Raw genomic sequence first — 220798 nt, 5'->3', positions numbered from 1 at the left:
TCTCATAGGCCCAGCTCCTTGTCGATCACGGTTGTAGCCGCGGCACAGGCGTCGCCGCCGGTGCGTTCCTGCTGCAGCCTGTTCGCCGCCTGATAGTCGGCTTCGGATTCTCGCCGGGCGCCGGCCCGGGCCTGCTCGGCCTGCCGCGCTCGAGCAGCGGCCTTGGCGCGCAGATCAGCCAGGGCGCTGTTCTGTTCGCCGACCTGCACAAGTAGGTTGCCGCGGGTCTCGCGGCAGGCCACCAGCTTTCCGTACTGCTCGGTCGACGCCGTGCGCTCGGCATCCAGCTCGGTCTGCAGGCCGGCCACGCGGATCTGCTGGCCAGCGGCGAAAACAGCGACGACGAGCAGCCACCAGCACCAGGCTGGCACCAGCTTCAGCCAGGTCATGCCGCCAGCTCCCCACCGCATGCGGTGAACATGGCCAGCAGGTCGCCCTGATCGCACTGCTCGGCGGCGCGTTCGTCGGCGTAGATCTTCAGCAGGCTGGTCAGCTTGTGCTCGTGCTGGCCATAGCCGGCGCCGGGCAGGCTGGCCCAGATCGGCGCAGCGGCGGCAATGGCCTCGCTGATCCGGCCGGCCTGGATGTGCGGAAGCGCGCCGCACTCCGTGAGCAGTTTCACTGCCGCCAGATCCTGGGCACGTGGAATGAAGCGGCCGATAAAGCCGTAGTTCTCGACGATGGCGTCCCAGGTGCGGGCCAGGAACTGATAGCGGCCGGCGGCGGTGGACTTGATGCCGTAGCGCGGCAGCGGCACAAGCACGCGCGGGTGCTTGCTGTAGTCGGTGAACAGCTGGCCGCCGACGAGCACATCATAGCCGTCGTCGATGCTGCGCTGATTCGGGTGATCGGTGCCTTCGCTCCATGCGAGCATATCTAGGAAGGCGAGCACATTCGCGCCGCCCGCTTCATGAGCTGTAAGTCGAGCCATTGAGTTTTCTCCAGGCATAAAAAAACCCGCACGAGGCGGGTTTTTTTCATTGAGCGCCGACAGCTAACGCCGCCGGCTGTGCTCAGACTGTTACTTTTCTTCAATCAGGGAGTTCACACCCCCGGCGATCGTGCCAGCTACAGCGCCAACAACCGCCAGAGCAACAAACGCGGGCGCGCCGATACCTCCTAGCACGCCGCCAAAAACTGCGGCACGACCAAAAAGCAGGCCGACGCTGCCACAAGCAGCCGCACCTGTAGCGCCACCTAATGCGCTCGCCTTACCAGTTTTCTTCCATCGACTCATGGTATCAGCCCCTGTTTTTCCAGAGACGATACGCGCCATAAGCAGCAGCACCCACTGCCAGTGGCGCAGCTGCAGTGACAGCCAAACCAGCGGCCATGCCTCCGCCTACTACGCTGCCAACAGCAGCAAGACCAGAGGTGATCCCGGCCGCGCCCAAACCTGCCACGGATCCGCCAGCCGCAACTGCGCCGACCGCCCCAGCGCCGCCTACAGCAGCGCCAGCAGCAGCTGCTTTACCCGAATGATCTGATTCTTCAATCTTCGCCATTTTGCTACTCCTAGCCAAACTCCGTTTGATGACGGCACTCTAATATCACACCTGATTGCTGACGCCAAATCTTTTACGCAGCTGGCAGGCGATTCGCCTCCTGGGCGCGGAGCTTTTGAACTTCAGCCTCAAGAGAGGAAATCTGTTGGGAGCGCTGCGCCAAGGTGTCGAGCAGGGTCTGGCGATCCTGCTCGACGGCCTCAGCCGCTTGCTGCAATGCCTGCTCACGCTCCTGGGCTTCATCGCGCTCGCGCGTGACATGCCCGAGCTCGCGATCTAGGTCAGCCGCACGTGCGGTCATCGCGCTCAGCTGGCTGATGAACTCTTTGTGCGTGGTGACTAGATCGTTAAGCGTCTTCTCAAGGGTTTGACCGGTCTCGACAGCCTCATTGAGCTGCTGCTTTAGCTGGTTGATTTCGCCGACCATGGCAGCGCTCAAAGGGCCTAGTGCAGCCTCCAGTTCGCCCGGCTGGGAAAGATCAATACCAGTAACTGGCCCCATCTTTTCGAAAACCTCGCCATCACCTAAGTCAATGCGGGTGAGGTTCTTGAAGTGCGCACCGGTTACGCGATGTTCACCCTCTACCATATTCAGGATAAAAAGCAGTTCGTGCATATAAGTCTGGTTCATGATTAGGCCGCCGTAATAAGCGAAGAGTCTTCTAGCCTGCGCCAAACGCTGCCGTCTGAATAGACAGGCCGTTCGCCGCGAGTTGTTGTATTAGTGCAGTTAAACATCTGGCCTTTGTTTGCTGAAGCTGTCGGCAAAGTGGCCTGGGTGCGGTCTTCCAATTTGTTTGGCGTCAGATTGCCTGTATGCCACAGCTCAACAGCGGCGGCCCAAGTTCCGTTAGTTTGATACCTCACAAAATAACGGTGGGTTGTTACCCCTCCTACAAACTGCACTGCGTACCCGCTCGCAGGGGAACCATAGCAGCAGTGAATACCGGAAATGTATGGTGCGGGGAATGGGTTTGAAGCAGGCACCGCAGAGTTAATAAAAAACTCGCTGCCTCGACTCAGGTTGACTTCGGATATTGAGTTTCTGTATATGCCCGAAGCCCCTAGCCCATGACCACCGTTAAGCACTGCCGCGCCGGAAGTTGTGTCAGTTATAGAAGACTGAACAGGCAGAGAACGACTACCCCAAGACTCTGACCACGTTGACCATGAGCCAGCTACGCAAGCTCTATCGAACTTTCTACCGTAAATTGTCGTAAGCTCTTGCGTTATGTATCCACCAGTTGAATATACGCGGAGCGAAGCCCTAGACAAACCGGGAGAGGCGGGAGGGTAGTTTGAGAAAGAACTATCGACAGCGCTAGGTAAAGTGTATTGACCCGTTACTATATATAGCCCAGAGTTAAAGTCTAACGAAGAAAGCACCAACCCTTGGTTAATTTCTAGGGCAGTTCTCGCGGACAAGGCAGTTGTGCCAATTGCCAACTGATTCTTCTCATGCCAAGCCTCAGCCCAAACCGGATTAGCATTCCCGGTTTTTTTGCCGAAGGCCCAGCGGTCAGGAGACCCATAGCTGCCGGCGAACATCACCTGATACCCAGTATCCGCTGCATTGGCGTAAATGTTCATGAACCCGCCGTTGCTGCCCACAGGCGGCCCATTAAGAGTGCTAGTGGTAAACAGCCCAAAGCAGGTTCGATTAAGACCCTTGAAATCGGAAAGTATCGGGACGGTCTCAGAGTTGCCGAGGCCATGGAATCCCCGCCCGTTAGGATCGAGCATTGCAACCCGGCCGGGAGTCTGATCCAAATAACTCGTAGTCGGCACAAGGCCAAGCGCTGACTGTTGCGCCGCCTGGCTCGCAGCACCGAGAAACGCCCGCCCCTGCGCCGACAAATCGAACGTGCCGATAGCCCCCGGGGCAGTGAACATCAGCCCTTTGTTCGCAGCGCCAACGGCCGCGGCCAGCGCGGTCAGGTTGGCGTTGTTGGCGAAGCTGCCGAGGTTCTGCGTCAGCGCCCGCAGCAGATCAGCGGCCTCTTTCACGTACCCCTGAATCGGCGCGATGCGGTACTGCTTACCCGATCCTGCGGCACCGGTGTACGGCGGCGAGAACGTGAGCTGGGTGTCGCTGGCGATGTTGGTGACCTCATGCATCGACGCGCTGCCGGCGATGGTGAGGCCGTCGCCGGCCCGCACGTTTTTCAGGAATGCGGTGCCGGTGCCGGTGGCCACCTGGCCATTCGCTGCAACCTGGATGGAGCCGTCTGCGTACCAGACCATTGGTTTTTCTCCGGGCAATAAAAAGCCCGCAAGAAGCGGGCTGCTCGACTGGTGGATAATCAGTTTGGGAGTTCGAAGTTTGCCGCCACCATTGGCCAGTTGACGTTGACCGGCGGGTAGTTATCGAACGAGTGAATATTAAAATTCACCTGCTGTTTGTTTGAGTTCGTGAACCCTATATAGGGCTGGTCGGAGAAGTTGACGTTATCCCATGCGTTACGAACGCCGCTGATCATCAGGTAAGTCGTTGCAGGGAGCGCCCAGGGCAACCGGTACTGGAACACGATCCCGCCGGCACCACCCCATGCTGTTGAACCGCCGCCCGACCAGGCCTGCGAGCCGGCAATGAACCGAGCAACTCGGTAGCCACTGTCGTAAACCACTTCAGCGCCTGCGTTCTTGATCCGCATTCCCCACTTATCGGCCGAGGGCTTGGGCTCAGTGGTACAGGCTGAGTATCTGCCAGTGCCTGATGCACCTACAGTGCCCGGCATATTCGTGACGATCACCGCGGACCAGCCAGTCCAGTTACCTGGCCGGCCGGAATGATTGAACGAATGGAAATGCCCAGCACCATTCGGATTCACGAACACTACCGGAGGCGCCTGAGATGTGATCGGCGTCGGGTATGAAACACTTACGCCGCCGCTCCCAGCACGCTGATACGTCCCGTTGTGAATCTCGAATAACGCGCTGCGCGCCTCATCGATGACGACCTGGCCTGAGTTACCGCGAAACCTCCCCCCATAGCTCATTTGGTATGTGCCGCCCATATATGCATCGGTTGATCAACTTGGCCGGAATACTTGCGTATGAGACGCACCCGGGCATTTGGGTAACTGCCCTCGACACGATATTCCGGCAGCGGGATATAAGACGGCAGGTTGCCGTTGTAAAAGGTCACAACGAGAAAGCCTCTTGCCGGATCAAACTCCGGCAGAGCCACCGTCAGGTTATAGGCCCCCGGGAAGGAAGCCACGATGTTCAATATCGTGGTAATCGTGAACTCATTAGAGTCCACGGTCTTCTTCCCGTACTGGTCTTTTATTATCAGGCTGCGCATCAATCGAGTTTCCCGATGGTGATCCTGTCTACGTTGTTTTCGTCATAGACGACCAGCCGATTACTCGAAATCGTCATGCGCCCCTGGTTGTCCAGCGGGCTGTTGATTTCGAAGTCGTTGGTCACGAAGTTGATGCGGATGCCACGTGAGCCGGCCACATAGTCGGGTGACCTCAGCTCGCCGGTAACGATAAGGCGCTCAATATCGGCGCGCCGAATCATTGCGCTGTCGATGAACGTCTGGCCGTTCTGCACAACGAACGGCGCAACCGCACCGCCACCCGTGGCATTGAGAATCGAGAACAGGTTCGCGCGGATGGCGAAGGTCGACTGCACGACGCCACCCTGCTCTTCAAGGCCCAGACCGAAGCCCGCCCACTCGTACACGCCACCCTGGCCGACCTGCAGCTTCACGGCCCACATGGTGGAAACCTCGCCATTCAGCTTGGCCAGGGCGTTGGCGGTGACTTGCACCGCCGACGACGCTTCGCCGGCCACCGCCTGCACCTGCTGGACCTGCTGCGCGAGCGCACCGTCCGCGTTCGCCCGGGCCTGCTGTTCCTGTGTCAGCTGTGCCGAGGTGGCCGCGCCGTCGGCTGTCGCCTTCACCTGGTCGATACGGGTGCCCAACGCCTCATCGGCGCTCGACCTTGCCGTCGCTTCCTGGGTGATCGCGGCGACATTGCCGTCGACACTGGTTTTCAGCTGCGTCAGCTGGGTGGCCGTTGCCTGGCGATCGGTGACCACAACCTGCGACAGCTCGGTGATGCTCGCCGAGTTCTGCCCCACCGATGCGTCCAGCGTGGTGATGCGCTGTGCCAGCGCCTCGTCTTCCGTGGCCCTGACCTTGGTTTCCTCGACCACCTGCGCGACCGTGTTCCAGCCGCGCAGCGCGTCCTCCAGGTCGCCCGTGCCGTCATCGCTGCGAGCAGCCGCGCGCAGCACCTCCAGCGTGCTCGCCTGGGCCTGCACCTTGCCGTCCACGGCGCTGATGTCCGCCGTGTTCTTCTGCACCTGTTGAGCCAGGCCGTTGGCACTCTCTACCGCCTGCCCGATGTCAAGCCAGTAGGCTGCGTTCGGCGGTGCGGTATCGAGCGGCACGGCCTGGATCGCTTGGTACAGCCTGCGACCATTCGGCCCGCCACGCACCGTATCACCGGCTGCGTAAGTGAGCGCCGGGTCATAGGCCAGGGCGTCGACGATATCGCCGATCTGCTGCTCGAGCTCCTCGCGGACCTCGTTGAGGCGGTCGTTGACCGAGCCCGGCCCATCACCGTCGATCAGGTCGATACGCTCAGCCAGGTGCTGACCCAACGCCGAGCTGTTGATCCGTTCGGCGAAGTATTCATCGTACTTGCTGACATCGGTGCTGCTGATGCCGTCGACCCATGCCGTCCAGGCACCGACGTTGCCGGTGCGGTCTACCAGCCGAGCGCGGAACCAGAAGCGCACACCGGCGGCCAGGCCATGCAGCTCATGCTCGCTCTGCGGGTAGGCGAAGTCGCCCAGCTTCAGCGCGTTCTGGCCGGTGGCGTTGTTGGCGTACTCCACTTCGGTGCGCTGGGTGTCCTCGACGCCCTCCGGGAACAGCCATTTCAGGCCGATGCCGAAGATCAGCGGTGCGGTTGTCAGCGAGGCCAGTGCCGGCGGCGCGCCGGTCTTGCCCTCGAGTTGGGTCAGCATCGAGTCGCGCCAGATCGACGACACGTCCCAGGCGCTGACAGCGCGCACCCGGGCGACATAACCGCCGGTGTAGATGCCGACCACGTCAACGCTGAGTGCGCCGGTGCGCGGCAAGCGGATCCAGTTGCCGGAGTCCTTGCGCCATTCCACGTCATACGCCACGGCGCCCGCCACGCTTGGCCAGGCGATCGTCATCGTGTTGATGGCGATCCCCTGGTCGAGGCTGTGGAACGCCGTGATGGCCACGCTGGCCGGCGCCTCGATGCTGCTGATCGGCACCACGCTGATCGGCCGGGTTTCCAGCCGGGCGCCGGTGTCGATCGCGTCGAACTTGCTCGGTTCGTACTGCAGCGCGTCAATGGTGTAGTTGCCATCGGTATCGCGCGCCACCTTCATCACCCGGTACAGTTGGATGCGAAGGTCGTCGGCATCGATCGCCCACACCAGCTGCGGCGCCGGGGCCTCACTGTAGTCGGTGGTCACGGTGACCTGGCGGCCGGCAACGAGGCGCACGGTACGGCCCTCGGCCTTGCCGCTCGGCAGGTTGAGGATCAGCCGATCGCCCGGCTTGACCTGGGTGTCCCGATCCAGGGTGATCACCCGGCCAGCGACCGCCGAGATACGCCCGCCGATCTCCCGGCCGGCCAGCAGCGAGTCAGCCACCGGAATCACGTAGCCCGGCAGCGGAATGCGCCCCTCCAGGCCGGTCTTGAAGTTCACCGTTCTGTCCTGGGTGTTGGTCAGCAGCACCCATTTGCCGCGGCGCTGGGCTTCGCTCTGCCGGGTGCAGCCGATCGCCGATAGCTCGACGGGGCGGTCACCATAGCGGCGCTGCAGGCGCTTGTCGGTGACGGGCACCACGTCGGTGTCGTAGTTGTTGTCCGGGTTGTCGAAGCTGACAAGTGCGCGGCTGTAACGCGTGCGCGCAGAGCCGCTGCCATAGGTGAACTTGCCGTCGACGACATTGCCGCGGGTGAACACGTAGTCGAAGTCCGTCTCCCGCGGCATATCGGCCTGGCTCATGAGCTGGCCCTGCGACCAGTACGTCATGCCGCGGTAGATCGCCGCGATGTCGCGCAGCAGCACCCAGGCCTCAGCCTTCGCCTGCAGGTTCAGGTCGCAAAGGAAGCGCGGCTCCTGCCCGCCCTTGCCATCGTCGACCAGCTGATCGCAGTACTGGGCGATGCGGTACAGCTCCCACTTGTCGACCATCCACGGTTTGATGCGCCGGCCCAGGCCGAAACGGTCGCTCACGCAGAGGCCATAGGTGATCCAGGCCGGGTTGTTCGTCCAAGCGTTCTTGAAGGTGCCGTCCCACACACCGCTGTAGGTGCGGGTTTGGGGATCGTAGTTGCTCGGCACCTGGAACTTGCGCGCCTTGCACTTCACGGTCACCGCAGGAATGTTGGTGAACTGCTCTGCGCTGAACTCGATGAACAGCAGCGCGGTGTTCGGGTAGCGCAGCTTGGCGTCGATGACCTCAGACAGGCCAGCAATGATCATGGTGTCGGCGATACGGTTGTTGTTCTGGTTGGCGGTCAGCCGGCGCACCCGCAGCTGCCAGCCACTTTCTGCCTTGGGCAGATCAATCCGGCGGGAGCGCTCGTAGCGGGTGGTGGTCTTGCCGTCGACCGCTTCGCGCAGCGCCTCGACGTAGGCGCCGCCATCGGTGGCCACGTCTACGGCGTACTCGATTCGATAGCCGCCCAGGTTGCCCTCGCTGTCCTGCCGCTGCAGCGCTGGCCATGCGAACCGCAGGCGCACGGCTGAAAGCTGGGTGTTGCTCAGCGCACGCACGAACGCCGTGTCGGAACGCAGCTCGACGTTTACCGTCGTCTCGTTCTCGACGTTGGGGATGCCCGGGATGTGGTTCTGCTCGACAGAGCCTGGGCGCCACTCCCACCGCACGGCTGGAAAGTTGAGGTTCCCAGCGGCGTCTGCCAGCGGCGTGTTATCCAGGAAGATGTCCTGCGCGGTTGGAATGCCCTCGAACTCGCCCTCGCCCACCGCGATCAGGATCTTGGCCGTAGCCGTAGACTGCAGGTTGTCCGGGGCCTCATACGGCGATTTAGGCTTGCTGCTGCCGCCCTTGCGGCCGGCCAGCTCAAGATGATCATCGGCTACGGCTTCGCGCGCTGCGCCCATGCTGCTTTCTCCCAGGCATAAAAAAACCCGCACAAGGCGGGTATCTGTTCGGATGTGGCGTTACATCTGGTCTTCGGCGTAGATGCCCGCGCTGATGATCGCGCCGCCCCAGCGCCGCAAGCCCGCACAGAACGGGACGGGGTTGCCGCTGGCTGTGGTGTTGCGCGCGCTGCCGAAGGCGTAGGAAGGCTGGTTCTCAGGCGACGCACTGGTCTTCAGGCCGGATGCCTGCGGACTCATCATCTGGATGACACCGCCGGCCACGAGCGACGCGCCGAGTAGCATGAGGTTTGTACCGCCAGCCCAAGAGGTCATTGTACCGACGACTATCAGAGCCACCCCTAGAACCGTCTGCAACACGCCACCGCGCTTGCTGCCCCGCACTACCGGCACAATGCGAATCTCGCTTGCCCCTCCCATTTCGAGCTCTTGCGCGCCGATGTTGCGGCGATTACGGAATACCGCGTACTCAAGACCCTGGGCATGTGCGTTCGCCAAGGCGCGGGAAAAGCCGGGGTGGTTGGCGTCGATCGCCTTCACGGCTTCGCGCACGTCACCGGTACCGAGCAGAAAGCGGTGCACGCGGCCGAACTGTCGGGCGAGAGAGCCAGATAGCTTGATGGTCGTCATCGGGGTGTAATGCAGAACTGATGCTGCCATGCCGTTCCTCCGGGCAATAAAAAACCGCCCGGAGGCGGTTCTTAAAAAAGATAATTTCAAAATATCTTCATATTCATACCTGACGGGGTAATTTCCCACGCCGAGACCATTTTCGCGTTCCTGAAAAGAAACCGGTAAGGCTTGGCTCCGACATAACCTCCAAAGCTGTTCTTTGCGTTTACGCGGACATCAAGCATGTAACCTGGCTGGAGCTTTCTACCCTCAAAGGCGCTGCCGACGTAATAGCCCTTGTACACATCCCCGAATGAATACTGCGCAGATGAGGGGTCTTTGAGGTACATAGAGAAAAAGTCCTGCACCTGTTTCTGTGCGTCGTACTGGCTGATCGCATAGCCATAATCGGCTGAATCAATCTGCTGCTGGGTCGGCTTTTGAGCACATCCAGCAATGAGCACGAGCCCACCCAAAATCACCAAAGCAATCAGTCTTCGCACAGCTCGTCCTCCTTGAGAAAGTCCAGACTTTACCATCAGTGCGCCAGTACAAAAACAAGCTGCGTTACCGAATAGTTATTCTGGCGATACGCTAGGATGCCGGAGTATCAGCCGGGCTCTATCCCACCAAGGGCCGCCGAACACAATGATCTCGCTCGGTTTACCGTACAGGTGATGCAGCAGGAACGGCCCGGCGCCGAACACTCTCGCCTGCTCGCCGGGCAATGATGGGTCATCCCCAAGGTAGACCCCAGCGTGGTTCGGATGCGCAGTGCGGCCGATACTCATGATGATCAGGTCGCCACGCTGCGGGACGTCGACGCGAACGAAGCCAGCGGCCTCATACAGGTCTTCATAGTGGCTCGGGCCATCGGCCTTTTCCCACCAGCCGTCTTCACGCTGATAACGCGGGAACGTCAGGCCGCGCGCCCGGGCGAACCAGTCGGCGCAGACCTGCCAGCAGTCCTGCACGCCGTGCACGAAGGGGCGGCCGAGCAGCGGCACCTGGTCAACAGGGTCGAGAAGTCGCAGATCGCCCTCCGGCCAGCTCAGGATGTACCACGGCAAACCCGAGGCGTTGCACATTGCCACGTCCGCGGCGCTGGGTCGGCTGGTGGCGTCTGGGTGGCTGTGCACCACGGCGATGATTTCGCCCAGGTCTTCGGCATCCGCATAGGCCTCAGGCGCGATGCGAAACTCCTCGCTTGGATCGTCCGCTGTGTTTTCGCACGGCACGTAGCGATGGGCGCGCCCAACCTGCACCACCAACCCGCAGCACTCACGCGGATACTGCGCCGCAGCGTGCTGCTGCACGGCGGCAAGAATGTGTTTGCGCATGTTCAGCTCCGCGCGATCAGAGAAACGCCCGGCATGCCGCCGTGCGGTAGTTCGTTGTTCGCCCCGAACCGCGGAATGCAACCGGTGCCCAGGCAGCCATCGCACTCGTCAAGTTCGGGATCATCGGTGGGGTTGCCGTCGATATCCACATACGGGCCGGTGTAACCGCAGTTCGGCCCGCGGTAACCGCCCGTCATCGCCCAATGGCAAAGGGTCGTCATTTGCCGGCCGATCGACTCTCCGCCAACATCGCCCGGGCTGGCCAGCTCCCAGGAGACCAGCTCGCCGTCCTCGCTGGCCTTCTGGTCGAAGTACCAAATTTCCAGCGCCTCCTGCGTGGGGTCCGCATCCGGATTGCCAGCAGGAAAGTTGATCGCATCCAGGTACTGAGCGAGGGTCTTGCGCTCGATCAGTCGGAAGTCGGCGAGGTCGTCGAAGACCAGGCACAGCGCCGTCAGCCTGCCGTCGATGTTGCCGGCGGAGAACGTCGGTCGCACGGCGGTACCGTCGCTGTTCACCTCGACCCCTTCCAGCTGAACAGGCCAGGCGTGATACTCGTTGCCCTGCCACCAGATCGACTTCGCGGGCAGCTGGTCAGCAGCGGCGCCCGCGGCCGCAAGCTCTGCCGCCGTGTGCGGGATAGGATGGCCATGAAAGCGCAGCACGTCTGCGCCGTATTCAGTGCCGTCCAGCTCGAACAGGGTAATTTCGCTGCCCGGCTCCAGGGTCTGCACACTGTGATTGAGGCTCATGGGTGATATGCCGTTTCAAAGGTAGCTGTAATCCGCCAGACCGGGCCGCCCACATTCACCGGCTTGAATCCGGAGCAGGTATAGAGCCCCAGCACACCGAGCGGCGGCGTCCAGAGGAAGGCCTTGCCGTTGGCATGCCTACGCAGGAACGCCGCCACTTCCAGCGCGATCGGCTTCATCGACACATGGGAGATCGGCCAGGACTGGCTTTCGTTGTTCAGACCGTCGCCCGCTACCTGGCGGTAGCCATCACCGAACTGGGTCGAGCGCTGGCGGAAAGCGACATCGCCGTCCGCGCCTGCCTCGGTGTTCCAGGTGAATGTTTCGATCGCCATCAACCTCTCCCCTGTGCATTGCGATAGCTCACGCCGCCCGGGCGCCAGCTCTCGGCCACAGCGCGCTCAGCGGCGACCTTCATTTCTCGCTGCATGTTGGCGGCCAGCGCCTGCTGATCGAGCTCCATGCCCTCCGAACTACGGTCATCCATCGTGATGGAGACCGGCGAGGAGATCTGCATCGTCGTCATGCTGCCTCCCGCCCCTAGGCTGCGAACTCCCAGTGAACCGTCAGCAGCACGAGCCAGCGGCACGATTGCCTCCGGCCCGGCCTCACCCATTACCCCCGCCTTGCCGCCGGCCATGCCGAACGCCGTCGGCTGGGATACAACCGAATTCGTGAAGGCGCCGCCCTTGGCAAAGAACTGGGCTCCGGACGTCCAGGCACCGCCCTTAGCTTGAGCTGCCGCCCAGTTGCTGAAGTCAGTCCCCGTGTATCCGGCTTGGGTTGCACCCGCAGATACGGCGGCACCGCCGCCGAAGTAGGTGCTGGCGGCCGACATACCCATGCTGACAACGCTGCTCATAAGCCCGGTGGCAGCTTGGCGCGCCGCAATCCGCGCCATATCGGCCAGGACGCTGCGGGTGAAGTCCGCGAAGGACAGCTTGCCGGTCATGGCGAACTGCACCACCGCATCCTCCATGGAGCGGAAACCGTTGCTGAACAGATCCTGGGTCATGCCGGCGACGTTCCGCGCGCTGTCTAGGTAGTCCGCCCAGGCCGCCTTGGCGCCGTTCTGCCAATCGCCCTCGGCCGCGGCGATTGCGTCATAGTTGGCGACCACCGTGTCGCGCATATCGCTGTGCGAGGCCTTTAGCGCAGCCAGGCGCCGCTGGTACTCCTGCTCGGACATTTGCCGCGACGGGTCAGCCCGCTGATTGTCCAGCTCCATCAGCTGCTGGTTGTAGCGGTCCTGCAATGCGTTCAGCTGCTCGAACTGCGCACGGTCTCGAGCCCCCATGCCTACGCCGGCGGCAGCACGCTCACCCTGCTGCCGAAGCGCATCGACCTGTGCCTGCAGCGCCAGGGTGTACCGCAGAACGGCTTGCTCCTGGCGCGCCAGGCGGCCCTGCTCGCTGAGCGAAATCTGATTCAGTTGCGACTCGGCGTCCTGCTGAGCCTTCACCATGTTGCTGCGCGCGGTGGCCACGCGCTGATCCAGCTGGATCCGCTGGGCAGCGGTAACGCCCTGCTTGTTCCGCGCTTCTTCCAGCGCAGCGATCTCACGGCCGTAGGCTGCCACGACCTCTTCACGCTCCTGCTTGATGATCGCCATGCGCTGTTCGGCGTAGCTCTCCTGCGATATGACGCCAGCGCGCTGCGAGGCCTCCAGCTCCTTTTGAGCGTTGCGGTAGTAGCCGACCACCTGGGATAGCTGGTTCTTCACCTCATTGGCCGCACGCGTGTCATGCGCGGAACCGGTAGCGGTGTCCTTGAATCGGCTGTTGATGTTGCGAATGTTGCGGTCTACCGCGGATTGCTCCAGGCGGGCATCGTTGGGGTTCGCCTTCCTGATGTCCTCAAGCTGCTTGCGGTATTCCTTGACCGCCTCGGTACGCTTCTGCTCGTTCGTCCAGCTCGATTTGGTCAGCGCGTCGACCTTGGCCATCGCGTCGATCGCCTCTCGCTGAATAATCGCCTGCTCGCTGTCATAAGCAGCGATGTCAGCCTTGGCCTTCCGTTGTTCCTTGAGCATGTCCAACTGCTCGAGCAAGCGCGTCCGGCTGGAATCAGCGTTGTTGAAGAGCCCAAACCCACCCTGGTTGACCTGAGCAAGCCGGCGCTCAACGTCAGCGATCTGGTCATCGATGTCGAAGCGCCCCACGTCCTTGGCGCTATCCCAAGCTCCAGCCGCAGCGTTGCGCACGCTCAACCAGGCACGCTCGATCAGCCCCAGATCCTGGGTGATCTCCGCCGCCCTTGATTTGACGGTATCGGCATAGGTGTCGGTGGCAAGCTTTACCGCCCCCACGTGATCGCCCTGCTTCTCCAGCGCAACGATCTGCGAGTAAACCGACGCGGTCAGGTAGTTGTACTGCTCGTTGAGTTCCTTCGAAGCGCGCACGGGGTCGTCAGCGAGCTTGGCGAACTCCGCCACGGTCTTCTCGACCGCGGTACCGGTGGCCTGCTCCATGCTCAGTGCAGCTTCTGCGACCTCGACGAAGCTCTCGCCGGCGATCTTGCCGCCGGCGGCCATGCTTGCCAGCACACTGGCGGCGGCGCCGGTGGTGCCGACGGTGCTGCTCACCTGGCGGGCCATGTCGGAGAGGCCTGAAGCGCTGATGCCGGCATAGTTGCCGGTCAGCACCAGGCTCTTGTTGAATTCGCGCTGCTCCTTGTCGCCCTGGTAATACGCAGCGCCAAGTGCGCCGACGGCACCCGCAACGATGCCGATGGGCAGCGCTACGGCCAGCAGGCCTGCCGACCCTTCTCGTGCGCCAGAGGCGATTTGGGCGATGTTGTTCGCTGCAGTGCCCCAGTTCCCGGACGCTACGGCGTTGCCAAGTTGCAGCACGTCCTCGCGCGCCTGACGACTGTTCAGGCCGAGCTGACTGATCGCACCGCCGGTCTTCTGGACTTCGGCGCGGCCGGCGCCAATCTTGGCCATGGACGAGGCGTACTGATCATTGGTTATGACGCCCCGGGCCAGCGCATCGTTCAGCGCTTTCTCCTGCGCCTCCAGCCGCGCCAGCCTGGCCGTCACCGGGTCAATGCTGTTGACCGTGCGCTTCAGCGCTTCGATCTGGCGGCTCTGGGCCGCAACCGCCCGCTCCTTCTCGGCCGCCTCCTTGGCCTCGGCCTTCTGCAGCCGGTCGTAGCCGGCCCCGAGCCGATCCTGGTACTTCACCTGGTCTTCGGCGGTGACCAAGCCGGCCTTGCGCGCCTGCTCGAGCAGCCCTTCGGCCTGGATGATCTGCTCGATGCTGGAGAGATTGCCTTCGAAGGCCTTCTCCATACGGCTGATCACGGCGATTTCGCTGGCCGCGCTCTCGGTAACCTTGCGGGCTGCAGACGCTTGGCGCTCACGGGCAGCTGCTGATTTCTCAGCAGTCGCGGCCGCGGCCGACTCTGCATTCGAAACGCCTTTGCTCGACTGCTCCAGGCCTTTATTGGCATCGGAGAGGTTGTCGATCGCCTGCTCTGCACCTTCTGCGGAATCGACCAGGCGATCAAGGTCGTCTGCCGCCTTCGCGGCCGGGCTGGAGTCGACCTGGATACCCAGCTGAGCGAACGTGGTCATTGGCTTTGTCCTGATTGAGATATCTGCTTCAGCGCCGCAGCTTCCATCACGCGGATGTCGTCGAACACGCTGCGCGCCGCAATGCCGAGCATGCGAGCGGTGACCGGGAGCGCGGTGTAATCCAGGCCAGTGGCGCCCCTGACACCTACCCGCCACTGTGTGCTGAGTGCTTCGAACACCCGGAACGCGGGCCAGGAACACGGCCAGACCTCGACCTCCTCGTCCTCTTCATCGAAGTCATCAGGCGACAGACCGAACTGCGCCAGGTGCTCCTCGGAGTGATCCTGGTAGGTGTAAAGGCTGGCCGCGGCGTTCCTCAGTTTCCCAGTCGTGCCTCTTCGTACGCGCGGGCATACACGGCAAGGATCGCTTCCGGCACTGTGCGAGCGGACGCGACCAGCGCGCGAATGTGCACGTCGTCGAAAGGCTCATCGAAGCCCCAGGCCTCGACGACCTGCTTGATCTGGCCGACCTGCAGGTCGATCTGAGCTGACGTGAACTCGGGCAGGCTCAGCTGATCAGCGCGTTCGGCCAAATCGCGCTGCTGCTCGCCCCACTCGCTGTAGAGCTGAGCAAGCGCCTCGCGATCCAGGTAACGGAACGTGAATGGGACATTGACGGCATCACCGCCAACGCGCGGGATAGGTACAGCGCCGGCAAACGCCGGCGCCTGGCTGATGGAGAACTTCTTGGCCATGGCTTACGCAGCCGCCTTGTAACGGGTCGGGCGGCCATCCAGCGCGATGGTCATGGTGCGCGCCATCACCTCGTTGACAGTTAGCGTCGGGGTATCGCTGACCGAGATGTACCCGTTGTAGTAGATCTCGCTTCGGTCGCGCAGCACCAGGCGGCACACCTCCAGCTCGCGGCGGCGGTCTGCGGCCTCGATGACAGCCCAGTGAGGCAGGTCGACGTCATCGGCGATCGGGATCGCGATGCTCTGCGCACTGCGCACGGTCGGGAGCTGCCGCTGATCATCGTCCTCGAGGAACTGGTACTGGGTGAACTGTTGCTCGCCGCCAGATGTGCTGGGGTTCATGACCTGCTGGATCTGCTGCCAGCCGGTAACCAGGCGGACCGCCCCGGCGCCGCCGCCCGCGGGAAAGCGCTGCTCGTCGGAGGTGTCGAAACCGAGGAGCTGGAAGGTGTCTTCGGTCACCACGCCGACCTTGGCCGCGCGGCCGTTGATTGCGCTCCAGCCGGACACGAGCTTCACGATCTGGCCTTCTTCCAGGCCGTGCCCCGCGGCGCTGGCCACTGCCACAGCCGCATTACTGATGGCGGTCACAGCGATCGCCAGCGCGTAGCCGGATGCGATGCTCATGATTGCGCCGTTGGGGAGTTTCGCTGCCATTGGGTTTTCCTCATGCAGAAATGAAAGAACCCGCTCAAGGCGGGTTCAGTGGGTGCCCAAGCGGGCAATTCAGAAGGTGTCGGAGCGGTAGCTGATGCTGATCGGCACCGTGGCCTCACCGTCGCCCTGGATAAGCGGCCCGCGCTGGGGCTTGCTCATGACCTGGACCTTGAAGGCGTCGCGCTGGAGATAGCTGTAAATGGGGAAATGCCCTTTCAGGCCTTCGCATACTCGACCTGCCACGTCGGTCCCTGCCCCGGCCTGCATGACGACACTGACCTGGAACACGCCGGTGAGCAGCTCGTGATCGCCGGCCAGGTCGTTGCTGGCCGTGTCCGCCGGCAGCGTGAAACAACGCAAATACGCGACGCCCACCGGCTCGAACTGAAAGTTGGGATAGGCGATGGCCAAGCCCTGCCCCTGCGCCCACTGCTGCAGATCCTTCTCGAAGAGCTGCTGGATGATCTGGTGGCTCATACCTGATTGTTCCTTGCTGCCGCGTCGACGATCTGCTGGAAGCGCTCGACGGTGATCCGCACCATGCCGTTCGGCGCCTGGGTACTGTGGCCATACTCCAGCGGGATTGCATACGGCAGGTTGTTCACGATGAACGCGACTTGCCCCGCGGTCATCTGCTCCACCTGCAGCTTCAGCTTGGCCAGGGTGACGTTGCCGGCTGGGTCAGGCTGGTCGAGCGTGCCCTGGGCCGGCGTCTGGATCGAGAACTGCCAATTACCGCGAAAGCGGCCACCGACGTAACCGCGCCCCGACACCAGGCCGTTGACGTTGAAATTCTGCTCGCGCTCCGCCTTGGTCAGCGGCTTCGCCAACTTCACGCCGCGCTTGAACTTGCCGTTCCTGTTGAAATTCGACTCGGTGAGGTTGGTCAGTGTGTTGCGCACGGCCACCTTGAAGTCGTACTCGTCGGCTGACGCCCGGGCCTGGTCTCGAAAGGCCACGTTGGCTGCCCAGATCTCGGGGTTGCCGACCGGCGACATACGAATGACGCTGCTGCCCAGCTCGATGATGATTTCCCGCACTGTCGTGTTGAGCGCGGCCTGCGCTTGCTCCGCGAACACCCGCACGTCCAGCGCGAAGCTGCCCTGGCGGCTCATCGCCGCACCTGCAGTTCATACAGAATGGGCGTGCCGGCCGGGTTGACCTCTTTGACCGGAGGGACGATGGTCCACTCCACACCCTGGATCACCGCCTTTGAACCAAGCGAGGGCACCCAGGCGAGCCCTTGGGCGGGGATCTTGAGCTTCTTGTCACCCGTCAGGATCAGGGATGAAGCCTCGAACTCGCGGCCGGAGTACTCGAGCAGCAGCCCCTGCACATCATGCTCAACAGCAACTGGCGGCGCGGGCGCGCTGGCTTCAGGGTCGTACTCGCCCTGCTGCAGATTCCGCAACGTGACCAACTGGCCGTACTCGGTGATCATATCGAGGGCCATGGCGGCCATCTGATGATAGAAAGACATAAGGAACACCCAAGTGACTAACTGCACTAGAGAGCAAGTTATCGACCTGCTCAAAGAGGCTGACCAGACAGACAATCCCTACCAGCGATCACTTAACAAGTTGACCGCCAGGATCTGTATTAAGAAATTCCTCAACGACGCTGTCCCAGGCAGAGAAGGCCCGCACCTCGCCGTGGCAGAGGCGATGACGCCGCTTAACTGCCCTTCGCTGGTTGAGGAAGTCGAAGATCTTTTCCAGGCGATGAATGAATCTCGTCTTGACAGTCATCAGCCATACGCAAGCTGCCTATCCACGGGATTGCTAATCGATCTTGGGATCTAGCTTCGAACTGCAAATAGGCCACGCCGCTCCAGATAATCGGCAAACTGCGTAGCGCTGGGCCGATCAGGCGCCGCCGGCAATAGGCGCTGGCTGCTGTTGGGGATCTCGGCATATTGCCGCTCGACAGCGCCCTCGATCTTCTCCCGCACGATTGCGCCCTTGCGCTGCCCGGGAGGGTCGATGTCGTCGGCGTGAATCTCCACGGCCAGGGCCATCTGCCCGTACTGGATCCGCGCCGGTAAATAGTTGGATGGCTTGTTCTCGCCATCCAGATGAACACCACGCCGCGGCCAGGCCAGGGCCTGTTCGCTGCTGGTCTTCTTGCCTTTCCACTTCATGGCCTGCATCGCCAGGGCGGCGCGGCGCAGCAGCGCTTCCTGAACAGCTTCATCGGCGGGGATGGTTGCACCAAACTTGACCGCATAGCTGGCCAGCTCTGCCGCAGTGGCGTAGCTCTCGGCGTCAGACTTGCCGGTGCCGTCCTCGGTGATCAGGGCCATGATTTCAGCTCGCTGGTGGGATAAGCGCTTTCAGTTCCGGCACTTTGGCTGCCGGGTCGTACTGGATGCCCTGAGCGGTCAGCCAGGCCTGCAGGTCCGCCTTGTTCATCTTGGCAGGGTCGGTTTCAGGCTGGGACTCGGCAGTATTGCCGCTCAGCACTTCGACGTCGACATCGGCAGCCTTGTAGGCCTCCTGAATACCCGGGTAGTCACCAACGATCACCACCTTCGTCACACCGCGCTCAACGGCGCGGAACAGATCCGGATGACGATACGACTTGCCCGGCTCGAAGCCCGTGCGTTGCTTGGTATAAACCAGTTCCATGTTGCTCTCCAAGGCGGCCCAGCAGAGCCAGGCCGCACAGATGGTTGAGAGGAGACTACGACGCTCAGCCGCCGTTGGCCGGAGCGTCCACCAGATTGATCATCACGCCGGCAGTGACCTTGTCGCTGTTGGCATGCTTCTTCCAGTTGGCAGCCGAGCCTACGGCCGCCAGGGTCGGGTTGGCGCCGCCAGCGGTTTCGTTCCAGCTGTAACCCAGCACGTCGATGTTCACCACGCCCTCGGCGCGGTAGCCGATCGCCAGGTTCTCTTCGTCGTTGATGTCGTAGGAACGGAAGCCCGGCGCCTGCGACTCGGTGATCACAACAGCGTTGGAGACCAGACCGAAGATCACGTCAGCCGGCGCGGTGTCAGTGACCAGCACCGGCTTGCCGAGGGTGCCCGGCAGGCCGCCGTAGATCACCACGCCCGCTTCTTCGTAGATCTTGTTGGTGATCGCCTCATCGACGATGTCGAAATAGGCGCTCGAGTGCATGACCCACAGCGCGATGCGGCCGAACTTATCGCCGAACTTGCGCATGCCGCGGGTCAGCGTGCGCTTGCCATCGGTGGCGATGTTCGCGTCGACCACCATGTTGTCGTTCGAGCCGATCGAGGCACGCAGCGATGCAGTGGCGTACTGGATGAAGCCTTCCAGCGTGGCGTCGGCAACGTCCTGGCCGATGATCTGGGAGAACTCGTCGACCGGGCGACCGCGGCGCTTGAACGCCTCCTCGGTGGTCTGGTACGGGCCGTACTTCCAGGGGGCCTTCACGCCTACCGCTTCGCCAGCAGCGATCTTCTTGCCGGTTACCTTGGCGTCGGAGTTGACGTCGCGGTGTTCCAGCGAGCCGTTCAGCTTGTAGAAGGCACGCTTGCGGAAGTCGCCTTCGATCAGCTCGTTGTCGAGCACGATGGCGCCGTTCGAGGATGCGTTGAACACATCCAGGTTGTCCTGGACACGCTCCAGGTAGGCGGTCTGCGCCTCATCGTTGTAGATGATCAGGTCGCTGTTGACGGTAGTTGCCATGGGTTACCTCACTTGGGCAATTGCAGGTATGCGGTTTGGCCGTGCTTGCGCTGGTAATCGCGCTTCTGTGCGGCGTTCATTTCGGAGCGCTTGAGTGCAGCCTGGCCGCCGCCCCCGCCCGGGGCGTGTGTACCCGAAGCCCTTGGCCACAGGTGAGGTGCGCTTTCGCGCAGGGATTCCGCCCATTCCAGGGGCGTGAGTGGGGTCTTGCCATCCTTGCCGAGGATGACCTGGCCATCCTCGTCTACAGCTACGGCCTCACCCTCTTCGCTCAGGGAGAAAACGCCCTTCGCGCGCAGGATGATGTCGTCGGTTGCTTCCGGCAGAGCGCCGGCCTTCAGTGCTGCGCCGCGCACCGCATCGCCCAGGACCTTGCCCTGGAACTTCGCAGCGAACGCCTCAGCCTTCTCGGCGCGCTTGGTCAGCGCACCGAGTTGTTTGTCGTGCTCTCCACGCAGGCGCTCGGTGCGACGGTTGAACACCTCGTCGACCTTGCCCTCGGTGAGCAACTTGGTTTCTTCGTCCTGGCCGGCCTTGCTCAGCAGCCCTTTCACAGCGTCGATATCGATGCCTTCGAATTGCGACTCGAACTGCTGCAGCTTGCCACTGGTGTCCTTCAGCTTGCCGAGCAGCTCGCTGTTCTTGCTCTTCAGGCCGTTGGTGGCCTCGCTGACTGCTGCTGCGATGGCGTCCTTGACGGCCGGGTTTTCCAGGTCGATTTCATTTTCGTCCACGTTGCTCACCCCTTGGGCTTGTTGGCCCGCCTTGCGGGCATAAAAAAACCGGCTCTAGGCCGGTTGGATGTTCAGATGGGGCTTAGCACTGGTGGAGCGTGCTGCGGAGCGCGTAGCCCATCAGCGGCCAGATTTTCTGCACCGCGTTCTGGCGGGCGATCTTGCGGCCGATCTCGGCGTCGAAGTTCTCCGGCGAAGCGCAGGCACTCTCACCGGTAACGGTGAAGCCGTTGCGCAGAACCAGGACACAGAAGGTCAGCAGGCCCAGCGCTTGGGCATTCTTCACGCCTTGTGCCTCGGGCCCGCCACGGTAGTGACCATCAACGCCATCAAGTGCAGTGAAATAGTGCTCGCTGGCAATATTGGCCTCGATGTCGCTGGGCGTGATGCGAGGCGCGGTCAAGCCCTTGGCTTGGATCTCATGTTCAATCGCTTTGTCGTTCATGTCGCTCTCCTACTCAAATTCCCGCTCGCTCAAATGCCAGCGGCTCCAGGCCTTTCATCTGCTCCAGCGTCAGCGGCCGGAAGTTGCGGTCGAGCTGCAGCTCGCTGAAGCGCTCGAGCGTGAGCCCGCCCTCGCGGAACAGCTTCCCGCGTGTAGGCCCCAGCGCCTGATCCTGGAATGCCGCCGGCTGACGCTTGAGCCAGCTGTAGTAGCTCAGGCTGGCGGCGACCTGGCCGGCGCCGTTGTCGCCGATCGCCGCCCGGGTGGCGCCCTCGCTGAACATCTCGCTCCAGTCAGTCACCGGGACGAAGGTGGTGCGGCAGTTCGGGTGAAACGGTGGCCGCGGCCCGGAGTTGACCGGGAAACGGCGCTTGTCCATCGACCTGCAGGTCTGCGAGGTCTTGCTGTCCAGGGTGGCGACCATTTCCACCTCCCGCACCACGTCGGGATTGGCCTTGATGGTCTCCATTCGTGCCTGCGCGGCCACATGCTGGATGGCAGTGCGCGCCACCGTCGCGGCGTTGCGGTTGGTGGTGGCGAGTATTCCGTCACGGTACCCGGCGGCAGCGGTGCCGCGAATATTGCGGATCACCTGGAAGTTCGTCTGGCCCTCGAAGAAGCCCTGGCGAATGGCGCCGGCAACGCGCTCCCGCTCTGCGTTAGTCCAGCCCTTAATGAAGGCCTTCAGCAGCTTGCCACCGTCCGTACCGCGCACACTGAGCGGGCTGCTCAGCACCGCCGCGCGCACTGCTGCCACACCTGGTACCGCCGCGTCGAAGGTGATGCCCACCGGTGCCGCCCTGGTCAGCGACGACGCCTCGAACTGAGCCTCGTACATGGCGATATCGATCAGGTCGAGCATCAGCTGGTCGGAGTAGCGCTGGAAGATCGCCAGCAGTAGGCTGTCCACCTCGTCCAGCAGCCGCTGCAGGCGCCGCTGGTTGTAGTCGGTCAGATCGGCCTGGGTGAGCTGATTGCGAATCGTCCGGTCGATCTCCTTCAGGAAGGGACCGAACTTGGCCACCTCGCCCGCCTTCAGCTGCTCCAGAAACACGGCATGCCGAATCGTGGCGTCAAACAGCGCCTGGTTTACCGCCATTGCCGCTCTCCACGTCGTCGAGGTTCAGGCCGTCCGACTGCTCGGCCAGCTCGTTGTCGATCTGCTGATCGGTCCGTTCCGGGGCAATGAGCCCCATGCGGCGCAGATAGGCACGTAGGTCGACCTTGGCGAAGCCGCCCTGCTGCCAGAGCTGCACCAGCGCCGTGATCATCTGCGGATCGGCCGTGAGCTCCACGAACTCCTGATTCACCTGATAGGCGACCTTCTCGTTCACGCCCATGTACTGAGCGCACCACATCAGCGCCCGGGTGTAAGCCTCGCTGATATTGGCCACGCAGATGGCGAGCACCGAGGTGGCGGCCGACTGGTCGCCGCGGCTTTCGGTCGCCGTCTTGGCAGCGATCGACGCCATCACCATGCGGGCACCCAGCTCGATCATCATCTGATTCTTGTCGGCCATCGCCTCCTTCACCAGGGTGTTGGCCTGCGGCTGAGCAAAACCGAACTGGCCGCCGCTCGGTACCGGGATAGGCGATCGCGACCCGACATAGACGCCCTCGTCCCTGGCCATCTTGAGCCACTGATCGTCGACACCACTGATCCAGGGTTGCGCCTGGCCGCACCAGAAAACGCTGTCCTCATAGTCAGCGCTGTTGCGGTAATGACCCAGGTTGATCACCGCGATGTCGTATAGCGGCGACTCGTCGACGCTAGGGTCGTTGTTTTGAGCGCCGATGAAGGTGAACGGGATTTCCTTAATCCGGCCGGCCGGCGTCATTGGCTCGTGAGTTTCGACCACCTCGAGCGGCCCACCGCCTCGCGGCCCCTTGCGCTGCCAGACGCGGCAGACGAAGCCCTCGGTCTCCAGGGCGAGTTCGCGGAACTGCTCCGTGATCTTCACGCCGAAGCCGTCCTCTTCCTCCTTCCCCTCGCGCAGTACGATCATCGTCAGCACCAGGTGGCCGTTCACCATGCCGGTGCGCCAGTTGATGATGTCCTCGGCCGAATAGGTAAGGATCACCGCGTGCCCGCCGGCGCCGGCGTCGCTGTGGTAGTCCACATACAGGCCGTGGCGGCCGGTCTCCAGGATTCGCTCGAGCGAGGCCTGGGACTGCTGGTAGATGCTGATGCCGGCGCCATTGGCATTGTCCTGCAGGTACTCCAGCTTCTTGGGCACCTTCAGCGTCGGGTCCTTGTGGAACGACAGGCCGATCAGGCCGTTACGCGTGTGCCCGGTGGCGTTCTTGTACACGGCGCGCTCGCGGTATGCCTTGTTGCGCGCCTTGTTCTCGTCGCTGGTGTCGTGGGCATTGATCTCCGGCAGCCGATCGACGACACGGTGCTGGCCGGCGCAGACGTCCTGCACCATCTTCCAGCGATCCAGGGCCTCGATGTACTCGGGCCGCTTGTAGGAGACGTCGTTCATCGAGCAAATCCCAGTTTGGTGGAGACGATCGGCTTCACGATCGGGTATTCCTTGTGGATGAAGTAGCCGCCGGCGTCGTTGCTGTGGTCGTTGCCTTGCTTCTTGTCCGGCTCGCCGTTCTTGTCCCAGATCTGCTGCTCGAGGTTGTCCGCGTACGTGGGGCAGCGATCGGCATTGACCCGGTACCGTCGCGCCTGCTCTGCGTTGCAGAACATGGCGTTCATGGCGTTGATGCGGTCCTTCACCGGCGGGTTGGCGGCCGGCGCGATGACTTGGAAGCCGGCCTGCTTGAGCAGGGCCAGGTCAGTGGTGCTGGCGTTCACCGAGCGGCGGCCATCACCTGAGGAGTCGGGGTAGATCCTGATCTCGCGCGTCGACGAGTACTTGCCATCGGCATACAGCCAGAAGCGCTCGCGCAGCTGCCGGATCATGTCGGGCGTGTCGTAGGCGTTCACGATCTCATCGACCGCGTGCGGCATGCCCAGGCGCTTCACGTGGATCACTGCGGCCATCTTGCCGACGTTGAAGTCCATGCCCACGAAGATCGGTTCGCCCGGCTGCACCGTCTCCTGCGAGGAGTTCAGCACCCTGTCGTACGCGTGGTAGATCGTCCCGGAGTTCAGGTTGACGAACTGGCCATTGAGGTACGCGCGGATCAGCTGCTCGGGGTACGACTCCATCAGCGATGGGATGTAGTCGTCGGGCAGGTTCAGCTCGTTATCGAAGGTGCTGGCCTGGACCAGGCCGTACATGCCCTGCAGGTGTGGCTTCTCGCGCAGCTGCTTCACGAACTGCTGATGGACGAACTTGAAGCCCTCGGGCGTCGTAGTGACGTCGACGCCGTTCTTGAGGCCTTCGACCTTGTAACGCATCCGGGCGATGATCTTGCGCCAGGCGTGCTGGGCCTTCAGGGCGGGCAGAACATCCAGCTCGTCGACCAGGGCGTGACCGATCTTGAAGCCCACGATGGTCTGGGGCTTCTCCATCGACCGGCAGATCGTAGTGCTCCGGTACCGGCCGCCACTGTAGAAGTCGACCTCCTTGTCGCTCTCCTTCGTCCTGACCTTCAGTCCCCAGTCAAAGGCGACCTCCTCGATCGTCGGGAAGAAGATGTCGCGGATCTGCGGATAGGTCGGCGCGAAGTAGCCGCTGTCGATGCCCGGCCATTCCCACACGTGCTTGCAGAGCGCCGAGCAGCCTACCCAGGTCTTGCCAGAGCCGAACCCGGCGACGAAGCCCCTGAACTTGTGCGGCAGCTGCAGGAAGTTAGCCTGCGGGACGTTCAGCGTCGGCATTCGGCTTCCTCGCGTCCACTACCTGCACCTGCACACTGGTCACCGGCGCAGGCTCATCCTCAGCGTCCGCCTTCTTCTGGCGGTTCACGTACATGTCGCCGCACTCTTTCGCCGCCTGCTCCAGAATCTGCATGGCCAGGGGAATGTTCTTCATGCCCTCGGCGCGCTCGATGAAGCGGCCCATGGCGCGCAGCCGATAGGCGCGGTTGGCGATTGGGATCTCAGCCGTCTCCTCACGGAAGCGCTTGCGGGTGTCCTCGAACAGCACCACCCAGCGCTTGGCCAAGCTCTTCGCGCAGCGCTTGGTCGGATCATGCGACTCGACCTGCTGCCGGCTGACCTCGATGCCGAATTCCTTCTTGACGGCCTCCGCCACCTGGCTGGGCGTATCGAAACAGGCCAGCGCCTGAACGATGTAGGCCTTCACCTCGCTGTTCAGGGCTGCCATATGTAGGGTTTCCGTCTATTGCCTGTCTGGTTTCAGGCCGACTTGAGCAGACAGGTTCCGCAGGCCCTCGCAATGTTGATCTTTGCCACTTCGGGCGGGTTGCTAGCAGCGTCGATCAGCTGCTGGACCTCTTCGCTCGCACCGTAGCGGCGAACGACACCGACGAACTCTTCTACGTCGTGCCCCTTGAGGTACAAGCTCGGTGTGCCGTCCTGCTTGAACTTGGGCGCCCCGAACTCGTCGGTCTTCTGCGCTATGTGGTACAGCTCATGCTCCACCAGCGCGCAGAACTCAGCGTCAGAGCAATTGGCACAGTAGTCAGCCGCCAGCGTGATCAGGAAGGCGGGCACCCGGCCGAACCACTGAATCATCTGCTGCTCCTGCCGAGCCTTCTGCCAGCCCCCGGCGCGGAACATCACCGACTCAGCCTGGCCGAGCACCAGCCGCCCGGCCTTCTCGAAGCCCGACGAGGCCCACAACACAGCGATGTCGGCGTCCCTTAAGTGCTCGTGGTCAGGGTTGTAAATACCGCCATCCTCGGACAGCAGCTGGTGATCAATCCACTCCCACACCTCAGGCGCCGGACGATGTAAGGAAAATGGGTAAGGAAGCGAATCGAGCGGCGGGAGTGGCCTGAGCAAGTTAACCCCCTCCCCCACTTGAAAAAAAGACAAAGTGCCACTATTTAGGTGTTGCTCGCCAGGGAAGGCTATTCATAGCGGTCTGGCTTGCGCTCAATTCACCACGAGGGCATTACAATGACCATCAAATGCAACGACACTGCGTTTTTAATCGACACCGTAAAGCGAAAGCACCCTGACGCAGAGGAGCGGCACCCAACTGCTAACCAGCACCAGTTCGCCTTTAAATGCGGTCTGATTATGAATATCTACAATACTGGCACCGTAAATTTTCAAGGTAACAGCTTTGAAAACCACACTGCCTCTGACCTCATCAACGTTATTGACATGATCAATAGGGGTTAACCAATCTGGCAGGCCCTATATCGATTGACGTTGGGACCTGCATTGATTGATCCACGCTCTGCGATAAGATCAAAATGGAGTCGTGGCACTTCAGTCAGGCGAGACGGCCTTTTCTGCAGCCTGGCTTGCGGTTTCCGCGGCAGTGGCTGCAGTTTTGGCCGCTTCACTAGTAGTTTCAACGAGCATTTCGAGCTTGCGATCCTTGCGGCCCAGCGCCTCATCGTAGGCAGCACGAATGCTTGCCAACTCGGACTGCATCAGTCGGTGCGAGTTGTACATGGCGAGCTGGTAACCCAGGGTCCCGCCGCTGCAGATGAACAGGCCGGCAAGCAGCCACACCTCGACGCGTCGCCACCAGTGCTTGGCGCGCTTTGTGATCGGTTCGGATTTCATGCCTTCGCCTCAAGGGCAGATCTCAATCGCGCGACTTCCTCGGTCAGGCGGACGATCTGCTTGTCCTGATGCTCGAGCTGCGCATTCATGGCTTTCATGGCGCCAGTGAGTTCACCCACCTGCCGATACATGTCGTTGCGCTCTTTGCTCACGACCTCGTAAGCCAGTCGGAGCTTGTCGTTCTCGGCGATTACTCGCTCGAGCATGTCCTTCTCCGCACGATCATTGGCGATCGATGCGCCACTGCTGGAGAAGGTTTTACGCAACCAGGCAACTGCCCACGCGAGGCCAAGCCCACCGGCCGCGAACCAGCCGAATGGGTTGCCGTCTGTGGGATCCATGTGCGTGCTCGAAAGGTAGAAACAAAAAGCCCCGCTCAATGGCGGGGCTCAGTGTGTAGGTAAGCTTACTGGGGGACGTTTCTGCTATTCGCCCAGTACAGGTATGCCAGGCCAACTGGCGCGATGAAGATCGCCATCGACCAGCAGAGGGCCATGGTCATGACCTTCACGAAGAGCATGATCAAGGCGTTCACGAAAAACACGTTCGAGCCCATGATGTAGCCGACGATGCTCTCGTAAACGAAACGCGCGTAGGGATAGAGCAGCGTGTTGACCACGCACATGACGACCATGCCGGGGTTGCCCATGATGCCTTTCGTGCCATTGGCCGCAACCCACAACATCAAAACTGCAAACAGAGCACCGAAAAACAGCTGGCGCATGAAGTAAGGGCGATTCAGCCCGCCGAATGTCTTCTGGAAGAAAGACTGCATAAGATCCCTCTCAATGGCTCGATTTAGAGGGGCGCGACTTTACCAGCAGCATGATGTAGAGACAAACGAAGGGGATAGGATCGCTTGATCTGACCTTAGAGCCCCCGCGTTGACTCGCCAGAAGCGGCGTTTCACATGTATTCGTCTTCGCCAGGCGGGGAGATCACACCTAGCCTCATGGACGATGGCTTTACTGCGTCAAGACCACTGCCAAGGGTTCCCGCCTTCAGAGCATCTTCGTACTTTGCGACAGCCTCGGTAGTCGGCGGTAAATCAATCCATAGATCGGATAAGTCAGCGCGGTCAGAGATTCCGAATCCCGCAGCGCGTATAGCCTCAATCTGCTGAGGATCGACCTTCCCTTTGGAGTCGAAATTGAACGTTGTATGGCCGAGCGAGACCGCGTAATTACAAGGCTCTTGCAAGGCAACCGACCTACGATCAGCGGTTTCAGAAAAGGCAAAGTCATTCAGGTAAACGCAACCGCCATTGTCTGCCCAAGCCTGCTCGCGGGACACAACCTCGCGCAGATTTTGAAGCGCCTCCAACAGCTCATCGAATGCTGGGTCCATTTCCCTATGCTCCAAGTTGAGTTGTTACAAACTCTACGTAATAGATGATCAGTAAAAAAGCCCCGCGCAATGGCGGGGCTTGTGATTTAACTTTTACACTTCGCCTTGGGCGCCAGCTTGGGCTCGACCACTAAAGGCAATGCCACTCCAGTGTTCCCAATTGGTAGCATCTTCCGCACAGCCAGGGCACAGAACAGCTTTGTGCCCTCTGGAGTCTGCCCTGGCCCCATGCCAACGAAGACCTCGTAACTATTACCCGCCTCAAGGTCGAAAACCTTCGCATCCATAGGGCAAGTCGGTTGGGTGCTGCCATAGCTGCCCATCACCGCGCCCAGGGTTGAGATCATGAAGGGTGCGTTAGTCGGCACCAGATACTCGGTAGCGACTTCAACGTACATCCCTTCCGCCATACGGATGCCGGGCTTCAGATCGATCATCTTGGGCGACATACGATCCGGCATGCCATCTACCGTCTTCGGCTGCAACGGAAACTGGGGGTACGTCTCGTGCATGCGTCCGCTTTCATACTGCCGGCCAGACACCGCCATCTTGTGGCGGATCTTCGGAATGCAGTTTTCGGTGAGGCTGTCGCCGTAGACGCTCGAATTCGTGATCACCCGAACCTTGGCTGTATCGGCAGATGGGCTCGGTTCGACGTATGGGACTGAGGAGATGCTGTTGCAGCCTGCAAGCGCACCGGCCAGCAGGATCAGGCTGATTTTCTTCATGAACGTCCTTGAGCTGTAAAGCGTTCCATCATTAAAAAACTGACACCTGCAAATGAGCTTAAGACTCCAGCTGATGGAGTAGTCGCTGTATAGCCCCGCGCTCGATATCGGTGAACATCGACTCGAAAAGCATGACCACATTATCCCCTTCAAGCCACGAACTAAGCTGATCGCCAAATTCGGTGGTCACAACGGCGCCTAGCATTTGGGCGCGGCCAGCCTGAGGGGCGGTTGTGAGAAGGCCGGCAGTTTTCATCAGCTCGGCGACTTCCTCAGCAACTGGCTCAAGATCACCTGTCTCGATCCCGAACTCAGCCCCGCGACTTTCGACGTCGCGCTTGTACTGCTGGATGACCAATACAGGGGAGAAAGACTGGCGTCCATTCGCGGAAGCCAGCAGTCGTCGAACCAGTTCCCACACTTCCATTTGCTCTCTCCTTCCATAGAAAAAGCCCAGCTCGGTGGCTGGGCTTCTGATTGCTGATCCTTCATACGCAAGATCGGCAGGATGGGTAAATAATCGCTCACCCGCTCATTCAATGCAATAGGCTATGCCGCACTTTCGAGCAAAAGCCCCTCCGCCAGCAGAATCTGCTCTGCGGCCTGTTCCGCCTCCTTCAGCATTTCCTCCAACACGGAGCGAATTCCCAGCCGCCACCGACGTCGGGTCTGCTCCGGCCGGCCGCCGTCGCCCCAGTTGTTCATGTCGTAAAACCAGCTCTCCAGCACAATGACGTCACTGGATCGCTTGCCCTCTACGCCAGCCAGCTTCGGGATCGCCCAGGTGTACACGGCCATGCCCAGGAACTGGCGCGGCGCTGGCGTGGCCACCAGTGGAATCAGCGCCTGGATCGACGCCTTTTTCCGCTCCCGGGCGGTGCTGTATTTGCCGACCAGAACATCCCAGTGCCTCGGCTTGAGCAGGCTATGCAGCCGGGCATGCACCCAGCAGTCAACATCAGTGCGTGACAGGGTGCCGTGACTGACTCCCGACAGCGTGGCCGGATCATGGCCGTCGTCATGGCCTGCCCTGTACAGCTTTTGCCAGGCCTGCTTGCTCGTGTTGTCGATCGCATCGGCCGCCAACGCCGACACTATTGCAGCGCGCGCGCTGGTGTAGATCATGCTGCTCTCCCCTTCAGCTCTCTCGTCAAAGCCCGGTAATGGGCCTTGAGGTCTTGCAATTGCTCGATGGTGTATCGCTTAGCCTCGTGGCTTCCCTCGAGCCACTCCACCTTGTCGGCGCCGATGCGCTGCACCAGGTTGATTCGGTAATTCACGATGTCGCCGGACTTGTGGTTGTTACAGGGCGCGCACTGCTTCCACACGTTCATTGGCTCGAAGCGAAGCTCTGGATTGGCGCCCACGGTGCGGTAGTGCCCGGCGTGGTACTGGCCCTGGTGGTGCCGGCCGCAGCTGATGCACGGCAGGTCGGCGTCACGCTCGCGGATCCAGGCATTGAATGCCACCTGGGCTTCCCGCATGTGGTCGGCCTTGGTCTTGATTCGTGTACGCGCGGCGCGCAGCTCTTTGCGTTCCAGGTCGGCGATCGCCTTGCGCGCCTTTTCCCGGTTGTCCGCCACCACCGCCAGGGCACATGCCACTTCCCCGCACACAGCCTGGAAGTCCCGCACTGGCGTGAACATGACCTGGCAGGCCTTGCAGGGTTTCTTCCGGCGCTCCCGGGTCGTGATGCCGCTGGCCTTGAGCGGCACTTTGCGTTTCAGCTCGGTGCGCTTCATGCCGCATCCCCCAGCAGATCGTCGAACACCACCTTGCCGGCGAACTCGCAGACGATCTGGTCCGTGTAGGCGATGCCCTGGGCGCGGTTGAACAGGCGCGTCACCGGGAATCCATCAGGGCCGAACAGGTTGCACGGCCCCATCAGGTGCAGCTTTTCCTCGTACGTCAGGTGCAGGAACGAGCGGTTCCAGGCGTTGAAGAAGTCGACGTCGGCCTTGCGCATGATCGGCACGCCGACGTGCAGCTTGCAGTAGCGCCGGGCGTCTTCGACGTCGCCCATGCTGGTCATTTCTGCGATGCGCTGGTACATGGCGAACCACAGGGCATTCTGATCGAGCGTGCGGTCCTTGCCCGGGCGCAGGCTCACCACTACGTATTTCTTCTCACGGAACATGGCGGTCAGCCGGGTGATAGCTTCGGTCAGGCGCGGCGCGCTGTTGACGGCAATACGGTCAGTCATGCGCGCTTCTCCTGCAGCTCGTCCAGGCGGGCCAGCTGATCAGCGCGGCGCTGCTCAAACTCGTTGCGGAGCGCCCTGACCTCCGCGTCCTTTCGCTCATCGGCCGCTCTCTGGTTGGCCAATACCACCGCCCTCACCTCCTGCAGCTTCTGGCGAACTTTCGGGCTCGGCGTACCTGCACGGCCGGTGATCAGTCCGGCGATCGCGGCGCCGTCCTGGGTCATGGGCTCGTGGGCGAGTCGGCGGATCTGCTGCTGCAGCTCCGGTGCCGGCAGCCGCCCAAGTCGGCCAGCCTCTTCCAGCGCGGCCACCCGACGCTGCGGGTCATGGCCCATGCTCAGGCTCCATACGACCGGTCTACCCATACGGCGTGCGGCGTCGACCAGGCGCTGGTAGGCCGACAGGAACGACATGCGGGCGCCGACCTTGTCGCGCTGGGCCATGCCCGGCGCAGAGGCGGACATTGCCTGGCGAATCTCCTCGGTGAGCACCACGCTTTCGGCTTCGTCCGACGCAGCCAGGGCGATGGACCAGGCCTCGTTCGGGTCGGGCCGGCCGTCTGCCGCCTGGATGCGCTGCAGGATGGCAGCCAGCGTCAGCTTGCCGGTCAGCTCGCGGCGGCAGGCCTGCAGCGCGTTGGCCAGGTCATCCATTCCGTAGTCGGCCAGATCCTGGGCCATCAGCGCAGCGGCATTGGCGCTCAGGGTCTGGCCCAGGGTTTCGGCAGTCGCGCAGAGCGCCACGGCCAGTTCAGCGGTTTGGTCGCAAGAAAGCATTTGGCTTCGCCTCCCCGTTGCGGATGTGTTCGGCAGCCTGGTGGGCGGCGTTGACGTTGGCCTGGGTCTGCTCGAGCTGGCGGGCGGTGGTCGCGTTCATCTGGCGGTTGGTCGTCCACTGGGTGTGGTACGACTCGGCCTTGGCCAGCAGGTCGCCCAGCCCGTGGCAGCCGTTGATCAACCGGGCATCGTTGACGGTCAGGTAGTACGCGGCCACGTGGTGGGCCACATCGGCACCCAGACGGTCGATCAGCTGGCCAACCTGCCCCGCCACCTTGGCGTTCCAGACTGGCCAGGTGCTGTAGCGCTTTCGGTAGGCCATGGCGTAGTTGGCCCAGGCCTTGAAGGTTTTGCAGGCCGGGTCCTTCGGCCCAGGCATGTCCGGCGGGATTGCGCAGCGAGGGCCGTTGTCAGCGACGACCACCATGCCGGCAGGTGGTGACGGCGCAGCCGGGGCTGCGTGCAAATCCTGACTGGTACCCTGATTGGTTACCTGATTACTGGTTACCTGATTTGTCGGATTTTTTTCCGACCCAGCCTCGGATTTTTTTCCGACCCGGGTCGGATTTTTTTCCGAGGTGGATCGGATTTTTTTCCGACCAGGCGCCTGCCTTTGGGTCGGATATTTTTCCGACCCATCTACTTTGCGATTCCACTCAGTCGCCTTTGGCGTCAGGCGGAACAGCGTGATTGAATTCGTGCTCGACAGCTCGATGAGCCCGGCCACCTCCAGCGCCTTGAGAAGGCGGTATGCGGTATCGGGCTTGTCGGTGAGCAGCGGCAGCTCTTCCGTGATCTTGGATTTGCTGAGCGTGAAGTAAACGCCGCCGATCGTGGTGACCGGCTTCGTCCAGCTCGGGCACTCGTAGACGAATGCGAACAGCATGGCCTGCTGCGCATTGAGCCCCCATTCGAGTGCCTTGTGCTGGTTGATGGTCAGTGTGTATTGCATGCTGCCTCGATCGCCGCAGGCGTACTGGATAAAGCCACACCCCTTTCAGCACGCTGCCGAAATGGCGGACGGGTTTGTAGGATGTGAGGGGTGGTTAGGCGGCCCTGATCTGCTCTCGCTTCGCGCAAAGATCCTTTGCAGTCACGAGACCATTGGTCAGCTCTTCAGCTTTAAAAGCAGCTTCAGCGCTCATCGCGTGAACACCAGCTAGCCAATAGGAAACGGCAGGCTGCGAGACGCCGAGCGCTTTTGCGGTTTTGGTCTGCCCGCCGAAAAAATCGACGAGCTTTTCGATTGGACTCATGGCAAAGACTCCTGATAAGCCTGCTTATATCGTATGAATAAGGAGGCTTATTTGCAAGGCCATAAGCGAACTTATAGATTTGCGCGCATGAGCACACTTGCAGAAAGATTGAAACAGGCGCGGCGTCATGCCGGCCTGACCCAGAAAGATCTGGCAGCGGCCGCGCGCGTGTCTCAACCAGTGATTTCCCAAATCGAAAAAGGCGAGAACCTTCAGAGCGTTCATCTCGTCGCCTTTGCGCACGCCTGCGGCGTGAATGCCATCTGGCTTGCGGAAGGAAAAGGCGAGATGGCGGTCCAGGCCGGCGGCACTGATACGACCGCCGCTTCCTTTCCTGTCGGCGCCGGGAAGTCGTCGACCGCCAACCTTGTCCTTGACATGCTCAAGGGCAAAAACCTGCGCCCCGATCAGCTCAGCCGCATCGAGCAGGCCGTCTCCGACACCATCGAGGACAAACCAGCCGCTCAGACCGACAACGTCATCACCGCGGACTTCTCACGCCGCCCTATCGTGGGCGACGAAATCCGCATCGCGCATTACGACGTCCAGGGCGCCATGGGCGGCGGAAAGGTCGTGCATGATTTCCCCGAAATGTTCCGCGACGTGACGGTCAGCCAGCAGCACCTGCGCGAGCTCGGCGTCACCTACAAGGATCCGGCTCACCTGAAGCTGATCACCGGTGCCGGCCAGTCGATGGAGCCGACGATCAAGGACAAAGACCCCCTGATCGCAGACGCCAGCATTCGGGAATTCGTCGGCGACGGGATTTATGCCCTCTCCTGGCATGGCCACTTCTACATCAAGCGCCTGCAGGTGGCTGACGCCGAGCACTTCGAGATGATCTCCGACAACCCGAAACACAAGGATCGGATCGTTCGAATCGACGAGACCTATATCCAAGCCAAGATATTGCTGGTCTGGAACGCAACGCGGGTTTGAGCACGACAAAACAAGGACGTGTATGAGTTACGAGTTTCTCCTTTCAATGGTCGCGGTACTCGCGGCAGGCGCCTGGCACTACGGTTCATCTGGTCCCGATAAGCGCGAGAATTTTCGAAGGTGGCTGTCTGAGCACACTCGGCGTGCAAAGCCAGTGATTGCCAGTTCAGCGATCCGCTTGCTGTTCCTGTGTTTACTGGCTGGTGCTGCAGTCATCGCGTGGTCTGCGGCTAAGGAGATTTACGAGTTCCGCGTTAGCTCTGAGCCAATCACGCGCAGAGATGTGTTCAGACTCATCCTGAATACCTTCAACGCCATCGCGTATGCCGGCGCGTCGGTGGCATTCCTTCTGCTAGCCATCGCGCCGCTCCCAAAGCAACGATTGCCACTGATTCTCACTGAAGGCAAGCCTGTAAGAATTCGCCTTCAGGGCTCTACTGACGCCGAGGCGCTGAAGAAAGCTCTGCATGAAGGAATTACCGTAACCGTCAGCATCGACAGTAAGCGGCACGTGCACATCGAGGCAGACAATCTGGACGGCATCTCTCTGAGCCAGTTGCCTGCGACGCCTTCTTCGAGCACCACAATCAAGGACTGATCATGCTTCGCCACTTCGCCATCGCATCAGCGTTAATTCTGCTTACGGCCTGCTCCAATATCGAGCACAAAACGCCTGAGGTCAGGGAGCAAATCAAGCGCGACCTGAATATTGATCAGATTGTCGACACGGCGCAGACAAGTTTCTGCTGGCTTGCCATTAACGGAGTAGCTACCTGCAAGTACACGTCCGCGTACAGCATCCTCACGCCCGACAGCCTTTATTTAACTGATTATGAGAAGGGATCCTTCGTGCAGAAGGACGTTATCCGAGCCAAAGACGTGAAGTGCATCAGCGATGTTGATGGGCAGAATTTCTACGTCTTCAAGGATAGGCAAGCCGTCTCGCTGATCCCCTACACCGAAGTGCACAGAGCACCCTTGGAGAACAATCCGGAATACCGCGCAAAGGTGATCAAGATGCTGCTTAGCAACGGTCAGCCATATCTGACTGGCGAGGCGGCAACCTTCATTCGAGATACCGGGCGCAAGGAGTACAGTGTTCACAGTATTTACACAGGCGCCGGCCCCATACCGATTGCCGTAGGGAATGAAGTCCAGCAAATAATCAGCCCATGCCCCGCAGGTGCACATTGAGCATAGCTTTTTCAGGGCATATCAATCTCAGGACGAGGAGGCGCAGGCTCTAAATGCAATCAGCAGAGAAGCAATGTCCATTCTGCGCTGAAACAATCAAAGCTGAAGCCATACGCTGCAAGCACTGCCATGCAGACTTGACTTGCGCGCCGAGTGCGCCTTCTGCCCCTGCCATGCCTAGTGGCCTCGGCTTTTTCTCGAAGATGCTGATCACGGTCGCTATAGCGGGCGCTCTCTACCTTGGATTCGGCTTTTACATCAGCAATACACCGGAAGGCAAAGAGAAGATCCGCGCACGAGCAGCGATTGATTTGTGCCATGACGAGCTTGCTATGTATAGGGGCTCAATCGCGTCTGCGGACATCATCGCAGGGGCTTGCCGCAAGCTGGAAGATGACTTCCGGCAGAGATTCGGGCATGCACCGTGAAGAATCGCCAGCTCATCCGCTAGCTGCTCAAGGAAGAAACGATGAACCGCACCCTCGCCATATACCTGTTCAGCGCCGCCACCCTGTTCGGCCTGGTCGCCTACAAGGCCGTCTACATCGACCGCGACCCTGAAAAGCTGGCCGCCGAAGCGCTGGAAAGTGCGACTAAAGTGGCGGAGCTAACCGCGATCATGGTCAATCGGGATGCGCCGCAAGTGATTGACGATCAGGTCCGCCTCGAAAAGGCCGAGGCTGGCCCAGGCGCCCTGGTTACCTACTACTACACGTTCATCAACTACGACGGCGAAGCGCTCCCCGAAGACGCGCTGGCTGAAATGCGCGCCGACATGTTGAAGCAAACCTGCAACAACGAAGCGCTTCGCAAGCCATTTAGCGATGGGTTGAAGTACGAATTTCAGTACGCCAACAACTTGGGAGCCACCGTGGCCAGTGTTTCGGTGTCTGCTGAAGGCTGCCGCTCATCTGGGCTCGCTGCTGCGGCTGCCGAACAATGAGCACAGCTGGCCAAGGCTGGAGACCTGCTGGAGAGCTAAAACGGCGCCTCGTTCTTGGCTTGCTCCGCCGGCCGCGCGCCGGCGCCGAACGAAATGCTGAGGTCTTCAGTCTTCTCCCACTGCAGGATCACTGAGCCTGCCTCTTCGAAGTCCATCTGCAGCCCGCTTGTGGCCGCCAGCCTATCCATCACCTCGCCCCACTCCGCGTCGCCGTCGGTTTCCAGCCGGTGAATCCGCACGCGCTTGCCCAGCCATGCGACAGGTGAATCGACCATGGCCAGCACTCGGCGCGCTAGCTGATCTGAGCCTGGAGCGATCGCCTCGTAGTCTTGTGCCTCTGCTGCTTGCCTACCCATACCACCCTCCTCGATTCTCTGCCTTACCAATTTCCCCGATCCACAAGCAGGCACCTAAAACGGCGCCTCTTCCTCGACTGGCTCTACCGCCTCGCTGCGCTCTGCTCCCTCCTCCGGTTCGCCGGCTTCCCAGGTGATCACCGCGTGGCCGTCTCCATCGAAGGCCAGCGCCAGGCCGTCGGTGTCCGCCAGCAGCGTCATGATCCCGTCCCAGGCTTCGTCGGTGTCCGTATCCAGGCGGTGAATCACCGCCCTCCTCTCCAGCTGCGCCTTTGGCGAGCCGATCATTGCCGACACCCGCAGGCCCAAGCGCTCGATTGCGGTCATTGGTGCTGCTTCCTGTATCTTCTGCGCTTTTTGTTGCCTTGCCATTTGACCCTCCTCATCACTGTATACACATACAGTATTTGAGGTGGCCCATTGATGGCAATAGGCAGACATCGCGGAGGCACAACTGAGAATTCCGATGATGGCGTGGTGATGGTAGAGTTCGCGCCACTATGCCCTGGGAGGGATCCTATGAAGTGCCCAAGCTGCGAACACGAAGCGCCTGTAGCGGATTTTGGCGAGCCTCTACGCTGCCCTGACTGCGGCATCTTTTACGAAAAGGCTGTAGAGCTAAAGCTGGAGCGCGAGGCCAAGCAGACCCGGCATGAAGCGCCCGAGCCTGGGCCGAACGAAGCAAGGGCCGTGTCTGCAGCGGTTAAGCAATGCAGCAAGTGCCGGGCGTTCATGGATAGGAAGGCGACAGTCTGCCCGAGCTGCCGTACCAAGCAGACGCGCATGATCGGCACGGTCAGAGGGCTGATCATTATCGCTGCTGCCACTTGGTTCTTCGTATCGATTTTCGGGAGTTCCGACAGCACGGCGCCTGCTACTGCATCAAGTCCATCCACTGCAGCTTCACCGGCCCCTGAAAAGCCTAAGTGCGAAGACCCGGTCATGGCTTTCGTCATGTCTCAGAACTTCGTCAAACAGAGGCTGAAATCTCCATCCACCGCAGATTTCCCGTACTCAGGCGCAGACGGCGTGCACATCGCCAAGATTGCTGAGTGCAGCTACCAGGTGATCGCTTTCGTCGATTCGCAAAACGGGTTCGGCGCGACGATTCGCAGCAGGTACAGCGTGAATATGACCGCCACTCCTGACGGCAAGCGCTGGTCAGCTAAAGAGCTTGTGATTCAGTAAGCCGCCTGATCGCGAACGAGCCCGCCACGTGCGGGCTTTTTTGTGGGCGTTCGAAAATAAATATAAGCATGCTTATTGACGCATCAAGATAAGCGGGCTTATATTTTATCCATCGAAGCGCAGAACACCGCGCTGAAGGCCGAGAGGCCTGGGGCAACCCGAACGCTCTTTCACAACTTGGAATCCTCGCGGCGTGATCCTGGCTTGCCAGTACAGCGCGAGTAACAAATTTCACGCCCCACGCAGGCTCTGGTACCTGCCGGACTCCCCATATGGGAGGACGCCAAACCATGCAAGCCAGTCGGGAAGAACACCGAACACGAAATGTGTGACCCGGCCAGAGAGAGGACTCCGGCGCAACGCATGGGATGGAAAGCGATTCACTGAAGCACCTGGGCAACCGGGTGCTTTGGGAATCCAGAGGGCAAGGACATGAAACAGAAACTCACTCCCCGGCAGCAGGAAGTGCTCGACGCGATCAAGGCGATGATCGAGCAGAACGGCTGGCCGCCCACGCGGGTCGAGCTGGCCAAGCACTTCGGCTTCGCGTCACCGAATGCAGCTCAGACCCTCCTGGAAGAAATTGCCAGGAAAGGCCACATCACCATCACACCGAAGGTCAGCCGCGGCATCCGCATAGCGGCCTGATCATCGCATCAAGGAAGGCGAGAATTGAACGACACGATCATTTTCGGCAACTGGCAGGGATTCAAGGACAAGGGCCTGGCGCCGCGCGAGCTGGAAGCGACGGTGCTGGCCGCCGGCGACCTGACCATCAAGCAGATAGCCAAGCAAATGGGCGTCTCACCCTGGACGGCGAAGGATAGGATCGACGATGCCAAGCACAAGCTGGGCATGCAGCGCTCCATTCGTGGGCTGGCGATGGAGGCATACCGCCGCGGCATCATCGCCCCGCTCGCCCTGGCCCTGCTGATCGGCACCGGGCATCACGACGCTCCCACACCACGCCGCCCTGCCACACCTCGCAGCTATGTCCAGTTTCGCATCGCTCGCAAGGTCGAGGACGTATCCCTGGCCGCGTGAAGGATTTCACTCGATACCCTTGGCGACAGGGGTATCCGGGAAATCAACCACAGCAGAGGCAACACCATGAGCGCGTTCAAGAAAGGCCAGGACGTCATCCTCACCAACCCACGCGGCACCGATAAGTCGGGCAAGTTCGTAGGCATCAAGAACCTGGGCAGTGGCCGGGGCGGCGGCGAGTATTTGATCGTCGACGTAGGCGGCAAGGAACTGAAGGCGCGGGCCAGCAAGGTGCGTGCGGCCTGATTTCACTGGCTGGCCTTGGCGACAGGGCCAGACGGGAAATCAACCCCACGGAAAGGAACACACCATGCTCATGCTCACCCGTCGCGTAGGCGAAGCACTCATCATCGGCGAAGGCGCTGACCGTATCACCGTAACGGTGACCGGCATCGCCGGCGGCCAGGTCAAGATTGGCGTCACGGCGCCCAAGCAGATCGCGGTTCACCGCGAAGAGATCTACGACCGCATCCAGGGCGAGAAGCAGCACGCCAAGGCGTCCTGACTACCTGGCCCGCTGCAATACCTGGTCCCGGCTATACGCCGGGATTTTTATGCCCGCATTTCCCCAGCCCAACAGCATTGGCAGGCGCCCGGCAGGCTATTCACGCAGCCCCGGCTTGGTCACCGACGCCGGTCGCCTGACCAATGCTGTTTATGAGGATCACCACTGTGAACAGAGTTCTATTCATCAGCATCGCTGGCGAGCGGCAGGTCTTCGAAAACGTCGACCTCGACACCTGCATCGGCGAGGCCAACCGGCTCAACAAAGAGCGCGGCCTTCATGGCGGTGTGCATGTGGTCGAGCGCAACGACGGGTATCGCCTGTCCGCGCGCGAGTGTCGAGAAGCAGCGGAGGCTCGCGTATGAACGCATTACAGCAATGCCAGTGGCGGCACGACGGCGCCGAGCCGGACACAGCCCCTACGCCCTGGATCGAAACCAGCGCCGGCCAGGAATGGCTGGAAGACAGCATCAAGACCCTGGTGCTGGGCTCTGATGTGACGGTCTCGTTCAGCCCGAAGGTCGTCGTCAGGGCGCTCGACTTCATCATTGAGTTCGGCCAGCAGGCCGCCGACATTTACGCGAACGACGCGACATATCATCTGGACTGGACCCTGGCCCGCGGGCACGGTGCGTTCGGTACCCGATATAGCGACCTGGCCCGCCAGGTGGCTGAGAAGATGCTGAGGCCTCACACGGCTGCGGCGGAAGCTGCCGCGAAGTGGAGGGACTTCTGATGACCACGAATCCCGTCACCACCATCGCCGACGAGCAGCTGGCCGAGGTCGAGCAGCGGCACACCATCCTCCTGCAGCGCGGCCAGTCACTGCCCGATGCCTTGGGCCTGCCCCGCGATACGCGCTTCACCGACACGCCAATCCGCTCGCTGCTGACTATCAAGGGTGGCCGGCGCTACCTGGAGGTGCGCAATGGGTGACGCTGCGTTCTGGATCTGCCTGACGGTGCTGGTAGTTCTGTTCGCTGGCAACGATCCGCTGATTGACCGCATTGGCCAGTCGCCTGGACCGTGCCAGCAGGGGGAGCCATGACTCGGCACCAACGCGCCCGCCGCTACGGAATCTGGCGCGGCGCCCTGGCCATGATCACCCTCTTCCTGATCCTCGCTGTTCTCGGGCCGTCCCTGGCCTGACTCGACACTTTCTCAATCCATCGCCACTTTCGGAAGGAGCCATTCCGTGAGCGAACTCGCCCTGAAACAAGCCTTTAGCCTCGCGCCGCAGACGATCGACGAGGCACTGCGCTTCGCCGATTACCTGGCTAAATCGACCATCGTCCCGAAGGACTTCGCCAACAACCCGGGCAACATCCTGGTAGCAATCCAGTGGGGCATGGAGCTGGGCCTACAGCCAATGCAGGCCATGCAGAACATCGCGGTTATCAACGGCCGCCCGGCCCTGTGGGGTGACGCGGTGATCGCCCTGGTTCGCTCCTCGCCGCTCTGCGAATACGTGTACGAGAACATCGAAGGCGATGTGGCCACGTGCCGCGTGAAACGCCGCGGTGAAGACGAGCAGAGCCGGACGTTTAGCATGGCTGACGCCAAGGCAGCGAACCTGACCGGCAAGGCAGGCCCCTGGACGCAGTACCCCAAGCGGATGCTGCAGCTGCGTGCTCGGGCCTTCGCGCTGCGCGACGTTTTCCCGGATGTGCTTCGAGGCATGCCGGTCGCAGAAGAGGTCATGGATACGCCGACCGAGCGCGAGGTGAACGCCAGCCGGCCGGCACCGAAAGCCGAGGGTCTGCCGCCCTATCCCGACAGCAAGCTCGAAGAGAGTCGCGACGCCTGGGTTGACGCCATCAAAGCGGGGCGCACCAGTCCGGAGCACCTGATCGCCACCATCAGCAGCAAGTACACCCTCACCGACGCGCAGAAGGACAGGATCCTTGCGCTGGCGGCCCTTGAAGGAGAGCTCGACCATGCAAATTCATAATGTCCCCCAGGGTTCGCCAGAGTGGCTGGCCCTTCGCTCCGGCTACTTCACCGCAAGCGAGGCGCCGGCAATGATGGGCGCTTCGAAGTATCAGTCTCGATCTGATCTGCTCGCCCAGAAGAAGACCGGCATCGTGCCGGAGGTCAGCGCCGCCCAGCAGAAGCTGTTCGATCGTGGCCATGAGACGGAAGCCCTGGCCCGGGCCATCATCGAAGCACAGATCGGCGAGGACCTGTTCCCGGTCGTCGCCACCGAGGGCAACCTGCTGGCCAGCGTGGACGGCATGGACATGCTCGGCAACGTCCTGTTCGAGCACAAGCTGTGGAACGAGAACCTGGCGGCACGGGTGCGCGCCCGCGAACTCGACCCGCACTACTTCTGGCAGCTCGAGCAGCAGCTCCTGGTAACCGGTGCTGACCGCGTGATCTTCGTATGCTCGGATGGGACAGAGCAGAACCTGGTGCAGATGGAATATCGCCCTGAGCCGGGCCGCCGCGAGCAGTTGCTGGCCGGCTGGCGTCAGTTCGAAGCGGATCTGGCTTCGTTCCAGCCAGCGCCGGCGGCGGCACAGGTGGTCGGTAGCGCACCCGATTCGCTGCCGGCTCTGCGCATCGAGGTGACTGGTATGGTCACCGCCAGCAATCTGGACGCGTTCAAGGCGCACGCGCTGGACGTGTTCCAGGGCATCAATACCGACCTGCAGACTGACCAGCACTTCGCCGACGCCGACACGACGGTGAAGTGGTGCAGCGAGGTGGAAGATCGCCTGGCTGCCGCCAAGCAGCATGCACTCAGCCAGACCGAAAGCATCGATGCCCTCTTCCGGGCTATCGACGAGATCGCGGCCGCCGCCCGAGCCAAGCGTCTCGAGCTGAGCAAACTGGTTGAGGCACGGAAGAAATCGATCCGAGAAGATATCGTCATCGACGCGGCCAAAGCCCTGCAGACGCACGTCGACGAGCTGAATGCGTCGTTCGGCAGTAAGGCACGTTTGCCGCGCATCGCTGCTGACTTCGCTGGAGCGATCAAGGGCAAGAAGACGATCGCCAGCCTGCGCGATGCCGCAGCTACCGAGCTGGCCCGGGCGAAGAGCGAGGCGTCTCGCATTGCCGAAGGCGTGAAGGTCAACATCACGAGCCTACGCGAGCTGGCTGCAGACCACTCCTTCCTGTTCGCTGACTTCCAGGAACTGGTGCTGAAGGCCAACGATGATCTGGTCGCCCTGATCAAGGTGCGCATCCATGATCATGAGCAGGCAGAGGCACAGAAGCGCCAGGCTGCAGAGGCTCAAGCCAAGGAGGCGGCGGCACCGGTCGCCCCGGCCAGTCAGCCGGAGCCAACGCTGCAACCTCAGCAGTCGGCACCGGTTACGCATGCCGCTCCGGCGCCGGCCGCTGCCGTTGACGATGGCCAGCGCATCAAGCTCGGCGACATCAACGGCCGGTTGGGCTTCAACCTGACCGGTGACTTCCTGCGCTCAATCGGCTTCGAGGCTGTTGGCCGTGAGCGTGCCGCCGTCTTGTACCGCGCCGCAGACTTCCCGGCGATCTGCTCGGCGCTGATCAACCATATCCAGCAGGCTCAGCAGAGCCGCATCGCTGCGTGAGGTGCCCATGCTTGCAGCAACCAGCATCCAACTCCGCGCTCCCGAGCGTGACGAACTGGCGGCCCTGCAGGAGCAATTCCTGGCCGCTGGCGGACAGGTCGACCAGCTGGCGATCACCGACCGACTGCCCGAGCGCGTCGGCAAGCTGCGCGACCGAGTACGCACCCAGCTGCACCTGAGCCGCAACAGCCGGCGCGAGCTGGATCGCAAGGATAAGGACCTGTCACAGCGCGCCGCGGCGTTGGCGGCAACCGGCCTAGGCTCACAGCACATTCGCAAAAAGCTGGGCCTTGGACCAGTGGCGTTCGAGCAGTTCATGGCTCGGCACGGCATCCAGCTCCCTGGATCACGGAGTGCTTGATGGCCAAGTCAGCAACTGTACGAAAGCAGGAGCAGCGAGAGCGCGACAGGCTGGCCGAAGAAGAACGCCTGGCCAGGCTTCTGTCGCGCACCATCAAGCTCCACCTCTTCAAGGCCACCGACGCCCAGTTGATTCGCTCCATGGAGCGGCTGGGCATCGAGGAGCCGCAAGACCTCATCAGCCGCCTGATCTGCGGCGCCGACCGCCTCGATGACAAAGCCCTGCGCGAAATCACATCAGTGTGACGCGTAGGCGTGACCGTCAGCCTCAATCATCAAAAGGAATGGTCGGTCGCAACCAACTGCTGAGCAGAAACTCAGCAAATCACTTCGATGCTGGATCAAGCGGAAATGGACGATATGCGGCAAGGTTCTGGTTCAAGTAGCGCGCGATTTCCCGCGCCTTCGCCATATCAGTTCCTGCCGGTAGGTCAAAGGCAGGAGGATCAACAGGAAGCCCTGGAATGTCGTCATGAAATTCCATGTTCAGGCATGGCACTCCCTCAGCCGATTCCTTGATGGTGAATACGATTCTCGTCTTGTGGCTCATACATCCTCCTTTGTTAGGCCCATTGCCGCCCCTCGGTAATAACTCATCCCTGCCAGAATTACCACCACGCCGCATCCAGCCATGGAGTCCGGCGCCTGCATGGAGAAAGCCATGTCAAAGTTCTACTACCAGATCAAGGGCCGCCAGCCAGCGGGGCCGCACCGGGAAGCTGAATGGGCCTGGCCACCAGTCTTCAGCGGCATGGTCGAGGCATCGGACCGCAAGCAGGCGAAGGCGCAGATCGAAGGGCTCTACGAGCGGCAGTTCCCAATGCGGGTGCTGCGGACAGATATCACCGATCACGCCTACCTGCTCCACATCCAGGAACTGACCGAGAAGGACACCTACCTGCTGCGCCGCTTCGAAGACACGACCTGCAAGGAATGCGGTACGGTCTTCCGACTGATCGACAAGTACAACGACCCCAACACCGAAAATACCAGCCACGACTACTGCACCGAGGCATGCAAGCAGGCAGCCCGGGGCCGCGAGCTATCGGAATTCCGCCTGGTCACCGAAGGCCTGGCCCCGCCGGTGATCTACCAGGTGCGCCAGAAGTCGACCGGCCGGGTCTACGTCGGCCAAACCACACAGGCATTTACGCTGCGCTGGTGGCAGCACCTGAGTAACCCCAGCGCCTGCAAATTCCACATGGCGCTGAAGAGCACCGACATCACCGATTGGGAATTCTCGGTGATCGAGGTCATCACCTACCCAGAGGGCTGCAAAGATCGAGCGGCCTACATCACTCAGCGTGAAGGCCACTGGATTATGACTCTCTCAGCGGCAGACGAAGGATTCAATACAGTGCGGCCTGCTGGTGTTGCCGATCTGCGCCAGGTGGCCCTGCCTCTTGCTTGCGACACCTAACTCACGCGGCCAAGTAATCAGCGGAGTATCACGTGCACTTCGTATCCTTTGCCTGTAGGCCAATTATCGCGGGTGACCTCAATCTCGCCCGCCCCTAAACGCTCTTTAACCGGCTTGCCGTTCGAGACTGCATTCTTGATAGAAGCTGGCAGCGGAGCCCCCAGCATCAGAGCCGAAAGACGATCCGCGGCCTTGAGCAATTGCGGCGTTGCCTTAACGGCTTGGCTCGGCTGGTTATAGTTCAGGACAAGTTTTACCTGTGCAGCTGAAGAGCCACTGCCAGTTGCGTAGTAAGCCAAGTTGTTCGGCAGGCCTGACGAACTGCCGATGTCCTTATAGTCGCTTGCACATCCGGCCGTACCATCTCCGTAATCAACCCACTTGCGGCCCTTCAAGCCTAGGTCAGCCAGTACCGAGCAAACAGCCGGCGCATCTTTGATTTTCAGCTCGGCTGTAGCCGGTACAGAGAGCAGCGTCGCAATCATTAAAGCAAGAATCTTCACCACGTTCACACCTTCAGTATCCGTTGAAAGGAAGTCACTCCGTTATTGCGGAAGGCATTTTCACATGCATCCCAGTACTGAAAGATTGCTTTTCGAGCATCGTCGACTGAGTCATAGCCAGCATCGGGCGCCGGCACGCCTCTAACTGTTGCATGAAACTCGCAGTGGTAGAGATTCTGTCCACACTCCTTGAAGATGCTAGCGGTGGCCTCTCCAGCGCCGTTGGTGAACTCATTCGCCGTAAGCGTCACAACCAACTCCCTGTAAATGGGCATTGCGTTCTCCTGTATCCGGCCCCATGCCGGATAGCTGTAATAGCCCATCGAATTCTAAATTGCCACTACGCCGCATCCAGACATGGAGGACGGAGTGCGCCCGGAGCAGCCCATGTCAGCAGTCGAAAAGGTCACGCTCGGCGAGATCGTCGAGGACGTCTCAGAGTTCTTCGCCCCGATGGCGGCCGACCTGGTGGACAGCTTGATCAGCCAGTACAACGCTGCCCGTGCCAATGTCGAGGCCCTGGCCGGCGCCGTACGCAGCGGGCAGAACGCCTCGGTGCTGCATTACTTCGTTGAGGGCAATGTCCGCGAGGAGCGCTACACCCTGCCGACGACGGTCGATGCCCTGTTCCGCGCCGAGGGCGCCATCGCCCAGCTCAACGCCGACTTCTGGAGCCGGGCGCTACGCCTGACCGATGTGCTCGACCACATGCCGCAGAAGCGACGCGACGAGTGGTTCGACCAGATCCGAAACCCGGAAGGTCGCAAGGCTGCCCGGCACACCAGCGAGACGGAGCTTCCGCCGCTGCCCGAGTTCGAAGAGGCAACTGTGCGCTCTACCCTTGCTGGCCTGCTGCACAGTCGCGCCCAGTTCTTGGCCGAGCGGGTCGATGGCATATTCCGCGCGTTGAGCCGAGAGCACGTCACCAACTGCCCTCAGGGCTTCAACAAGCGCATGATCTTGCTGCGCGCCATCACAAGCTACGACACCATTGACCATGGCACGGCCGGCGTCATCAACGATCTGCGCTGCGTGATCGCGAAATTCATGGGCCGTGATGAGCCGAAGTGGAACGACACCAGCGGCGTGATCAGCATCGCCCGCCGGGACAATGGCCGCTGGCTCGGTATCGACGGCAACGCACTTCGCATCCGAATCTACAACGGTGTTGGCACCGCACACCTTGAAGTGCACCCGGAAATGGCCTGGCGGCTGAACGCCATCCTGGCCAGCCTTTACCCACTGGCCATACCCTCCGAGCTCCGCACCAAGCCCAAGCGCGCGAAAAAAATCAAAGACTTCGAGCTTTATGATCGGCCCCTTCCGTTCGCTGTACTGGATCTCTTGGCCGGAATGAAGGAGGCGCATCGTGCTCGCGAGAACCCAGGCTTCCGCGAGAGCAAATTTGCCGCCATCCCGAAGACGCGCCGCTTTGATCTGGGTGATCACAACAAGGCCGCAATGGCCGAAGCAGAAAAGGTGCTGGCGGCTATCGGCGGCGTACGTGACAAGGAAGGCAATGTCGACTTGTGGCGATTCGACTACGAACCGGGTCAGGTACTGAACCAGATCGCCTGCTCTGGCTGCATTCCCGACCAAAAGTCTCACCAGTTCTACCCGACACCGCACGCCGTCGCCGAATTCGTGGCAAGTGTCGCCAATGTGCACGGCGAGGAATTGATTCTTGAGCCAAGCGCAGGCACTGGCGGGCTAGCAAGCTGGTTTCCAGCCCTCGGCACAACCTGCGTGGAAATCAGCAGCCTGCACTGCAAGGTGCTTGAAGCGCTGGGCTACGAGGCTATCGAGGCGGACTTTCTCAGCTGGAAGGCAAAACACCCGTTCGACCTGGTAGTGATGAACCCGCCATTCAGCGAGGGTCGCTGGCTCGCTCACCTGCAGCACGCTGCGCCGATGCTCAAACGTACCGGACGGCTGATTGCCATCCTGCCGGCCAGCGCCAAAGGGAAGGATGTTCTGCCCGGCTGGAGCCTGGAGTGGGCGCGCACGTTCGACAACGAGTTTGCAGGCACAAGCGTTTCAGTAGTGGTGCTGGTTGCTAGGCCTGACAAACGCGCTTCGCAATAGGAGCCTTAATGGAATCTCACCAGATACTCATCGGCGACTGCATCGACATGATGCGCACGCTGCCGGATGAAAGCGTGCACACCTGTATCACCAGCCCACCCTACTTCGGGCTGCGTGACTACGGCGTTGAAGGTCAGATCGGCCTGGAAGAAACCCCAGCCGAGTTTATCCAGCGCCTGGTCGAAGTGTTCCGCGAAGTGCGCCGGGTGCTACGCAAGGACGGTACCGCCTGGGTGAACATGGGGGACAGCTACGCCAGCAAACCAAATGGGCCGCTTGGATCTGGCGGGCACCTGGTGGATTTGCCACATGTTGCGGTGCGCACCGCGCAATCCCGGCGGTCCAGCCGGGTACCTGAAGGCTTCAAGCACAAAGACCTGATGGGCATGCCATGGCGACTCGCCTTCGCCTTGCAGGACGACGGCTGGTACCTGCGCCAGGACATCATCTGGCACAAGCCGAACCCGATGCCGGAATCTACTCGCGACCGTTGCACGAAGGCGCATGAATACCTGTTTCTCCTGAGCAAGTCGCGCCGGTACCACTGCGACATGGAGGCGATCCGCGAGCCGGCCATATATGGCCCGACACCAACCGGAGTTGGCTTCGGCCACGGCTTCGGCGAGGTCACCAAGCCGCGGGCAACGGTTCCAGCAGGCTGGGACACCAGCAAGGGCGAAGGAGGCCACGGAGCCTTTCATCAAGAGGGATCCGCCAGGGCCAAGCGCGATAGCTTCAAGCGTGACGAATCGAAGAGAGCGCAGCAGATCCCCAAACAGAACAACGGTACCCATCGGCCTGACCGGGCCGAAAGCACCTACGACCTGCATACGCGAAACAAGCGCAGTGTCTGGACAGTGGCAACACATGCCTTCAAGGGCGCTCATTTCGCCACATTCCCCCCTGACCTGATTCGGCCATGCGTCCTTGCAGGCGCGCCACGCGGTGGCCTCGTACTCGACCCATTTGGTGGTGCCGGTACCACGGGCGTCGTCGCAATGCAGGAAGGTCGCCGGTCGATCCTCTGCGAGCTCAACCCAGCCTATGCCGCAATGGCACGGGCCAGACTGGATCAGGCGTGGATCGACGGCGCGGCGCAGATGGACATGCTGATGGATGTGCCGGCAGCTTGATGCTCTTATTTTTTGAGGGTCATCACTCGGACAAGCTCCAGCACAGCTGACACTACAATTCCTGACAATGGGTAATCAGGCCTCCGCCAGGGGTCGACTAACGCGACTGCAGATAAAAGCGCTCCAACAATCCCCAATTGATTGAGCAGATGTTCATCGCACGACTTGATCCCTACTGGAACTGCGTCATCGCTGGCATAAAGCAACTTGTTTCTGAGGTTGGCTCTTTGCTTAATTACTCCATGGACCTCCTGAATATATTTTTTCTTGAGCCTGACTCGAACTGTGTCACTAATCATCTCTTGCAGAGTTTGCTGTCCCTGGGTGATCAAATTAAGCGGCGGCCTCGGATGCACCGAAAAGTTATGGGCTTTTAGCGGCAATTCGATTTCCATAGCAGGGCGCCCAGGATCATTAGTAAGCTTTATGATGGGCAAATGAAACGGAAAGCCCTCGCGCTTAAAGTTGTCACCAGCCCAATCCAAGACACCTTTAATGAAGACTATTACACCTGCTTTACTTGCATGATTATGAAAGTGGAGTTTCTCGCTTTCTGGGTAGCCTTGAGCCTTGAGTGAGGCTATGAGTGATGTTGCAGCCTCTTCTTCTGCACATATAGATCGAAAAACAGCCATATGCATGTCGGAGTCTTTTAACTCCCAAGCCTTCCGGATATGTGCAATGGCGCTGAGGCCGGCAAACTTTACTCGGCCCTCGCATTCGCTAAGCATTTTTTCAAACCAATCGAGTTGCTTCGAATCAGCGTCATTCACTCTTTGTTCATCTCGCCCTTAAGCAGCATTGATATTGGATGCCGAACAGCAAATACGAGTGCCCGATCTGTCGATCTGTCCGAGGCTGATTAGCAGGCCGGGGCGTCTTGACTACCCCAGCTGTCGCTGGAGGTGCTTGAGATACTCCACCGCTTCGCTCTTCTGCTGAGGTCCACCCGGCCCATCGCTTCCCAGAAGACTGCTTTGAGCAAACTCGAAAATTGACTCGCGCGGAATCGATATCCCGCTGGTTCTCAAGATGCCAAGCAGAAGATGCTCGAGTGCGTCGACTTGCGCTTGATTGCTCATAATCACTCCCTTTACCCGGCCCCATGCCGGTACCGCACTGATACCCCATTCCCGGGCAATAAGCCACTACTCACCTCCACATCGAACCGTTACCCTTCAGCACCTGAAATGAAGCCAAGGACAGTGCATGAGCTCGCCCTACGAAATCGCCTTTGAAATCGGGAAGGTCTATGACAGACGCACCCAAATTCACGAGCCCTTCGGAGGCAGTCGGCAGAGCGGGATATCACCTTCAGCCAAAGCACCGGCAGTGTTTATTTTCACGGGAGATAGCGGCGAGCAGTTTGGCTATACCGACCGGTACGATGAATTTGGCGTCTTCCATTACACCGGAGAGGGTCAGGTGGGGGATATGCTGCTGCGTGGTGGTAATAAAGCCATTCTGGAACATGCCAGCAATGGGGCTTCACTGCATCTCTTCAAGGCCCTTGGGAAGAGAGCCGGGAAGAGCTTGGGTCAGCAGTACATGGGGGAATTTGTCTGCGCTGATCATGTTTGGAGGGACGGTCCAGATCGGAATGGCGCCACTCGACGAATCATTCAGTTCCACCTGCTTCCAATAGATCGCGTGAACGAAGCTGTAGTCGACGAAGCTACTGGTACCCCTCTCCCCTCATCCCTGACGGAAGCGCGTGCGCTCGCTCTTAATGCAACGAGCTCGCGGGAGGGATCAGACGCCAGCACTGCAGTCAGAAGGATCTACCAGCGCAGCGCTCAGGTAAAACACTACGTTTTGCTCCGCGCCGCGGGGCGGTGTGAGTCCTGCGGCAAAGACGCCCCCTTCATCAGGAAGGACGGCACGCCATATCTGGAGCCTCACCACATCAACCGCCTATCAGACGGTGGTCTTGATCACCCGAAGTTCGTTGGAGCGGTATGCCCCACATGCCACCGCGAGATTCACTACGGTGAGCGAGGCGCCGAGAAAAATGAACAGCTGCGCACCTACGTTGAGCGACTTGAGCACGGCATCTGGGTTTGATCGACAGCCCTCGGCAACCAAAAGTATTGACGCCGCTCAGCAGTAGCGCTGAACGATTGTTATTTAATGTGTCAGAATGCCACCAACAACAAGGAGAGCATCATGGCAAATCCTGCATACACCTCCAGCTCGGCTGATAAATTCGTCGTCCGCCTGCCCGACGGCATGCGCAAGGCCGTCGAAGAACTGGCCGGCCAGAACTTCAGCAGCATGAACACCGAGATCATCCGCGCAATCGAGGCCCACCTCAAAGGCCAGGTGCGCCAAAAGCTGCTACTCGACGCCCTGCAGGCACAAGTGGTCGCAACCAAGGCGCCGATCCGAGAGCAGGCCAAGCAGCAGGCAGACGTCGACTACATCGACGGCCTCAAAACCGGAACCCGCTGAGCGCCTGACGAACAGCCCTCGACGCCCCGCCAGAGCCGAACCTAGAATACTGTTCATCCATACAGTTATTTTCGGTTCGGCCATGCAATATGAAGTGCTCCCCCTCTTCGAGCGCGGCAAGCGCAAGCCCAAGAAGGCCATCGGCAGCGAACGCCGCATTCATGCGTGCGTGCAAATGCACAAAGGCATGAGCACGCCGTTGGGCCGAGATACCACCACGGCCAAGGCCTACACCGCGCCCGGCATGTCCGAACTGCCCAAACTATACGATGCCCGCCTCGACACCATGGCCGTGCTCGCCTTCACCATCGAAGGCGTCGAGTTCGTCGACGGCCAGATGTTCCAGCAGGCATGGCACTGCCGCATGCCCGAGGACAAGATCCAGGTGCCCTGGACACTCTGCCCACGCGGCCCGCTGGACGAACTGCTGTAACCGGCGCCCGTCAGGCCGCCAGCACAATCAGCAGGTTGGTCGGCGTCAGCCGCGGCACCAGCTGCCGCACCTCGCCCGGGGTGTCGGCCTTGAAGAACACCAGATAACCGCTCCCGTCCTCATATGACCGGGCATGCGTAACCCAGTCCCTGACCAAGCTCAGGTCCAGGCCGGTGTCGCGCGCGATTTTCTGGGCAGTGATGGGTTCGTTGATTACAGCGAATGCAGATGCGGCTGTAGGCATAGCGAGTTCCTTCTCGTGAGTGGTCCTGCCCCAAGCGTAGCCAGCTCCCCGCCGGCTGCCGCCCGAAGTTTTACCAAATTGCTACAGGCCCACCGGCCCACCCTGCCAGACGCACCAACAGGCCTGCAGCCCTTCCAGTATCCCACACCAACCATGGCCGCCAGCGCGGCGAGATGAACCTATGTCCGCTACCACCGAATTCCACCACATCGCCAACGACGCGCTGGTGAAGATCAGCGAACACCTCTGGCCGGGCGCCAAGCTGTGCCTGGTCATCTACACGCCGGGCGCCCCCGAAAAAGACATCGTGCTGCGCGATAGCGGCCTGGACGATCACGAAGTGCTCAGCACGCTGCGCCGCCGCGGCCTGAGCATCGACAGCGACAACGCCTACAAACAGGACCTGATCGACTCCATCGTCGGCGCCCTGGCGTTTGGCAAGCAAGGCGTGAACCCGCCACCGGATGGCCACTGGGGCCAGCAGTTCTGGGACATCGGCCGTGCCGAGGGCGAAGAGAAAGAGCGCCTGATCAACCAGCGCGACGCCATCCTGCTGCAGGCCCGCGTATGGGCTGGCGAGGCGAAAACCCAGGGCAGCCCCGTAGAAGAGTCGCCATGGATCGAGCACGGCCCATCTAAGGCAAATCCCTTCACGCATCCGTACAGCTCCAAGGTGGAGGTTCGCCTTCGCGATGGCACCGAGAAGATCGGCGACCTAGCGTGCAACTTCACGTGGTTCTGGTACGAACACAACCAGCGTGATTACGACGTGGTTGCCTATCGAACTCACCGCGCCCAGCAGCGAGAGCAGCCATGAGCCGAATCCTCACGCTCGCTCTCAAGGGCGAGTACTTCGACCAGATCAAGGCCGGCACGAAGCCGGAGGAATTCCGCCTGGTTACACCCTACTGGCGCAGGCGACTCGAAGGTCGGACCTATGATCGTATCGAGCTCACCCGCGGCTATCCGCTGCGTAACGACGGCGACCGCCGACTGGTGCTTCCCTGGAAGGGGTACCGGATAACCACAATCACTCACCCGCACTTCGGCCCTGACCCGGTTGAGGTGTACGCCATCGACGTAAGCACTAAAGAACAATGAACGCCCCCACCCTATGCCGCACCACCGGCCAGCGCATCGGCCTATGCCGCTGCCTGCGTTGCACACCAGTGACTCCACCGAAACAGGCCTAACAGCCGCTCGCTCTTCACCCCTGAATATCAATCATCAAACTGCCGGCCGCGCCGGCGGCGAGGTATCGCTGTGGAACCCGAAATCCTGAGCGACAAAGAGCTCGAGCAGATCACCGGCTACAAAGCACGAGCCTGGCAGAAGCGCTGGCTGGCAGCTAACGGCTGGCACTATGTCGAAAGCCGCGGCGGTAGGCCGCTTGTTGCCCGGCAATACATCCGCATGAAGCTGGGTGTTCCGATGCAGGGTGTATCAAGCCAGCCCACGGCCGCATCCGGCTGGAGACCAGACTTTTCACGAGTGAGATAGATGCGCCCACGCAAGCCGGAAAATCGGCATCTGCCGATGAACATGTATCAACGCACCCGAAAGCGCAAAAACGGAAAAGTTTGGATCAGCTATTACTACTTGGATCCCAATAAAAACGAGATCAATCTCGGCGGAGACTTGGTTGCAGCGAAACTCAAGTGGGCGGAACTGGAAGCGAAGTCCGCCCCGAATGATCTTAAGATCATGAGGGTTATCTTCGACCGATATGAACGAGACATCATCCCGAAGAAAGCTCCCCGAACCCAAGTCGACAACAAGGCTGAGCTGAAGCAGCTCCGGCTTGTCTTTGACGATGCACCGATAGAGGCGATCAGCCCTGCAATGATTGCGCAGTACCGCGATGCGAGAACTGCAAAAACCAGGGCCAATCGAGAAATCGCCCTGCTCTCCCATATAATCAACACCGCGCGTGAGTGGGGGCTGTGCCAGCAGGCCAATCCCTGTCAGGGCGTGCGCAAGAATAAAGAGAAGCCACGCGATTACTACGCTGACGATATTGTCTGGAACGCGGTTTACAGCCAAGCATGCCACGAACTCAGAGATGCTATGGACCTGGCCTACCTCACAGGTCAGCGCCCGGCGGATGTTCTGCAGATGCGGCGTGATGATGTTGCAGGCGGCTATCTCAGGGTGCAGCAAAAGAAGACTTCCAAACGGCTACGAATCACGGTTTCGAGCGATAGCGGGATGAACTCGCTCGGCCTGCTGCTCGAGCGTATTGCCCGGGGCAACGCCGAATACCCGTCTCTCTACCTCATTCTCAACCGAAGCGGGCTGAAGGTTTCCAGACAGATGCTGCGCAATAGATGGGATGAAGCAAGGGCGAAGGCTGTAAATGAGGCAGTTCAGGCAGGTGACCAGAACCTGGCCGACCGCATCAGCCAGTTCCAATTCAAAGATATCCGGCCAAAGGCAGCCAGCGAGATCGACGATATTGCAGATGCGAGCGCCTTGCTCGGGCACTCAAAGGAGGGAATTACAGAGCGCGTCTATCGTCGAATCGGCAGCGTCGCCAAGCCCTCGAAATAGAAGAGTTTTAGGACGCGTCCCAAAACATACGCCACGCGACCACTTTTATTCAGGCACAAAAAAAGCCCCGTAGCCAATGGCTACGGGGCTTCGCGTTTGGAGGCTGAGGTCGGAATCGAACCGGCGTTCACGGATTTGCAATCCGGTGCATAACCACTCTGCTACTCAGCCTTAAACTGAACGGGCCGTACGTGACGGCCCGTTGAAACTGGAGCGGGAAACGAGACTCGAACTCGCGACCCCGACCTTGGCAAGGTCGTGCTCTACCAACTGAGCTATTCCCGCTTGTCTTGTCGACGGGCGCCATTCTATATCTTCACGACGCCCAGTCAAGCCTTTGATTAAAAAAGTTATTTCTTTTCGGCGGTAACGCTCAGATGTGGCCAGGCAGCGAGCAGGTACTGCGCCATCGACCACAGGGTAAGCGCTGCAGCGACGAGCAACAGCGCATAGCCCACCAGCACCCAGAAACCGAACAGCGGCGGGTTACCGAGCAGGATCACCAGCGCCACCATCTGCGCCGCGGTCTTCCACTTGCCCAGGTTGGATACCGCCACATGGGCCCTGGCGCCCAGTTCGGCCATCCACTCGCGCAGCGCCGATACGACGATCTCGCGACCGATGATGATGGTCGCCGGCAGCGTCAGCCACAGGTTGGCATGCTCGGCCACCAGCAGCACCAGCGCGGTAGCCACCATCAGCTTGTCGGCAACCGGATCCAGAAACGCACCAAATGGCGTGCTCTGCTCCCAGCGCCGAGCCAGGTAGCCATCCAGCCAGTCGGTCACGGCAGCGAAGGCGAATACCGCACTGGCAGCCCAATAGCTCCAGGAAAATGGCATGTAGAACAACAGGATGAAGATCGGGATCAGCAGAACGCGGAGCACCGTGAGGAGGTTGGGGATATTCATCGGCTCGACTGGACGGTTAGGTGAGGCGGCATTCTACTCGCTGTGCAGTGCGGCATAAATCAAACCGGCGAGCTTTTTACTGATACCGGGCGCTTTGGCGATTTCTTCGGCGCTGGCACGGGACAATTCCTGCAGACCGCCAAAATGGTTGAGCAGTTCACGGCGCCGCTTCGGCCCTACCCCCGCCACCTCCTCCAGGCTCGACGTTCGCCGTGCCTTGCCGCGGCGCGCCCGGTGGCCGGTAATGGCGAAGCGGTGCGATTCGTCGCGAATCTGCTGGATCAGGTGCAAGGCGGGCGAATTGCCCGGCAGGGTGAACTCATGGGCGGCGTCGTTCAGGTACAAGGTTTCCAGCCCAGGCTTGCGGGTGGTGCCCTTGGCCACGCCGAGCAGGGTCAAGGGCGGCACCTCGAGCTCGGTGAGCACCTCACGCGCCATCGCCAGTTGGCCCTTGCCGCCGTCGACCAGCAGGATGTCCGGCAGCTTGCCTTCGTTCTGCCTGACCTTGCTGAAACGCCGGGTCAGCGCCTGGTGCATGGCCGCGTAGTCGTCGCCACCGGTCACGCCCTCGATGTTGTAGCGCCGGTAGTCCGACTTCAACGGCCCCTCGGGACCAAAGACCACGCAGGAAGCGACCGTCGCCTCGCCACTGGAATGGCTGATATCGAAGCACTCCAGGCGCTGGGGCACCTCGTCCATGCCCAACGCTTCGGCCAGTGCATCGAAACGCCCGGCCATGTGTGCACGATTGGCCAGCCGGGCGCCCAGCGCCTGTTCGGCATTGGTGACCGCCAACGCCTGCCAGCGCGCACGCGTGCCGCGTACCCGGTAGCTGATGGCCAACTCGCGACCGCGCAACGCCTGAATGGCTTCGATCAACACGGGAAAGTCTTCGTGCGGCGCGTTGACGATCAATTCGCCGGGCAGATCCCGCTCGTGACTGCCCAGGTAGTACTGACCGAGAAACGCCACCAGAACGTCCTGCGCCTCTTCTTCGATCGCCACCTGCGGAAAGAAATTCTTGCTGCCCAGCACTCGCCCGCCACGCACGCTGATCAGGTGCACACAGGCGCCACCCGGATTGACCAGCGCCGCGATGATATCGACATCGCCGGTGCCGCCCTCCATGCTCTGCTGGTCCTGCACCCGGCGCAGCAGCGCCATCTGGTCGCGCAGCTCGGCTGCCTTTTCGAAATCCAGCGCGGCCGACGCCTGCTGCATGTTCGCGGAAAGCTCGGCGTTCAACGCATTGCTGCGCCCTTCCAGGAACATCACCGAGTGCCGCACATCCTCGGCGTACTCCGCTGGCTCGACCAGCCCCACGCACGGCCCCTTGCAGCGCTTGATCTGGTATTGCAGGCACGGCCGTGTGCGGTTGCGGTAGTAACTATCCTCGCACTGGCGCACCAGAAAGGTCTTTTGCAGCAGCGCCAGGCTTTCGCGAATCGCACCGGCACTGGGATAGGGTCCGAAATAGCGGCCCTTGCGGTTCTTCGCGCCGCGATGGATATCCAGCCGCGGGTAATCGCCATCGGACAGGAACACGTAGGGATAGGACTTATCGTCGCGCAGCAGGATGTTGTACGGCGGACGCCATTCCTTGATCAGCGTCTGCTCGAGCAGCAAGGCTTCGGTTTCGTTGCCGGTGATGGTGGTTTCCACCTGGGCGATCTTGCTGACCAGCGCCATGGTCTTGGTGGCCAGGCCGGTCTTGCGAAAGTAGCTGGCGAGACGCTTCTTGAGGTTTTTCGCCTTGCCGACATACAGCAGGTTGCCGCTGGCGTCGAACATGCGATAGACGCCCGGGCGCCCACTGCAGGTGGCGAGAAAAGCACTGGAATCGAACACTGGCGTCACGTCAGCTGGTGGCATCGACCATGCCGTGACGAACGGCGAGCAGCGCCAACTCCACATCGCTGGTGATCGAAAGCTTTTCGAATATCCGGTAGCGGTAGGTATTCACCGTCTTGGGGGACAGGCACAGCTTGTCGGAAATGCTCTGCACCTTCTGGCAGCCGGCAATCATCAGGGCAATCTGGATTTCACGCTCGGAAAGCAGATCGAAGGGCGAATTGCTGCTTTGCGGCTGGAAGGATTTCAAGGCCAACTGCTGGGCGATTTGCGGGCTGATGAACCGCTGGCCGGCAAACACCATGCGAATGGCCTGCACCATTTCCTCCAGGCCGGCACCCTTGGTCAGGTAGCCGGCAGCGCCAGCCTGCAGCAGCCGGGTGGGGAACGGATCTTCCTCACACACGGTGACCGCAACGACCTTGAGATCAGGATGGCTGCGCATCAGTTTGCGAGTGGCCTCGAGGCCACCGATGCCGGGCATTTTCACGTCCATCAGCACCACATCAGGCTTGATTTCGCGAACCTTCTTCAGCGCCTCTTCGCCGGAACACGCCTGGCCGATGACCTGCAAGCCGTCGATGTCAGCCAGCATGCGCGAGATACCCGTGCGAACGAGGTCGTGATCATCAACAACCAATACCTTAATCAAACGAACACCTCGTACCTGCGCGAGCGCCGCACGGCGACAACCTGAGAGAACCGCACCATAACAAAAAACCTGACGGATGAGTTAGCGATACGCGTCAATTAACAAGCGCCAAACATGCCGAAAACGATGAGCGGACTGACCTGTGCGCATTCTTGCAGGCCCGCCCTGGGCGTGCCGGTGCCATTGCGGCATGGACGGGTCATGGGCCGACTTTCCGTGAACACCCAGGCGAGCGGATGCCGCGACGCCAGGGGCGAGCGCGCAATTAATATAGTCGGAACGCCCCACCCGAGGCATGGCTCTGAATTTACAGACCGCGAACCATACCGAGGGACTTTCCATGGACATGCTCATCAAGCAGCTCAAAACCGTGACCGCCGGGCGTTACCACATCATCACCGAGACCTCGGCCGAAGGCCTGCAGGTCGACTGCCTCGATATGCAGTGCAATCTGGTGGCCACTCGCCGCTTGAGCGCGGCCCAGTTGCAGAACAAGATCCTGATGACCGCCGTGTATGCCGACCTCAAAGGCACGCTGGGCTATTGATCGAGCCTGGATCGCCTGGCGTCGATTTATTGTCAGCTGCCTTGCAGCGCAGCCTCGCAACGCCAGAGCCGCGCTGAGACCAGCACACCTGGCGAAGCCAAGGGCCTTCCGATCACGCCCGCCAGTGCTGACAGTCACCAGCACCGCCCCTGACCGTCCGCTCACGAGCCATCGTCGGTCTGCGCAATCGAGTCATCCGCGCCCCTGAAAACCTGACCGATCGGTCGCACAAATACCCTGAACGAATCAGCACGGCGCCCATTCTATTTCGATCATGCCCAGCCGGGCCTGGGTGCCGCCCAGGCGGGCAGCCCGTAAATATCGATTGGAAGAACCTGACCATGATCTGGATAGCACTCGGCGTCGCCCTGTCACTCGCCTCGCTTCTGGGCGCCGGCATTTACTCGCTCCTGCAAATCCTCGCGGAATTCAGTCAGGGCTGAGCGATCGGGCTCGAGGGCGACAAGCCAGTTGCGCAGCGATTGGCGTTGCCTTGAAAGGCCTCGCACCCACTGCTATCGAGCCATTCAGTGCTCTCGCCACCGCGGGGCTGGCCATGCTGCGCGGCTTCGCCAACCATGATGAACGGCCAGCCGGGCATCGAAAGCGAACCGGCGCGCCTGTCCTTGCCGAGCTACGGCGCGGTGCAATCATGGAGAATCGCCGGACGAAAAAAAGCCCGGCCAATGCCAGGCTTCTTCAGAAGTGGTGGAGGGCCAGGGATTCGAACCCTGGGAACGCTATTAACGTTCGCCGGTTTTCAAGACCGGTGCATTCAACCGCTCTGCCAACCCTCCAGGTCGACACGAAATATATCGGCTTGCCGAAACATTCCTTTGCAACCTCGCAGGTTGCGGGCGGCATCTTACCGGAACGCAACACACTGTCAAACACTCTGACTTGGCAGTAGCCAAGGCTCTGTTAAGATGCTTCTCGACCTTGGTCACGGACCAACAGCATTCACTAGGAGTGTCGCCATGCGCGAACAAGATTACGCACATAGCCCTTCACGGGTTGAACAAACCGCAGTCAGCAGCGTTCTGCGCAACACGTACGGTTTGCTGGCTCTCACCCTGGCATTCAGCGGCATCGTGGCGTTCATGGCGCAGCGTGCCAATGTTCCCTACCCGAACATTTTTGTCGTGCTGATCGGCTTCTACGGCCTGTTCTTCCTGACCGCCAAGCTGCGTAATTCCGGCTGGGGCCTGCTGTCGACCTTCGCCCTTACCGGCTTCATGGGTTACACCCTGGGCCCGATCCTCAACCGTTACCTGGGCATGGCCAACGGCGCCGAAGTCGTCAGCTCGGCCTTCATGATGACCGCGGTGGTATTCTGCGGCCTGTCGGCCTACGTGCTGACCACCCGCAAGGACATGAGCTTCCTGAGCGGTTTCATCACCGCCGGCTTCTTCGTCCTGCTGGGTGCGGTATTGGCAAGCTTCTTCTTCCAGATCAGCGGCCTGCAACTGGCCATCAGTGCGGGCTTCGTGCTGTTCTCGTCGGCCTGTATCCTGTTCCAGACCAGCGCGATCATCCATGGTGGTGAGCGTAACTACATCATGGCGACCATCACCCTGTACGTGTCGATCTACAACCTGTTCGTCAGCCTGCTGCAGATCTTTGGCATCATGAGCGGCGACGACTGATCGTCACCCGCCCACAAAAAACCCGCCGTAATGGCGGGTTTTTTATTGCCTGAACGCTACTGCTGGGCCTTCTCGCGCATGCCCTTGAGCGTATTGAAGGGCGCCTCGACCACGAACTTGTTGGACAACCAAGAAGGAACGCTACCACCGGGATCGGTATGCGCTTCATAGACGACCTCGACCATGCCGTCCGGTTTTGGCGTCATCGTCCAGCGCCCTTCCACACTGGCGACGCGCACGTAGCCTTTTTCCTCGGGGCGATAATCAGGTACGCCGTGCAGGGTGCGGGTAAGGCTGCCATCAGCACTCTGCTCGGTGGTGACCTCGATGACCGAATCCCGCGGCGTCACCGGCCACGGCGTGTTGAAGCGGGTGTAGGTCCAGCTCTTGGCGCCCTCATGCTTGAGCAGCCGCTGCTCCTGGCACTCGTGGATCCACGCACAGGAGGCCACCACGTCCTCCTGCAGAGCCTTTAGCCTGGCCATGTCGGTCTTGATCAGGGTCACGCCACGGTAGGCCTTGTAGGGGGAGCCGGCCACCTCACTGAGGTACACCTTGATGCCCTCCTCGTCCTTGGCCAGGCGCCAGTCCTCGGCATGGGCGGCAGAGGCGAGACACAGCGCCGTACTTGCTAGCAACAAACGGGTCAACGACATTTCATTCTCCGGGGTTGGCCTGTAGAGCGTCAGACAGCCGTTGCCGTGGCGCCTTCCAGCCACGCCAGCAGGCGGATGGCTTCTTCACGGCTATTACCGCAGACAGCGAAATCAGCTGAAAATGCGCCGCATACCGCGGGTCGATCCTCGCGCCCGAAGATCGAACAGCGATTGTCCTCGGCCAGATTCACACAGCGCTCGCCAGCCGCCTTGCCATTGGGCATGCCGGGAATGAAGGAGCTGATCGATGGGGAGATACAGCAGGCGCCACAACCAGGACGACATTGCATGGAACGGATCTCGAACAAGGGGCATACAGCGAACGGCGACGATTCTAGCCTGCCGCAAGGCAGGCCGGCAGCCCCCGACAGTCAGTTCAAATCGAAGCGAATGCTGAAACGCGAACCCTCGCCCGGTGTGCTGTCGACCTCCAGCTCGGCACCGAGCACGTCCACCGCCAGCTGATGGGTGATATGCAAGCCCAGGCCGGTGCCACCCTGGCCGCGACGGGTGGTGAAGAACGGGTCGAAAATCTTGCCGAGCAGATCCTCGTCCATGCCGCGGCCGTCGTCGATGACCTCGATGACGCACTGCCCTTGCACCTCATCGAGCTGGCCACGGATGGTGACCACGCCTTTCACGCCGGGATCGAATGCGTGAACCAGCGCATTGTCGACGAGATTCTGCACCACCTGCCCGAGGGGCCCGGGGTAGCTGTCCAGCAGCAGATCCGGGGCCACCTCCACGACGATTCGATGGTCGTTCTGGCGCAGCTTCGGCTGTAACAGCAGCACCACCTCCTCCACCAGTTCACGCAGGTCGAAGCGCCGCCGCTCGGTGCTGGCACGGTCGGTGGCCAACTGCTTGAAGGCACGGGTCAGCTGCGACATCCGCTCCAGGCTGATCAAAATGATGCTCAGGCCTTCGTCGGTGCGCTGCACGAAACGCTCCAGGGTGGTGCGCTTCAGGCCTTCGCGCATCGCCGCCTGAAATTCCTGGCTGGCTCGTTCCAGGGTCGAAGCGGCCACGCTGGCAGCGCCAATTGGGGTATTCAATTCATGGGCGACGCCGGCGACCATGGTGCCCAGGGACGACAGCTTTTCAGCCTGCAACAAGGCGCGGCGCGTGCGCTGCAGTTGCTCGACGGTACGCTGCAATTGCTCATTACTGCTGGCCAGCGCCCGGCTGCTCACGTGCAAGCCATGCTCGGCGCGCAGCCGTTCTGCCTCGTCGATCGCCCGCCGCACGCTGATCAACAGCCCCACGCTTTGCAGCACGCCGAAGAACAGCAGCACGCGCCACAGAACGTCCCAACGCAAGGCGCTGAGGTTCTGGGCAGGCAGGTGCGAGAGCAGCAGCCAGTGGTCGGCGTCGTTGGCGTTTGCCGAGGCAGCGTCACTCGGCCGGAAATGGCTATAGGCCCAGAAGCCTGCCGCGTCGATGAACGAGCCGCGCTGCTCGCCCTGCAGGCGCCGCCAGCTAGAGGGTTGACGACTGGCAAGCGTCAGGTCGGGCTTGCCCATCAAAAAGCCCCAGGCTTGCTCCGGGCGCTCGCCGAGCATCCAGTAGCCTTCGTGATCGAGCAGCTGCAGCGACCCGCCATAAGCCACCGACGCCTCGCGCAACCGCTCCAGCATGCGTTCGGCGCGATAGTCGAGAACCAGGACGCCGCGCCGCTCGCCGCGCTCACTGAACACCGGCACCGCCGCACGCAGGATCGGCACGAACGATTCCACGGAGCCGTCAGGCCGGTAATACCGCGCGAGATCGAAACGCGACAGGTACGACTCGCCCTTGTAGAGGTGCATGGTCTCCACGAAGTAATAGGCGGCCGAGTCATTTTGCAGATCCGGCCCCGACACCGGGCGGGCCTTGCCCGACTTGTTGTCGATGCGCACCCGCTCCATGCCATTCTCATCGAGCCAGCGGATGTGCTGATAGGTGCCGCGGCTATCGGAAAACTCGGCGAACAGCTCGCTCAATGCCGCATCACTGCCGTCGGCGGCCTGCCGGACGGCGCGGTTGAGCAAGGGCTGCTGACTGAGGAACTGCAGGTCGCCGCGCAAACTCGACAGGTGCCGTTCCAGCACCGCCACCCCCTCGTTCAGGCTGTCGGTCTGCGCCTCGAGCAGCGGCTCCAGGCGGTCGCCGAGCATACGCTCGTAAAGCAACAGGCTGAGCACCACGATCAACAGCGACCAGGGCAGAAACAGCACCAGCAGGTTGCGCGGCAGCGGCCTGGCAAGCGCCGCCCGCCAGCCAGCGATGCGGCGACTCATCACCGCGGCGAACGCTCGCCCAGCCAGCTCAGCAGGCGCTCCAGCGACATCGGTTTGGCGAACAGGTAACCCTGGGCTTCCAGGCAGTCATGCTGCATCAACCACTCGACCTGTTGCTGGTTCTCCACGCCCTCGGCGATCACCGTCATGCCGACGCGCCGGGCGATCTGGATGATCGCCTCGGCGATCGCCTGGCCATCGTCGTCCGCACGCAGCTCCTCGACGAAGCTGCGGTCGATCTTCAAACGATCGGCAGGCAGCTGGCGCAGGTAGCTGAGCGACGAAAAGCCGGTGCCGAAGTCGTCGATGGCCACTTTCACGCCCATCGCCCGCAGCGCCAGCAGTTGCTCGCAAACCTGCTCGAACGAGCGCATGGCCACCGATTCGGTGATTTCCAGTTCCACCTGGGCGGCACTCACGCCGGCCGCCTCCAGGTGCAGGGTGAAGCGCTCGATGAAGTCGCGCTGCAGCAACTGGCTGGCCGACACGTTGATCGCCACCCGAATGTCGCGATACCCGGATTCGGCCAGGCGGCGGGCCGCCTGCAGGGCCAGGCGCATGAGCAGATCACCCAGGGGCAGGATATAGCCGGTGGCCTCGGCCAGCGGTATGAACTCCAACGGCGGGATGGCCTTGCCGTCGGGCTGGTACCAGCGCGCCAGGGCCTCGACCCCGGTAACCACGCCGCTGCGCATATCCACCTGGGGCTGCAGTTCGATGCTGATCAGGTCGCTGGCCACCGCATCACGCAGCGCCAGCAGCAGCCGGAACGATTCGGCATGGGCGCTCTGCAGTCGGCGGTCGTGCACCACATGCTGGTCGTGCCCCAACTGCTTGGCTTGCTTGAGCGTCAAGCGGGCATCCTGCAGGGCCACGCTGGCGGTGTCGTCGAAATCGCGCAGGTACAGGGTGACGCTACTCAGGCTGTGCACCTGGCCCAGCTCATAGGGCCGGTTGGGGCGGCGGAACAGCGCCACGATAGCTTCGGCGCGCACCTGATGCTCGGGGCCGAGCACGGCGAACAGATCGTCGCGAACCCGGGCGATCAACACGTTGCCGTCGAATGTTTCCCGCAACCGATTGGCCACCAGGCCAAGAATGAAATCCCCGTAGCCGGTACCGAAGGCGGTGTTGGCGCCCGAGAAATTGTCGATGTCGAGCAGCACCAGCACCCGATCGTCCTTGTTCGGGCTGCTCAGGGTCATGTCCAGCATGCGGATCAATGCATTGCGGTTGGGGATCTTCAGCAGGTCGTCCTGGTAGGCCATCTCCTCCAGGCGACTGAACAGCGCCACGTTGTAGAGCCCGCGGCTGATACTGGCGCTGAACACCTCGAGCAGTTCCAGCTCGGTATCGTCCAGCGTTCGCTCGGTGGCCACGTAGCAGGCGTAGTCGGCACCGGCCTGAAAGCGCGGGAAGAACAGCACGGTGCAATCGTCAAAACGCAAGGTCGTCTGTTTTTGCAGGCTGCAGCGCAGCGCGCTGGCCACCGCGTCATCCCCCAGGCCATTGAGATTGCCGTCGATGGAGCCGTAGAAGCGGCCGCTGGCACTGATCACGTAAGCGTCGGGCAGTTCGCCGGGCGCGGCATCCTGGGCCTTCACGCACACGATGCCTTCGGCCTGCAGGTCGAGCAGCGAGGCGATCTCGGAAAGAATCTTGGCCGACAGTTCGCGGGTGTTCTTCGAGCAGAACAGCGCATTGCTGGACTCGACGATCATCTGCAGACCGCGGCGTGCGCGGGCCGTGGCCTTGAGCTGAGCGTAGCTGCGCAGCCCGGCGGTAAGCACCGTGCGCAGGCGTTCGGCGCTCAGTTCGTTCTTGGACCAGTAGTCGTTGATGTCGTAGTCGCGCATCACGCTCTGCACCGGCGCCATGCCGGGCTCGCCGGTGAGCAGCACGATGCGGATCTCGGCGTTGCCGATGACCTCGCGCAGGGTCTTGACCAATCGCAGCCCGGCGTCTTCGGTCTCCATCACCACATCGAGCAACACCAAGGCGAAATCCTGCTGCTCGGCCAGCAACATGGCGGCCTCGCGGTTACTGAAAGCCTGGGTGACCTCGACACGCCGGCCGAGAATGTCCATCTCACTGATTGCAAAAGCGGTTGCACGTTGAAAGTCAGGGTCGTCATCAACGGTCAGGATGCGCCACGCCTGGTGAGTACTGTCACCAATCGTCTCGTCATCTGAAAACACCACAGAGTCATCCATGAAACACGCTCACCTTTCACGCGGGAAATAGAGAACCACGGCCTTGCGTGCGCAAGTATAGCCAGTGCCGCAAGGACACGATGTCCATGATGGCATTTCGCAAATGGCACGAATCGCACCACTCGTCGGTCTGAGCTCTGAGCGCCCGTCACCAGGCGCCAAGGCGGCAGACAAGGAGAGGCAATGGGGTATTGGCTGGTCATCGACCTGGAAGCCACCACCGAAGAAGGTGGCTGGCCGGTGGAGCACATGGAAATCATCGAGATAGGGGCCAGCCTGGTCGATGCCGGCGGCCACGAGATCGACCATTTCCAGCGTTTCGTGCGGCCGCTGCGCCGCCCCATGCTGACCCGCTTCTGCCGGCAACTGACCCATATCAGCCAGGCAGAGGTGGATCAAGCCGCCACACTGCCGGTGCTGTGGCCACAGTTCGAGCGCTGGCTGGAGCCTTACCGCCCGCGCCTGCAAGGCTGGTGCAGCTGGGGCGACTACGATCGCCAGCAGCTGGAGCAGGACTGGCAGCGCCACGGCCTGGTCAGCCACCTGCAAACGCTGGCCCACGTCAACCTCAAGCGCCGCTTCGCCAAGGCGCGACAGCTCGCCCGCCCCGTCGGCCTGAATGCCGCCTTGCAGCTGGCGGGAATCAGCTTCAGCGGCCAGCAGCATCGCGCCCTGAACGATGCGCGCAATACCGCCCGCCTGCTGCCGCTGGTGATGAACGAGCGAGGCGCTACGCGCACCACGTGACGCCGCCAGATGCCTTGGGCATACTTGCCAGCCACTTATTCTGCCGCTCACGAGGATGCACATGTTCAAGGTCAACGAGTATTTCGACGGTACCGTCAAATCCATCGCGTTCGGCATGGCAGAAGGCCCGGCCACGATTGGCGTGATGGCAGCAGGCGAATACGAATTCGGCACCGGCCAGCTGGAGATCATGCACGTGATCGCCGGCGCCCTGACGGTCAAGCTGCCGGGCAGCGACAACTGGGAAACCTTCACCGCCGGCAGCCGCTTCACCGTGCCGGCCGACAGCAAGTTCCAGCTCAAGGTCGAACAGGACACCGCGTACCTGTGCGAATACCGCTAACAGGTCTCGCGGCAAGAAGAAGCCCGGCCAAGTGCCGGGCTTCTTTGCATTCGGGAGGCGCGTTTGCGGGCCGTCAGACGCGCAGCTCCATGCCTTCCTTGAGAAAACGCGGCGCGATGTAACGCTCGAAGTGCGCCTCGGAGAGCAGGAAGAACTCGCGGTCGATGGCGTCACGCAGATCCGGCAGCGGCCAATCACGAAATTCGGGCAGCAACACGATGCCGTAGGCTTCCAGCTGGGTGATCGCCCGCGCCCCGCGAGCCAGCAGCTGATAGGCCCAGCAATAGGCCGACTGCTGGGGAACGAAGCGAATCTGCCGCTGCTGCAGCTGTTTGAGCAGCAGCGCCTCGTCGAACACCTCCAGCTTGGCGGTCATTACCTGCACCAGCAACATCTCCAGGCGCAACCACACCGACTGTTTTTCTTCGTCGCTGTAGCCGTTCCAGTTGATCACCTCATGGTGAAAGCGCTTGCAGCCGCGGCATACGGTATCGCCGAAAACCGTGGAGCACAGGCCTATGCAAGGTGTCTTGATACGTTGATTGGGCATGCCTTGAATCGATAAACCGGATAGTAAGGGCTGCATCTTAGCCCTTTGTCTAATGGGGATCACCCCAGAGGACGATGGGTCTTTCACTTAACTTCGCGTGAAGATTCCGCTAGAATCAGCGCGCCTTGCGAAAGGCGCAATGTCCGTTGGAAGCTGTTTTCAAAGCGTCACGAGCACAGTCGATCCTGCAGCGCGATGTTGGCGTGGCCATCCTCAGGCCATGCCAGCCCCTCATCAACTACGTCCTGCAGGCGTAAAACTTTGAAAGCAGCTTCCGGATGGAAGCATTGAAACCATCGCGCACAGCCCATCAGGCTGAGCTGCGGATGTGTTTGGTGCATTCCTGCATGCGTCCCGGACTTCCCATTTGGGACCACTGATGAGGGTAATAACTGTGCTTGAAGCCTACCGCAAACACGTAGCAGAGCGTGCCGCCCAGGGTATCGTGCCCCAGCCGCTAAACGCCGAACAAACCGCCGGTCTCGTCGACCTGCTGAAGAACCCGCCGGCCGGCGAAGAAGAATTCCTCCTCGACCTGATCACCAACCGCGTGCCGCCAGGCGTCGACGAAGCCGCCTATGTAAAGGCCGGTTTCCTCTCCGCTCTCGCCAAGGGCGAAGCCACTTCCCCGCTGATCGACAAGAAGCGCGCCACCGAACTGCTCGGCACCATGCAGGGCGGCTACAACATCGCCACCCTGGTCGAACTGCTGGACGACGCCGAACTGGGCGCCGTTGCTGCCGAACAACTCAAGCACACCCTGCTGATGTTCGACGCCTTCCACGACGTCGCCGAAAAAGCCAAAGCGGGCAATGCCCACGCCAAAGGCGTGCTGCAGTCCTGGGCCGATGGCGAGTGGTTCAAGAAGCGCCCGACCCTGGCCGAGAAGATCAGCCTGCGGGTTTTCAAGGTCACTGGCGAAACCAACACCGACGACCTGTCGCCGGCGCCGGATGCCTGGTCGCGCCCGGACATCCCGCTGCACGCCCTGGCCATGCTGAAAATGGCCCGTGAAGGCATCGTGCCTGACGTGCAGGGCTCCATCGGCCCGATGAAGCAGATCGCCCAGATGTACGGCGACGGCTTCCCGGTTGCCTACGTCGGTGACGTGGTCGGTACCGGTTCCTCGCGTAAATCCGCCACCAACTCGGTGCTGTGGTTCTTTGGCGACGACATCCCGTACGTACCCAACAAGCGTGCTGGCGGCTTCTGCTTCGGCACCAAGATCGCGCCGATCTTCTACAACACCATGGAAGATGCCGGCGCCCTGCCGATCGAGTTCGACGTGTCGAACATCAACATGGGCGACGTGATCGACCTGTACCCGCACCAGGGCAAGGTCTGCAAACACGACAGCGACGAAGTGATCACCACCTTCGAACTGAAGACGCCGGTGCTGCTCGACGAAGTTCGTGCTGGCGGCCGTATCCCGCTGATCGTCGGCCGTGGCCTGACCGAGAAAGCGCGTGCCGAGCTGGGCCTGGGCCCAACCGACCTGTTCAAGCTGCCGGAAGCGCCGGTCGACACCGGCAAGGGTTACACCCTGGCGCAGAAGATGGTCGGCAAGGCCTGCGGCCTGCCGGAAGGCAAAGGCGTCCGTCCGGGCACCTACTGCGAACCGAAGATGACCACCGTCGGCTCCCAGGACACCACTGGCCCGATGACCCGCGACGAGCTGAAAGACCTGGCGTGCCTGGGCTTCTCCGCTGACCTGGTGATGCAGTCGTTCTGCCACACCGCGGCCTATCCGAAGCCGATCGACGTCACCACCCACCACACCCTGCCGGATTTCATCCGCACCCGTGGCGGCGTGTCGCTGCGTCCTGGCGACGGCATCATCCACAGCTGGCTGAACCGCATGCTGCTGCCGGACACCGTCGGTACCGGTGGTGACTCGCACACCCGCTTCCCGATCGGCATCTCCTTCCCGGCCGGTTCCGGCCTGGTCGCCTTCGCCGCGGCCACCGGCGTGATGCCGCTGGACATGCCGGAGTCGGTTCTGGTGCGCTTCAAGGGCAAGCTGAACCCAGGCATCACCCTGCGTGACCTGGTGCATGCCATCCCTTACTACGCCATCCAGAAGGGCCTGCTGACCGTCGAGAAGAAAGGCAAGATCAACGCCTTCTCCGGCCGCATCCTGGAAATCGAAGGCCTGGACGAGCTGACCGTCGAGCAGGCATTCGAGCTGTCCGACGCCTCTGCCGAGCGTTCCGCTGCAGGTTGCACCATCAAGCTGCCGGAAAAAGCCATTGCCGAGTACCTGAAGTCGAACATCACCCTGCTGCGCTGGATGATCAGCGAAGGCTACGGCGATGCGCGCACCATGGAGCGTCGCGCTCAAGCGATGGAAGCCTGGCTGGCCAACCCCGTGCTGCTCAGCGCCGACAAGGACGCCGAGTATGCCGAGATCATCGAGATCGACCTGGCCGACATCAAGGAGCCGGTGCTCTGCGCGCCGAACGATCCGGACGACGCACGTCTGCTGTCGACCGTTCAGGGCGAGAAGATCGACGAAGTGTTCATCGGTTCGTGCATGACCAACATCGGTCACTTCCGCGCTGCCGGTAAGCTGCTGGAGCAGGTCAAGGGTCAGCTGCCGACTCGTCTGTGGCTGTCGCCGCCGACCAAGATGGACGCTCACCAGCTGACCGAAGAAGGCTACTACGGCATCTACGGCAAGGCTGGCGCGCGCATGGAAATGCCGGGCTGCTCGCTGTGCATGGGTAACCAGGCACGCGTCGAGCCTAATTCGACCGTGGTGTCGACCTCGACCCGTAACTTCCCGAACCGCCTGGGTGATGGTGCCAACGTGTACCTGGCTTCTGCCGAGCTGGCCGCTGTCGCGTCCATCCTGGGCAAGCTGCCGACCGTCGAGGAGTACATGGAGTACGCGAAGAACATCGACAGCATGGCTGCCGACGTTTACCGCTACCTGAGCTTCGACCAGATCGCCGAGTTCCGCGAGGCTGCGGCCAACGCGAACATCCCGGTCGTTCAAGCGTAAGGCTTCGCCTGCGTTACAGAGCCCCGCCTCGTGCGGGGCTTTTTTATGCCCGTTGCAGAGGTTGTCGAGCGCTGTACTGGTTACAGTGTGCCCGCCGTGGCGCTTTAGCCCGCAGGCTGCACCTGGCGCGCCGGTTTACGCTGCCAACCTGCCGAGATCAGCCCCACGCGCACCGAGCAACACGCCGTGCTTTTCGCCTGAGCGTCAGCTCCTGCGTTTGAAAAACGCCTGAGGCTAGCGGTCAGCTTCCAACACCAGCTGCAGCAGCTTGTAGGATGCATCGACTCGCGCTTCGAGGGGCACGTTGCGGTTGGCCAGCATCACCACGCCAATACGCTCTTCTGGTGCGAAGGCGACATAGCCACCAAAGCCATTGGTCGAGCCGGTCTTGCTGAACAGCACACCCTGCTCGCCGGTTTCTCGCTGAGCCAATCGGCTAGCAGGCTGCGCTTCCAGGGCCATGGCCGGTGCGTTACCCGCCAGCAGGCGCTCACGCGAGACTGGCCACGGGTAACGCTCCCAGATCATCGCCTGGGTGAACGGTGCGGTTCGCGTTATCCCTTGGTGGGTAACCGCGATGGCGGCAGCGAGTGGTTCGGGCACCTTGGTCGAGCCCAGGTTGATATCGACGAAGCGCAACATGTCGTCGATGTTGGATTTGAGGCCATAGGCTTCGGCATCGAGCATGCCCGGGCTCACCCGGATGGCCTTGTTGGTCTGCCGTGCATAGCCGTAGGCATAGCGCGGCATCTGCGCGGCAGGCACCTGGACATAAGTGCTGCCGAGCGCCAACGGTGCCAGTACCTGCTCATGCAACGCCTGGGCATAAGGCTGGCCGAACGCGCTGGCGGAAATACGCCCCAGCAGGCCAATGCTGACGTTGGAATACGCCCGCTCATGCCCCCCGCCCGCCGTCGGCCGCCACTGGCGCAGCCAGCTCATCAGGGCGCTGTCGCTGTTGATGGCATCCGGCACCTGCAGCGGCAGGCCATTGCTTTGATGGGTGGCCAGGTCCATCAGGCTCAAGGCGCCGACCGGCGTGGCCTTCAGCAGGGGAAGGCGCTCGCCGACCTGATCATCCAGCGACAGCAGCCCACGCTCCTGGGCCAATGCCGCCAGGGTGACGTTGAAGGTCTTGCTCAGCGAGCCGAGCTCGAACAGTGTCTGCCGGGATACCGCGACGCCGGCTTCGCGGTTCGCCTGGCCCTGGGTGTACAGGTAATGCTTGCCCTGCCAGGTGACACCGACCGCCAGGCCCGGCACGTCGTACTCGGCCATCAGCGGCGCGAACAGCTGCGCTGCCTGATCCTGGAATTGTTGCTCGGTCATCGCAGTGGCCGGTAGCGTCACGGCAAGGCTGGCCGTGAACAGGCCCATGGCGATAGTGCGGTGAGTCATCTGATAAGGCTCTCTGTCTTGTTGTGATGCGACACCGGTCTGCCCGGTGCCTGCACGATGCGTGTGTGTGTTCGAGTCAGCGCCAAGGATAGCGTTTCGTGGCGGCCAGCAGGCAATCCACAAAAACTCCTTGCCGTGCTGATCAAGCCGCTCGACAAAGCCCATGGCGGGCCTTATTGTCCGCCCAGGCCACCGCAGTGGCCTACGTCGCTCGGACGGTTCCGGGCGCTTACGTTTGTCGAGGAAAGCATGTCTGAACAGGCTTCGCGTCGCTTTGCGCGCATCGATCGTCTCCCCCCTTACGTTTTCAACATCACCGCTGAACTGAAGATGGCCGCTCGCCGCCGTGGCGAGGACATCATCGACCTGAGCATGGGCAACCCCGATGGCGCCACGCCGCCGCATATCGTGGAGAAGCTGGTACAGGTCGCCCAGCGTGAAGACACCCATGGCTACTCCACCTCCCGCGGCATCCCGCGCCTGCGCCGGGCGATCTCGCGCTGGTACCAGGAGCGCTATCAGGTCGATATCGACCCGGAGAGCGAAGCCATCGTCACCATCGGCTCCAAGGAAGGCCTGGCACACCTGATGCTGGCCACCCTGGATCACGGCGACACGGTGCTGGTGCCCAACCCCAGCTACCCCATCCATATCTATGGCGCGGTGATCGCTGGCGCCCAGGTGCGTTCGGTGCCGTTGGTGCCCGGCGTGGACTTCTTCATCGAGCTGGAGCGGGCGATTCGCGAGAGCATCCCGAAGCCGAAGATGATGATCCTCGGCTTCCCCTCCAACCCCACCGCGCAGTGCGTGGAGCTGGACTTCTTCGAGCGCGTGGTGGCCCTGGCCAAGCAGTACAACGTGCTGGTGATCCACGACCTGGCCTACGCCGACATCGTCTACGACGGCTGGAAAGCCCCGTCGATCATGCAGGTGCCGGGCGCCAAGGACATTGCCGTGGAGTTCTTCACCCTGTCCAAGAGCTACAACATGGCCGGCTGGCGGATCGGCTTCATGGTCGGCAACCCGGAGCTGGTCAACGCCCTGGGGCGGATCAAGAGCTACCACGACTACGGCACCTTCACGCCGCTGCAGGTGGCGGCCATCGCCGCCCTGGAAGGCGACCAGCAATGCGTGCTGGATATCGCCGAGCAGTACCGCCAGCGCCGCAACGTGCTGGTCAAGGGTCTGCACGAGCTGGGCTGGATGGTCGAGAACCCCAAGGCCTCGATGTACGTATGGGCGAAGATTCCCGAGGCCTACGCCCATCTCGGCTCCCTGGAGTTCGCCAAGCAGCTGCTGGCCGAAGCCAAGGTCTGCGTGTCGCCAGGCATCGGCTTCGGTGACTACGGCGATGATCATGTGCGCTTCGCGCTGATCGAGAACCAGGATCGTATCCGCCAGGCCGTACGCGGCATCAAGGCGATGTTCCGCGCCGACGGGCTGCTCGAGGCGCCTGCCGCGAAAACCCCGCGCAAGGCCAGCGAAGCTGGCTGACCGCCATGGCGCGGCACCGCAAGGGTGTCGCGCCGCGTTATGATCGACGCTCACCCCGCAGACGAGCGCGCCATGCAGGACCTCGGCAACTACCCCCACATTCGCCAGTCGGCCATCCGCTCGCTGTTCGAGATCTTCGAGCAATCCAGCGAAGGCACCATCATCGTCGACCGTGACGCCCATATCGTCTGGATGAACGAGCGCTACGCCCAGCGCTTCGGCCTGCGCAGCGCCAGCGAAGCGATTGGCCGCCCCTGCGAAAGCGTGATTCCCGGCAGCCTGCTGCGTGACGTGGTGAAAAGCGGCCGGCCGATTCTGCTGGACATGATGGACACGCCCCGTGAGCCACTGGTGGTCATGCGCCTGCCGATTCACGACGATAGCGGCCAGGTGATCGGCGCCATCGGCTTTGCGTTGTTCGACGAACTGCAATCGCTGTCCCCGTTGCTGGCCCGTTACCAGAGCATGCAGCAGGAGCTGGCGTCGACGCGCTCGCAACTCAAGTCGCGCCAGGCCAAGTACAGCTTCACCCAGTTCATCGGCACCAGCGCCCGCAGCCTGGAGGTCAAGCGCCTGGCGCGGCGCAGCGCCACCAGCGACTCGGCGGTGCTACTGCTGGGCGAGACCGGCACCGGCAAGGAGCTGCTCGCCCACGCCATCCACAATGCCTCGCCACGGGCCAGCAAGCCCTTCGTCAGCCTCAACACCGCGGCAATTCCGGAAACCCTGCTGGAAGCCGAGTTCTTTGGTACCGCGCCGGGCGCCTTCACCGGCGCGGACCGCAAGGGTCGCGCCGGCAAGCTGCAAATCGCCCACGGCGGCACGCTGTTTCTCGACGAGATCGGCGACATGCCGCTGCCGCTGCAAAGCAAGTTGCTGCGCGTGCTGCAGGAAAAGGAATTCGAGCCGGTGGGCTCCAACGAGGTGCTGCGCAGCGATGTGCGGCTGATCGCCGCCACCTCCATCGACCTGGAAGCGGCGGTGCGCAAGGGCACTTTCCGCGCCGACCTGTACTACCGGCTCAACGTGCTGACCATTGCCGTGCCGCCATTGCGCGAGCGCCTGGAAGACCTGCCGGCACTCTGCGAGGCGATCTTCGATGCGCTGCAAGGCCGCCACGAGCTGCATCCGGACGCCATGGCCCTGCTCGCGTGCCACGCCTGGCCCGGCAACGTGCGTGAACTGCATAACGTGCTGGAGCGCGCCTGCCTGCTCAGCGACGACACGCTGCTCGACCGTGCCACGGTGGCAGCGGCGATCGGTAGCTTGCAGGCGCTGCCAGAAGCACAGCCAGCGGCAGCGGATGATGGACAGATCGAAGACTTCCATCAGGCGCGGGCCGGCTTCGAGCGCGAGCTGATCCGCAAGGCGCTGGCCGCAACCGCCGGGGATGTGCCGCAAGCCGCGCAGCGCCTGGGGCTGGGGCGATCCACCTTGTACCGCAAGATGCTTGAGCTTGGCCTGCAGTCCTGAAATCGGGACTTGTCTCACTTTCAGGACTGCAGCAAATGCCCGTGTGGCGTGCGCGAAAATGAATCTCCGTCCCGAAATCGGGACAATGCACACATCAGGCCATAATAATTCAAATAAAAGCTTTTAAATTCAACAGGTTATAAACCTGGCACAGAACTCGCTATTGCCTGCTTGCGGGCCTACCCGCCGCCGACAACAAAAACAAAAGCGCCCACAGCGCCTGTGCGAGTTACTCGAATGGCTACGGCAGCCTGTCGATTCGCCGTGCTGCAGGGTCAGGAGATAGCCGATGAGTGTCATCATCGCCCTCGCTGCACTCGCTCTGCTGATGCTGGCCGCCTACCGTGGCTACAGCGTCATCCTCTTCGCTCCCATCGCCGCCCTCGGCGCGGTACTGCTCACCGACCCCAGCGCCGTGGCGCCCGCCTTTACCGGGGTGTTCATGGAAAAGATGGTGGGCTTCATCAAGCTCTACTTTCCGGTATTCCTGCTTGGCGCCGTGTTTGGCAAGCTGATCGAGCTGTCCGGTTTCTCGCGTTCCATCGTCGCCGCTGCCATTCGCGTATTCGGCACCGGCCAGGCGATGCTGGTGATCGTGCTGGTCTGCGCCCTGCTCACCTACGGCGGCGTGTCGCTGTTCGTGGTGGTGTTTGCGGTGTACCCGTTCGCGGCCGAGATGTTCCGCCAGAGCAACATTCCCAAGCGGCTGATCCCCGCGACCATCGCCCTCGGCGCGTTCAGCTTCACCATGGACGCCCTGCCCGGCACCCCGCAGATCCAGAACATCATTCCCACCACCTTCTTCAACACCACCGCCTGGGCCGCGCCCTGGCTGGGGCTGATCGGCAGCCTGTTCGTGCTTGGCATGGGCATGCTCTACCTGCGCCGCCAGTTGAACAAGGCAGTGCGCGCTGGCGAAGGCTACGGCACCGAGCTGCGCAACGAGCCGGAAACCCCGGATGACATCAAGCTGCCAAGTCCCTGGCTGGCCCTTGCCCCACTGGTGCTGGTGGGCGTGGCCAACCTGCTGTTCACCCACTGGATTCCCGAGTTCTACGGCAAGACCCACAGCCTGCAGCTGGCCGGCATGGCCGCGCCACTGCAAACCGACGTCAGCAAGCTGACCGCCATCTGGGCCGTACAGGCGGCGCTGCTGGCGGGCATTGCCCTGGTGCTGGTCAGCGCCTTTGGCGTGATTCGCGAAAAGCTTGCCGAAGGCACCAAGGCGGCGGTCGGTGGCTCGTTGCTGGCGGCGATGAACACCGCGTCGGAATACGGCTTCGGTGCGGTGATCGCCTCGCTGCCGGGCTTTCTGGTACTCGCCGACGCGCTCAAGGGCATCCCCAACCCGCTGGTCAACGAAGCAGTGACCGTGACCCTGCTGGCCGGTATCACCGGCTCGGCGTCGGGCGGCATGAGCATCGCCCTGGCGGCCATGTCCGACAGTTTCATCGCCGCTGCCAACGCCGCCAACATTCCCCTGGAGGTCATGCACCGCGTCGCCTCCATGGCCAGCGGCGGCATGGATACCCTGCCCCACAACGGCGCGGTGATCACCCTGCTGGCGGTTACCGGGCTGACCCATCGCGAAGCCTACAAGGACATTTTCGGCATCACCCTTATCAAGACCCTCGCGGTGTTCTTCGTGATCGGCGTCTTCTACACCACCGGCATCGTTTAGTTTTCGTGACAGGTGCGCTTCGCTGCGCACCCAAGGAGTTGTTATGAACCTCAAAGGCAAGACCGCACTGGTCACCGGTTCCACCAGCGGCATCGGCCTGGGCATCGCGCTGGTGCTGGCCGAAGCCGGCGCCGACCTGCTGCTCAATGGCTTCGGCGACGCCCAGGCGGCCATCGACGCGGTGGCCGCGTCTGGCGGCAAGGTGCTTCATCACCCCGCGGACATGAGCGACCCGCAGCAGATCGAGGCGATGATCGCCTATGCCGAGCGCGAGTTCGGCGCCATCGACATTCTGGTCAACAACGCCGGCATCCAGCACGTTTCGCCAGTGGAGGATTTCGCTCCGGAGCGCTGGGACGCGATCATCGCCATCAATCTGTCCTCGGCCTTTCACACCACCCGCCTGGCGTTGCCCGGCATGCGCCAGCGCAACTGGGGGCGCATCATCAATATCGCCTCGGCCCATGGCCTGGCGGCCTCCGCCGGCAAGAGCGCTTACGTGGCGGCCAAGCACGGGCTGGTCGGCCTGAGCAAATCCGTGGCGCTGGAAACCGCCACCACCGGCATCACCTGCAACGCCATCTGCCCCGGCTGGGTGCTGACGCCGCTGGTGCAGGCGCAGATCGATGCGCGCGCTGCCGAAAGCGGCAACAGCGAAGAGGAAAAGCGCAAGCTGCTGGCCGAGAAGCAACCCTCGCTGGAATTCGTGACGCCCCGGCAACTGGGTGAACTGGCACTGTTCCTGTGCAGCGACGCCGCCGCCCAGGTGCGCGGTGCGGCCTGGAACATGGACGGCGGCTGGCTGGCTCAATAATCGCGATAGACTGCAGAGAACGGCGCCAGGAGGCGCCGAACAACAAAAACAACAATAAGAGGTCACCCGATGTTCAACCGAATCACCCACCTGAGCGTGCAGCTGGTTCAGCGCTACCTGCCGTCGTCGTTCGTGTTTTCTGCCCTGCTCACCCTGTTCGTCCTGGCGCTGGCCATGTTCAGCACCGAGCAGAGCCTGCCGGCCATGGTGCGCCACTGGAACGTCGGCTTCTGGGCGTTGCTGGCCTTCGCCATGCAGATGGCCCTGGTGTTCGTCACCGGCCACGCGCTGGCCAGTGCACCACCGGTGCGGCGCCTGCTGGATCGCCTGGCGGCCATTCCACGCACGCCTGCCCAGGCCATCGTGACGGTCAGCCTGATCGCCCTGGTCGGTTGCTGGATCAACTGGGGCTTCGGCCTGGTGATCGGTGCGGTGATGGCGCGCGCCCTGGCCCGTCAGGTCAAGGGCGTGGACTATCCGCTGCTGGTGGCCTCGGCCTACTCCGGCTTCCTGGTCTGGCACGGCGGCCTGTCCGGTTCCATTCCCCTGGCGCTGGCCGGCGGTGGCGCCGATGTGGCCAAGGTCAGTGGCGGCGTGATCGATGCACCGATCGGCGTGGCGCTGACCCTGTTCACGCCGCTCAACCTGACCATCATCGCCTTTCTGGTAATCGGCCTGCCGCTGCTCAACCGCGCCATGCACCCGGCGCCTGCACACACCAAGGTGGCCGACCCTGAACTGCTGCGTGAGCCCGAGGCCGATAAGCCCGAGCGCGACACCCCGGCCCAGCGCCTGGACGACAGCCGCCTGCTGGGCCTGGCCCTGGTGGCCATGGCCGCGCTGTTCTACGTCGGCCACTTCATGGACAAGGGCCTGGCCCTGGACCTCAACACGGTGATCGGCCTGTTCCTGTTTCTCGGCCTGCTGCTGCACGGCAGCCCGGAGCGCTACATGCGCGCCGTGGACATCAGCGTGCGCGGCATCGGCGGCATCGTGCTGCTGTTCCCTTTCTATGCCGGCATCATGGGCATGATGACCGGCGCCAGCGCCGATGGCGTGTCGCTGGCCGGGCAGATCAGCCAGCTGTTCATCGACGGCTCCTCACAGCGCAGCTTCCCGCTGCTGGCATTTCTCAGCGCCGGCGTGGTCAACGTTTTCGTGCCCTCGGGTGGCGGCCAGTGGGCCGTACAGGGCCCGATCATGCTGCCCGCCGGGCAGGCGCTGGGCGTCGAGCCGGCGGTCACCGCCATGGCCATCGCCTGGGGCGACGCCTGGACCAACATGATCCAACCATTCTGGGCACTGCCCCTGCTCGGCATCGTCGGCCTGGGCGCCCGCGACATCATGGGCTACTGCCTGATCGCCCTGATCTACTCCGGCGTGGTTATCGCCGGCTGCTTCTATTTTCTCGCCTGACTGGATGTACCGATGAACACGCCACTCTGGACACCCTCCGCCTCCCGCATCGCCGCCACCCGCATGGATGGCTTGCGCCGTTTCATCAATCAGCGCCACGGCCTGGAACTGGCCGACTACCCGGCCCTGCACACCTGGAGCGTAAGTGAGCGCCAGGCGTTCTGGCAGGCCATAGTCGACGTCTTCGACATCCGCTTCGCGCAGGCGCCGCGGGCGGTACTCGAAGAAGGCACGGCGATGCCCAGCGCCCACTGGTTCCCCGGCGCTACCCTGAACTTCGCCGAACACCTGCTGCGCCGTCGTGACGAGCATCCGGCCATCGTTGCCATCGGCGAAGACGGCAGCCGCGAGCAGCTCACCTACGCACAACTGGCCGCCCATGTCGCCGGCTTGCAGCGCAGCCTGCAGGCCGCCGGCGTGGGGATCGGCGACCGGGTCGCGGCCTTTATGCCCAACACCTGGCAAACCCTGGTTGGCATGCTCGCTACGGCGAGTCTGGGTGCCACCTGGTCGAGCTGCTCGCCGGATTTCGGCACCCAGGGCGTGATCGACCGTTTCGGGCAGATCGAGCCCAAGGTGCTGATCGCCTGCGCCGGTTACCGCTACGCCGGCAAGAACCTCGACCTGACCAGCAAGCTCAATGAAATCCTCACCCACCTGCCGACCTTGCAGCAGTTGGTGGTGGTGCCTTACGCCAACACCGGCTGCAAGGCCGGCGACTTCCACACCCAGGCAAAGGTCGAATGCTGGGCCGATTTCTATCAGCCGGAGGGTGAGCCGCAGTTCACCGCCGTGCCGTTCGAGCAGCCGCTGTACATTCTCTACTCCAGCGGCACCACCGGCGTGCCCAAGTGCATCGTGCATGGCGCTGGCGGCACGCTGCTGCAGCACGTCAAGGAGCTGGGCCTGCACAGCGACGTGGGCGCCGACGACACGCTGTTCTACTACACCACCTGCGGCTGGATGATGTGGAACTGGCTGGTCTCCGGCCTGGCCCTGGGCGCCACCCTGGTGCTCTACGACGGCTCGCCGTTCCACCCCGAGCCCACGCGGCTGATCGACCTGATCGACGCCGAGGACATCAGCGTGTTCGGCACCAGCGCCAAGTTCATCGCGGCCCTGGAAAAGGCCGGCGCCAAGCCGCGCGAGACGCACGAACTGAGCCGCCTCAAGGCGATTCTCTCCACCGGCTCGCCCCTGGCCCACGAAAGCTTCGATTACGTGTATCGCGACATCAAGGCCGATGTCTGCCTGTCGTCCATCTCCGGCGGTACCGATATCGTCTCGTGCTTCGCCCTTGGCAACCCGGTGGCGCCGGTGTATCGCGGCGAGATCCAGTGCAAGGGCCTGGGCATGGACGTGCAGGTATGGAATGACGCCGGCAAAGCGGTGATCGGCGAGAAAGGTGAACTGGTCTGCGCCAGGCACTTTACCTCGATGCCGGTGGGCTTCTGGAACGATGCCGACGGCGAGAAATTCCGCAGCGCCTACTTCGAGACGTTCCCGGGCGTCTGGGCCCATGGCGACTACGCGGAACAAACGCCCCATGGCGGCCTGATCATCCACGGCCGCTCGGACGCCGTGCTCAACCCGGGCGGCGTGCGCATCGGCACTGCCGAGATCTACCGCCAGGTGGAGAAGGTCGAGCAGGTGCTCGAATCCATCGCCATCGGCCAGGAGTGGGACGGCGACGTGCGCGTGGTGCTGTTCGTGCGCCTGCGTGACGGCGTGCAACTGGACGAGGCGCTGGAGAAACAGATCCGCCAGGTGATCCGCGCCAACACCACGCCGCGCCATGTGCCGGCGCGGATCGTCGCCGTGGCTGATATTCCGCGCACCATCAGCGGCAAGATCGTCGAGCTGGCAGTACGCAACGTGGTGCACGGCCAACCGGTAAAGAACACCGATGCCCTGGCCAACCCCCAGGCGCTGGAGCTGTTCCGCGACCTGCCCGCCCTGCAGAGCTGACCGCTGCGATCACCCGGCACGCAGCCGGGTGATCGCCCACTCTATGCATCGCCTCCTGACGATCCTGTCAGTGGTTCACAGATACACCGCTCGGCACCTCCTATACTCGCGACATATCGTCAAGGAATGTCCGCGTTGCGCCTTATTGCCTGCCTGCTGTCACTGCTGCTGCCCTACCACCTGGCTGCCGAACCCCGCCCTATCCAGCTGTACATGCCGGATGCCGCGCCCCTGGCGCTGCACGGCGACCACGGCAATGGCATTACCGGTGACATCGCCATCATGGCGCTGCAACGGGCAGGCTATCGCGCCGTGGTTGAAAACGCGCCCTGGGCGCGTGCCCAGAAGCGCACCCAGGAAGCGCGCGACGTGATGATCGTGCCCCTGTCACGTACTCCGGAGCGCGAAGCGCACTTCACCTGGGTCGCCAATATCCAGCCGCTGTCCCGCGCCTTCTTCACCCTCGACGATCCGGTTTCCAGCCTGGAGCAAGCGCGCCAGCGCTATCGCCTGGTGGCCGTCGGCCTGGGCACCGCGCAGGAAGAGATCCTCAGGCATGCCGGCTTTACCAGCGACCAGCTGTATGCCCTGAAACTCGGCGATCAACCGATCCAGTTGGTCAGGCGCGGCCGGGTGGATGCCTGGTTCACCACCGATCTGGAAGGTCGTCACCAGTGGGACAGCGGCCCTGAGCTGGCCATGAGTGCCCTGCTCGCACCGCTGGACATGTACATCGCCTGCTCGCTGCAGTGCGACCCCACGCTGGTCGAGTCGGTCCACGACGCCCTCGAAGGCATGCGCCGCGACGGCAGCCTGCAGCGCATCATCGAGCGCTATGTGCCAAACCGTTAGGGCAGTTGCCGCACTCAGGTTTTTCTGCTGCACTGCGCCACCGCACCAGGAGCACGCCAATGACCGGTTACCAGGACTTGTTCGCCATCGGCGAGCCATTCGCCGCCTTCGCCAGCCGCGGCCTGCCCGCCGAACTCGAGGCGGTACGAGCCGCCCAGGCACAGCTCGGCCGCAGCGAGGCCCTGAGCGCCAAGACTCAGCAGCGCCTGGCAGCCGTGCAGGGCCGCTATCATCTGCTGGCCGCCGGCGAGATGTGGTGCCCGGACTGCCAGCTCAACCTGGCGGCGATGGCGCATCTGCAGCGCCTGCAACCCAAGGTGAACCTGGCGATCGTCTCCAAGGCCCGCGCCGAGCATGGATTGAAAGCGCAGCTGGAGCTGGAGCGCATCTCGATTCCACTGGTGCTGGTACTGAACGATCAGTTCGAGCTGATCGGCCGTTTCGTCGAGCAACCGCAGGCGGTCGTCGACGGCGGCGCAGCAGCCCAGGCTGACTACCGAGCGGGTGGTTATCTGCAAAGTACGATCGATGATCTATTGGCGATCATCGAAGCCCACGAGCAACGCGAACAGCCCTAAACGGTGCTGTCTGGCAGACAGGGGCGGATCACCTGCAGGGCCCGCTCGACGAATGCCTCCTTCTCTCCGACCGGCGCCACGTAGTGCAGCACCTCGGCACTCACCTGTTCACCCGCCAGCCGAGTGATGGCCCAGGCGGCCAGGTACGGCGCCGCCAGACAGCCGCCCGCCGTAGCCAGGTTGCCACGGGCATAGAAGGGTTGGTTGAGCACCTCGACACCCGCCTCTACCACCCAGGGCTTGGTGGTCAGATCGGTACAGGCCGGCAGCGCCTGCAGCAAACCCAGCTTGGCCATGAGCAGCGTTCCCGAGCACTGCGCGCCGATCAACTGCCTGCCCGGGTCGAGCTGCAGACGCTCAAGGATGCTTGCGTCCTGGGCGATCTCGCGGGTCTTGATGCCGCTGCCGAAAAGCACCACATCCGCTTCGCGGGCGAACTCGAGCGGCTGCTGGGCCTCGACCCGCACGCCGTTCATGGAGGTCACCTGCTCGCTCGGGCAGGTGATCTGCGCCTGCCAGCCCCGCTCGCGCAGGCGGTTGAACAAGGCACTGGCGATAAACGAGTCGAGCTCGTTGAAACCATCGAATGTCAGTACGGCTACGCGCATGCCCTGCTCCAGAAGTCTGATCGGTCATGGAATCTACGGTCATCTAGGCATGCGCACCACGCACAGCGCCGCACAAATTCGCCCATACAGTGCCCGTGTCAGTCAGATACCACGGCGGCCCGGGTCCTCGGGCGGCGCCTCCTCCTCGATGTCTTCCAGTTTCAGCTCCATGCCCCACTCCGCCGGCTCGGCTGGCTTGGCCGCGCGGACTTCGGCCAGCGCAGCCGCTGGCTGGGCAGCGGGCGCCGGAACAGCTGGATTTTCACGGTAAAGCTTGAGCTTGAGGCGCACGTTATTGGCCGAGTCGGCGTTCTTGACTGCCTCTTCTTCGTCGATGGCGCCCTCGTTGACCAGGTCGATCAGCGCCTGGTCGAAGGTCTGCATGCCGAGGTTCTTGGACTTTTCCATGATCTCCTTGATCTCGGCAAACTCGTTGCGCTTGATCAGGTCGCGGATGGTCGGCGTGCCGAGCAGCACCTCGACCGCAGCACGGCGCTTGCCATCGGTGGTCTTGACCAGACGCTGGGACACGAACGCCTTGAGGTTGTTGCCCAGGTCGTTGAGCAATTGCGGGCGGCGGTCTTCGGGGAAGAAGTTGATGATGCGGTCCAGCGCCTGGTTGGCGTTGTTGGCGTGCAGGGTGGAAATCGCCAGGTGCCCGGTATCGGCGAACGCCAGCGCATGCTCCATGGTTTCCCGGTCGCGGATCTCGCCGATCAGGATCACATCCGGCGCTTGGCGCAGGGTATTCTTCAGCGCCGCGTGGAAGCTGCGCGTGTCCACCCCGACCTCGCGCTGGTTGATGATCGATTTCTTGTGCCGGTGCACGTACTCCACCGGATCCTCGATGGTGATGATGTGCCCGCCGCTGTTGCGATTGCGGTAGTCGATCAGGGCGGCCAGCGAGGTCGACTTGCCCGAGCCGGTACCGCCGACGAACAGCACCAGGCCGCGCTTTTCCATCACCGTTTTGAGCAGCACCTCGGGCAGCTTCAGATCCTCGAAGCGCGGAATGTCCAGCTTGATGTTGCGCGCGACGATGGACACCTCGTTGCGCTGCTTGAAGATATTGATCCGAAAGCGCCCAACGCCATTGATGGAGATCGCCAGGTTCATCTCCAGCTCGCGCTCGAACTCTTCGCGCTGAGCGCTATCCATCACCCCATCGGCGATTTCCGCCACGGCCCCGGCCTTGAGCGGCTCGCTGCTCAGCGCCTTGAGTACGCCATTGAACTTGGCGCAAGGCGGTGCGCCGGTCGACAGGTACAGATCCGAGCCGTCCTGGCTGGAGAGGATTTTCAGCATTGCGTGGAGATCCATGAGCAGCGTTCCCGTCGATTGAAGCTAATACGTTAGCCAAGATTCACTGGAGACAAAGGCCCGCGCAGGCCACATAAATGGCGCCATTTAGCTGGCGCCGCAAATACTGGCACAATACGCGCCCGATAAATGAGGAACCTGTCATGGCAAAGGCAATGGCCCGCCACATTCTGGTCAAGACGGAAGCGGAAGCCGCTGCCCTGAAGAAGCGCATCGCCGGCGGCGAAGCCTTCGACGTACTGGCGCGCAAGCACTCCACCTGCCCATCGGGCAAGAAAGGCGGTGACCTCGGCGAGGTACGCCCCGGCCAGATGGTGCGGGTGATCGACCAGGTGATCTTCAAGAAGCCGCTGCGTGAAGTGCACGGCCCGATCAAGAGCCAGTTCGGCTATCACCTGGTGCAGGTGTTCTTCCGCGACTGAGGGCGTTCCATGCATCGGCGAAAGCGGTTTGTTACAGCCGGTCGCCAGGGGCTGCGCCGCGCTCCTCAAGCTGGCAGGATGAACGCCAACGCTGCGAAAGGAGATCAAGCATGACCTTTGGACCTCTGGTAACAACCGACTGGCTGGCCCGTGAAGGCAATGCCGCAGACCTGGTGCTGTTCGACGCCAGCACCTACCTGCCCAATGAAGGGAAAAATGGCCGCGAGGAATACCTCAAGGCACATATTCCCGGTGCCCGCTTCTTCGATATCGAGGCCTTTTCCGACCCCGACACGCCACTGCCCCACACCCTGCCGTCCCAGGGCCGCTTTGCGCGGCTGGCCGGTGCCGAAGGCGTGGGCAACGATACCCGGGTGGTGGTGTATGACCAGAAGGGACTGTTCTCCGCCGCCCGCGCCTGGTGGCTGTTTCGCTATTTCGGTCACCAGAAGGTGGCGGTACTCGACGGCGGCCTGCCCAAGTGGCTGGCCGAGCAACGCACCACCGAAGCGGGTGAGCCGGCTGCTGCCAGCGAACGCAATTTCCAGGTCAATGTACACAGCCGCAAGGTACGTGGCCTGGGCGATGTGCTGGAGGCCATCGAGCGTGACGACACGCTTATTCTCGACGCCCGGGCCGCCAACCGCTTCGATGGCAGCACCGCCGAGGCACGCGCGGGTGTCGCCTCCGGGCATATCCCGGGCAGCCAGAACCTGCCCTACAGCCGCCTGCTGCGCAGCGACCACACCCTGCAACCAGTGGAGACCCTGCGTACCTTGTTCAGCGCAGCCGGTGTCGATGGCAAGAAGCCGGTGATCACCAGCTGCGGCAGCGGCGTCACTGCGGCGGTACTGCTGCTGGGCATGGAAGTCGCTGGCTTACCGGAAGGCGCCCTGTATGACGGTTCCTGGACCGAATGGGGCAGCCGCGCCGATACCCCCAAGGCCACCGGCGTGGTGTGACACACCGGCGCCCGCCTGCAACGCGGGCGCTTAGCGCCTGCTTATGATCTTCATGCCGGGCCTTGTCTATGTTGACTGCAACGTGGCGGAAGCGACCATTTGCAATGGTGGGCTAAAGCCCACCCTACAGATCGTGCCAGCCTCGTAGGGTGGGCTTCAGCCCACCAATATGAGCAGGTTTGAATCGCAGCACGGCCGGCCACTTCTGCCTTGTAGTTGCACGTACGCATTGCCCAGAAAGATCGCTAACTGGCGCTTACAGCGCGTGGGATTAGCACTGAACGGCTCGTCGAGCAGCAGCACCTGGGGTTTGCCGTACAGCGCCCGGGCGGTGGCCAGGCGCTGCGCCTGGCCACCGGACAGCTGTTTGGGCAAGGCGTCGCCGCGCCCCGGCAGGCCGACGTCGCGCAGCAGTTGCTGCATCCATTTGGCCTCGGCGATCCAGCCATCGGCGAAACCCACGTTCCGCGCCACGCTCAGCCACTGTTAAGTCAAGCCCCCTGCACAAGAACCCACTCAACCCGATTGCGCCCCGCCTTCTTCCCTCTATACAGCGCCGCATCCGCCTGTTGCAGGCACTCATCGAACGCCTGCACGCTGGCGAACTGCTCCGAAACGCCGATGGTCGCCGTGCAGCGAATGGCCTGACCTCGGCTCAAATCAGGCACTTCGAGTTTTTCGATTGCCGCGCGCATCCGCTCTGCCAGCTGCAGCACACCAGTGCTGTCCGAGCGAAGGGCGACCACCACGAACTCCTCCCCGCCCAGGCGGCAGATCAGATCACCCTGGCGCGCGGTGGCGGTGATGACATCGGCCACGTGACACAGCACCCGATCGCCGGCCTGGTGACCATAGGTGTCGTTGATAGGTTTGAAGTGATCGATGTCGACGATCAACAGAAAAGCAGGCTCTGCGCTACGCGAGCGAAAATGGGCACTCAGGGCATCCATCAGCCCGCGCCGATTCAGCAACCCTGTGAGTGGATCATGGGCCGCCAGGCTGCGCAGCTTATCGGTAAGGCGGCGCAGCACCAGCCACACCGCGCAGGGCGGCAGTACGGTCGCCAGGAACGACATGTACAGATAGAAGACTTTCTGAAAGCCACCGTTCATGTCCAGCGAGGCCATGCCCCCGCCGAGAATCATCGCGAACTTGGCGGCGTTCAGCGCGCCGATACCGCCGATCAGCAGCGCAATCACCAGCATCTCGACGCGCAGATCCTTGGCGAAGGTTCGGCTGCCGTACAGCGCCACCAGCGTCATGAGCAGAAACAGCAGCGCACAGGCGCCAGCCAGCAAGGCGTGGCGTGCCTCGTTGCCGAGCCACAGCTGCACCAGCGCCTGGGCGAGCGTGTAGGTGGCAGCCAGGGTGAGCAGAGGCCGCAGTAAGGCTGTCGGTCGCTCGAAGAAGCGCATGGCGCCGAGTACATAGGTGACAGGCGCGCAGAGCGTCAGGGTGTGGTTGATGACGCTTATCGCACTCCAGCCAGGCGCACCGCCGAACAGCTGAAGGATATAGGCAAGGCCGAGCAGCAGATTGCCGAGCGCGAACACGTCCATGCCCATTTTCTTGTCGGCGAGCCGGGTGCTGATCAGCATGAACATCACGCAAAAGCACAGCAGGTACACGCAGAGCATGCCGAGGATGACGGTGGTGACCATGGAATTCGCGCAGGTAAGAGTGCAATGGGAAACGCAGATGGCAGGCAGCGAAGCACCATCCCTGGAGCCCCTGAGCGCTAGCAACCCGGCTAGTATAGCCATTTGATATTGCGCGTCGTAGTGAGGTATGGCGGTCAAACGCAATCATTCTGGCGACTGGGATCGGTTTCATTGCCCTTGGCTTGACAAGGCGTGCGGGAAAGTCGATTTCGATGGGGAATGGAAAGCGCGATAATGGGTCGACTCAACACCTGCAGCCAGAGCGGCTGGGCGGGTGAAAATCCGCAATCACCCTTTCAAACGTCAGAGGACCTATGGGCCAGCGCCAAACCCAGATACTCAAACAAGACCTGAAAACCGTCGCCGAAGACCTGCGATGGGTTTCAGTCGACCTGTTGAAAATTGCCGAGCGGCTCCGCGGAACGGAAAACGAGGCGGATGCCTGGGCGATTCTGCGCATGGTCGGCGTGCTGACCAACGATGAGGATCGGCTCAGCAAATATGCCGGCGAGATCAAGGCCGGGCGTATCGTTCGCTCAAAAGCCTGACCGGAGCACGCTCGGCTGACAACGCCTCAAGAACGTAAATGGCCCAGCTGAATAGGCCGAGCCGCTAGGCGTCAGCGTCGCTGCTGGTCAGTCCAGCGCGCCGTTGAGCACGGCGTAGATGACGCCGGTGGCTACAGCTACCAGGATCAGATCGACGCCAGCCTGCATCCATTCATAGCCGTCATAGCGAGGCAGTTGGCCGAGCAGGCGGCCATCGAGTTTCTTGGCGATACCGGGCGGAAGCGGCTTGCCGCGCGCCAGGTTCTTTTGTATGCCCGGCGGCAGCGCGGGGCCTGGCGACCAGTAGGATCGATTGCCCTGCAGAATGCTCAGAATGCCGCCGCGATCAATGCTGGGGCCAGCATATCGGCCGTCACTCGGCCCGCCACCCTGGTTCCCCTGCCCCTGATGCTGCTGGGCCTGACCTTTACCATTGCCCTGCCCGTGCCCCTTGCCGTTACCCGGATCGGCCGAGGCGAGGCACGGCGCCAAGGCCATCGCAAGCGAAACCATGGCGCTGGTGAGCAGACGTGAACGGGTCATTTCGATGTTCCTTTCAATAGTGGGCAATCCCAGCACTGTAGACGCCTGGCGCGGCACAAGTTCCGTAGCGGCCAGGCAATCGACTGGCGATTGAGGCCCGCCCACCCCAAGCCCTGAAAGGACGCCAGAGGCGTCAGATCGCGTGGAAGGTATGCAGCTGACTCAACGCCAACAGCGACTTGGCCGACTCGCTACTGATCACCGGTGTATCGTCCGGGCTTTCCTCGCGTTGCAATTGCAGGAAGGCACGAAACTCCTCGGCCGGAACCGGCGTTGCAATGCCCTGGATCCAGCCGCCCTCGACCCGATACAAACCACAGGTGCGACAGTCGCACGCCGCATAGGTACCGGTTTTGGAAATCAACCAAGCGTCGTCGCCACAGATAAAGCACCTCACTACTGTCACCTCATCGACATGCATGGGAAATACCCTGTCTGTCATTAGTGACAGAGGCTCTATGGCGGGGATTCAGGAAAATTTTCGCGTTTCCGGCCGAACGGCGCTTTGCTAAGGCGCGCCCGGTGCAGCGGGCTGCCACTGAGCAACCGGGCGCTGTGGCGAACAAGGATCACAGGCCGCCATTCAACTGCCGGCGCAGCTATGCGACAATAGCCGCGATATCAGGCTTGTAACCCCGCCTCTATATACCAGCAGCTCGGACATCCGCCCGGATGCTGCTGCAAACCTTTGCGCAACGACTCGACTCGCCCCCAATCAGGGTGAGCTGGATCAGCTCGGAATCGCTTCCGGCCCGCCAAAAGCGCTCATAACTCATTGATAGGTAACACCTTTGATCTCCACCGCTAACATAACCATGCAGTTTGGCGCCAAGCCGCTGTTCGAGAACGTTTCCGTCAAGTTCAACAACGGCAACCGCTACGGCCTGATCGGTGCCAACGGCTGCGGCAAGTCGACCTTCATGAAGATTCTCGGTGGTGATCTCGAGCCTTCCGGTGGCCAGGTGATGCTCGAGCCGAACGTGCGCCTGGGCAAGCTGCGCCAGGATCAGTTCGCCTACGAGCAATTCAACGTGATCGACACGGTGATCATGGGCCATGAGGAGCTGTGGAAGGTCAAGGCCGAGCGCGACCGCATCTACTCGCTGCCGGAAATGAGCGAAGAAGACGGCATGAAGGTCGGTGAGCTCGAAGGTGAGTTCGCCGAGATGGACGGCTACACCGCCGAATCCCGCGCCGGCGAGCTGCTGCTCGGCCTGGGCATTCCGTTGGAACAACACTTCGGCCCAATGAGCGAGGTCGCTCCCGGCTGGAAGCTGCGCGTACTGCTGGCCCAGGCGCTGTTCGCCGATCCGGACGTGTTGCTGCTCGACGAACCGACCAACCACCTGGACATCAACACCATCCGCTGGCTGGAAACCATCCTCACGGCGCGTAACAGCACCATGATCATCATTTCCCACGACCGGCACTTCCTGAACTCGGTCTGCACCCACATGGCGGACCTGGATTACGGCGAGCTGCGTCTGTTCCCGGGCAACTACGACGAGTACATGACAGCCGCCACCCAGTCGCGTGAGCAACTGCTGGCCGACAACGCCAAGAAGAAGGCGCAGATCTCCGAGCTGCAAAGCTTCGTCAGCCGCTTTTCGGCCAACGCCTCGAAAGCCAAGCAGGCCACCAGCCGCGCCAAGCAGATCGACAAGATCCAGCTGGCCGAGGTCAAGCCGTCGAGCCGCGTCAGCCCATTCATTCGCTTCGAGCAAACCAAGAAACTGCATCGCCAGGCGGTGACCATCGAGAACCTCAGCAAGGCGTTCGATGACAAGGTGCTGTTCAAGAACTTCAGCTTCACCGTCGAAGCGGGCGAGCGCGTGGCGATCATCGGCCCCAACGGTATCGGCAAGACCACCCTGCTGCGCACCCTGGTCGGTGAGTTGAAGCCGGATGCCGGCGCGGTGAAATGGACCGAGAGTGCCGAGGTCGGCTACTACGCCCAGGATCACGCCCACGACTTCGAGGACGACGTCAGCCTGTTCGACTGGATGGGCCAGTGGACCACCGGCGAGCAAGTGATTCGCGGCACGCTGGGGCGCATGCTGTTCTCCAACGACGAGATCCTCAAATCGGTCAAGGTGATCTCCGGTGGTGAGCAAGGCCGCATGCTGTTCGGCAAGCTGATCCTGCAAAAGCCCAACGTGCTGGTGATGGACGAACCGACCAACCACCTGGACATGGAATCCATCGAGGCGCTCAACCTGGCGCTGGAGAACTACCCGGGCACGCTGGTTTTCGTCAGCCACGACCGCGAGTTCGTCGGCTCCCTGGCCACGCGCATCATCGAACTGTCGGACAACGGCGTGACCGACTTCAGCGGCACCTACGACGATTACCTGCGCAGCCAGGGCATCATCGTCTGATCGGCTGAGCCGGCACCACTGCAAGCCCCGTCATCCGCTGGATGACGGGGCTTTTTCGTGTGGGCGGACGTTGGCTTCGCAGGCGGGGCCGATATCGGTTGCAACCTGCGGATCTTAGCGATAGCAAATATCAGACTCTCCTGTGGGAGCGGGCAATGCCCGCGTTTTTTCGCGCGCATGGCGCGCTCCCACATTTCAGCATCGCGCCTCACGGCATGCCCTCCACACTCATATGGCCATATGCCATCGAGCCTGTCGGCGTAGCCTGGGTTGAGCATCGCGATAGCCGATGAGGAGCCGGTGAGAAGCTGATAGCGGGTTCCAAATCTGTGGGAGCGGGCCATGCCCGCGAGTTTTCGCGCGCATGGCGCGCTCCCACCTTTAGCCTCGCTGCCAATGCTCGACCCGGGCTACCAAATCGAAAAAGCCAGGCTGCAGATACAAAAACGCCGCTCGATCGAGCGGCGTTTTGCAGGGCGGCTAGCGGATCAGGCAGACAGCTCGACCAACAGCTTGTTCAAGCGCTGCACGTAGGCGGCCGGGTCTTTCAGGCTGTCGCCTGCAGCCAGGGCGGCCTGGTCGAAGAGGATGTGCGACAGGTCGCCAAAGCGGTCTTCGTCCGGCTCGGCATCGAGCTTCTCGATCAGCGGGTGGTTCGGGTTGAATTCGAAGATCGGCTTCGAGTCCGGCACCTTCTGCCCGCTGGCTTCGAGGATCTGGCGCATCTGCAGGCCCAGGTCCTGTTCGCCGATGGCCAGGATCGCTGGCGAGTCGGTCAGGCGATGGGAAACGCGAACCTCGGCAACCTGCTCGCCCAGCGCACTCTTCAGGCGCTCGACCAGGCCTTCCTTGCTCTTGGCGACTTCTTCCTGGGCTTTCTTGTCCTCTTCCGAGTCCAGGGAGCCGAGGTCCAGATCACCGCGAGCCACGTCGATGAACGTCTTGCCATCGAACTCGGTGAGGTAGCTCATCAGCCACTCGTCGATGCGGTCGGTGAGCAGCAGCACCTCGATGCCTTTCTTGCGGAAGACTTCCAGGTGCGGGCTGTTCTTGACCTGCGCGTAGGACTCGCCGGTGAGGAAGTAGATCTTGTCCTGGCCGTCCTTCAGGCGGCTGACGTAGTCGCCCAGAGAAACCACTTGCTCGCCCTCGCCTTCGGCGGTCGAGGCGAAACGCAGCAGGCCAGCGATCTTCTCCTTGTTGGCGAAGTCTTCCGCCGGGCCTTCCTTGAGCACCTGGCCGAAGTTCTTCCAGAAGGTCTTGTACTGCTCGGGCTCGTTCTTGGCCAGTTTCTCGAGCATGTCGAGCACGCGCTTGGTCAGCGCCGACTTCATGGAGTCGATCACCGGATCCTTCTGCAGGATCTCGCGAGAGACGTTCAGCGACAGGTCGTTGGAGTCGACCACACCCTTGATGAAGCGCAGGTACAGCGGCAGGAACTCATCGGCCTGGTCCATGATGAACACGCGCTGCACATAGAGCTTCAGGCCACGCGGCGCTTCGCGCTGGTACAGGTCGAACGGCGCACGGCCCGGCACGTACAGCAGCGAGGTGTATTCCAGCTTGCCTTCGACCTTGTTGTGGCTCCAGCTCAGCGGGTTGTCGAAGTCATGGGAAACGTGTTTGTAGAACTCCTGGTACTGCTCGTCGGTAACCTCGGTACGCGGGCGCGTCCACAGCGCACTGGCGCGGTTGACCACTTCCCACTCGGGCTCCGCCGGCTTGTCCTTCTCCTCGCCGTGGAATTCTTTCGGCAGCTCGATCGGCAGGCCGATATGGTCGGAGTATTTCTTGATGACGTTGCGCAGGCGCCAGCCGTCAGCGAACTCTTCTTCGCCGCTTTTCAGGTGCAGCACGATGCGGGTACCGCGTTCGGCCTTCTCGACGGTAGCGATCTCGAAGTCGCCCTCGCCCTTGGACGCCCAGTGCACGCCTTCGCCAGCCGACAGACCGGCGCGACGGGTGAACACCTCCACCTTGTCGGCGACGATGAACGCAGAATAGAAGCCCACGCCGAACTGACCGATCAGGCTCGAGTCCTTCTTCTGGTCGCCGGAGAGGTTCTTCAGGAAGTCGGCAGTGCCGGACTTGGCGATGGTACCCAGGTGCGCGATGGTTTCTTCGCGGCTCATGCCGATGCCGTTGTCTTCGAGGGTGACGGTCTTGGCGTCCTTGTCGAAGCTCACACGGATCTTCAGGTCGGAGCCACCTTCGAGCAGCTCAGGCTTGGCCAGCGCCTCGAAACGCAGCTTGTCGACGGCGTCGGAGGCGTTGGAGATCAACTCGCGCAGGAAGATTTCCTTGTTGGAATACAGCGAGTGAATCATGAGGTGCAGCAGCTGCTTTACCTCGGTCTGGAAGCCCAGGGTTTCTTTTTGAGTTTCCACACTCATGGTCATCTAACTCCACATTGATGGCTAAGCCGCGGTACGGCGGATGACCATCAGGTGGGGGCGGCGTGGAAAATTTCAAGTCAGTCGTCGATGCGCTCCACATGCACGACATCTGCCGGGGCCATGGTAAAGCGCGCCTCGCCCGCGCCATTCAGGCGCTGGCGCAGCACCAGTTGCCCCTGCTCGTCGATGCCGGCGAACTGGCCCTGAACCGCGCTGCCCTTCTCGCTGAACAGGCGCATGGGCTGGTTGGCGTAGCGCTGCGGTTCGGCGAGCAGGCGCGCCAGGGTCAGTTCCGGGCGGGCGTCGGGCTGCGCTGGCGGTGGGCTCACCACGGGCTTGGCGGCAGCCGTGGTCGGCGTTGACTCATGCGTGCCAGGCAACTCGGGGAAACGGTCATCGTCGACCCGCCAACCCAGCTGCGGATGCTTGCTCAGGCGCACCGCTACACGCTGCTCCTGGCCGCCCACCTGTGCCTGCACGTCGAGCGCCAGGCTGCCGCTGGTCACGTCGTGCAGCGGCAGCGGCGCGAGCTGGACATCACGGGTGACGAAGCGCCGCTGCAGGTAGTCGGTGATCAGGTAACTGAGGGTATCGCGCGAATCGACCGTGCGGTCCACCTTGCCCTGCTGGTAACGCAGGCCATTGCGAAACAGCTCGACCTGGCCAGTCAGGGTGGTCTGGAACTGCGCCGGCAACACCAGGTGGAACTCGCCCACCAGGCGGTTCGGCTCTTCGGGGCGCAGATCCAGGTGCAGGGTGTAACCGCCCTTGAGCTGACGGGCCTCGGGCAGATCCTGGTCGGGCAGCAACCAGCTCAGCTCGATTTCCGGCAGTTGCCCCGGATCATCGGGCAATACATCCAGCCGCAAGCCATCGGCGCCAACCGGCAGGCCGCGAATGCTCAGCTCGCGACGCGCGAAGAAATCCTGGCCCTCGCGCAGGCTGAGCACACCATCGGTGAGTTCACCTTCCTGGGGGGCGAAGGGCTCGCCATTGAGCTGGCCATGCAGCCGAATGTCCAACTCACCTGATGCAGGCTGCTCGGGCTGCAACCACTGCAGGCTGATGATGGCTTCCAGGCGTTGCGGATCCTGCCCTGCCATCACCGCCAGCCCGACGATCAAGGGAATCATGCCCAGGGCGCAGCAGCCCAGCGCCTGCTTGGCACGGCGCCAGTGCCGCACGATGAACAGCAGCGTCAAGGGTGGCAGCAGGCATGCCCAGCCCCACAGCAGGCTGGTGGCGAAACCACGCATCACCAACAGCACCAGGCCGACGAGGATCAGCAGCAGGCCGCTCAGGATCAACAACGCATCCATTCGATTTCCTTAGATCAGTAGCAGGTGTCGACCGAGCACAGTCAACTGCACAAAAGGCGCCACGATAATCATCACGGCGCGCGCGTTCCATCGACGCGTCGAGCCTTTTGGCTTTTCGTGACAGGCCCTGGATTGGTGCTTTCACGGCATTGAACGGGACAAAAAAGTGCATTGATGCAAAGTCAGTGAACTTATCGCGCCTTCGACGCCTCGAAAAACGGTAATGGCATTCACCCTAAGGAGAAACACCACCATGCAAAAATCAGTCGCTTACGCCTTCATGCTGGCTGCCACGCTGGGCCTTGCGGCCTGTGACAAGCCTTCCGAAAACAAAGCTGAAGATGCTCAGGAAGCCCGTACCGAAGCTCAAGAGTCGATGAACGACGCAGCCGAAGAAAGCAACGAAGCTGCACAGAAAGAATCCGAGGCAGCCCAAGAGCGCGCCGAAGAGCAACAGCAGAATTCTCAGCAGAGCACGCCGGAAAACACTGCGCCTGGTGATGGCATGCCCGCCACGCCACCTGCGGTACCGGCTGAGCCAGCCGCACCTGCCAAGCAGCCGTAATGCTTGTCACACTATCCGCAGTTCGCTGCGGATAGTGCTCCCTCCTACTGGCCATGCAGCTATCAGAGTGCAGGCGTCAGCATCAGCAACAAGCTGCACATCAGCCCCACCACCCATACCGCACTGCGCTGCCAATGCAGATCTGCCAGATAGCAGATCAGGTAGAGCACTCGCGAAAGCACGAATATTACGGCGAGCATATCCACCAGCCACCCGCTGCTTTGGGTAACGTGCGCCATCAACACGCCCACGGCAAAAAGCGGAAATATCTCGAAGCTGTTCTGGTGCGCTGCCAATGCGCGTGCGCCAACGCCCGTCAGGCGCGCCTGTTGCGCTCGCGGATGATGGTTATCGTAATGCCCTCCTTCCTCCTTCATGGCCTTGGCCACCGGTATCTTCGCGATGAAGATCAGCAAGGCGCTGATGAAGACACACCAGAATGGAATGCTTACTCGATTTTCTCCTTGGCCGGCTCGAAGGTCGGCGTTTGTGTGTAAACCATCACCTCCAGTACGTCGGAGTGAAATTCCCGGCGATACAACACCACTACCACGCCCGCGCTGACCAGCATGAAGAACCAGGGGTTGATGAACCACGCCAGGTTCGCCATGCCGAAGTAGTAGGCACGCAGCCCGTAGTTGAACTGGTTGGCCGCCATCGAAATGACCCGCGCGGTGCGCTCGGCGAAGGCCTTGCGCTCTTGCTCGGTGACGTGGCGCTCACCGATCATCGGTGCCGAGCCCACCAGCACGGCGGCAAAGTTGTACTGGCGCATGCACCAGCTGAAGGTGAAGAAGGCGTAGACGAACACCACGCCCAGGCACAGCAGCTTGACCTCCGACATGCCGCGGCTGGCCGACTGCACGAACGGCAGATCGGCGAGCAATGACACCGCTCGCTCGGAAGCGCCCAGCACGGTCAGGATGCCGGCCAGGATGATCAGCGTACTGGAGGCGAAAAACGAGGCGTTGCGTTCGAGATTGCCGATCACGTTGGCATCGGCAATGCGGTTCTCGCGCAGCAGCATGCGGCGCATCCAGTCCTCTCGGTACAGGTGCAGCACACTGGCCAGGCATGGCGTGGTGCGCCCCTTGACGTGGGCATAACGGGTATAGCCTGCCCAGCACAGGACGAACCAGCAGGCGGCGATCAGATGATGGAGATAGTCTTCGCTGATGGACATGCAGGCTCCTTGTAAGCTGGAGCGATTATAGCCGCGACAGATAATAAAAAGCCGCTCCAGGGAGCGGCTCTAGTGCGCTGATCAGGCGCTGGTCTGTCGTCTGGTTGCGCACGCCCGGTCGACCACGCAGCTGATCGCCAGCGTCACCAGCACCGGAACCAGCCAGCCCAGGCTCTGGGCGGCCAGCGGCAACCTGGTCAGCACCTGGGGCACATAGCCCCCCCAACCCGCAGCGGCCATGCCGTCGGCCACGCCGAAGATCAGCGCGACGGCCATGACCGGCATGAACACCCGCCGCTGCGATACCCACAGGCGGTTCATCAGGCTCAATGCCACCAGCACGATCGCCAGCGGGTAAAGCCCGACCAGCACGGGCACCGACACGCTGATCAGCTGGGTCAGGCCCTGATTGGACACGGCCAGGCTGAACACCGCGAGCACGATGACCACCGTGCGGTAAGACAGGCTCAACAGGTCGCTGAAGAACTCGCCACAAGCCGTCAGCAGGCCCACGGCAGTGGTCAGGCAAGCCAGAATGATCACCACCGCCAGCAACAGCGAACCGGCAGCGCCAAAGGTCTGGTTCACGTAGGTAGAGAGGATTTGCCCGCCATTCTGCGCGCCAGCAGCCAGCTCGTGGCTGGTGGCGCCGAGATAGAACAGAGACAGATAGACAAGTGACAGCGCCACCGCGGCGATGATGCCGGCGATCACGCAATAGCGGGTGATCAGCCCGCTGTCGGTGATGCCCCGGGCACGTACCGCGTTGGCGATCACGATGCCGAATACCAGAGCGCCCAGCGCATCCATGGTCAGGTAGCCCTGCAGGAAGCCCTGCACCAACGGTTCGCTGCGATAGGCGCCAGTCGCCTGCCCCACCTCACCCGCCGGTGCAAACACCGCAACACCGCCGAGGATCACCAGGGCGAGGATCAGTACCGGGGTGATGAACTTGCCGACCCGATCGACCAGGCGCCCAGGCGTCAGCGACAGGAACAGCACCACCGCAAAGTACACCAGGGTGTAGACGAACAGCACCGCTGCGCTGTTGCCAACGAAAGGCTGCACACCGATTTCGAACGAGGCGACCGCAGTGCGTGGCGTGGCGAACAACGGGCCGATCGCCAGGTACACCGCCACCGCCAGCGCGATGCCCGCCCAGCGTCCTATCGGCGTGGTCAGGGCAGGCAGGCCACCGCCCACACGCGCCAGGGCCACCACGGTGAGCAGCGGCAGGCCAACGCCGGTCAGCAGGAAGCCCATAGCAGCTGGGCCGATGTTTTCACCGGCAGACAAACCCGCACTGGGCGGGAAGATGATGTTGCCCGCGCCCAGAAAAAGCGCGAACGTCATGAAACCGAGAGCCAGGATATCCAGGCTTTTCAAGCGAGTCATAGAGGGAAATACCACTGGCAGAAGATCAAAATGTTCCGGAGGGTTTCCATCAAGGGTAAGGGAAACGTCGCCCGGGCTCGTGGGCCAGGCGAATCGAGGTGCAGGCATCTGCTTGTGGCAGCGCATGCGCCGGGGCGGCAATGGTAACGAAAAACCGCCAGCATCTCGAAATTGCCGGCCAGAGTGTCGGAAGACTGAACGTCTGCGTCGCCTCAATGAAAGAAGGCCACCCGAGGGTGGCCTTCTTTTCAGCTCAGAATGGCTTACGCCTTCTTCACTTCCCAACCGGTCAGCTCGGCCAGGGCCTTGCCGATGTCAGCCAGGGAACGCACGGTCTTCACGCCAGCGTCCTGCAGCGCAGCGAATTTCTCGTCTGCAGTGCCTTTGCCGCCGGAGATGATGGCGCCAGCATGGCCCATACGCTTGCCGGGAGGAGCGGTAACGCCAGCGATGTAGGAAACTACAGGCTTGGTGACGTTGGCCTTGATGTAGGCAGCCGCTTCTTCTTCAGCCGAACCGCCGATCTCGCCGATCATGACGATCGCCTCGGTCTTCGGGTCTTCCTGGAACAGCTTCAGGATGTCGATGAAGTTCGAACCCGGAATCGGGTCACCACCGATGCCCACGCAAGTGGACTGGCCGAAGCCGGCGTCGGTGGTCTGCTTGACGGCTTCATAGGTCAGGGTGCCGGAGCGCGACACGATGCCTACTTTGCCTGGCAGGTGGATGTGACCTGGCATGATGCCGATCTTGCACTCGCCCGGAGTAATGACGCCTGGGCAGTTCGGGCCGATCAGGGTGACACCCAGCTCGTCGCACTTGACCTTGGCATCGAGCATGTCGAGGGTAGGAATACCTTCGGTGATGCAGACGATCAGTTTGATGCCGGCGAAAGCCGCTTCCAGGATCGAGTCCTTGCAGAACGGAGCCGGAACGTAGATGACCGAAGCGTCAGCGCCGGTTGCGGCAACAGCTTCAGCAACGGTGTTGAACACTGGCAGGTTCAGGTGGGTAGTACCGCCCTTGCCTGGGGTCACGCCGCCAACCATCTTGGTGCCGTAGGCGATGGCTTGCTCGGAGTGGAAGGTACCTTGCGAGCCAGTGAAACCCTGGCAGATAACCTTGGTGTCTTTATTGATCAGGACGCTCATTACTTGCCCTCCGCAGCTTTGACGACTTGCTGAGCAGCGTCGGTCAGGCTGGTTGCCGCGATGATGTTCAGGCCGCTGTCGGCCAGTACCTTGGCACCCAGTTCAGCGTTGTTGCCTTCCAGACGGACGACAACCGGAACCTTAACGCCAACTTCTTTCACTGCACCGATGATGCCTTCGGCAATCATGTCGCAACGAACGATACCGCCGAAGATGTTCACCAGAACGGCAGCAACGTTGCTGTCGGACAGGATGATCTTGAAGGCTTCGGTCACGCGCTCTTTGGTTGCGCCGCCACCTACGTCGAGGAAGTTGGCTGGCTTGCCGCCGTGCAGGTTGACGATATCCATGGTACCCATGGCCAGGCCGGCACCGTTGACCATGCAGCCGATGTTGCCTTCGAGGGCAACGTAGTTCAGTTCGAACTTGGCAGCATGAGCTTCACGAGCGTCGTCTTGCGACGGGTCGTGGAAGGTCTTCAGCTTGGGCTGACGGTACATGGCGTTGGCGTCGATGTTGATCTTCGCGTCCAGGCAGTGCAGGTCGCCGTCGGCCTTGATGACCAGCGGGTTGACTTCCAGCAGCGCCAGGTCGTGATCTTTGAACAGCTTGGCCAGACCTACGAAGATCTTGGCGAACTGAGCGACTTGCTTGCCTTCCAGGCCCAGCTGGAAAGCCAGCTCGCGGCCCTGGAACGGCTGCGCGCCGACCAGCGGATCGATGGTCGCCTTGAGGATCTTCTCGGGGGTTTCGTGAGCGATCTTCTCGATGTCCACGCCACCTTCGGTGGAGGCCATGAACACGATGCGACGGCTGGAACGGTCAACGACCGCGCCCAGGTACAGTTCCTTGGCGATGTCGGTGCAGGACTCGACCAGGATCTTGGTGACAGGCTGGCCATTGGCGTCAGTCTGATAGGTCACCAGGCGCTTGCCCAGCCAGTTGGCAGCGAAAGCCTTAGCGTCTTCCTTGCTCTTGACCAGTTTCACACCGCCCGCTTTACCGCGGCCACCAGCGTGTACCTGAGCCTTGACGACCCACTCGGTCCCGCCGATTTTTTCGCAGGCCGCTGCGGCCTCTTCCGGGGTGTCTACGGCGAAGCCCTTGGATACGGGCAGGCCGTACTCAGCGAACAGCTGCTTACCCTGATACTCGTGAAGATTCATGCTTGTCTACCGTCTTCGTTTAGGTATTGCGCATCGGTGCTGCACTCGCGTGCCGCACCACCTGTGGCTGCCTCTGGGCAGCCCGGCGCACATTCCGCGATAGGCCTGGGCCTCGCACGGGCCATGCGCCGTGGTTCTGCTTCGCGAAAAACCGTCCGCACGCTACGGCCCGAAGACCGGCAGCGCACTGACGATTTCTTAGCGTTTCTTGCGGTTGGCGATGTGAATCGCGCCACCGTTGACTGCCAGCGCGGCTTCGTGCAGCGCCTCGGACAGCGTCGGGTGCGAGAACACCATCATGCCCAGGTCTTCGGCACTGGTGCCGAATTCCATGCCGATCGCGCCCTGCTGTACCAGCTCGGCCGCGCTTGGGCCGATAACGTGAACGCCCAGCACGCGGTCGGTGTTGGCGTCGGCGATGACCTTGACGAAACCGCCAGTGTCGTTGGCTGCCATGGCACGGCCACTGGCGGCGAACGGGAAGGTGCCGACGTTGACGGCAACGCCTTCGCTCTTGAGCTGCTGCTCGGTTTTACCAACCCACGCGATTTCCGGGTGGGTATAGATGACCGATGGGATCAGGTCATAGTTCATCTGCGCCTTGTGGCCGGCGATCCGCTCGGCAACCATCACGCCCTCTTCCGAGGCCTTGTGGGCGAGCATCATGCCGCGCACCACGTCACCGATGGCGTAAACGCCCGGAACGCTGGTGGCGCAATGGTCGTCGACGAAGATGTAGCCACGCTCGTCCAGATCCACGCCGCTGTCCGAAGCCAGCAGGTCGGTGGTCACCGGGCGACGGCCAACGGCAACGATCAGCTTGTCGAAGACGATCTTCTGTTCGCCGGCCGAGTCGGTGTAGTTGACAGTGACTTGCTTCTTCTTGACTTCAGAACCGGTGACGCGAGCGCCCAGTTTGATGTCCAGACCCTGCTTGGTGAGGATCTTGAAGGCTTCCTTGGAAACGGCTTCGTCAGCGGCCGGCAGGAACTTGTCCAGTGCTTCCAGAACGGTCACTTCAGCGCCCAGGCGAGCCCATACCGAACCCAGCTCCAGACCGATGACGCCTGCGCCGATGACGCCCAGCTTCTTCGGTACCGATTGGAATTCCAGGGCACCGGTGGAGTCGACGATGACGTCCTGGTCGACCGGAGCCGGCGGGATGTCGATCGGGCGCGAGCCGGAGGCCAGGATCACGTTTTCGGCTTCGACCACGGACGTCTTGCCGTCCTTGTCGGTAACTTCGACCTTCTTGCCAGCCAGCAGCTTGCCGTGGCCTTCGAGCAGGGTCACACCGTTGGCCTTGAACAGGCCGGCAACGCCGCCAGTCAGGTTCTTGATGATGCTGTTCTTGCGCCCGACCATGGCCGGTACGTCAATGCTCACGCCTTTGGCGCTGATGCCGTGAACAGCGAAGCCCTCATGGGCTTCATGGAATTTCCAGGAGCTGTCCAGCAGCGCCTTGGACGGAATGCAACCGACGTTCAGGCAGGTGCCGCCCAGGGCGATCTTGCCGTCCTTGTCCTGGTATTTCTCGATGCACGCGGTCTTCAGACCGAGTTGAGCAGCCTTGATGGCGGCAACATAGCCGCCAGGGCCGGCACCAATGACTACCACGTCGAATTTCTGGCTCATAAAAGATTCCTTTTAGCGTAAAGCTTCGAGCTCGAGCCGTGGACGAAGGCCCTGTAGGGCGCGGCGTCCACGGCCCGCAGCTGCGTTTAGATGTCCAGCAGCAGACGCGCTGGGTCTTCCAGCAGGTTCTTGATGGTCACCAGGAAGGTCACGGCTTCTTTACCATCGATCAGGCGGTGATCGTAGGACAGGGCCAGGTACATCATCGGGCGAATGACCACTTGGCCATTCACGGCAACCGGGCGCTGGATGATGTTGTGCATGCCCAGGATCGCGGCCTGCGGCGGGTTGACGATCGGCGTCGACATCATCGAACCGAAGGTACCACCGTTGGTGATGGTGAAGGTGCCGCCAGTCATCTCTTCGATCGACAGCTTGCCGTCACGGGCTTTCTTGCCGTAGGCAGCGATGCCGGCTTCGATGTCGGCCAGGCCCATCAGTTCGGCGTTACGCAGAACCGGAACCACCAGACCACGGTCGCTGGAAACGGCTACGCCGATGTCCTGGTAGCCATGGTAGACGATGTCGTTGCCATCGATCGAGGCGTTGACCGCCGGCAGACGCTTCAGCGCCTCGGTAGCCGCCTTGACGAAGAAGGACATGAAGCCCAGACGAGTGCCGTTGTGGGCTTTCTCGAATTGATCCTTGTACTTCGAACGCAGCGCCATGATCTCGGACATGTCGACTTCGTTGAAGGTGGTCAGCATCGCCATGTTCGACTGGGCTTCGACCAGACGGCGGGCAACGGTGGCACGCACGCGAGTCATCGGTACGCGCTTCTCGGTGCGGTCGCCAGGCGCGCTTGCCACCGGAGCAGCGGCAGCAGCAGCGGCCGGTTTGGCAGCCGGCGCGTTCTTCTTGGCTTCAACGGCCGCAACCACGTCTTCCTTGGTCACCCGGCCGCCTTTGCCCGAGCCGCTGATGCTGTTCGGGTCGATGCCGTTTTCTTCAGCCAGCTTGCGCGCAGCCGGCGACAGGATCTGGTCATCGCCAGCAGCGGCGGCAGGCGCAGCCGCCTGAGCCGGAGCAGAAGCGGCTTGGGCAGGAGCAGCAGCCGGCGCAGCGGCGGCAGCGCCACCTTCGGTGAGCTTGCCCAGCACTTCGTTGGAGAGGACGGTATCGCCTTCATTCTTGATGATTTCAGCCACTACACCGTCGGCCTCGGCCAGAACTTCGATCACCACCTTGTCGGTTTCGATGTCGACGATCAGCTCATCGCGCTTGACCGCTTCGCCCGGCTTCTTGTGCCAGGTAGCCACGGTGCCGTCGGCGACCGATTCGGGGAATGTAGGGGCTTTGATCTCGATAGCCATTGTGCTCTTTTCCTTAAATTCGGTTGTTTCGAGGAGGCAGCCTCAGGGCCGCCTCCTTCGCGATGGCATTAAACGGTGAAGGCATCCTGCAGCAGTTTTTCCTGCTGCTCGGCGTGCATGGACGCATAACCACAGGCTGGAGCGGCCGACGCATCACGCCCGGCATACTCGAGCACCAGCGACTTCTTGTGCGCCGCAGCGGCACGCCGCATGTGGTGCTGGCTGCAATACCAGGCGCCCTGGTTCATCGGCTCTTCCTGACACCAGACGATGTGCTTGAGGTTCTTGTACGGCGCAAGAATCTCGGCCAGGTCGTCTTCCGGGAACGGATACAGCTGCTCGATCCGCACGATGGCGATATCTTCGCGGCCTTCGGCGCGGCGTTTTTCCAGCAGGTCGTAGTAGACCTTGCCGCTGCACAGCACCAGACGCTCGACCTTTTTCGGGTCGATGGCGTCGATTTCCGGGATCACGGTCTGGAACGAGCCATCGGCCAGATCCTCCAGGGTCGACACGGCCAGCTTGTGGCGCAGCAGCGACTTCGGCGTCAGCACCACCAGCGGCTTGCGCAGCGGGCGGATGACCTGACGACGCAGCAGGTGGTAGATCTGCGCCGGCGTGGTCGGTACCGCGACCTGGATGTTCTGCTCGGCGCACAGCTGCAGGTAACGCTCCAGGCGTGCCGAGGAGTGCTCCGGGCCCTGCCCTTCATAACCGTGCGGCAGCAGCATGGTCAGGCCGCACAGACGACCCCACTTGGTCTCGCCGCTGGAGATGAACTGGTCGAACACCACCTGGGCACCGTTGGCGAAGTCGCCGAACTGGGCTTCCCAGATCACCAGCGCGTTCGGCGTGGTGGTGGCGTAACCGTATTCGAAAGCCAGCACGGCTTCTTCCGACAGGAAGGAGTCGTACAGGTCGAAGCGCGGCTGACCTTCGTACAGGTGCTGCAGTGGCAGGTAGGCCGAGCCGTCCTTCTGGTTGTGCAGTTGCGCGTGACGGTGCGAGAAGGTACCGCGGCCCACGTCCTGACCGGTGATACGGATCGGGTGACCTTCGACCAGCAGGGTCGCGTAGGCCATGGTCTCGGCGTAGCCCCAGTTCAGCGGCAAGCCGCCGGCGCCCATCTTGGCGCGGTCTTCGTAGATCTTGCCGACCTGGCGCTGAACCACGAAACCGTCCGGCGTCTCCAGCAGTTTGCTGGACAGCTCCTGCAAGGTCTTGAGGTCGAAACGGGTGTCGTGACGCGCGGTCCAGGCATGGCCCAGGTACGGGCGCCAATCGACGAACAGTTCCTTGTTCGGCTCCTTGACCAGGCTCTTGACCACGTGCTGGCCGTTGTCGAGCGCCGTGCGGTACTCGTCGACCGGCGCCTGCACCGCGTCGGCAGTCAGGCGACCGCCCGTGGTCAGGGCTTCGGCGTACAGCTCACGGGTGGTGCGCTGCTTGGCGATCTGCTGGTACATCAGCGGCTGGGTGCCGCTCGGCTCGTCGGCCTCGTTGTGGCCACGGCGGCGGTAGCAGACCAGGTCGATGACCACGTCACGCTTGTACTGCATGCGGTAATCGACGGCCAGCTGGGTCACGAACAGCACGGCTTCCGGATCATCGCCATTCACATGGAAGATCGGCGCCTGGATCATCTTGGCGACGTCGGTGGCGTACTCGGTGGAGCGTGCGTCGTCGGCCCGGTTGGTGGTGAAGCCAACCTGGTTGTTGATCACGATGTGGATGGTGCCGCCCGTCTTGTAGGCACGGGTCTGCGACATCTGGAAGGTTTCCATGACCACGCCCTGACCGGCGAACGCCGCGTCACCGTGGATGGAAATCGGCAGTACCTTGTCGCCCACGGCGTCGTTACGACGATCCTGACGCGCACGTACCGAACCTTCGACCACCGGAGAGACGATTTCCAGGTGCGACGGGTTGAACGCCAGTGCCAGGTGCACTTCGCCGCCCTGGGTCATCACGTTCGAGGAGAAGCCCTGGTGGTATTTCACGTCACCGGAGCTGAGGCCCTCGACCTTCTTGCCTTCGAACTCGTCGAACAGGTCGCGCGGGTTCTTGCCGAAGGTGTTGACCAGCACGTTCAGACGGCCACGGTGGGCCATGCCGATGACGATTTCCTTGGTGCCGTAGGAGCCGCTGCGCTGGATGATTTCATCGAGCAGCGGGATCAGGCTCTCGCCACCTTCCAGACCGAAACGCTTGGTGCCCGGGTACTTGGTGCCCAGGTACTTTTCCAGGCCTTCGGCAGCGGTCAGGCGCTCGAGCAGGTGGCTCTGCACCTCGGCAGAAACCTGCGGACGACCGCGCACGCTTTCCAGGCGCTGCTGGAACCAGCTGCGCTGCTCGGAATCGGTGATGTGGGTGAACTCGGAGCCGATGGTGCGACAATATGTCTGCTGCAAAGCGTCGCGGATTTCCCGCAAAGTCGCTTCTTCCTTGCCGATTGCCAGGCCACCCGTGCGGAAGGTGGTATCCAGGTCGGCGTCGGTAAGGCTGTAATGGCTGATCGACAGATCAGCAGGAACAGGGCGCTGCCACAGCCCAAGCGGATCGAGCTGAGCCGCTTGGTGGCCACGCATGCGGAATGCCTGAATCAACCGCAACACTTCGACCTGCTTCTTTTCATGCTCGCTGCTCACGGTCCCGGCAGAAGCCGGCTGAGCGCGACGCTGGTTTTTGGCCAGCAACACGAAATGATCACGAATCGTCGAGTGCGATACGTCATTGGCGGTGCTGCCTTCAGACGGCAACTTATCGAAATAAGTGCGCCATTCTTCCGGCACGGCGTTGGGATCGTGCAGGTAGAGCTCATAGAGCTCTTCCACGTAGGCAGCGTTACCACCGGATAGGTGGGCACTGTCCCACATGCGCTGCATCACGCTTTCTTGCATGCTTGGTCACCCTCGGTAAGGGGACACCACCGGCGAGGACACCGACTGGCTTTCGAAGTCATGTTGCAGCGACTTCAGCAAGCCACCTAGGAATCCCGCAGATAGTCCGGGCACCAGCCCGAATGCCCCTGCTGGTCGTCATATTTTTCGTATAAGGGCGTCGGCGGCTAGGCCAACGCCCTGGCGATGCTGCAACACCGACTTTACGTCGGTGCGGCAGGTGTTACGGGTCAAGCTAAAGAGCGGTGAATCAGGTGCCGCTTTGCAGCAGCATGTTGCGCACGTGACCGATTGCCTTGGTCGGGTTCAGACCCTTGGGGCATACGTTCACACAGTTCATGATGCCGCGGCAGCGGAACACACTGAATGGATCGTCCAACGACGCCAATCGTTCCGCAGTCTTGGTATCGCGGCTGTCGGCCAGGAAACGATAGGCCTGCAGCAGTGCAGCCGGGCCCAGGAACTTGTCCGGGTTCCACCAGAACGACGGGCAGCTGGTCGAGCAGCAGGCGCACAGGATGCACTCGTACAGCCCGTCGAGCTTCTCGCGCTCTTCCGGCGACTGCAGACGCTCGATGGCCGGCGCCGGGGTGTCGTTCTGCAGGAACGGTTGCACCTTCTCGTACTGCTTGTAGAAGATGCTCATATCGACCACCAGGTCACGAATCACCGGCAGGCCGGGCAGCGGGCGGATCACCAGGGTGTTGCCCTTGACCACGCTGGAGATCGGCGTGATGCAGGCCAGGCCGTTCTTGCCGCTGATGTTCATGCCGTCGGAACCGCACACGCCTTCACGGCAGGAACGACGGTAGGAGAAGCCTTCGTCCTGTTCCTTGATCAGCGCCAGGATGTCGAGCACCATCAGGTCCTTGCCATCGATGGTGATGTCGAAGTCCTGCATGAACGGCGCTTTGTCCGTTTCCGGGTTGTAGCGATAAACGCTGACTTTCAAGCTTTTGCCAAGAGACATGGTAGCCACCCTTAATAAGTACGAACTTTGGGTTCAAACGCCGGTACGGTCTTCGGCGAGAAGTTGACATCGCGCTTGGCGACTCGTTTCTCACCTGGGAAGTACAGGCTGTGGCACAGCCAGTTGGTGTCATCACGGTCTTCGAAGTCTTCACGGGCGTGGGCGCCGCGGGACTCGGTACGGGTGTCGGCGGCGATGGCAGTGGCTTCGGCGACTTCCAGCAGGTTCTGCAGCTCCAGCGCTTCGATACGCGCGGTGTTGAAGGCCTGGCTCTTGTCGTTGATCTTGACCTTGGCGATGCGCTCGCGCAGGTCAGCCAACTGAGCGATGCCCTTCTTCATGTATTCGCCGGTACGGAATACACCGAAGTAGTTCTGCATGCACTGCTGCAGTTCCTTGCGCAGCGGAGCGACTTCTTCACCGCTGCTGCGCTCGTTGACGCCGGACAGACGGCTCAGCGACAGCTCGATATCGGTTTCGCTGGCACCGCGGACTTCCACGCCTTCTTTCAGCGCTTTTTCCAGGTGCAGACCCGCCGCACGACCGAACACCACCAGGTCGAGCAGCGAGTTGCCGCCCAGACGGTTGGCGCCGTGTACCGATACGCAGGCCACTTCACCGACCGCGAACAGACCTTCGATGATGCGGTCGACGCCGTTGGCGTCCTGGGTAATGGCCTGGCCATGAATGTTGGTGGCAACGCCGCCCATCATGTAGTGGCAGGTCGGAATGACCGGAACAGGCGCCACGACCGGGTCAACGTGGGCGAAGGTCTTGGACAGTTCGCAGATGCCTGGCAGACGGCTGTGCAGCACTTCTTCACCGAGGTGATCGAGCTTCAGCAGCACGTGGTCCTTGTCAGGGCCACAGCCGTTGCCGGCGATGACTTCCTTGACCATGGAACGGGCCACCACGTCACGACCGGCAAGGTCCTTGGCGTTGGGCGCATAACGCTCCATGAAACGCTCGCCATGGGCGTTGATCAGGTAACCACCCTCGCCACGGCAGCCTTCGGTAACCAGTACACCGGCGCCGGCGATACCGGTCGGGTGGAACTGCCACATCTCGATGTCCTGTACCGGCACGCCCGCACGCAGCGCCATGCCGATACCGTCACCGGTGTTGATCAGGGCGTTGGTGGTGGACGCGTAGATACGGCCAGCACCGCCGGTAGCCAGAACCACGGCCTTGGAGCGGATGTAGACGGTTTCGCCGGTTTCGATGCAGATGGCGATGACGCCGACGATGGCGCCGTCCTGGTTCTTGACCAGATCGACCGCGTACCACTCGTTGAGGAACGAGGTGCCGGCTTTCAGGTTGGCCTGGTACAGGGTGTGCAGCAGCGCGTGACCGGTACGGTCGGCAGCGGCGCAGGTACGCGCGGCCTGGGTCGGGTTATCCGGGCCCTTGGACTGGCCACCGAACGGACGCTGATAGATGCGCCCCTGCTCGGTACGGGAGAACGGCAGGCCCATGTGCTCGAGCTCGAACACCGCTTCCGGGCCGACGGAACACATGTATTCGATCGCGTCCTGGTCACCGATGTAGTCGGAGCCCTTGACGGTGTCGTACATGTGCCAGCGCCAGTCATCGTTCGGATCGTTCGAGGCGATGGCACAGGTGATGCCGCCCTGGGCGGAAACGGTGTGCGAGCGGGTCGGGAATACCTTGGTGACCACTGCGGTCTTGTGGCCGCCTTGCGCCAGCTGCAGAGCAGCGCGCATACCGGCACCGCCACCACCGACGATGATGGCGTCATAGGAAAGAGTACGAATGCTAGTCATGAATCAGAAACCCCAAAGAATCTGCACGCCCCAGACGAAGAACACGAACATGGCGATGCCACACGTGGCCTGGAACAGAAAACGCACAACGGTGGCCCACTTGCCCAGCGCGGTCGGCGTCAGGTAGTCGGTGGAAATCGTCCACATGCCGACCCAGGCGTGAACGCCGAGCGCTACGAGGGTCAACAGGCTGAAGATGCGCATTGCATTATTGGAGAACAGACCATGCCACTGCGCGTAGCCCATGCCTGGATTCAGGACGATGTAGCCCAGCAGGAACAGGACATAAGCCGCGAGCACGACCGCAGAAACGCGTTGAGCCATCCAGTCATAGAGACCCGAACGCGAGAAATTCGTGACATTAGTTACCATATCCACACCCCCAGCAGCACAATCACGATCGCCGAAACGACGAGTACGATTTTGGAACCCAGCTTGCCGCCTTCCAGCGTCTCACCGACTCCAGCATCCATGATCAAGTGGCGCACACCGGCCACCAGGTGGTACAGCAGAGCGGACAGCAGTCCCCAGATCACGAACTTGGCCAGCGGGCTGGTCAAGCATTCTTTCACCTGCGCAAAGCCCTCTTCCGATGACAGCGACTTGTCGAGCCCGAACAGCAGCACGGCAATGCCGAGGAAAAGGATCACGCCAGATATACGGTGAAGAATGGACGTGTAAGCAGTGACTGGGAGTTTTATCGTCCGAAGGTCTAAGTTTACAGGTCGTTGGCTATTCACGGCTTTATTATCACACTGAGAGCCCCAGCTATCAGGGCTGAGTTGTCGGGAAGCGCACTGGTCAGGTACCCATCACCCAAGGAGTGACAACCACCAGAAACCGGGCTCAAGGCCCTTGGCAGTCGGGCGCAGAGTATAGACAGTTAGGTCGCTAATGACAACGCGGATACCTCGACCTAATAGCGATTGCGCCAAGCCTGGAAATGGCGTAATAGGGCGCGCCCTTTTGTCGCAGGCAAGGCACTCAAACCCTTCTATTGCCTGGGTTTTCGCAAATTGACTTTCAGATTCATAACACTATAGTGATGCGGGCCCTGCGTGGGGGGCCGACTGATGATTCCAAGCATAACTAGGAGGCCACACATGGCTGACAAAAAAGCGCAGTTGATCATCGAGGGCGCAGCCCCCGTCGAGCTGCCCGTTTTATCCGGCACCGTTGGCCCAGATGTGATCGACGTGCGGAGCCTGACTGCCACGGGCAACTTCACCTTCGACCCCGGCTTCATGTCGACCGCCTCATGCGAGTCGAAGATCACCTACATTGATGGTGACAAGGGCGTACTGCTGCACCGCGGCTACCCCATCGAGCAATTGGCCGAGAAAGCCGACTACCTGGAAACCTGCTACCTGCTGCTCAACGGCGAACTGCCGAATGAAGAGCAGAAGGCCCAGTTCGTCAGCACCATCAAGAACCACACCATGGTTCACGAACAACTGAAGACCTTCTTCAACGGCTTCCGTCGTGATGCCCACCCGATGGCCATCATGTGTGGCGTGGTCGGCGCCCTCTCCGCTTTCTACCACGACTCCCTGGACATCAAGAACCCGCAGCACCGCGACATTTCCGCGATGCGCCTGGTCGCCAAGATGCCGACCATCGCTGCCATGGTGTACAAGTACTCCAAGGGCGAGCCGATGATGTACCCGCGTAACGACCTGAACTACGCGGAAAACTTCCTGCACATGATGTTCAACACCCCGTGCGAGACCAAGCCGATCAGCCCGGTGCTGGCCAAGGCCATGGATCGCATCTTCATCCTGCACGCCGACCACGAGCAGAACGCTTCCACCTCGACCGTGCGCCTGGCCGGCTCTTCGGGTGCCAACCCGTTCGCCTGTATCGCCGCCGGTATCGCCGCGCTCTGGGGCCCGGCCCACGGTGGTGCCAACGAAGCCGTCCTGGCCATGCTGGACGAGATCGGTGACGTGTCGAACATCGACAAGTTCATCGCCAAGGCCAAGGACAAGGACGACCCGTTCAAGCTCATGGGCTTCGGTCACCGCGTCTACAAGAACTTCGACCCACGCGCCCAGGTCATGAAGCAGACCTGCGACGAAGTACTGGCCGAGCTGGGCATCAATGACCCGCAGCTGGAACTGGCGATGAAGCTCGACGAGATCGCCCGTAACGATCCGTACTTCAAGGAACGCAACCTGTACCCGAACGTCGACTTCTACTCGGGCATCATCCTCAAGGCGATCGGTATTCCGACCAGCATGTTCACCGTGATCTTCGCCCTGGCGCGCACCGTCGGCTGGATCTCGCACTGGAAGGAAATGCTCTCCGGCCCGTACAAGATCGGCCGTCCGCGCCAGCTGTACACCGGCCCGACCCAGCGCGACATCAAGCGCTAACCCGCTCGCACTGCGTCAGCCAAAGCCCATATCCACGGATATGGGCTTTTTCGTTTCTGTCCCCCGCGTTCAGGCTTTATCATGGCGCCCTGTTTCCACCGCGGGCCGTTCATGAAATTCGCCATTGCCCTGTTTTCGCCGCCTTCGGCGCCCTCCTCGCGCCGTGCCCTGCGCTTTGCCGAAGCGGCGCTGCACGGTGGCCACGAGATCGTGCGCCTGTTCTTCTACGCCGACGGCGTGCACAGCGCCTCGGGTAACATCGTCAGCCCCCAGGATGAAACCGACCTGGCGCGCCAGTGGCGCGAGTTCGTCGCCAGCAACGGGCTCGACGGCGTGGTGTGCATCGCTGCCGCCCTGCGGCGTGGTGTGCTGGATGAACAGGAGGCGCGCCGCTACGAGCGCCAGGCGGCCAACCTGCCGGCGCCCTGGGTGCTGTCCGGCCTGGGCCAGTTGCACGAGGCGGCGCAACTGGCTGACCGCCTGATCTGCTTTGGAGGCGACTGAGATGAGCCATTCGCTGCTGATCATCAGCCGCCAGGCGCCGTGGGCCGGCCCGGGTGCCCGTGAGGCGCTGGATATCGCCTTGGCCGGCGGCGCCTTCGACCTGCCTGTCGGCATGCTGTTTCTCGATGACGGCGTGTTGCAGCTGGCGGTCGGGCAAGCGCCCCAGGCCGTGCAGCAGAAGGACCTGACCGCCAACCTGCAGGCGCTGCCGATGTTCGGCGTTGAGTCCCTGTATGCCTGCGCCCACAGCCTGGCGCTGCGCGGTGTAAGCGAAACCGCGCTGGAGGTCGAGCGCCTGGATGGCGACGCACTGCGTGCCCTTATCGACCGTTACGACCAGGTGATCACCCTGTGATGAAAACCCTGCACGTACTCTCCAGTTCGCCGTTCAGCGATGACCGGTTGAACAGTTGCCTGCGCCTGCTCGGCAGCGGCGACGGCCTGCTGCTGTGCGGCGACGCCACCTACGCCACTGCGCCTGGCAACAGCCACGCAGAAGCCCTGGCAGCGCTGCAAGGCGTCTCGCTGTATGCCCTTGACGAAGACGTTCAGGCCCGCGGCCTCAAACCTGCCGCAGCCATCGAGCAGATCGACTACCCGAGGTTCGTCGCCCTCGCCTGCGCGTTCGCCAAGGTGAACACCTGGTTATGAACAATCTGATCATCAACGGGCGCACACTCGAGCTGGACAAGGACGGCTACCTGCTCGACTTGCAGGCCTGGTCCACCGAAGTGGCCACGGCCCTGGCCGAACGCGAATCCCTGCAATTGAGCGACGAGCACTGGGAAGTGCTCATGCTGTTGCGCGCCTTCTACGACGAATTCCAGCTGTCGCCGGCCAATCGCCCGCTGATCAAGTACGTCGCCCTCAAGCTGGGGCCGGACAAGGGCAACAGCCTGCACCTCAATCGCCTGTTCAACGGCACTCCCGCCAAACTCGCCGCCAAGCTGGCGGGCCTGCCCAAGCCCACGAACTGCCTATGAACCTGATCACCCCAGCAGAACACCCTTTCGCCACCTTCGTGCGCATTCTCGGCAAGGGCAAGCGCGGTGCGCGCAACCTGAGCCGCGAAGAAGCCCGTGATGCCATGGGCATGATCCTCGATGGCCAGGTCGAGGATGCCCAGCTCGGCGCCTTTCTGATGCTGCTGCGCCACAAGGAAGAAAGCGCCGAGGAAATGGCCGGTTTCACCGAAGCGGTGCGTGCCCGCCTGGCGGCGCCGGCAATCCAGGTCGATTTCGACTGGCCGACCTATGCCGGCAAGAAGCGCCATTTACCCTGGTTCCTGCTGGCCGCCAAGGCCCTGGCCAATAGCGGCCTGCGCATCTTCATGCACGGCGGCGGCGCGCACACCGCCGGGCGCCTGTACAGCGAACAGTTGCTTGGCGAGCTGGAGATCCCGCTGTGTCGCAGCTGGGATGAGGTTTCGCAAAAGCTCGACACCGCCAACCTGGCCTTTATGCCACTGGGCGACTGGATGCCGGCCCTGCAACGCATGATCGACCTGCGCAACGTGCTGGGCCTGCGCTCGCCGATCCATTCCCTGGCGCGCATCCTCAATCCGTTGGCGGCCCGCTGCGGCCTGCAGAGCATCTTCCATCCCGGCTACCAGGCGGTGCACCGCGAGGCCAGCCAGCTGCTCGGCGACCACGCCATCGTGGTCAAGGGTGACGGCGGCGAGATCGAGCTCAACCCGGATGCCCTCAGCCACCTGTATGGCACCGAGAACGGCGAGAACTGGGATGAAGACTGGCCGATGCTTTCCGAGCGCCGCCACGTCAAACCCGAACGCCTCGACCCGGCTCAGCTGCAGGCCGTCTGGCGTGGTGATGCCGAAGACGCCTATGGCCAACTGGCGATCATCGCCACCATGGCGTTGGCCTTGCGTGGGCTGGGCATGCCGCGCGAGGCGGCCTTCGCCGAGGCGCAGGTACGCTGGCAAGCCCGACACATATCGAACCAGTCGATTCGCTGAACCCGGTTTTTACGTCTTTTGTCGATAGCTGACTGGGTAGACTCCAGGCAATGAACAGGCCGTTGAAAAACGTAGCCGAGGCAGCCGATGCGAGGCGAAAACAGGCGAAAAAGCGGAGTTTACTGCTGTAAATGAGCATTTTGAGCCTGTTTTTAACGACGCAGTGGCAACGCAGGTAGTTTTTCAACAGCCTGCTAGATGACAAGGGAGTAAACGAATATGGGCTTGCTGATCGAAGGCCAATGGCACGACCAATGGTACGACACCGGCGCGGGCGGGCGCTTCAAGCGCGAGAACGCCCAGCGGCGCAACTGGATCACCGCCGACGGCTCGGCCGGGCCGTCCGGCGAAGGTGGCTTCGCCGCCGAAGCCGGGCGCTATCACTTGTACGTGTCGCTGGCCTGCCCCTGGGCGCACCGCACCCTGATCCTGCGCACGCTCAAGGGCCTCGAGCCGCTGATCGACGTCTCGGTGGTCAGCTGGCTGATGCGCGAGAACGGCTGGACCTTCGACACCGAACACGGCTCCAGTGGCGACGCCCTGGACGGCTTTGCCTTTCTGCATCAGCGCTACACCCAGGACGACCCGGAGTACACCGGCCGTGTCACCGTGCCGCTGCTGTGGGACAAAAGGCAGCAACGCATCGTCAGCAACGAGTCGGCGGAGATCATCCGCATGTTCAACTCGGCGTTCGATGGCCTGACCGGCAATCATCTGGATTTCTACCCCGAGCCCCTGCGCGCCGAAATCGACGCGCTCAATGAGCACATCTACCCCAGCGTCAACAACGGCGTCTACCGCGCCGGCTTCGCCACCACCCAGGCGGCCTACGAAGAAGCCTTCGATGAACTGTTCGATGAGCTGACGGTACTGGAAACCCGCCTGGGGCAATCACGCTACCTGACCGGCGAGTACCTGACCGAGGCCGACTGGCGGCTGTTCACCACCCTGGTGCGCTTCGATGCCGTGTACCACGGCCACTTCAAGTGCAACCTGCGGCGCATCGCCGACTACCCGAACCTCGACAACTGGCTGCGTGAGCTCTACCAGTGGCCGGGCGTGGCGGCAACCGTGGACATGTGGCACATCCAGCACCACTACTACGCCAGCCACCAGACCATCAACCCGACCGGCATCGTGCCCAAGGGGCCGGCGCTGGATTTCGACGCGCCCCACGATCGCGAGCGCCTGCCGGGCAAGGGCGTGTACCGCCAGGCTTGACCAGCACCTGGCCTGTAGCCCGGGTTAGCCGCAGGCGTAACCCGGGATTGTTGGCGCGCCATGAAGATCCCGGGTGTCGCTGCGCTCGACCCGGGCTACGAATGGTGGTTAATCCTCGCCTTCTTCGAGCTGCTGCACATCCCAGCCACCGCCCAGAGCGGCGATCAGCTGCACGCTGGCGGTCAGGCGGCTGCCCAGTAGCGTCAGGGCGTTGCGCTCGTTGCTCAGGGCGGTGGCCTGCACGTTGACCACGCTGTTGTAGTCCACGGTGCCGGCGCGGTACTGGTTGTCGATCAAACGCAGCGACTCGCGGGCCGCCTCCAGCGCCTGGGCCTGCACCTCGGCCTCGCGGCCCAGTACGCGCTGCTGCACCAGGTAATCCTCGACCTCGCGGAAGCTGTCCAGCACCGCCTGGCGGTACTCGGCCACGGTCTGGTCGTAGGCCGCTTCGACCCGCTCGTTCTCGGCGCTGCGCCGGCCGCCATCGAACAGGGTCAGGGCCAGCTGCGGGCCCACCGACCAGAAGCGGTTCGGCAAATTGATCCAGTCGGCGAAACTGCTGCCGCGGTAGCCGCCCGTGGCGGACAGGGTCAGGTCAGGAAACCAGGCGGCCTTGGCCACACCGATCTCGGCGTTGGCGGCAATCACCCGGCGCTCGGCAGCGGCCACGTCGGGGCGCCGCTCCAGCAGCTCGGATGGCACGCTGGCCGGCACCTCGGGCAGTGTCGGCAGGCTTTCGCGGCGGGCGATACTGACTTCACTCGGCGGCACGCCGATCAATACGGCAATGGCATGTTCGAGCTGCGCGCGTTGCCACTGCAGGTCGATGGCCTGGGCTTCGGTGCTGCGCAGCTGGGTCAGCGCCTGGGCAACGTCGGAGCGCGGCACGATGCCGGCGCGGTATTGGTTCTCGGTCAGGCGCAGCGAACGCTGGTAGGCCGCCACGGTGGCGTCGAGCAGGCGTTGCTGCTCGTCCAGCACGCGCAATTGCAGGTAGCTCTGCACCAGTTCGGACTGCAGGCTCAGGCGCACCGCGGCCAGGTCGGCGGCGCTGGCTTCGAAGGCCGCGCGGTTGGACTCCAGGCCGCGGCGCAGCTTGCCCCACACGTCCAGCTCCCAGCTGGCGTTGAGGCTCAGGTCGTAGTTCTTGCTGATGCTCGACGAGTTGCCGCCGCCGATGGCGATGCCGTCGGCGGTGCGTAGCGTACTGTCGCCACCACCCTGCCCGGCCCGAGTCATACCGGCGCTGGTCGACAGGGTCGGGAAGAAGGCGGCACGGCCGCTGCGCAGCAAGGCCCGGGCCTGGCGGTACTGGGCTTCGGAAGCGGCCAGGTTCTGGTTGGAAACGTTGAGGCGACCGACCAGCCCATTCAGTTCGCCGTCAGCGTACAGCTCCCACCAGGCGCCACGCGCCAGGGCATCGGCCGGCACCGCGGCCTTCCAGCCTTCGGCCTGTTTGAAGGCGGCCGGCGTGCTGATCTCCGGGCGCTGGTAATCCGGCCCGATGGCGCAGCCGGCCAGGGCAACGCTGAGCGCCAGCAGACAAAGGGTTCGACGGGGGGCAAAAGTCATAGAGGCGTTTCCAGAGCAGCATCGGTACGCACGCCACGCCAGCGGTTGACCCGGTGGCGCAGGCGGTCGAGATAGAGGTAGACCACAGGCGTGGTGTAAAGCGTGAGGATCTGGCTGAGAATCAGCCCGCCGACGATGGTGATACCCAGCGGCTGGCGCATTTCCGAGCCCTCGGCGCTGCCGAGCATCAGCGGCAAGGCGCCGAGCAGCGCCGCCAGGGTGGTCATCATGATCGGCCGGAAGCGCAACAGGCAGGCACGGCGGATCGATTCGGCCGGGCTTAGGTGCTCGTGGCGCTCGAGCTGCAGCGCCAGGTCGATCATCAGGATGGCGTTCTTCTTCACCACACCGATCAGCAGGAACAGCCCCAGCAGCGAGATCAGGCTGAACTCGGTGTTGAGCAACTGCAGCGCCAGCAGTGCACCGACGCCCGCCGAGGGCAGCGTGGAGAGGATGGTCAGCGGGTGCACGTAGCTCTCGTAGAGCACGCCGAGCACGATATACACCACCACCAGCGACATCAGGATCATCCACGGCTGGTTCTTCTGCGTCTGCTGGAACGCGCCACCCGTGCCGCCCAGCATGCCCTGTACCTCGGTGGGCAGGGCGATGCGCGCCACCGCGCGGTCGATGGCACGGGTCGCCTGGTCGAGGCTGACGCCTTCGGCCAGGGAAAAGCCGATGTTCTCCACGGCGAACTGGCCCTGGTGGCTGATACGGTCGTCTTCCAGGCTGTTTTCCCAGTGGGCGATGGCCGACAACGGCACCCGCGCGCCGTCTGCGGTGATCAGTTGGATCTGCGCCAGGGCCTCGGGGCTCTGGGCATAGCGCGGGTTGATCTCCATCACCACGCTGTACTGGTTGAGGCTGTCGTAGATGGTGGAGATCTGCCGCTGGCTGAAGGCGTTGTTGAGCACGCCAGTGACCAGGCTCATGTCCACGCCGAGGCGCTTGGCTTCGTCGCGGTCGACCACCAGGCGAATCTGCGGCGCACCGCCGTCTTCGGTGGCATCGATATCGGTCAGCTCGGGCAATGCACGCAGCGCCTCGCGCACCTTGGGCAGCCACTCGCGCAGGGCATCCAGGTCACCGGACATCAGCATGTATTCGTTTTCCGAGCTGCGCCCCTGGCGGCCGCCGACCTGCAGGTCCTGATCGGGCATCAGGAACATCCGCCCGCCGGGAATCTTCGGCACTTCCTTGCGCAGGCGGTCGATCACCTGCTGGGCCGATATGTCGCGTTCGGCGATCGGCTTGAGGCGCACGATGATGATGGCGTTGTTGATGCCGCTGTTGCCACCGATAAAGCCCGCCACGCTCTCCACCGCCGGGTCGGCGAGGATCGCCCGCCGGTAGGCTTCCATCTTCGGCTGCATGACCTGGAAAGACAGGCCGTTGTCGCCGCGGATAAAGCCCATCAGCTGGCCGGTATCCTGCTGCGGCATGAAGGTCTTCGGCACGCTGACGAACAGGAACACGTTGAGGGCGATGGTCGCGAACAGGCTGATCAGCATCAGCAGCGAGTGGCGCAGCGCCCAGTCCAGGCTGCGTTCATAACCGCGCACGATACGCGCGCCGATGGCCTCCAGCCGCCCCGGCTCACGGGCCTCGTGCTTGGGTTCCGGCTTGAGCCAGCGCGCGCAGAGCATCGGCGTGAGCGTCAGCGACACCACCAGGGAGATGACGATGGCCACCGCCAGGGTGATGGAGAACTCGCGGAACAAGCGCTCCACCAGCCCGCCCATGAACAAGATGGACAGAAACACCGCCACCAGCGAGACGTTCATCGACAGCAGCGTGAAGCCCACCTCGCGGGCGCCCTTGAAGGCCGCCGCCATGGGCGTTTCGCCGGCCTCGATATGCCGGCTGATGTTCTCCAGCACCACGATGGCGTCGTCCACCACCAGGCCGGTGGCGATGATCAGCGCCATCAGCGACAGGTTGTTCAGCGAGAAGCCGAGCAGGTACATGGCGGCGAACGAGCCGACCAGCGACACCGGCACCGCCAGGGCGGGAATCAGCGCCGCGCGCCAGCGCCGCAGGAAGGCGAACACCACCAGAATCACCAAAACCACGGCGATCAGCAAGGTATGTTCGGCCTCCTTGAGGGTGGCGCGGATCACCGGCGAGCGATCCATGGCCACTTCCAGGTCGACACTGGCCGGAATCACGCTGCGCAGCTCCGGCAACAAGGCGCGGATACCGGCCACGGTCTCGATGATGTTCGCCCCGCTTTGCCGGTTCACCACCACCAGCACGGCCTGCTTGTCGTTGTAGAAACCGCTGTTGTAACGGTCCTGCACGCCATCGGTGACCTGGGCGACATCACCCAGGCGGATCGCCGCGCCGTCCTGGTAGCGGATGATCATCGGCACGTAGTCGGCGGCGCGCTCCAGCTGATCACTGGCCTGTACCTGCCAGTGGCGCCCGGCGTCCTCGACCGCGCCCTTGGGCCGCTTGGCGTTGGCCGCGGCGATGGTCGAGCGCACGTCGTCCAGGGCCACGCCGTACTGATCGAGCAGGCGCGGCTCCAGGGCCACGCGCACGGCCGGCAGCGAACTGCCACCGATCTGCACTTCGCCCACGCCGGTGACCTGGGAGAGTTTCTGGCCGACGATGGTCGAGGCCACGTCGTACAGCTGGCCCTTGTCGAGCACCGTCGAGGTCAGCGACAGCACCATGATCGGCGCCTGGGAGGGGTTGATCTTGCGGTACGTCGGCATGCTGCGCATGCCGCTGGGCAGCAGCTCGCGGGAGGCATTGATGGCGGCCTGCACTTCCCGCGCCGCGGCGTTGATGTCACGGTCCAGATCGAACTCGATCATGATCCGCGTGTTGCCCTGGCTGCTGTTGCTGTTCATCTGGCTGACGCCGGCGATGGCGCCCAGCGAGCGCTCCAGCGGCGTGGCCACGGTGGCCGCCATCACCTGGGGGCTGGCACCGGGCAGGCTGGCCTGCACGGTGATCACCGGGAAATCCATGTTGGGCAGCGGCGCCACCGGCAGCAGGCCGAAGCTGACGCCGCCGAGCAGCATGATTGCCAGGCTCAGCAATAGCGTGGCCACCGGGCGGCGGATGAAGGGTGCCGAAAGGTTCATGCGCTCGGCACACCCGCCGCGCTGCGGCCACTGACGCGCCGCGCCAGGCGATCGAAGTACAGGTAGATCACCGGCGTGGTGAACAGCGTGAGGATCTGGCTGAGCAGCAGCCCGCCGACCATTACCAGGCCCAGGGGCTGACGCAGCTCGGCGCCGGAGCCGGAAGCGAGCATCAGCGGAATGGCGCCGAACAGCGCCGCCAGGGTGGTCATCAGGATCGGCCGGAAACGCAGCAGCGCCGCCTGGTAGATCGCGTCATGGGGCGTCATGGCCTGGTGGCGCTCGGCGTCGAGGGCGAAGTCGATCATCATGATGGCGTTCTTCTTGACGATGCCGATCAGCAGGATGATGCCGATGATCGCGATCAGCCCCAGATCATTGCCGGTCAGCAGCAGCGCCAGCAAGGCGCCGACACCGGCCGACGGCAAGGTCGAGAGGATGGTGATCGGGTGGATGTAGCTCTCGTAGAGCACGCCGAGCACGATGTACATGGTGACGATGGCCGCCAGGATCAGCAGCAGCGTGGACGACAACGAAGCGCGGAACGCCTCGGCGGCGCCCTGGAAGTTGACCTGCACGCTGACCGGCATCTCGATTTCCTGCTGCACCCGCTCGATCACCGCCACCGCATCGCCCAGGGCCACCCCGGGGCTGAGGTTGAACGACAAGGTGGCTGCCGGGAACTGGCCGATATGGTTGATCAACAGGCTCGCCGCGCGCTCCTCGACCTGGGCCAGCGACGACAGTGGCACCTGCTTGCCGTCGGCGGTGGCCACGTGGATCTGGCGCAACGCGGCCGGCCCGATGCTGCCGCCATTGGCGCTTTCCAGCACCACGCGGTACTGGCTGGCCTGGGTGTAGATGGTGGAGATCTGCCGCTGGCCGAAGGCGTCGTAAAGCGCGTCGTCGATATTGGCGACGCTCACGCCCAGGCGCCCGGCCATGTCGCGGTCGATGTTCAGGTACACCTGCAGGCCGCGGCTCTGCAGATCACTGTTCACGTCGCTGAGTTCGGGCTGCTGGCGCAGCGCCTCGACCAGCTTCGCCGACCAGGTTTCCAGCAGGGCCGGATCCGGCGACTCCAGGCTGAACTGGAACTGGGTACGGCTGACCCGATCCTCAATGGAGAGATCCTGAACCGGCTGCATGAACAGCTCGATACCGGCGAGCTTGGCCAGCTCCGGGCGCAGCCGCTCGATCACCTGGGCGGCGCTCACCTCGCGCTCGGCATGGGGTTTGAGGTTGATCAGGATGCGCCCGCTGTTGAGGGTCGGGTTGTCACCATCGACGCCAATGTAGGACGACAGGCTGGCCACCGCCGGATCCTTGAGAATCACGTCGGCCAGGCGCTGCTGGCGCTCGCTCATGGCACTGAAGGAAATCGACTGCGGCGCCTCGGAAATGCCCTGGATCACCCCGGTGTCCTGCACCGGAAAGAAGCCCTTGGGCACCGCCAGGTAGAGCACCACGGTCAGCGCCATGGTGCCGATGGCCACCAGCAGGGTCAGCGGCTGATGGCGCAGCACCCAGCGCAGGCCCACCGAATAGCGCTCGATCATGCGGTCGATGACGGCCCCGGCGCCACGGTAGAAACGCCCCTGCTCGGCTTCCGGCTCGTGCCTGAGCAGGCGCGCGCACATCATCGGCGTCAGGGTCAGGGAAATCACCAGGGAAATCAGGATGGCCACCGCCAGGGTGATGGCAAATTCGCGGAACAGCCGCCCCACCACATCGGCCATGAACAGCAGCGGGATCAGCACGGCGATCAGCGACAGGGTCAGCGACACCAGGGTGAAGCCGATCTGCCGGGCGCCCTTGAGCGCGGCGTTGAGTGGTGTCTCGCCATCCTCGAGATGGCGGGCGATGTTCTCCAGCATGACGATGGCGTCATCGACCACGAAACCGGTGGCGATGGTCAGCGCCATCAATGTCAGGTTATTGACCGTGAAGCCGGCCAGGTACATCACCCCGAAGGTGCCGATCAGCGACAGCGGCACCACCACCGAGGGAATCAGCGTGGCCGACACCTTGCGCAGGAACAGGAAGGTGACCATCACCACCAGGGCGATGGCCAGCATCAGCTCGTGCTGCACGTCGCGTACCGCGGCGCGGATGGTCTGGGTGCGGTCGGTGAGCACCGTCACCTCGACGCTGGCCGGCAGGCCCTGGGTCAGGTTGGGCAACAGGGTCTGGATGCGGTCGACCACGTCGATGACGTTGGCGCCTGGCTGGCGCTGCACGTTGACCAGCACCGCGCTGTTGCGGTTGGCCCAGGCGGCCAGGCGCTGGTTCTCGGCGCCGTCGACGATCTGCGCCACGTCGCCCAGGCGCAGCGCCGCGCCGTTGGCGTAGGTGAGGATCAGGTCGCGGTATTCGTCGGCCGAACGCAACTGGTCGTTGGCATCGAGCTGGGCCACCCGCGTCGGGCCGTCGAAGTTGCCCTTGGGCTGGTTGACGTTGCTGGCGTTGATCAGGTTGCGCACGTCCGACAGATTCAGGCCGTAGGCCGCCAGGGCCTCGGGATTGACGCGGATGCGCACCGCCGGGCGCTGACCGCCGGCCAGCGACACCAGGCCGACGCCGGTGGTTTGCGCGAGCTTCTGGGCCAGGCGGGTGTCGACCAGGTCATTGACCTGGGGCAGCGGCAGTTCCTTGGAGGTCACCGCCAGGGTCAGCACCGGCGTGTCGGCCGGGTTGACCTTGCTGTACACCGGCGGCGCCGGCAAATCGTTGGGCAGCAGGTTGGTGGCGCCATTGATCGCCGCCTGCACTTCCTGCTCGGCGACATCCAGCTGCACTTCCAGGTTGAAACGCAGGGTGATCACCGAGGCGCCACCGGAGCTGGTCGACGACATCTGCTGCAGGCCGGCCATCTGCCCGAACTGGCGCTCCAGCGGCGCGGTCACCGCGCTGGTCATCACGTCCGGGCTGGCGCCCGGATACAGGGTCATCACGCGGATGGTCGGGTAGTCCACCTCGGGCAATGCCGACACCGGCAACAGCCGATAGGCGATCACACCACTGAGGAAGATCGCCAGCATGATCAGCGTGGTGGCGACCGGGCGCAGGATGAACAGGCGCGAGACGTTCATGAAGCGCTACGCACCCGCGGCGCGGCTTCCCCGGTGGCGGGCGGCTCGCTGGTGCCTTCGCCGATCACCTCGACCTTGTTGCCTTCGCGCAGGCGGTCGGTGCCCTCGACCACGACGCGCTCACCCGCCGCGACACCCTCCTCGATCACCGTGAACTCGCCATCGCTGGGGCCGACCTTGACGGCCCGGACCTGCACCTTGTCTTCTGCGTCGATGGCGTACACGAAGGTGCCATCGGCCCCGAACTGCAGCGCGGCGACCGGCACCAGCAGCGCGTCGTTGCGCACCGAGACCTGCAGGCGGGCATTGACGAACTGGTTGGGGAACAGCATCTCGTCGGCGTTCTCGAAGCGCGCCTTGAGCTTGACCGTGCCGGTGGCGGTATCGATCTGGTTGTCCAGGCTCTCCAGCACGCCCTCGGCCAGCTGCAGCTTTTCGCCGCGATCCCAGGCCTGCACCACCAGTTTCTGATCCGCACGCACCTGCTTGACCACGGCCGGCAGCTCGCCTTCCGGCAAGGTGAACATCACGGAGATCGGCTGCGTCTGGGTGATCGACACGATCGGGTCGGTATCGCCGGAAGCGACCAGGTTGCCCAGGTCGACCTGGCGAATGCCCAGGCGACCATCGATGGGCGCACGCACCTTGGTGAAGTCCAGATTGAGCTTGGCCTCGGCCACGGCGGCCTGGTTGTTCTGCAGGGTACCGCGGTACTGGCCGACCAGCGCTTCCTGGGTATCCAGGGTCTGGCGGGCGATGGAGTCTTCCTTGAACAGGCCGCGGTACAGCGCCAGATCCTTTTCGGCGGCGCGCAGCTGGGCCTGGTTCTGGGCCAGGGTGCCCTGGGCCTGTTGCAGGGCGATCTGGTAAGGACGCGGATCGATCTGCACCAGCACGTCACCCGCCTTGACCGGCTGGCCGTCCTTGAACAGCACCTGCGTCAGCTGGCCATCGACGCGGGCGCGTACATTGGCGGTGTTGTACGCAGTGACGGTACCCAGGGCCTTGAGGACGATGGGAAAGTCGCGGGACTCGACCTGGGCGATGCGCACCGGCACATTATCGAACCCCCAGCCTGGCATCTCCTGCGGCGCGCTTTTGGCCGGCCAGAACCACCAGATCAGCACGATGACCAGCGCCAGCAAGAGCAGGCCGATAAACCACTGACGTTTGAAGAATGGGGTGCTGGACGTTGTGTTTACTTCGGACATGAGCCAATCGCTTCCTGTGAGGAGCGTGAACGATAAGCACTCCTCGGCATGAAGCAAAGCCTCTTTACCGGCTATTTACCTCCACACATGAATTTAAGCGACAAATGCCCTGGACGGTGGCCGGTAGCGGCTCTGTTCCGGGCTCCTGAGGCGTAGCGGATGTATTGCCTGGTATTGCCCGGAAGGCAGCCTGTGCCTAGAGCCTGTTCACGATCTTGCGGCTCGACTTCAGCGCTTCGGACGCTCCCCTATCCCGTGGGAACGGGCGGGGACGCCCAGTCCATGCCCGTGACTTTCGCAGGCATGGCCCGCTCCCACAATGGATCAGCGGCGGCTGCTTCGGCCTTGTAGCAGCCTCTTTGATATCGCCTAACAAGATCGTGAACAGGTGCTTAGAGCACCACCTGATGCTCGGCCTGGCCCTGGGCGGGTACATTCACGGCGAACAACTTGCCGGCATGGGGTTCGGCGTCGAGTTGGTCGTCCTCCAGGCCATCACGTGCCGAGGTGGCGAACAGGGTACTCAGATCCGCGCCACCGAACGCCGGGCAGGATATCTGCGACGCCGGGAATGCCACCGCCTGCAGGAACTGCCCTTCGCTGTCATAACAGGCGACCCGCGACGCGCCCCACTGCGCGCTCCATAGCCGGCCCTGGCTGTCGATCACCGCGCCATCTGGATTCAGGCCGGCCACCCGGCCATCGATGAATGGCTGTGGTTCGCCGTTCGGCCAGCCATGCTGCTCGTCCAGCGCCTGGCGCCAGATCTGCTGGCGGGCGGTATCGGCGAAATAGGCGAAGCGCTGATCCGGCGAGAAGCAGATGGCGTTGGTGATGCTGAGATCGGCGAACAGCCGGCGCAGCTCGCCACGGTAGTAGCGATAGATGGCGCCCGCCTGCGGCTGGGCCTCGAGGCCCATGGTGCCGATCCAGAAACCACCCCAGGGGTCCGCACGACCATCGTTGGAACGGGTCAGCGGGTTGTCGGCCTCCAGCGCGCAAACCTGCTCCCGCGCGCCACTGCGCACATCGAAGATCGACAAGGCGGTTTCGCTGGCCATCAGCAGGCGATCACGGTCGATCCAGCCAGCGGCCGAGGCACGCTCGTCGAGCGCCCACTCCAGCGGCTGGCCATCCTGCTGGCTGAGCAGACGCTTGCCGAGGATATCGAACCAGAACAGCTGTTCGCGCTGCGGGTGCCAGAACACGCCCTCGCCCAGGGTGCAGGCGCGCGAGTCGGCGATACGCGCGGTGGTGCTGCCGTGGGGATTCGCAGTCATGTTCAGGTGCCTCCTCGAATGTGCTGATGGGCAGCCGCCAGGCCGGCCAGGGTGACCTGTTCGGCGCTCAGGGTCTGCGCCGCGATGTTCAGGGTCGCCAGTGCATGACGGTAGCGCTCGGCCGCTTGGTCATCACCGATTACACAGACCGGCAGGCCCTGCCAGCGTTCCGCTAATCCCGCCAGCTCCTGGCCGATCAACAACCCGGATAGGCGCGCCCATGCAGCCGTCGGAGCCAGGCCTTCGAGCAGGCTCTCGGCGCGCAGGCCGAACAAGGCGCCGAGCAACGGGCGCTCGCTAGCGGCACGCAAGCCCGCCTCGAATGCCGGCAAATCGAATGGCGGGTCACCGCGCATGCCATGACGCAGCACCGACTGCCCGCTGAGCAGCGCGAACAGCTCACCGGTCATGAAGGTCTGGAAGCCGAGCACCTGGCCCTCCCGTACCTCGGCCCATTTGCTGTGGGTACCCGGCAGGCAGACCAGGCCGTGATAGTCCGGTCGCGCGGCCAACAGGCCGGCGATCTGGGTTTCTTCGCCGCGCAGCACATCGGCCGGATCGCGCTGGCAAAGCCCGGGAATGATCGACACACGCATGCGCGTATCGCTCACCTCGGGGCTGATCATCCGCGCCATGGCCTGGGGCGCACAGGGCACCTCCGCATAGGGCGCCTCACGCCAGCCCTGACGCGCACCGACCATGCCGCAGGCAACCACCTCGGTGACCCGCGCGGCATCCAGCCAGCCGTCGATCAGTTCCAGCAACGCGCCTTCGAACTGACCCACCGCCAGGCTGCCCATGCCACGCGCCGACGCGGCGTGCTGCAGCACCTCGCCGCCGGCCGACAGCGCCCAGGCACGCAGTTGCGTGGTGCCCCAGTCGACGGCGATCCAGCTGACCTCGCTCATGTACTGCCCTCTTCCGGTCAATGGCTGTCTTTGGGAATACCGGCGCCGCGGCAACCCTTGAGGAAGTCGAAATCCGCGCCGCTGTCGGCGCCCTCGACGTGGTCATGGAACAGCTTGATATAGCCACTGGTCGGCGCCTCGACGGTCGGCTGCCACTCGGCCAGGCGCTGGCGCAGCTCTTCATCGGGAATGTCCAGGTGGATGCGCCGCGCTTCCACGTCGAGCTCGATCATGTCGCCATTGCGCACCACCGCCAGCGGGCCACCGGCCGCCGCTTCCGGCGTGGTGTGCAGCACCACGGTGCCGTAGGCGGTACCGGACATCCGCGCATCGGAGATGCGCACCATATCGGTAATGCCCTTGCGCAGCACCTTGGGCGGCAAGCCCATGTTGCCCACTTCGGCCATGCCCGGGTAACCACGCGGGCCGCAGTTCTTCAGCACCATCACGCAGTTTTCGTCGATATCCAGATTCTCGTCGTTGATCTTCGCCTTGTAGTCGTCGATATCCTCGAACACCACGGCGCGGCCACGGTGCTGCATCAAATGCGGTGAGGCGGCGGACGGCTTGAGCACCGCGCCACGGGGCGCCAGGTTGCCGCGCAGCACGGCGATGCCGCCCTTGGCGGTGAGTGCCTTGTCCACGGGGCGGATGACGTCTTCGTTCCAGTTGCGAACGTTCTTGACCTCCTCCCAGATGGTTTCCCCGGAGACGGTCAGCGCGCCCTTGTGCAGCTTGCCGCCCTCGCCGAGCATGCGAATCACCACCGGCAGGCCGCCGGCGTAGAAGAACTCTTCCATCAGGTATTTGCCTGACGGCATCAGGTTGACGATGGTGGGGATGTCCTGGCCGAGGCGGTCCCAGTCATCCAGGGTCAGGTCGACGCCGACGCGGCCGGCGATGGCCAGCAGGTGGATCACCGCGTTGGTCGAGCCGCCGATGCTGCCGTTGACGCGGATGGCGTTCTCGAACGCCTGGCGGGTCATGATGTCGGACGGTTTCAGATCGTCCTTGACCATCTGCACGATGCGCCGCCCGGTCAGGTGGGCGACCACCCGGCGACGGCTGTCCACCGCCGGAATCGCCGCGTTGCCGGACAATGCCATGCCCAGCGCCTCGGCCATGCTGGCCATGGTGCTGGCGGTGCCCATGGTGTTGCACGAGCCCGGCGAGCGCGACATCGACTGCTCGGCCTCGAGGAAATCTTCGCGGCTCATCTTGCCGGCCTTGATGTCTTCGGACATCTGCCACAGCGCGGTGCCCGAACCGACCCGCTCGCCACGGAACCAGCCGTTGAGCATCGGCCCGCCGGAGACCACGATGGCCGGGATGTCGACGCTGGCCGCGCCCATCAGCAACGCCGGGGTGGTCTTGTCGCAGCCGGCCAGCAGCACCACGCCGTCCAGCGGGTTGGCGCGCAGCGCCTCTTCGACGTCCATCGCCGCCATGTTGCGGTACATCATCGCGGTCGGGCGCAGCGAGCTTTCCCCGGCCGAGAACACCGGGAACTCCAGCGGCAGCCCGCCAGCTTCGTAGATACCGTGCTTGACGCGCTCGGCCAGGTCACGCAGGTGGGCGTTGCAGGGCGTCAGCTGCGACCAGGTGTTGCAGATGCCGATCACCGGGCGGCCATCGAACAGGTCGGCGGGCAGGCCCTGGTTCTTCATCCAGCTGCGGTGGTAGATGTGATCCCGCGAGTTGCCGCCGAACCATTCGGTGGAGCGCAGCTTGCGTGGCCAGACTGCCGGTTTGAAGGTACTCATACCCAACCCCCATCAACGATGAAATTCTGTGCGGTGCACATCGCCGCCGCATCGGATGCCAGGAACAGCGCCATGTCGGCGATATGCTCGGGCAGCAACTGGCCGGGCATGCACTGGTTCTGGCGAATCTGTTCCTTGGCCGTTTCATCGACCCACATGGCCAGTTGCTTGTCGGTCATCACCCAGCCGGGCACCAGGGTGTTGACGCGAATCCGGTCCTTGCCCAGGTCCCGCGCCAGGCCACGGGTCAGGCCGTGGGTGGCGGCCTTGCTCGCCGCGTACACCGGGTAGCCGGCCGAGGCCATCATCCAGCCTACCGAGCCGAAGTTGATGATCGCGCCGCCACCGGCCTGGCGCATCATCGGCACCACCGCCTGGGTGGCAAAGGTGGCGTGGCGCAGGTTGACCGCGATCAGCTCGTCGAAACGCTCCACGCTGATCGAATCCAGGGCGTGGCGCACATCGTTGGCGGCGTTGTTGAGCAGCGCGGTGATCGGCCCGAACTGTTCGGCGACCTTGTAGATGGCCGCCTGGTAGGCCTTGATATCGGTGATGTCGCAGCGCAGGAACAGCACCTGGTGCCCCGCCTCGCTCAGCTCGCTGGCCAGGGCCTTGCCATGCTTGTCGTCGATGTCGACGAAGGCGGTGCGCGCACCCTGCTTGGCAAACGCGGTGACCAGCGCGCGGCCGATGCCGGTGGCGCCACCGGAAATCAGCACGGTGCGCCCGGCCAGGTCGGCGTACAGCGCCTTGCCTGATGGTTGATTGTGGCTATTCATGGCCTGTTACCTCGTGTTCATCCCGCGGCGCCCGGCTGTGCCCGGCGCCCGCGGTACTGCGGAAGAATGGTGACAGCGACTGCGCGTCTGTTAACGGGACTTGCTCTTGTTCACCACGTCAAAGATCACCGCGGCCAGCAGCACCAGGCCCTTGATCACCTGCTGCCATTCGATGCCGATGCCGAGGATCGACATGCCGTTGTTCATCACCCCCATGATCAGCGCGCCGATCACCGCGCCGATGATCTTGCCGACGCCGCCGGACATCGACGCACCGCCGATGAACACCGCGGCGATCACGTCCAGTTCGAAGGACACCCCGGCCTTTGGCGTAGCGGTGTTCAAGCGCGCGGCGAAGATCAAGCCGGCCAGGGCGGCGAGCATGCCCATGTTGACGAAGGCGAAGAAGGTCAGGCGTTCGGTGTTGATGCCCGACAGCTTGGCCGCCTTGACGTTGCCGCCGATCGCGTAGATGCGCCGGCCCAGGGTGGTGCGGTTGGTCAGGAAGGTGTAGGCGCTGATCAGCATGGCCATGATGATCAACACGTTCGGCAGGCCGCGGTAGGTGGCCAGCAGGTAGGCGATGTAGACGATGGCGCCAGCGATCAGCAGGTTCTTGGCGACGAAGAACGGCGCCGGCTCGTCGACGATGCCGTAGCGCTTGGCGCGGCGACGGGCACGGATGGCCAGGTAGATGATCAGCCCGGCAGCGAACAGGCCCAGCACGATGGCCGTCACATTGGGTTTGCCGACCCCGAAGATGTCCGGGATGAAGCCGTTGCTCATCAGCTGGAAGCTGCTCGAGAACGGGCCGATCGACTGGCCATCGAGCACGGCCAGGGTCAGGCCACGGAACACCAGCATGCCGGCCAGGGTGACGATGAACGAGGGGATCTGCCAATAGGCGATCCAGTAGCCCTGGGCCGCGCCGATCAGGCAACCCATCAGCAGGCAGACGGGAACCACCACCGACGTCGACCAGCCCCACTGCACCATCATCACCGCCGCCGCCGCGCCGACGAAGCCGACCACCGAGCCCACCGACAGGTCGATGTGCCCGGAGACGATCACCAGCAGCATGCCCAGGGCCATGATGATGATGTAGCTGTTCTGCAACAGCAGGTTGGTGAGGTTGACCGGGCGCATCAGCGTGCCGTCGGTGAGCACCTCGAACAGCGCCATGATGACCACCAGGGTGAGCAGCATGCCGTAGTCGCGGATGTGGCTCTTCATGTGGCCCAGCAACGAGGGTCGCGCCACCTGCCGGGTTTGAGCTGATTGGGTGTTGTTATCCATTGGGTTGTCCTCGCTCACGCCTTGACGATCATCGACATGATCTTTTCCTGGCTCGCGTCTTCACGGGCCAGTTCGCCCAGGAAGGCGCCTTCGTTCATTACGTAAATGCGGTCGCACATGCCCAGCAGCTCGGGCATCTCCGACGAAATGATGATCACGCCCTTGCCGTCGGCAGCCAGCTGGTTGATCAGGCTGTAGATCTCGAACTTGGCGCCCACGTCGATACCGCGGGTGGGCTCGTCGAGAATCAGCACCTCGGGTTTGGCGAACAGCCATTTGCTGAGCACCACCTTCTGCTGGTTGCCGCCAGACAGGTTGAGCACCTTCTGGAACACCCCCGGCGTGCGGATATGCAGCGCCTCGCGGTACTCCTCGGAGATGCGCCGCTCCTCGTGCTCGTCGATCACCCCGTGCTTCGACACGCCCGGCAGGTTGGCCAGGGTGGTGTTGCACAGGATGCTTTCGTCGAGCACCAGGCCAAGTTCCTTGCGGTCTTCGGTGACATAGGCGATGCCGTTGTCGACGGCGCGGCGCACGGTGGACACGTCGATTTCCTTGCCGCGCAGGTGCACGGAGCCGGAGATGTTGCGCCCGTAGCTCCTGCCGAACACGCTCATCGCCAGCTCGGTGCGCCCTGCTCCCATCAGCCCGGCGATACCGACCACTTCACCGGCCGCTACCCGCAGGTTGACGTTGCGGATCATCTGCCGGGACGCCGACTCGGGGTGCCAGACGTTCCAGTCGCGGATTTCCAGCAGGGTTTCGCCGATCTGCGGCGTGCGCTCCGGGTAACGGTTCTCCATGTCGCGGCCGACCATGCCGCGAATGATGGTTTCCTCGCTGACCGTTTCGCTGTGGCAATCCATGCTGCTCACCGAGGCGCCATCGCGCAGCACCGTGATGCTGTCGGCAACGCGGCTGACTTCGTTGAGCTTGTGGGAGATCAGAATCGAGGAAATACCCTGGGCACGGAATTCCAGCAGCAGGTCGAGCAGCTTCTGGCTGTCGTTCTCCTGCAGCGCCGCGGTGGGTTCGTCGAGAATCAGCAGCTTGACGTCCTTGGCCAGCGCCTTGGCGATTTCCACCAGTTGCTGCTTGCCAACGCCGAGCTTCTCCACCGGCGTGGTGGCAATCTCGTCGAGGCCGACCTTCTTGAGCAGCCCTTCGGTACGCTGATACACCTCGGGCCAGTCGATCACGCCGTTGCTGGCGATCTCGTTGCCGAGAAACAGGTTCTCGGCAATCGACAGCAGCGGCACCAGTGCCAGCTCCTGGTGAATGATGATGATGCCTTCGCGCTCGCTGTCGCGAATGCCGCTGCAGGCCAGTGGCTTGCCTTCGTAGATGATCTCGCCGTCGTAGCTGCCGTGGGGATAGACACCACTGAGCACCTTCATCAGGGTCGATTTGCCCGCGCCGTTTTCACCGCACAGGGCATGAATTTCGCCGCGCCGCACCTTGAGGTTGACGTTGTTGAGCGCCTTCACGCCCGGGAACGTCTTGGTGATGCCGCGCATTTCCAGAATGATGTCTTGCTGCATGGCTTTATCCGTCCGCAAGGCACGCGCCAACCGCAGCGGGCGCGCCATGCTCAGGTAAACAAAGAGGTGGAGAGCCGGCAGCGCCTGGCTGCCGGCAGGGCGACGCTTACTGGACCTGGTTCTTCTGGTAGTAACCGCTGTCGATCAACACCTTTTCCCAGTTGCTCTTGTCGACGGTGACAGGCTGCAACAGGTAGGCCGGTACGACTTTCTTGCCGTTGTCGTAGGTCTTGGTGTCGTTGATCTGCGGCTCGCTGCCTTCGAGCAGCGCCTTGACCATACCGACGGTCACTTCGGCGAGCTGGCGGGTGTCCTTGAAGATCGACGAATACTGCTCGCCGGCGAGAATCGATTTCACCGACTGCACTTCCGAATCCTGGCCGGTGACGATCGGCATCGGCATGTCGCCCGAGCCATAGCCAACGCCCTTGAGCGACGACAGCACGCCGATGGAGATGCCGTCATAGGGCGACAGCACGCCATCGAGGCGCTCCTTGGTGTAGTTGGCGGACAGCAGGTTATCCATGCGCGCCTGGGCGGTGGCGCCGTCCCAACGCAGGGTGCCGACCTTGCCCATGCCGGTTTGCCCGGAGAGGATCTTGATCTCGCCCTTGTCGATCAGCGGCTGCAGCACCGACATCGCGCCGTTGTAGAAGAAGTAGGCGTTGTTGTCGTCCGGCGAGCCACCGAACAGCTCGACGTTATACGGCCCCTTGCCCCGCGCCTGCATGCCCTTGACCAGGGATTCGGCCTGCAGCACGCCGACCTTGGTGTTGTCGAACGTGGCGTAGTAGTCGACGTATTCGCTGTCGCGGATCAGGCGGTCATAGGCGATCACCTTGATGTCTGCCGCGTGGGCGTTTTCCAGGGCGTTGGTCAGCGTGGTGCCGTCGATCGCCGCAATGACCAGGACGTTGACGCCTTTGACCATCATGTTTTCGATCTGCGAGACCTGGGTGGGAATGTCGTCTTCGGCGTACTGCAGGTCGGCCTTGTAGCCGGCTTTCTCCAGCTGCTTGACCATGTTGTTGCCGTCGTCGATCCAGCGGGCGGAAGACTTGGTCGGCATCGCGATACCCACGAAGCCTTTTTCGGCAGCGCCAACCGATGCAGCACTTACCAGAGTGGCGCCCATGGCCATGGCGGCCACGAGTTTACGGACTGTGTTCATTCAGCTTCTCCTGGCGACGCCTGGCGCGCTCAGGAACGCGCGACATCGCGATTATTGTTGTTCGGGCAACGAAGAGCTCAAAGCAGCCCTGACGATAGAAGCACACCCCATATCACGCAAATTCATATTTCGCTCATCTGCATATCAATATTGGTATGCGGTGCATCGACATACGACTATTCGAGGGGCACACTCGCCCCATAACGCCAACAATGAGCACGTCATGGACATCGGTATTGCCCGCCACCTGAAGATCCCCCAACTACGGCTGATCGCCGCGATCGCCGAGCACGGCCAGCTCGGCCTGGCGGCGGACGAGCTGACCGTCACCCAGCCCGCCGCCTCGCGCATGCTCGCCGACATCGAGCACACCCTGGGCGCGCGGCTGTTCGAACGCCATGCCAAGGGCATGCTGCCGACCTTGATCGGCCGGGCACTGGCCCGCCGCGCGCACAACATGCTGGTGGAGCTGCGCGACCTGGCCCAGGACGTCGAGGAGCTCAAGCGCGGCGAAGGCGGCATGACCACGGTCGGCGCCGTTACCGGTGCGGCGGTGGGCTTCGTGATTCCGGCGATTCGCCAGCTCAAGGCAATTTCGCCGCGCGCCGATGTGCACGTCAACGTCGCCGCCAGCGACGAATTGGTGCATGACCTGGCGAGCGGCAAGAACGATTTCGTGCTGGCCCGCCTGCCCCGTGGCGTCAACCCGGCGGACTTCGAGATCTACCCGGCGCGCACCGAAACCCTCAAGCTGATCGTGCGCCAGGATCACCCCCTGGCCAACGTCGACCAGGTGACGCTGCGCGACCTGTCGAACTACGAATGGGTGATGCAAAGCCATCGGGCGCCGATCCGCGAGGCGATGGAAACGGCGTTTCTGAGTGCCGGGGCAACGCTGCCGACCAACATCACCAACACCACGTCCCTCTTGGCGATGATCGCCATCCTGGTGTCGTCATCGGCCATCGCGCCGCTGGCCAGCGAAGTGCCGGACCTGCTGCTCGGCGATCAGGTCGGCGCCAGGCTCAAGGTGCTGCCGCTGAACATGACCATCGAGATGTCGCCCTACTACCTGCTGCTGGTCAAAGGCCGCGAGCTGTCGCCGGTGGCCAACCGCCTGCGCCGGCTGGTCACGGCGGCGCTGAACAAGGCCCATTAGTGGCGCCGTGCTCAGCGCTTATTGACGCTGCAGATCCGCCTGGCCGAACAGCTCGACCAGCCAATCGACGAACACCCTCACCCTTCGCGACAGTTGGCGATGCGGCGGATATAAGGCCGCCAATTCAATCGGCGCGGGCGGATGCTCGGGCAGCACCTCACGCAGCGTGCCGGCCCGCAATTGCTCGCGCACGTGGTACAGCGGCGCCTGGATGATGCCCATGCCCGCTTCGCAGGCGGCCACGTAACCTTCCGAGCTGCTGATCGCGATATGGCCTGGCATCTCCAGCTCGTGGCGCTCGCCCGCTACGGCGAAGTCGAAGGGAAAGCGCCGGCCGGTAAGCGGTGATACATAGTTGACCGCCTGGTGCTTGCCGAGCAGCTCATCCAGATCCCGCGGCGAGCCATGCCGCTGGATATAGGCGCTGCTTGCGCAGGTGACCTGCGGCAACCGCGCCAGCGGCCGGGCGACCAGGCTGACATCATGCACATCACCGGCGCGCACCACGCAGTCGACGCCCTCGCGGATCAGATCGACCGGCCTGTCGGCGGCGCCAATCTCCAGCTCGATACGCGGGTAGCGGGCGAAGAACGCAGGCAATGCGGGGATCACCACGCGGTGGCTGAGCGAGGCTGGCAGATCGACGCGCAAACGACCTTGCGGGTTGACGCGGGCGGCGGAGAACAGTGACTCCGCGTCATCGATGTCCGCCAGTACGGCCAGACAGCGCTGGTAATAGGCGCTGCCATCGAGCGTCGGGCTGACATGCCGGGTGGTGCGCTGCAGCAGCTGCGCTCCCAGATGCCGTTCCAGCTGCTTGATCAGCTGCGTCACCGAAGCCCTCGGCAACCCCAGGCTGTCGGCGGCCTTGCCGAAGCCGCCGAGCTCGACGATGCGCGTGAAAACCTGCATGGCAAGCAAGCGATCCATAACGGGATTATTTTCCAAAGCAAAATAGTGCGTGCACTTTTAGCCGGTTTATCTATCCAGCCGCAACAACCAGACTCCCGGTTCCCCTTATTTGCAGGAGCTGACGATGAAAACCCGCCAACTTGGCCACAACGGCCCACAGCTTTCCGCCATTGGTCTGGGGTGCATGGGCATGAGCGACTTCTACACGGCTGGCCGTGACGACCAGGAGTCCATCGCCACCCTTCACCATGCCCTCGAACGCGGCCTCAACTTCCTCGATACCGCCGACATGTACGGCCCCTATACCAATGAACGGCTGCTGGGCCGTGCCCTGGCTGGCCGTCGCCATCAGGCATTCGTGGCCAGCAAGTTCGGCATCGTCCGCGACGCGAGCGACCCGCACAAACGCGGCGTCAGCGGTCATCCCGATTACCTGCGCCAATCCATCGAGGGCAGCCTGCAGCGCCTGAATACCGATTACCTGGACCTGTATTACCAGCACCGCATCGACCCGAACGTGCCCATCGAAGACACGGTTGGCGCGCTCGCCGAGCTGGTGGCCCAGGGCAAGATCCGCCATATCGGCCTCAGCGAGGTGGCGCCCGCTACCCTGCGCCGCGCTCACGCGGTACACCGCATCGCCGCGGTGCAAACCGAGTACTCACTGTGGACCCGCGACCCTGAAGAAAATGGCGTACTCGCCACCTGCCGGGAACTGGGTATCGCCTTCGTACCCTACAGCCCACTTGGCAGAGGCTTTCTGACCGGCGCACTGCAGAGCCCTGATGACTTCGAGGCCGACGATTTCCGGCGCCACAACCCGCGTTTTCAAGGCGAGAATTTCGCCAGGAACCTGCAGTTGGTCGCCAAGGTGCAGAGCATGGCGGCCGACAAGGGCGTCAGCGCCGCACAGCTGGCCCTTGCCTGGGTATTGGCCAAGGGCGACGACATCCTGCCGATCCCCGGCACCAAGCGTCGCCGCTATCTGGATGAAAACCTGGCCGCGCTGGAGATCGAGTTGAGCGTGAGCGAAGTGACGGTGCTGGATGACATCTTCCCTGCCCAGGCTATCGCCGGTGAACGTTACGCGCCCGGCTCGATGCAGACGCTGCACCTGTGAAACGAAAACGGCCTGCGCAAGCAGGCTGTGTGAAAACTACTGCGCTCGGTCATGCTGCGTTAAAAACCGGCTCAAAATGCTCATTTACACCACGTAAACTGCGCTTTTTCGCCGTTTTTTGCCTTGCCTGACCTTCGCTCGCTACGTTTTCAAACAGCCTGCCAAGGCAGGCCGTTTCGGGTAACGCGAGTAGCTTACTTGAGCGCAGCCAGGGCCGCGTCATAGTTCGGCTCGTCGGCGATTTCGCCAACCAGCTCGCTGTGCAGCACCTTGTCGTTCTCGTCCAGCACCACCACGGCGCGGGCGGCCACGCCAGCCAGCGGGCCGGAGCTCAGGGCCACGCCGTAGTCCTTGAGGAACGCGGCACCGCGCATGGTCGACAGGTTCTGGACGTTTTCCAGGCCTTCGGCACCGCAGAAACGCGCCTGGGCGAACGGCAGGTCGGCGGAGATGCACAGCACCGCGGTGTTATCCAGCTTGCTGGCTTCGGCGTTGAACTTGCGCACCGAGGTGGCGCAGGTCGGGGTATCGACGCTCGGGAAAATGTTCAGCACTTTGCGCTTGCCCGCCAGGCTGCTCAGGCTCACATCGGCCAGGCCAGCGCCAACCAGGGTGAACGCCGGCGCCTGCTGGCCGACTTGCGGCAACTGGCCAGCGACTTCAACCGGGTTACCGCGCAGGGTTACTTGTGCCATGGAACAATCCTTCTCTTGATGGGTAGAAACACGCAGGGACGGTCATCCTACGCCAGTGAAAGCGGCCCGCAACAGTTTTTAGAAGTCTCGCTTGTAGAACAGATCCAGGGAGCTGGCCAGGCCGCTCGCCGCCTCCAGGTAAAGCCGGCGCGTCAGCGCATAACGCAGCGCCACGGTATTGACCGGCTCGAATACGCCGACGCCGTAACGCAGGCTCAGGCGCTCGGACAGGTTGCCGCTGGCCACCACGCTGGTGCTGCGGCCGCTGCCATCGGTGTCCAGCTGGAAATCCTGGATGCCCAGGCTCTCGGCGACCGAGCCGGTGACCCCGGAACTGCCGGCCACACCGAGGGCCAGCGCCGCCTGGGCGAGCATGTTGCTGTCCTCGCTGCCGGTCGACAAGGGCCGCCCCAGCACCAGGTAGGACAGCGCCTGCTCCTGGCTCATGGCCGGTTCGGAGAACACCTCGGTGCGCGGCTGGTCGGCACTGCCGGTCAGGCGCAGCCCGGCCACCACGTCGTCGACCTTGCGAATCGCCTCGATGTCCAGGAACGGTTGATCGATGGGGCCGGCGAACAGCAGGCGCGCACGGCGGATGGTCAGGCGCTGGCCGTAGCCGCGGAAGCTGCCCTTGTTGAGGTTCAGCTCGCCGCGGGTATCCAGGTCATCGCCGATATGCACCCGGCCGGCCAGCTCGGCATTGAGCCCGAAACCGCTGAAGGTCAGCTTGTCGCTGCCCACGTCGACATCGATATCCATGCTGATCGCCACCGGCGGTTGCTCGCGGGCCTCGGCACCGACGATCACCGCATCGTCGGAGACCTTGACCGTGGACGGCGGCAGCTCGCGAACGACGATCTTGCCGCGCGGAATCGACACCTTGCCACTGACCGACAGCTGATCACCGGCCAGGCGCACCTGCATGTCCGGCTCGACCTCCAGATTGGCATAGGGCTCGACGGTCACCGGCAGGTGATTGCCCTGCACGTTCAGGTTGCCGCTGAGCGGGCCGCCCCAGGCCAGGGCACCGTTGAGCGTGCCCTGGCCGCGCTCGCCGCTGCGCCAGCCGCCATTGAGCTGCAGGCTTTCCCCGGCGATCAGCACGCGAACCTCCAGGTCCTCGAAACTGCTGGGCAGTTCGCCACCGGAGATTTCGCCACCGCTGAGCGCCAGTTGACCGTTCACCATCGGTTTGAGCAGGTCACCGGACAGCGTGCCGCTGCCGTTCAACTGCCCGGCCAGGCGCTCGACCATCGGCACGAACGGCCGGGCGATGGCCAGGTCGAGGCCGCTGAGGCGGAACTGGCCGGACAACGGCTTGTTCGCCGGGCGCGGGTCGAGCTGCGCCTGCACCGACAACTCGCCGATGCGCGGGCCGCGCAGGTTCAGCTCGGTGTCGATACGTTGCGGGCGCAGCTCGCTGCTCAGGCGCAAGCTGTCATAGGTGAAATCCACCCACTGGTCGTGGTCGCGCACGCGCCAGCTGCCGCTGCCGGCGTCCACCACCACGCGCCCGCTGGGGCCGGCGGCTGGCAGGTCCAGATGCACGTCGGCATCGAGGCTGCCCTGCCAGGCGAAGTCATCCGGAAACCACGGTGCCAGGCTGTCGAGCGGGAAGTCGGCGAGGCGATAACGGATCTTCGGTTGCGGCTGCAGGCGCTGGTTTTCGCCGCACAGGCTGGCCGCCCCGGAGCGCAGGCAGTGGGCGCCGAGGTCGATCTCGCCACTGGCCAGGCGCACCAGCGAGGCCGGCGCCTGCAGCCGCCAGTCCTGCCCACCGGCCTGGACGTCGGCGCGGCTCAGGCGCCCGCGCCAGTTGCCCTGCTCCAGGGTGCCGTCCAGCGCCAGGCTGGTTTGCAATTGCGGCCCCTGCAGGCTCAGGTCCAGCCGTTGTTGGCGCTGGTTACCGGCACCATTGACCGTCAGGTTGCCAAGCTGGCTGTCGCCGCTGGCGATGCCCTGGCCGCGCAACTGCACCTTGGCCTGCCCGTTGCCGTCCAGGGTGGCGTCCAGGCCGAGCTGACGCAGGCGCGTTGTCTCGAATGCCAGGCCCTGGCCATCGAGGCTGAAGGTGCCTTGCGGCGCTTGCAGGCTGCCGGCCAGGTCCAATCGCCCGGTGGCCCGCCCTTGCAACCCGGGCCACAGCTGACCGAGGCGATTGAGGGCGATGCGCAGTTGGCCCTGCAGGCGCTGATCCAGTTGGCCACTGCCGTCGATACGGTTGTCGCCCAGCCGCATGTTCACCGCGCTTAGATCCCAACGCTCACCGGCGCCTGCGACCTTGGCCTGCAGCTGCGCTGGCTGGCCGCGCAGGCGGCCTTGCAGGTCGAGGTCGCCGGTGAGTTCCAGGCGCCCATCGAGCAACTGCCCCTTGCTGCGCACCGGCCCGCCGATGCGCCCGGGCAACTCGGCGACCCAGTAGGCGGGGTCGAAATCGCTGACCTGTAATTGCGCGTCCCAACGCACGGCGTTGGCGAAACCGACGGTGAGCTGGCCATCGATCCTGCCTTGCCCAGCGCGCACCTGCAGCTGTGGCAGGTGGATCTGCTGCAGGTCGCCGCTGAACGGCGTCTGCACGCTGAACGCACCGGCCGGGCCGTCCAGCGCGGCGGAGAGGTTGCCGAGATAATTGCCGTTGTCGTAGGCGAGATCACCGCTGAGCTTCCTGATGGTGACCGGGGGCGCTTGCTGCAACGGATACAGACGCAGCCAGGGGAAGTCCTGCCAGTCGACATGGGTATCGACGCTGAAGCCTTGTTGCCAGTCGAGTCGCCCATTGATGGCCAGATGCTCGCCCGGCCCGGCCGACAGACGCAGCGTTTCGATATCTGCGCCGGCTGCATCGACACGCCCGTGCAGCGCCAGGGCAACCGGGCCCTGCTCTGCTGGCAGGGTGGCGACACCCTTGACGCGGTAGCCATCCTGCAGGTTGCCGGCCGCCTGCAGGGTAACGCCGTTCAACCGAAGGGTATCGGGCAACGAGGTTTCGGGCTTGAAGCCGTCAGCGCTAAGGCTCAGTGACGCGGGGAGGTGTTCGACCAGCGGCTGGACTTCACCACTCAGGCGCCCTGCCAGATAACCGCTGCTGTCGACCACCAGCGCCAGGCTGTCGCGCAGATTGCCCTCGACCTGCAGCTTCAGGTCCCAGGCTTTTCCATCAGGCGACGGCAACGCCGCACTGCCCTGTAGCTGCAGCGGCCATGCGCCGCTGGGCTGAACCTGGCCCTGCAGGTCGACGACCAGCTCGTCGCGCTGCACGTGCAGCCGGGTGATATTCAAGCCGTCGCTGGCCCAGTCGGCCGCGAGTTCGAGCCCCTGCAGCTGGTCATCACCATTGAGCTGCAGGCTGCCGATCCATACCTCGCCGACCTGCAGGGCCACTGGCAGATCGAGCTGCGGCAGGCTGAACGGCTCTTCGCTCGGCGGCTCGGCACTGGGTGCGAAATTCAGCTCGACGCGCTCACTGCGCAGGGTGTCGATGCACAGGGTCAAACGCAGCAGGCACGCTGGCGACCAATCAAACTGCGGCTGAGTCACCAGCACCTGGTCGGCGCCCTGCTGCCAGCGCAACTGGGCGGCGCTCCAGCGCCCGCCCAACTGCCCTTCGAAGCCGTCCACCTGCAACCCGGGCACCAGGCCGAGGGTCCAGCGGCTGCCAGAGGCCGTCGCCAGCATCCATACCAGCAGCACGAGCAGCAGCGTCAGCGCAGCGGCCAGGCTCAGGCCGGCATACTTGAGCGCCCGCCTCACAGTTCCGGGCCCATGGAAAAATGCAGGCGCACACCGCCCTCGTCATCCAGCGGATGCGCCAGATCCAGGCGCAGCGGGCCGACCGGCGACACCCAGCGCACGCCGATGCCCACCGCACTCTTGAGCGTTGGAATGTCCAGTGAATTGAAGGCGTTGCCGGTGTCGTAGAAAGTCGCCAGCCGCCATTTGTCGGCGACGCTGTACTGGTACTCGGCACTGGCGGCGAGCATGTAGCGTCCACCGATCTTGTCGCCCTGGTTGTTCACCGGCGACAGGCTCTGGTAGTCGTAACCGCGCACGCTCTGGTCACCACCGGCGAAGAAGCGCAGCGACGGCGGTACCGAGGAGTTGAAGCCCTTGGATTCGGTACCGCCGAACTGGGCGCGACCGAGAAAGCGGTGGTTCTGCCAGAGCGTGGTGAGGCCCTTGACCAGCACGTTGCCGTGCAGCACATCGGAGTCGGACAGCAACCCCTCCTTGGCCACCGAGGCGTCGAACTGCAGGCGATAGCCCTGGTTGGGATCGATGCGGCTGTCGCTGTGCAGGTAGGAATAGCTGATGCCGGGCATCAACAGGGTGCTGAGCCCCGAGTCATCGCCAAGGCGGTACTCCTCACGCTGCCATTTCAGGGAAATCACCCGCTGCCAGCCGCTGTCGAGCTTGCTGTGCCATTCCGGGCCGACGGTCAGCAGGCGGCTGAGGCTGTCGGTATTGGCCAGTTCCTCGTATTGGTAGCCGCCGGCGATGCGCAGCTTGTCGGTCATCGGTGGGTCGCCGGGGATGTCATACCACAGGCCGACGTTCTGCCGTGGCGCCGACAGCTCCATTTCCGCGCCATAGCTGTGCCCCTGCGGGTTGGCCCAGTGCCGCTCCCACTGGATGCGCCCACGCGGGCCGACGTCGGTGGAAAACCCCAGGCCCAGGCCCAGGGTACGCGGCAGACGGGTCTGCAGGTGCACGTTGACGGGAATCACCTGCTGCTCGGCCACGGTAGGGCTGGCATCGACCCGCACCGATTCGAAGTAGCCGCTCGAGCGCAGCGCCTGGTAGAGCTCGGCGATGCGCTCCGAGTCATAGGGGGTATTCGCCGGGAACGGCACCATGCGCTGCAGCAGTTCGTCATCGAAGGGCATGTCGCCTTCGAAACTGACATGGCCCAGGCTGTAGCGCGGGCCGCTGTCGTAGACCAGTTCGATATCGGCCAGGCCGGCTTGCGGGTTGATACGCAGGCTCTGCTCGGTGAAGCGCCCGTGAAAGAAACCATAGCGCGACGCCTGGTTCTGGATATGCCGCTTGGCGGCCTCGTAACGGCCATGGTTGAGCCGTGCGCCCTGGGTGAGCTGGGCGTCCTTGGGCAGTTGGAAAGCGCGCATCTGCGACGCCGGCCCTTCGACCCTGACGGTAACGTTGCCCAGACGCACCGGCTCGCCGGGCACGATCCGCACGTTCAGGCGCGGCGGCGTCTGCCGGACTACTTCAGTGCTGATCTGCGCGTGGTAATAGCCCAGCGCCTGGGCGGCTTTCTCGGCTTGGCTCTCGACCACGCGGCGCAGGCGCTGCAAGGCCTCGACGTCACGCTCGCCCAGATTGCCGATATAGCCTTCGACATTGCTTTTCAAAGCATTGTTGGCCGGCTGCACGCTGACCACCAGACGAGCATCCTCGGCAAGCAACGTGGCGCTGAATAGCAAGAGCGCGCATCCCGCGCCGAGTGTCGAAAATACTCTCATGGCGGCGATGCTATCACGGCAAACGCGCTATTCCAGTGCACTCACGAATGGAAACGAATTCCCGCTGCGCTGGCCGCCCACCGATGCGATGGGCTAGCATCGCGGGTTTACCGCCCGCTACGCTCAGGATCGCCGACATGAAACTCGTTTCCTTCAACATCAATGGCTTGCGCGCCCGCCCGCATCAACTCGCGGCACTGATCGAGAAGCACCAGCCGGATGTGATCGGTCTGCAGGAAACCAAGGTCAGCGACGACCAGTTTCCCGAAGCGGACATTCGTGCCCTGGGCTACCACGTGCATTACCACGGCCAGAAAGGCCACTACGGCGTGGCGCTGCTGTCGCGCCAGGCGCCACTCGATATCACCAAGGGCTTCCCGGACGATGGCGAGGACTCACAGCGGCGCTTTATCTATGGCACCTACGCGGACGCCAACGGCAATCCCGTCACGGTGATGAACGGCTACTTTCCCCAGGGCGAAAGCCGCGACCACCCCACCAAGTTTCCCGCCAAGCAGCGCTTCTACGCCGACCTGCAGGCGCTGCTGGGCAGCCGCTTCGCCCACCACCAGCCGTTGATCGTCATGGGCGACATCAATATCTCCCCCGAGGACTGCGACATCGGCATCGGCGAAGTGAACCGCAAGCGCTGGCTGAAGACCGGCAAATGCAGCTTCCTGCCCGAGGAGCGCGAGTGGCTGGCCACGTTGAAGAACTGGGGCCTGGTCGACAGCTTCCGCCAGTTGCACCCGGAGGTCGATGACCGCTTCAGCTGGTTCGACTACCGTAGCCGCGGCTTCGAGGACGAGCCCAAGCGTGGCCTGCGCATCGATGTGATCCTCGCCTCGCGCGCCCTGCAGGAGCGCCTCAAGGACGCGGGTATCGACTACGAGCTGCGCGGCATGGAGAAGCCCTCGGACCACGCACCGATCTGGCTGCAACTCGCTTGATGACCGTCATCGTGTAGTCATTTTTCTGTCTTATCGTCGCAGCACTTCAACCGCCCCTTGCAAGGTGATTGCCGCATGCTGCGCACCTCAATCCGTTGTGACCACGAGACCTGGAGCCGAACGGCAACCTTCCTGCTGCTCGGTTTCGTCTTCTACCTGAGCCCCTGGACGGCCTTCGCCGCCCTGCCCCTGCCGGCTGACGACCGACCGGTGCTGCGCATCCAGGGCTCCAACACCATCGGCGCCAGGCTCGGCCCGGCCCTGGTCAAGGGCCTGCTGCAGGAGCAAGGCCTCAACGACATCCGCACCAGCGTCACCCAGGAAAACGAGCAGGCCGTGACGGCGCTCAATGGCGTGGGCCGCAAGGTCACCGTGACCATCGCCGCCCACGGGTCGGGAACCGGCTTTACCGCCATCGGCCAGGGCAGCGCCGAACTCGCCGCCTCCTCGCGCCCCATCAAGGACAGCGAAAGCGCCAGCCTGTCGTCGCTCGGCGACATGAAAAGCCGCGATGCCGAACAGGTCATCGCCATCGACGGGCTGGCCATCGTGCTGCACCCCAGCAATCCCCTCGAGGTACTGAGCACCCTGCAGCTGGCGCAGATCTTCTCCGGCGAAGTCAGCGACTGGTCACAGCTCGGCGGCCGTCCGGGTGCCATCAACCTGTACGCCCGGGACGACAACTCCGGCACCTACGACACCTTCAAGGAGCTGGTACTCAGTGCCAACGGCAAGCAATTGTCGGCCAAGGCCAAGCGCTTCGAATCCAGCGAACAGCTGTCCGACGCGGTGGCCGGCGATAACGACGGCATCGGCTTCATCGGCCTGCCCTACGTGCGCAAGGCCAAGGCAGTGGCCATCGCCGCCGGCGATTCGCAGCCGATGGCGCCCAGCGTGACGCTGATCGCCACCGAGGATTACCCGCTGTCCCGCCGGCTGTTCCTGTACGGGCCGCCGAAGCATGCCAACCCCTGGGCCGAAGCCCTGCTGCAATTCGCCCAGAGCCCCAGGGGCCAGGCGATCGTCGCGCAGAACGGTTTCATCGCGCAGACCGTCGAAGCGGTCAAAATCGACGCCACCGCGGATATGCCAGCGGCCTACCAGGCGCTAGCCCGCAGCGCCCAGCGCCTGTCGGTGAACTTTCGCTTCCAGGAAGGCAGCGCCAGCCTGGACAACAAGGCTCAGCAGGACCTGCGCCGCGTGCTCGACTACCTGCGCCAACACGACAAGCTGCAGAACAAGGTGGTGCTGGTCGGCTTTGGCGACCCCAAGGCGGTCTCCGCCCGCGCCGAGCTGCTTTCCAAACTGCGCGCCATGGCGGTACGTCGCGAGCTGGTTCGCGAAGGCGTGGTGCTGCGTGAGGTGACCGGCCTGGGTGACGAACTGCCGGTGGCCGACAACGAGGGCGACAGCGGGCGGCTCAAGAATCGCCGCGTGGAGGTCTGGGTTTACTGATTTCTTCAGGCCCGGCCGGCACTTGCTCAACCGCGTGATTCATCCTAGCCTTGTCAGCATGTGACGCCGGGCCCCTCTGGCGATGAGTCCTCTCATCGTGATGTCGGAGTCACTAAGTTGAATCTCAACTTAGGCATCGACAGGGAGGGCCCATGACAGCTCTACATGCCTTTATGCTCACGCCGTTTCTCGGCACCCCGTACTACTTCTGGCTGGCCTTCATCGTCATCGTCATCGCGCTGCTGGTCTTCGACCTTGGCGTGCTGCACCGCGACCAACACGAAATCGAAATGCGCGAGAGCCTGCTGCTCTACTCGGGCTACTTCAGCGTGGGCGTCGCCTTTGGCGGCTGGGTGTGGTGGGAATTGGGCGCCACCAAGGCGCTGGAGTTCTACACGGGCTTTCTGGTCGAACAGTCGCTGTCGATGGACAATGTCTTCGTGATGGCGATGATCCTCGGCTTCTTCGGCATCCCGCGTAAATACCAGCACCGCGTATTGTTCTGGGGAATCATCGGCGTGGTGGTGCTGCGCGCGATCATGATCGGCCTGGGAACCGCCCTGGTGCAGCAGTTCGACTGGATCCTCTACGTGTTCGGTGCATTCCTGCTGTTCACCGGCATCAAGATGCTGTTCAGCAAGGACCATGACGAGCACCCGGATCTGTCGCAGAACAAGCTGCTGATCTTCCTGCGCAAACACATCCGGGTTACCGATGACCCGCACGGCGGCAAATTCCTGGTACGCCAGAAGGACCCGGCCAGCGGCAAGATGCTGCTGTTCGCCACCCCGCTGATGCTGGCACTGGTGCTGATCGAACTGGCGGATCTGGTGTTCGCGGTGGACAGCGTACCGGCGGTGTTCGCCATTACCCAGGATCCGTTCATCGTCTACACCTCGAACATCTTCGCGATCCTCGGCCTGCGCGCGCTGTACTTCGCCCTGGCCGCACTGATGCACCGCTTCGTGTACCTCAAGTACGCACTGGCCATCGTGCTGATGTTCATCGGTTGCAAGATTTTCCTGCACAGCTTCATCAAGGTGCCCGCCTTGCTGTCGCTCGGCGTTACCATGGGCGTACTGGTCGGCGGCGTGATCCTGTCGCTGCTGAAAACCCGTGACAACAAACCTGCCGAGACGACGTGAACGAACAAGACGTGCTGCTTGAGCGAACGAACCAGCCCGACGGCGTACGCTGGTGCGTGCGCCTGGGCAAGCGCACGCTGGTGTTCGACGATGAAAGCGCCGCGCGTGCCTTCGCGGCCCAGTTGCACATGCGCCTGAACCGCGAGCCGCTGAGCCTGGTGCCCAATGCCGACAAGGAGCCGGGCAGCTAGGCCTTGTGCAGGTACTTGCCCAGCTCGAACTTGCCGATCGCCGCACGGTGCACTTCATCGGGGCCATCGGCCAGGCGCAAGGTACGCTGCATGGCGTACCAGTAGGCCAGCGGGAAATCGCCACTGACCCCTGCCCCGCCATGCATCTGAATGGCGCGGTCGATCACCTTCAAGGCCACGTTGGGTGCCACCACCTTGATCTGGGCGATCTCGCTGGCGGCCACCTTGTTGCCGACGGTATCCATCATGTACGCCGCATTGAGGGTCAGCAGGCGTGCCATGTTGATCTCCATGCGTGACTCGGCAATCAGGTCGATGTTGCCGCCCAGGCGGGCCAGTGGCTTGCCGAACGCGGTACGCCCAAGGGCGCGCTCGCACATCAGCTTCAAGGCCCGCTCCGCCATGCCGATGGAGCGCATGCAATGGTGGATGCGCCCAGGCCCGAGGCGCCCCTGGGCAATCTCGAAACCGCGTCCCTCACCGAGCAGCACGTTGTGGTAGGGCACCCGTACGTCTTCGAACAACACTTCGGCGTGGCCGTGGGGCGCGTCGTCATAGCCGAACACCGGCAACGGCCTGAGCACTTTCAACCCTGGCGTGTCCATGGGCACCAGAATCATCGAGTGCTGCTGATGACGCGGGCCCTCCGGGTTGGTCAGGCCCATGAAGATCATGATCTTGCAGCGCGGGTCACAGGCGCCCGAGGTCCACCACTTGCGGCCATTGATCAGCCAACTGTCGCCATCGCGAACGGCCGTGGCCTGCATATTGGTGGCGTCCGACGAGGCGACCTCCGGTTCGGTCATGGCGAATGCCGAGCGAATCTCACCGCTCAACAGCGGCTCGAGCCATTCACGCTTCTGCGCTTCGCTGCCATAACGCACCAGCACCTCCATGTTGCCGGTATCGGGCGCGGCGCAATTAAACGGCTCGGGGCCGATCAGCGAACTGCCCATGATTTCCGCCAGCGGCGCATATTCGGTATTGCTCAGCCCGGCACCCAGCTCGGAATCGGGCAGGAACAGGTTCCACAACCCCTCGCCTTTGGCGCGGTCCTTGAGCTGCTCCATGATCGCCGTCGGCTGCCAGCGATCACCTTCGGCGACCTGGCGCTCGAACTCGGCCTCGGCCGGATGGACATGGGCCTGCATGAACGCGCTGACACGCTCGCGCAATTGCTGAACCTTGGGGGAATAGGCGAAATCCACGGCGTACCTCGGCTGCATTTCTGTGTGCGGAGGATGCTAGTGGACGCCGGGTCATTTATCGACGCTATTTTCGGCGTGTATTAACATTCATCACCGATATAAGATCTGCGCACAAGAACAACCTACGGAGTCGCTCAGGCATGAACCTGAACAAGGTGGATCTCAATCTTTTCGTGGTCTTCGATGCCATTTACAGCGAAGCCAACCTCACCCGCGCCGGGCAGATCGTTGGCATCACCCAGCCTGCGGTATCCAACGCCCTGGCGCGCCTGCGCGAAACCTTCAATGACCCGTTGTTCGTGCGCACTGCCCAGGGCATGGTGCCCACGCCCATGGCGCAGAACATCATCACCCCGGTGCGCAACGCCTTGCAGCAACTGCGCATCTCGGTGCAGGAGAGCCGCACCTTCAATCCGGCACAGGCGACCAAGAGCTTTCGCATCAGCATGACCGACCTGACCGAGGCGGTGGTGCTGCCGCCGCTGTTTCAACGCCTGCGCCGCCAGGCACCCAGCGTGACCATCGAAAGCATGCTGGTTCGCCGCCGTGAAACCACCAAGGAGCTGGCGGCCGGTCGACTGGATTTCGCCGTGGACGCCCCCCTGAACATCGACCCGCAGGTGCGCCACGTCAAGCTGATGGAAGATCGCTATGTCTGTGCCATGCGTCATGGGCATCCACTGGCCAAGGAAAAGCTCAGCCTGGAAGCCTACCTGTCACTGACCCACATCCAGATATCCAGCCGCCGCAGCGGCCTGGGCTATGTCGACCTGGCATTGGGGAAGATGGGTATTCAGCGACGTATCGCCCTGCGCTCGCAGCATTATCTGATGGCCTGCCGGGTAATGCGCGATACCGACATGGCGATCACCGTACCGGAGCGTTTTGCCCGCGACAACGACCTGCATTTCAGTGAGTTGCCAGTGGCTGGCATCCCTTCCCTGGAGACCCACCTGTACTGGCACGAAAGTACCGATCAGGATCCCGCCAACCGCTGGATGCGTGAGCAGATCATCGAGATCTGCCAGCGCATTAGCGCCGAGGAGCGCAAGCTCGCGGCCAACGCCGACGCCTGAGATCAGTTGGACCAGGTTCAGCTGGAATAGTCCAGCACCGTCCAGATGCGCGTCAGCCCCTCGCCGATCACGCAATTGGATGCGCCCAGCTGCTTGTTGTCGTGCAGGGTCATGCGGGTGGTCACCCCGTCGGCGGCGTCCTGGCGCTCCACCAGCCACTGCAGCTTGCCGCAATTGGGCGTGTCGATCACGTAACTGGCTGCCACCGGGGCATGGTCGCCCGCCAGCTTGATGGCATCGACCACCACACCGTGCTCTTCGACGCGCTTGCCATCGGAAACCAGCACCGCCCAGGCCTGGTTGTCTTCGATGACCAGGTAATTGGCATTGACCTTGGGTTGCTCGACCTGGGGTTGCACGCAACCGGTCAGTGTTACCAACAGCACAATTGTCATGAGTATCTGGTGCATTACAGGGAGTCCTCGGCATTGATCAGCGGCGCCATTTAGCGCCGCGGGACATGGGAGTCAGCAAGCGTCGAGACCCACTATTACCGAATACTGTTTATTTGTACAGTGCTTTTGAATTATCCTAGCAGCCGTCACCACATGATCGCAGCCGCGGAGATTGCCCGGCGAGATCAGGCCTATAGCGGGAGCCTAACGATGCTGGACGTATTGCAACTCAAACACACGGTCAATCGGATGCCCCTGGACAAGGTGCGCCTCACCGTCGAAGAACTGCATCTGGAGGGGATCGTTACCGAAGGTAAAACGCCATTCAACCGCCTGCACTTCAACACCTGCTTCGCCGAGATCGAGGCATTGCTGCAACGGGCGGGCTATCACCGCCAGCTGGATGTGGTTGGCTACCAGGGACTGGCTTACGCGATGTTCGACCCCAATCGCTGGGAAGCCGTCGAGGTACTGCACTGGCTCAGGGACTATATCGAGGAAGCGCGGGCCTGCCCGGCTTCATGATGGAGCACGCCTGCCGCCTGTTGCCCACTGATGGTTCAGCGCTCATGGCGCTGGGTCGACAAACCGGAATCGGCAGGCCGGCCTGGCCTATGGCGCGATGTTTGCTTAACTGGAATGAATGACACGTGGCAGCCCTCATCTGGGAAGCCCGGTAACGGACACGGCATCTGCCCGATCACCCTCCCCCCCATCGGGTGATCGGGTAGATGCCGTTTTTATTTGCACCCGCCTTTTCTGCAGGCAAAGAAAAACCCGGCCTAAGCCGGGTTTTTTTTGATGCCTGAGCCTATTACTGGGCTTGGGCTTCTACTTCAGCTTCTACGCGACGGTTGATAGCGCGGCCTTCTTCGGTAGCGTTGTCAGCAACCGGACGGGACTCGCCGTAACCAACGGAGTTGACGCGATCAGCGCCTACGCCGTACTGGTTGACCAGCACGTCACGAACAGCGTTTGCACGACGCTCGGACAGCTTCTGGTTGTAAGCGTCAGTACCGACGGAGTCAGTGTGACCCTCAACGGTGGTGCTGGTTTGCGGATACTGGTTCATGAAGTCAGCCAGGTTCTTGATATCACCGTAGCTTTCTTGCTTGACAGCAGCCTTGTCGAAGTCGAATTTCACGTCCAGTTCGACGCGAACGACTTGCGGAGCTTCTTCAACGACCGGAGCCGGTGCCGGAACTGGCTCTGGAGCCGGCTCGGTTACCTGAGCAACCTGACGGGTGCTGCCGCCGAAGTTCAGACCGACACCCACGCCGGCTTGCCATTCGGTGTCACCTTTGTCGATGTTGTACAGGGCTTCAACGCCAGCACGAGCGTACAGCATCTCGGTGAAGTAGTACTTCGCGCCGCCGCCAACGATGGCCAGAGTGGAAGTGTCACGACCGCCTTTGTTGGCGTCGCCGATGCTCTGGTGACCAACGCCGCCGGAGACGTATGGACGCAGACCTACACCCGGCTGGCCGAAGTGGTAGAGAGCTTTAAGATCAGTCAGGTTGCCCTTGATGTTCTTGCTGCCAGCAGCGCCTTCGCCACGCAGGTCGTGGTACTCGCCGTACGACAGTGCCAGCTCGACATCGTCGGTCAGGTAGTAACCAACGCTTGCGCCGAACAGGTTGCCTTCGTCGTGAGCGAAATCACGCTGAACGTCGGTGAAGTAGCGGTTGGCAAAGCCTTCCACCTCGACAGCGCCTTGGCCTTGAGCCAGCACGCCCATGGAGGTAGCGGCTACCAAGGAGCCAATGACTACGCCTAAGGTGTTTTTCAGTTTCATCCGTTAAATCCCCATCTATGAGTGATTGATCCGCATGCAGGTAGACATGCGAGTCTGCGGTAAGTTTAACAAAACTCACCTTTGCCAGTTAAAGCCTGCACCGAACTAACTTTCGGTAATACCTGCAAACTTTTCCCGCAATCGGTCCAATGCGCGCTTGTAGCGCATTTTGGTTGCGCTGAGCCCCATGTGCATGATGTCGGCGATCTCCTGAAACTCCAGCTCTGCGACAAAACGCAGCACCAGAATCTCCCGGTCGATCGGATTCACGTGCACAAGCCAGCGATCCAAACCACCTGGATCCTCTATCTTCGGCGCCTTTTCTTCCGACGCTTCTTCCAGAGGATCCAAACTCAGCGCATCCATCAAACGACGTTTGCGACGCTCCTTGCGGTACTGAGTGATGCATTCGTTGTAGGTAATGCTGTAGAGCCAGGTCTTGAACTTCGATTTACCCTCGAAGTTCTTCAGCCCATAAAGAACCTTGAGCATCACTTCCTGACAGACATCGTCGGCATCGCGATCGTTCCCTAAATATCGCGCACATACATTGAACAGGGTGCGCTGGTAACGACGCATCAATTCTTCGTAAGCGCGCGTTACATGGAACAGCTCGTCATGGGCACGCGCCACCAGCTCCTCGTCGGAGAGCTCGCGTGGGTCATAGCGCAGTGACGGTGATTGGGGTGCGTTCAAAGCAGGTCGGGCCAACGGTCAGGACGAAAACAGCCAGCGCCTGTTCGTACAGGCCGCTGGCTGGGCGCATAGGGTAGCAGAAATGCCCCTTAGCGGCTGCTTACCCGCTGCTCGAGCAGCACGCGATTGGACAACGAGACCAATTCCCCCGAGTCCGTCAGCACCGTGGTCTTGACCGTACCGATCTCCTCGATCTGCCCTTCGACGCCGCCCACCTCTATTTGCTGGCCGACCTGATACAGCTCACGCACATAGATGCCGGCCAGGATCTGGCTCGCCAACTCGCGGCTGCCCAGCCCCAGCGCCAGCGCCACGGCCAGGCCGACGGAAATCAGCACGATGGCGATGACGTTGTTGAGCAGGTCGGTCTTCACCTCCAGCTGGCCGATGGCCACGGAGATGCTGATGATGATCACCAGGCCCTGGGCCAGGCGCGCCAGGCCATGGGCATATTCCAGCCCGACGCCTTCGGCGGCGCCACGCACCAGGCCGCTGAGCAAATGGGCGAGCAGCACGCCGGCAAGCAGGATCAGCGCCGCACCGAATACCTTGGGCAGGTACAGCGCCAGGACGTCGAGGGTGGCCGAAACGCGCTCCAGGCCCAGCGACTCGGCAGCCGAGACCAGGAATATCAGCAGCACGAACCAGTAGACGATCTTGCCGATCAGGGTCGAAACCGGCACCTGGAAACCGGCGCGCCCCAGGATCTTGGTCAGCCCGGTGCCGGCCATCAGGCGATCCAGGCCCAGCTTGCCAAGCAGTTTGGACAGCAAGGTGTCGAGCAGCTTGGCGACGATGAAGCCCAGCAGCACCAGCACCAGCGCCACGAACAGATTGGGAATGAAGCTGGCGACTTTCGTCCACAGCGCCGTCATCGCGGCGACCAGGCTATGAGTCCAGGGATCGAGTTCCATTTCATTGAGCCTTATCGGAAGAACGAGCAGAAGCACGGCGGCGTGACACCGGTGCGACATGGGAAGAGCCATTGTTGAGGGCGATCATCAGGGCGCTGGCCCAGTGGCCCATCAAGCCGAACAGGTCGCCCGCGCCCACCTGGCGGTTGGCGGTTTTCAGGACGCGGTTCAGGCAGGCATCGTCGTCGCGCGCTGGCGAAGACGAGGCTTTCAACAAATCACGCAGAGATTCTTCAAATGGATCGTGCATGGCAGACCTCACAGAACGTCTCCGCTAGACGAAGCGGCTGCGCGGCGAGTCACATCAGACCCATCGCAGGCGGCGAAACAGCAGCCACTGGCCCAGACCGATCAGCACCATCAACAGGCACGCGATCAGGAAGCCATAGGGGCTCTCGGCACCGGGAATGCCACCGACGTTGATGCCCAAGAGACCGGTGACGAAACTCATGGGCAGGAAGATGCAGGTGATGATGCCGAAGCGGAACATGATGTGGTTCATGCGCACGTCCAGCCGGCGGTTCTCCGTTTCCAGCAGCAGGCCGATGCGCTCGCGCGTCAGCTCCAGCTCCTCGAGATAGCGCAGCAGGCGGTTGTTGAGCTCGTTCCAGTACAGGCTGTCTTCGTGGCTGAGCCAGGGCAACTGGCTGCGCGTGAGCTGTGCGTAGATATCCCGCTGCGGCGACAGGAAGCGCCGCAAACCGGCGGCGCGGCGACGGATATGCAGCAACAGGCCGTGATCGGGCAAGCTGCGCTCGTTGCCATCGACCTGCTCTTCCTGCCCGTCGACCAGGTCGGAGAGCCCGGTCACCAGATCCTCGACCTTGTCGGTGAGGTAATCACTGAGCTGCAGGATCAGCTCGGAGGCATTTCGCGGGCCCTTGCCCGCCTGCAGCCGCTCGATTAGGTCTTCGGTGGCGCGCAGCGGCCGCAAGCGCAACGAGATCACCCGCTGCGCATCCGCGAAAATACGCACCGAGACCATGTCCTCGGGCTCGGCCCCGGGGTTGAGGTTGACCCCGCGCAGGAACAGCAGCAATTCGTCGTCCGGCAGTGGCAAGGCGCGCGGGCGGGTATTTTCCTCGAGCAGCAGGTCGCAGGCGAACTCGCTCAACCCACTGTCGTGGCGCAGCCAGCTCTGGGTCTGCGGGTGGCTGCGATCCCAGTGCAGCCACAGGCTCTGCCCCTCCTCGAGCTGCAAGGCGTCGAGCTGCTCGCGGGCCACCGCCTGGGCGCCGCCCCTGCCGTCCAGCACGAAGCCATGTACCAGGCCCCACTGCGCGTTGTCTTCCTCGTGCATCCATCCCTCTCGATAACTGCCAGGCGATTGAATACCCGGTTACTCGGTTTGCAGCGCCTGGGGTGAAACGATGATGCCGTTGTTGTCGGCATACAGGTATTCGCCGGGGCGGAAGGTGACGCCGCCAAAATTGACCACCACGTTGAGGTCGCCCAGGCCACGCTTGTCGGTCTTCATCGGGTGGCTGCCCAGGGCCTGCACGCCCAGATGGGTCTGCGCCAGCACGTCGACGTCCCGCACGCAGCCGTAGATCACCATGCCTTCCCAGCCGTTGCTGGCGGCCTTTTCGGCGATCATGTCGCCCAGCAACGCGCAGCGCAAAGATGCCCCACCGTCGACTACCAGCACCTTGCCGGCACCCGGCTGGTCGGCCTGGGACTTGACCAGGGAATTGTCCTCGAAGCATTTGACGGTGACGATCTGCCCGCCAAACGAGTCGCGGCCGCCGAAGTTGCTGAACATCGGCTCCACGACGCTGACCAGTTCCGGGTTGGCGTCACACAGATCGGGCGTGCTGTAGTGCATGGCGAAACTCCTGGTTGGTGTTCGAAGCCTGCAGCATAGCCTTATCCGCCATGCCTCGGACACTCTCGGCACGCCGTATCACGGCACCGCGGCAATCGCCGCGCCGCCCGGCTCATCCGCCTCAGGGCGGGGCGATTGGCGCTCACCCATCAGCCAGCGCAGCACCAGCGGCCATACTTCGTCCTGGGCCGGCTTGCTGACCAGCATCTGCACGTGATCGTAGTCATGGGCAAAGCCCTGGCCACGCCCCAGATTGACGAACGTGCGGTCTGCCGAGGCAAATTGCTCGAACAAGGCGCGACAGGCCTCGGGCGGAGATTGCCGGTCGGCGTCACTGACCACCACCAGCAGCGGTACGGCGACCCTTTGCAGCCCGGCCCACCAGTCCTGCTCGGCATCGCCGAAACGCCCGAACAGGCGGTGCCAGCGCAGGGTTTCCAGGGCGATGCCGATCGGCTCGTCCTCCGGCCCGCGCTTGAGCCGCGCCCCCGAGAGCACCGCCAATCGTTTGAGCAGCAGGCGTGCGAGCCACTCGACGGGGGGCACCTTGAGCATCCAGTAACGGCGGCTGACCTCGGCCCCGAACAGCCCCAGGCTGGCCACACCGTGCGGCGCCAGGTAACCGCCGCCCAGGGCTGCAGCCAGTGTCACGCCGCCCAGCGAATGGCCGAGCCAATGGATGGGTGCCGGATTCTGCTCGGCAACGAACGCGGCGATTGCCGGCAGATCGTAGCGGGCGTAGTCGGCCACACAGTTATGCCGGTAGGCCAGGTTGCGCGGCGACAGGCCATGGCCGCGCATCTCGGCGATCCACACATCGAAACCGGCACGCACCAGGTACGGCGCCAGGCCAATGCCGCCCGGCGAGTACCAGAAACGCCGATTGGAAAAGCTGCCATGCAGCAGGATCACCGGCTCGCCACGGGCCTGCTGCTGCCCCGCCAAACCCAGGCGGGTAACGGCCAGTTCGACACTGAAGTCCGGACTGTTGGCCGGTTTGAGGCGGTACACATCTTCACTCAGATCACCACGCAGCTCGGCACTCAGCAACGCTACGGGAAACAACTCACTGCTGCTTTGCATCTTCTTCGCTCTGACCCAACAGACTGCCAGCCCCAGGGATCACCCGCTGGCCGGCAGCAAAATTCAAGATTTCCTAAACGGCCAACGGTGGCCCGCAGGCTTGGCGCCCGCACAGCGACGACCCGAAGGGTGGCCGCCAGGGAGGGTAGGCCACAAAAAAGGGCAGGTAGAACCTGCCCTCGGGTCATCCTTCACACCATTGGATCAGCTGGGCTGACCTTCGGCCAGGAAGAACCAGGTTTCCAGTACCGAATCCGGGTTCAGGGAAACGCTTTCGATGCCCTGCTCCATCAGCCAGCGCGCCAGGTCCGGGTGGTCCGACGGGCCCTGACCGCAAATGCCGATGTACTTGCCGGCCTTGTTGCATGCCTGGATGGCGTTCGACAGCAGCTTCTTGACCGCCGGGTTACGCTCATCGAACAGATGCGCAACGATCCCGGAATCGCGATCCAGGCCCAGGGTCAGCTGGGTCAGGTCGTTGGAGCCGATGGAGAAACCGTCGAAGTACTCGAGGAACTCCTCGGCCAGGATGGCGTTGGACGGCAGCTCACACATCATGATGACCTTCAGGCCATCCTGGCCGCGCGCCAGGCCATTCTCGGCCAGCAGGTCGACCACCTGCTTGGCTTCGCCCAGGGTGCGCACGAACGGCACCATGATCTCGACGTTGCTCAGGCCCATCTCGTTGCGGACCTTCTTCAGCGCCCGGCACTCGAGCTCGAAGCAGTCCCGGAACGACTCGCTGATGTAGCGCGAGGCGCCGCGGAAGCCGAGCATCGGGTTCTCTTCTTCCGGCTCGTACAGCTTGCCGCCGATCAGGTTGGCGTATTCGTTGGACTTGAAGTCGGACAGGCGCACGATGACCTTTTTCGGCCAGAACGCCGCGGCCAGGGTGCTGATGCCCTCGACCAGCTTCTCGACGTAGAAATTCACCGGGTCGTCGTAGCCGGCAATGCGCTTCTCGACGCTTTCGCGGATTTCCGGCGGCAGACCGTCCATGTTCAGCAGCGCCTTGGGGTGCACGCCGATCATGCGGTTGATGATGAACTCCAGGCGCGCCAGGCCGATACCGGCGTTGGGCAGCTGGGCGAAGTCGAAGGCACGATCCGGGTTGCCGACGTTCATCATGATCTTGAACGGCAGATCGGGCATGGCGTCGATGGAGTTCTGGCGGATGTCGAAGCCCAGCTCGCCCTCGAAAATGAAGCCCGTGTCGCCTTCGGCGCAGGAAACCGTCACGCCCTGGCCGTCACGCAGGGCGTGGGTGGCATTGCCGCAACCGACCACCGCCGGAATACCCAGCTCACGGGCGATGATCGCCGCATGGCAGGTACGCCCGCCACGGTTGGTGACGATGGCGCTGGCGCGCTTCATCACCGGTTCCCAGTCCGGGTCGGTCATGTCGGAAACCAGCACGTCGCCAGGCTGCACCTTGTCCATCTCGGACACGTCGTTGATCACCCGCACCTTGCCGGCGCCGATCTTCTGGCCAATGGCGCGGCCTTCGACCAGTACGGTGCCTTTTTCCTTGAGCAGGTAGCGCTCCATCACGGTGGCGCTGGCACGGCTCTTCACGGTTTCCGGACGGGCCTGAACGATGTACAGCTTGCCGTCGTCACCGTCCTTGGCCCACTCGATGTCCATCGGGCGGCCGTAGTGCTTCTCGATGATCATCGCCTGCTTGGCCAGTTCGCTGACCTCGGCATCGCTCAGGCAGAAGCGCGCGCGGTCGGCGCGGTCGACATCGACCACCTTGACCGACTTGCCGGCCTTGGCTTCGTCGCCGTAGATCATCTTGATCGCCTTGCTGCCCAGGTTGCGGCGCAGGATCGCCGGACGGCCGGCTTCCAGGGTCTGCTTGTGGACATAGAATTCGTCAGGGTTGACCGCGCCCTGCACCACCGTCTCACCCAGGCCGTAGGCGCCGGTGATGAACACCACATCGCGAAAGCCCGATTCGGTGTCGAGGGTGAACATCACGCCGGCGGTGCCGGTTTCCGAACGCACCATGCGCTGCACGCCGGCAGACAGGGCGACCAGTTTGTGGTCGAAGCCCTGGTGCACGCGGTAGGCGATGGCGCGGTCGTTGAACAGCGAGGCGAAGACTTCCTTGGCGGCGCGGATGACGTTCTCGACGCCGCGGATGTTCAGGAAGGTTTCCTGCTGACCGGCAAAGGAGGCATCCGGCAGGTCTTCGGCGGTGGCCGAGGACCGCACGGCTACCGCCATGTTGTCGTTGCCGTTGGCCATGGCGGCGAAGGCGGTGCGAATCTGCTCGTTGAGCTCGGCCGGGAATTCGGCCTCCATCACCCACTGGCGAATCTGCGCACCGGTCTTGGCCAGGGCGTTGACGTCGTCGACGTCCAGGGCGTCCAGCGCTTCGTGGATCTGCGCATTGAGGCCGCTCTGCTCGAGGAAGTCGCGATAGGCCTGGGCCGTCGTGGCGAAACCACCGGGAACCGAAACGCCAGCGCCCGCCAGGTTGCTGATCATCTCGCCGAGGGAGGCGTTCTTGCCCCCTACATGCTCGACGTCGTGATTGCCGAGCTTATCGAGGGAAACTACGTACTCTGCCAAGGTGATCTCTCCACTTCAGTGTTGGAAAAGCTCATGGGCTGGAAACGCCGTCGGCATGCGCCGGGTGGACAATGGCCTGGCCCTGGAAAATAAGTAACAATGCAAACCCATCAGGGCCGGCAAAAAACCGACCTATCATAGCCAAGATTCGTTCCCAGCTTATAGGCCATTTGCGCAATGACACGAACCGCGTACTTCATCTCCGACGGCACCGGTATCACCGCAGAAGCATTGGGGCAAAGCCTGCTGGCCCAGTTCGACACCATCGGCTTCACCAAGCTCACGCGGCCCTACGTGGACAGCGTCGAAAAGGCGCGCGCCATGGTACAACAAATCAATAATGCCGCCGACAAGGATGGCGCCAACCCGATCATCTTCGCCACCATCGTAGACCAGCAGGTTCACGATATCCTGGCCGAGTCGCGCGGTTTCATGATCGACATCTTCTCGACCTTCCTGGCGCCGCTGGAGCAGGAACTCGCCTCGCACTCGTCGTATTCGGTAGGCAAGTCGCACTCGATCAGTGGCAACGCCAACTACATGGAGCGCATCGAGGCGGTCAACTTCGCCCTCGACAACGACGATGGCGCGCGCACCCATTACTATGACAAGGCCGACCTGATCCTGGTCGGCGTGTCGCGTTGCGGCAAGACCCCGACCTGCCTGTACATGGCCATGCAGTACGGCATCCGCGCCGCCAACTACCCGCTCACCGAGGACGACATGGAACGCCTGCAACTGCCGGCCTCGCTGAAGAAATACCGCGAGAAGCTGTTTGGCCTGACCATCGACCCCGACCGCCTGGCGGCGATTCGCAACGAGCGCAAGCCCAACAGCCGCTACGCCAGCTACGCTCAGTGCGAATTCGAGGTGCGCGAAGTGGAAAGCCTGTTCCGCCGCGAATCGATCGCGTTCATCGACTCCACGCATTTCTCGGTCGAGGAAATCTCCGCCAAGATCCTGGTGGAAAAAGGCGTCGAACGCCGCTTCAAGTAACCGCCCCTGTGAGGGACTTGCCATGATGCTGTCCGATGCCGTGCTGTTCGCCCCGCTCGCCTTTGTGATCGCGCTGACGCCGGGGCCCAACAACTTCTGTGCGATGAACAACGGCATTCGTCACGGCATTGCCGCGGCCCTGCTGGCCACCACCGGGCGGGTGGCGGCGTTCAGCATCTTTCTGAGCATTTCCGCCGTTGGCCTGGGCGCCATGCTGCTGGCGTCGGAAACCGCCTTCACGGTGATCAAGTGGGTCGGCGCGCTGTACCTGCTGTATCTGGGTATCAGCGCCTGGCGCAGCCGTGAGTTCAGCGGCCTGGATCTTGAAGGCGCCGTGCCCGCCGTGCAGCCGCAGCGCCAGCTCGGCAAGCTGATGCTGCAGGAGTTCCTGATCGGCATCAGCAATCCCAAGGCTATCCTGCTGTTCGCCGCGGTGTTCCCGCAGTTCATCAAGCCGGGCCAGCCTGCCATCGAGCAATTCGTCTACCTGGGTGCCACCTACCTGCTGGCCGAATACGCGGCTTCCCTGGTCTATGCCCTGTTCGGCCGGCAGATCCGCCGCTTTATCCGCACGCGGCGAGGGGCGCAGCGCTTGAATCGCACCACCGGCGCCTTTTTCATGGGCGCCGGCGGCCTGCTGCTGAGCACCACTCAGCGCTAGCCTGGTACGCGAACCCAGCCTTCCATCAGAATTCGTGCGCTGCGGCTCATGATCGCCTTGGTGACCGCCCACCTGCCATTCACCTGAGTGGCCTCGGCGCCGACCCGCAAGGTGCCGGAAGGATGCCCAAAACGCACCGCCTGCCGCTCACCGCCGCCAGCAGCCTGGTTGACCAGGGTGCCGGGTACCGCCGCCGCCGCGCCGATGGCCACCGCGCAGGTGCCCATCATGGCGTGATGCAGCTTGCCCATGGACAGCGCCCGTACCAGCAGATCCACCTCACCCGCCTCGACCGTCTTGCCGCTTGAGGCGGTGTAGTTTTTCGGTGGGCTGACGAAGGCGATCTTGGGGGTGTGCTGGCGAGTCAGCGCCTCCTCCGGCGTCGTGATCAAGCCCATGCGCAGTGCCCCGGCCACACGAATCTGCTCGAAACGCGCCAGCTGCGCCGGGTCCGCGTTGATGTCGTCGCGCAGCTCGGTGCCTTGATAGCCGATATCCACCGCGTTGACGAAGATGGTCGGAATACCCGCAGAGATCATGGTCGCCTTGAAAGTACCGATGCCGGGCACTTCGAGGTCGTCCACCCGATTGCCGGTGGGAAACATCGAGCCGCCCTGCTCGCCATCATCGGACGGGTCGAGAAACTCCAGCACGATCTCCGCCGCCGGGAAGGTCACCCCATCGAGTTCGAAATCGCCGGTTTCCTGCACCTGACCGTCGGTGATCGGTACGTGGGCGATGATGGTTTTCTGAATATTGGCCTGCCAGATACGCACCACGCAGGTGCCGTTGTGCGGAACACGTGACGGATCGAGCAAGCCAGCGTGGATGGCGAAAGCGCCAGCCCCGGTAGACAGGTTGCCGCAATTGCCGCTCCAGTCGACGAAGGCCTTGTCGATCGACACCTGGCCGTAGAGGTAGTCGACATCGTGACCGGGCTGGCTGCTTTTCGACAGGATCACGCATTTGGAGGTACTCGAGGTCGCGCCGCCCATGCCATCGATCTGCGCCGAGTACGGGTCGGGGCTGCCGATCACCCGCATGAACAACTTGTCGCGGGCCTCGCCCGCAACCTGGCATTGCTCGGGAAGATCCTGCAAACGGAAGAACACGCCCTTGCTGGTACCGCCACGCATATAGGTGGCGGGAATTTTCACTTGCGGCAGATAAGCCATGAGTGCAGTCCTGATAGGAAGTGATGGTGCTGGCTTTTCCCGGATGGCATCCGGGCTACGCGATTGCCTCCCCTCTCCCGCTTGCAGGAGAGGGGCTGGGGTAGTCGTAGGGTAGGCGCCTTTTCCATCCACCGTGGAGACGCCCGTGGTGGATCGGTAAAGCGTGATCCACCCTACATGGTCAAGCTACCCCACCTTCGAGGAAGTCCTTGGCGAAGCGCTGCAGCACGCCGCCGGCCTTGTACACGCTGACGTCGGCCGCGGTATCCAGGCGGCAGGTCACCGGCACCTGCAGCACTTCGCCGTTGCGGCGGTTGACCACCAGGGTCAGCTCGCCGCGTGCCGTGATATCGCCCTGGATGTCATAGGTCTCGGTACCATCCAGCCCCAGGGTCAGGCGCGTGGTACCCGGCTTGAACTCCACCGGCAATACGCCCATGCCCACCAGGTTGGTGCGGTGGATGCGCTCGAAGCCTTCGGCGACGATCACCTCGACACCGGCCAGGCGCACGCCCTTGGCTGCCCAGTCCCGCGACGAACCCTGGCCGTAGTCGGCACCGGCGACGATGATCAGGTTCTGCTTGCGCTTCATGTAGGTTTCGATGGCTTCCCACATGCGCATCACCTGGCCTTCCGGCTCCACCCGGGCCAACGAGCCCTGCTTCACCTGCCCGTCGACCACGGCCATTTCATTGACCAGTTGCGGGTTGGCGAAGGTGGCGCGTTGCGCGGTCAAATGGTCGCCCCGGTGGGTGGCGTAGGAGTTGAAGTCCTCCTCCGGCAGGCCCATTTTCGCCAGGTACTCACCGGCGGCCGAGTCCGCCAGGATGGCGTTGGACGGCGACAGGTGGTCGGTGGTGATGTTGTCCGGCAGGATCGCCAGCGGGCGCATGCCCTTGAGCGTGCGCTCGCCGGCCAGGGCGCCTTCCCAGTACGGCGGGCGGCGGATATAGGTGGACATCGGGCGCCAGTCGTACAGCGGGCTTTCCGCCTCCTGCACGCTGCCCAGGTCGAACATCGGGATGTAGATCTGCTTGAACTGCTCGGGCTTCACGCTCGCAGCGACGATGGCATCGATCTCCTCGTCGCTCGGCCACAGGTCCTTCAGGGTGATGGGGTTGCCCTGGGCGTCGGTACCCAGCGGGTCCTGCTCGATATCGAAACGCACGGTGCCGGCGATGGCATAGGCCACCACCAACGGCGGCGAAGCCAGGAAGGCCTGCTTGGCGTAAGGATGTATACGCCCGTCGAAGTTGCGGTTACCCGAGAGCACGGCAGTGGCGTACAGGTCGCGGTCGATGATTTCCTTCTGGATCACCGGGTCCAGCGCGCCGGACATGCCGTTGCAGGTGGTGCAGGCGTAGGCGACGATGCCAAAGCCGAGCTTCTCCAGCTCCGCCAGCAGCCCAGCCTCCTCCAGATACAGCTTGGCGACTTTCGAACCTGGAGCAAACGAGGTCTTCACCCAGGGCTTGCGCACCAGGCCCAGCGCGTTGGCCTTCTTCGCCACCAGGCCGGCTGCGATGACGTTGCGCGGGTTGGAGGTGTTGGTGCAACTGGTGATGGCGGCGATGATCACCGCGCCATCGGGCATCAGCCCTTGGGCTTCCTCGCCTTTGCCGGCTTGCAGCTTGGCTTCGTCGGCGATGCCGCGCTCGGCCAGCGCCGAGGTGGGCAGGCGGCGGTGCGGGTTGCTCGGGCCGGCCATGTTGCGCACCACGCTGCCCAGGTCGAAGCGCAGCACACGCTCGTACTCGGCGGTTTGCAGCGCGTCGCTCCACAGCCCCAGGGTCTTGGCGTAGTGCTCCACCAGCGCCACCTGCTCCGGCTCGCGGCCGGTGAGCTTGAGGTAGTCGATGGTCTGGCCGTCGATATAGAACATCGAAGCGGTGGCGCCGTATTCCGGGCACATGTTGGAGATGGTCGCGCGGTCGCCGATGGACAGGCTGTCCGCACCTTCGCCAAAGAATTCGACCCAGGCACCCACCACCCTTTCCTTGCGCAGGAACTCGGTGATCGCCAGCACGATATCGGTGGCGGTGATGCCGGGCTGGCGCTTACCGGTCAGCTCGACGCCAACGATATCCGGCAAGCGCATCATCGACGGATGGCCAAGCATCACCGTTTCGGCTTCCAGGCCGCCGACGCCGATGGCGATCACGCCAAGCGCATCGACGTGCGGGGTGTGCGAGTCGGTACCGACGCAGGTGTCAGGAAACGCGACGCCGCCACGCGCCTGAATCACCGGGCTCATCTTCTCCAGGTTGATCTGGTGCATGATGCCGTTGCCGGCCGGGATCACGTCGACGTTCTTGAACGCGGTCCTGGTCCAGTCGATGAAGTGGAAGCGGTCCTCGTTGCGGCGATCCTCGATGGCGCGGTTCTTCTCGAAGGCGTCCGGGTCGAAGCCCGGCGCCTCGACTGCCAGGGAGTGGTCGACGATCAACTGGGTCGGCACCACCGGGTTGACCTTGGCCGGATCACCGCCCTGCTCGGCGATGGCGTCACGCAGGCCGGCCAGGTCGACCAACGCCGTCTGGCCAAGGATGTCGTGGCAGACCACCCGCGCCGGGTACCAGGGAAAGTCCAGGTCGCGCTTGCGGTAGACCAGTTGCTCAAGGGCGGCAGTCAGGTCCTGCGGCTCGCAGCGGCGCACCAGTTGCTCGGCGAGTACGCGCGAGGTGTAGGGCAGCTTGCTCCAGGCGCCGTTCTGGATCGCCTCGACCGCCTCGCGGGCATCGAAGTAATCCAGCACGGTGCCGGGCAGGCGCTTGCGGTATTGGCTATTCACGGTGTCGTTCATGGTGTTTTCCATGATTGATTATTTGCGGTCCTTGAGCGGCACGAACTTCAGGTCTTCTGGGCCTGTGTAGTTGGCGCTCGGGCGGATGATCTTGCCGTCGATGCGTTGCTCGATGACGTGCGCCGACCAGCCGGCAGTGCGGGCGATGACGAACAGTGGGGTGAACATGGCGGTGGGCACGCCCATCATGTGGTAGCTGACGGCACTGAACCAGTCGAGGTTGGGGAACATCTTCTTGATGTCCCACATGATGGTCTCCAGGCGCTCGGCGATGTCGAACATCTTGTTGTTGCCCTGCTCGGCCGACAGCTCCCGCGCGACTTCCTTGATCACCTTGTTGCGCGGGTCGCTGACGGTGTAGACCGGGTGACCAAAGCCGATCACCACTTCCTTGCGCCCTACCCGCTCGCGAATGTCGGCCTCGGCCTCGTCCGGGCTGTCGTAGCGCTTCTGCACCTCGAAGGCCACCTCGTTGGCGCCGCCGTGTTTCGGCCCACGCAAGGCGCCGATGCCGCCGGCGATGGCGGAAAACAGGTCCGAGCCGGTGCCGGCGATCACCCGCGAGGTGAAGGTCGACGCGTTGAACTCGTGCTCGGCATACAGGTTCAGCGAGGTGTGCATGGCGCGTACCCAGGAATCGCGAGGCGCTTCGCCATGCAACAGATGCAGGAAATGCCCGCCGATGGAGTCGTCATCGGTCTCCACCTCGATGCGCTTGCCGTTGTGGCTGAAGTGGTACCAATACAGCAGCATCGAGCCGAGTGAGGCCATCAGTTTGTCAGCGATATCCCGCGCACCGGGATGGTTGTGATCATCCTTTTCCGGCGCCAGGCAACCGAGCACCGAGACACCGGTGCGCATCACGTCCATCGGGTGCGCCGAAGGCGGCAGCTGCTCCAGCGCGACCTTGAGTGCTGCCGGCAAACCCCGCAGCGCCCTGAGCTTGGCCTTGTAGCTCGCCAATTCGGCCACGGTGGGCAGTTTGCCGTGTACCAGCAGGTGAGCGATTTCCTCGAATTCGCAGCTGTTGGCCACATCAAGAATGTCGTAACCGCGGTAATGCAGGTCATTGCCGGTGCGGCCCACGGTGCACAGGGCGGTGTTGCCGGCAGCGGTGCCGCTCAGGGCGACGGACTTCTTCGGCTTGAAGCCGGGGACGCTGGTGTCGGTGGCGCTCATCAGTCTCTCCTTTCATCCCCAGGGGATGTCTTGTTGTTATGCACGGGCCGCCAGGCGATCACTTCTTGGCGGCGAACAGCGCATCGAGCTTCTGCTCGAAGGCGTGATAACCGATACGCTCATACAACTCGGCGCGGGTCTGCATCTGCTCGACCACGTCCTGCTGGTGACCTTTCTGGCGAATCGAGGTGTACACGCTTTCCGCCGCCTTGTTGGCCGCGCGAAAGGCCGACAGCGGGTAGAGCTGGATGGCCACCCCGACGGATGCCAGCTCCTCGCGGGTGAACAGCGGCGTGGCGCCGAACTCGGTGATATTGGCCAGAATCGGCACCTTGAGCGCCTCGACGAAGCGCTGGTAGGTGGGCAGATCAACGGCAGCCTCGGCGAAGATGCCATCCGCGCCCGCTTCCACATAGCGCTGGCAGCGCTCGATGGCAGCGTCCACACCCTCGGCCTGGATGGCATCGGTGCGGGCGATCAGGAAGAACTCCGGGTCGGTTCTGGCATCGGCGGCCGCCTTGACCCGGTCGACCATCTCCTCGCAGGAGACGATTTCCTTGCCCGGGCGGTGGCCGCAGCGCTTGGCACCGACCTGGTCCTCGATATGGGCGGCAGCCGCACCGGCCTTGATCAGGCTCTTGATGGTGCGCTCGATATTGAAGGCGCTGGGGCCGAAGCCGGTATCGATGTCCACCAGCAGCGGCAGGTCGCAGACGTCGGTAATGCGGCGCACATCGATCAGCACGTCTTCCAGGGTGTTGATGCCCAGATCCGGCAGGCCCAGGGAACCCGCCGCCACACCGCCACCGGACAGGTAGATGGCCTTGAAGCCGGCTCGTTGGGCCAGCAGCGCATGGTTGGCGTTGATCGCACCGATCACCTGCAACGGTGCTTCGGCGGCAAGGGCCTGACGAAAACGCTGGCCGGCGGAAAGCTGGGTCATGAGTCACCTCGAGTCTTGGACGGTTTGGCGAGCGCCACCTGCCCGACCTGGGCCTGGTAATGACGTTCGATATTGCGCTTGGAAGCGCCGATATGACGGCGCATCAGTAGTTCGGCCAGCTCGCCGTCACGGTCGGCGATGGCGTCGAGAATGCGGTGGTGTTCGGCGAAGGCCTGGTGCGGCCGGTTGGGCGTGGCGGAAAACTGCAGGCGGTACATGCGCACCAGCTGATACAGCTCATCGCACAGCAACTTGGCCAGGGTGCGGTTGCCGCTGCCCTGGATGATCCGGTAGTGGAAGTCGAAGTCGCCTTCCTGCTGGTAGTAACCGACGCCGGCCTGGAACGCCGCATCCTGCTCGTGCAGCTCCAGCACCCGGCGCAAGTCGTCGATCTGCTCCTGGCTCATGCGCTCGGCAGCTTGGCGGCAAGCCATGCCTTCCAGGGATTCGCGAATCTCGTACAACTCGATCAGTTCGGCATGGCTGAGCGACACCACCCGGGCGCCGACATGGGGAATGCGCACCAACAGCTTCTGCCCCTCCAGCCGATGGATCGCCTCGCGCAACGGCCCGCGGCTGATGCCATAGGTGCGCGCCAGCTCGGGCTCGGAAATCTTGCTGCCCGGCGCCATCTCGCCGCGCACGATGGCCAGCTGTATCTGCCGGAAGACGTTTTCGGCCAGCGTTCCAGCATCTTCCTCAATTTCGACGCTTTCGGGAGCTTCCAGCATATTGTCGACACTCCTATCAATTAAGCGGTAGATAAATCGGTATTGGCAAAAAATTCAAGTCACTTTGTCGACAATATGCACTCCACCACGGCGAGCCTCGATAACCGTCGCGCCTGCCAGACCACAACGGGCAGTGTCTGGGCGAGCGCTGTTCCTGGCTGCGCCGAGGCTTCCCTCGCTGCCTGGCTCGTAGCGAAACGCCGGCAGGTCACAGCGATTTGCCCGAACCAGCACATTATCTGCGGCCGATACCCTGGCGAGTGCCTGCCGCGCGCCACACATGCGATTGTCAGCACGCTCGCAGGCCATGCTAGACTTCGCCTCATTTCGCCCCCGGCCGCCGTAGAAGCGGCCATTAGGGCCGTCTTCAATGGCGCATGGATCGTCCATCGCTTCACCGACTCAAGGACCCATGAGACTTCATTTCCTAACGACCCTGCCCTGCTTGCTGGCGCTGTCCTGCCATGCCCTCGCCGCGGACAAAACCATCTATGGCCTGAACGAGCACGTCAGCCTCGACATCGACGTGCAAGTGGCCGCCAAACTCGACACCGGCGCCCAGACCGCCTCGCTCAGCGCCCGCGACATCGAGCGCTTCAAGCGCGACGGCGAACGCTGGGTGCGCTTCTACCTGGCGATCGACGATGCCCATGCGCACCCGATCGAGCGCCCGCTGGCGCGCATCAGCAAGATCAAGCGCCGCGCGGGTGATGTAGACGAAGATGACGAGAAGACCTACACCGCGCGCCCGGTCATCGAACTGGACGTGTGCATGGGTAACGTCAAGCGCCAGATCGAAGTGAACCTTACCGATCGCAGCGCCTTCCAATACCCGCTTTTGATCGGCTCCGACGCGCTCAAGCGCTTCGATGCGCTGGTCGACCCCAGCTTAAAATACGCAGCAGGGAAACCTGACTGCTCCAACGCAAAATCCGGCGAGTAATCCCCATGCGCTCTCTTACCCTGCATCTGAAAATCCTGATCACCATTCTGGTGAGCCTGGGCGTTCTGATTACGGCCTATCAGATTTTCATCCTCGGCATTCCGGTCAGCAGTGACGAAACCGACGACCTCTGGAACATCGACACCCGGGTCGAATTCCAGGCCAATGGCCGCGACCCGATCAAGCTGCAGATGTTCGTGCCGCCGCTGAACCAGGACTATGTCAGCCTCAACGAGAGCTTCATCTCCAACAACTACGGGGTGAGCGTCAACCGTGCCGATGGCAACCGCAAGGTCACCTGGTCGGCGCGCCGCGCCAGCGGCAAGCAGACCCTCTACTACCGCCTGGTGCTGACCAAGCGCTACAGCGGTGAGCAGGCCAAGGCCAAGGGCCCGATCTTCCGTGACAGCATTCCGGTCGAAGGCCCCGAGAAGATCGCCGCCGAGGCGCTGCTGGCGCCGATTCGCCAGCACTCGGCCGACGTCGAGACCTTCATCAGCGAGACCATCAAGCGCGTCAACAACAGCAACGACGACAACGCCAAGCTGCTGCTCGGCGGCGATGCCTCGACCACCAAGAAGGCCCAGGCCGTAGAGCTGCTGCTGTCCATCGCCCATGTGCCGATGGAGCGCGTGCACACCATCCGCCTGGCTGCCGACATCCAGCAGAGCCCGGAGCTGTGGCTGCGCAGCTTCAACGGCGACCGCTGGCTATACTTCAACCCGGAAACCGGCGAGCAGGGTCTGCCGGCCGATCGCCTGGTCTGGTGGACCGGTGACGAGCCGCTGATCACCCTCGATGGCGGTCGTCAGGCCACCACCACCTTCACCCTCAACAACAGCGAGATGAACGCCATTCGCCTCGCGCAGCTGACCGACGAGAACACCGACGCCGACTTCCTCGAGTACTCGCTGTACGGCCTGCCGCTGCAGACCCAGCAGACCTTCATGATCATGGTGATGATCCCCATCGGCGTGCTGGTGATCCTGATCCTGCGTAACCTCGGCGGCCTGCAGACCCTGGGTACCTTCACCCCGGTGCTGATCGCCCTGGCCTTCCGGGAAACCCAGCTGGGCTTCGGTATCTTCCTGTTTACGGTGATCACCGCCCTGGGCCTGTCGCTGCGTTCCTACCTGGAGCACCTGAAGCTGCAGATGCTGCCAAGGCTCTCTGTGGTGCTGACCTTCGTGGTGGTTCTGATCGCCACCATCAGCCTGTTCAGCCACAAGCTGGGCCTGGAACGCGGCCTGTCGGTCGCCCTGTTCCCGATGGTGATTCTGACCATGACCATCGAACGCCTGTCGATCACCTGGGAAGAGCGCGGCGGCAGCCACGCCTTCAAGGTCGCCATCGGCACCCTGTTCGCGGCCACCATCGCGCACCTGCTGATGAGCGTACCGGAGCTGGTGTACTTCGTGTTCACCTTCCCGGCGATCCTGCTGATCCTGGTGGGCTTCATGCTGGCGATGGGTCGCTATCGTGGCTACCGCCTGACCGAACTGTTCCGCTTCAAAGCCTTCCTGAAGGATTGAGCCAATGTTAGGTCTCTGGAAAACCTGGAAGGCCCTTGAAGCCAAGGGCATCATGGGCATCAACCGCCGCAACGCGGACTACGTGCTCAAGTACAACAAGCGCCACCTGTACCCGATCGTCGATGACAAGATCATCACCAAGCAGCGGGCCATCGAGGCGGGCATCCATGTACCGGAAATGTACGGGGTGATCTCCACCGAGAAGGAAATCGACAACCTCGACAAGATCATTGGCGAGCGCAGCGATTTCGTCGTCAAGCCGGCCCAGGGCGCCGGCGGCGATGGCATTCTGGTGATCGCCGACCGCTTCGAGGATCGCTTCAAGACGGTGTCGGGCAAGATCGTCAGCCACTCGGAAATCGAGCAGCAGATCTCCAGCATCCTCTCGGGTCTGTACTCGCTGGGTGGCCACCGCGACCGCGCACTGATCGAGTACCGGGTAACCCCGGACAGCATCTTCAAGAGCATCAGCTACGAAGGCGTGCCGGACATCCGCATCATCGTGCTGATGGGCTACCCGGTGATGGCCATGCTGCGCCTGCCGACCCGCCAGTCGGGCGGCAAGGCCAACCTGCACCAGGGCGCCATCGGCGTCGGTGTGGACCTGGCCACCGGCGTGACCCTGCGCGGTACCTGGCTGAACAACAAGATCAGCAAACACCCCGACACCACCAACGCGGTGGACGGCGTGCAGCTGCCCAACTGGGATGGCTTTATGAAGCTGGCGGCCGGCTGCTACGAGCTGTGCGGCCTGGGCTACATCGGGGTGGACATGGTACTGGACCAGGACAAGGGCCCGCTGATCCTCGAGCTCAACGCCCGCCCCGGCCTGAACATCCAGATCGCCAACGACTGCGGCCTGACCCATCGCGCCCACGCCGTGGAAGCGCGCCTCGAAGAACTGGCCGCCAAGGGCATCCAGGAAAACGCCGAGGAGCGCACGCGTTTCTCCCAGGAACTGTTCGGCCACATTCCGGCCGTGGAAATCTGATCCAGCAGCCCGCTACCGGTCTCTCGGTGGCGGGCCTGTCGAGCTGACCCGCCGCTGCCACAGCGCCACGGCCACCGCGCAGATTTGTTACCATCGCCCCTCTCATCCACACGCCTCGGAGCCCGCAATGGATCTCGACCTGGACAGACTCAACGCCGAATTCGCCAATCAGCCGCAAAAGCTGATCGAGTGGGCGATCGGCCTGGGCAAACCCGCGATCTGCACCACCAACTTCCGCCCCTTCGAAGCGGTGATCCTGCACATGGTCAGCCAGGTCAAGGCCGATATCCCGATCGTGTGGATGGACAGCGGTTACAACACCGAGGCCACCTACAAATTCGCCGATGAAGTCACCCAACAGCTGGGCCTCAACCTGATCACCTACCTGCCCAAGCGCAGCCGCGCGCACCGCGAGGCCATCGACGGCCCGACGCCGGGGCTGGACGATCCGCGCCACGCCGCGTTCACCGAAGAAGTGAAGCTCGAGCCCTTCGCCCGCGCCCTGCGCGAAACCGCGCCAGGCGTCTGGTTCACCGCCCTGCGCGCCACCGACACGGCGGTACGGGCACAGATGCAGCCGGTGAGCATCAACCCGGACGGCCTGATCAAGGTTGCCCCGTTGCTGCACTGGTCCTCCAAGGATCTGTACCAGTACCTGACCGCCCACGGCCTGCCGAACAACTTCGACTACTTCGACCCCACCAAGGGCGAAGACAACCGCGAATGTGGCCTGCACCTGAGCCACTGATCCAGAGACAAAAAAATGGCGCCCATTGGGCGCCATTTTTCGTTCCACCGCGCGAATCAGTGCAGCGGCAGCTTGACGTCCTTGAACAGCTCTTCGAGCTCGACCTTGTTGTGACACTGCACGGCCTTGGCCAGCATGTCACGGGTCAGGTGGGGGGCGAATGTCTCGATGAAATCGCACATGAAACCGCGCAGGAAGGTGCCGCGGCGGAAACCGATACGCGTCACGCTGGACTCGAACAGCTCGCTGGCATCGAGCACCACCAGGTCAGGATCCAGCTTCGGATCGACCGCCATGCCGGCCACGATGCCAACCCCCAGGCCAAGGCGCACATAGGTCTTGATCACATCGGCATCGACAGCGGTGAACACCACCTTGGGCGTCAACCCACGGTGACTGAAGGCCTCATCCAGCTTGGAGCGGCCGGTGAAGCCAAAGGTGTAGGTCACGATCTCGTGCTCGGCCAGCGCCTCGAGGGTCAGCTTCGGCAATTTGCTCAGCGCATGCCCCTGGGGCACGATCACGCAGCGGTTCCAGCGATAGCACGGCATCATCACCAGGTCGTTGTGAAGCTCCAGGCCTTCGGTGGCGATGGCGAAGTCGACGGTGCCGTCGGCAGCCATTTCGGCGATCTGGGTCGGCGTGCCCTGGTGCATGTGCAGGGCGACCTCCGGGTATTGCTTGATGAAGCTGCTGATCACCGGCGGCAAGGCATAGCGCGCTTGCGTGTGGGTGGTGGCGATGGACAGCGTGCCCTTCTTCTCGTTGGAGAACTCCTGGGCGATCTGCTTGATGCTTTCGACCTTGCGCAGGATTTCCCCGGCGGTGGTGATGATCCGCTCACCTGCCGGGGTCACGCGGGTCAGGTGCTTGCCGCTGCGAGCGAAGACTTCGACACCGAGTTCGTCTTCGAGCAGACGGATCTGTTTGCTGATCCCGGGCTGTGAGGTGTACAGGCTCTGCGCCGTGGCGGAAACGTTGAGGTCATGGTGCGCGACTTCCCAGATGTAGCGCAGTTGCTGAAGCTTCATACAAACCCCTCAAAGCGGATAGGCCGCCGCCTGATCGTCGATCAGCTATATAACCATATTAATGGTAAAGGCGGTACAGATAGATTTTTTATCCGGGTCGAGCCGCTCACTCGTGGCGGGAGCGGTGCTGCAGCATGGGCACCAGGTAAACCGGCACGTCGCACAACTGCAGGAGCCTGGCAGCCGTGCGACCCATTGGCACCTCGAGCGCCGCGCCATGGCTGTGACTGCCTACGACCAGCAGATCCACCGCGAGTTTCTGGGCATGCTCGAGAATGGAAATGGGCGGATCACCACGCAGAACGCTGACCGAACCGATCAGCTCGAGGTCCTCGGGATTGTCGCCCAGCTCGTCACGGAAACCCTCGAGCACGCGCAGCTCGATATTGCTCATCACGGTTTCCAGGCCCGTGCTGCGCAGCTCTTTCAGGCGAGCTTCGTCGACATAGGTCTGCAGAACGGATTCGGCGAACAGGCCCATGGGTTCCACCACGTGCACGACGTGCAGTCGCGCCTTGAACGTGCGTGCCAGTGCCAGCGCGTGCTGCAACACATAAGGCGCATACAGACCAAGATCGGTGGCGTAGAGAATCGAACGAATCATACGGCCTCCTCGACTGCCGGCACGGCGGGGCCTGGCTTGAGCTTAGCAGCGCCGTGGAAAAGCCGCCGTAAAAGGATAGCCCATGGCCAGCCCGGCCGCTCGAGCTGGCGCAGCGAAGAGCGCTCAGGGCAGCTCTTCAGGCGCTCTGGCAAGCGCCTCGGCCAGCGCTCGGCGCAGCTCGGCAGGAGACAGGCTGGCGTGCAGTGCCGCGAAGAACGCACCGTCGCGCACCACGAAGAGCGCCGGCAGCTGGAAGACCTCATAGCGCTGCACCAGGCCGAAATTCTCCTGGGCATCGATCCATACCAGCCGCTCGACCGGCAACCCCATCCCCGGCAGCCGCTGGCGCGCATAGCGGCAGGCCGTACAGCCCTGGGCGGTAAAAATCACCAACGAGGTGCCCGGCAGGTCGAGCAATCGCCGGTCGGCATCAAAATCGGTCAATTCCAATTGCGTGGCTATCTTCGGCCAGGCAATATCATTCTGATGGCCACTGGAGTGCTCGTTCATGCGTCGCTTTCTTCGTCATAGCAGTAATCTGCCTGTGGAGTTGAGGCTACGTCGCCACTCGCCCAGCGCCAGCCAACGCCTGGACAACATCAGCCTGGGCGGCGCCGCCTGCCATTCGAGCCATGCCTTGCCACAGGGCACGCCCGTCACCCTGCACATCCCACTGCTGGGCGAACAGCTAGCCTACCCTGGCCAGGTCGCCTGGTGCACGGGGCAATCGGAACATTACCTGCTCGGCGTCGCGTTCAGCGAGGATGCGCCCGAGCTGCGCGCCCATATGGTCGAAGAAATCTGCAACCTGGAACGCTACCGCAAGCATCGGGAACAACTGGCTGGCCAGGTGCTGCCCCTCGAGCTAATTGCCGAGGAGTGGCGTGAACAGCGGCTGGCCAGCTTTAGCCCGCCCAAGCCCTAAATATCATTGTCTCGACGGGCGCTAACGCGCTAAGGTTCGGCTTCCCCGCTGTGCCCATACTGCTGTGCCCGCTGCACGGGGATCGCTGGCGGCCGGCTCCCGTGACCCGATGACCCACCCGATGAAAAGCACGACAGCTGAATTACCGATCAACGACCTGAACGTCGCCTCCAATGAAACCCTGATCACCCCGGAACAGATCAAGCTCGAGATCCCGCTGACCGAGCGCGCGCAGCGCACCGTTTCAGCCGGCCGGCAGGTGGTGCGTGACATCCTCGATGGCAAGGATCACCGCCTGTTCGTGGTGGTTGGCCCCTGCTCCATCCACGACATCAAGGCCGCCCACGAATACGCCGAGCGCCTGAAAGTGCTCGCCGAAGAAGTCTCCGACACCCTGTACCTGGTGATGCGCGTGTACTTCGAGAAGCCGCGCACCACCGTCGGCTGGAAAGGCCTGATCAACGACCCCTATCTCGACGACTCCTTCAAGATCCAGGACGGCCTGCATATCGGCCGCAAGCTGTTGCTCGACCTCGCCGAAATGGGCCTGCCCACCGCTACCGAGGCGCTGGATCCGATTTCTCCGCAGTACCTGCAGGACCTGATCAGCTGGTCGGCGATCGGCGCGCGCACCACCGAGTCGCAGACCCACCGGGAAATGGCCTCGGGCCTGTCCTCGGCAGTCGGCTTCAAGAATGGCACCGATGGCGGCCTCACGGTGGCCATCAACGCCCTGCAATCGGTTTCCAGCCCGCACCGCTTCCTGGGGATCAACCAGCAAGGCGGCGTATCCATCGTCACCACCAAGGGCAACGCCTACGGCCACGTGGTGCTGCGTGGCGGCAATGGCAAGCCGAACTATGACTCGGTCAGCGTGGCCATCTGCGAGCAGGAACTGAAGAAGGCGGCGATCAAGCCGAACATCATGGTCGACTGCAGCCACGCCAACTCCAACAAGGACCCGGCACTGCAACCCCTGGTGATGGACAACGTCGCCAACCAGATCCTCGAAGGCAACCAGTCGATCGTCGGCCTGATGGTCGAAAGCCACCTGGGCTGGGGCAACCAGTCGATTCCCAAGGACCTGCAGCAGCTCAAGTACGGCGTCTCGATCACCGACGCCTGCATCGATTGGGAAAGCACCGAGAAGACCTTGCGCAGCATGCACGCCAAGCTCAAGGACGTGTTGCCCAAGCGCCAGCGCGGTTAACCCCGCCACCATGAAAAACGCCGAGCATCTGCTCGGCGTTTTTGTAGGCGGCGTCTATCAATCCTCCTCGGCAGCGCCTTCGGTACGCGCCATGTAGCGCTCCACGTAGGAGCAGGAGGCAATCACCGTGTAGCCCATGCTGTCGGCGTAATCCAGCGCGGTCTTGGTCAGCGCGGCGGCGATGCCACGCCCGCGCAGCGAGTTCGGCACGAAGGTGCGATAGATATCCAGGGTCTGCTTGCCCAGATCCATGTAGGAAAGATAAGCGCGATCCCCATCCACTGTGGTCTCGAATTGGTGACCGGCAAGGTCATGATGAATGGACAGTGGCTCGCTCATTACTACTCCTCTCGATTGGGCCAGGCACGACATCCCCGGCGGGGCCTGCGTACATCCGGTAACAATAGGATATAAAGCCACTGTAGGATGTAAAGGGCAAGGCAAAATCCCTTCACCGGGAAATTGCCGGTCTGACAGAAATGTTTGCTGGGAAAATCGCGGGCCTCAGCGGCATCCATGACCGCTACCTGTATCGGTATACGACGCTAGCGTACTAATTTCAGAGAAAAAATTCGGAACCCTTGCCCTTCGTCCGTTTACTTACTAGAAGTTACAGGTAGTATGTACGCCGGTCATTTTCCGGGTTCGGGAAAGGGCTTCAATAAGCAAAAAACTGACCCTAAGGGGAACACGATGAACAACGTTCTGAAATTCTCTGCTCTGGCTCTGGCCGCAGTTCTGGCTACCGGTTGCAGCAGCGTCACCAAAGAAACCGAAGCTCGCCTGACTGCAACCGAAGACGCAGCAGCTCGCGCCCAAGCTCGTGCCGACGAAGCCTACCGCAAGGCTGACGAAGCACTGGCTGCCGCTCAGAAGGCTCAGCAAACCGCTGACGAAGCCAATGAGCGCGCTCTGCGTATGCTGGAAAAAGCCAGCCGCAAGTAATCGCCTGCGGGCAATAAAAAGCCGGCTCTCGAGCCGGCTTTTTTTATGCTGAATGCTGCCCGGGGCGAGGTTCTCAGGGCGCCGGCGACTGCGCCTGGGTGAGCGCATCACGTGGCGAGGCGATCTCTATCGGCAGGCCATCGTGGGCCGCCACCACCTCACGCACCACGTCCCAGTCCAGGGTATCGGCGCTGAGGTCGTTACGCCGGATCAGGGCATTGACCACCTCGGTGTGGTGATCGACCGCCGGGGCATCTTCCTCGCCCAGCGGCGTATGCGCCTCCAGATAGACCTTGCCACCACTCACCCCGAACTTGTACGGCTCGTTGATGATACGCACCGGTGTGCCGACCGGCGCCATGTCGGCCAGCTCGAGCACGTTGTTGTTGAACATGCGGAAGCAGCCATGGCTCACCCGCATGCCGATGCCGAATTTCTTGTTCGAGCCGTGAATCAGATAGCCCGGCACCGACAGCGTCATCTTGTAGGGCCCCAGCGGGTTGTCCGGGCCTGGCGGCACGTAACTCGGCAACGGGTCGCCATCGGCTGCGTGCTCATCGCGAATGGATTGCGGCGGGTACCAGCCCGGGTTCGGCGTCTTGGCGGTAATGCGCGCCTGGGTTACCGGCGAGCTCCAGCCCTCGCGGCCGATGCCCAGCGGATAGGTATGGACGACGTTCTCCCCTTTCGGGAAGTAGTACAGGCGGTATTCGGCGAGGTTGATCACGATACCTTCACGCGGCCCCGGCGGCAGGATGAAGCGCGTCGGCAGCACGATATCGGTGCCCTCGCCCGGCAACCAGGCATCCACCCCCGGGTTGGCAGCGACCATTTCCAGATAGCCCAGATCGTTCGCCGTACCGATGTCGGCGAAGGTGTCCTCGTAGCGCGCCTTGATGACCTGGATCTCGCCGACGATGTCCTCGCCGGGCGGCGGCAACGGCAATTCCAGTGCGGCGGCGGAGCCTGCCAGACAGACAGCACCCAACGACAGACAGCGGGCAAGAGCTGAAACGCGCGGCGACATGCAGAAAACCTTCGAGGTAATGATGATGGTGGGAGTTGATTGTATACCGTGGCGCCCCTCAGCGCCCCGGCCACGCCGGTCGCTCGCCACGGCGCTGGGCCTCCAGCGTGGCCAGGCAGGCGCGGCACAGGCGCCGGTCCTGCAGCATGGACCGCTCCAGGTCACGCCACAGCGGCTGCGCGGGCAGCAGGCCACCGCACAGGGTGCGATCGGCATAGCCGCCAAGCTCCAGCTGACGAGCGACCAGATGCACCTTCACTTCACGGCAGGCGAACAGATCCAGCTGCTCGTCCGGCTCGATCAGTTGGTAGGCATACAGAGACCAGACGGGTCGCAACATTGGGGGCTCCAGAACGGGGGCGCCACATTAGCCGAAACACCGTCAGCGGAAAAGCCCGTCACAATAATGGCTTGAGCGTTGGCCAGACATTCTCGAGCAGCTGAGGCTGGGCCTCCACAGCGGGGTGCACGCCGTCGTCCTGCATCAGCTTGTCGACACCGCCCACGCCCTCGAGAAGAAACGGCACCAGCGGCACATTCTTGTCGGCGGCCACGTCGTCGAACACCTTGGCGAACGCCGTGGTGTAACGCTCGCCGTAATTGGGCGGGATGCGCATGCCCAGCAACAGCACCTTGGCACCGGCACCCCGCGAGGCATCGATCATCGACGCAAGATTCTGTTGCAATTGGCTCGGAGGCAAACCACGCAGGCCGTCGTTGCCACCAAGCTCGACGATCACCAGCTCCGGCTGGTGCTCGGCAAGCAGTGCGGGCAGGCGCGCCGCGCCGCCAGCGCTGGTATCGCCGCTGATCGAGGCGTTCACCAACTGGTGCTCGAACCCCTCGCTGCGCATGCGCTCGTCGAGCAGATGAACCCAGCCCTGCCGGGTATCCATGCCAAAAGCGGCGCTGATACTATCGCCGACGACCAGCACGGTCCCCGCCTGCGCCATCTGCCCCATCAGCAGCAGGCCCAGAATGGCCCCCTTCACTATTGCACGCATCGGATTCCTCATGAGCTCTAGCATTCTGTCTGCGCAGAACCTTAACAAAGTGGTCTCCAGCGCGGAAGGCGAGTTGACCATCCTGCATGACCTGTCGCTGGAGCTGGAAAAAGGCGGCAGCCTGGCCATCGTCGGCAGCTCGGGCTCCGGTAAATCCACCCTGCTCGGCCTGTTGGCCGGCCTCGACCTGCCCAGCTCCGGGCGCATCGTGCTGGCCGGCAACGACCTGGGCAGCCTGGATGAAGACGCCCGCGCCCGGGTGCGTGCCGAGCACGTGGGCTTCGTGTTCCAGTCGTTCCAGCTGCTCGACAGCCTCAATGCCCTGGAGAACGTCATGCTGCCCCTGGAGCTCGAGGGCCGCAACGATGCCCGTCAGCGCGCCAGCGAACTGCTCGAGCGCGTCGGCCTTGGGGCACGCCTGACCCACTCGCCGCGCCAGCTTTCCGGTGGCGAACAGCAGCGCGTGGCCATCGCCCGGGCGTTTGCCGCGGAACCCGATGTGCTGTTCGCCGATGAACCCACCGGCAACCTGGACACCCACACTGGCGAGCGCATCAGCGACCTGCTGTTCGAACTCAACCAGGAGCGCGGCGCAACCCTGGTGCTGGTCACCCATGACGAACGGCTTGCCGCGCGCTGCCAGCGCATCATCCGCCTGGAGGCCGGCCACCTGGTGGCAGCGGTGAACGCTTGATGCGCGCCCTGTCCTTCTTCAGCCTGCTGTCGCTGGCGGGCCGCCAGTTGCTGCGTGATGCGCGCTCGGGCGAGCTGCGCGTGCTGTTCTTCGCCCTGTTGATCGCCGTGGCTTCCAGCACTGCCATCGGTTATTTCGGCGCCCGGCTGAACGAGGGCATGAGCTTGCGCGCCACCGAGTTTCTCGGCGCCGACCTGATTCTCAGGGGTAGCGCCCCGGCCAGCCCCGAGCAGATCGAGGCCGGCACCGGGCACGGGCTGCAGCACGCCCAGGTGGTCGAGTTTTCCAGCGTGATCGCCAGCGACGCCGGCATCCAGCTGGCCAGCGTCAAGGCCGCCGGCAACGGCTACCCGCTGCGTGGCCAACTGAAGAGCGCCGCTGCGCCCTACGGCGAAGAAACCGTCAGTGCCGGGCCAGGGCCTGGCGAGGCGTGGGCGGAGTCGCGCCTGCTGGTGGCGCTGAACCTGAAAACCGGTGACCAGATCGAAGTCGGCGCCAAGCAGCTGCGCCTCACCCGGGTGCTGACCTACCTGCCGGACGAAGCCGGCGACTTCTACAGCCTGACGCCCCACGTGCTGATGCACCTCGACGACCTGCCGGCGACCCGCGTGGTGCAACCGGGCAGCCGGGTGCGTTACATCGAACAGTGGAACGGCCCGAGCGATGCCCTGGCCAGTTATCGGCAGGCCACCGAGCCGGGGCTGGCGGCCCACCAGCGCTTCGATGACGCCCGCGATGGCAGCCGCCGCGTCGGCGGTGCCCTGGATCGTGCCGAGCGCTACCTGAATCTCGCCAGCCTGGCAGCCGTACTGCTGGCTGGCGTGGCGGTCGCCCTGTCGGCGTCGCGCTTCGCCAGCCGCCGCTTCGACGCCAGCGCACTGTTGCGCTGCCTGGGCCTGTCGCGCCGCCAGGCGCTAAGCCTGTTCGGCCTGCAACTGGCGATGCTCGGGTTGCTCGCCAGCCTTGCCGGCGCGCTGCTCGGCTGGCTCGCGCAGCAGACGCTGTTTTACCTGCTGCAGGGCCTGCTGCCCGCGCAGGTTCCCCCGGGCGGCGTCTGGCCCGCCCTGGCCGGCATCGCCACCGGGCTGGTGGCACTCGCCGGTTTCGCATTGCCGCCCCTGGCGGCCTTGGGCCGCGTTCCGCCGCTGCGCGTGCTGCGCCGCGACATGCTGCCGGTACCGGCCAGCTCCTGGCTGGTCTACGGCACGGCGCTGCTCGCCCTGGGCCTGATCATGTGGCGCCTGAGCCTTGACCTGACGCTGACCCTGGCCCTGCTCGGTGGCGGGCTGATCACCGCCCTGTTGCTGGGTGGCCTGCTGCTGCTCGGCCTGCAGAGCCTGCGCCGCCTGCTGGCACGCGCCGCCTTGCCGTGGCGCCTGGGGCTTGGTCAGTTGCTGCGGCGGCCGCTCGCAGCGGCCGGGCAATCCCTGGCCTTCGGCCTGATCCTTCTGGCCATGGCGCTGATCGCCCTGTTGCGCGGTGAGCTGCTGGACAACTGGCAGGAGCAGCTGCCGGCCGACGCGCCCAATCATTTCGCCCTCAACGTACTGCCTGCCGAGCGCGACGCCTTCGCCGAACGCCTCGCGCAGCTTTCCCCCCATCCCGCGCCGCTGTATCCCGTGGTGCCGGGGCGCCTGACCCAGGTCAACGGTGAGCCGGTTCGCCAGTACGTCAGCGAAGATTCCCGTGGCGAGCGGGCGGTGCGCCGCGACCTGAGCCTGACCTGGAGCGCCGAGCTGCCCGAAGGCAACACACTGACCGCCGGCCAATGGTGGTCGAGCAACGAACAGCGTGAGCTGCCCGGCGTGTCGGTAGAGGACGAACTGGCGCAGAGCCTGCACATCGAGCTCGGCGACCGCCTGACCTTCAGTGTTGGCGGTGTCGATCGCGATGCCGTGGTGACCAACCTGCGCGAAGTGGACTGGAACAACTTCCAGCCCAACTTCTTCATGATCTTCGAGCCCGGCACCCTCAAGGACCTGCCGGTGACCTACCTGACCAGCTTCTACCTGCCGCCGCAGCACGAGCAGCAGCTGGTGGAGCTGTCCCGCGCCTTCCCGTCGGTATCGCTGCTGCAGGTCGAGGCGCTGCTCAACCAGCTGCGCAGCATCCTCGCCCAGGTCACCATCGCCATCGAGTTCGTGCTGCTGTTCGTGCTGGCGGCAGGCCTGGCCGTGCTGTTCGCCGGCCTGCAGTCGACGCTGGACGAGCGTATCCACCAGGGTGCCCTGCTGCGCGCCCTGGGCGCCGAACGCAAGCTGCTGGTGCAGGCCAGGCGCGCCGAATTTGGCCTGCTGGGCGCCGCCAGCGGCCTGCTGGCCGCCCTGGGCTGCGAGCTGGTCAGTTTGCTGATCTACCGCTATGCCTTCCAGATGGCCTGGCAACCCCATCCGTGGCTGCTGGTGCTGCCGCTGATCGGCGCACTGCTGGTCGGTGTGGCCGGCGTGCTGGGTACGCGCCGCGCACTCAACGCCAGCCCCCTCACCGTTCTGCGCGAGGGTTGATAAACTGCGCGTCCGCCATAGACCGAGCCGAGCATGAGCCGATACCGCCCTCCCCGCGCCGCGGGTACGCCCCTGATCACCCCGCAAGGCGAGGCGCGCCTGCGCGCCGAATTGCACGAGCTGTGGCACGTGCGCCGGCCCGAGGTGACCCGCTCGGTCAGCGAAGCGGCGGCCCAGGGCGATCGCTCGGAGAACGCGGAGTACACCTACGGCAAGAAGATGCTGCGCGAGATCGACAGCCGTGTGCGCTTTCTGACCAAACGCCTGGAGAAGCTCAAGGTGGTGGATACTCGCCCCAGCGATCCGCACAAGGTGTACTTCGGTGCCTGGGTCACGGTGGAAGACGAAGACGGCGTTGAGGCGCGCTATCGCATCGTCGGCCCCGACGAACTCGACCTCAAGCTGAACCTGATCAGCATCGACTCGCCGCTGGCCCGCGCCCTCGTCGGCAAGGGCCTGGATGCCGAGGTGCGGGTACAGACGCCGACTGGCGACAAGTACTGGTACATCGTCGCCATCGACTACCCGTAAGCACCGTTCAGCGCAGGGTGATCAGTCCCTGCCGGGCAATGCGCGTCAGCTGGCCAAGCGCTTCGGCGCTGGGGCGTTGCAGCACGGCAAAGTCGAAACTGTCATCGGCGAAGCGCTGCAGCGACTCGCCCGGCTCGACGAACTGCACGAGAAAGGCGCGCTGGCCTTCACGGCGGGCGGGCCAACCATCCAGATAGCGCAGCAGCGTCGGTTGGTGAACGCCACCGAGCAGAATGCGCGGGTTGCGCCGAACCAGCCGGGTGGTGATGGGGACGATACGAATTTGTGCCGCCTGGGAGCAGGTCATGGGTGCTTGTCTCCGCCTCGAAAATCCCGCTGGGCAGCGGTGAGAGGCAACACCGAACCAGCGCTTTAGCGGAATTTCGAGACTCGCTGACAAGTCCCTGAGGCGCCCCGCAAGTAGCTGTCTAAATCGGCGCAGGTCACAATCCTAGAGAGTTGCCGAGCAGCCTGTCAATAACCAGAAAAGCCCGCATGGGCGGGCTTTCGCACGTGCCGCGCTGGTCAGCCGGCGATGCGCTTGTCCAGCGACAGCCGCCCGGCGCCTTCGACCAGCAGCGCCAGCGTGGCGGCCAGCAGTGCCAGGGCGAACTCGTAGCCGTTGTTGGCCATGAAGAAGCCATTGCCGATATGCACCGAGAAGATCGCTACCAGCATGGTGATCGCCAGCACCGCCGAAGCAGGCCGCACCAGCAGGCCGATGACCAGGGCCACGCCGCCGAAGAATTCGGCGCTGCCGGCCATCAACGCCATCAAGTAGCCCGGCGCCAGGCCGATGCTCTCCATCCACTGGGCGACACCTGCCAGGCCGTAGCCGCCAAACCAGCCAAACAGTTTCTGCGAGCCATGGGCCATGAAGGTGATGCCGACCAGCACGCGCAGGATGGTCAGGCCAAAGCCGGCGCGGGTGGTTACCAGGGATTTGATGAATGGGTGCATGGGGCGAATCCTGTGCTGTGTAAGTGAGATGGCGGCATATTAATTCAAATATCCAATATTAATACCGAATAAAACCGCTATAAATAATCGAATAAACTGATTATTTGCGCACACTCACTTTTTCCGCAGGCTCCAGGGAATAGCGCTCGCGGGCATAGGCCAGGTAGTACTTGTTCACCGCGTTGACGTAGCTGACCACGCCCATGCCCAGCTCCTCCATCGCCACCCGCTCGACCTGGAAAAACCACTGGTCGGGGTTGAGGCCGCGCCGCCGCGCTTCGGCGCGCAGGCTCTGCACCCGCTGCGGGCCGAGGTTGTAGCCGGCGAGCACGAACGCCATGCGCTCGCGTTCATTGAGCCGCGGGCTGTTGAAAAAGCCACGGCGAATCTTGGCAAGGTACTTGGCACTGGCCTGCACGTTGTTCTCGACCCGCGAGATGTCGCTGACACCAACGCTGCGCGCCGCCGCGGGGGTGATCTGCATCAGCCCGGTTGCGCCGCTGCTGCCACGGGCCGCCGGGTTGAGCGTCGATTCCTTGAACGCCAGAGCGGCGAGGGCCAGCCAGTCGAAATCATGCTGTTCGGCGTAGCGCTGCAGCACTGGCCGCACCCGTTCGAGGCGCTGGCGCTCGGTACGCCCCATGGGCGAATGCACTTTATAGAGCCGTCGGTACACGCGCTGGAAGGCAGCGTCCTGGTCATCGGGCACCCGGTAGCCTTGCAGAAAGCGGTCGACGCTGGCACTGAGCATCGGCGCGTCACGGCGCATGTACCAGCGCATCACGCCCTGGTCGTCGAGCACCAGATGGCGGTCGACGCGCAGCTTGGGCATCACCTTGGCCCAGCGTTCGGCGATGTGCAGTTCCACGGCGGTGAAATCGAAGATACCGGCCTGGACCATTTCCAGGACATCCTCGACGGCCAGGGTCGGGTCCACCCACTCGACCACGATGGGCGGCAGCTTGCGCGCCGCGAGGCGGCGGTTGATGTCGTGCAACGCCTCCTTGGCCACGCTGCCAACCGGCAGCGACAGGCTGCGCCCGGCCAGTTGCTCGAGCCGCTGATAGCGCCGGTTGCCCTGCCGGGCGACGATCACCACCGGCACGTCACGGCGTATCGCTTCGCTGGCCAGCACGTTGCCGCCCTTGCTGCTGAGCAACTCGCCAGGCGCCACCAGATCACCCTCGCCACGCTGCAGGGCCGCGAGCAACTGGTCCTTGGCCTTGGGAATCAGCTTCAAGCGCAGGTTGCGGCCATCTCGGGCATTGCGATTGAGGTACTGCTCCACGGCGCGCAGACGCTGGTACTCGACGCCGATGCTCTGCCCCTTGACCTCGCCCGAGCTGTTGCGACTCTGGTTGACCAGCACCCGCAGCTCGCCGCTCTTGCGAATGCCTGGCAGGTCACGGGGTGCGGCCGTGCCGGTGACCTCCAGAGGCCCGGCGATACGTGCCAGCGCCGGCAAGGGCAGCCAGAGCAGCAGGCAGATGATCAGGAGGACGCGCAATATCGATGCTCCGATAGCGGGGAAACCGGCCGACAGCCAGGGGTGGTGATTCGCAGATGCAGCGCCAGGCGCGGCATGGCCAGCACTGAGACAGCATCAGCTCTTAATTTACGTCACGAATCGACCACAAGTTTTTGTAATCGTTGGCTTTTTATCGGTGATAAAAAGCTCTGCTATGCTGCGCCCTCTCGTTTTCCAGGGTCACACCATGCAACTCATCGACATCGGCGTCAATCTGACCCACGCAAGCTTCGACGACCAGCACGCGGCAGTGCTCGAACGTGCCTTCGGCGCAGGTGTCTGCCAGTTGGTGCTGACCGGCACCAGCCTGGGCGAAAGTGACCATGCGCTGAGCCTGTGCCGGAAACTCGACGAGCGCGCCGAGCGGTTGTTCAGCACCGCCGGCGTGCACCCCCATGACGCCAAGCACTGGAGCAGTGACGACAGCCAGCGCCTGCGCGCCCTGCTCGCCGAACCACAGGTCAGGGCGGTGGGCGAATGCGGGCTGGACTTCAACCGTGATTTTTCGCCGCGCCCGCAGCAGGAAAAGGCCCTGGAGGAGCAGCTGAGCCTGGCCGCCGACTTGCAGATGCCGGTATTCCTGCATGAGCGCGACGCCCACCCACGCTTCGTGCAGATCCTGCGCGATTACCGTGATCGCCTGCCGGCCGCCGTGGTGCACTGCTTTACCGGCGAGCAACGGGCGCTGTTCGACTACCTGGACCTGGATCTGCACATCGGCATCACCGGCTGGATTTGCGATGAACGCCGTGGCGCGCACCTGCACCCGCTGGTCAAGGAGATTCCCGCCGGCCGCCTGATGCTGGAAAGCGACGCCCCCTACCTGCTGCCGCGCAGCCTGCGCCCGAAACCCAAGGGTGGTCGCAACGAGCCGGCGTTTCTGCCCGAAGTGCTGCGCGAGGTGGCCCTGCACCGCCAGGAGTCCGCCGAACAGGTGGCCAGGCACACCACGGCCTGCGCACGGGCCTTCTTCGCCCTGCCGACCCTCGTCGAAGCGGTCGACGATCAGGAAGATGACCGGGAGCCTTCGAACGGGTCGGATCGACGCCGCTGACCTGGAGGCGGCGCGTTGCTTGCAGAGTCCTGGCAAGCCGAGTCGTCGGCTGCGGTTGACCCATATCAAGGGATGGTTATTTTGCCCGTGACAGAATAGTGGCGCCTTGCCAGCAATTCATTCATGTCGAGAGCAAAAGAACATGCCCGTGTGGATTCGCGATCTATCCCTGAAACACAAGTTCTGGGCGGTGAATGCCGTCGCCTTCGTCACCACCCTGCTGCTGGTGTTGTTCGCCATGCTGCAGGAACAGGACACCTATGCCCAGGCCGCCCGCGCCGATGCGCAGCAGCGCGCGCAACTGGTCGCCGCCTGGCCTGTCGACCAGGCGCTGCCCGCTAGCGCCGGACTGATCGCCTTCAGGGCCGGTGAAACGCCCGAGCTGCCCGGTGACGCAGATGCCACGCCGCTGCGCAACGGCCGTGGCTGGGTGGCCCTCGAACACGAGGCGCTGTTCGCCAGCGAGCCGCTGCTCGGCGCGCAGCTCGTCGAGCGCGGCGGCGAGCAGCGCATCGCCGTCATCGCCACTGGCCGTAGCCTGGCCCAGGTGTTCAGCGAGCGCGCCGCACACTACGCCCTGGCGGTGGCGGTACTGATGCTTGCCCTGCTCGCCGCCTCGCAGTTGCTGATCCGCTTCCTGCTCAGCCACCTCAATACCCTCAAGGATGTGATGCTGCATGTCGAGAACAGTGGTGATCTGGCCGCCCGCGTACCATTGCAGAGCCGCGATGAGGTCGGGCAGATGGCGGGTGCCTTCAACGCCATGCAGGACGGTTATCAGCGGGTGGTCGGCGCGGTCATCCAGGCCGCTTCACGGCTCGACGAGGGTACCGGGCGCCTGGCGCAGGGCATGAAGGACGTGCGCCAGGGCATGCTCGGCCAGCAGAGCGAAACCGATCAGGCCGCCACCGCCATCAACGAGATGTCGACCACCGTCCACCACATCGCCGAACACGCCGCCACCACCCGTGACCAGTCACAGGCCGCCGACCAGCTCGCCGGCGCCGGGCAGACCGTGGTCAGCCGCGTGGTCGACGCCATCACCGGCCTGTCCAGCGGCGTGCAGCAGACGGCGACCATGATCGAGCAGGTGGCCGCCGACAGCCAGAAGATCAGCCGCGTGGTCAACGTCATTCATGGCATTGCCGAACAGACCAACCTGCTGGCCCTCAACGCCGCCATCGAGGCAGCGCGGGCCGGCGAAATGGGCCGCGGTTTCGCCGTGGTGGCCGATGAAGTGCGCAACCTGGCCAAGCGCGTGCAGGACTCCACCGACGAGATCACCAGCATGATCGGTGCGCTGCAGGCCGGCACCCGCGATGCCGTGGAGTTCATGCAGGAAAGCTCGTTGAAGGCCGACGACTGCGTACGTGCCGCCCATGAGGCCGGTGAGGCGCTGGCGGCAATCACCGGCGCGGTGGCGCAGATGCGCGAAAGCAACACGCAGATCGCCGTTGCGGCCGAGCAGCAGAGCCTGGTGGCCGAAGAGATGACCCGCTCGGTGATCGGCATCCGTGATGTCACCGAGCAGACCGTCCAGCAGACCCTGGCGTCCGCTACCACCAGCAGTCAGCTCGCCGACCTGGCAGGCGAACTGTCGAGAGCCATCCACCAGCTGAAACCCTGAGCACCAGGGCACCTCCGGCAGATAGTAGAAACCCTATCTGCCGTATAGCACGGATCAATTCGCAGCCCTTGCGCCTGCCCCATAGACTGGCTCCATCTGATGCAGGAGACCGATCATGAGCACGCCAACCGCTACCCTTGCCCGTCACACCGAATCGCTGGACATGCCGATGCTGGCCATTGCCCTGCCGCTCTTGCTGGTATCCCTGGCGCTGGCGGGCAGCGGCTCCGGCGCCCTCTCGCTGGTGTTGTCCGGCCTGGGCGCCATTGCCGCCTACGCCCTGGCAAGACAGGCACTGCTAGGGGTCGGTTGACGTTTCACCCACGGCCGCATTGAAACGCCAACAGGGCAGCGCTTAGTCGAACACCGTCACCGTCTGACGGCTGATGGCCAGCAGTTGCCCATCAGCCGTCCATAGCGCCGCGGCCACATGCCCATAGCCATCACGGGCATGCTCGATCTCGGCGCGGTACAGGCACCACTGGTCAGAAGTGATGGGGTGCAGTGGCTGAATGAACTCGATGGTCCAGGTCAGCGAACTGCCGGGCGCCGGCTTGTCGAGCAACGACAAAAGCGCCGGTGGCCACGCATCGACCAGCGCCAGCAGGTGGGCTTCATCGAGGGGTGCGATGCGCTGCTGCTCGCGAAAGCGTACCCAACCGCCCATCTCCCGGGACTGATTAGCACTGAACGGCAGGCCGCCCAAGCCCCAGCGCATCGCCAGATGACGAGTGAACTCCGGGGTGACCTGGGGGATGTAGGGCAACGCCTGACTTTGCTCGGGCGCCTTTATCGCGGGTGCCGGCAGCGCCGGCACGCTGATCGAAGAGCTGCGCGGTGTACCGAAACTGCCCTGTATCAACGCCACCACCTGGCCATTTTGCACGGCCCTTCCCAGCACCTGGCTGACCGCCGAGCCCGCGCGCAACACCTCGGCCTCGAAGCTGGTGGCGATGCCGGGCGTCACCGGCGCCACGAAGGTAATCGCCAACGACCGCGGTGGGCGATCGGCTGGTACCTTGCCGCGCATCACGGCATAGACCAGCGCCGCCACCACGCCGCCGAAGCTGGCGCGGCCCTGCCCCCAGTCAGCAGGAATCGACAGCGCCTCGGGTGTACGTTGCACCTGCTCCAGTAGCTCGAAGAAATCCATGCTCACCTCTCTTGTCATCCTATGGATGGTAAGAGACGAGTCGCGCTACTGCGAGCCCGGCGCATGCGGCAGATCGGTCATTGTTGGGGCTCGAGCGCTCCCAGCAAGCGTGCCTGGATGGCCTGCGCCGAGCGCTCGGCGGCCTGCATCGAGTTGCGCCAGGCGGGGATGAAGCCGCGCAGATCGGGCTCGCGCTCGGCGGTCGCCAGCCACTGCAGGTGGTCGTGCCAATCACCGAGCACCGCCTGCCCCTTCCTGAGCAGCTTCAGTTGCGCAGCCGACAGCGGCGAAAGCTGCGGATAGGCCTCGGCGGTGTAACGCACACGCTTGATCAGCAGGCGCACGCGGTGGCGATCATGCTCGGCATCGCCCAGGGCCTCGACCAGCTTGGCAAGCTGCTTGCGCAGGTAGCGCCGTACCTGCTTGTGCAAATCATCGAGTTCACCACTCGCCTGTTGGGCAGCCAGCTCCCGAGGCCACTCGCCCAGGGCGCGGAACAGCGCCGGCAACGCGCGGCTGTTCAGCACCAGCGCATCGCCCTTGCGGCGCTGCGCCAGGCGTCGCTGCGCGGCGGCGTGCTCACCGCTGGCGCGCAAGGTGCCGATCAGCACCTCCAGGTCCCGCAGTGGGCCCGTCAGGCGCCCGAGCTCGGCGGCTCGCTGCTGCAACGGATCACTCCCGGCAGCGCCCTTGAGCGGCTTGAGCAGGCTGCGCAAGCGGCGCAGGCAGACCCGCAGATCATGCAACGCCTCGTCATCGGTCTGCGCCTGCAGACGCTCGCGACAGGCATAGAGCGCAATCTCTAGGCGCAGCACTTCGCTGCGCAACGTACCGACAAAACCACTCATCACGGAACTCCTGAATAACCGTTCAAGGGGATCGGCTCCAGCGCCAGGGCAATTGGCGGCGTAGCGCGTTCAGCTGTTGGAGCAGCGCCTGGGGGGAAATGTTCTGCCCCGCGTAACGCTGCGCTTCGAAGGCCTGCACGAAGGCGTGAATGGTTTGTGCCTGGGCAGGCAGTGCCTCGCCAGCACGCTGGGCGAAGACCCGTGGCCCCTCGCCCGCATGGCGCTGCACGCCGTGCTGGGCCAACAGTTGCTCGAAGCGTCGAAAGAGGCGCAGCGCGGGGTCACGCTCGACCCGCCAGGGCTTGAACAGCCACAGCGCGAGCAAGCCCAGCAAGACGCCACCTCCACCCACCAGGGCGAGCACCAGCCGACCGGCGTCGACCTGGCCGAACCAGCGCTGCAGGAGTTCGAACTGTTGCGCGCCCTGATAGCCCAGCACCCAGCGCTGCCAGCCGTAGTTAAGGTCGTCCCAGGCCAGACGCAGCTCGTTGAGCCAGGTCAGATTGCGATAGCGCAACGGTGAAAAGGGTGAGTCGGCAAGAAAGCTTTGCTCACCTGCCAGTGCTTGCTCGAGCCCTTGCTCGATACGCTCGGGGGCGACTTGGAAAGTCGGATCAACACGCGTCCAGCCCTTGCCCGGCTGCCAGTACTCGACCCAGGCATGGGCATCGAACTGACGAACCTGCAGGTCGCTGCCATTGCCACTGAGTTCACCGCCCTGGTACCCGGCCACCACGCGACTGGGAATGCCGGCCGCGCGCAGCACGAAGGTCATGGCGCCAGCGTAGTGCGCGCAAAAACCGCTGCGCGTATCGAACAGGAATTCGTCGATGGCATTGGTGCCCAGGGGCACCGGGGTCAGGGTATAGACGTAGGGCTGGCGATTGAAATGGCTGAGCAGCGCCCCGACCAACTGCTCATCCCGGGGATATTGGCTGCGCAATTCCCGGGCCCAGGCGCGGCTGCGCGCATCGCCCTCAGGCGGCAGGCGCAGCAACGCCTGCAGCCTGTTGTTTGGCAACTGCGGCTCACGTAGCGCATCGGGCCAGGAGCTGACGTCGTAAAGCAGCGCACGATCCACCGGGCGGTTGCGCTGCAGGCGAAAATCACTCATTTGTCGCGTGCCCTGCAAATCAGTCCGGGCCACATCGAGGGCGAACAGCCAGGGCCGCGTGGTCGGTTGCATCACCACACTGTAACGCAGCGCCTCGCCGCGCGGTTGCCACTGCGGCGCCGGCGAGAATTGCTCGCCAGGCGACTGCGACCAGCGCCGGCCATCGTAATGCTCGAGCGTCAGCGCGCGCCAGTACAACTCGTTACGCGCCGGCACCCGGCCCTCGAAGCTGGCACGAAAGGCCAGTTCCCCGGAACGTGTCAGCTCGGCGATATCACCGGGCGCCATGCTGTCAGCCAGCCCGGTGACCGCGCCGCGCTCGTTGGGTACCGGCAACGACCACAGTGGCCCGAGGCGCGGGAAGAACAGGAACAGCAAGAGCATCAAGGGCAGTGCCTGCAGCAACAGGCTGGCCGACAGGCGCAGCGTGCGCCAGGGGCGGGTCGCCGTGCCGCTCTGCTGCAAGCCGATCAACGCGGCCAGCAAGGCACATACCGGCAGCAGGCTGAACAGCGCGACGAGCATGCCGTCATCGAACAGATAGGCGGTGACCACCACGAAGAAGCCGAGGAAGATCACCACCAGCGCGTCGCGGCGACTGCGCATTTCCAGCAACTTGAGGGTGAACGCCGCGACCAGCAGCAGCACCCCGCCATCCAGCCCGACCAGGGTACCGCGGGACAACAACACCCCCGCCGCCGCCAGGGCGATCAGGCCGATGCGCACGACGAGGCTGGGGTAGCCGGCACGCATGCGGAAGATCTGGATGCGCCACAGCGCACAGCCCAGCCACAGGCCGATCACCCATAACGGCAGGTGCAAGGCGTGCGGCAGGATGACCAGCGCCTGGGCGACCAGCAGCCAGGTCAGACTGATGCGCGGGATGCCGGCGACGCTGCTCATGCCCCACCGCCATGCAGCGCCAGCGCACGCAAGCACTGCTCGCGATGCCGCTCGCCAATGGCCACTGGCAACGACTCGTTCGGCAGCCTCAAGGCAAAGGGTTGCTGGCGCTCGGAAAGCACCAGCACCCAGTGACAGAGCAGCGACAGGCGGCTTTCCAGGTCACCGCCGAGCACGTCGAAATCCAGCAGCAAATCGCGGCCGCTCTGGGCAGCAAAATCCTTGACCAATAAACCCTGGCCCCGTGAATACGCCTTCCAGTGCAGACGCTTGCGCGAATCGCCCGGCTGGTAGGTACGCAGCCCCTGGAAGTCGTCACTGCCCTGCCCGTGCGTGACCAGCCCTGCCTGCTCGTCACCCTCCCGGCCAGCAGCCGCCAACGGCAGCTCGCCCTCCAGCGGGCGCGGGTACACCAGCACGGCCTGGTCAAGGTCGACATGGCTCCAGGCGACCAACAGGCCCAGCGGGAAGCGGCTCTCCACCCGCAAACGACCGGGATGCAGCCAGCCGCGGCGCAGGGTTTGCAGGCCCAACTCGCACTCCACCGAGCCCTGCACCGCAACATCCTGCTGCGCCAGGTCAGCAGGCGGCCAACCCAGGGCGATGGCTTCGTGGGCCCGGCCGCGACTTTCCAGGCGCACCCGCAGGCGCGCCGCCTCGCCTGCGAATACCGCGCCGACGCCGCCGGCATGCAGCACCAGCCCGGCCAGGTTGCGGTAGGTGTGCAGGATGGTCACCACGAATACCGAGCCGAGCAGAAAGGTCAGCCCATACGCCAGGCTGTTCTGGTAGTTGATGGCGGCCAGCAGCATCACCAGCAAGGCGCCGAGAAACGCCACGCCCACCCGGGTCGGCAGGATGAAGATCCGCCGCTGGTTGAGCTGAACGCTGGAGGCCGCGGGAATACGCCTGGCCAGCCAGCGATCCCAGCGCATCCTGAAGGCGCCGGTCAAAGCGCCGGCACCTCGCGCAGCAACCATTGCACCAGGGCGCCGCCGCCATGCCCGGCCGGGTCCGCCTGATCACGCAGGCGGTGCCCGGCCACGGAGGGCAGTACCGCCTGCACGTCCTCGGGAATGACGTAATCGCGTTCGGCCAGCAGCGCCCAGGCGCGGGCTGCCGCCAAAAGCGCCAGGCTGCCGCGTGGCGACAAGCCCCAGGCGAACTGTGGCTGGGTACGTGTGGCTTCGACCAGGCGCAGCACGTAGTCGACCAGGGCATCACTGACGCGCACCTTGGGCACTTCGGCCTGCAGCTTGGCCAACTCCGCGTGATTGAGTACGGCGTCCAGGGTCGGCAGCACCGAGCGACGCGGCTCGCCCAGCAGCAGGGCTTTTTCCGCAGCGCGAGCCGGATAACCCAGCGACAGGCGCATCAGAAAACGGTCCAGCTGAGATTCCGGCAGTGCAAAGGTGCCGCTCTGGCTGATCGGGTTCTGGGTGGCGATAACGAAGAAGGGATCGGGCAGCGGACGGGTCGCGCCTTCGATGGTCACCTGCCCCTCCTCCATGGCCTCGAGCAGCGCGCTCTGGCTTTTCGGCGTGGCGCGGTTGATCTCGTCCGCCAGCACCAGCTCGGCGAACACCGGGCCGGGGTGGAACAGGAACTGCCCGCTGTCCTTGTCGAACACCGAGGTGCCGAGAATATCGCCCGGCAGCAGGTCGGAGGTGAACTGGATGCGCTGGAAGCTCAGCCCCAGCACCTTGGCCAGGGCATGGCTGAGGGTGGTCTTGCCCATGCCGGGCAGATCCTCGATCAACAGGTGACCGCGGGCCAGCAGACAGGTCAGCGCCAGGCGCACCTGCGCCTCCTTGCCGAGCAGCACCTGGTTGATGGTATCCAGGCAGGCGTCCAGTTTCGTGTGCATCGTCCACTCCTCATGCAAGTGGCCTGATGCTACTGACCGGAGCGCGGCGGGCAAAGCGTTACGTAATGTTTGCTGACGAAACTGTGCACCAGGCCCAGGCCCGCCAGCGAAACGGCGAAAGCCGCAACGCAGCGCGATCTAGAGGCGAAAATGCGCGGCCATGCCCTGCAGTTCTCGGCCCAGCGTCGCCAGTTGCTGGCTGGAGCCGGCGTTTTCCTCCATGGCGGCAGCGGACTGCTCGCCCAGGTCGCGAATCGACGTGACACTGCGGTTGATGTCCTCGGCCACGGCGGTCTGCTGTTCGGCGGCGGCGGCGATCTGCTGGTTCATGCCGTGGATCACCGCTACGGCATCGGCGATACCCGCCAGGGCCTGCTGGGTATGCCGGGCGTCGTGCACCACCTGCTCGACCAGTTCGTCGCTCTGGCGCATATCGGCAACGGAACGGGTGGCGCCCGCACGCAAGGTGCCCAGCAACCCTTCGATTTCCTCGGTGGACTGCTGCGTACGCCGCGCCAGCGCACGGACCTCGTCGGCGACCACCGCGAACCCGCGCCCCTGCTCGCCCGCCCGCGCTGCCTCGATCGCCGCGTTGAGGGCCAGCAGGTTGGTCTGTTGCGCCACGCTCTTGATCACGTCCAGCACCGCGTCGATATTGCGGGTGTCGGCGCTGAGCTGTTCGATACCTTGCCGGGTCACGGCCATGGCCGCGACCAGTTGCTCGATCCGTTGCAGGGTGTCGCGTACCACCTGGCTGCCTGCCGCGACCCGCGAATCGGCCTGAACGGTTGCGGCTGCGGCCTGTTCGGCGTTCTGCGCCACTTCATGAACGGTCGCCGCCATCTGGGTGATCGCGGTCGCCACCTGATCGGTTTCCTCTTTCTGGCCACTGACGCCCTGACGCGCCTGCTCGGTGACCGACGACAGCGTCTGCGCCGAGCTGGAGAGCTGCGCCACGCCATCCTGCAGGCGCCCGACCATGCTGCGCAGGTCCCGCGACATGCCTTGCATGGCAAGCAGCAGCTGGCCGATCTCATCGCTGCGCTGCACCGCGATCTCGCCGCTCAGGTCACCGGCGGCGATGCGCTGGGCCACGGCGGTCACCTGCTTGAGCGGTCGCACGATCACCCGGGTGATGATCAGCGTCGCCAGCAGGCCGACCAGCAAGGCGGCGGTGGCGGCCACCAGAATCAACAGTGCGCTGCTGCGCACCAGGCTGTGCAGCGCGTCGTTCTGCTGGGCATAGGTCTGGCTGACCCGCTCGACCACCTTGTCTGCCCGCTCGACCAGCTGGGCGTGCTCCTGCTGTTGCTGTTGCAGCAGCCCGGTATATTCCTGCAACCGCTGGTTGAAGGAATCGATGTTGCCGACCACTTCGGCCAGCACCGAACGGTAGCCCGGATCACCCAGCGCGTCGCGCAGCTGAGCCGCCTGGGCCTGCGCATCGAGCGCTTCCTGGATGCTGGTGCTCGGCACTTCGCCGCTGCTGCGGCTGTTTTCCAGGAGCACCCGCGCCTGCTCCAGCGCCTGCAGGAGCAGCACATGCACCTTGCCGATCTGGCCGGCCTGGGTGACGGCCTCGCCGCCTTGGTTGCCCTGGCTCTCCTTGAGGGCATAGACGCCGTCTTCGGCAAGCCCATCCTTGAGCAAATCCAGGCTATTGGCGGCGCCGACCACCAGCCATTTCGCGGCATCCAGCGACAGGCGCATGTTGTCGCTCTGTTCCACGTAGCGATCGAACACCTGCACGTATTCGGCAATGTCCGCATCGACCTGCTGCAACGCCTCACGCTCGCTACCGGCAACCTGCTCGTGCAGTTGTTGCACCTGCTCGCGAAGCGCTTGCGCCTGCTCGTGCAGACGCTGGGTCTGCGCCGCATCGCCCGTGATGATGAAGGCCTGTTCGGTGCGGCGCATGTGCGCGACGCGATCATTGATATCGCTGAATCGTTCGAGCAGGGAAAACCTGGCGCCCACGTCACGCAGGGCGAAAAACCCGGTGGCCGCCACCACCAGGGTAAGCACCAACACCACACCGAACCCCAGGGACAATTTGACCGCCGTTGACAGGCTGGCCAGTGCGCGAAGAGAAACCATTGCCGACCCTCTCGTGCTGGGCAGGAGCCCTCCAAGCGGCAACAGTGATGCACGTGACTAATGGCGACAAGCCAGCAACCCGCCAGCAGGTGCTTTTAGCTAAGGCAATGTCGCTTTCAGGATATCGCCGGCCGTCGGCGAACAAGACAAACCGACGATCGCACATCGCCATCACTGAGCGCCGATTGCTAGAATCGGCGTGCCTTCAGACTGGCGACGGCGCCAGCAGGACAGTCATCATGAACACCTCGTCTCGCTACTCGCTCCCCCGCCTCGCACTGCTCTTCGCCGGGCTGCTGGCAAGCACCCCGGGTGTGGCCGAGATGGCGGGCGGTGAAGTGGGTATCCGCCTGACCGTACACAGTGCCTGCCAGGTGGACAGCAGCACCGAGCAGGCAACGCTGCTGCTGACCAACCATGATTGCCGGGACGGCTACCGCATCCGTTATCAGAACGCCGACCTGCAGGTCGATCGCGAGGCCCTGGCGCAAGCCAGCACCCGGCTGGACGAGGGCGCCCCGCGCTCGCGTATCGAGCTGTACTGGTAGATCACTAGGGGCGCTGCAGGTCGAAGGTGTCACGGGTGCGGCTGTAGGCCGTGCCCCCCAAACGCCCGACCAGGTCGAGGCGCTGCGGGTCGATACGGCCTTTCTCGTTGAGCACTTCGTCACTGATATGCGCCAGCAGCACTTCGGCAAAGATCAGGTGATGGTTGGGCTTGCCCTGCGGATAACCCATGATCTGCGCCACCCGGCACTCGAACGCCACGGCGGCCCCCTTTACCCGCGGCGGCGCAACGCGGCTGCTGGCTATCGAGTCGATACCACAATGAACGAATTCGCTGGTGCTGTGCGGCAGCAGCGCCGCGCTGGCATTCATGGCGTCGGCTTGCGCGAACGCCACCAGGTGAATGACCAGCTCGCCGGTTTCCTGGGCATTGCGCAGGGTGTCTTTCAGTGCGCCGTCGTCACGGGTGCCGACGTTGACCATCAAGGTGGCCGGCTCATCGCTGATCACCTGGAAGAAGCTGAAGGGGGCCAGATTGGTCACCCCTTCCCTGGAAATGCTCGACACCCAGGCGATGGGCCTGGGTGTGACGGTTGCGGCGAGCCAGCGGTAACGGTCCAGCGGGGTCAGGTCAGCGAAATCGAGCAGCATTGCGATCTCCGGTATTCAGGTTGCCGCAAGCTTACTGCAGTGCGCCCTCAGCGGCCTGCGCGGGACTCACGAATGTAGAAGCGCGCTTTCTCGGACTTGTTGGTGCAGCCGCGATAGGCCTCGAACTGCTGCTGGGTTTTCGCGGCAGTCATCAGCGAGGCAGCCTTGGAGTAGCTGACCGTACCGGCGAAACCTTCGGCTTTGGCGAGGTCGAGCTCCTGCCAGGCCGCGTCGAGTTGAGTCGCGCAGCTGTCACGGTAAGAGGTGGTCGCTGAGCAGCCCGCCAACAGCGCAATCGGTAAGAGAATCCAGGCTTTCATGTCGCATACTCCAGAGGTTGGCCGGCAATCAGGTCACCGGTGTTGATTAAGACGATAGGCTAGAGAAAAAGTGCCACTATCGACGTGCGGCAGAACGCAAAATAGGTTCTGACAGGTGCGGCGTATCGAGGAGGGTTGGATGAGCAAGAAAGTAGCCTTGGTGCTGGGGTCCGGTGGTGCGCGCGGTTATGCGCACATCGGTGTGATAGAAGAGCTGGAAGCTCGCGGCTACGAGATAGGCTGCATCGCCGGTTGCTCCATGGGTGCGGTGGTCGGCGGTATCTATGCGGCCGGCAAGCTCAAGGATTACAGCGACTGGACCCAGAGCCTGGATTACCTCGATGTGCTGCGTCTGCTGGATGTCAGCTTTCGCCTGGGGGCGATACGCGGGGAAAAGGTCTTCGGGCGGATTCGCGACATCGTCGGCGAAATCAACATCGAGTCGTTGAACATTCCCTTCACGGCGGTGGCCACCGACCTCACCAACCAGCAGGAAATCTGGTTCCAGGAAGGTTGCCTGCACCAGGCGATGCGCGCCTCGGCGGCGATTCCCAGCCTGTTCACGCCGGTGATCCAGGGCAAGCGCATGCTGGTCGACGGCGGCCTGCTCAATCCGCTGCCGATCGTGCCGGTGGTGTCCAGCCACTGCGACCTGATCATCGCCGTCAACCTCAACTCGGCGCATCAGCAGCATTACCAATTGCCTGTCATCGAGCGGCCGGCGGCCATGAAGGGGCGTTTCGATCAGATCATGACCTCCCTGGGTTCGCACCTGCCATCCCTGCGCCGCAAGGGCGGCGAGGACGATCCGCTGCTGCTGGAAGTAACCGAACCGGCAGTGCCGCGCCAACCCGACCTGTGGCTGCAGGAGCCGGTGGATCCCCATGGCCAGCAACCCGCTGCCGCACCCCAGGGCGACAGCGCGCCCAAATCGGCCAGCGGCTCGCGGGTCGCCCACATGGCCGGGCCGGCCTCGCTGCTGGAGTTGATCAACCAGAGTTTCGAGGTGATGCAGACCTCGCTCTCGCAGTACAAGATCGCCGGCTACCCGCCGGATATCCTGATCAACGTGCCCAAGCGGGTGTGCCGTTTCTTCGAATTCTACAAGGCGCCGGAGCTGATCATGCTGGGCCGGCAGATAGCCCGCGACACCCTCGACAAGTACGAACGCGGCGACCGTTGAGGCCGCCGCGGCATCACAACGGTGGCGAGCGCTCTTCGCGCGGCGGCAGCCCGGCCGGCGCCTTGTGCGCGACCCAGTCGCTGAGCAGGCTGTAGGCCACCGCCAGCAGGGTCGGCCCCAGGAACAGGCCCATGAAGCCAAAGGCCAGAATGCCGCCAAACACGCCGAGCAGCACCACCACCAGCGGCAGGTTGCCGCCGCGGCTGATCAGGTATGGCTTGAGGATGTTGTCCACGCCGCTGATGATGAAGAAGCCCCAGATGCCCAAGAAGATCGCCATGCCGATCTCGCCCTGCCAGATCAGCCAGCCCACCGCCGGGCCCCAGACCAGGGGCGGCACCATGATCAGGCTGCAGGCGAAGGTCAGCAGGCCCAGCAGCAAGGCGCCGGGAATGCCGGCGATCATGAAGCCGATATAGGCCAGCAGTGCCTGCGCCACCGCGGTACCGATCACCCCATTGACCACCCGCTGCACGGTACCGGCGACCAGTTCGAGGTAATGCTGGGCCCGATCACCGATCAGCCTTTCGAGCAGGCTTTCGACGAAAGCCGCCAGACGCGGGCCATCGCGGTAGAAGAAGAACACCAGGATCAGGCTCAGCGCGAGTTCGAGAATGCCGCCGCCGATCTTGGCGCTGCGCACCAGCAGGAAGTTGCCCACCTGCCCGAGGTACGGCTGCACCGTGGCGAACAGCGCCGAACCTTGCTGATCCAGGGTTTCCCAGATGCTCACCAAGCGGCCGCCGACCAGGGGCACCGATGCCAGCCAGCCAGGCGGTGGCGGCAGGCCATCGACCTGAAAGTCCTTGATCATCGCGGTGGCATCACGAATATGGTCGGCGAGGTTGAAGCCCAGCATCACCAGTGGCACCGCCACCAGCACGATCCACAACCCGGTCAGCAACCCAGCGGCAACCGACTGCCGCCCCTTGAGCACGCGTGTCAGCCAGCGCATGACCGGCCAGCTGGCGAAGGACAATACGGCAGCCCAGAACAGCGCTGACCAGAATGGCGCCAGTACCCATAGGCTGGCACCCAGCAAGCCCAGTAGCAGGATCTGCACCAGCAAGCGGTCGTTATTCGGCATTTTTCAGGACTTCCAGCAAACCAGACTCAGGCCCGTGGCACGGGCGCGCTCAACGTATCACGTCGATCCGCAAACCGTCGCCACTGCTCTCGCCGATTTCCAGGCGCGCGGCCCTGACCCGCTCCTCGATCAGCGCCTCACGCCAGGCTTCGGCGTTGGCGCCAGACAAGCTGACGCGCAGGGTGCTGTCCAGGTTGAGACTGCGTGCCAGTAGCTCGGTCCATTGCGGGCGTGGTTCATCCTGCTCGGGGAGGCGCAGCTCGCCGGTGCTCTTGAGCTGCCGCGCCAGGGTGGCCGGGGTTGGCAGCACTTTCGCCAGGGCCTCGTCGGCCTTCAGCAATTCGGCATGCAGGTAGGCGCGGCGATTGCCACGGGTAATGCTGTACAGCGCCACGAGGCTGTCCTGGCGTGGCTCGGCCAGGCGCAACAAGGCGTAGGCCTGCTGGTCGTCGGAGCCATACAGGGTCGAATATCCGAATACCGAATTGGCCCACAGGCTGCTGGAGCCGCACTCACGGCCCTGGCACCAGTAGAGCAGTTGTGCATCCTGGTCCTGCAGCGCTTGGCGCGCCTCGGCAAACACTTCGTTGGCACTGTGGGTGCGCGGCAGCTCGTAGGTAACGGCGGTCAGCGCCCCCTGAACCAGCACTTCACGCTCGTAACGCAGGCGTCCGCTGATACGGCGGACGGTGCCTTGCGGGTAGACACGCTCCTGCTCGGCCTGCTCGTTGAAACGGACGATCTCGGCTCCGGGGAACCGCGGCAACACATCGAGATCACGACTACCCGCCACGTCGGCACTGGCCAGCGGGCTGAACACCAGCAGCGCAAACAGATACCTCAGACGCATGCAGCCCCACTTATCCCAGCAGCGAGAGGCATCAGCGGGCAGGCGAATTCAACGGGCAGCGCATCCGGCGCGACGGTATACAGGTCGGTCATGCAGATCTCCATGGCAGTGCCCGACACCTTTCCCCAGTTGCAACGGGCCGTCAAGGCGCACTCAAAAATGGATTGAAACAGTCTGCTACCAGTTGCGCGCCCCGCTCGTCATCCAGATGCAGGTGATGACCGCCAGGCAGGCGTTCGACCGCGATCGGCGTCTGCGCCAGCAACTCGTGCAAACCATCACGCTGCGCCAGGAGGCCTTGCTCGGCCAGCACCAGGCGGGTCGGACAGTTCAGCGCAGTGACGAACGCCTGCACCTGGGCGCCGGTCAGGCGCAAGGGCGTGGCCAAGGTCAGGCGGCTATCGGTGCGCCAGGTCAGGCCGCCCTCCACCTGCATCAGTCCACGTTGCGCCAGCAACCGGGCAGCCTGGTAACTGACATGGCCGACGCCGCGCTGGCGCACCTGGGCGGCCCGCTCGAGACTGGGATACAGCGGTTTGCGCTTGGCACTCAGCGTCAGACGCCCACGCAGCGCCTCGGCCAGCGTGGCGACCGCAGCATCGGCCTCGACGGTCGGTGGCACCAGCCCATCGATCAACGCCAGGCGCTGCACGCGCTCTGGGAAGGTGGCTGCCAGCATCACCGAAACGATGGCGCCCATGGAGTGCCCGAGCAGACTGAAGCGCGGCCAACCAAGCTGTTCGGCAACCAGCAGCACATCGTGCACGTAGTCCCACAGGGCGTAACCGCCGCCAGCTGGGCGATGCTCTGAATGGCCATGGCCGGCAAGATCCAGGGCGACGATGCGTAGCCCCTCAAGCTTAGGCGCCAGGCGCGCGAAGGTCGCTGCATTGTCGAGCCAGCCATGCAAGGCGATCACCGGCCTGCCATCGGCCGGGCCATGCACCTGAGCGGCCAGCTCGATATGCGCCAGGCGTAAACGTAGCTCTTGAGGGGTAACGGTCACTGCATGCTCTCGCGAGGTTGCTGCCAGCGGGTGAACAAACGGCGAATCAGCTGCGCGGTGGCATCCGGGTGTTCGAGGGGAAACATGTGGCCGCCGGGCATTACCAGGAATTCGCCACGCGGCGCGCGGCGCGCCATCCGCCCATGGTGAGCCAGTACCACACGGCTCTCGGCGCCTTTTACCAGTGCCAGCGGCACCTGCAGCTCTTGCGGCCGCCCCGGGCTGGTATGGGGAACGCTGCGGTAGATGCTGATTTCGGTCGCCGCTTCGAAACGCAGGCGCAGGCCGTCTTCGTGAGGGTGCAGGCCATGTTCGACGTAGGCATCCAGGCACTCGGGGTCGAAACGGCTGAACAGCGCGCGCTCGGCGAAATAACGACGCGCCTCCGGCACGTCGGCAAAGGCCTCGCGCCGCCCCAGCGTGCGCCTGGCTGGGGTGAGGCGGTCGATCAGGCCAAAGCGCTTGGCCGCCTGAATCACCAGTTGATCGGCGCGACTGAGCACCGGCGAGTCGAGCATTACCAGCCCGCGGTACAGGTCCGGCCGGCGGAGCGCCGCATGGTAATGCAGCACCCCGCCCAGGGAGTGCCCTACTCCCCACACCGGTTCGGCGCATTGTTCGAGGTGGTGGAGCAGCTCGTCGACCAGGTTGCTCCAGCTGTCGTTCACCGGAAAGCGAGGGTCGTGGGCATGCTGCGCCAGGTGCTGCACCTGATACTCCGGCGCCAGCGCCGCGAACAGCTTGCGGTAGGTGGCCGAGGGAAATCCGTTGGCATGGGCGAAAAAAATGAGCTGGGACATGGCAGTCGCGCTGATGGCCGGCAATGCTGGGATTGTCAGCCTGCCCGCTGCGGGCGGCAACGCCCGTAACGGTCAGGAAGGACGACGCTCCGGCCAAGTACCGAGCGCCACGGGAGTGAAAGCATCGACTACGGCTGCGACGATTGGCTGCCGAGCGGCACGATGGCCATGGTCAGGCGCGAAATGCAGCTGGTCTTGCCGTCATCCCCGCTGAGGCGAATGTCCCATACATGGGTGGTGCGGCCCAGGTGCACAGCCCGGGCGACCGCGGTAACGCGCCCGGAACGCAGGCCCCGCAGGTGGTTGGCATTGACCTCGAGCCCCACGCAGTAGAATTTCTGCGTGTCGATGCACAGGTAGCTGGCGGTAGAACCCAGGCTTTCCGCCAGCACCACCGAGGCACCGCCGTGCAGCAGGCCGTAGGGCTGGTGCGTACGTGCGTCGACGGCCATGCTGGCCGTGATGGACTGCTCATCGAATGCTTCAAAACGGATATCCAGCAACTCGCCAATGGTGTTGCGCTGCGCGGCGTTGAGGTCATCGAGGTTGGGGGTCTGGCGCCAGAGGCTCATGGTCAATCCTTGTTGTTATGGGGGTTGGCAGGCGCAAGCTCGGCTGAGCGTGCCAGCCATGGCGGCGCCCTGCAGCCCGATCAGTGCTGCTCAGGGTGCGCCAACAGCTGCAAATTCATCAGCCCGGCCAGCAGGTCTTCGCCTTCCAGCAGCGCCAGGCTGGCGGTATGCATGGCAAGTGGTTGCTGCCGATGGCCATGCACCAGCAAACCGCCCAGCGCGCCGATAAAGGGCTGGTGGGAAACCAGCAGCACGTTATCACCCGCCAGGCGCTGCAACTTTGCCAGGCTGTCACGGGGATCGCTGTCCGGCGTCAGCCAGGCAACGGTCTGTAGCGGGCATTGCAAGGCGAGCCCGGCAACGACCAATGCAGCTGTCTGCTGCGCGCGTATGTAGGGGCTGACGAAGATCGTGTCGAGGGCGCAACCGCGCAGATGCTCGAGCGACTGCAGCACCTCCTCGCGACCGTAGGGCGTCAACTCACGCTGTGCATCGGAACGCGCCTGGGCCTGAGCTTGCCCGTGGCGCAGCAACCAGAGCTTCATAGGCGATTGCTCATGGCTTCGGTTCATCGTCGCCTGGCGGCACGCTGTGCAGCGCCTCGCCCTGCGGCGGGCGGGGAGCCGGCCAGTCGGCGAACGGCCAGGGCTTGGCTTCGCTATTGAAGGTGCCAAAGCGGCCGATCTGTGCCAGGTACTGGCTGAGGCTGTCGCCAAAGCTCAGCAGGCCGGCATTCGGCGCGCCATACACGAGGCGATAGATGAGTTGCAGCAGCACGACGCCGGCCAGCAGCAGTTCGGCCAGTTGCCAGACGAACAGGAATAGCAGCATCCAGACGATGCGCAGGCCGATGGGCTCGCCCTTGGTGTGATCACTCATAACGTTTGTCCTCAGAAACCCGTGGCTGGAATGAAGTCGACATCGGTCTTGGGCTCGGCGCGCATCAACGCCTCGATCACCTGATCGAGGGTCCGCCCTTCGAACAGGATGGCATGAAGCCCCGCCACCAGAGGCATGTACACCTGCAGCTCCTCGGCCTTGGCCTTGAGCACCTTGATGGTGTTGACGCCTTCGGCCACTTCGCCGAGGCGCTCGACGGCCTCCTGCAGGCTCAGGCCCTCACCCAGGGCGAAGCCGACCTGATAGTTGCGACTTTTCGGCGACGAACAGGTGACGATCAGATCGCCCACCCCGGCGAGGCCCAGGAAGGTCATGGGGTTGGCACCCAGGTGCACGGCGAAGCGGGTCATTTCCGCCAGGGCCCGGGTGATCAACATGCTCTTGGTGTTCTCGCCCATGCCCAGCGCTGCGGCCATGCCGGCAATGATCGCGTAGACATTCTTCAGCGCCCCGCCCAGCTCGACGCCAAAGCGATCGGCACTGGCGTAGACCCTGAAGGTGCGCCCGTGCAGCACCTCCTGCACGGTACGGCACAGCGCCTCGTCCTCGCTGGCCACCACGGTGGCGGTCAGCGTATGCGCGGCGATCTCCTTGGCCAGGTTCGGCCCGGAGAGCACGCCGATGCGCGCCTGGGGAGCGACCTCCTCGATGATCTCGCTCATCAGCTTGAAGGTCTGTGCCTCGATGCCCTTGGTGGTGCTGACCAGCTGCTTGCCGGCCAACAGCCCGGCCACCGGCTGCAGCACTTGCCGCAGCGCGCTGGACGGCAGCGCCACGAACGCCAGCTCGCAGGCCTTGAGTGCCGCGGGCAGGTCGGTGGTTGGCTCCACACCGTCGAGCACCTTGACGCCCTTGAGGTAGCGCGGGTTTTCGCGGTGGGTGCGAATGGCTTCAGCCTGCACGGGATCGCGCATCCAGTGCAGAACGCGATGCCCATTCTGCGCCAGCAGGTTCGCGATGGCGGTGCCGAAGCTGCCACCACCCAGTACGGCGATAGGTTGCTGTTGAGTCATGACCAATCCGTTGTGAATGCTGTGCAAGTGGCAGGCATTATACGGTTAGCCGTTGCCACGACCAGCCTTGTGGCGCCCTGGTAGCCGCGAGGCAGTCGCGATTTTGCCGTTGCCTGGCTGGCAATGCGGCGCGGCTCGGTTAACATGCCCGCTCTGCGCGAACAGGGCCGTTGCGTGACGTCTATCATTGTCGTTGATCAATCCATATTGCTGGCGACATCGCTCGCCTGCGCGTGCCCAGCCCCATGCCGCCTATCGGATCCTAGATGACTCGCAATCGCCCGCGCAGCACCGCGCGCCGCCGCGCATGGATTCGCCGCACCCTGCTCCTGCTCTGCCTGCTTACGCCTCAGGTACAGGCGGCTGAGCTGCTGCTGAGCACTGCGGGCGACACCAGCGCCCTGCAGCGATTCGGCAACGCGCTGGCAGCGGCACGGCCCGCCGACCGCGTGCGCATCGTGGCGCTGAACGAAATACCGCCCCTCGACCAGATTCCCGCGACCACGCGGCTGATACTTTTCGGCCACGCGGCGCTGGCCTGGCGCCTGGACTCGCCGACGGGGCCGCCGACGCTGATGCTGCAGGTCAGTAAAACCCAGGCCCGCGAGGCCCTTGGCGAGCGCCAGCCGGCGAACTTCAGCATGCTCTGGCAGGATCCAGCCCCCCGCCGGCAATTGCGCCTGCTCAAGCATCTTTTGCCGAACGTCACGCGGGTGGGCGTGCTGCATCACCCACACAGCGAATTCCTGATCGACGAATTGCGGCAGACCGCCAGCGGGCTGGGCCTCGAGATCGTGGCGCAGAACTGGCCGGACACCCGTGACAACCAGCCGGTGATTCGCGTGCTCGGCGTCAGTGACGTGCTGCTCGCCGTTGCCGATGACGACCTCTACAACCCGCTGACCGCCAAGACGCTGCTGCTCACCAGTTACGGCCAGCAGCACGCGCTGATCGGCCCGAGCGCGGGTTTCGTGCGCGCGGGCAGCCTGGCCAGTACCTACGGCGACCAGGACGACTGGCTCGCCACCCTCGACCAACTGCTCGACCAGGCGCCGGCGCAGTGGCCGGCCGGTACCTATTCGAACACCTTCAAGGTGCTCGGCAACCCGCAGGTGGCGCGCGCGCTGGGTATCACCCTGCCCAGCGACGCCGAGCTCGCCCGGCATCTAGCGCAAGGAGATACGCCATGAAACTGTGGCGAGGCTGGAACATCCACGTCCGTACCCAGCTCATCAGTGTCGGCCCCGCCCTGCTGCTGACGCTACTGCTGACCGGCTTTCTGACCTTCAATCGCCTGCAGGATCTGCGTGCGGAGATCAACCACACCGGCCAACTGATCGCCAGCCAGTTGGCCCCTGCCACCGAGTACGGGGTCATCTCCGGCAACCGCCGGGTGCTGGAGTCCCTGCTGCAGGCCACGCTGAAAACGCCCCACGTGCGCTTCATCGAGGTGCGCGACCGTGACGAGAACATTCTGGCCTACCTCGAGCAACCCGATCATCCCCATGCCGGCAACGCCCATCTGGACATCTTCCAGGCGCCCATCGAGCAGCAGCAGGTCGATCTCGGCAGCGACTTCGGCGAAACGCCGCCACCGGCTGCCGAGCCGCCCGGTGCCGATTACCTGGGCCGCGTGGTCGTCGGCATGTCCAGTGAAGCCTTCAACTCCCGACAACAGGAAATCCTCCTCAAGGTCACCGCCCTGGTGCTGTTCGCCCTGCTGCTGACCTTCCTCCTGGCGCGGCGCCTGGCCAGCCGGCTGTCCAGGCCGCTGAGCGCGATGAGCGACGCCGTCAGCGCCATCCAGGCCGGCAACTACCAGGCGACCCTCCCCGAAGTCGGCGGCGGCGAGCTGGCGACGCTGGCCAGGCACATCAACAACCTGGCCAATGGCCTGAACAATGCCGCCCAGGAGCAGCAGCAGGCCATGACCCTGCTGATCAAGGCGCGCGAGGAATCCGACCTGGCCAACCGCGCCAAGTCCGACTTTCTGGCCATGATGAGCCATGAACTGCGCACGCCCATGAACGGTGTGCTCGGCATGCTGCAATTGCTCGAGACCACCGACATGAGCGAGGAGCAGCACGAATACGCCGCCCTCGCCATGGAGTCCACCGAGCACCTGCTGAAGGTGATCAATGACATCCTCGACTTCTCGCGCATCGAGCGCGGGGCATTGGAACTGGAGCTGATCAGCTTCAACCTGCCGGCCCTGCTCAAGGCCGCCCAGCAGGCCTTTCAGCACAGCGCCCAGCAGCGCGGCCTGCGGCTGCGCCTGGAGCTGGACGACGGCCTGCCGGCGCCACAGGTCCAGGGCGACCCGACCCGCCTGCGGCAGATCCTGGTCAACCTGATCGGCAATGCGCTGAAGTTCACCGAGCGCGGCGAGGTGCGCATCGAGGCCCACTGGCAAGCCCTGGACAACCAGGTGCTGTGGTTCACCTGCAAGGTGCACGACACCGGGATCGGCATCAGCGCCGAGCGCCTGGACACCATGTTCGACGCCTTCCAGCAGGCCGACAACTCGATCTCCCGGCGCTACGGCGGAACCGGCCTGGGCCTGCCGATCGCCCGCACCCTGGCCGAACGCATGGGCGGTACGCTCAAGGCGCAGAGCGAAGTGGGCCGCGGCTCCTGCTTCACCCTGGAAATCCCCCTGCCATTTTCCGCCCAGCAGCCGCAGTTGCCCGCCCATACGGCGGTCAGTCCCTCCCCTGCAGCCGCCGAGCGCTCGGTGTTGCTGGTGGAAGACAACGCGGTGAACCAGACGGTGATCGAAGCCATGCTGCGCAGCCTGGGTTACCAGGTGGAGCTGGTCGGCGATGGCGCCCAGGCCGTTGCTGCGGTAAGGGAGCGGCATTTCGCCGCCGTCCTCATGGACTGCCGCCTACCGGTCATGGATGGCTACGAAGCCACCCGGCGCATTCGCGATCTCGGCCCCCGGGGCGGCCTGCCCATCATCGCCCTGACCGCAAATGCCCTGCAGGGCGACCGCGAAGCCTGCCTACAAGCCGGAATGAACGATTACCTGGCCAAACCGTTCAAACGCATGGAACTGCAGGACGTGCTCGATCGCTGGCTGTCGGCCGACGCCCCCTCGAGCTGAGGCCAACGGCTGCGCAGGCAGGCGATTCGCGCCGGACGGGCGTGCAACACTCGCAACCTCTAGTCAGATAGGCGAAAATACTGCACGCTTGCTGGCTGAAGTGGGCATCGAAGGTGCATCTGTGACACCATTGCCGCCTGCAGAGTACAACTGTACTCACCACACTGTGACTTTCACCACAACGCAACAGTCTATGACTAGGCTGCTGGCAGTCGCATTACTCATGCGCAGCCGGCCAGGACGATTTACCCAGCCGAGGCGCGTGGGGATTATTGAGGAGCTCGCATGACCAAACAAAACGCCTTCACCCAGGAAGACCTGTTGCGCTGCAGCCGCGGCGAACTGTTCGGCCCGGGTAATGCGCAACTGCCCGCCCCCAACATGTTGATGATCGACCGGATCGTCCACATCAGCGAAACGGGCGGCAAGTACGGCAAAGGCGAAATTGTCGCAGAGCTCGATATCAATCCTGATCTGTGGTTCTTCGGCTGCCACTTCGAAGGTGATCCGGTAATGCCGGGCTGCCTGGGCCTCGACGCCATGTGGCAGCTGGTCGGTTTCTTCCTCGGCTGGCAGGGCAACCCCGGCCGCGGTCGCGCCCTCGGTTCGGGCGAAGTGAAATTCTTCGGCCAGGTTCTGCCTACTGCCAAGAAGGTCACCTACAACATCCACATCAAACGCACCATCACCCGTTCGCTGATCCTGGCGATCGCCGACGGCACCGTGAGTGTCGATGGTCGCGAGATCTACAGTGCCGAAAGCCTGCGGGTCGGCCTGTTCACTTCCACCGACAGTTTCTAAAGGATCCTCTCCATGCGTCGCGTCGTTATTACCGGTCTAGGCATCGTTTCCTGCCTGGGCAATGACAAAGAAACCGTCTCCGCCAACCTTCGCGCTGGCCGCCCCGGTATCCGCTTCAATCCGGAATACGCCGAAAAGGGTCTGCGCAGCCACGTGTCGGGCTCCGTCGACCTGAACCTGGAAGAGTTGATCGACCGCAAGCTGTTCCGCTTCATGGGTGATGCCGCGGCCTATGCCTACCTGGCGATGGAGCAGGCCATCAAGGATTCCGGTCTCAGCGAAGACCAGGTATCGAACCCGCGTACCGGCCTGATCGCCGGTTCCGGCGGTGCCTCCACGCTGAACCAGATGGAAGCCATCGACACCCTGCGCGAGAAAGGCGTCAAGCGTGTTGGCCCGTACCGGGTGACCCGCACCATGGGCAGCACCGTGTCGGCGTGCCTGGCGACCCCGTTCAAGATCAAGGGCGTCAACTTCTCGATCTCCTCGGCGTGCGCCACCAGCGCACACTGCATCGGCCAGGCCATGGAGCAGATCCAGCTCGGCAAGCAGGACGTGGTCTTCGCCGGCGGCGGTGAGGAAGAGCACTGGAGCCAGAGCTGCCTGTTCGACGCCATGGGCGCCCTCTCCACTCAGTACAACGACACGCCGGAAAAAGCCTCCCGCGCCTATGACGCCAAGCGTGACGGTTTCGTCATCGCCGGCGGCGGCGGCATGGTGGTGGTCGAGGAGCTGGAGCACGCCCTGGCTCGCGGCGCCAAGATCTACGCAGAAATCGTCGGCTACGGCGCCACCTCGGACGGTTACGACATGGTCGCGCCGAGCGGCGAAGGCGCGGTGCGCTGCATGCAGCAGGCACTGTCCACCGTCGACACCCCGATCGACTACCTGAACACCCATGGCACTTCGACGCCGGTTGGCGATGTCGCGGAAATCAAGGGTATTCGTGAAGTGTTCGCAGACAAGGCACCGGCCATCAGCTCCACCAAGAGCTTGTCCGGCCACAGCCTGGGCGCTGCCGGTGTGCACGAAGCGATCTACTGCCTGCTGATGATGGAAGGCAACTTCATCACCGCCTCGGCCAACATCGAAGAACTGGATCCGGCGGTCGCTGACCTGCCGATCCTGCGCGAGACTCGCGAGAACGCCAAGCTGGACACCATCATGTCCAACAGCTTCGGCTTCGGTGGCACCAACGCCACCCTGGTGCTCAAGCGCTGGGCCGGCAAGTGATCGCTGGCTGATACGAAAACGGCGCCCTAGGGCGCCGTTTTTTTTGCCTATCGGTTATTCAACGCACCTCGAATTTGTCGTGCCGCTGCCCGTCGGCGCCGATCACGCCGGGGGGCCGCCAAGCTGGGCACCAAGTTCGGCATGCGCTATCCCTGACCGGCCCTGACCGGCAAGACAGCCAGGCGAGCCGCTGACCTTGCTGTATCTCACCACGCTGGTTCGCTCGATTTGCTGGGTGGACGGTATCAACACCCTCTCACCGGGCTGAAAATCCTGATGCTGGCTGATGACAAGGTCAGCGGGAGGCTGGCAGCGCTTCCTGCACCTTGCGCGGCAGGATGGACAGGAAGTTGTCCCGGGCGACCTTGTGGGCGACATCCTCGGGCAACGCATCGAGAAAGCGGTCGAAGCCGTGCATGTACTCGCCCATGCTGTCGAAGCGCCCTACCACGTCGGAGCCGATCATGAAACGATCCGGATAACGGCCGATCAGCTCGACCCATTTGCGGTCCGGCTTGCCGTGTTCATCGGTCAGGTATGGCCGCAGCATGGTCCAGGACAGGTCGATATACAGGTTCGGGTAGCTCTCCAGCATGCGCGCCAGGGTGTCGAAGAGAAAATCCAGCTTCTCCTGGTGGCGATGAATTTCCATGCTGGTACCGGCATGGGCCCAGATGAAACGCACGTGGGGATGGTTGCGCAGCGGCTCCTCCATCTCCTGCAGATACAGCGGATTGCGCTCGCGCTTGGAAGTGATGTTGGAGTGCATCATCACCGGCAGGTCATATTCGGCAGCCAGGTGATAGACCCGCGTCATAGCCTCGTTGTTGGCCCGTGGCGTACTGCCCTCGATCAGCGAGGTGAGGTCGTCATGACGGGTGAATACCTCGCCGATGCCCTGCCAGAGCCCCGGATCGAGCTCGAGCATACGGCGGATATGGGCATCGGAATTCTTGTCGTTGGGGTTGAAGCCGGACAGGAAGGGATGGAAACGATGGCGCTGCGCCTCGGGCACCTGCTTGTAGGCATGGGCGATCAGCACGTCGGTGGCGCTGTACCAGTAGGCCGCGGCGTCGTCGCCCGCGTAGTAGCGCGGCCGCTTGGGCTCGTCCTCGTGCCATTTCTTGGCGACCGGGATGCCCGAGAACATCACGTGCTCGACCTTCGCTTCATCCATGCGCTTGAGCAGCATGTCCATGCCGGCGCTTTCCTGGAAAAAATCCACGTAATGCAGGTGGGCGTCGCTGTATCGATACTCGCGAGCGTCGGCAAAGCCCGCCAGCAGCCCTGCCGACAATAAAAAACCGAGACGAATCAGGCGCATGCAGACGCTCCTTGGGCATTGAGCAGCATAGACTGCCGCCGCTTCGCTCAAGTTCAGGCTATCGGCGAGCGCTGCCAGGCCGCTGACGAGACTAAATGTTTCATTACCGGCACATCCAAACGGCCTGGTCTCGGGTATAACCCTTGCCACCCTCAGGACGCAGCCCATCACAGGACGACGGCATGTCTGACCCGATGTTCGATTACGACCGTACCCTGGAAGCCTGCGCAGGCCATGACGAGCGCGCTTTCCAGGCGCTGTACCGCCAGGAGTCGGCGCAGATGCTCGGCCTGGCCATCAGCCTGCTGGGCCAGCGCGACGCGGCCGAGGACTGCCTGCACGATGCCTTCGTGCAGATCTGGCGCAATGCCGGGCGCTTCCAGCGCTCGCTGGGCAGCGGCCGGGCCTGGATCTACAGCATCCTGCGCTACCGCGCCCTGAATCAGCTACGCCAGCGCGGCCGCACGGTGGCCCTGGCCGACGACATCGCAGAGCATTTGATCGACGACAGCCCATCGGCTGCCCAGCAGCACGAACAGCAGTCGGATAAACGCCACCTGCGCGCCTGCCTGCAGAAGCTCGAGCGTCCGCGACGCCATCCGGTTCTGCTGGCGTTCTACCGTGGCCTGACTCACGAACAGATCGCCGAGCGCCTGACCACCCCGCTGGGCACCATCAAAGGACGCATTCGTAGCGGCTTGCGCGCATTGCAGGAGTGTTTGCAACGATGATCAGCACCGACCCCGCAGAACGCCGCGCGCTGATCGGCGAATACGTGCTTGGCCTGCTCGAGCAGGAGCAGGCCGCCGAAGTCGCCGAACTGATCGAACGCGACCCGCAGGCTGCCGCCATGGCGCTGCAATGGCAGCAGCATTTTCTCGAACTCAGTGACCGGCTCGAACCCAGCACGCCCTCGCCCGGCCTCTGGCCACGGCTGCAACACAGCTTGAATCTCGGCCAGCGTACCAGCGCCTGGCAGGCCTGGTGGTCGAGCTTGAGCGCCTGGCGCCTGACCAGCGCAGCCCTGGCGATGGCGCTGCTCATCGCCTTGCTGCCCATGCCCTGGCAGAGCGACACGCCGCCGGCGAGTTACACCGCCGTACTGCAGCCACCGGGCGAAGCCGCGGCCCCAGGCTGGGTGGTGCATATCGATGCAGCCGGCACCCTGCTGCTCGAGCCGCTGCGCGAGGACCAGGTCGCGGCGGACCGCTCGGTGCAGTTCTGGACGCTCGTCGATCCGCAGGATGGCCCGCGCTCGCTGGGCCTGGTCGAGCCGGGCGAACGCCTGACCCTCACTGCCGAACAGATCGGCGCGGTACGCGCTGGCCAGCTGTTCGAATTGACCCTGGAACCATCCGGCGGCTCACCGCTGAACCGGCCAACGGGTGAAGTACTGTATATCGGCCGTGCCGTGATGGCGGCATTGGACTGAAGGGATGCGTGCAGATCTGCGGCAGATGTAAACAGATATGTCTGCCGACATCTGCCTGCCGCTCTCGTGGGTATGGATAACAGGTGCTCTATTTCACGGTGCCTGGATGCGAGCGCGAAGCGACCTTCGCGCCTTACCCATTAGAGAGGACGCTCATGAACATTGCCAAGAAAATGCTCGGTATCGCCATCACCACCGCTGCCCTGGGTTGCGCCACCGCCAATGCCGATGACCTGCTGGCCTTGAGTTCCAGCGGCAAACTGCTGCACATCGACACCAAGACCCTCACCGTTGCTTCCGACGTGAAGCTCAGCGGCGTCTCCAGCCTGCGTGGCATCGACGTGCGCCCGGCCAATGGCTGGATTTATGGCCTGGACGACGACGGCCAGCTCTACACCGTTGACGCGAAAAGTGGCAAAGCCAGCAAAGTTGCCAAACTCAATCAGGCACTGACCGGGAAGGGCCAGGCCGTGGTCGATTTCAACCCGGTGGCAGACCGCCTGCGCCTGATGGCCGTGGACGGCACCAATCTGCGCGTCAATGTCGAGAGCGGTGAGGCCGTGGTCGATGGCAAGCTCGCCTACGCCAAAGACGGCCCCTACGCGGGCAAGACCGCCCAGGTAATGGCCGGCGCCTACACCAATTCCTACAAGGGTACCGAGAAGACCGCGCTGTACACCGTGGATCTGGCCAGCGGCAATCTGATGCTGCAGAACCCGCCAAATGATGGCGTCCAGCAGGTGGTTGGCAAGATCGCCGATGGCCTGAAGAGCGCAGCGCTGGATATCAAGAGTGACGGCAAGGGCGGCAACACCGCTTACCTGCTGACCGGCACCACGCTGCACCAGGTCAACCTGGAAACCGGCAAGGCCAGCGCGCTGGGTGAGATCAAGAATCTGCCGGCCGACATCATCGACATCGCCGTTCTACCCGCCAAGTAACCGCGACAAGGGAAGGCCAGCCGGCCTTCCCTTTCTCCGCCTGGGGTTACTCGAACACCTCATCGAGCAGATTGTTCATCGCCTTGAAGGCCCGCGCCGCAACCAGAGGGTGGTACTGATTGCTACCCGGCGTATTGGCCTGCGGGTTGGTGAATGAATGCACCGCACCGCCATAGCTGACCAGCTGCCAGTCCACCTTGGTGGCCTTCATCTCTGCAACGAAACCATCGACCTGCGCCTGCGGCACCGCCGGATCATCGGCACCGTGCAGCACCAGCACCGGCGCCTTGATGTTATTGGCATCGGCCGGGTTGGGCGTATCCAGGTTGCCGTGGAACGACACGAAGGCTTTCAACGGTGCCCCCGACCGGGCTAGCTCCAGCACGGTTCCACCACCAAAGCAGAAACCGATCGCACCCAGCTTGGTGGTATCCAGTGCCACCTGGCTGGTTTGCGCCTTGAGCACCTCGACGGCCGCCTGGGCGCGCTTGCGCATCAGCGCGCGGTCGCTGCGCACTGTCGTTGCCGCTTGCTTGGCTTCGTCGGCATTGCTGGGGCGGATGTTCTTGCCGTACATGTCGGCCATGAACACCACGTACTTGTCGCCGGCAGCCCGTGCCGCCTTCTCGGCAGAGGCGTCAGTGACCCCCATCCAGTTCGGCACCATCAGCAAGCCGGGGCGCGGCTCGGTGACCGCGTCGTCGTAGATCAGCTTGCCTTCGAACGGCTGGCCATCGATCTCGTAGGGCACGCTCTTGACCACCACACCCGCCTCCGCCAGCCCTGCCAGCCCCAGCAACGCTGCCGACAACAGTGATTTCTTCATCCCATGACTCCCTCAATGAAGCAGCACAAGCTGCGCCTGGAACACAAGGAAGCACATTTGCGGCGCCAGGAAAACCCGGGCGCCGCCAGCGGAGGTTCGATCAGGCGGCGGCGAACAGCCCGTCGATCTGCGTGTGGGCGCTACGCAGTGCGTTGGCTTTCGGCTCTTCACCGTAAGCCAGGCCTTCGGCACGCACCACCTCGATATCGGTGATGCCCAGGAAATTCAGCACCAGAATCAGGTACTCCTCATGGGCCTGGCCACTGGTTTGCCCGGCGTGGATGCCCCCGGCAGTGGAGGCGATGATCACTTTCTTGCCGCCCGCCAGGCCCTTCGGGCCGTTCTCGTCGTAGGCGAAGGTCTTGCCGGCGACACAGACGCGATCGATCCAGGCCTTGAGCTGGGTGGGGATGGTGAAGTTGTACATTGGCGCACCGATCACGATGGCGTCGGCCGCCAGGAATTCTTCCAGCGTCGCTTCGGCCAGGGCCACTTCGTGCGCCTGGGCGGCGTCGCGCAGTTCAGCTGGCGTACCACCGGCAACCAGGCTGGCTGCCGAGAAGTGGCTCAGGGCATCGCTGGCCAGGTCGCGGTAGATCACCTGTACATCGGCCTGGCTGCTTTTCCAGGCTTCGGTGACTGCTGCGCTGAGCTGGCGAGAAGCGGAAGCGTCGCCAAGAATGCTGGAATCGAGATGCAGAAGTTTCATCAAGTGCTCCTTAGAAAGAGGTCAGTGACTGTTCGATGGATTAATCCTACCGATGAAGCCAATCACTGATTAGTCGGCAATAATGCGAAGATGTGTTCCATCAGTGGAACAATCCATCTCTCCACGGGCCGGAGCTCTCATGCAGGACCTCAATGACCTGATGTACTTCGCCAAGGTGGTCGAGCACGGCGGCTTCAGCGCTGCCGGGCAACGGCTCGGCATTCCCAAATCGCGCCTGTCGCGGCGCGTGGCCGAACTCGAGGCGCGCCTGGGGGTGCGCCTGCTGCAACGCACCACCCGCAAACTGGCGCTGACCGAAACCGGCGAGCGTTACCTGCGCCACTGCCAGGCGATGCTGCTCGAAGCCGAGCAGGCCCAGGAGGCCGTGGCATCGCTGAGCAGCGAACCGCGCGGGCGGGTGCGCATGTCCTGCCCCGTGGAACTGGCGCGCGCCGGGCTGCACCCGGTGATCACCAGCTTTCTGGCCAGGTACCCACTGGTGCAGCTCGATGTGGTGCTGACCAACCGCCGCGTGGACCTGCTGCAGGAGGGCATCGACGTGGCGCTGCGTGTGCGCGATCAGAGCGATGAGGATCCCTCGTTGATCGCTCGCCAACTGGCCCCCGCCTCCGCCTACCTGGTGGCAGCGCCGGCATTGCTGCAGGGGCTGGACATCCGCACGCCCGACGACCTGCAGCAGTTACCTGCGCTTGGTGCGGCGGCAAGCGACAGGCGCATCCATCATCTGCTCAGGAATGCCGCCGGCATCCGCCGCGAAGTGACCCTGGAAGCGCGCCTGAGCATCGAAGACTTCGACATTCGCCGGGAGGCTGCGCTGCAGGGGCTGGGCTTTACCATGCTGCCGCACACCAAATGCATGGGCGACCTGCAGGACGGTCGCCTGGTTCGTCTGCTACCGGACTGGAACCTGCCCGGTGGCCACCTGCAGGCGGTCTACCCTCACCGCCGCGGCATGCTGCCGGCGGTGCGCGCCTGGCTCGATCACATGGTCCAGGCCAGCAGCGGCGGCTGGCTGATGCCTGGAACGGATGTGGTTCGCACAGGATCAGATTAACCTGATAACGTTATCTCCCACCCACCAGCCAGGCCACCCGATGACCGCTCGCAAGCCCCAGCCTCCCGGCCAGACCGCGCGAATTCTTGCGGTGGTGCTGTTCACCTTCATTGGCTTTCTGTGCGTCGGCCTGCCGCTGGCCGTACTGCCCGGTTTCGTGCTCAATGACCTGGGCTACGGCTCGGTGATGGCCGGCCTGGTGATCAGCCTGCAGTACCTCGTGACCCTGGTTTCGCGGCCGGTCACCGGCATGCTGATCGACCGCATCGGCCCCAAGCGCGCCGTGGTGTATGGCCTGGCCGGCACCTTGGGCAGCGGCCTGCTGACCCTGGCGGCGACCAGCCTGCATGGAGTTTCCGGCGAGCTCGGCCTGGGCCTGTTGCTGGCCGGGCGCGTTGCGCTGGGTGTCTCCCAGGCGTTGATCGGCACCGGCTCGATCACCTGGGGCATCGGCCGGGTCGGCGCCGAGAATACGGCTCGGGTGATTTCCTGGAACGGCATCGCCTCTTACGGTGCCATCGCCATCGGCGCACCGCTGGGCGTGCTGATGGTCTCGACGCTCGGCCTGTGGAGCATCGGTGCAACCATCACCCTGCTCTGCCTTGGCGCGCTGTGGGTGGCACGCGACAAACCGGCCATCCCGGTAATCCAGGGCAAGCGCCTGCCGTTTCACAACGTGTTCCTGGCCATCGCCCCCAACGGCCTGGCGCTGGCGCTGGGCTCCATCGGTTTCGGCACCCTGGCGACCTTCGTCACCCTGTATTACGCCAGCCTTGGCTGGCAGCACGCGGCCTATTGCCTGAGCGCCTTCGGCCTGGCCTTCATCGCCGCTCGCCTGCTGTTCGCCGGTGCCATCGAGCGCCGCGGTGGCTACAGGGTAGCGACCATCTGCCTGGCGATCGAAACCCTCGGCCTGTTGCTGCTGTGGCTCGCACCGCTTCCCGCCGTGGCGCTGTGCGGGGCGGCGCTGACCGGCTTCGGCCTGTCGCTGGTGTATCCGGCGCTCGGCGTCGAGGCGATTGGCAATATCCCGGCGGCCAGCCGCAGCTCGGCGCTGGGCGCCTACGCGCTGTTCTTCGATCTGGCGCTCGGCGTGGCCGGCCCCTTGATGGGCCTGGTCGCCACCGCCTACGACTACGCTGCGGTGTTTCTCGCCTCGGGCCTGCTGTCGCTGCTCGGCCTGGGCCTGAGCCTCTTGTTGCTGCGCCGGGCCAAGCGAGCACAGGCGGTGCAGCCATGAGCCGTGATGAACTGCTCGCCTTCTGCCTGCAGTTGCCGGGGGCTCGCGTCGACTACAAATGGGGCAGCAACCAGGTGTTCTCCGTGGCGCACAACAAGATGTTCGCCATCGTCGATTTCCTCGGTGACAACCTGGCCTTCAAGGTGGATGCCGCGCTGTTTCTCGGTTTCACCGACCGCCCCGGCATTCGCCCTGCGCCCTATCTGGCCCGCGCCCACTGGATCAGCATGAACGGCAGCCAGCCGCCCCTGGGCGACGCCGAGTTGCGAGAGCTGCTGACCCGCTCCCATCAGCTGGTGGTGCGCCGGCTTGCACGCAAGCAGCAGGTCGGCCTGCTGCTCGACCTATAGCAGGCTGCGCAACCAGCCGCTGGTGTAAGCGCCGCCAAGCAGAACCTGGTCCAGCCAGAACAACTGGTGCAGCGCCACGATGGCCCAGAACATCACCTGATAGGACGCCTTGCGGGTCTTGTGTCGAAACAGCTGTTGCGCCAGTAGAGCACCCGGCCAGCCGCCAGCCAGCTCAACCAGGTGCAGGGTATTTTCCGGGATACGCTGACGGCCCTGCTGGGCGCTGTTCTTGTCGCGCCAATAGAGGATCAAGCACAGCACGCTGACCAGCGCATAAAGCAGCGCGGGCCACATCAGCCCGGCAGCCAGCCAGTGCAGCGCGCCCAGTAGCGGCAAGCCGCACAGCGCCGCGAAGATGATTAATTTGCCGATGGGGTTACGCAGCGCGACCGATGGCTGACGCTTGCCGGCTTTGCCAGCTCGCGTCGGTGCCGGCTGGGCGTTGCGCGAAGGCGCAGCGGTTCGCGGTTTCACGCGAATCTGCGGCTGGTCGAGGGCCAGCCCGCCGGCCAGGCGCAGGTGCTCGGCGCGCAAACGGCCACGCTCGTCGCGCCCGGCCACGAACAACACCTGGTCACCGGCAGTGGGTCGACGATCACCGCGCATCGCCGAGATATGCGCGAAGACTTCCGCACCACCTGCAGCAGGCTGGATGAAGCCGAAGCCCTTGTCGTCGTCCCAGCGCTTGATACGACCAGCCTGTTCCTTGCTCTGCATGTGCGTCCCTCGCGGCGAGGCGATCAGCCCTCGGCCGTGCTCCAGTCGATCCAGCCGAACTGCCAGGTGGCCAGAATCAGCAGGCCGAAGGCGATCCGGTACCAGGCGAACACCGCATAGCTGTGGTTGGCGATGAACACCAGCAGCGCACGCACCGTGATCATGGCAACGATGAAGGTGGTGACGAAGCCGATGGCGAATACCGGCAGATCGCTCAACTGCAGGATGTCCCGGTACTTGTACAGCGAATAGACGGTGGCGGCGACCATGGTCGGCATCGCCAGGAAGAACGAGAACTCGGTGGCGGCCTTGCGGGACAGCCCGAACAGCAAGCCGCCGATGATCGTCGAGCCGGAGCGCGAGGTGCCCGGGATCAACGCCAGGCACTGGGCGAAGCCGACCTTGAGGGCCAGCTTCCAGTCCATGTCGTCGACCGTCTCGGCAACGATGCGGTGCTGACGCTTCTCGGCCCAGAGCATCACCACGCCACCGATGACCAGCGCGGCGCTGACCGTGATCGGGTTGAACAGCCAGTGCTCGATCAGATCGGCGAACAGCAGGCCGAGCACCACCGCCGGAAAGAAGGCGACCATCAGATTGACGGTGAAACGCCGCGCCATGGGGTCGCTGCCCAACCCGCTGACCACCGACAGGATGCGCTGACGAAACTCCCACATCACCGCCAGGATGGCGCCGAGCTGGATGATGATCTTGAAGGCCGTGGCACGCTCGCCATTGAAGTCCAGCAAGTCCCCCACCACGATCAGGTGGCCGGTACTGGAAATGGGCAGAAACTCGGTAAGACCTTCAACAATACCCAGAATCAGCGCCTGAAACGCGAGCCAGCTGTCCATCGAAACTCCTTGGAAAGGTGCCAGATGAACTGGCTGTAAAAGGGATTGTTTGTCGGACTAGAGCCGCTGGTGGAGGTTCCAGCGGGGCCGAAAAAAGCGGCAGTTATAAAGCACCGACAGGCAATTTCAAAACGCTATCAAACTGAAAATGCATTTTCCTGCCAGCCGAGCGGCCACCCCGGACGCGACAAACGCTAGAATGCGCGCCCGTCCCGCCGCCACACGCACGAGGTTCCATGTCACCGCTCGAAGTCTGCGCCTCGTTGCTCGGCCTGGTCGCCGTCTGGCTGACCGTGCGACAAAACCCCTGGTGCTGGCCGATCGGGCTGGTCATGGTGGTGCTCTATGCGTGGGTGTTCTTCCAGGCCAAGCTGTACTCCAACACGCTGTTGCAATGCGTCTACGCCGCACTGCAGCTTTACGGCTGGTGGCACTGGACGCGCGGCGAACGCCCTGACGAACGCCTGCAGGTATCGAGCCTGAACCTGCGCCAGACGGCATCCGGCCTGGCCCTGGGCGTGCTCGGCTCGATCGTGCTGGGCCTGCTGATGATGAATTACACCGATGCCAGCGCGCCCTGGCAGGACGCGACGCTGTGCGCCTTCAGCCTGGTTGCCCAGGTATGGATGGCCAGGAAGCGCCTGCAGTGCTGGGCGCTATGGATACTCCTCGACGTGCTGTTCGTCGTGCTGTTCATCGATCAGGCGCTGTACCTCACCGCCGCGCTGTACGCCCTGTTCACGTTACTCGCCTGCCATGGCTGGCTGACCTGGCGGCGCGAGCTGGGCGCTGCGCAGCCATGAACGTCCTGGTGCTGACCGGCCCGGAGTCCACCGGCAAGAGCTGGCTGGCGAGCGAGCTGCAGCAGCGCTTCGGCGGTATCGTGGTGGGTGAATACGTACGCCACTTCATCGACAGCCAGCAGCGTGATACCTGCTACGCCGACATTTCCACCATCGCCCGCGGCCAGCTGGCCTGGGAAGACGCCGCCCGCGCGCAGCGCCCTCACCTGCTGATCCTCGACACCCACCTGCTCAGCAATATTCTCTGGAGCCGTACCCTGTTCGGCGACTGCCCGGACTGGATGGAGCCGGCCTTGCTTGCCCGGGAATACCACCTGCACCTGCTGCTCGATCCGCGCGGCGTCGAATGGGTCGGCGATGGGCAACGCTGCCAGCCGGATCTCACCGAGCGCCTGGCCTTCTACCAGGGATGCGCACAATGGCTTGCGGCCAATGGCCAGAACACCCTGGAAATCGCCGGCAGCTGGCACGAACGTCAGCGAGCAGCGACGAGTCGCGTGGCCAACTGGCTGGGCATAAGCGGCTAGCCAATTGGGCTAATTGCTGAAGATATGCGCATGGCATCTTGCCATTAAGCGGCAGCATGGGCATAAAGGAGCACGACAGAAAAACGCAACAAGGACGTCACCCCATGCGCCTCATTCGCCGCGCTCTGCAGATCATCGTTCTGCTGACGCTGACCGCCCTGCTGGTCATCGTCTACTACATCGCCAGGCCCAATCTGCCGGTCTACACCCCGGTGGAAAAGGTCCACTACCTGGGGCAATGGACCGACCAGCAGCGTCAGTTCTATTACTACACCCCCCAGGGCACCACGGTGAAAGGCCTGCAGTACGCCTGGTTCTCGGCCCTGGAACTGCCCTTCGGCAAGGCCAAATTCGCCGCCCCGGACTACCTCGCGCGCTTCGGCTTTCTGACCCAGCCTGGGCAGCAGGCAACGGCCCTGAACCCCGGCAACCTGCCCGTGGGGTTTGCCCGCCACCAGGACGATGAAAGCGGCGTCCAGTACCTGGACATCACCTGTGCTGCCTGCCACACAGGCGAGCTGCGCTACCAGGGCCAGGCGGTGCGTATCGACGGTGGCGCCGCGCTGCACTCGCTGGCCTCGACCGTGCCAACCCTCAAAGGCGGCAGCTTTGGCCAGGCCCTTGGCATGAGCATGGCGTTCACCTACTACAACCCACTGAAATTCCGCCGTTTCGCCCACGAGGTGCTGGGCAAGCATTACGAACGTGACTACGACCGCCTGCGCGTGGAGTTCAAGCAAGTACTCGACCGCCTGCTGAGCACCGCCTACAACGACTGGCACCGCGGCCTCTACCCGACCGAAGAAGGCTTCGGCCGTACCGACGCCTTCGGCCGCATCGCCAACTCGGTCTTCGGTGCCAGCATCGATGCGGCCAACTACCGCGTGGCCGATGCGCCGGTCAGCTACCCGCAGCTGTGGGACATCTGGAAATTCGACTGGGTGCAGTGGAACGGTTCGGCCATGCAACCCATGGCCCGTAACGTCGGCGAGGCCCTGGGGGTCGGCGCAACCCTTCAGTTGCTGGACGATAACGGGCGCCCTGTGCCACACGATCAGCGCTACGCTTCCAGCGTGCGCATCAACGACCTTTATCAGCTGGAAGAAACGCTCAAGCACCTGCAGCCGCCCACCTGGCCGGAAAAGATCTTTGGCAAGATCGATCTGCCTCTGGCCAGCCGAGGGCGCGCGCTGTTTCAGGAAAACTGCGCTATTTGCCACGCGCCGAAGGTCGTTCCAGCGGAGCAGCGCATGGCGCCCGATCGCGCCCCCGAATGGCACATGCAGGTCATCCCCACCTCTATTGTCGGGACCGATTCCACCACAGCCGACAATATTGCCGACCACCGCTTCGACGTCCGCAAGCTGGGCTGGAAGAAAGCCGAACTGGCCAAACTGGATGTAGAACTACGCAGTAACAGCCTCGACAAGATCGACTTCAGTGCCATCTCCACCGCCGAGGCGCTGGCCTATGTCACCGCCTACGTCGAAGACCGCGCCTATCGTGACAACGGCATCACGCCCGAGCAGCGCAAACGCATGGATGGCTACGGCCTGCCCATTGGCGTCCAGGAGATCCGCGGCTACAAGGCCCGCCCCCTGGATGGCATTTGGGCAACCCCGCCCTTCCTGCACAACGGCTCGGTGCCCACGCTGTTTCATCTGCTCTCACCGGTGTCGGAGCGGCCCGCCAGTTTCTGGGTGGGTAATTTCGAATTCGATCCCAAGCATGTCGGTTTCGTCAGCGACAAGTTCCCCGGCGGCTTCCTGCTCGATACCCGCATCAAGGGCAACGGCAACGGTGGCCATGAGTTCCGCGACGGCTGCCGCAATGACGGCGCCATCGGTCGCGGCCTGCAACCGGAAGAACGCTGGGCGCTGCTCGAATACCTGAAGGTGCTGGGTAATACTGCGCTGGAAAACCAGTTGAGTGACGTGCCGGCCAAACCGTGGAATCCCGGGCAGTATTGTCAGGGCAGCGTGACAGCCAATCACAAGGAGTCCAACGATGCTTAAACGATTCTGGCTGTGGCTCGGCCGGCTGTTGGGCAAAACACTGTTCGTGCTGTTGATCGTCGGCCTCGGCGGCTGGGCCATAGGTACGGCCTACTACAGCTGGAAATTCTCCGGCCCGGTCTCCAGCGAGGAACAGATCCCCGCCAATGAAGCCGCCTATACCGAAGGCATCATCGAAGATGCCATTCGCGTGGTCGAACAGCACCGTGACAACACCCGCGTCCTACGTGATGCTCACGCCAAGGCGCACGGTTGCGTGAAGGCCGAAGTCACTGTGCGAACGGATCTCGAGCAAACCCTGCGCCAGGGCGTACTCAGTGAACCAGGCAAAACCTGGCAGGCGTGGATGCGCCTCTCCAACGGCAATGCCTACCCGCAATTCGACCGGGCCCGCGATGCACGAGGCATGGCCATCAAGCTGCTCGACGTTCCAGGCGCCAAGCTGATGAGCAGCCCACGCCATGCTGGCGATCAGGACTTCGTGATGTTCAACCACCCGGCATTCTTCGTTCGCGACGTGGCGGAGTACCGCAGCAACTTCGCTGCCCAGGCGGATGGCAAGAAGGCCCTGGCCTTCTTCCCAAGTTGGGATCCACGCACCTGGGAAATCCGCCACCTGGTCATCGCCCTGAAAACCCTTTCACCGGCCCCGAGCAGCCCGGTCGAAACCACCTACAACTCCATCGCGCCGTTCAAGCTGGGGCCGCACAACATCAAGTACCGGGTCATTCCGACCCCTGAGAACTGCCCGGCTTACGCCATCCCCAAGCCCAACACCGATCTGCCCAATTTCCTGCGCAGCGCGCTCTATCAACAGCTTTCGCTGGATCGCATGCCGGCCTGTTTCGCCCTGCAGGTACAGCGGCAGAACCCGGATTACTACATGCCGATCGAAGACCCTAGCGTGGAGTGGGACGAGAAGATCGCACCGTTCGAGACCGTCGCCGATATCCGCCTGCCGGCCCAGGATTTCGATAGCACGGAGCAGAATCTGTTCTGCGACAACCTGTCGTTCAACCCCTGGCACGCCCTGCCCGAACATCGGCCGATCGGCGGCATCAATCGCTTGCGCAAGGCCGTGTACGAAGCAGTCAGTGTCTACCGCCATGATCGCAACGCCGCATTGAGCCAGTGAAGGCCCTACAGGTCGCAGCAGGCTGCTAGAATCGCAGCCTGTTCGCCCTGTAAAAGAGATTGGTCTTGGAACTGTTCAAAGAATTCATCTTCGAAGCTGCCCATCGGCTTCCCCACGTCCCGGAAGGCCACAAATGCGGCCGCCTGCATGGCCATTCGTTCCGCATCGCCGTCTATATCGAGGGCGAGGTCGATCCCTATACCGGCTGGATTCGCGACTTCTCCGAGATCAAGGCGATCTTCAAGCCGATCTACGAGCAGCTCGACCACAACTACCTCAACGACATCCCCGGCCTGGAAAACCCGACCAGCGAAATCCTCGCCAAATGGGTATGGCAACAACTCAAGCCATTGCTGCCGGAGCTGTCGCGCATTCGCATTCATGAGACCTGCACCAGTGGCTGCGAGTATCGTGGCGACTGACACTCAATCGCGCTCGTGGAAATGCAAAAACCCGCCTTGTGCGGGTTTTGTTTTTTTCAGTGCCATCGACAGTTAAAACTTCGGTGAATTGCCCAGCGGAGCCATGGCCATTAGAGCCCTGAATTGCTCGGTTCAGGGACGAGGCAGTCGGATGGACTGCTCTGCAACCCCTGATCGGATCCCCGGGTTACGCCTTCGGCTAACCCAGGCTACGGAGCCATCTCAGGGCATCTGTAGGGTGGGAGACGCCTCAGCCTTCCACCACAGGCTCACCAAGAGGTTCATGCCTGCGCCGCGCGCCCCGTAGCCTGGGTTGAGCGCAGCGATACCCAGGAAGGCGTCCTTCAAAATCTCTTGTCTCTGCCGGCTTGCCGTTTCCCAGGCCCA

Annotated in this window: 231 protein-coding genes, 3 tRNA genes and 3 pseudogenes (1 of these 237 cut by a window edge); 93 read left to right on the top strand and 144 right to left on the bottom strand. The window is 63.1% G+C overall.

The features are described from left to right. The 21 genes from QYS36_RS19285 to QYS36_RS19185 form a co-directional block, all read right to left on the bottom strand. On the bottom strand, nucleotides 1-6 hold the 5' end (the start) of the coding sequence (locus QYS36_RS19285; RefSeq protein WP_308840992.1) for a hypothetical protein. 264 nt of this gene lie to the left of the window's left edge; 6 of the gene's 270 nt are visible here — the first part of the coding sequence; its start codon is at nucleotides 4-6; its stop codon lies off the left edge, out of view. Further along, nucleotides 3-389 (bottom strand): hypothetical protein, encoded by a 387-nt coding sequence (locus QYS36_RS19280; RefSeq protein ID WP_308840991.1) that lies wholly within the window; start codon nucleotides 387-389, stop codon nucleotides 3-5. Before QYS36_RS19280 ends, QYS36_RS19285 begins: the two co-directional genes overlap by 4 nt. Continuing rightward, nucleotides 386-931 (bottom strand): glycoside hydrolase family 104 protein, encoded by a 546-nt coding sequence (locus QYS36_RS19275; RefSeq protein WP_308840990.1) that lies wholly within the window; start codon nucleotides 929-931, stop codon nucleotides 386-388. The genes QYS36_RS19280 and QYS36_RS19275 overlap by 4 nt, the downstream gene beginning before the upstream one ends. Nucleotides 932-1021: 90 nt before the next feature. Then, a complete protein-coding gene (locus QYS36_RS19270; RefSeq protein WP_308840989.1) occupies nucleotides 1022-1276 on the bottom strand; it encodes a hypothetical protein in 255 nt (84 codons plus the stop codon). 302 nt (nucleotides 1277-1578) lie between these two features. Next, nucleotides 1579-2136 carry a hypothetical protein gene (locus tag QYS36_RS19265; protein WP_308840988.1) on the bottom strand — a complete coding sequence of 186 codons (558 nt, stop codon included), beginning with the start codon at nucleotides 2134-2136 and terminating at the stop codon, nucleotides 1579-1581. A gap of 2 nt (nucleotides 2137-2138) precedes the next feature. After that, nucleotides 2139-3749, bottom strand: coding sequence for a pyocin knob domain-containing protein (locus QYS36_RS19260; RefSeq protein WP_308840987.1), 1611 nt, complete (start codon nucleotides 3747-3749; stop codon nucleotides 2139-2141). A 59-nt stretch (nucleotides 3750-3808) separates the two neighbouring features. Further along, entirely contained in the window at nucleotides 3809-4522 is a 714-nt protein-coding gene (locus QYS36_RS19255) for a hypothetical protein (RefSeq protein WP_308840986.1), read from the bottom strand. Then, complete coding sequence (locus tag QYS36_RS19250) at nucleotides 4501-4812, bottom strand: hypothetical protein (protein WP_308840985.1); 312 nt, start codon at nucleotides 4810-4812, stop codon at nucleotides 4501-4503. Before QYS36_RS19250 ends, QYS36_RS19255 begins: the two co-directional genes overlap by 22 nt. Continuing rightward, nucleotides 4812-8639 carry a DUF1983 domain-containing protein gene (locus QYS36_RS19245; RefSeq protein WP_308840984.1) on the bottom strand — a complete coding sequence of 1276 codons (3828 nt, stop codon included), beginning with the start codon at nucleotides 8637-8639 and terminating at the stop codon, nucleotides 4812-4814. The genes QYS36_RS19250 and QYS36_RS19245 overlap by 1 nt, the downstream gene beginning before the upstream one ends. A 60-nt stretch (nucleotides 8640-8699) precedes the next feature. Further along, a complete protein-coding gene (locus QYS36_RS19240; RefSeq protein WP_308840983.1) occupies nucleotides 8700-9299 on the bottom strand; it encodes a tail assembly protein in 600 nt (199 codons plus the stop codon). Nucleotides 9300-9355: 56 nt separating this feature from the next. Continuing rightward, on the bottom strand, nucleotides 9356-9754 hold the full coding sequence (locus QYS36_RS19235) for a hypothetical protein (protein ID WP_308840982.1): 399 nt from the start codon (nucleotides 9752-9754) through the stop codon (nucleotides 9356-9358). Nucleotides 9755-9829: 75 nt separating this feature from the next. Then, nucleotides 9830-10591, bottom strand: a complete 762-nt coding sequence (locus tag QYS36_RS19230; RefSeq protein ID WP_308840981.1) for a C40 family peptidase — start codon at nucleotides 10589-10591, stop codon at nucleotides 9830-9832. Between the two features lie 2 nt (nucleotides 10592-10593). Then, nucleotides 10594-11343 (bottom strand): phage minor tail protein L, encoded by a 750-nt coding sequence (locus QYS36_RS19225; RefSeq protein ID WP_308840980.1) that lies wholly within the window; start codon nucleotides 11341-11343, stop codon nucleotides 10594-10596. Next, nucleotides 11340-11678, bottom strand: coding sequence for a phage tail protein (locus QYS36_RS19220; protein WP_308840979.1), 339 nt, complete (start codon nucleotides 11676-11678; stop codon nucleotides 11340-11342). The genes QYS36_RS19225 and QYS36_RS19220 overlap by 4 nt, the downstream gene beginning before the upstream one ends. Beyond that, nucleotides 11678-14920: a phage tail tape measure protein gene (locus QYS36_RS19215; protein ID WP_308840978.1), complete on the bottom strand. Its 3243-nt coding sequence runs from the start codon at nucleotides 14918-14920 to the stop codon at nucleotides 11678-11680. The genes QYS36_RS19220 and QYS36_RS19215 overlap by 1 nt, the downstream gene beginning before the upstream one ends. Beyond that, nucleotides 14917-15171: a DUF1799 domain-containing protein gene (locus QYS36_RS19210; RefSeq protein ID WP_308841394.1), complete on the bottom strand. Its 255-nt coding sequence runs from the start codon at nucleotides 15169-15171 to the stop codon at nucleotides 14917-14919. Before QYS36_RS19210 ends, QYS36_RS19215 begins: the two co-directional genes overlap by 4 nt. 65 nt (nucleotides 15172-15236) lie before the next feature. Beyond that, a complete protein-coding gene (locus QYS36_RS19205; protein ID WP_308840977.1) occupies nucleotides 15237-15617 on the bottom strand; it encodes a phage tail assembly chaperone in 381 nt (126 codons plus the stop codon). Nucleotides 15618-15620: 3 nt separating this feature from the next. Next, complete coding sequence (locus QYS36_RS19200) at nucleotides 15621-16274, bottom strand: phage tail protein (protein ID WP_308840976.1); 654 nt, start codon at nucleotides 16272-16274, stop codon at nucleotides 15621-15623. Between the two features lie 69 nt (nucleotides 16275-16343). Next, nucleotides 16344-16751: a phage tail terminator-like protein gene (locus QYS36_RS19195; RefSeq protein ID WP_308840975.1), complete on the bottom strand. Its 408-nt coding sequence runs from the start codon at nucleotides 16749-16751 to the stop codon at nucleotides 16344-16346. Beyond that, nucleotides 16748-17389 (bottom strand): hypothetical protein, encoded by a 642-nt coding sequence (locus QYS36_RS19190; protein WP_308840974.1) that lies wholly within the window; start codon nucleotides 17387-17389, stop codon nucleotides 16748-16750. The genes QYS36_RS19195 and QYS36_RS19190 overlap by 4 nt, the downstream gene beginning before the upstream one ends. Next, a complete protein-coding gene (locus QYS36_RS19185; protein WP_308840973.1) occupies nucleotides 17386-17754 on the bottom strand; it encodes a hypothetical protein in 369 nt (122 codons plus the stop codon). The genes QYS36_RS19190 and QYS36_RS19185 overlap by 4 nt, the downstream gene beginning before the upstream one ends. 13 nt (nucleotides 17755-17767) lie before the next feature. Between QYS36_RS19185 and QYS36_RS19180 the strand changes: the two genes are divergently transcribed. Then, nucleotides 17768-18076, top strand: a complete 309-nt coding sequence (locus tag QYS36_RS19180) for a hypothetical protein (protein ID WP_308840972.1) — start codon at nucleotides 17768-17770, stop codon at nucleotides 18074-18076. On the opposite strand, the gene QYS36_RS19175 is transcribed toward QYS36_RS19180, so the two are convergent. The 22 genes from QYS36_RS19175 to QYS36_RS19070 all read right to left on the bottom strand — a co-directional run bounded on the left by QYS36_RS19175 (nucleotide 18073) and on the right by QYS36_RS19070 (nucleotide 33025). Next, nucleotides 18073-18576, bottom strand: coding sequence for a DnaT-like ssDNA-binding protein (locus tag QYS36_RS19175; protein ID WP_308840971.1), 504 nt, complete (start codon nucleotides 18574-18576; stop codon nucleotides 18073-18075). The genes QYS36_RS19180 and QYS36_RS19175 overlap by 4 nt on opposite strands. A gap of 4 nt (nucleotides 18577-18580) precedes the next feature. Beyond that, nucleotides 18581-18901, bottom strand: a complete 321-nt coding sequence (locus tag QYS36_RS19170) for a hypothetical protein (protein ID WP_308840970.1) — start codon at nucleotides 18899-18901, stop codon at nucleotides 18581-18583. A gap of 64 nt (nucleotides 18902-18965) precedes the next feature. Further along, entirely contained in the window at nucleotides 18966-19928 is a 963-nt protein-coding gene (locus QYS36_RS19165) for a major capsid protein (RefSeq protein ID WP_308840969.1), read from the bottom strand. 8 nt (nucleotides 19929-19936) lie between these two features. Further along, on the bottom strand, nucleotides 19937-20662 hold the full coding sequence (locus QYS36_RS19160; RefSeq protein WP_308840968.1) for a hypothetical protein: 726 nt from the start codon (nucleotides 20660-20662) through the stop codon (nucleotides 19937-19939). An 82-nt stretch (nucleotides 20663-20744) separates the two neighbouring features. Further along, nucleotides 20745-21107, bottom strand: a complete 363-nt coding sequence (locus tag QYS36_RS19155) for a Gp49 family protein (protein ID WP_308840967.1) — start codon at nucleotides 21105-21107, stop codon at nucleotides 20745-20747. Between the two features lie 13 nt (nucleotides 21108-21120). Beyond that, entirely contained in the window at nucleotides 21121-22206 is a 1086-nt protein-coding gene (locus QYS36_RS19150; protein ID WP_308840966.1) for a minor capsid protein, read from the bottom strand. Next, complete coding sequence (locus QYS36_RS19145; RefSeq protein WP_308840965.1) at nucleotides 22181-23593, bottom strand: DUF4055 domain-containing protein; 1413 nt, start codon at nucleotides 23591-23593, stop codon at nucleotides 22181-22183. The genes QYS36_RS19150 and QYS36_RS19145 overlap by 26 nt, the downstream gene beginning before the upstream one ends. After that, nucleotides 23590-24888, bottom strand: a complete 1299-nt coding sequence (locus tag QYS36_RS19140; protein ID WP_308840964.1) for a terminase large subunit domain-containing protein — start codon at nucleotides 24886-24888, stop codon at nucleotides 23590-23592. The genes QYS36_RS19145 and QYS36_RS19140 overlap by 4 nt, the downstream gene beginning before the upstream one ends. Continuing rightward, on the bottom strand, nucleotides 24860-25336 hold the full coding sequence (locus QYS36_RS19135) for a DUF2280 domain-containing protein (protein WP_308840963.1): 477 nt from the start codon (nucleotides 25334-25336) through the stop codon (nucleotides 24860-24862). The genes QYS36_RS19140 and QYS36_RS19135 overlap by 29 nt, the downstream gene beginning before the upstream one ends. Before the next feature lie 32 nt (nucleotides 25337-25368). Beyond that, nucleotides 25369-25977 (bottom strand): putative metallopeptidase, encoded by a 609-nt coding sequence (locus QYS36_RS19130; protein WP_308840962.1) that lies wholly within the window; start codon nucleotides 25975-25977, stop codon nucleotides 25369-25371. Between the two features lie 435 nt (nucleotides 25978-26412). Further along, nucleotides 26413-26715 (bottom strand): hypothetical protein, encoded by a 303-nt coding sequence (locus QYS36_RS19125; RefSeq protein WP_308840961.1) that lies wholly within the window; start codon nucleotides 26713-26715, stop codon nucleotides 26413-26415. Then, the gene (locus QYS36_RS19120; protein WP_308840960.1) at nucleotides 26712-27056 is read right to left on the bottom strand and encodes a hypothetical protein; all 345 of its coding nucleotides are present in this window, start codon (nucleotides 27054-27056) and stop codon (nucleotides 26712-26714) included. Before QYS36_RS19120 ends, QYS36_RS19125 begins: the two co-directional genes overlap by 4 nt. 65 nt (nucleotides 27057-27121) lie before the next feature. After that, nucleotides 27122-27490 carry a hypothetical protein gene (locus QYS36_RS19115; RefSeq protein WP_308840959.1) on the bottom strand — a complete coding sequence of 123 codons (369 nt, stop codon included), beginning with the start codon at nucleotides 27488-27490 and terminating at the stop codon, nucleotides 27122-27124. Nucleotides 27491-27621: 131 nt separating this feature from the next. Then, nucleotides 27622-28062 carry a hypothetical protein gene (locus QYS36_RS19110; RefSeq protein ID WP_308840958.1) on the bottom strand — a complete coding sequence of 147 codons (441 nt, stop codon included), beginning with the start codon at nucleotides 28060-28062 and terminating at the stop codon, nucleotides 27622-27624. Nucleotides 28063-28148: 86 nt separating this feature from the next. Next, the gene (locus tag QYS36_RS19105; protein ID WP_308840957.1) at nucleotides 28149-28790 is read right to left on the bottom strand and encodes a hypothetical protein; all 642 of its coding nucleotides are present in this window, start codon (nucleotides 28788-28790) and stop codon (nucleotides 28149-28151) included. A 58-nt stretch (nucleotides 28791-28848) separates the two neighbouring features. Next, nucleotides 28849-29217: a hypothetical protein gene (locus tag QYS36_RS19100; RefSeq protein WP_308840956.1), complete on the bottom strand. Its 369-nt coding sequence runs from the start codon at nucleotides 29215-29217 to the stop codon at nucleotides 28849-28851. Between the two features lie 122 nt (nucleotides 29218-29339). Then, the gene (locus QYS36_RS19095; RefSeq protein ID WP_308840955.1) at nucleotides 29340-29915 is read right to left on the bottom strand and encodes a hypothetical protein; all 576 of its coding nucleotides are present in this window, start codon (nucleotides 29913-29915) and stop codon (nucleotides 29340-29342) included. Further along, nucleotides 29912-30532, bottom strand: coding sequence for a recombination protein NinG (locus QYS36_RS19090; protein ID WP_308840954.1), 621 nt, complete (start codon nucleotides 30530-30532; stop codon nucleotides 29912-29914). The genes QYS36_RS19095 and QYS36_RS19090 overlap by 4 nt, the downstream gene beginning before the upstream one ends. Further along, nucleotides 30529-30993, bottom strand: a complete 465-nt coding sequence (locus QYS36_RS19085) for a hypothetical protein (RefSeq protein WP_308840953.1) — start codon at nucleotides 30991-30993, stop codon at nucleotides 30529-30531. Before QYS36_RS19085 ends, QYS36_RS19090 begins: the two co-directional genes overlap by 4 nt. Continuing rightward, the gene (locus QYS36_RS19080; RefSeq protein WP_308840952.1) at nucleotides 30990-31769 is read right to left on the bottom strand and encodes a hypothetical protein; all 780 of its coding nucleotides are present in this window, start codon (nucleotides 31767-31769) and stop codon (nucleotides 30990-30992) included. The genes QYS36_RS19085 and QYS36_RS19080 overlap by 4 nt, the downstream gene beginning before the upstream one ends. Next, entirely contained in the window at nucleotides 31744-32721 is a 978-nt protein-coding gene (locus tag QYS36_RS19075) for a phage replication protein (protein WP_308840951.1), read from the bottom strand. Before QYS36_RS19075 ends, QYS36_RS19080 begins: the two co-directional genes overlap by 26 nt. A 94-nt stretch (nucleotides 32722-32815) precedes the next feature. Next, nucleotides 32816-33025, bottom strand: a complete 210-nt coding sequence (locus tag QYS36_RS19070) for a Cro/CI family transcriptional regulator (RefSeq protein WP_308840950.1) — start codon at nucleotides 33023-33025, stop codon at nucleotides 32816-32818. 87 nt (nucleotides 33026-33112) lie between these two features. Between QYS36_RS19070 and QYS36_RS19065 the strand changes: the two genes are divergently transcribed. From QYS36_RS19065 to QYS36_RS19045, 5 genes are read left to right on the top strand one after another with little or no spacing between them, the layout of a single operon-like run. After that, a complete protein-coding gene (locus tag QYS36_RS19065) occupies nucleotides 33113-33964 on the top strand; it encodes a LexA family transcriptional regulator (protein ID WP_308840949.1) in 852 nt (283 codons plus the stop codon). Between the two features lie 22 nt (nucleotides 33965-33986). Then, nucleotides 33987-34562: a hypothetical protein gene (locus QYS36_RS19060; RefSeq protein WP_308840948.1), complete on the top strand. Its 576-nt coding sequence runs from the start codon at nucleotides 33987-33989 to the stop codon at nucleotides 34560-34562. A gap of 2 nt (nucleotides 34563-34564) precedes the next feature. Beyond that, complete coding sequence (locus QYS36_RS19055; RefSeq protein WP_308840947.1) at nucleotides 34565-35158, top strand: hypothetical protein; 594 nt, start codon at nucleotides 34565-34567, stop codon at nucleotides 35156-35158. A gap of 53 nt (nucleotides 35159-35211) precedes the next feature. Beyond that, entirely contained in the window at nucleotides 35212-35586 is a 375-nt protein-coding gene (locus QYS36_RS19050; RefSeq protein WP_308840946.1) for a hypothetical protein, read from the top strand. Nucleotides 35587-35627: 41 nt separating this feature from the next. Beyond that, entirely contained in the window at nucleotides 35628-36101 is a 474-nt protein-coding gene (locus QYS36_RS19045) for a hypothetical protein (protein WP_308840945.1), read from the top strand. A gap of 35 nt (nucleotides 36102-36136) precedes the next feature. Here the strand turns inward: QYS36_RS19045 and QYS36_RS19040 are convergent, their stop codons facing one another. Together QYS36_RS19040 and QYS36_RS19035 are read right to left on the bottom strand one after the other, a co-directional pair. Beyond that, on the bottom strand, nucleotides 36137-36457 hold the full coding sequence (locus QYS36_RS19040; RefSeq protein ID WP_308840944.1) for a DUF1654 domain-containing protein: 321 nt from the start codon (nucleotides 36455-36457) through the stop codon (nucleotides 36137-36139). A gap of 54 nt (nucleotides 36458-36511) precedes the next feature. Beyond that, nucleotides 36512-36784 (bottom strand): DUF1654 domain-containing protein, encoded by a 273-nt coding sequence (locus QYS36_RS19035; RefSeq protein WP_308840943.1) that lies wholly within the window; start codon nucleotides 36782-36784, stop codon nucleotides 36512-36514. A 192-nt stretch (nucleotides 36785-36976) separates the two neighbouring features. Here QYS36_RS19035 and QYS36_RS19030 point away from each other — a divergent pair, with 192 nt between their 5' ends. The 12 genes from QYS36_RS19030 (at nucleotide 36977) to QYS36_RS18975 (ending at nucleotide 43357) form a co-directional block, all read left to right on the top strand. After that, nucleotides 36977-37645, top strand: coding sequence for a hypothetical protein (locus QYS36_RS19030; protein WP_308840942.1), 669 nt, complete (start codon nucleotides 36977-36979; stop codon nucleotides 37643-37645). Between the two features lie 432 nt (nucleotides 37646-38077). Continuing rightward, nucleotides 38078-38293, top strand: coding sequence for a hypothetical protein (locus tag QYS36_RS19025; RefSeq protein ID WP_374990473.1), 216 nt, complete (start codon nucleotides 38078-38080; stop codon nucleotides 38291-38293). 24 nt (nucleotides 38294-38317) lie between these two features. Beyond that, on the top strand, nucleotides 38318-38689 hold the full coding sequence (locus tag QYS36_RS19020) for a helix-turn-helix transcriptional regulator (protein WP_308840941.1): 372 nt from the start codon (nucleotides 38318-38320) through the stop codon (nucleotides 38687-38689). 66 nt (nucleotides 38690-38755) lie between these two features. Beyond that, entirely contained in the window at nucleotides 38756-38935 is a 180-nt protein-coding gene (locus QYS36_RS19015; RefSeq protein ID WP_308840940.1) for a hypothetical protein, read from the top strand. Between the two features lie 64 nt (nucleotides 38936-38999). After that, nucleotides 39000-39194 (top strand): carbon storage regulator CsrA, encoded by a 195-nt coding sequence (gene csrA, locus QYS36_RS19010; protein ID WP_308840939.1) that lies wholly within the window; start codon nucleotides 39000-39002, stop codon nucleotides 39192-39194. A gap of 167 nt (nucleotides 39195-39361) precedes the next feature. Then, nucleotides 39362-39559: a hypothetical protein gene (locus QYS36_RS19005; RefSeq protein WP_308840938.1), complete on the top strand. Its 198-nt coding sequence runs from the start codon at nucleotides 39362-39364 to the stop codon at nucleotides 39557-39559. Further along, nucleotides 39556-39930 carry a hypothetical protein gene (locus tag QYS36_RS19000; protein WP_308840937.1) on the top strand — a complete coding sequence of 125 codons (375 nt, stop codon included), beginning with the start codon at nucleotides 39556-39558 and terminating at the stop codon, nucleotides 39928-39930. The genes QYS36_RS19005 and QYS36_RS19000 overlap by 4 nt, the downstream gene beginning before the upstream one ends. Beyond that, on the top strand, nucleotides 39930-40130 hold the full coding sequence (locus tag QYS36_RS18995; protein ID WP_308840936.1) for a hypothetical protein: 201 nt from the start codon (nucleotides 39930-39932) through the stop codon (nucleotides 40128-40130). Before QYS36_RS19000 ends, QYS36_RS18995 begins: the two co-directional genes overlap by 1 nt. A gap of 259 nt (nucleotides 40131-40389) precedes the next feature. After that, nucleotides 40390-41145 (top strand): hypothetical protein, encoded by a 756-nt coding sequence (locus QYS36_RS18990; RefSeq protein WP_308840935.1) that lies wholly within the window; start codon nucleotides 40390-40392, stop codon nucleotides 41143-41145. Continuing rightward, complete coding sequence (locus QYS36_RS18985; protein WP_308841393.1) at nucleotides 41132-42751, top strand: YqaJ viral recombinase family protein; 1620 nt, start codon at nucleotides 41132-41134, stop codon at nucleotides 42749-42751. The genes QYS36_RS18990 and QYS36_RS18985 overlap by 14 nt, the downstream gene beginning before the upstream one ends. A gap of 7 nt (nucleotides 42752-42758) precedes the next feature. Beyond that, on the top strand, nucleotides 42759-43112 hold the full coding sequence (locus tag QYS36_RS18980) for a hypothetical protein (RefSeq protein WP_308840934.1): 354 nt from the start codon (nucleotides 42759-42761) through the stop codon (nucleotides 43110-43112). Then, entirely contained in the window at nucleotides 43112-43357 is a 246-nt protein-coding gene (locus QYS36_RS18975) for a hypothetical protein (protein WP_308840933.1), read from the top strand. The genes QYS36_RS18980 and QYS36_RS18975 overlap by 1 nt, the downstream gene beginning before the upstream one ends. A gap of 79 nt (nucleotides 43358-43436) precedes the next feature. Here QYS36_RS18975 and QYS36_RS18970 read toward each other — a convergent pair whose 3' ends face one another. Further along, entirely contained in the window at nucleotides 43437-43661 is a 225-nt protein-coding gene (locus QYS36_RS18970) for a hypothetical protein (protein WP_308840932.1), read from the bottom strand. A gap of 111 nt (nucleotides 43662-43772) precedes the next feature. On the opposite strand from QYS36_RS18970, the gene QYS36_RS18965 reads away from it, so the two are divergent. Continuing rightward, complete coding sequence (locus QYS36_RS18965) at nucleotides 43773-44531, top strand: GIY-YIG nuclease family protein (RefSeq protein WP_308840931.1); 759 nt, start codon at nucleotides 43773-43775, stop codon at nucleotides 44529-44531. A 17-nt stretch (nucleotides 44532-44548) separates the two neighbouring features. On the opposite strand, the gene QYS36_RS18960 is transcribed toward QYS36_RS18965, so the two are convergent. Both QYS36_RS18960 and QYS36_RS18955 read right to left on the bottom strand, forming a co-directional pair. Continuing rightward, a complete protein-coding gene (locus QYS36_RS18960) occupies nucleotides 44549-45034 on the bottom strand; it encodes a hypothetical protein (protein WP_308840930.1) in 486 nt (161 codons plus the stop codon). A 5-nt stretch (nucleotides 45035-45039) separates the two neighbouring features. Next, the gene (locus QYS36_RS18955; RefSeq protein WP_308840929.1) at nucleotides 45040-45309 is read right to left on the bottom strand and encodes a hypothetical protein; all 270 of its coding nucleotides are present in this window, start codon (nucleotides 45307-45309) and stop codon (nucleotides 45040-45042) included. A 112-nt stretch (nucleotides 45310-45421) separates the two neighbouring features. Here QYS36_RS18955 and QYS36_RS18950 point away from each other — a divergent pair, with 112 nt between their 5' ends. Both QYS36_RS18950 and QYS36_RS18945 read left to right on the top strand, forming a co-directional pair. Then, entirely contained in the window at nucleotides 45422-47119 is a 1698-nt protein-coding gene (locus QYS36_RS18950) for a DUF4942 domain-containing protein (protein WP_308840928.1), read from the top strand. An 8-nt stretch (nucleotides 47120-47127) separates the two neighbouring features. Further along, nucleotides 47128-48252 (top strand): site-specific DNA-methyltransferase, encoded by a 1125-nt coding sequence (locus QYS36_RS18945; RefSeq protein ID WP_308840927.1) that lies wholly within the window; start codon nucleotides 47128-47130, stop codon nucleotides 48250-48252. Nucleotides 48253-48257: 5 nt separating this feature from the next. On the opposite strand, the gene QYS36_RS18940 is transcribed toward QYS36_RS18945, so the two are convergent. Continuing rightward, nucleotides 48258-49025, bottom strand: coding sequence for a hypothetical protein (locus QYS36_RS18940; RefSeq protein WP_308840926.1), 768 nt, complete (start codon nucleotides 49023-49025; stop codon nucleotides 48258-48260). A 436-nt stretch (nucleotides 49026-49461) separates the two neighbouring features. Here QYS36_RS18940 and QYS36_RS18935 point away from each other — a divergent pair, with 436 nt between their 5' ends. From QYS36_RS18935 to QYS36_RS18925, 3 genes are all read left to right on the top strand, one after another. Beyond that, on the top strand, nucleotides 49462-50316 hold the full coding sequence (locus QYS36_RS18935) for an HNH endonuclease signature motif containing protein (RefSeq protein ID WP_308840925.1): 855 nt from the start codon (nucleotides 49462-49464) through the stop codon (nucleotides 50314-50316). A 102-nt stretch (nucleotides 50317-50418) separates the two neighbouring features. Continuing rightward, entirely contained in the window at nucleotides 50419-50703 is a 285-nt protein-coding gene (locus tag QYS36_RS18930; RefSeq protein WP_308840924.1) for an Arc family DNA-binding protein, read from the top strand. A gap of 94 nt (nucleotides 50704-50797) precedes the next feature. After that, complete coding sequence (locus QYS36_RS18925) at nucleotides 50798-51136, top strand: hypothetical protein (protein WP_308840923.1); 339 nt, start codon at nucleotides 50798-50800, stop codon at nucleotides 51134-51136. 10 nt (nucleotides 51137-51146) lie between these two features. Here QYS36_RS18925 and QYS36_RS18920 read toward each other — a convergent pair whose 3' ends face one another. Beyond that, the gene (locus tag QYS36_RS18920; protein WP_308840922.1) at nucleotides 51147-51380 is read right to left on the bottom strand and encodes a hypothetical protein; all 234 of its coding nucleotides are present in this window, start codon (nucleotides 51378-51380) and stop codon (nucleotides 51147-51149) included. A gap of 181 nt (nucleotides 51381-51561) precedes the next feature. On the opposite strand from QYS36_RS18920, the pseudogene QYS36_RS18915 reads away from it, so the two are divergent. The 4 genes and pseudogenes from QYS36_RS18915 to QYS36_RS18900 all read left to right on the top strand — a co-directional run. Beyond that, a pseudogene (locus tag QYS36_RS18915) lies at nucleotides 51562-51912 on the top strand (hypothetical protein); the annotation flags it as partial. A gap of 281 nt (nucleotides 51913-52193) precedes the next feature. Continuing rightward, on the top strand, nucleotides 52194-52481 hold the full coding sequence (locus QYS36_RS18910; protein ID WP_308840921.1) for an ASCH domain-containing protein: 288 nt from the start codon (nucleotides 52194-52196) through the stop codon (nucleotides 52479-52481). A gap of 162 nt (nucleotides 52482-52643) precedes the next feature. Further along, a complete protein-coding gene (locus QYS36_RS18905) occupies nucleotides 52644-52880 on the top strand; it encodes a DUF4224 domain-containing protein (RefSeq protein WP_308840920.1) in 237 nt (78 codons plus the stop codon). Next, a complete protein-coding gene (locus QYS36_RS18900; RefSeq protein WP_308840919.1) occupies nucleotides 52881-53930 on the top strand; it encodes a tyrosine-type recombinase/integrase in 1050 nt (349 codons plus the stop codon). It begins immediately after the preceding gene. Nucleotides 53931-54027: 97 nt separating this feature from the next. On the opposite strand, the gene QYS36_RS18895 is transcribed toward QYS36_RS18900, so the two are convergent. The 5 genes from QYS36_RS18895 to uvrY form a co-directional block, all read right to left on the bottom strand. Next, a tRNA-Cys gene (locus tag QYS36_RS18895) sits at nucleotides 54028-54101 on the bottom strand. A gap of 38 nt (nucleotides 54102-54139) precedes the next feature. Then, a tRNA-Gly gene (locus QYS36_RS18890) sits at nucleotides 54140-54215 on the bottom strand. 65 nt (nucleotides 54216-54280) lie between these two features. Further along, nucleotides 54281-54841 (bottom strand): CDP-diacylglycerol--glycerol-3-phosphate 3-phosphatidyltransferase, encoded by a 561-nt coding sequence (gene pgsA, locus QYS36_RS18885; RefSeq protein WP_308840918.1) that lies wholly within the window; start codon nucleotides 54839-54841, stop codon nucleotides 54281-54283. A 33-nt stretch (nucleotides 54842-54874) separates the two neighbouring features. Beyond that, entirely contained in the window at nucleotides 54875-56698 is a 1824-nt protein-coding gene (uvrC, locus tag QYS36_RS18880; protein ID WP_308841392.1) for an excinuclease ABC subunit UvrC, read from the bottom strand. Between the two features lies 1 nt (nucleotide 56699). Continuing rightward, the gene (gene uvrY, locus QYS36_RS18875) at nucleotides 56700-57344 is read right to left on the bottom strand and encodes a UvrY/SirA/GacA family response regulator transcription factor (protein ID WP_308840917.1); all 645 of its coding nucleotides are present in this window, start codon (nucleotides 57342-57344) and stop codon (nucleotides 56700-56702) included. 340 nt (nucleotides 57345-57684) lie between these two features. Here uvrY and QYS36_RS18870 point away from each other — a divergent pair, with 340 nt between their 5' ends. Continuing rightward, nucleotides 57685-57891, top strand: a complete 207-nt coding sequence (locus QYS36_RS18870) for a hypothetical protein (protein WP_308840916.1) — start codon at nucleotides 57685-57687, stop codon at nucleotides 57889-57891. A 706-nt stretch (nucleotides 57892-58597) separates the two neighbouring features. Here the strand turns inward: QYS36_RS18870 and QYS36_RS18865 are convergent. Next, nucleotides 58598-58688 (bottom strand) — tRNA-Ser (locus tag QYS36_RS18865). A 180-nt stretch (nucleotides 58689-58868) separates the two neighbouring features. Between QYS36_RS18865 and QYS36_RS18860 the strand changes: the two genes are divergently transcribed. Further along, nucleotides 58869-59537, top strand: a complete 669-nt coding sequence (locus tag QYS36_RS18860) for a Bax inhibitor-1/YccA family protein (protein WP_308840915.1) — start codon at nucleotides 58869-58871, stop codon at nucleotides 59535-59537. A 56-nt stretch (nucleotides 59538-59593) separates the two neighbouring features. On the opposite strand, the gene QYS36_RS18855 is transcribed toward QYS36_RS18860, so the two are convergent. From QYS36_RS18855 to QYS36_RS18840, 4 genes are all read right to left on the bottom strand, one after another. Next, on the bottom strand, nucleotides 59594-60193 hold the full coding sequence (locus QYS36_RS18855; protein WP_308840914.1) for an START domain-containing protein: 600 nt from the start codon (nucleotides 60191-60193) through the stop codon (nucleotides 59594-59596). Nucleotides 60194-60222: 29 nt separating this feature from the next. Beyond that, a complete protein-coding gene (locus QYS36_RS18850; protein WP_308841391.1) occupies nucleotides 60223-60483 on the bottom strand; it encodes a YkgJ family cysteine cluster protein in 261 nt (86 codons plus the stop codon). An 81-nt stretch (nucleotides 60484-60564) separates the two neighbouring features. Next, nucleotides 60565-62472, bottom strand: a complete 1908-nt coding sequence (locus QYS36_RS18845) for a sensor histidine kinase (RefSeq protein WP_308840913.1) — start codon at nucleotides 62470-62472, stop codon at nucleotides 60565-60567. Further along, nucleotides 62472-64685, bottom strand: coding sequence for an EAL domain-containing protein (locus QYS36_RS18840; protein WP_308840912.1), 2214 nt, complete (start codon nucleotides 64683-64685; stop codon nucleotides 62472-62474). The genes QYS36_RS18845 and QYS36_RS18840 overlap by 1 nt, the downstream gene beginning before the upstream one ends. A gap of 183 nt (nucleotides 64686-64868) precedes the next feature. On the opposite strand from QYS36_RS18840, the gene QYS36_RS18835 reads away from it, so the two are divergent. Then, nucleotides 64869-65432: an exonuclease domain-containing protein gene (locus QYS36_RS18835; protein ID WP_308840911.1), complete on the top strand. Its 564-nt coding sequence runs from the start codon at nucleotides 64869-64871 to the stop codon at nucleotides 65430-65432. 61 nt (nucleotides 65433-65493) lie between these two features. Next, nucleotides 65494-65775 carry a pyrimidine/purine nucleoside phosphorylase gene (locus QYS36_RS18830; RefSeq protein WP_070887319.1) on the top strand — a complete coding sequence of 94 codons (282 nt, stop codon included), beginning with the start codon at nucleotides 65494-65496 and terminating at the stop codon, nucleotides 65773-65775. Nucleotides 65776-65848: 73 nt separating this feature from the next. Here the strand turns inward: QYS36_RS18830 and QYS36_RS18825 are convergent, their stop codons facing one another. After that, nucleotides 65849-66325 (bottom strand): DUF1289 domain-containing protein, encoded by a 477-nt coding sequence (locus QYS36_RS18825; RefSeq protein WP_308840910.1) that lies wholly within the window; start codon nucleotides 66323-66325, stop codon nucleotides 65849-65851. 394 nt (nucleotides 66326-66719) lie between these two features. On the opposite strand from QYS36_RS18825, the gene acnB reads away from it, so the two are divergent. Next, nucleotides 66720-69329: a bifunctional aconitate hydratase 2/2-methylisocitrate dehydratase gene (gene acnB / locus QYS36_RS18820; protein WP_308841390.1), complete on the top strand. Its 2610-nt coding sequence runs from the start codon at nucleotides 66720-66722 to the stop codon at nucleotides 69327-69329. Nucleotides 69330-69563: 234 nt separating this feature from the next. Here the strand turns inward: acnB and ampC are convergent, their stop codons facing one another. After that, a complete protein-coding gene (gene ampC, locus QYS36_RS18815) occupies nucleotides 69564-70727 on the bottom strand; it encodes a class C beta-lactamase (RefSeq protein WP_308840909.1) in 1164 nt (387 codons plus the stop codon). Nucleotides 70728-70976: 249 nt separating this feature from the next. Between ampC and alaC the strand changes: the two genes are divergently transcribed. The 8 genes from alaC (at nucleotide 70977) to QYS36_RS18775 (ending at nucleotide 81003) form a co-directional block, all read left to right on the top strand. Beyond that, entirely contained in the window at nucleotides 70977-72221 is a 1245-nt protein-coding gene (alaC, locus tag QYS36_RS18810; RefSeq protein ID WP_308840908.1) for an alanine transaminase, read from the top strand. 72 nt (nucleotides 72222-72293) lie between these two features. Continuing rightward, entirely contained in the window at nucleotides 72294-73694 is a 1401-nt protein-coding gene (locus tag QYS36_RS18805; RefSeq protein WP_308841389.1) for a sigma 54-interacting transcriptional regulator, read from the top strand. A 289-nt stretch (nucleotides 73695-73983) separates the two neighbouring features. After that, complete coding sequence (locus QYS36_RS18800; protein WP_308840907.1) at nucleotides 73984-75375, top strand: GntP family permease; 1392 nt, start codon at nucleotides 73984-73986, stop codon at nucleotides 75373-75375. Nucleotides 75376-75418: 43 nt separating this feature from the next. Beyond that, nucleotides 75419-76189: a 3-hydroxybutyrate dehydrogenase gene (locus tag QYS36_RS18795; protein ID WP_308840906.1), complete on the top strand. Its 771-nt coding sequence runs from the start codon at nucleotides 75419-75421 to the stop codon at nucleotides 76187-76189. 69 nt (nucleotides 76190-76258) lie between these two features. Beyond that, the gene (locus tag QYS36_RS18790) at nucleotides 76259-77605 is read left to right on the top strand and encodes a TIGR00366 family protein (RefSeq protein ID WP_308840905.1); all 1347 of its coding nucleotides are present in this window, start codon (nucleotides 76259-76261) and stop codon (nucleotides 77603-77605) included. 12 nt (nucleotides 77606-77617) lie between these two features. Further along, nucleotides 77618-79573 (top strand): acetoacetate--CoA ligase, encoded by a 1956-nt coding sequence (locus tag QYS36_RS18785; RefSeq protein ID WP_308840904.1) that lies wholly within the window; start codon nucleotides 77618-77620, stop codon nucleotides 79571-79573. Nucleotides 79574-79708: 135 nt separating this feature from the next. Further along, nucleotides 79709-80425, top strand: a complete 717-nt coding sequence (locus tag QYS36_RS18780; protein ID WP_308840903.1) for a transporter substrate-binding domain-containing protein — start codon at nucleotides 79709-79711, stop codon at nucleotides 80423-80425. Nucleotides 80426-80484: 59 nt separating this feature from the next. Further along, the gene (locus tag QYS36_RS18775; RefSeq protein WP_308840902.1) at nucleotides 80485-81003 is read left to right on the top strand and encodes a thioredoxin family protein; all 519 of its coding nucleotides are present in this window, start codon (nucleotides 80485-80487) and stop codon (nucleotides 81001-81003) included. On the opposite strand, the gene QYS36_RS18770 is transcribed toward QYS36_RS18775, so the two are convergent. Next, complete coding sequence (locus QYS36_RS18770; RefSeq protein WP_308840901.1) at nucleotides 81000-81611, bottom strand: DJ-1/PfpI family protein; 612 nt, start codon at nucleotides 81609-81611, stop codon at nucleotides 81000-81002. The genes QYS36_RS18775 and QYS36_RS18770 overlap by 4 nt on opposite strands. A gap of 102 nt (nucleotides 81612-81713) precedes the next feature. Then, nucleotides 81714-82931 carry a PilT/PilU family type 4a pilus ATPase gene (locus tag QYS36_RS18765; RefSeq protein WP_308840900.1) on the bottom strand — a complete coding sequence of 406 codons (1218 nt, stop codon included), beginning with the start codon at nucleotides 82929-82931 and terminating at the stop codon, nucleotides 81714-81716. A 143-nt stretch (nucleotides 82932-83074) separates the two neighbouring features. Here QYS36_RS18765 and QYS36_RS18760 point away from each other — a divergent pair, with 143 nt between their 5' ends. After that, complete coding sequence (locus QYS36_RS18760) at nucleotides 83075-83353, top strand: peptidylprolyl isomerase (RefSeq protein ID WP_013791549.1); 279 nt, start codon at nucleotides 83075-83077, stop codon at nucleotides 83351-83353. A gap of 110 nt (nucleotides 83354-83463) precedes the next feature. After that, nucleotides 83464-84315: a 3-mercaptopyruvate sulfurtransferase gene (gene sseA / locus QYS36_RS18755; protein ID WP_308840899.1), complete on the top strand. Its 852-nt coding sequence runs from the start codon at nucleotides 83464-83466 to the stop codon at nucleotides 84313-84315. 273 nt (nucleotides 84316-84588) lie between these two features. On the opposite strand, the pseudogene QYS36_RS18750 reads toward sseA, so the two are convergent. Beyond that, nucleotides 84589-84798: pseudogene (locus QYS36_RS18750) on the bottom strand (ATP-binding cassette domain-containing protein); the annotation flags it as partial. Between the two features lie 8 nt (nucleotides 84799-84806). Beyond that, on the bottom strand, nucleotides 84807-85976 hold the full coding sequence (locus tag QYS36_RS18745; RefSeq protein WP_308840898.1) for a GGDEF domain-containing protein: 1170 nt from the start codon (nucleotides 85974-85976) through the stop codon (nucleotides 84807-84809). A 314-nt stretch (nucleotides 85977-86290) separates the two neighbouring features. Between QYS36_RS18745 and QYS36_RS18740 the strand changes: the two genes are divergently transcribed. Beyond that, nucleotides 86291-86524, top strand: coding sequence for a hypothetical protein (locus tag QYS36_RS18740; RefSeq protein WP_308840897.1), 234 nt, complete (start codon nucleotides 86291-86293; stop codon nucleotides 86522-86524). Between the two features lie 87 nt (nucleotides 86525-86611). Here the strand turns inward: QYS36_RS18740 and QYS36_RS18735 are convergent, their stop codons facing one another. Further along, on the bottom strand, nucleotides 86612-87067 hold the full coding sequence (locus QYS36_RS18735) for an anti-virulence regulator CigR family protein (protein ID WP_308841388.1): 456 nt from the start codon (nucleotides 87065-87067) through the stop codon (nucleotides 86612-86614). Nucleotides 87068-87200: 133 nt separating this feature from the next. Next, entirely contained in the window at nucleotides 87201-87488 is a 288-nt protein-coding gene (locus QYS36_RS18730) for a hypothetical protein (protein ID WP_308840896.1), read from the bottom strand. Between the two features lie 370 nt (nucleotides 87489-87858). Here QYS36_RS18730 and QYS36_RS18725 point away from each other — a divergent pair, with 370 nt between their 5' ends. Further along, a complete protein-coding gene (locus tag QYS36_RS18725; protein WP_308840895.1) occupies nucleotides 87859-89445 on the top strand; it encodes an ABC-F family ATPase in 1587 nt (528 codons plus the stop codon). A 488-nt stretch (nucleotides 89446-89933) separates the two neighbouring features. On the opposite strand, the gene htpG is transcribed toward QYS36_RS18725, so the two are convergent. Together htpG and QYS36_RS18715 are read right to left on the bottom strand one after the other, a co-directional pair. Further along, nucleotides 89934-91838 (bottom strand): molecular chaperone HtpG, encoded by a 1905-nt coding sequence (htpG, locus tag QYS36_RS18720; protein ID WP_308840894.1) that lies wholly within the window; start codon nucleotides 91836-91838, stop codon nucleotides 89934-89936. A gap of 80 nt (nucleotides 91839-91918) precedes the next feature. Next, complete coding sequence (locus QYS36_RS18715) at nucleotides 91919-93160, bottom strand: MFS transporter (RefSeq protein WP_308840893.1); 1242 nt, start codon at nucleotides 93158-93160, stop codon at nucleotides 91919-91921. 253 nt (nucleotides 93161-93413) lie between these two features. Here QYS36_RS18715 and QYS36_RS18710 point away from each other — a divergent pair, with 253 nt between their 5' ends. After that, a complete protein-coding gene (locus tag QYS36_RS18710; protein ID WP_308840892.1) occupies nucleotides 93414-93725 on the top strand; it encodes a hypothetical protein in 312 nt (103 codons plus the stop codon). A gap of 62 nt (nucleotides 93726-93787) precedes the next feature. Here QYS36_RS18710 and QYS36_RS18705 read toward each other — a convergent pair whose 3' ends face one another. From QYS36_RS18705 to sdhC, 12 genes are all read right to left on the bottom strand, one after another. Continuing rightward, nucleotides 93788-94171 carry an MAPEG family protein gene (locus QYS36_RS18705; RefSeq protein WP_308841387.1) on the bottom strand — a complete coding sequence of 128 codons (384 nt, stop codon included), beginning with the start codon at nucleotides 94169-94171 and terminating at the stop codon, nucleotides 93788-93790. A 2-nt stretch (nucleotides 94172-94173) separates the two neighbouring features. Then, the gene (locus tag QYS36_RS18700) at nucleotides 94174-94908 is read right to left on the bottom strand and encodes a DUF599 family protein (RefSeq protein WP_308840891.1); all 735 of its coding nucleotides are present in this window, start codon (nucleotides 94906-94908) and stop codon (nucleotides 94174-94176) included. A gap of 81 nt (nucleotides 94909-94989) precedes the next feature. Further along, on the bottom strand, nucleotides 94990-96303 hold the full coding sequence (brnQ, locus tag QYS36_RS18695; protein WP_308840890.1) for a branched-chain amino acid transport system II carrier protein: 1314 nt from the start codon (nucleotides 96301-96303) through the stop codon (nucleotides 94990-94992). A 263-nt stretch (nucleotides 96304-96566) separates the two neighbouring features. Continuing rightward, nucleotides 96567-97454 (bottom strand): succinate--CoA ligase subunit alpha, encoded by an 888-nt coding sequence (gene sucD, locus QYS36_RS18690; protein ID WP_073267508.1) that lies wholly within the window; start codon nucleotides 97452-97454, stop codon nucleotides 96567-96569. After that, nucleotides 97454-98620: an ADP-forming succinate--CoA ligase subunit beta gene (sucC, locus tag QYS36_RS18685; RefSeq protein ID WP_308840889.1), complete on the bottom strand. Its 1167-nt coding sequence runs from the start codon at nucleotides 98618-98620 to the stop codon at nucleotides 97454-97456. Before sucC ends, sucD begins: the two co-directional genes overlap by 1 nt. A gap of 198 nt (nucleotides 98621-98818) precedes the next feature. Beyond that, on the bottom strand, nucleotides 98819-100255 hold the full coding sequence (lpdA, locus tag QYS36_RS18680; RefSeq protein WP_308840888.1) for a dihydrolipoyl dehydrogenase: 1437 nt from the start codon (nucleotides 100253-100255) through the stop codon (nucleotides 98819-98821). 86 nt (nucleotides 100256-100341) lie between these two features. Continuing rightward, nucleotides 100342-101568: a 2-oxoglutarate dehydrogenase complex dihydrolipoyllysine-residue succinyltransferase gene (odhB, locus tag QYS36_RS18675; RefSeq protein WP_308840887.1), complete on the bottom strand. Its 1227-nt coding sequence runs from the start codon at nucleotides 101566-101568 to the stop codon at nucleotides 100342-100344. A gap of 68 nt (nucleotides 101569-101636) precedes the next feature. After that, a complete protein-coding gene (locus QYS36_RS18670) occupies nucleotides 101637-104468 on the bottom strand; it encodes a 2-oxoglutarate dehydrogenase E1 component (RefSeq protein ID WP_308840886.1) in 2832 nt (943 codons plus the stop codon). A gap of 250 nt (nucleotides 104469-104718) precedes the next feature. Then, complete coding sequence (locus QYS36_RS18665) at nucleotides 104719-105438, bottom strand: succinate dehydrogenase iron-sulfur subunit (RefSeq protein ID WP_308840885.1); 720 nt, start codon at nucleotides 105436-105438, stop codon at nucleotides 104719-104721. A gap of 11 nt (nucleotides 105439-105449) precedes the next feature. Continuing rightward, nucleotides 105450-107222, bottom strand: coding sequence for a succinate dehydrogenase flavoprotein subunit (gene sdhA, locus QYS36_RS18660; protein ID WP_308840884.1), 1773 nt, complete (start codon nucleotides 107220-107222; stop codon nucleotides 105450-105452). A 3-nt stretch (nucleotides 107223-107225) separates the two neighbouring features. Further along, complete coding sequence (gene sdhD / locus QYS36_RS18655) at nucleotides 107226-107594, bottom strand: succinate dehydrogenase, hydrophobic membrane anchor protein (protein ID WP_070887735.1); 369 nt, start codon at nucleotides 107592-107594, stop codon at nucleotides 107226-107228. Then, nucleotides 107588-107962: a succinate dehydrogenase, cytochrome b556 subunit gene (sdhC, locus tag QYS36_RS18650; RefSeq protein ID WP_070883123.1), complete on the bottom strand. Its 375-nt coding sequence runs from the start codon at nucleotides 107960-107962 to the stop codon at nucleotides 107588-107590. The genes sdhD and sdhC overlap by 7 nt, the downstream gene beginning before the upstream one ends. A gap of 363 nt (nucleotides 107963-108325) precedes the next feature. Here sdhC and gltA point away from each other — a divergent pair, with 363 nt between their 5' ends. The 7 genes from gltA to QYS36_RS18615 all read left to right on the top strand — a co-directional run bounded on the left by gltA (nucleotide 108326) and on the right by QYS36_RS18615 (nucleotide 113297). Next, nucleotides 108326-109597, top strand: coding sequence for a citrate synthase (gltA, locus tag QYS36_RS18645; protein WP_070887737.1), 1272 nt, complete (start codon nucleotides 108326-108328; stop codon nucleotides 109595-109597). Nucleotides 109598-109708: 111 nt separating this feature from the next. Then, the gene (tusD, locus tag QYS36_RS18640; protein ID WP_308840883.1) at nucleotides 109709-110101 is read left to right on the top strand and encodes a sulfurtransferase complex subunit TusD; all 393 of its coding nucleotides are present in this window, start codon (nucleotides 109709-109711) and stop codon (nucleotides 110099-110101) included. 1 nt (nucleotide 110102) lies between these two features. Further along, nucleotides 110103-110456 carry a sulfurtransferase complex subunit TusC gene (gene tusC, locus QYS36_RS18635; protein ID WP_308840882.1) on the top strand — a complete coding sequence of 118 codons (354 nt, stop codon included), beginning with the start codon at nucleotides 110103-110105 and terminating at the stop codon, nucleotides 110454-110456. Beyond that, entirely contained in the window at nucleotides 110456-110752 is a 297-nt protein-coding gene (gene tusB, locus QYS36_RS18630; protein ID WP_308840881.1) for a sulfurtransferase complex subunit TusB, read from the top strand. Before tusC ends, tusB begins: the two co-directional genes overlap by 1 nt. Then, nucleotides 110749-111084, top strand: a complete 336-nt coding sequence (locus QYS36_RS18625) for a TusE/DsrC/DsvC family sulfur relay protein (RefSeq protein ID WP_308840880.1) — start codon at nucleotides 110749-110751, stop codon at nucleotides 111082-111084. The genes tusB and QYS36_RS18625 overlap by 4 nt, the downstream gene beginning before the upstream one ends. Further along, the gene (locus QYS36_RS18620) at nucleotides 111081-112076 is read left to right on the top strand and encodes a glycosyl transferase family protein (protein ID WP_308840879.1); all 996 of its coding nucleotides are present in this window, start codon (nucleotides 111081-111083) and stop codon (nucleotides 112074-112076) included. The genes QYS36_RS18625 and QYS36_RS18620 overlap by 4 nt, the downstream gene beginning before the upstream one ends. A gap of 219 nt (nucleotides 112077-112295) precedes the next feature. Beyond that, nucleotides 112296-113297: a glutathione S-transferase family protein gene (locus QYS36_RS18615; protein ID WP_308840878.1), complete on the top strand. Its 1002-nt coding sequence runs from the start codon at nucleotides 112296-112298 to the stop codon at nucleotides 113295-113297. A gap of 108 nt (nucleotides 113298-113405) precedes the next feature. Here the strand turns inward: QYS36_RS18615 and QYS36_RS18610 are convergent, their stop codons facing one another. The 11 genes from QYS36_RS18610 to chvE form a co-directional block, all read right to left on the bottom strand. Then, nucleotides 113406-114869: an efflux transporter outer membrane subunit gene (locus QYS36_RS18610; RefSeq protein WP_308840877.1), complete on the bottom strand. Its 1464-nt coding sequence runs from the start codon at nucleotides 114867-114869 to the stop codon at nucleotides 113406-113408. Continuing rightward, nucleotides 114866-117967, bottom strand: coding sequence for an efflux RND transporter permease subunit (locus QYS36_RS18605; RefSeq protein ID WP_308840876.1), 3102 nt, complete (start codon nucleotides 117965-117967; stop codon nucleotides 114866-114868). Before QYS36_RS18605 ends, QYS36_RS18610 begins: the two co-directional genes overlap by 4 nt. Beyond that, entirely contained in the window at nucleotides 117964-121059 is a 3096-nt protein-coding gene (locus QYS36_RS18600) for an MdtB/MuxB family multidrug efflux RND transporter permease subunit (RefSeq protein WP_308840875.1), read from the bottom strand. The genes QYS36_RS18605 and QYS36_RS18600 overlap by 4 nt, the downstream gene beginning before the upstream one ends. Beyond that, nucleotides 121056-122270 (bottom strand): MdtA/MuxA family multidrug efflux RND transporter periplasmic adaptor subunit, encoded by a 1215-nt coding sequence (locus tag QYS36_RS18595; RefSeq protein WP_308840874.1) that lies wholly within the window; start codon nucleotides 122268-122270, stop codon nucleotides 121056-121058. The genes QYS36_RS18600 and QYS36_RS18595 overlap by 4 nt, the downstream gene beginning before the upstream one ends. 392 nt (nucleotides 122271-122662) lie before the next feature. Further along, a complete protein-coding gene (locus tag QYS36_RS18590; protein WP_308840873.1) occupies nucleotides 122663-123550 on the bottom strand; it encodes an SMP-30/gluconolactonase/LRE family protein in 888 nt (295 codons plus the stop codon). 2 nt (nucleotides 123551-123552) lie between these two features. Beyond that, complete coding sequence (locus QYS36_RS18585) at nucleotides 123553-124458, bottom strand: 2-dehydro-3-deoxygalactonokinase (protein WP_308840872.1); 906 nt, start codon at nucleotides 124456-124458, stop codon at nucleotides 123553-123555. Nucleotides 124459-124475: 17 nt separating this feature from the next. After that, a complete protein-coding gene (gene araD / locus QYS36_RS18580; protein WP_308840871.1) occupies nucleotides 124476-126221 on the bottom strand; it encodes an L-arabinonate dehydratase in 1746 nt (581 codons plus the stop codon). Then, nucleotides 126218-127000, bottom strand: coding sequence for an SDR family oxidoreductase (locus tag QYS36_RS18575; protein ID WP_308840870.1), 783 nt, complete (start codon nucleotides 126998-127000; stop codon nucleotides 126218-126220). Before QYS36_RS18575 ends, araD begins: the two co-directional genes overlap by 4 nt. Before the next feature lie 90 nt (nucleotides 127001-127090). Continuing rightward, nucleotides 127091-128296, bottom strand: a complete 1206-nt coding sequence (mmsB, locus tag QYS36_RS18570; RefSeq protein ID WP_308840869.1) for a multiple monosaccharide ABC transporter permease — start codon at nucleotides 128294-128296, stop codon at nucleotides 127091-127093. A gap of 14 nt (nucleotides 128297-128310) precedes the next feature. Then, nucleotides 128311-129837: a multiple monosaccharide ABC transporter ATP-binding protein gene (gene mmsA, locus QYS36_RS18565; protein WP_308840868.1), complete on the bottom strand. Its 1527-nt coding sequence runs from the start codon at nucleotides 129835-129837 to the stop codon at nucleotides 128311-128313. Between the two features lie 106 nt (nucleotides 129838-129943). Beyond that, complete coding sequence (gene chvE, locus QYS36_RS18560) at nucleotides 129944-131008, bottom strand: multiple monosaccharide ABC transporter substrate-binding protein (protein WP_308840867.1); 1065 nt, start codon at nucleotides 131006-131008, stop codon at nucleotides 129944-129946. A gap of 223 nt (nucleotides 131009-131231) precedes the next feature. Between chvE and QYS36_RS18555 the strand changes: the two genes are divergently transcribed. Then, a complete protein-coding gene (locus QYS36_RS18555) occupies nucleotides 131232-132167 on the top strand; it encodes a LysR family transcriptional regulator (RefSeq protein WP_308840866.1) in 936 nt (311 codons plus the stop codon). 18 nt (nucleotides 132168-132185) lie between these two features. Here QYS36_RS18555 and QYS36_RS18550 read toward each other — a convergent pair whose 3' ends face one another. After that, nucleotides 132186-133097, bottom strand: coding sequence for a LysR family transcriptional regulator (locus QYS36_RS18550; protein ID WP_308840865.1), 912 nt, complete (start codon nucleotides 133095-133097; stop codon nucleotides 132186-132188). Nucleotides 133098-133203: 106 nt separating this feature from the next. Here QYS36_RS18550 and QYS36_RS18545 point away from each other — a divergent pair, with 106 nt between their 5' ends. Further along, nucleotides 133204-134199 carry an aldo/keto reductase gene (locus QYS36_RS18545; RefSeq protein ID WP_308840864.1) on the top strand — a complete coding sequence of 332 codons (996 nt, stop codon included), beginning with the start codon at nucleotides 133204-133206 and terminating at the stop codon, nucleotides 134197-134199. Nucleotides 134200-134393: 194 nt separating this feature from the next. Here the strand turns inward: QYS36_RS18545 and tpx are convergent, their stop codons facing one another. The 3 genes from tpx to QYS36_RS18530 all read right to left on the bottom strand — a co-directional run bounded on the left by tpx (nucleotide 134394) and on the right by QYS36_RS18530 (nucleotide 140374). Next, complete coding sequence (gene tpx, locus QYS36_RS18540) at nucleotides 134394-134894, bottom strand: thiol peroxidase (RefSeq protein WP_308840863.1); 501 nt, start codon at nucleotides 134892-134894, stop codon at nucleotides 134394-134396. Nucleotides 134895-134972: 78 nt separating this feature from the next. Then, nucleotides 134973-138644 (bottom strand): translocation/assembly module TamB domain-containing protein, encoded by a 3672-nt coding sequence (locus QYS36_RS18535; protein WP_308840862.1) that lies wholly within the window; start codon nucleotides 138642-138644, stop codon nucleotides 134973-134975. Continuing rightward, nucleotides 138641-140374, bottom strand: a complete 1734-nt coding sequence (locus QYS36_RS18530) for an autotransporter assembly complex family protein (protein ID WP_308840861.1) — start codon at nucleotides 140372-140374, stop codon at nucleotides 138641-138643. The genes QYS36_RS18535 and QYS36_RS18530 overlap by 4 nt, the downstream gene beginning before the upstream one ends. A gap of 137 nt (nucleotides 140375-140511) precedes the next feature. Between QYS36_RS18530 and xthA the strand changes: the two genes are divergently transcribed. The 4 genes from xthA to QYS36_RS18510 all read left to right on the top strand — a co-directional run bounded on the left by xthA (nucleotide 140512) and on the right by QYS36_RS18510 (nucleotide 144115). Next, the gene (gene xthA / locus QYS36_RS18525) at nucleotides 140512-141324 is read left to right on the top strand and encodes an exodeoxyribonuclease III (protein ID WP_308840860.1); all 813 of its coding nucleotides are present in this window, start codon (nucleotides 140512-140514) and stop codon (nucleotides 141322-141324) included. 75 nt (nucleotides 141325-141399) lie between these two features. Further along, complete coding sequence (locus tag QYS36_RS18520) at nucleotides 141400-142779, top strand: substrate-binding domain-containing protein (protein WP_308840859.1); 1380 nt, start codon at nucleotides 141400-141402, stop codon at nucleotides 142777-142779. Between the two features lie 152 nt (nucleotides 142780-142931). Then, nucleotides 142932-143924: a TerC family protein gene (locus QYS36_RS18515; protein ID WP_308840858.1), complete on the top strand. Its 993-nt coding sequence runs from the start codon at nucleotides 142932-142934 to the stop codon at nucleotides 143922-143924. A gap of 11 nt (nucleotides 143925-143935) precedes the next feature. Beyond that, entirely contained in the window at nucleotides 143936-144115 is a 180-nt protein-coding gene (locus QYS36_RS18510; RefSeq protein ID WP_308841386.1) for a hypothetical protein, read from the top strand. On the opposite strand, the gene QYS36_RS18505 is transcribed toward QYS36_RS18510, so the two are convergent. Next, nucleotides 144112-145323: an acyl-CoA dehydrogenase gene (locus tag QYS36_RS18505; RefSeq protein ID WP_308840857.1), complete on the bottom strand. Its 1212-nt coding sequence runs from the start codon at nucleotides 145321-145323 to the stop codon at nucleotides 144112-144114. The two genes, QYS36_RS18510 and QYS36_RS18505, sit on opposite strands and share 4 nt — an antisense overlap. Nucleotides 145324-145463: 140 nt before the next feature. On the opposite strand from QYS36_RS18505, the gene QYS36_RS18500 reads away from it, so the two are divergent. Next, nucleotides 145464-146399, top strand: coding sequence for a LysR family transcriptional regulator (locus QYS36_RS18500; protein WP_308840856.1), 936 nt, complete (start codon nucleotides 145464-145466; stop codon nucleotides 146397-146399). Between the two features lie 17 nt (nucleotides 146400-146416). On the opposite strand, the gene QYS36_RS18495 is transcribed toward QYS36_RS18500, so the two are convergent. Further along, a complete protein-coding gene (locus QYS36_RS18495; protein WP_308840855.1) occupies nucleotides 146417-146809 on the bottom strand; it encodes a hypothetical protein in 393 nt (130 codons plus the stop codon). A 195-nt stretch (nucleotides 146810-147004) separates the two neighbouring features. Between QYS36_RS18495 and QYS36_RS18490 the strand changes: the two genes are divergently transcribed. Further along, the gene (locus QYS36_RS18490) at nucleotides 147005-147319 is read left to right on the top strand and encodes a transcriptional regulator (RefSeq protein ID WP_111462306.1); all 315 of its coding nucleotides are present in this window, start codon (nucleotides 147005-147007) and stop codon (nucleotides 147317-147319) included. 289 nt (nucleotides 147320-147608) lie between these two features. Here the strand turns inward: QYS36_RS18490 and QYS36_RS18485 are convergent, their stop codons facing one another. From QYS36_RS18485 to ppsA, 8 genes are all read right to left on the bottom strand, one after another. After that, nucleotides 147609-148589: an OmpA family protein gene (locus QYS36_RS18485; protein ID WP_074888455.1), complete on the bottom strand. Its 981-nt coding sequence runs from the start codon at nucleotides 148587-148589 to the stop codon at nucleotides 147609-147611. A 105-nt stretch (nucleotides 148590-148694) separates the two neighbouring features. Further along, nucleotides 148695-149285 carry an RNA polymerase sigma factor SigX gene (gene sigX, locus QYS36_RS18480; protein ID WP_308840854.1) on the bottom strand — a complete coding sequence of 197 codons (591 nt, stop codon included), beginning with the start codon at nucleotides 149283-149285 and terminating at the stop codon, nucleotides 148695-148697. An 89-nt stretch (nucleotides 149286-149374) separates the two neighbouring features. Further along, the gene (locus tag QYS36_RS18475) at nucleotides 149375-150199 is read right to left on the bottom strand and encodes a mechanosensitive ion channel domain-containing protein (RefSeq protein WP_308840853.1); all 825 of its coding nucleotides are present in this window, start codon (nucleotides 150197-150199) and stop codon (nucleotides 149375-149377) included. Between the two features lies 1 nt (nucleotide 150200). Further along, nucleotides 150201-150449: a CrfX protein gene (locus QYS36_RS18470; protein ID WP_308841385.1), complete on the bottom strand. Its 249-nt coding sequence runs from the start codon at nucleotides 150447-150449 to the stop codon at nucleotides 150201-150203. Between the two features lie 54 nt (nucleotides 150450-150503). Then, nucleotides 150504-151499 carry a zinc transporter ZntB gene (locus tag QYS36_RS18465; RefSeq protein WP_308840852.1) on the bottom strand — a complete coding sequence of 332 codons (996 nt, stop codon included), beginning with the start codon at nucleotides 151497-151499 and terminating at the stop codon, nucleotides 150504-150506. A 39-nt stretch (nucleotides 151500-151538) separates the two neighbouring features. Next, nucleotides 151539-152024 (bottom strand): ribonuclease E activity regulator RraA, encoded by a 486-nt coding sequence (rraA, locus tag QYS36_RS18460; RefSeq protein ID WP_308840851.1) that lies wholly within the window; start codon nucleotides 152022-152024, stop codon nucleotides 151539-151541. A gap of 78 nt (nucleotides 152025-152102) precedes the next feature. Further along, nucleotides 152103-153107, bottom strand: a complete 1005-nt coding sequence (locus tag QYS36_RS18455; RefSeq protein ID WP_308840850.1) for an alpha/beta fold hydrolase — start codon at nucleotides 153105-153107, stop codon at nucleotides 152103-152105. Nucleotides 153108-153311: 204 nt separating this feature from the next. After that, a complete protein-coding gene (gene ppsA / locus QYS36_RS18450) occupies nucleotides 153312-155684 on the bottom strand; it encodes a phosphoenolpyruvate synthase (RefSeq protein WP_308840849.1) in 2373 nt (790 codons plus the stop codon). Nucleotides 155685-155861: 177 nt separating this feature from the next. On the opposite strand from ppsA, the gene QYS36_RS18445 reads away from it, so the two are divergent. Both QYS36_RS18445 and QYS36_RS18440 read left to right on the top strand, forming a co-directional pair. After that, nucleotides 155862-156680, top strand: coding sequence for a pyruvate, water dikinase regulatory protein (locus tag QYS36_RS18445; RefSeq protein WP_308840848.1), 819 nt, complete (start codon nucleotides 155862-155864; stop codon nucleotides 156678-156680). 22 nt (nucleotides 156681-156702) lie between these two features. After that, nucleotides 156703-157341 carry a LysE family transporter gene (locus QYS36_RS18440; RefSeq protein ID WP_308840847.1) on the top strand — a complete coding sequence of 213 codons (639 nt, stop codon included), beginning with the start codon at nucleotides 156703-156705 and terminating at the stop codon, nucleotides 157339-157341. Here QYS36_RS18440 and prpF read toward each other — a convergent pair. From prpF to QYS36_RS18415, 5 genes are all read right to left on the bottom strand, one after another. Beyond that, entirely contained in the window at nucleotides 157338-158516 is a 1179-nt protein-coding gene (gene prpF / locus QYS36_RS18435) for a 2-methylaconitate cis-trans isomerase PrpF (protein WP_308840846.1), read from the bottom strand. The genes QYS36_RS18440 and prpF overlap by 4 nt on opposite strands. Nucleotides 158517-158697: 181 nt before the next feature. Beyond that, nucleotides 158698-161307 carry a Fe/S-dependent 2-methylisocitrate dehydratase AcnD gene (acnD, locus tag QYS36_RS18430; protein WP_308841384.1) on the bottom strand — a complete coding sequence of 870 codons (2610 nt, stop codon included), beginning with the start codon at nucleotides 161305-161307 and terminating at the stop codon, nucleotides 158698-158700. Nucleotides 161308-161337: 30 nt separating this feature from the next. After that, the gene (prpC, locus tag QYS36_RS18425; RefSeq protein ID WP_308840845.1) at nucleotides 161338-162498 is read right to left on the bottom strand and encodes a 2-methylcitrate synthase; all 1161 of its coding nucleotides are present in this window, start codon (nucleotides 162496-162498) and stop codon (nucleotides 161338-161340) included. Between the two features lie 58 nt (nucleotides 162499-162556). After that, nucleotides 162557-163441: a methylisocitrate lyase gene (gene prpB / locus QYS36_RS18420; RefSeq protein ID WP_308840844.1), complete on the bottom strand. Its 885-nt coding sequence runs from the start codon at nucleotides 163439-163441 to the stop codon at nucleotides 162557-162559. After that, nucleotides 163438-164172, bottom strand: coding sequence for a GntR family transcriptional regulator (locus QYS36_RS18415; protein WP_308840843.1), 735 nt, complete (start codon nucleotides 164170-164172; stop codon nucleotides 163438-163440). Before QYS36_RS18415 ends, prpB begins: the two co-directional genes overlap by 4 nt. Before the next feature lie 412 nt (nucleotides 164173-164584). Here QYS36_RS18415 and QYS36_RS18410 point away from each other — a divergent pair, with 412 nt between their 5' ends. The 4 genes from QYS36_RS18410 (at nucleotide 164585) to QYS36_RS18395 (ending at nucleotide 168386) form a co-directional block, all read left to right on the top strand. Then, nucleotides 164585-165115, top strand: coding sequence for an ATP-dependent zinc protease (locus tag QYS36_RS18410; RefSeq protein WP_308840842.1), 531 nt, complete (start codon nucleotides 164585-164587; stop codon nucleotides 165113-165115). Between the two features lie 5 nt (nucleotides 165116-165120). After that, nucleotides 165121-166647: an inactive transglutaminase family protein gene (locus QYS36_RS18405; RefSeq protein ID WP_308840841.1), complete on the top strand. Its 1527-nt coding sequence runs from the start codon at nucleotides 165121-165123 to the stop codon at nucleotides 166645-166647. A gap of 4 nt (nucleotides 166648-166651) precedes the next feature. Further along, nucleotides 166652-167638, top strand: coding sequence for an alpha-L-glutamate ligase-like protein (locus tag QYS36_RS18400; RefSeq protein WP_308840840.1), 987 nt, complete (start codon nucleotides 166652-166654; stop codon nucleotides 167636-167638). Between the two features lie 127 nt (nucleotides 167639-167765). Further along, nucleotides 167766-168386, top strand: a complete 621-nt coding sequence (locus QYS36_RS18395; protein ID WP_308840839.1) for a phosphoadenosine phosphosulfate reductase family protein — start codon at nucleotides 167766-167768, stop codon at nucleotides 168384-168386. A 56-nt stretch (nucleotides 168387-168442) separates the two neighbouring features. Here the strand turns inward: QYS36_RS18395 and cysB are convergent, their stop codons facing one another. From cysB to QYS36_RS18380, 3 genes are all read right to left on the bottom strand, one after another. Continuing rightward, nucleotides 168443-169417, bottom strand: coding sequence for an HTH-type transcriptional regulator CysB (gene cysB, locus QYS36_RS18390; protein ID WP_308840838.1), 975 nt, complete (start codon nucleotides 169415-169417; stop codon nucleotides 168443-168445). A 106-nt stretch (nucleotides 169418-169523) separates the two neighbouring features. Further along, nucleotides 169524-170021 carry a universal stress protein gene (locus QYS36_RS18385; protein ID WP_308840837.1) on the bottom strand — a complete coding sequence of 166 codons (498 nt, stop codon included), beginning with the start codon at nucleotides 170019-170021 and terminating at the stop codon, nucleotides 169524-169526. 123 nt (nucleotides 170022-170144) lie between these two features. Further along, complete coding sequence (locus QYS36_RS18380) at nucleotides 170145-170531, bottom strand: thioredoxin family protein (protein WP_308840836.1); 387 nt, start codon at nucleotides 170529-170531, stop codon at nucleotides 170145-170147. Between QYS36_RS18380 and QYS36_RS18375 the strand changes: the two genes are divergently transcribed. Together QYS36_RS18375 and QYS36_RS18370 are read left to right on the top strand one after the other, a co-directional pair. Then, nucleotides 170530-170946, top strand: a complete 417-nt coding sequence (locus tag QYS36_RS18375) for a PilZ domain-containing protein (RefSeq protein ID WP_308840835.1) — start codon at nucleotides 170530-170532, stop codon at nucleotides 170944-170946. The two genes, QYS36_RS18380 and QYS36_RS18375, sit on opposite strands and share 2 nt — an antisense overlap. A 121-nt stretch (nucleotides 170947-171067) precedes the next feature. After that, nucleotides 171068-172156, top strand: a complete 1089-nt coding sequence (locus QYS36_RS18370; RefSeq protein WP_308840834.1) for a 3-deoxy-7-phosphoheptulonate synthase — start codon at nucleotides 171068-171070, stop codon at nucleotides 172154-172156. 57 nt (nucleotides 172157-172213) lie between these two features. On the opposite strand, the gene QYS36_RS18365 is transcribed toward QYS36_RS18370, so the two are convergent. Then, on the bottom strand, nucleotides 172214-172495 hold the full coding sequence (locus QYS36_RS18365) for a GNAT family N-acetyltransferase (protein ID WP_308840833.1): 282 nt from the start codon (nucleotides 172493-172495) through the stop codon (nucleotides 172214-172216). Between the two features lie 354 nt (nucleotides 172496-172849). Between QYS36_RS18365 and oprI the strand changes: the two genes are divergently transcribed. Further along, nucleotides 172850-173101, top strand: a complete 252-nt coding sequence (oprI, locus tag QYS36_RS18360; protein ID WP_013791646.1) for an outer membrane lipoprotei OprI — start codon at nucleotides 172850-172852, stop codon at nucleotides 173099-173101. Between the two features lie 73 nt (nucleotides 173102-173174). Here oprI and QYS36_RS18355 read toward each other — a convergent pair whose 3' ends face one another. The 3 genes from QYS36_RS18355 to QYS36_RS18345 are packed head-to-tail and all read right to left on the bottom strand — an operon-like array spanning nucleotide 173175 to nucleotide 175132. Continuing rightward, the gene (locus QYS36_RS18355) at nucleotides 173175-174128 is read right to left on the bottom strand and encodes a L,D-transpeptidase family protein (protein WP_308840832.1); all 954 of its coding nucleotides are present in this window, start codon (nucleotides 174126-174128) and stop codon (nucleotides 173175-173177) included. Nucleotides 174129-174186: 58 nt separating this feature from the next. Continuing rightward, nucleotides 174187-174468, bottom strand: a complete 282-nt coding sequence (locus QYS36_RS18350) for a hypothetical protein (RefSeq protein WP_308840831.1) — start codon at nucleotides 174466-174468, stop codon at nucleotides 174187-174189. 58 nt (nucleotides 174469-174526) lie between these two features. Continuing rightward, entirely contained in the window at nucleotides 174527-175132 is a 606-nt protein-coding gene (locus tag QYS36_RS18345; protein WP_308840830.1) for an arylesterase, read from the bottom strand. Between the two features lie 10 nt (nucleotides 175133-175142). On the opposite strand from QYS36_RS18345, the gene QYS36_RS18340 reads away from it, so the two are divergent. The 3 genes from QYS36_RS18340 to greB are packed head-to-tail and all read left to right on the top strand — an operon-like array spanning nucleotide 175143 to nucleotide 178861. Continuing rightward, complete coding sequence (locus QYS36_RS18340) at nucleotides 175143-175826, top strand: ABC transporter ATP-binding protein (protein ID WP_308840829.1); 684 nt, start codon at nucleotides 175143-175145, stop codon at nucleotides 175824-175826. Continuing rightward, on the top strand, nucleotides 175826-178330 hold the full coding sequence (locus tag QYS36_RS18335; protein WP_308840828.1) for an FtsX-like permease family protein: 2505 nt from the start codon (nucleotides 175826-175828) through the stop codon (nucleotides 178328-178330). Before QYS36_RS18340 ends, QYS36_RS18335 begins: the two co-directional genes overlap by 1 nt. Nucleotides 178331-178363: 33 nt before the next feature. Beyond that, nucleotides 178364-178861: a transcription elongation factor GreB gene (gene greB, locus QYS36_RS18330; RefSeq protein WP_308840827.1), complete on the top strand. Its 498-nt coding sequence runs from the start codon at nucleotides 178364-178366 to the stop codon at nucleotides 178859-178861. A gap of 7 nt (nucleotides 178862-178868) precedes the next feature. Here greB and QYS36_RS18325 read toward each other — a convergent pair whose 3' ends face one another. The 3 genes from QYS36_RS18325 to QYS36_RS18315 all read right to left on the bottom strand — a co-directional run bounded on the left by QYS36_RS18325 (nucleotide 178869) and on the right by QYS36_RS18315 (nucleotide 181331). Then, nucleotides 178869-179168 (bottom strand): class I SAM-dependent methyltransferase, encoded by a 300-nt coding sequence (locus tag QYS36_RS18325; protein WP_308840826.1) that lies wholly within the window; start codon nucleotides 179166-179168, stop codon nucleotides 178869-178871. 218 nt (nucleotides 179169-179386) lie between these two features. Next, a complete protein-coding gene (locus QYS36_RS18320) occupies nucleotides 179387-179821 on the bottom strand; it encodes a DoxX family protein (RefSeq protein ID WP_308840825.1) in 435 nt (144 codons plus the stop codon). Between the two features lie 100 nt (nucleotides 179822-179921). Then, nucleotides 179922-181331: a transglycosylase SLT domain-containing protein gene (locus QYS36_RS18315; RefSeq protein WP_308841383.1), complete on the bottom strand. Its 1410-nt coding sequence runs from the start codon at nucleotides 181329-181331 to the stop codon at nucleotides 179922-179924. A 205-nt stretch (nucleotides 181332-181536) separates the two neighbouring features. Between QYS36_RS18315 and QYS36_RS18310 the strand changes: the two genes are divergently transcribed. The 3 genes from QYS36_RS18310 to QYS36_RS18300 all read left to right on the top strand — a co-directional run bounded on the left by QYS36_RS18310 (nucleotide 181537) and on the right by QYS36_RS18300 (nucleotide 184343). Continuing rightward, nucleotides 181537-182403: a TatD family hydrolase gene (locus QYS36_RS18310; RefSeq protein WP_308840824.1), complete on the top strand. Its 867-nt coding sequence runs from the start codon at nucleotides 181537-181539 to the stop codon at nucleotides 182401-182403. A gap of 142 nt (nucleotides 182404-182545) precedes the next feature. Further along, nucleotides 182546-184030: a methyl-accepting chemotaxis protein gene (locus QYS36_RS18305; protein ID WP_308840823.1), complete on the top strand. Its 1485-nt coding sequence runs from the start codon at nucleotides 182546-182548 to the stop codon at nucleotides 184028-184030. Between the two features lie 115 nt (nucleotides 184031-184145). Continuing rightward, on the top strand, nucleotides 184146-184343 hold the full coding sequence (locus QYS36_RS18300; protein WP_308840822.1) for a hypothetical protein: 198 nt from the start codon (nucleotides 184146-184148) through the stop codon (nucleotides 184341-184343). A gap of 42 nt (nucleotides 184344-184385) precedes the next feature. Here the strand turns inward: QYS36_RS18300 and QYS36_RS18295 are convergent, their stop codons facing one another. The 7 genes and pseudogenes from QYS36_RS18295 to QYS36_RS24055 all read right to left on the bottom strand — a co-directional run. Then, nucleotides 184386-185183 (bottom strand): thioesterase family protein, encoded by a 798-nt coding sequence (locus tag QYS36_RS18295; protein WP_308840821.1) that lies wholly within the window; start codon nucleotides 185181-185183, stop codon nucleotides 184386-184388. A 77-nt stretch (nucleotides 185184-185260) separates the two neighbouring features. Further along, on the bottom strand, nucleotides 185261-186031 hold the full coding sequence (locus tag QYS36_RS18290; protein WP_308840820.1) for a CHAD domain-containing protein: 771 nt from the start codon (nucleotides 186029-186031) through the stop codon (nucleotides 185261-185263). Nucleotides 186032-186053: 22 nt separating this feature from the next. Further along, nucleotides 186054-188048, bottom strand: coding sequence for a DUF3488 and transglutaminase-like domain-containing protein (locus QYS36_RS18285; RefSeq protein WP_308840819.1), 1995 nt, complete (start codon nucleotides 188046-188048; stop codon nucleotides 186054-186056). Next, nucleotides 188045-188983, bottom strand: coding sequence for a DUF58 domain-containing protein (locus tag QYS36_RS18280; protein WP_308840818.1), 939 nt, complete (start codon nucleotides 188981-188983; stop codon nucleotides 188045-188047). Before QYS36_RS18280 ends, QYS36_RS18285 begins: the two co-directional genes overlap by 4 nt. A gap of 14 nt (nucleotides 188984-188997) precedes the next feature. Beyond that, complete coding sequence (locus QYS36_RS18275) at nucleotides 188998-189915, bottom strand: AAA family ATPase (RefSeq protein WP_308840817.1); 918 nt, start codon at nucleotides 189913-189915, stop codon at nucleotides 188998-189000. 138 nt (nucleotides 189916-190053) lie between these two features. Beyond that, on the bottom strand, nucleotides 190054-190896 hold the full coding sequence (locus QYS36_RS24060) for a methyl-accepting chemotaxis protein (RefSeq protein ID WP_374990482.1): 843 nt from the start codon (nucleotides 190894-190896) through the stop codon (nucleotides 190054-190056). A gap of 15 nt (nucleotides 190897-190911) precedes the next feature. Next, nucleotides 190912-191625: pseudogene (locus QYS36_RS24055) on the bottom strand (HAMP domain-containing protein); the annotation flags it as partial. A 626-nt stretch (nucleotides 191626-192251) separates the two neighbouring features. Here QYS36_RS24055 and QYS36_RS18265 point away from each other — a divergent pair. After that, nucleotides 192252-192560 carry a hypothetical protein gene (locus QYS36_RS18265; RefSeq protein WP_308840815.1) on the top strand — a complete coding sequence of 103 codons (309 nt, stop codon included), beginning with the start codon at nucleotides 192252-192254 and terminating at the stop codon, nucleotides 192558-192560. Between the two features lie 4 nt (nucleotides 192561-192564). Here QYS36_RS18265 and QYS36_RS18260 read toward each other — a convergent pair whose 3' ends face one another. Together QYS36_RS18260 and QYS36_RS18255 are read right to left on the bottom strand one after the other, a co-directional pair. Further along, nucleotides 192565-193170: a flavin reductase family protein gene (locus tag QYS36_RS18260; RefSeq protein ID WP_308840814.1), complete on the bottom strand. Its 606-nt coding sequence runs from the start codon at nucleotides 193168-193170 to the stop codon at nucleotides 192565-192567. Nucleotides 193171-193217: 47 nt separating this feature from the next. Next, nucleotides 193218-193490: a hypothetical protein gene (locus QYS36_RS18255; RefSeq protein ID WP_013791667.1), complete on the bottom strand. Its 273-nt coding sequence runs from the start codon at nucleotides 193488-193490 to the stop codon at nucleotides 193218-193220. Nucleotides 193491-193629: 139 nt separating this feature from the next. Between QYS36_RS18255 and QYS36_RS18250 the strand changes: the two genes are divergently transcribed. Beyond that, nucleotides 193630-194673, top strand: coding sequence for a patatin-like phospholipase family protein (locus tag QYS36_RS18250; RefSeq protein WP_308840813.1), 1044 nt, complete (start codon nucleotides 193630-193632; stop codon nucleotides 194671-194673). 13 nt (nucleotides 194674-194686) lie between these two features. On the opposite strand, the gene QYS36_RS18245 is transcribed toward QYS36_RS18250, so the two are convergent. The 8 genes from QYS36_RS18245 to QYS36_RS18210 all read right to left on the bottom strand — a co-directional run bounded on the left by QYS36_RS18245 (nucleotide 194687) and on the right by QYS36_RS18210 (nucleotide 200901). Continuing rightward, nucleotides 194687-195760: an AI-2E family transporter gene (locus QYS36_RS18245; RefSeq protein WP_308840812.1), complete on the bottom strand. Its 1074-nt coding sequence runs from the start codon at nucleotides 195758-195760 to the stop codon at nucleotides 194687-194689. Nucleotides 195761-195809: 49 nt separating this feature from the next. After that, nucleotides 195810-196610, bottom strand: a complete 801-nt coding sequence (locus QYS36_RS18240) for a DUF4892 domain-containing protein (RefSeq protein ID WP_308840811.1) — start codon at nucleotides 196608-196610, stop codon at nucleotides 195810-195812. 142 nt (nucleotides 196611-196752) lie between these two features. Continuing rightward, the gene (locus QYS36_RS18235) at nucleotides 196753-197616 is read right to left on the bottom strand and encodes an alpha/beta hydrolase (protein WP_308840810.1); all 864 of its coding nucleotides are present in this window, start codon (nucleotides 197614-197616) and stop codon (nucleotides 196753-196755) included. Beyond that, complete coding sequence (locus QYS36_RS18230) at nucleotides 197613-198416, bottom strand: alpha/beta hydrolase (protein WP_308840809.1); 804 nt, start codon at nucleotides 198414-198416, stop codon at nucleotides 197613-197615. Before QYS36_RS18230 ends, QYS36_RS18235 begins: the two co-directional genes overlap by 4 nt. Nucleotides 198417-198544: 128 nt before the next feature. Continuing rightward, nucleotides 198545-198988, bottom strand: coding sequence for a hotdog fold thioesterase (locus tag QYS36_RS18225; protein ID WP_308840808.1), 444 nt, complete (start codon nucleotides 198986-198988; stop codon nucleotides 198545-198547). 80 nt (nucleotides 198989-199068) lie between these two features. Further along, nucleotides 199069-199533: a phosphohistidine phosphatase SixA gene (gene sixA, locus QYS36_RS18220; RefSeq protein ID WP_308840807.1), complete on the bottom strand. Its 465-nt coding sequence runs from the start codon at nucleotides 199531-199533 to the stop codon at nucleotides 199069-199071. Between the two features lie 10 nt (nucleotides 199534-199543). Beyond that, on the bottom strand, nucleotides 199544-199867 hold the full coding sequence (locus tag QYS36_RS18215) for a DUF4389 domain-containing protein (RefSeq protein WP_308840806.1): 324 nt from the start codon (nucleotides 199865-199867) through the stop codon (nucleotides 199544-199546). A gap of 11 nt (nucleotides 199868-199878) precedes the next feature. Beyond that, the gene (locus tag QYS36_RS18210; RefSeq protein WP_308840805.1) at nucleotides 199879-200901 is read right to left on the bottom strand and encodes an NAD(P)H-dependent glycerol-3-phosphate dehydrogenase; all 1023 of its coding nucleotides are present in this window, start codon (nucleotides 200899-200901) and stop codon (nucleotides 199879-199881) included. 266 nt (nucleotides 200902-201167) lie between these two features. Here QYS36_RS18210 and QYS36_RS18205 point away from each other — a divergent pair, with 266 nt between their 5' ends. The 4 genes from QYS36_RS18205 to fabB all read left to right on the top strand — a co-directional run bounded on the left by QYS36_RS18205 (nucleotide 201168) and on the right by fabB (nucleotide 206041). Further along, complete coding sequence (locus QYS36_RS18205) at nucleotides 201168-202091, top strand: ABC transporter substrate-binding protein (protein ID WP_308840804.1); 924 nt, start codon at nucleotides 201168-201170, stop codon at nucleotides 202089-202091. Continuing rightward, entirely contained in the window at nucleotides 202088-204007 is a 1920-nt protein-coding gene (locus tag QYS36_RS18200) for an ATP-binding protein (protein ID WP_308840803.1), read from the top strand. Before QYS36_RS18205 ends, QYS36_RS18200 begins: the two co-directional genes overlap by 4 nt. A 285-nt stretch (nucleotides 204008-204292) precedes the next feature. Continuing rightward, nucleotides 204293-204808 carry a 3-hydroxyacyl-[acyl-carrier-protein] dehydratase FabA gene (gene fabA, locus QYS36_RS18195; protein WP_013791679.1) on the top strand — a complete coding sequence of 172 codons (516 nt, stop codon included), beginning with the start codon at nucleotides 204293-204295 and terminating at the stop codon, nucleotides 204806-204808. A gap of 12 nt (nucleotides 204809-204820) precedes the next feature. Then, nucleotides 204821-206041, top strand: coding sequence for a beta-ketoacyl-ACP synthase I (fabB, locus tag QYS36_RS18190; protein ID WP_308840802.1), 1221 nt, complete (start codon nucleotides 204821-204823; stop codon nucleotides 206039-206041). A 295-nt stretch (nucleotides 206042-206336) separates the two neighbouring features. On the opposite strand, the gene QYS36_RS18185 is transcribed toward fabB, so the two are convergent. Continuing rightward, nucleotides 206337-207365: an amidohydrolase family protein gene (locus QYS36_RS18185; RefSeq protein WP_308840801.1), complete on the bottom strand. Its 1029-nt coding sequence runs from the start codon at nucleotides 207363-207365 to the stop codon at nucleotides 206337-206339. A gap of 182 nt (nucleotides 207366-207547) precedes the next feature. On the opposite strand from QYS36_RS18185, the gene QYS36_RS18180 reads away from it, so the two are divergent. The 3 genes from QYS36_RS18180 to QYS36_RS18170 all read left to right on the top strand — a co-directional run bounded on the left by QYS36_RS18180 (nucleotide 207548) and on the right by QYS36_RS18170 (nucleotide 209738). Beyond that, complete coding sequence (locus tag QYS36_RS18180) at nucleotides 207548-208096, top strand: sigma-70 family RNA polymerase sigma factor (protein ID WP_308840800.1); 549 nt, start codon at nucleotides 207548-207550, stop codon at nucleotides 208094-208096. Beyond that, nucleotides 208093-208797 (top strand): anti-sigma factor domain-containing protein, encoded by a 705-nt coding sequence (locus tag QYS36_RS18175; RefSeq protein WP_308840799.1) that lies wholly within the window; start codon nucleotides 208093-208095, stop codon nucleotides 208795-208797. The genes QYS36_RS18180 and QYS36_RS18175 overlap by 4 nt, the downstream gene beginning before the upstream one ends. A gap of 155 nt (nucleotides 208798-208952) precedes the next feature. Next, nucleotides 208953-209738, top strand: coding sequence for a DUF4394 domain-containing protein (locus QYS36_RS18170; RefSeq protein WP_308840798.1), 786 nt, complete (start codon nucleotides 208953-208955; stop codon nucleotides 209736-209738). A 46-nt stretch (nucleotides 209739-209784) separates the two neighbouring features. Here QYS36_RS18170 and QYS36_RS18165 read toward each other — a convergent pair whose 3' ends face one another. Together QYS36_RS18165 and QYS36_RS18160 are read right to left on the bottom strand one after the other, a co-directional pair. Continuing rightward, nucleotides 209785-210564 (bottom strand): dienelactone hydrolase family protein, encoded by a 780-nt coding sequence (locus QYS36_RS18165; protein WP_308840797.1) that lies wholly within the window; start codon nucleotides 210562-210564, stop codon nucleotides 209785-209787. A 100-nt stretch (nucleotides 210565-210664) separates the two neighbouring features. Continuing rightward, on the bottom strand, nucleotides 210665-211273 hold the full coding sequence (locus tag QYS36_RS18160; RefSeq protein ID WP_308840796.1) for an FMN-dependent NADH-azoreductase: 609 nt from the start codon (nucleotides 211271-211273) through the stop codon (nucleotides 210665-210667). Between the two features lie 139 nt (nucleotides 211274-211412). Here QYS36_RS18160 and QYS36_RS18155 point away from each other — a divergent pair, with 139 nt between their 5' ends. Genes QYS36_RS18155 through QYS36_RS18145 form a run of 3 tightly spaced genes read left to right on the top strand, consistent with a single transcriptional unit; the run spans nucleotide 211413 to nucleotide 213938 of the window. Further along, the gene (locus QYS36_RS18155) at nucleotides 211413-212348 is read left to right on the top strand and encodes a LysR substrate-binding domain-containing protein (RefSeq protein WP_308840795.1); all 936 of its coding nucleotides are present in this window, start codon (nucleotides 211413-211415) and stop codon (nucleotides 212346-212348) included. A 40-nt stretch (nucleotides 212349-212388) separates the two neighbouring features. Beyond that, nucleotides 212389-213588 carry an MFS transporter gene (locus QYS36_RS18150; RefSeq protein WP_308840794.1) on the top strand — a complete coding sequence of 400 codons (1200 nt, stop codon included), beginning with the start codon at nucleotides 212389-212391 and terminating at the stop codon, nucleotides 213586-213588. Then, nucleotides 213585-213938: an MmcQ/YjbR family DNA-binding protein gene (locus QYS36_RS18145; protein ID WP_308840793.1), complete on the top strand. Its 354-nt coding sequence runs from the start codon at nucleotides 213585-213587 to the stop codon at nucleotides 213936-213938. The genes QYS36_RS18150 and QYS36_RS18145 overlap by 4 nt, the downstream gene beginning before the upstream one ends. Here the strand turns inward: QYS36_RS18145 and QYS36_RS18140 are convergent. Further along, the gene (locus QYS36_RS18140; RefSeq protein ID WP_308840792.1) at nucleotides 213933-214655 is read right to left on the bottom strand and encodes a DUF1294 domain-containing protein; all 723 of its coding nucleotides are present in this window, start codon (nucleotides 214653-214655) and stop codon (nucleotides 213933-213935) included. The two genes, QYS36_RS18145 and QYS36_RS18140, sit on opposite strands and share 6 nt — an antisense overlap. Before the next feature lie 23 nt (nucleotides 214656-214678). Next, a complete protein-coding gene (locus QYS36_RS18135; RefSeq protein WP_308840791.1) occupies nucleotides 214679-215509 on the bottom strand; it encodes an undecaprenyl-diphosphate phosphatase in 831 nt (276 codons plus the stop codon). Nucleotides 215510-215745: 236 nt separating this feature from the next. Between QYS36_RS18135 and pnuC the strand changes: the two genes are divergently transcribed. From pnuC to queD, 5 genes are all read left to right on the top strand, one after another. Further along, complete coding sequence (gene pnuC, locus QYS36_RS18130) at nucleotides 215746-216312, top strand: nicotinamide riboside transporter PnuC (protein ID WP_308840790.1); 567 nt, start codon at nucleotides 215746-215748, stop codon at nucleotides 216310-216312. Beyond that, nucleotides 216309-216839 carry an AAA family ATPase gene (locus tag QYS36_RS18125; protein WP_308840789.1) on the top strand — a complete coding sequence of 177 codons (531 nt, stop codon included), beginning with the start codon at nucleotides 216309-216311 and terminating at the stop codon, nucleotides 216837-216839. The genes pnuC and QYS36_RS18125 overlap by 4 nt, the downstream gene beginning before the upstream one ends. Nucleotides 216840-216943: 104 nt before the next feature. Beyond that, entirely contained in the window at nucleotides 216944-218854 is a 1911-nt protein-coding gene (locus QYS36_RS18120) for a di-heme-cytochrome C peroxidase (protein WP_308840788.1), read from the top strand. Continuing rightward, on the top strand, nucleotides 218847-219989 hold the full coding sequence (locus tag QYS36_RS18115) for a catalase family protein (RefSeq protein ID WP_308840787.1): 1143 nt from the start codon (nucleotides 218847-218849) through the stop codon (nucleotides 219987-219989). The genes QYS36_RS18120 and QYS36_RS18115 overlap by 8 nt, the downstream gene beginning before the upstream one ends. Nucleotides 219990-220054: 65 nt before the next feature. Continuing rightward, nucleotides 220055-220411 carry a 6-carboxytetrahydropterin synthase QueD gene (gene queD / locus QYS36_RS18110; RefSeq protein WP_075961648.1) on the top strand — a complete coding sequence of 119 codons (357 nt, stop codon included), beginning with the start codon at nucleotides 220055-220057 and terminating at the stop codon, nucleotides 220409-220411. The last annotated feature ends 387 nt before the right edge of the window (nucleotides 220412-220798 follow it).

The organism is Pseudomonas sp. G34, from assembly GCF_031119625.1.
Taxonomy (GTDB): Bacteria; Pseudomonadota; Gammaproteobacteria; order Pseudomonadales; family Pseudomonadaceae; genus Aquipseudomonas.
Note: the sequence above shows the minus strand (reverse complement) of the source record. Positions and strands in the feature narration are given on the sequence as shown.

Bases quoted from the DNA above. Each gene is read 5' to 3' on its own strand.
- QYS36_RS19280 (WP_308840991.1), bottom strand. From the start codon at position 389: ATGACCTGGCTGAAGCTGGTGCCAGCCTGGTGCTGGTGGCTGCTCGTC.
- QYS36_RS19275 (WP_308840990.1), bottom strand. From the start codon at position 931: ATGGCTCGACTTACAGCTCATGAAGCGGGCGGCGCGAATGTGCTCGCC.
- QYS36_RS19270 (WP_308840989.1), bottom strand. From the start codon at position 1,276: ATGGCGCGTATCGTCTCTGGAAAAACAGGGGCTGATACCATGAGTCGA.
- QYS36_RS19265 (WP_308840988.1), bottom strand. From the start codon at position 2,136: ATGAACCAGACTTATATGCACGAACTGCTTTTTATCCTGAATATGGTA.
- QYS36_RS19260 (WP_308840987.1), bottom strand. From the start codon at position 3,749: ATGGTCTGGTACGCAGACGGCTCCATCCAGGTTGCAGCGAATGGCCAG.
- QYS36_RS19255 (WP_308840986.1), bottom strand. From the start codon at position 4,522: ATGGGCGGCACATACCAAATGAGCTATGGGGGGAGGTTTCGCGGTAAC.
- QYS36_RS19250 (WP_308840985.1), bottom strand. From the start codon at position 4,812: ATGCGCAGCCTGATAATAAAAGACCAGTACGGGAAGAAGACCGTGGAC.
- QYS36_RS19245 (WP_308840984.1), bottom strand. From the start codon at position 8,639: ATGGGCGCAGCGCGCGAAGCCGTAGCCGATGATCATCTTGAGCTGGCC.
- QYS36_RS19240 (WP_308840983.1), bottom strand. From the start codon at position 9,299: ATGGCAGCATCAGTTCTGCATTACACCCCGATGACGACCATCAAGCTA.
- QYS36_RS19230 (WP_308840981.1), bottom strand. From the start codon at position 10,591: ATGCGCAAACACATTCTTGCCGCCGTGCAGCAGCACGCTGCGGCGCAG.
- QYS36_RS19225 (WP_308840980.1), bottom strand. From the start codon at position 11,343: ATGAGCCTCAATCACAGTGTGCAGACCCTGGAGCCGGGCAGCGAAATT.
- QYS36_RS19220 (WP_308840979.1), bottom strand. From the start codon at position 11,678: ATGGCGATCGAAACATTCACCTGGAACACCGAGGCAGGCGCGGACGGC.
- QYS36_RS19215 (WP_308840978.1), bottom strand. From the start codon at position 14,920: ATGACCACGTTCGCTCAGCTGGGTATCCAGGTCGACTCCAGCCCGGCC.
- QYS36_RS19205 (WP_308840977.1), bottom strand. From the start codon at position 15,617: ATGGCCAAGAAGTTCTCCATCAGCCAGGCGCCGGCGTTTGCCGGCGCT.
- QYS36_RS19200 (WP_308840976.1), bottom strand. From the start codon at position 16,274: ATGGCAGCGAAACTCCCCAACGGCGCAATCATGAGCATCGCATCCGGC.
- QYS36_RS19195 (WP_308840975.1), bottom strand. From the start codon at position 16,751: ATGAGCCACCAGATCATCCAGCAGCTCTTCGAGAAGGATCTGCAGCAG.
- QYS36_RS19190 (WP_308840974.1), bottom strand. From the start codon at position 17,389: ATGAGCCGCCAGGGCAGCTTCGCGCTGGACGTGCGGGTGTTCGCGGAG.
- QYS36_RS19185 (WP_308840973.1), bottom strand. From the start codon at position 17,754: ATGTCTTTCTATCATCAGATGGCCGCCATGGCCCTCGATATGATCACC.
- QYS36_RS19175 (WP_308840971.1), bottom strand. From the start codon at position 18,576: ATGGCCCTGATCACCGAGGACGGCACCGGCAAGTCTGACGCCGAGAGC.
- QYS36_RS19170 (WP_308840970.1), bottom strand. From the start codon at position 18,901: ATGGAACTGGTTTATACCAAGCAACGCACGGGCTTCGAGCCGGGCAAG.
- QYS36_RS19165 (WP_308840969.1), bottom strand. From the start codon at position 19,928: ATGGCAACTACCGTCAACAGCGACCTGATCATCTACAACGATGAGGCG.
- QYS36_RS19155 (WP_308840967.1), bottom strand. From the start codon at position 21,107: ATGAACGACAAAGCGATTGAACATGAGATCCAAGCCAAGGGCTTGACC.
- QYS36_RS19150 (WP_308840966.1), bottom strand. From the start codon at position 22,206: ATGGCGGTAAACCAGGCGCTGTTTGACGCCACGATTCGGCATGCCGTG.
- QYS36_RS19145 (WP_308840965.1), bottom strand. From the start codon at position 23,593: ATGAACGACGTCTCCTACAAGCGGCCCGAGTACATCGAGGCCCTGGAT.
- QYS36_RS19140 (WP_308840964.1), bottom strand. From the start codon at position 24,888: ATGCCGACGCTGAACGTCCCGCAGGCTAACTTCCTGCAGCTGCCGCAC.
- QYS36_RS19135 (WP_308840963.1), bottom strand. From the start codon at position 25,336: ATGGCAGCCCTGAACAGCGAGGTGAAGGCCTACATCGTTCAGGCGCTG.
- QYS36_RS19125 (WP_308840961.1), bottom strand. From the start codon at position 26,715: ATGAAATCCGAACCGATCACAAAGCGCGCCAAGCACTGGTGGCGACGC.
- QYS36_RS19120 (WP_308840960.1), bottom strand. From the start codon at position 27,056: ATGGATCCCACAGACGGCAACCCATTCGGCTGGTTCGCGGCCGGTGGG.
- QYS36_RS19115 (WP_308840959.1), bottom strand. From the start codon at position 27,490: ATGCAGTCTTTCTTCCAGAAGACATTCGGCGGGCTGAATCGCCCTTAC.
- QYS36_RS19110 (WP_308840958.1), bottom strand. From the start codon at position 28,062: ATGGACCCAGCATTCGATGAGCTGTTGGAGGCGCTTCAAAATCTGCGC.
- QYS36_RS19105 (WP_308840957.1), bottom strand. From the start codon at position 28,790: ATGAAGAAAATCAGCCTGATCCTGCTGGCCGGTGCGCTTGCAGGCTGC.
- QYS36_RS19100 (WP_308840956.1), bottom strand. From the start codon at position 29,217: ATGGAAGTGTGGGAACTGGTTCGACGACTGCTGGCTTCCGCGAATGGA.
- QYS36_RS19095 (WP_308840955.1), bottom strand. From the start codon at position 29,915: ATGATCTACACCAGCGCGCGCGCTGCAATAGTGTCGGCGTTGGCGGCC.
- QYS36_RS19090 (WP_308840954.1), bottom strand. From the start codon at position 30,532: ATGAAGCGCACCGAGCTGAAACGCAAAGTGCCGCTCAAGGCCAGCGGC.
- QYS36_RS19085 (WP_308840953.1), bottom strand. From the start codon at position 30,993: ATGACTGACCGTATTGCCGTCAACAGCGCGCCGCGCCTGACCGAAGCT.
- QYS36_RS19080 (WP_308840952.1), bottom strand. From the start codon at position 31,769: ATGCTTTCTTGCGACCAAACCGCTGAACTGGCCGTGGCGCTCTGCGCG.
- QYS36_RS19075 (WP_308840951.1), bottom strand. From the start codon at position 32,721: ATGCAATACACACTGACCATCAACCAGCACAAGGCACTCGAATGGGGG.
- QYS36_RS19070 (WP_308840950.1), bottom strand. From the start codon at position 33,025: ATGAGTCCAATCGAAAAGCTCGTCGATTTTTTCGGCGGGCAGACCAAA.
- QYS36_RS19065 (WP_308840949.1), top strand. From the start codon at position 33,113: ATGAGCACACTTGCAGAAAGATTGAAACAGGCGCGGCGTCATGCCGGC.
- QYS36_RS19060 (WP_308840948.1), top strand. From the start codon at position 33,987: ATGAGTTACGAGTTTCTCCTTTCAATGGTCGCGGTACTCGCGGCAGGC.
- QYS36_RS19055 (WP_308840947.1), top strand. From the start codon at position 34,565: ATGCTTCGCCACTTCGCCATCGCATCAGCGTTAATTCTGCTTACGGCC.
- QYS36_RS19050 (WP_308840946.1), top strand. From the start codon at position 35,212: ATGCAATCAGCAGAGAAGCAATGTCCATTCTGCGCTGAAACAATCAAA.
- QYS36_RS19045 (WP_308840945.1), top strand. From the start codon at position 35,628: ATGAACCGCACCCTCGCCATATACCTGTTCAGCGCCGCCACCCTGTTC.
- QYS36_RS19040 (WP_308840944.1), bottom strand. From the start codon at position 36,457: ATGGGTAGGCAAGCAGCAGAGGCACAAGACTACGAGGCGATCGCTCCA.
- QYS36_RS19035 (WP_308840943.1), bottom strand. From the start codon at position 36,784: ATGACCGCAATCGAGCGCTTGGGCCTGCGGGTGTCGGCAATGATCGGC.
- QYS36_RS19030 (WP_308840942.1), top strand. From the start codon at position 36,977: ATGAAGTGCCCAAGCTGCGAACACGAAGCGCCTGTAGCGGATTTTGGC.
- QYS36_RS19025 (WP_374990473.1), top strand. From the start codon at position 38,078: ATGAAACAGAAACTCACTCCCCGGCAGCAGGAAGTGCTCGACGCGATC.
- QYS36_RS19015 (WP_308840940.1), top strand. From the start codon at position 38,756: ATGAGCGCGTTCAAGAAAGGCCAGGACGTCATCCTCACCAACCCACGC.
- csrA (WP_308840939.1), top strand. From the start codon at position 39,000: ATGCTCATGCTCACCCGTCGCGTAGGCGAAGCACTCATCATCGGCGAA.
- QYS36_RS19000 (WP_308840937.1), top strand. From the start codon at position 39,556: ATGAACGCATTACAGCAATGCCAGTGGCGGCACGACGGCGCCGAGCCG.
- QYS36_RS18995 (WP_308840936.1), top strand. From the start codon at position 39,930: ATGACCACGAATCCCGTCACCACCATCGCCGACGAGCAGCTGGCCGAG.
- QYS36_RS18985 (WP_308841393.1), top strand. From the start codon at position 41,132: ATGCAAATTCATAATGTCCCCCAGGGTTCGCCAGAGTGGCTGGCCCTT.
- QYS36_RS18980 (WP_308840934.1), top strand. From the start codon at position 42,759: ATGCTTGCAGCAACCAGCATCCAACTCCGCGCTCCCGAGCGTGACGAA.
- QYS36_RS18975 (WP_308840933.1), top strand. From the start codon at position 43,112: ATGGCCAAGTCAGCAACTGTACGAAAGCAGGAGCAGCGAGAGCGCGAC.
- QYS36_RS18970 (WP_308840932.1), bottom strand. From the start codon at position 43,661: ATGAGCCACAAGACGAGAATCGTATTCACCATCAAGGAATCGGCTGAG.
- QYS36_RS18965 (WP_308840931.1), top strand. From the start codon at position 43,773: ATGTCAAAGTTCTACTACCAGATCAAGGGCCGCCAGCCAGCGGGGCCG.
- QYS36_RS18955 (WP_308840929.1), bottom strand. From the start codon at position 45,309: ATGCCCATTTACAGGGAGTTGGTTGTGACGCTTACGGCGAATGAGTTC.
- QYS36_RS18950 (WP_308840928.1), top strand. From the start codon at position 45,422: ATGTCAGCAGTCGAAAAGGTCACGCTCGGCGAGATCGTCGAGGACGTC.
- QYS36_RS18945 (WP_308840927.1), top strand. From the start codon at position 47,128: ATGGAATCTCACCAGATACTCATCGGCGACTGCATCGACATGATGCGC.
- QYS36_RS18935 (WP_308840925.1), top strand. From the start codon at position 49,462: ATGAGCTCGCCCTACGAAATCGCCTTTGAAATCGGGAAGGTCTATGAC.
- QYS36_RS18930 (WP_308840924.1), top strand. From the start codon at position 50,419: ATGGCAAATCCTGCATACACCTCCAGCTCGGCTGATAAATTCGTCGTC.
- QYS36_RS18920 (WP_308840922.1), bottom strand. From the start codon at position 51,380: ATGCCTACAGCCGCATCTGCATTCGCTGTAATCAACGAACCCATCACT.
- QYS36_RS18910 (WP_308840921.1), top strand. From the start codon at position 52,194: ATGAGCCGAATCCTCACGCTCGCTCTCAAGGGCGAGTACTTCGACCAG.
- QYS36_RS18900 (WP_308840919.1), top strand. From the start codon at position 52,881: ATGCGCCCACGCAAGCCGGAAAATCGGCATCTGCCGATGAACATGTAT.
- pgsA (WP_308840918.1), bottom strand. From the start codon at position 54,841: ATGAATATCCCCAACCTCCTCACGGTGCTCCGCGTTCTGCTGATCCCG.
- QYS36_RS18870 (WP_308840916.1), top strand. From the start codon at position 57,685: ATGGACATGCTCATCAAGCAGCTCAAAACCGTGACCGCCGGGCGTTAC.
- QYS36_RS18860 (WP_308840915.1), top strand. From the start codon at position 58,869: ATGCGCGAACAAGATTACGCACATAGCCCTTCACGGGTTGAACAAACC.
- QYS36_RS18855 (WP_308840914.1), bottom strand. From the start codon at position 60,193: ATGTCGTTGACCCGTTTGTTGCTAGCAAGTACGGCGCTGTGTCTCGCC.
- QYS36_RS18850 (WP_308841391.1), bottom strand. From the start codon at position 60,483: ATGCAATGTCGTCCTGGTTGTGGCGCCTGCTGTATCTCCCCATCGATC.
- QYS36_RS18845 (WP_308840913.1), bottom strand. From the start codon at position 62,472: ATGAGTCGCCGCATCGCTGGCTGGCGGGCGGCGCTTGCCAGGCCGCTG.
- QYS36_RS18840 (WP_308840912.1), bottom strand. From the start codon at position 64,685: ATGGATGACTCTGTGGTGTTTTCAGATGACGAGACGATTGGTGACAGT.
- QYS36_RS18835 (WP_308840911.1), top strand. From the start codon at position 64,869: ATGGGGTATTGGCTGGTCATCGACCTGGAAGCCACCACCGAAGAAGGT.
- QYS36_RS18830 (WP_070887319.1), top strand. From the start codon at position 65,494: ATGTTCAAGGTCAACGAGTATTTCGACGGTACCGTCAAATCCATCGCG.
- QYS36_RS18825 (WP_308840910.1), bottom strand. From the start codon at position 66,325: ATGCCCAATCAACGTATCAAGACACCTTGCATAGGCCTGTGCTCCACG.
- ampC (WP_308840909.1), bottom strand. From the start codon at position 70,727: ATGACTCACCGCACTATCGCCATGGGCCTGTTCACGGCCAGCCTTGCC.
- alaC (WP_308840908.1), top strand. From the start codon at position 70,977: ATGTCTGAACAGGCTTCGCGTCGCTTTGCGCGCATCGATCGTCTCCCC.
- QYS36_RS18805 (WP_308841389.1), top strand. From the start codon at position 72,294: ATGCAGGACCTCGGCAACTACCCCCACATTCGCCAGTCGGCCATCCGC.
- QYS36_RS18800 (WP_308840907.1), top strand. From the start codon at position 73,984: ATGAGTGTCATCATCGCCCTCGCTGCACTCGCTCTGCTGATGCTGGCC.
- QYS36_RS18795 (WP_308840906.1), top strand. From the start codon at position 75,419: ATGAACCTCAAAGGCAAGACCGCACTGGTCACCGGTTCCACCAGCGGC.
- QYS36_RS18790 (WP_308840905.1), top strand. From the start codon at position 76,259: ATGTTCAACCGAATCACCCACCTGAGCGTGCAGCTGGTTCAGCGCTAC.
- QYS36_RS18785 (WP_308840904.1), top strand. From the start codon at position 77,618: ATGAACACGCCACTCTGGACACCCTCCGCCTCCCGCATCGCCGCCACC.
- QYS36_RS18775 (WP_308840902.1), top strand. From the start codon at position 80,485: ATGACCGGTTACCAGGACTTGTTCGCCATCGGCGAGCCATTCGCCGCC.
- QYS36_RS18770 (WP_308840901.1), bottom strand. From the start codon at position 81,611: ATGCGCGTAGCCGTACTGACATTCGATGGTTTCAACGAGCTCGACTCG.
- QYS36_RS18765 (WP_308840900.1), bottom strand. From the start codon at position 82,931: ATGGATCTCCACGCAATGCTGAAAATCCTCTCCAGCCAGGACGGCTCG.
- QYS36_RS18760 (WP_013791549.1), top strand. From the start codon at position 83,075: ATGGCAAAGGCAATGGCCCGCCACATTCTGGTCAAGACGGAAGCGGAA.
- sseA (WP_308840899.1), top strand. From the start codon at position 83,464: ATGACCTTTGGACCTCTGGTAACAACCGACTGGCTGGCCCGTGAAGGC.
- QYS36_RS18745 (WP_308840898.1), bottom strand. From the start codon at position 85,976: ATGGTCACCACCGTCATCCTCGGCATGCTCTGCGTGTACCTGCTGTGC.
- QYS36_RS18740 (WP_308840897.1), top strand. From the start codon at position 86,291: ATGGGCCAGCGCCAAACCCAGATACTCAAACAAGACCTGAAAACCGTC.
- QYS36_RS18735 (WP_308841388.1), bottom strand. From the start codon at position 87,067: ATGACCCGTTCACGTCTGCTCACCAGCGCCATGGTTTCGCTTGCGATG.
- QYS36_RS18730 (WP_308840896.1), bottom strand. From the start codon at position 87,488: ATGCATGTCGATGAGGTGACAGTAGTGAGGTGCTTTATCTGTGGCGAC.
- htpG (WP_308840894.1), bottom strand. From the start codon at position 91,838: ATGAGTGTGGAAACTCAAAAAGAAACCCTGGGCTTCCAGACCGAGGTA.
- QYS36_RS18715 (WP_308840893.1), bottom strand. From the start codon at position 93,160: ATGGATGCGTTGTTGATCCTGAGCGGCCTGCTGCTGATCCTCGTCGGC.
- QYS36_RS18710 (WP_308840892.1), top strand. From the start codon at position 93,414: ATGCAAAAATCAGTCGCTTACGCCTTCATGCTGGCTGCCACGCTGGGC.
- QYS36_RS18700 (WP_308840891.1), bottom strand. From the start codon at position 94,908: ATGTCCATCAGCGAAGACTATCTCCATCATCTGATCGCCGCCTGCTGG.
- brnQ (WP_308840890.1), bottom strand. From the start codon at position 96,303: ATGACTCGCTTGAAAAGCCTGGATATCCTGGCTCTCGGTTTCATGACG.
- sucD (WP_073267508.1), bottom strand. From the start codon at position 97,454: ATGAGCGTCCTGATCAATAAAGACACCAAGGTTATCTGCCAGGGTTTC.
- sucC (WP_308840889.1), bottom strand. From the start codon at position 98,620: ATGAATCTTCACGAGTATCAGGGTAAGCAGCTGTTCGCTGAGTACGGC.
- lpdA (WP_308840888.1), bottom strand. From the start codon at position 100,255: ATGAGCCAGAAATTCGACGTGGTAGTCATTGGTGCCGGCCCTGGCGGC.
- odhB (WP_308840887.1), bottom strand. From the start codon at position 101,568: ATGGCTATCGAGATCAAAGCCCCTACATTCCCCGAATCGGTCGCCGAC.
- QYS36_RS18670 (WP_308840886.1), bottom strand. From the start codon at position 104,468: ATGCAAGAAAGCGTGATGCAGCGCATGTGGGACAGTGCCCACCTATCC.
- QYS36_RS18665 (WP_308840885.1), bottom strand. From the start codon at position 105,438: ATGTCTCTTGGCAAAAGCTTGAAAGTCAGCGTTTATCGCTACAACCCG.
- sdhA (WP_308840884.1), bottom strand. From the start codon at position 107,222: ATGACTAGCATTCGTACTCTTTCCTATGACGCCATCATCGTCGGTGGT.
- sdhD (WP_070887735.1), bottom strand. From the start codon at position 107,594: ATGGTAACTAATGTCACGAATTTCTCGCGTTCGGGTCTCTATGACTGG.
- gltA (WP_070887737.1), top strand. From the start codon at position 108,326: ATGGCTGACAAAAAAGCGCAGTTGATCATCGAGGGCGCAGCCCCCGTC.
- tusD (WP_308840883.1), top strand. From the start codon at position 109,709: ATGAAATTCGCCATTGCCCTGTTTTCGCCGCCTTCGGCGCCCTCCTCG.
- tusC (WP_308840882.1), top strand. From the start codon at position 110,103: ATGAGCCATTCGCTGCTGATCATCAGCCGCCAGGCGCCGTGGGCCGGC.
- tusB (WP_308840881.1), top strand. From the start codon at position 110,456: ATGAAAACCCTGCACGTACTCTCCAGTTCGCCGTTCAGCGATGACCGG.
- QYS36_RS18625 (WP_308840880.1), top strand. From the start codon at position 110,749: ATGAACAATCTGATCATCAACGGGCGCACACTCGAGCTGGACAAGGAC.
- QYS36_RS18620 (WP_308840879.1), top strand. From the start codon at position 111,081: ATGAACCTGATCACCCCAGCAGAACACCCTTTCGCCACCTTCGTGCGC.
- QYS36_RS18615 (WP_308840878.1), top strand. From the start codon at position 112,296: ATGGGCTTGCTGATCGAAGGCCAATGGCACGACCAATGGTACGACACC.
- QYS36_RS18610 (WP_308840877.1), bottom strand. From the start codon at position 114,869: ATGACTTTTGCCCCCCGTCGAACCCTTTGTCTGCTGGCGCTCAGCGTT.
- QYS36_RS18605 (WP_308840876.1), bottom strand. From the start codon at position 117,967: ATGAACCTTTCGGCACCCTTCATCCGCCGCCCGGTGGCCACGCTATTG.
- QYS36_RS18600 (WP_308840875.1), bottom strand. From the start codon at position 121,059: ATGAACGTCTCGCGCCTGTTCATCCTGCGCCCGGTCGCCACCACGCTG.
- QYS36_RS18595 (WP_308840874.1), bottom strand. From the start codon at position 122,270: ATGTCCGAAGTAAACACAACGTCCAGCACCCCATTCTTCAAACGTCAG.
- QYS36_RS18590 (WP_308840873.1), bottom strand. From the start codon at position 123,550: ATGACTGCGAATCCCCACGGCAGCACCACCGCGCGTATCGCCGACTCG.
- QYS36_RS18585 (WP_308840872.1), bottom strand. From the start codon at position 124,458: ATGAGCGAGGTCAGCTGGATCGCCGTCGACTGGGGCACCACGCAACTG.
- araD (WP_308840871.1), bottom strand. From the start codon at position 126,221: ATGAGTACCTTCAAACCGGCAGTCTGGCCACGCAAGCTGCGCTCCACC.
- QYS36_RS18575 (WP_308840870.1), bottom strand. From the start codon at position 127,000: ATGAATAGCCACAATCAACCATCAGGCAAGGCGCTGTACGCCGACCTG.
- mmsB (WP_308840869.1), bottom strand. From the start codon at position 128,296: ATGGATAACAACACCCAATCAGCTCAAACCCGGCAGGTGGCGCGACCC.
- mmsA (WP_308840868.1), bottom strand. From the start codon at position 129,837: ATGCAGCAAGACATCATTCTGGAAATGCGCGGCATCACCAAGACGTTC.
- chvE (WP_308840867.1), bottom strand. From the start codon at position 131,008: ATGAACACAGTCCGTAAACTCGTGGCCGCCATGGCCATGGGCGCCACT.
- QYS36_RS18555 (WP_308840866.1), top strand. From the start codon at position 131,232: ATGGACATCGGTATTGCCCGCCACCTGAAGATCCCCCAACTACGGCTG.
- QYS36_RS18550 (WP_308840865.1), bottom strand. From the start codon at position 133,097: ATGGATCGCTTGCTTGCCATGCAGGTTTTCACGCGCATCGTCGAGCTC.
- QYS36_RS18545 (WP_308840864.1), top strand. From the start codon at position 133,204: ATGAAAACCCGCCAACTTGGCCACAACGGCCCACAGCTTTCCGCCATT.
- tpx (WP_308840863.1), bottom strand. From the start codon at position 134,894: ATGGCACAAGTAACCCTGCGCGGTAACCCGGTTGAAGTCGCTGGCCAG.
- QYS36_RS18530 (WP_308840861.1), bottom strand. From the start codon at position 140,374: ATGAGAGTATTTTCGACACTCGGCGCGGGATGCGCGCTCTTGCTATTC.
- xthA (WP_308840860.1), top strand. From the start codon at position 140,512: ATGAAACTCGTTTCCTTCAACATCAATGGCTTGCGCGCCCGCCCGCAT.
- QYS36_RS18520 (WP_308840859.1), top strand. From the start codon at position 141,400: ATGCTGCGCACCTCAATCCGTTGTGACCACGAGACCTGGAGCCGAACG.
- QYS36_RS18515 (WP_308840858.1), top strand. From the start codon at position 142,932: ATGACAGCTCTACATGCCTTTATGCTCACGCCGTTTCTCGGCACCCCG.
- QYS36_RS18500 (WP_308840856.1), top strand. From the start codon at position 145,464: ATGAACCTGAACAAGGTGGATCTCAATCTTTTCGTGGTCTTCGATGCC.
- QYS36_RS18495 (WP_308840855.1), bottom strand. From the start codon at position 146,809: ATGCACCAGATACTCATGACAATTGTGCTGTTGGTAACACTGACCGGT.
- QYS36_RS18490 (WP_111462306.1), top strand. From the start codon at position 147,005: ATGCTGGACGTATTGCAACTCAAACACACGGTCAATCGGATGCCCCTG.
- QYS36_RS18485 (WP_074888455.1), bottom strand. From the start codon at position 148,589: ATGAAACTGAAAAACACCTTAGGCGTAGTCATTGGCTCCTTGGTAGCC.
- QYS36_RS18475 (WP_308840853.1), bottom strand. From the start codon at position 150,199: ATGGAACTCGATCCCTGGACTCATAGCCTGGTCGCCGCGATGACGGCG.
- QYS36_RS18470 (WP_308841385.1), bottom strand. From the start codon at position 150,449: ATGCACGATCCATTTGAAGAATCTCTGCGTGATTTGTTGAAAGCCTCG.
- QYS36_RS18465 (WP_308840852.1), bottom strand. From the start codon at position 151,499: ATGCACGAGGAAGACAACGCGCAGTGGGGCCTGGTACATGGCTTCGTG.
- rraA (WP_308840851.1), bottom strand. From the start codon at position 152,024: ATGCACTACAGCACGCCCGATCTGTGTGACGCCAACCCGGAACTGGTC.
- QYS36_RS18455 (WP_308840850.1), bottom strand. From the start codon at position 153,107: ATGCAAAGCAGCAGTGAGTTGTTTCCCGTAGCGTTGCTGAGTGCCGAG.
- QYS36_RS18445 (WP_308840848.1), top strand. From the start codon at position 155,862: ATGACACGAACCGCGTACTTCATCTCCGACGGCACCGGTATCACCGCA.
- QYS36_RS18440 (WP_308840847.1), top strand. From the start codon at position 156,703: ATGATGCTGTCCGATGCCGTGCTGTTCGCCCCGCTCGCCTTTGTGATC.
- prpF (WP_308840846.1), bottom strand. From the start codon at position 158,516: ATGGCTTATCTGCCGCAAGTGAAAATTCCCGCCACCTATATGCGTGGC.
- prpC (WP_308840845.1), bottom strand. From the start codon at position 162,498: ATGAGCGCCACCGACACCAGCGTCCCCGGCTTCAAGCCGAAGAAGTCC.
- prpB (WP_308840844.1), bottom strand. From the start codon at position 163,441: ATGACCCAGCTTTCCGCCGGCCAGCGTTTTCGTCAGGCCCTTGCCGCC.
- QYS36_RS18415 (WP_308840843.1), bottom strand. From the start codon at position 164,172: ATGCTGGAAGCTCCCGAAAGCGTCGAAATTGAGGAAGATGCTGGAACG.
- QYS36_RS18410 (WP_308840842.1), top strand. From the start codon at position 164,585: ATGAGACTTCATTTCCTAACGACCCTGCCCTGCTTGCTGGCGCTGTCC.
- QYS36_RS18405 (WP_308840841.1), top strand. From the start codon at position 165,121: ATGCGCTCTCTTACCCTGCATCTGAAAATCCTGATCACCATTCTGGTG.
- QYS36_RS18400 (WP_308840840.1), top strand. From the start codon at position 166,652: ATGTTAGGTCTCTGGAAAACCTGGAAGGCCCTTGAAGCCAAGGGCATC.
- QYS36_RS18395 (WP_308840839.1), top strand. From the start codon at position 167,766: ATGGATCTCGACCTGGACAGACTCAACGCCGAATTCGCCAATCAGCCG.
- cysB (WP_308840838.1), bottom strand. From the start codon at position 169,417: ATGAAGCTTCAGCAACTGCGCTACATCTGGGAAGTCGCGCACCATGAC.
- QYS36_RS18385 (WP_308840837.1), bottom strand. From the start codon at position 170,021: ATGATTCGTTCGATTCTCTACGCCACCGATCTTGGTCTGTATGCGCCT.
- QYS36_RS18375 (WP_308840835.1), top strand. From the start codon at position 170,530: ATGCGTCGCTTTCTTCGTCATAGCAGTAATCTGCCTGTGGAGTTGAGG.
- QYS36_RS18380 (WP_308840836.1), bottom strand. From the start codon at position 170,531: ATGAACGAGCACTCCAGTGGCCATCAGAATGATATTGCCTGGCCGAAG.
- QYS36_RS18370 (WP_308840834.1), top strand. From the start codon at position 171,068: ATGAAAAGCACGACAGCTGAATTACCGATCAACGACCTGAACGTCGCC.
- QYS36_RS18365 (WP_308840833.1), bottom strand. From the start codon at position 172,495: ATGAGCGAGCCACTGTCCATTCATCATGACCTTGCCGGTCACCAATTC.
- oprI (WP_013791646.1), top strand. From the start codon at position 172,850: ATGAACAACGTTCTGAAATTCTCTGCTCTGGCTCTGGCCGCAGTTCTG.
- QYS36_RS18355 (WP_308840832.1), bottom strand. From the start codon at position 174,128: ATGTCGCCGCGCGTTTCAGCTCTTGCCCGCTGTCTGTCGTTGGGTGCT.
- QYS36_RS18350 (WP_308840831.1), bottom strand. From the start codon at position 174,468: ATGTTGCGACCCGTCTGGTCTCTGTATGCCTACCAACTGATCGAGCCG.
- QYS36_RS18345 (WP_308840830.1), bottom strand. From the start codon at position 175,132: ATGCGTGCAATAGTGAAGGGGGCCATTCTGGGCCTGCTGCTGATGGGG.
- QYS36_RS18340 (WP_308840829.1), top strand. From the start codon at position 175,143: ATGAGCTCTAGCATTCTGTCTGCGCAGAACCTTAACAAAGTGGTCTCC.
- QYS36_RS18335 (WP_308840828.1), top strand. From the start codon at position 175,826: ATGCGCGCCCTGTCCTTCTTCAGCCTGCTGTCGCTGGCGGGCCGCCAG.
- greB (WP_308840827.1), top strand. From the start codon at position 178,364: ATGAGCCGATACCGCCCTCCCCGCGCCGCGGGTACGCCCCTGATCACC.
- QYS36_RS18325 (WP_308840826.1), bottom strand. From the start codon at position 179,168: ATGACCTGCTCCCAGGCGGCACAAATTCGTATCGTCCCCATCACCACC.
- QYS36_RS18320 (WP_308840825.1), bottom strand. From the start codon at position 179,821: ATGCACCCATTCATCAAATCCCTGGTAACCACCCGCGCCGGCTTTGGC.
- QYS36_RS18310 (WP_308840824.1), top strand. From the start codon at position 181,537: ATGCAACTCATCGACATCGGCGTCAATCTGACCCACGCAAGCTTCGAC.
- QYS36_RS18305 (WP_308840823.1), top strand. From the start codon at position 182,546: ATGCCCGTGTGGATTCGCGATCTATCCCTGAAACACAAGTTCTGGGCG.
- QYS36_RS18300 (WP_308840822.1), top strand. From the start codon at position 184,146: ATGAGCACGCCAACCGCTACCCTTGCCCGTCACACCGAATCGCTGGAC.
- QYS36_RS18295 (WP_308840821.1), bottom strand. From the start codon at position 185,183: ATGGATTTCTTCGAGCTACTGGAGCAGGTGCAACGTACACCCGAGGCG.
- QYS36_RS18290 (WP_308840820.1), bottom strand. From the start codon at position 186,031: ATGAGTGGTTTTGTCGGTACGTTGCGCAGCGAAGTGCTGCGCCTAGAG.
- QYS36_RS18285 (WP_308840819.1), bottom strand. From the start codon at position 188,048: ATGAGCAGCGTCGCCGGCATCCCGCGCATCAGTCTGACCTGGCTGCTG.
- QYS36_RS18280 (WP_308840818.1), bottom strand. From the start codon at position 188,983: ATGCGCTGGGATCGCTGGCTGGCCAGGCGTATTCCCGCGGCCTCCAGC.
- QYS36_RS18275 (WP_308840817.1), bottom strand. From the start codon at position 189,915: ATGCACACGAAACTGGACGCCTGCCTGGATACCATCAACCAGGTGCTG.
- QYS36_RS24060 (WP_374990482.1), bottom strand. From the start codon at position 190,896: ATGGTCGGGCGCCTGCAGGATGGCGTGGCGCAGCTCTCCAGCTCGGCG.
- QYS36_RS18265 (WP_308840815.1), top strand. From the start codon at position 192,252: ATGAACACCTCGTCTCGCTACTCGCTCCCCCGCCTCGCACTGCTCTTC.
- QYS36_RS18260 (WP_308840814.1), bottom strand. From the start codon at position 193,170: ATGCTGCTCGATTTCGCTGACCTGACCCCGCTGGACCGTTACCGCTGG.
- QYS36_RS18255 (WP_013791667.1), bottom strand. From the start codon at position 193,490: ATGAAAGCCTGGATTCTCTTACCGATTGCGCTGTTGGCGGGCTGCTCA.
- QYS36_RS18250 (WP_308840813.1), top strand. From the start codon at position 193,630: ATGAGCAAGAAAGTAGCCTTGGTGCTGGGGTCCGGTGGTGCGCGCGGT.
- QYS36_RS18245 (WP_308840812.1), bottom strand. From the start codon at position 195,760: ATGCCGAATAACGACCGCTTGCTGGTGCAGATCCTGCTACTGGGCTTG.
- QYS36_RS18240 (WP_308840811.1), bottom strand. From the start codon at position 196,610: ATGCGTCTGAGGTATCTGTTTGCGCTGCTGGTGTTCAGCCCGCTGGCC.
- QYS36_RS18230 (WP_308840809.1), bottom strand. From the start codon at position 198,416: ATGTCCCAGCTCATTTTTTTCGCCCATGCCAACGGATTTCCCTCGGCC.
- QYS36_RS18225 (WP_308840808.1), bottom strand. From the start codon at position 198,988: ATGAGCCTCTGGCGCCAGACCCCCAACCTCGATGACCTCAACGCCGCG.
- sixA (WP_308840807.1), bottom strand. From the start codon at position 199,533: ATGAAGCTCTGGTTGCTGCGCCACGGGCAAGCTCAGGCCCAGGCGCGT.
- QYS36_RS18215 (WP_308840806.1), bottom strand. From the start codon at position 199,867: ATGAGTGATCACACCAAGGGCGAGCCCATCGGCCTGCGCATCGTCTGG.
- QYS36_RS18210 (WP_308840805.1), bottom strand. From the start codon at position 200,901: ATGACTCAACAGCAACCTATCGCCGTACTGGGTGGTGGCAGCTTCGGC.
- QYS36_RS18205 (WP_308840804.1), top strand. From the start codon at position 201,168: ATGACTCGCAATCGCCCGCGCAGCACCGCGCGCCGCCGCGCATGGATT.
- QYS36_RS18200 (WP_308840803.1), top strand. From the start codon at position 202,088: ATGAAACTGTGGCGAGGCTGGAACATCCACGTCCGTACCCAGCTCATC.
- fabA (WP_013791679.1), top strand. From the start codon at position 204,293: ATGACCAAACAAAACGCCTTCACCCAGGAAGACCTGTTGCGCTGCAGC.
- fabB (WP_308840802.1), top strand. From the start codon at position 204,821: ATGCGTCGCGTCGTTATTACCGGTCTAGGCATCGTTTCCTGCCTGGGC.
- QYS36_RS18185 (WP_308840801.1), bottom strand. From the start codon at position 207,365: ATGCGCCTGATTCGTCTCGGTTTTTTATTGTCGGCAGGGCTGCTGGCG.
- QYS36_RS18180 (WP_308840800.1), top strand. From the start codon at position 207,548: ATGTCTGACCCGATGTTCGATTACGACCGTACCCTGGAAGCCTGCGCA.
- QYS36_RS18175 (WP_308840799.1), top strand. From the start codon at position 208,093: ATGATCAGCACCGACCCCGCAGAACGCCGCGCGCTGATCGGCGAATAC.
- QYS36_RS18170 (WP_308840798.1), top strand. From the start codon at position 208,953: ATGAACATTGCCAAGAAAATGCTCGGTATCGCCATCACCACCGCTGCC.
- QYS36_RS18165 (WP_308840797.1), bottom strand. From the start codon at position 210,564: ATGAAGAAATCACTGTTGTCGGCAGCGTTGCTGGGGCTGGCAGGGCTG.
- QYS36_RS18160 (WP_308840796.1), bottom strand. From the start codon at position 211,273: ATGAAACTTCTGCATCTCGATTCCAGCATTCTTGGCGACGCTTCCGCT.
- QYS36_RS18155 (WP_308840795.1), top strand. From the start codon at position 211,413: ATGCAGGACCTCAATGACCTGATGTACTTCGCCAAGGTGGTCGAGCAC.
- QYS36_RS18150 (WP_308840794.1), top strand. From the start codon at position 212,389: ATGACCGCTCGCAAGCCCCAGCCTCCCGGCCAGACCGCGCGAATTCTT.
- QYS36_RS18145 (WP_308840793.1), top strand. From the start codon at position 213,585: ATGAGCCGTGATGAACTGCTCGCCTTCTGCCTGCAGTTGCCGGGGGCT.
- QYS36_RS18140 (WP_308840792.1), bottom strand. From the start codon at position 214,655: ATGCAGAGCAAGGAACAGGCTGGTCGTATCAAGCGCTGGGACGACGAC.
- QYS36_RS18135 (WP_308840791.1), bottom strand. From the start codon at position 215,509: ATGGACAGCTGGCTCGCGTTTCAGGCGCTGATTCTGGGTATTGTTGAA.
- pnuC (WP_308840790.1), top strand. From the start codon at position 215,746: ATGTCACCGCTCGAAGTCTGCGCCTCGTTGCTCGGCCTGGTCGCCGTC.
- QYS36_RS18125 (WP_308840789.1), top strand. From the start codon at position 216,309: ATGAACGTCCTGGTGCTGACCGGCCCGGAGTCCACCGGCAAGAGCTGG.
- QYS36_RS18120 (WP_308840788.1), top strand. From the start codon at position 216,944: ATGCGCCTCATTCGCCGCGCTCTGCAGATCATCGTTCTGCTGACGCTG.
- QYS36_RS18115 (WP_308840787.1), top strand. From the start codon at position 218,847: ATGCTTAAACGATTCTGGCTGTGGCTCGGCCGGCTGTTGGGCAAAACA.